Here is a 230,686-nt window from a genome sequence, read left to right as displayed (position 1 = left end):
TCGCCGGGCAACGGGGGGCAGCGTGACAGCCAACAGCATCGACTTCTCCGTGATCGCCCCGCCCGACTATCTGGAGACCTTCGTCGCCCAGGAGCCGGCGCGCGTGCATCACGTGGCCGCCCAACGGGTCCTGTCCGATGCCACTTACCGGGCGTTCTTCCGCCGCGAGGCCGAACACGGCGCGGAGATCATCGTCGACAACGGCGTCTTCGATCTCGGCCACGCCCTGCCAGCCGCCGATCTGGTCTCGGCGGCCCGCGCGGTCGACGCCCGCGAGATCATCCTCCCGGACGTCATGCGCGACGGTACCGCAACGATCAAGGCCAGCGACGAAGCGGCCCGCGAAATCCATGATCTGAGCGACGAGTTCCGCCTGTGTATCGTGCTGCACGCCTCGGACGACGAGGAGTGGCTGCGCTGCTACGACTACTTCGCCTCCAGCGACTACGTCGGCGCGATCGCCCTGCCCGCCTCACGGCGGCCCGCTCCCGAGGAGCAGCTGTGCCGAACCCGGTGGACGGCCACCCGCTATCTGGAAGACCGAGGGCTGGTGAACGACCGGATCGTGTACAGGCTGCTCGGCCTGGGCCGGACCGGGCATCTGGAGCTCATCGAGCAGCGCGAACACGAGTGGATCACCTCCGTCGACGGCGCCGCCCCGGTCATCCTCGGCGCGATGGGCATCGCGATGCTGCCCGGCGGACCGTACGAGAAGCCCAGCACGCCACGCATTGAGAGCCTAGGCCCGATCCCCGAAGACCGGTTCGACCTGATCCGGCGCAACATCGAGGTCGTCCGCGAGGCGGCGGGCAGCAGCGTGCGAATCCCGGAGGCCCGCTCATGAGCCTCCTTCCCGACCCAGTCCTCACCAGCGAGGCCGGCCGAGAGCTACCGGCGGTGCCGATCCCGGTGGACAAGCACACGATGGGCCCAGAGAGTTTGCTGCGCTACTTAACGATCAAGGTCCACCACCTCATTCAGGAGCAGGAGTGGGACGGCATCCGTGTCGTCGGCGGCTACGACCGTCTGGCCGTGATCTCCCGGCACGAGAAGACCGGCAAGCCGTTCAACATCGAGCGCCCCACCGCCGAGGTCCACGGCCGCGAGCTGGTGATCAAGGCGTTCCCCGGCGCCGACTACGTCCACCACTACGCGCTGATCATCGCCACCTACCTGGCCATGACCGGCCGCCCGGCAAGCACCGTCACCTACCAGCTACCCGACCGGGCTCTCGCCCGTGCAGCCGTCGAGCAACTCGACCTGAACCTCGACGGCGACCTCGTGATCGTCGGCTGGGGTCTTCAGTACCTCGCCCCCGTCGGCGGCGTGTGGACTCGCGGACCGGGCTACGCGTGGCAGCGCACCGTGGTGCACGGCCGCCGGGTGGTCTATCTCGGCTTTCTGCACAGCATCTGGGGCGACGTCGCCGGTCGTGTCGTCGCACGCCTGGCCGAGCTCGGTGCCCACGATGTCGTCTACATCGGCAAGGTCGGGGCCCTGGCACCGGAGATCGAGCCCAACACCATGCTCGCCACCGGCCACGAGAGCCTCGTCGGTGGCACTCGCGTGGCGTGGGACGACTTCTTCGGCGGCTTCGCCGCCACCCAGCCGGGCGTGCACACCGGCGTCCACGTCACCTCACCGTCGATCCTGCTCGAAGACCGGGACTGGCTGGCCAAACACGCCGAATATGCCTTCGTCGACCCGGAGATCGGCCCCATGGGAGCGGCCGCGTGCCAGGCGGGGATCGGATTCGGCTACCTCCACGTCATTTCCAACAACCTCGCCCGCCACTACCCCGCCGACCTGTCCAATGAGCGCCACGGCGACGTCATACCGCGACGCGCCGTCCTGGTCGACCAGATCCGCGACATCATCGCGAACCGCCTGGCCGCCCGCCCTATCTGACCACCCAGCGGAGGAACACGACCATGACGGCCGCAGCACCCCCCACCACCCCCGCACGCGGACGGGAGATCACGGTCACCGGCATCGACGGGGCCGGCAAGTCCACCCTCGCCACCCGCCTGCACCAGTCCCTGAACGACGCCGGCCACACCGCCATCCTGATCGGCAAGCACAGCACCGAGGTCCCCATGGACGAGGAGCTGTCCGCCTACGTCGACCGCCTCAACGCGCTCGTCTACCGGCGCGATGCCCGCGTCGCCCAGAGCTGCGGCGACCACTACTGGCTGCTGGCGCTAGCCGCCTGGTACACCCTCCAGGACAAGCTGGTAATCCAGCCCGCGCTCGCCGCCGGCACCCACGTGATCCTCGACAACGCCCACCACAAGATCCTCGCCCGGTACGCCGTCAACCCCGACGTCCCCACCCGCCTCGCCGAACAGGTCTTCGCACACCTCACCGAGCCCGACCTGGTGATCTTCCTGCGCATCGGCGCCCACGAAGCCCTCACCCGCAAGGGCTCGTTCACCTCGCTGGAGACCGGCCACTCTGGCAGCGCGGATGAGGACTTCGTCCGTTACCAGGACACCGTCCTGGCCCAGCTGCGCGAGCAGCAGCAGCGCGGTGGCTGGCTGTCGGTGGATGTCACCGACATGGACCGCGACGCGGTCTTCAAGACCGCCGCTGCCGCGCTGGCCGACCGTCTCCAGCTGACCATCTGACAGTCCCACCACTTTCGAGGAACGCACCATGCCAGTGACCCCGCCCCGCGATGGCGAATACGTGTGCCATGGCGTCACCTGGGCGACCGGAGACCCCCGGCTGCTGCTCGCTCCGCTGCCCGGCGGGCCGCTGGTCTACGCCGAGATCATGAACCAGCACCTCGGCTACCAGGTGAGCGGTACCAGCCGGTGGTGCACCGGCCGGTACCAGTTCGCCGACACCGTCCGTGTCGAAGCCGTCGCCTGCCCCGACCGCGCGCCCGCCGAGCAAAGCGGCCAGTGCACCCGCTGTTTGGGCAGAGACGACTTCCGCTTCGCCCACCAGTTCCACCACGGCGGCCACGCCCCCGAAGCCCTCGTGCAGTACATGGCCCAGCCGCACTGGCTGTACCTGGCGACTTTCGCCGACGGCACCACCAAGGTCGGCACCGCAGCCGAGCCCCGCAAACGATCCCGCCTCGCCGAGCAGGGCGCCCTGTTCGCCACCTACCTTGCCAAGGCCGCCGACGGCCGCACCGTACGGCACCTCGAAGACGCTCTCACCCGCCGCCTCGACGTGCCCCAAACCGTGCGCGGCGCGGCCAAACTCCAGGCCCTGGCCGACCTTCGGGACCTATCCACGGCCCGCGCCGCTCATGACAAGGACGTGGCCCGCGTCTCCGAGTCCCTGGCCGATATGAACATCCCTGCGGTGATGGAAGCGTGGACGCCGCCCAGTGAGGGCGACCGCCTGCGCGCGGCCGATGCCGAGCGGGTGCTTTACCCACACGACCTGCGCGAGGGCGAGCACGGCTTTACGCCGATCTCCTGCGTCGGCTCCCAGGTCCTCGCCGTCCTCGACAGCGACGACGACATTGCGTACCTGTCTGACCTCGGCGCGCTCAAGGGTCGCCGCATCACCCTCGGCACGTTCAGCTCCCCGGGCACGGCCGTCCAATCAGCACTGTTCTGACCCCTGACCGGTTCTCTGGCCCAGTCAGCCGGAGCCCTTCCGTGAAACGAGGCACTCCACGATGGCACCCCAGGACGCCGTTCTCGGCTGGGACGAGGACGCCACCGCCGAGGCGTACGCCGCCTTCACGCGCGAGTACCCCATGTACAGCGCCACCAGCAGAGACCTCGCCCACCGCGCCCGCCTCACCGAAAGCCACCTGGTGGTCGACCTGTGCGGCGGCGCCGGCTCGACCGCCGAGGCGATCCTCGAACTCGCTCCGCTCCAGGCGCGGGTCATCTCCCTGGACAACGCCGCCGCCATGCAGCGTGTCGGCCGCCGCACGCTGACAGACCCGCGCCTGACCTGGGTCACCGCGCCGGCCGAGGAGCTGGCCGACCACGTCCCGGCCGGAGGCGTCGACGCCGTGGTGTGCAACTCCGCGATTTGGAAGGCCGACACCCTCTCAGTGTTCGCCACGGTCCACCGCGCCCTGCGCCCTGGGGGCCGGTTCGTGTTCAACATCGGCGGCGGCTTTGCCGGAGTCCGCCACGATGATGAGAAGACAGCGCGCACCGGGCCCTCCCTGAACAGCCTCATCCAGCAGATCGCCGCCCGCGACTACGGCTACACGCCGCCCCCTGCCGACCAGGCGCCTCCCAAGCTGCCGCTGGAGGCGGTCACCGACCAACTGTCCATGGCCGGGATGACCGTCCTCGACACCGAGGTCGTCGCGCAGCACGGCACGGTGGCCGAGAAGAGGGCGTGGCTGTCGATCCCCGTCTTCGCCCGGCCCGACGGCGACTTCACGCACGCCCAGCGGATGGACATCCTCGCCAAGGCGTACGCCCTCACCACACCCGACGCGCCGACCGTGACGAGCTGGCTCGTGGTGGTCGCCGAGCGGCCCGAGGAGGAACGCTGACCGCCCTACCCGCTTCTACCGGCCACGACAGCGGCACACCGTGCTGCGACCACACCAGCGTCGGGGTGCTCCTCGCCTCACCTGCCGGACTCCTCGTCTTCGAACGCGCGACGCCCCCGGCCGGAATCGCCCCGGTCGCCGGTCACGTCGACCAGCACGGCAGCCCCGAGCAGGCCGCCCGCACGGAGGTCGCCGAAGAAGTCGGCCTGACCGTTACCCACCTGCACCTGTTGCTCAGCCAGTGGCGGCCCAACCGGTGCTGCCGGCCGAGCGACGACACAGTGGGCCACCGCTGGTGGATCTACCAGGCCCAGGCATCAGGACCGATCCGACCCTCCGCCCGAGAGGTACGCGCCCCCCGATGGATACACCCCGACCAGCTCCAGCACCACGCGCGCCGCACTGTGGCGTACGCCGAAGGGCACCTCAGCAAGGAGGAGTTCACAAATCAGCCCGGCCTCGCGCCGGTGTGGGTCCGCTTCCTGCACGAACTGCAGCTCGTGACGCTGGACGACGACACCCTGAACCTGATCGACGCCGTCATCTGACCGCCAGTCGGCGGCGAGGCTCAGCCTGCCCCGACCGGCTGCCCGGCCGCCAGCCGGCGCACGTGCGCGCGGATGCGGTCGCGGTCCTCGGGAAAGGCGCTCTGCCACTCCTTGTCCAGATCGACCCACTTCGGCGGCTGTCCGCTCTCCCCACCGAGCGGCACGTCACGGTCGATGACGGCGGCGTACGACAGGCCCAGTGTCGGGGACCAGTCGGACCGGTAGGACCGCACGGCGACGGCCGCCGGCACGGGCAGCAGCTCACCGCGCAGACCGGTCTCCTCCCTGAGCTCACGGGCCGCCGCGGCCCGCGGCGTCTCACCCGGCTCGACTTTGCCGCCGGGCGGTACCCACCCGCGCACCCGGTGCTTCACGAGCAGGACGTGGCTGAAGGCCGGATCGGTGACCCATACCTCAGCTGCGAGCGGTTCCATCGGCCCTTGCCTAGCCCGTTCCAGCCAGGTCCGGGCCTCGTCGAACTCCAGCGCGGCAAGACGAGCATCGGCTACCGCCGCGTCCAAGGTCATCTGGTCAATCACCTGGCTCACCCTATGCCGACGCGGCCGGTACCCGGAGGAAGTCACAGCGCCGTCCGGATGCGTCACTCGGTCGGTCAAGGGCTGGCTGGGCGGCACGGGCGTCGGCATACGGGCAGTCAGCGGCAGGGGCGCCATCGAGGTGTCCGCTTCGGGAAGGGGTACCAGCCATGAGCAGCGACACCGTTCGGGCCGCCTGGATCGTTCTCGGCGGAATCCATCTGCTCAACCAGACCGCACGCCGCCGCACTGACGACCCGATCGTCCTGGTCCGGGTAGCCCCGCAGGAGGTCTGCGTCCCCAGCACCACCGTGGTTGTCCGGTGGGACGCCCTCGGCGCCTGCCCCGTCAGCGCCCTGACTGCGGGCGGCCGGACCGCAGACGCCCGGATTGAGGGCAGCGCCCTGTTTCCCGATGCCATCGCCGGCCCCGAGCTGCGCGAGATGGTCGGCGAGGAAGCGGCCCCCGCTCTCGTGCCGCTGTGCTACCTGGCCGAACATCCTGGCGGCGGCTACCACGCCTACGCGCAGATCCGGTTCTACGCCGACGACGCCTGTTTCCTGCGCACCACTCGCGAGCCGGTCGGCGAAGGACCAGTGGAGGCGCTGCGCTGGCTGGACCCCGTGCTGGCCGCGCACGCCGCCTCGGCGCTCCGGCTCAACAACCACCTGCGGTACTTCCGCACCCACTTCGCCGGGACGGAGCTGGAGTACAAGTACAACCTGGAGCCCGCGCCCGACATCTGGGCCGTCTCCATGGAGCTGCTGAAGGCCCTGCGCCACGGCGAACTGGCCGACTGCCGCCCGGAATACCGGGAGGAGTTCCAGATCCACTACTTCGACAACCACATGTTCGACGTCACCGGGCCCGACCAGGAGCGCGGCTACGCCTCCTTCATCCCCACGGTCGACGGCACACACGTGCTCAAGCGCAAGTGGTTCACGGAGGACGCCTTCGCCCGCCGCGAGCAGCTCTTCACCGACATCGAGATCTCCCCAGACCGCTTCGGGGAGTACCTGAGCACGGAGATGGGCCTCAAGGTGCGGGCGCTGCCGCCCTTCCGACGCGTCCGCTACGACATCCAGTGCGAATCGATGCGTACCGGACACGTCTTCGGCATCTTCTTCGACCGCTGCTCGCTGCTTGCCGCCCCGGACGTCGTCCTCTCGCAGTGCGAGATGGAGTACCGGCGCTCACGCAGCCTCCTCGACCACGACGAGGAAAAGGTGCTGCGGGAGATGGAGCGCATCGACCGCTGGCTCCTGTCCTATCTGGCTGCGCGCGGCCTGGCGACGGAACGCACCTTCTACTCCAAGCGCAGCTTCCTGCGCGACACCGTCGATGCCCGACCCGAGCTGACCCCGGAGCGCGGCGGGGCACCAGGTTCGTGAACCGGCTGGCTCCGACAATCTGACCAGCAGTGGCGTCCGTAGTCGAGAGCCGAGGATCGCGAAGTAGCCGACGAATGACGACGTCCACCACGGATCGCGGACGGGCTTGTACGTGGCAGTGCTGTCCCTGATCTTCCTCGTCCACGGCCCCGTCCACTTGGAAAGGAGCGCCAGCGTGGAGTGGGCGGCGAGCGCAGCGTAGAACGGGCCGCCCGCCTGAGCCCCTCTCGAGGTACCTCGCTCCACCGTGCACCCGCCGAGGAGGACGAAGCCGAAGTGGTCTCGGGGACCGTGAATCCGCTGGCCCACGGCCATGCAGGGGATCGGTCTCCGGCCGTCAGTGACGTGGGGTGCTCAGGATGGGGTCGTTGCTGACCGATTTCCACGAAGAAGTCCCGACGGCCTTCCCGGACCGCTACTCTCGGACCACCCAAGGGTGGTAGACCACATCGGAGCCATCGCCCGAACGGCATGACGCAATTACCAACTTGCAATTCAAAACCAAATATTTCCACGTCGATCTGAACTCTTTTCCGCTGCGCGGAGAGGAGTTTTGTTGCATTCTAAGGGCGGAAAATGTCGAAAAACAAATCTCTCCCAGTCGTCTTTTGTTATGTCGATGGGTCCAATGTCTTTGTCGCTGGGATGCAATGCGCAGCAGCCCGGCGGGGCCTGGCGCCGTCCGCCCATCAGGCCGGTGCGCGCGGCTTGGTCGATCCGTCGTGGCGATGCAACTTCCGCACGCTCTACGGCCTGCTGTTCCCGCCGACCTGCGGAGAAGGCCAGGCCGTCATGTTCGGTTCGTACGGAGAGCCCGGTGCGGCAGTGTGGGAGCACTCGGCTCGGGACGCCGGCTTCACAGTGGATCTACTGCGCCGCAATACGCACAACCGGGAGAAGCAAGTCGACAGCGCCCTGACCACCAGGATGCTCACCGACATCCGGTACATGCACCCGGAGCGCGGAGACATCGTGACGCTGGTCTCCGGCGACAGCGACTTCGTCCGCCCCGTCCAGGCCCTGCAGGAGGAGGGGCTGTCGGTGCTGGTGCGCAGCTGGGACCATGCAGCGAGTCGGGAGCTCGTCACAGTGGCCGATCAGTACCTTCCCTTGGACCCGCACTTTGACGAGTTGACATACGGCTCGTAGTTCCGGCCAGTTCATAGGTCCCGAGCACGATGCGAAACGCTGGAGGGCGGGGCACTTCGGCATCCCACAGCCTGGACCCTCTGGTGAGCTTCGGGACACCAGGTCCCGATCACTCGCGCCAGGCCGGCCGAGCCAGGTGCGCCTCCATCTCAGCCAGCCTGAGTGCAGCTGAGACGACGAACTGCTGGCAATACTCAAAGTCCTCGTCGCGCGGGGCGTATGGGCCGACGGGGTACGCCTCACGCCGTCCGTTGGCGAGGCGCGAGACCTCCGGGGTGAGGTGCTCGAATCGGTGGTATCGGTGGTAGTCGATGCCGAGCGAGGTGACACGGAGGGCAGACTGCATCTTCGCGACCGTCTCCGTCAGATCCTGAACGTGCCGACCGACCGATTCCGCCAGACGCGGCGGCACTGGCGCGTACTTGCCCTTTTCGTCGAGCGTAAGCGCCTTGGCCACCTTGCCCCCGAGAAACGGGTCCTGGCGCACTTGGCGACCGAACGCAAGCGGAGAACCGCGGAAGTCATCGCCGTTGATGTGTTGCTCGAAGAGCTCCTCGAAGGCGAGTCGCAGAAGGCCCATACCGTTCGCATGGTCGCCCTGGGCCCATACTGCGGATGCTGCCCGCAGCTGCTCACGAACCGGCTCCTGCGGAATGAGCTCGACCATGTCGATGCCGTCGAACGGGTGGCCGAACACCCTGGGGGTGTTTTCCTCGAAGAACTGCTTGGTGTCCACCCGGGCTTGCTCGATCGTGGGGCCTGCTGGCAGCGCGGCGTCGTGCTTGAACGAGTTGCGCTGCACAGTGAGCCGCTTGACGCCGATCTTTCCAGCCAGGTCGACCCCGGCTGGGCCCGCTTTGTCCGGGTGCATGGTCTCGAAGTACCGAGCGACGAACTGACCCTTGTCCGGGATGGTGATGCCGAGGTGTTCGCTCGCGAGGACGAGGAACAGCTCGACTGCGTCGTGAAACGTGAGGATGCAGCTGGCGGCGAGCGGGTCAGGGAGCCGGGACTGCTCCATGCCCTGTTGGGCTAGCAGGCGGATGAAGGCCAGGCGTTGCATGGTTTCTGGGGTGATCGGCTTCGCGTTGATGACCGCTCCTGGTGTGCGAGTGACCTTGTGCGTGTCAGGGCGATTGTCGTCCCACCTCGCGATGCAACGCTTGCAGTTTTCGGGGCACCGCCGGAAGTTACTGCGCCGCGAGCCCAGGGCGGCGAATCAGCCACGCTGCCCACCCTTGACAATTCCGGCGACCAGACGGGCCGTCATGAACGACTACGCGACGCATCGCGCCAGTTCACAGCCGATTCGGACAGCCAGAGGATCGGTAAATGCGCTGCCTGTGCACCACCGGCTGCTGGGAGCCGTGCCTCTCAGCGTTCATCGCCTCCCTCCCGTCGTGGGCCCTGGGGGCGGATTCGTCGACATCGGGGCGAACCTGGGCTACTACTCGTTGCTCGCTTCCTGACTCGGCCTGGACAACCAGGTGGTGGTAGTCGAGCTGGCACCCAGCATGCGCGCCTTCAGCGCATCGCGCTGAACACAACAGCAGCCGCCAGCCCTCCGAGCAGGGCGCCGACGACCGTCTGGGCGGGAGTGTGGTCACGCAGCGCGACGCGGGACCAGCCGATGGCGGCGATGCCGAGTGCCAGCGGCGCCGCGCTTACGCCGTAGGCGAGGAGCAGGATCACGACCACTCCTCCGGCGACAGCGGTGTGGACCGAGACCTTCCACCAGATGGTCACGATCATGGTGATGACGAGGCCGACGAGCATGGCGACGACCAGGGCGAATACCTCGCGGGGCGCCTGGAGAGCGACGAGCAGTGAGATGCCGATCACTACCGACGCCATCGTGGCGAGGAGAGGGACGGCGCGCTGCTCGCGGACGCGTACGTGCTTGTCGGTCCAGTGGCCGCGCTTCACGCCGAGCATGATGACGGCGAACGGGATACCGCCGCAGAACAGGGCCGCCAGCAGTCCCCAGCCGAGCCCTGTGACGCTGCTCGTGCTGTGCCAGCCGATGATCAGCAGTATCGCGATGACGAGGTTGGCCGGCGCGAGGGCGTCGGTGATGAGGCGGGCCGTGCGGGACTCGGTCACTGTGTTATCTCCAGCGTTCGGTCGTGGTCGAGCTTGGCAGCGAAGGTGCGGGTGAGGTCGGAGTCGTAGGCCCTGGCAAGTTGTTTCAACGCTTGGATCTCGCTGGGCAGATCCCGGCCGCCACTGGCGGGCGGGAGGGGCGCGCCGGACGAGGGCTCGCTGGCCTGCCGGGCTTGTTTGGCGCCAATGATCCAGCAGGCTTCCGCGGCGATGTCGGCCTGCGCGCCGATGAGGCCGGAGGCCGCGACGTGGGCGCGGGCCTGGTCGCGCAGGCTGCTGGGGGCGTGGTCGCTGAGGGCCAGAACGGCGTCACGGATCTCGATGGTGCGGCGATACAGACGGTCGTGAACGTGACGCAGGTGGAGAATCTCGGATGCCCTGCGCCGCGGTGGGTCGAGACGGACCTCTGGCACGGCCTCCGTAAGGCTGAGCCAGAGCGGGTACAGCTGCAGTAGGTCGCGGTATTCGCGGATCCAGCGGTGCAGTCGTCCGGCGGCGGGCAGCGTGCTGCCGGTCACGATGAAGATCAATGCGGTGAAGAGCAGGAGACCGCTGATCGCCTTGACCGTGCTGGCCGGAATGACGCTGTGCCCCAGAAATCCCAGGATCACGAAGGCAACGCGGTGTGCGGCGTAGACGATGCCGACGGTGGTGCCCATGCCGGTGAGACGCAGGCCGCGACCGAGGAGGCCGGTGCCGGGCTGCCGGCCCCAGCGCCAGCACAGCCGGGAGGCGCTGAACAGTGCTGCCCCGAGGTAGCCCGTCCATACCACTCCGTAGGCGGCGATGCGCCAGTCGGTGGCGTACTCGGCGAGTAGGTCCACCGCTTCGCGCGGCTGAGGAGTGGCCAAGAACAGCACCGTGATGATGGCGGCGGCGGTGACGGGGGCAAGGAGGTGCAGGCGGGAGGACTTGAGCCCGGGCGCCTTCTCCTCGGCCATGTTGTGCACGAAGGTCAGAACCGAGTGCGCCGCGGCGATGCCACCGACGTGCTTGCCCAGGGAGCTCAGGTTGTTGACCCGGAGACTGGCGTCCAGGGGTGCGGCGACGAAGGACAGCCTGAGCGTCATGGCAACCGCCAGGGCGAGGAAGGCGCTCCACAGGACTCGCTTGCTGGAGTCGCGCCATGCGGCCGGGGTACGCCACGCGGTGACCAGCCACAGCAGGACCGCAGGAAGTGTGTCGATCATTCCGGGGCGCGCTTACGAGTCGCTGAGCGCGTCGCCCAGGCGCTGGAGGACGCTGCTGCGGGCGGCCTTGCCGGTGCGGGGGGCGGCGGCCTTGTTGGCGATCAGCCCTGCGAATCGCTCGGCGTCCCGTTCGTCCTCGGTTCCGTAGCTGGCCCGGGTGAGGAGGCTGACCACGGTGGCGGGGTCGATGTCCGCGAACAAGCCGCCTGCTGACTGGACGCCGTCGATGATCGACGTGTGGCCCAGGAGCATGTGGCCGATCTCGTGCAGGATGATGTGGTCTTGGTGCAGTGGGCTGGTCGCTGCCTCGTGAAAGACATGGTCGGCCTTCTCGGTGGCGATCCAGACACCGCACGGGGCGTCGGTGCCGGAGATGCCGGGGACGCTGTGCAGATGGAGCGCACGGCCGCGCTGCGCTGCGATCCGGGCGCAGAAGACCTGGACGTCGAACGGGTCCGGGATGTCGATTGAGGCGAGCACGTCCCCGAAGCCCGGGCGGTCTTGACGTCTGCCGCCCGGCTGCTCTCTTCGACTACGCAACGACAACTCGACTCCGCAGGTGGCGCTGTACGTGACCGCGGCAGAGGCGGCACCGGAATCGTGTATTCCGGCACGGGAACGATACGTCAACGCTCAGGGGAATATGCCAATAGCATGCTCAAATTCCGCTCAACAGCGCGACGATCAAGGAATGCGCCTGATTCGGCATCACTTGATCAAGGCTAAATAGAGCCGCAATAAACCCTGGCACTGCCATAGGTCATGCACGAAACCCACAGAGTGGCGTGCGTCACAGCTTCGACCGGACAGCGGCCGTACGACTCCCGGTCGCGCTGCGTTTACCGACTGGACGCCTCGTCGTCGGCGAGCCCTTCCAAGGTGCGGGCCCTCTCAATGAACCCCTTGATCGTCTCGAGGGTTTCCGCCGACAGACCGGAGGCCCTGAGGGCGACATCTCGCACGCGGTTGTCCCGCATGGAGGCGAGCAGTGACAGCTCGGCGGCGATCCGCTCGGCGGACTCGTCATTGAAGAAGTAGGAGGGCGCGACACCGAAGAAGCCGGCGAGGGCCTCCAGGTGCTTCATCGTCGGGTTGTCCTTCTTGCCCGTCCGCAGGCTCCAGATGTAACTCGCCGAGATGGTGGGCCCTCCCGACCGCTCGATGCCCGACGCCACCTCTTCATAGCTGTACGCACCGCGGTCCCTCGGGTGGATCGTCACGAAGAGGTGATCGAGCTTCTGCGCGAGGGTGCGCTGCTTCGTGGGCACTCCTTCGCTCATGCGGGCCCATCCTTCACTGACTCGAGGAGCTACTGCTTCGACTGGCGTGAACGATACACCGTCAGGTGCAACCGTTCCATTCTCCCCAGTTGACGTGATCCATCTTCCCTGGTCTATTGTCATCACGCCGGCATCGACTGCTGCGAATGCACAGAGAGTGCTTTCGCAGCCCAGATGGACAGGGAGGGGGACGCCGTGCGGACACCGCCACTGAGGACCCGTGACGCCGCAACGAGGCGAGGGCCAGGCCACGCCGTCCGACGGTCGGCAGGATGCCCTGGGCGCGCCCGCCGCCTCGCCACACGGGCAGGCGCGCAGATCATCGAGACGGTCACCAGGTGTCCTGGCGCGGTGACGACCGAGAAGAACTCGCACTGTTTCCTGCGGACAGCGATCCGACCCGCTTCGCGCCCGGCCGCGCGACTTCTACAGGGTTTAAGAACCAAGTCTGGATCTTGACGCAGGGTCGTGCGTATGTTCGTCGTCCCCCGGGCAGCGCGCCCGGCACGACGAACCCGAGGAGCAACGGCATGCGCGCGCTCCGGGCCTGGTAGGCCCGCATACAGCGACGGCGCCCGAGAGGTGCAACTCCCGGACGCCGAACGCTTCACGGCACAAACCGCCCCGGCAAAGGCGGATATCGCCACCATCACCACGCTGATCCCTTCCAGGGGGCGTCTCAGCGTGGCAACACCAAAGGAGAGTGTTACATGCGCTCTGCCCTGCGCAAAAGGCCCGACGGCCTGGCCTGCGCGGCAGCCGCCCTCTTTCCCGCGTCTACCCGCCTCGGGCGTGAGCCCGCCCCGGCCACCGTGCCGGCGCGCACGTCCCGCCTGTCGGCCGGGAGTGGCCAATGAGCAGCGACGCCCGCGAGTGGGTGTGGGAGCACAGCTCCAGCCGAGGGACTGCTCGCCTGGTCCTGCTGTCGATCGCCGACCGGGTGCCCGACGAGCAGTGCGCCGCCTGGGCCTCTCTCTCCAGCCTGATCGAGCGCACGAACGCGAGCCGGACCGCGGTACGCGACGCCCTCGACAAGCTCATCACCAGTAGCGAGCTGGAGCAGCGCGACGACCTCCAGGGACCACAGCGCACCACGGTCTACCGTCTGCCCCTCGCCGCCGCGTTCCTGGCCAAGGTCAAGGCTGCCGAACAGGAGGGCTCATCGGCGGAAGTCGCGGCGGCGACGGAGGCGGATCCGGTGCCCGAGTTGAAGGTCGAGGAGCTTCGGCAGTACGGAATCTGGCCCAAGGACGGTACGGATTCCGGCCCCTCCCGTCGGAATCCGACCGGTACGGCTTCCGGCCCCTCGCGTCGGAATCCGCCCCCCCGACGGTACGGATTCCGACCCTTGGAGGGAACGGATTCCGACCCCCAGAACCGTAGTGAACCGAAGGTGAACCGTAATGGCAGCAGTAGTACTGCCGTCACCCCGGCCAGCCAGTGGCAGGTCGACCCAGCCACCCACGCCTGGGCCCGCCAGCAAGGTCACCTCACCCGCCTCGGCGAGGACGGCCTGCGCTCCGCCGACGCCAAGTGGCGCACCCACCGGGCCGCCTGGAAACCCCGGTCGGCAGGCGCCTGGGCTGCCGACTGGCGGGCCTGGATCGCCCGCGAACGCACCCCGGGCCGCCCGAACCTCTACGCCCTGCCCGGCAACGGCCCCGCCCCCGCTGGCGGCATGACCCGAGCCGAGGCCCACACCGCCGCCCTCCTCGCCGCCCTCGACGAGCCGACCGGAACGGAGTAGCACCCCCGTGACCCCACACGAAGTCGGCGCCCTGCTGGCCTACCTCGGCCGACTCGACCCCCGCCTCATCCGCACCGACAAGGGCGAGGCCCGCGACCAGATCGCCCAGTGGCACGAGCTGCTCGGTGACGTGCCCCTGGCCACCGCGCACGGGTGGGACGCCCGCGTCGTCGCCCGCGGGCACATCCTCGACTCGCCGTACCCGATCCTGCCGGTGGACGTCGCCCGCAAGTGGCGCGCTTACCGACGCGACCGCCTGTCGCGGCACACCGACCCCACACCGGCCGCAGATCCGGACGACCCGGCCGCCTGGCAGGCCGAGCTGGTCCGCACGCGGCGCGCAGTCTCCACTGGAGCCGTCCCGCCCGCGACGCACCGGCAGATCACCGGCGGCCAGGTCCCTCCCGACCTCGAACCGCATCTCGAGGCGATCGGCCGGTACATACCGGAGGACGTTCGCGCCGAACTTGCCCCCTACCGGCCCGCCCGCGCGGCCCGCGAGGCAGCCATCGCCCAGGGCCAGCCGGACTTCCTCGGTGTCGAGTGCGAGTGGTGCCACGCGCAGGTCGGCGAGCCGTGCCGGCGCCGGCGCATCGGCCTCGACGGCGACGCTCGCGGCAACGCCCCCCGAGCCACCCCGCACCCCGGCCGCGTCGACCTCGCCGCAGCGCAGCACGCCCAGCAGCCCGCGATGGCCTGACCGGCGCACCCCTCGGGTGCACCCCGTCCGGTGCGCCACCGCACACCACCACCCCGCCCCGGCTGCGACGCCCGCCCCGCGCCGCAGCCGACCCCGACGCCCGCGTCCGCCCACCCCGGACCCGACCGGCCGACGCGGCAGCACATCGGAGACAGAAATTGCGCACCATCACCACCCACAACGCGCCGGCCACCGGCCTGCGCGGCATCGGCGACACCAGCTGGCACACGCACGGCGTGTGCCACGGCATGGACCTCGACGACGCCGACACCACCTTCTTTCCCCTGCCCCGGGACCACGAAGCCATAGCCGACGCCAAGGAGCTGTGCGCCGCGTGCCCGGTCAAGCGGGACTGCCTCAACTTCGCCCTCGAAAACGTCCTGAAGGAGGGCATCTGGGGCGGGCTCACCGAGGCCGAACGCCGGCCGTGGCACGACGGGCTGCCCCAACGGCTCGACTACGACCGCGTGATCGCGGTCTTCAACGGTCGCGACGTGCACCTCACCGCCAAGGAGCGGCAGGTCGTCATCGACCACGCCTACGCCCGGGGCTGGCGTGCCGACCGGCTCTCCGTTGCCCTGCAGGTCACCCAGGAGCACGCCCGCGACCTGCTGACCCAGGCCGCCCACAAGGTCTTCCACCGGGACCTGACCCAGGGCGTGCCCCAGCGGCGGAAGAAGAAGCGGAAGCGGTCGAAGCCAGCCACGAGCAAGCCCGCGACCGGCCAGGCCGCCAAGGAGCAGCCTGCGTCCCGCCCCGTGCAGTCGACCTCCGCGCACGCCCCTCTCGGAAAGGCCGCATGACCCACCTCTCCCTGTCCTTCGGCGCCGCCCCGGACCTGTCCGTCCTCCTCGCGGTCGGCATCCCCGTCGCCGTCCTGGCCCTGGTCCTGACCGGCTGGGCGATCCACCGTCGGGGAGCCAGCCCTCAGAAGAAACGTTCTGGTATCCCCGCGGTCAAGGTCGCCGCCCTCGCCGCGCTCGGCTGCACCGCCTACAGCGCGGACACGAGCTGGCGGTTCGCCGCCGACTACCTCGACATGGCCGGCACCGCCGAGCGGGCCGGCATGTTCGCCGCCGCCGAACTGGCGCTGTTCGCGACCGCGCTCATGGCACGCCAGAACCTGTCCGTCCAAGGGGCGCCCGGGCTGCCGGGCACGCTGGTCTGGGTCATCACCGGAGTGCAGGTGATCCCTGCCTACGCCGAGAGCGGCCCCATCGGCGGCACCGTCCGGGCGTTTGTCGGCCCGATCATGGCGGCGATGCTGTGGCACCTAGCCATGGGCATCGAACTGCGCCTGCGTACGCCCGGCGCCGCCTCCCACGGTCTGCTCGCCACCCTGGGGCGGGAGGCGCGGGAGCGGCTGCTGTCCCGCCTCGGCATCGCCGCCCGGGACCGCGACGCCGCACAGATCACCCGCGACCGGGCCACCGCCCGAGCCGTCGCCCTCGCCGCCCGTCTCGCCGAACGCACTCCGGATCAGCGAACGAGCCGACGAGGCCGACGGCTCGCCCGGCGGCTGTCGAAGGCAATCGGCCGGGCCTCGGTCGGCACCGACCCCGCCCAGCGGGCCGAGCTGCTCAACCAGCTCGCCGCCCGCCGGCACGCACTCGCCCTCGCCACCGTGCCCCTGCCCTCCCCCTGGTCCCCGCACTCCAGCGGAGAGGGCCTGGTCCCCGAACCGATCGGCGGGACCGCCCCACTGAAAGCCGTGGTCCCCAGCGACGGTCCCCGCCCCCACGCCGTCCCGGGCGGGGACCGGTCCGCGCAGGAAGAGCGGGGACCGGTCCCCGGGACCGACCCGGCACCCGGCAGCAGCACGGTCCCGAAAACCGGGGACCGTGAAGCGGGGACCGTGAGCACAGAAGCGGGGACCGAAGCGTCTGAGCCGGGGACCGACAGGTCCCTCGACAGCGGCGAGGGGATCGGCGAACAGATACACGAAGTGCCTGCTCAGCACCCCGGACAGGACCGGGGACCGACCGACGCTGAGTCGGGGACCGCCCCCACCGGGGACCGGGGACCGACCGACACCGACACCGACACGGGGACCAACCCCACCGGGGACCGGGGACACAAGGTCCCGCTCCGCCGGAAGCCGACGGTGAAGGCCAAGGGCAAGCGCGGGGGCCGGTCCCGCAACCAACAGACGCAGCGCCCGTCGCGGGAGCTGCAGGCGTCCGTGGACCAGCTAGTGAAGCAGGTCCGGCCACACGTCCCCGCCCTCCTGGAGCGGGACGGCAACGAGACCGTCACCCGAGTCCAGCTCCGGGAAATCCTCCGGCGCGAGGGCCTCACGGGGGGCCGAAACGACCGACTAAGCCTCGTACTTCGCGAATTGCGGAGTGACGCCACCGCCACGACGACAAGGAGCACCGCCCGATGAAGACCTGCCGCCGCTTCGCCACGATCCGCCAGGAGTTCGAGCGGGAAATCGGCTTCCTGAGCGCCCATTCCGAGCGGCATGCCGGCAGGCCGGCGGCGAAGAGCAGCGCGAAGCACGCACTGTCGGCGAAGCAGCAGATGGCCAAGGCCCTCAGCCGGCACGTCGGGCGCTGCCCCGAGTGCGGCTGACGTTAGCAAAGCCGCAGCTCACGGCCCCTTAGCGCAACCGGTGGCCCGGCCCAGTGCCGGGCCACCGCCCAATTCCAGGAGGCACCACCATCGAACCCCGCATCGCACGATCGTCCGCGCCGACCAGCGCGGAGGCCGGCGCCTGGGCGGACGTCCTGGTCCGCCATCGGCTCCTGCACGCCGCGGTTCTCGCTCCGAACGGCCAGTGGCTCGTCCAGCACGAGCCCGTCGGCCCCGTGCGCGTGCTCGCAGGACCGGCCGACGTCGTCGAGATGGTCGCCGCCATCCAGCATCGCCTCCGCACCACGAGGCCCCGCACCCGATGACGAACCCGAACGAGAACGGCAACACCCCGGACCTCGAGTCGAAGCTCAACTCGGTCTCGGGGCGAGCAAGTTATCGGCCGAGACACTCTTCCCCGTCGGGGAAGGCGTCTTCGGCCGGGCCCGCCCCGGGGGTGGCGGGAGCGGACCAGCACCGGGGGGTGCTGGTCCGCGAGGCAGCGACCGAGGGCGGATCGCAGCCGGAGAAGCAGCCGTCGCCGCGCAAGCGCCGCGACGCGAAGAAGACCTCGCGCAAGCGCTCACCGAAGCCGCTCGCGCACAAGCGCGCCTACGTGTGCAGTGTCCGCCTGAACGACGATGAGAAGACCCTGCTCGCCGCCGCTGCGACCGCCGCCCGCACAACCCTGCCTGGTTTCCTGGCCCGCAGCGGCCTCGCCGCCGCCCGCGACCTCGATACGACCGCCGCCGCGATCGCCGGACGCCGTGAACTCGTCGCCGAACTGTTCTCCGCCCGCCGGCACCTCGGTCACGTCGGCAACAACCTCAACCAGATCACCCGCGCGATCAACGCCGGAGCCCACCCGCCCGAGCTCGACGCCGTCATCGCCGCCACCGAACGGGCCATCCAACGGGTCCAGCACGCCACCGACCAACTCCTCGACCAGGACTAGGAACACACGACCGGCATGATCCCCAGGATCCACAAGCGCGGGCAGCGCACCCTCGGCCTCCTCTACTACCTGTACGGGCCGGGCAAGTACGAGGAGCACACCGACCCGCACCTGGTCGCCTCCTGGGACCACAACGCCCCCGACCCCGGCCGCGACGAGTCCGCCACCCTCAAGCAGCTCCAGCAACTCCTCGACCAGCCCCTGGAGAACATCGACGAGGCCGAGCGACCGAAGAAGCACGTCTGGCACCTGTCCGTACGCAACGCCGCCGAGGACCGCATCCTCAGCGACGAGGAGTGGGGCGACATCGCCCGCCGCATGGTCGCCGCCGCCGGCATCGACGACCCCGACCAGGGCGCAGGCTGCCGGTGGGCGGCCGTCCGGCACGCCGACGACCACATCCACATCGTCGCCACCCTCGTCCGCGAGGACGGCTACAAGCCCGACCTCGACCACGACGCCGCCCGCGTTCAGGCCCAAGCCCGCACTCTGGAAGTGAAGTTGGGCCTGCGCCGTCTCAACAAGGGCGATGGCACTGCCGCGCAGAGACCCACCAGCGCCGAACGCCACAAGGCCGAGCGCCAGGGCCGGGAGCGGACCGCGCGAGAGGAGCTGCGCGAGACCGTGCGCCGCGCGGTGGCCGGCGCGACCAGCGAGGAGGAGTTCTTCGACCGGCTGGCCGCCGCGGGCCTGCTGATCCGCAAGCGGGCCGCCCCGTCCGGCGACCTGCTCGGGTACAAGGTCGCCCTGCCCGACGACCGCAACGCCCAGGACGAGCCGGTGTTCTACCCCGGCGCGCGACTCGCGCCGGACCTGTCCCTCCCCCGAATCCGGGAACGCTGGTCCGCCGACAGCCACGCCCCGAACACCGCGCCGAGCGGCGCGGCCTCCGCCCGCCGACGTACTGCCTCGGCCGCGTGGCAGGCGGTGCTGGTCGTCGAGCACGGCGACGACACGGTGGCCGCCGCGTACATCGCGGCGGCCGGGGAGGTCCTGGACGCGCTGGCGAAGACCTCCGCCGCCCACACCCGCCGCGAACTGCGGGAAGCGGCCTGGGCGTTCGAGCGGGCCTCCCGCTCCCACGTCCGGGCCGAGCGCGGGCACGACCGTGCTCTGCGGCAGGCCGCCCGCGACCTCGTCCGCAGCGGTCCCGCGCTCGGACGTGGCGAGGACGGTGCGACCACCGCGATGGCGATCGACATGCTGTTCTTCCTCATCACCGCCGCCGCCCACTGGCACGCGAAGAAGAACCACGCGCAGCAGGCCGCCGCCGCCCGCCAGGCCGCCGAGCATCTGCGTGCCGCCTACCAGGCCGCCGCCGCGCAGCCCCTCGGCGCTCTCTACCAGCGCGGCCGACGCCTCAACCGCCCTCTGCGGCAGCGGCAGACGGCGGTGCTGCGCGAGGCGCTGCCGGAGCTGGCCGAGCAGATCCTGGCCGAGCCTGGCTGGTACGCCCTCGCCGCCACTCTCGCCGACGCCGAGAGCGCCGACCACGACCCAGCCGTCCTGCTCGCCGAAGCGGCTGGGCGACGGGAAATGGAGAGTGCGGAGTCGGTCAGTGACGTGCTCGTGTGGCGGCTGCGCAGGGCTGCGGGCCTTCCCGCCGACACCACCGACGTGGCACCCGAGGGTCACGGCGCAGAGCGGTCCACGCGCCGTGCGCAGCGGCCGGCGCAGGGGCGGAGCGGATCCCGTAGCCGCAGGCAATGACTGTTGGCTTTGTGAATGGAAGCTGGTCGGGGAGCTGGGGCACGATCATCATGTGTGCAGGACGAGACGAGGGAGGACCACGGTTGTTCCACCGGATACGCCGCCGCCGCGCGGAGGAAGAGATCGCCGGGATACTGCGGCAGCACGCGGAGTTTCAGACGCGCATGGCCGCCGACCAGGCGGCGCTGTCGCACCTCGCACAACCGGCCGCGGTACCGGTGCCGCCCGTTGAGCCGGCACCCGCGGTGGCCGACTTCCTGCCGCCGGAGCTGCGGGTGCCCAGCCACGATCAGGTCGAGGGCCGGATGATGCCCTGGCCGTGGCCGGTCGTCCTCGACGGCGAGGTCGTCGCCTGCGCCGAGTGCGAGACGTACCGGGACTGGCTCATCATCTCCACCCGCGGTCAGGTGTGGCTGCGCTGCCGGGCCGGGCACGAGCAGCTCGAACCGCGTCTGGACACCGCCTGGTTCAACCGGCACTCCGGCCCCTCGGATGCGACGCACGCGACGTTCGAGGACTGCCTGCGCCACCTCGGCCACTGACCCCTCCCCTGCGACCCCACCGGGCCCACGGGCCCGTACTGCCCGACCTGCCACCTAAATAGCACCAAGGGGTCTCTCCGTGCGTGTTCGCGTCGCCACCGCCCTCGGCCTCACCGCCGTCACCGTCCTCGCCCTGCCCGCCTGCTCCACCAACTCCAGCGAGGCGAAGCCCGCCATCTCGTCCGCTGCCCGCGCCGGCACCCCGGCGAACGGCGAACGGCAGACCGCGCCGCTATCGTCGGCCGCGCTGGAGCCTCTCCTGCTCGACGAAGACGACCTCGGCAGCGGCTACACCCGCGCGCCCGAGCGCCCCGCGCAGCACGACGACGTCACCGTCCTCGGTTGCCCCGCCCTGGACAAGCTCGGCGGCGACGCGATCACCGGAGGCTCGCTCGACTTCCCCCGCAAGGCGAAGGCGTCCTTCACGTACACGGGCGGCAGCGACTCGGAGGTGTCCGAGGAGCTGTACAGCGACTCCGCCGACAAGCTTTCCGACGACACCGGCCGGATCTTCGCCGCGATGACCGGATGCCCGGAGTACCAGGTCCTCGTCGGCAGCAACGCGATCGACGTCACCACGCAGAAGATGTCCGCGCCCCAGCTCGGTGACGAGCGGTGGAGCATGCTCCTCACCTTCTCCGCCGGCGGGCAGGACAGCGTCGTCAAGCAGACCACGGTCCGCGCCGGGAACGTGCTGGTGAACGTCTCCGGCTCCCCCTCCCTCGTCGACCGTCACCTCGACAAGGCTCTCGCCAAGGCGACAGCATCCCGCTGACGCTCCCCCCACGCCACGGCGCCCCAGGCCACACAACGGCCGGGGCGCCGTGGCGTATCCGGCGCTTGGAGGCGTAGGAGCAGGCCGGTACAGCACACAGCCCGGCCCCCCGAATCGGGGGGCCGGGCTTTCGTATGCGAATGGTGCGCCGGTACTCAGCCGGCCGGGGCGCGCAGGAGTCGGTCCCGCGTGCTCTCGGGCAGGACCCGGCGCAGGACCGGCGCGGTGGAGCTGAGGGAGGCAGCGAAGGCGGCGACGAGGTCGTGCGGCACGCTGGCGCTGAAGGACACGGCCCACAGGCAGGGTGCACCCAGGACAGGCTGTGCCCATGCCTGCCATCCGGCAGGTCCCGTCTCGTCCGCCGCGACGGTCAGGGTGCGGGGGTCGGCGTCCTGGATGAGGGGCGGCACCTCGCCGAGGCTGAGGTGAGAGGTGAAGGTTGGGTCCGTAGCCCCAGCGTCGGGCTGGTCGACATCGAGGAGCCAGCCGTGCGTGGTGACGGCGTCGAGGACCAGCTCGGGCCCGGTGAACGCGGCGGTGGGCTGGTCACGGGCGTCGAGCGCGAGGAGGAAGTCAACGAGGACCTCGCCCGGGACGTCGGGGGTGAAGTAGGCGGACCACTGCGCAAGCGGCGTGGTCCCGTCCTCGCGGGCGGAGACCTGCCACGCAATCGGCAGCTCGCCCAGGTGGAACGGCTCGTCCGGCAGCACCCATTGGGCCCACCGGAGGGTGTCGGGGCTGATGTGAAGGACGGTGCTGCGCAAGACCTGCCGGTCCTCCGGCGCCTCGTCCGGCTCCTGCCGTCCGCGGACAATCGCCAGGCTCGTCCAGCCGAGACCGGCGAGCGTGTCGGCGACGGCGTCGTAGAGACGTCCGTCGTCACCGGCCAGGTGCCGAGGGCCGACCCAGTACGCGGGCTGGGCGCGGTTCGGGGTGGACGGGTCGAACGGGGAGTTGGGGTTCAGGGGCGCCTCCAAGGGCTCGGTGCGGGTCTACTTACCGCCGGCGGTGCGGCGGGGGCGGCGCGGTGGCGGCTGGACGGGGGCCTGCCAGGTCAGGGCGACGGCTACCTCGGGCGGCAGATGCCCGAGCTGGCTGTCCGCGTCCCGTCCCTCGGCCAGGTAGACAACGGGCCGTCCGGCCTCATCGCGGGCTTCGACGACCAGCGCCGCGCGGTGGGCCATGGGGAAGAACGGGTTCATCGCCAGCCGCAAGGGCGCGGTCCGGTCGCAGGTGGACAGACGGTCTATGAGATCACCGACGGTCATCTCCGAGGGCTCCACGGGAAGTCTCCTTGCATGGGGAAGCAGGTTTACAGGACGGCGGAGTATCGCACCGTTCGATGGGTGGGAGAGGGATTGCAGGGCCGAGTCGAGTCTCCCGAAGCCGACTCGAGTTTGCCCCTCACAGGGGCCGGGAGGTCCCCAGCACGCGCGTCACGGCGGCGGCAACGATATCGGCCGGCGTCTCGGTGTCGAACGAGATGCTGTACCCGGGGACCTTCGCGGTGCCGGTGACGGCGATCTTCCATCCCTCGCCGTCGGTCCCGGGGCGGCCGAGCGGGAACCACCCCAAGTAGAAGCGGCCGTCCTTCGAATTGACGTGAACGTCGGCGCGGTCGTCCACGACCATGCGGAAGTCGTCGGCGGAGAATTGATCCATCACGAGCGTGGGCTGGCCCGGGCCAAGCTGCCAGTCACGCAACTTCAGGACCTGGACAATGGTGGAGAATCCGGGGCTCACGGGAGTCACGGTCACGGGCGATCACCTCTCTGACCTGGGAGTTTCGGGGAAGGTCGTTTAGGTTGACATGTCCCTGCGCTCGTTGGCCAGTCATTCTTGGATCTTCCCTGTCTGCCACCGGCGAACTACTGCCCGTCGCCAATTGTGGGGTCTCAGATCCCGTTGCCGAATCTCACGAACCGTGGCCACTCGAAGGCCACTTGGCCCTCCACTCGGGAAGCTGCGATGAGACCCCAAGCAGCCCTGCGTGTATTCACTACGGCCTGTGACCAGCGTTCGGTGTGGAATTTGGCGTGGTGCTCCATGTTGCGCTTGGTTCGCAGACGGCCGGCTGCTGGCCGCCAACCCCGGCCCGGGCGCTGGTGGTCGAGTCGGTCGCCTGCCTGGCGAGCCGCAAGGTACGGGCCGAGTGCCTCACGGCGTGGGCCCAGCTGATGGAGGCGCTGGTGGCCGAGCGCCGCCCCGACCGGCCGGGTACCGCCGATGGCCGGTACCGCCGTGATCGAGGCGGTCGTGCATCTGCCGGCCACCACCATCGAGGAGGGCCGGGACCTGTCCTCGATGAGCGGCATCCTGGCCGACACCGCCTACCGTCTGCTGCCGACCTGAGGGCCCGGCCTCACTTCAGGTGCCGGCCGAAGAACCGGTTCCCGTCGTCCACCTCGAACCACGGGGTACCGGTGTGCCCGCCCATATTGGCGTGCAGCGTCTTCTCCTTGGTGCCGAAGGCGTCGAACAGGTCCAGGGCCCGCTGCCGGGGATTCCCTTCGTCGTCCCACTGCAGCAGGAACAGCAGCGGAATGGTGACCTGCCGGGCCTCCTCGCGCTGGGCGCGGGGCACGTAACCCCCGGCGAAGAAACCGGCGGCCGCGATGCGCGGCTCGGCCACCGCAAGGCGGATGCCGACGGCGGTCCACCCCGAGTACCCGACCGGGCCGCCGATCTCGGGCAGCGAAAGGAGGGCGTCCAAGGTGGTCCGCCATTCCGGGACCGCCTTTTCGACCAGCGGGCCGACGAAGGACTCGAAGATCTCATCGACCGGCTCGCCGACCTGCATCGCCCGGCGGAGGTCGGCGCGAGCCTGCTCGTCGGCGGCGGAACGGGGCCGGTCACCGCACCCGGCGGCGCCGATGGTGGCCACCGCGTAGCCGTACGCCGCGGTGTGCCGGGCCCGGGCCACCAGCCGGGCGTCCCTCTTGGGCAGGCCGTTGTTGTGGGCCATCAGGATCAGCGGGGCCGGTGCGGCGGATTCGGGCGTCCACAGGGTGCCGGGGATCTCGCCGAGGGTGAATTCGCGTTCGAGGACGCCGTCGTCGAGGCGCTGTTCGGAAGTGAATTGCAAGGTCGTGCCTTTCGGGAGTGCGCAGGGACGGCGCTCCCGGACGACCTATCGCCCGACCGTGACCCCGGAGGGGAGCACCCACGTCGATACGTTCACGGGTACCACCTCCTCGTTCTCTCGCACGGCCTCCGGAAAAGTAGCAGTGGTCGCCGTGGTCCGGCCAACGGGTTTTTGCGGAGGCCGTGTAGTTAAGGGCTTCGGGCCTGTGACGTGATCGCGGCGGACGAAATCGGAACACCACGCAGAGCTACTTGGGGTCTCATCGCAGCTTCCCGAGTGGAGGGCACAACCTGACCTGCGGTGGCGCGTGCCTGTGGGCCGTCAGCGTCTTGGTCCTGGTCAGTCTCCAGCGCTGTCGCCGTCGCCACCCGCGCCGAACCCGCCCGCCCGCGGCTGCCGTGCGGCCTTCACCCAGTCAGTACGTCGTACCCGGCCGCCGGACAGGATCGACACGACGGCCCCCAGACCTGACAGAACCCCCCAGGCCGCGGCCATCCGCAAGTCCCGCCGCTCTCGTCGCAGCCGACGGCGCGCCCCACCGAATCCCTGTCCCTCCCGCCATCCGACGCTTTCCCGCCATTCGGCGGTCGTCTGCCGTCCGGCGGTCGCCTGCCGTTGCCTGCACGCGTGAGGTTTCGCCAGGGACACCCCGGCGTCGTACAGCTCGCCGCACTTACGGCACGTGAACACGTTCACCGTGTCGCCCTCCCCACTCAGGCCCGTAATGGTATCGAGCGCCGCCGCAGCCTCCGCGACAGCGGCTCTTCTACCCGCATCAGGGAAACCAGGACCGCGTACGGGCGGTCGGCGCCTGGTCCGGGACCTGCGTAGTACGGCCGCCCGTAACTGATCGGATCGATATCCCGAAGGGCACGAAACCGAGCACGTCGACGGTCCGCTTCGTGTGCAAAAGCAAACGGGTCAAGTCCTCCTCGGTGAGCGGCACCATGCGCCCGTCGCCCAGCTACGCCGGAGGAGGCGTCACCAGACGCGTCGCACCGGGGTCGACATCGGGGGCGCAGGCCAGCGTCGGAAGGTCGTGGTCCTGAAGACCACTCAGCTCGATCGCCGCCCGGCTGAGGAGGTGCGCGGACTGGATCGACTGGCCTTCGGCGACGGAGGCGTAGAACCGCGCGGCGTACACGATGGCGTCGGTGTCACCGATGGAGTCGGACATGCCGATGGCGAACGGCACGGTGTCCACCAGGTTTTTGGTCTGCGCCGCGGAGTGACAGGAGTTGAGCAGGACCAGCAGCGGCTTCTCATCCAGAGCTGCGATGGCCCGGGCGAACGCGCCAGCGGTCACGATGGCGCCCTGGTGGGGTGCGTCCACATCCTGCTCGAACTCGATCAGGTCGCCCGTGCTGTGGCCGGAGAAGTGGACGACGTGCGGCCGGAACCGGGTCAGTGCGTCCAGGAGGATATCCGTCGTCGCGGCCGGGTGAACGTCCAGTTCCACGAGACCGGTGCGTTGCACTCTGCACGGCCCCGCGGATTCGCTCCTGCTCCCGTCCTACGCGAAGACCGCCGTCGGACGTGGCGCCCAGCAGCAGCACCCGCAGCTTCTCCGGCTTGGGGGCCCGTAGTTCCGTCAGCACCGTGCGCACCTGACCCTCTGCCGTCGACAGACGGCTCACGATTTTCCGCTGTTCGGCCGCGGCACGCCGCTCGGCCTGCTGCTGTTCGCGTTGGCGGGCCTTCTCTGCAGCGACACGCTCGGTCTGCTCCGCCTTCGCCAGCTTGGCCGACAGCTCCGCGGCCTCCTTGCTGAGCTTGCCCATCGTGGCGCTCCACGTGCTGGCGTCGTGGCCTGCTTTGTTGGCCTCGTTGTCGTACCGCTGCGCGGTACGCAGCTTGCTCTGCATCGTGCTCGGACTGCTCGCCTTGGCAGCGGCCGCCCGCTCCTTCGTGGCCTTTCCTCGCTTGTCGGCCTCCTTCTTGCGGAAGTCACCGACCTTCCTCTCCGCGTCAGCGCGTGCCTTGTTCTTCCGGTCCAGCTGACTGCGGTAGTAACTCGCGTTCACGGGCGTGCCTCTCTTCCGTTCTGCCAGCCAGGCTACGGCCGCCCACTGACAACGCCCCTGCCGTCGTCGTCTCACGCCCAAGAGGCGGGGAGTACGGCGAGACGCCGGTCGTCACCCGCGTCGAGCCGCCCGAGCACCCGGGCCGCGGAGAGGAACATCGCCCAAGATCGAACAGTTGCCCACCCCGCGCCAGCTGGTTCGGGACGCGCTCGAACATCCACGGGGAGTCAGATGTTCATGCACGCGATGTTCTCCCGCCGCCGCTGGCTACGGCACTGGCGGCCCGCCGACGGGGTCTCCTGGAGCCGTGCCGCCTCGGGCTCCGGTGAGCCCGATGCGGCCAGCCAGCTCATCCACGGCGCGGCGGTCCTTGTCGGACAGGTTCGCGCGCACGCCCAGGGAGATCCCCACGTCGGGGTCGTCGGGCGTCGGGATCATTACAGCGGCGCCCACGAACGGGGTGGTGTCGGGCAGCAGTGTGGCCAGGCGCTGCGCCCAGACCGCTGGCGAACGTATGTAGGCGGCGCCCGTACGGGCCGCGTCGACCAGGAGGATGGTGGGCATGGACTCGGCCTGCCGGATCTTCTGCTCGTCCTCCAGGACGGCCCGCACCTGGTCCTCGGTGTCCATCAGGTGAGGGCCCGGCTCGCTGCCCCAAAAGCCGTTCGTGACGGCGACCCGCGAGCCGTTCGGCAGGTCGTCCGCATGGTGGATCCCGACGCGGAGCAGGAGGCGCTTGCGGGCTGCCCAGGGCTGGTCCACCTCGGTCACTGCGGTGCCCAGGTTCCCGCTGCGCACGCGCTGAACGGTCTCTTCGACCACTTTGGCCCGCACGGCGGCCTTGATGATGAGCGGCTGGGAGTCGGGCATGAGGTGTACGAGGACCGGCGGGTCAATCCCGGCGAGCGCGTCCTCGAGTTCGTCGTGCAGGTCCCGAAGGCCGTCCAGGCGGCGGGCCTTGACCTCGATGCCGAGGTCCATCTCGCGCAGCACCAAGTCTGGCTGGGGTTCCCCGTTGCGTTGGCCGAAGTCGAAGGGGACACCCGCACGCGCGAGCTTGGCGCCAGCGACAAGTTCGGCCCGCACGATCAGGAGGTCGTCGAAGGTGCGGGCCCGGCGGAAGTCGCCCTGCACGCTGCTCAGCCGCTCGGGCTGCGCCTTCTCCAGGGCCTCGATGATGTCCTCGAAGGCCATGACGGTGCCCGAGGCGAAGCTGTCCGGGACGCTGTTCCCGGCGGCCTCGGCAATCAGATCGCACAGGGGGTGGTCCTGCGGAGTCCTGTCCATCCAGGCATGCAGGAAAGGAAATGACGTACTCACGTGATGTCCCTCGGAGTCGTGCCGGACAGATGGTGGCGGCACGGCCAGCGTACGCACGGGCGGGAACAGGCCGCACCATGTATCCAGGGCGCCCGCCGGACAGCCCTTCGCAACGACCGTGCCCATGGCGCTCGTTGGAGATGCGGCCAGCCTTCCGTCAGGCTGCTTCCGGTCGTGCGGACCACGGCGGCCGCGGCCGGGTTGGCGTGACCGGCCTTCTCAGTGGGTGTAGGTCAACGCCACGCCGCGCACGGTGCGCAGGCCGCTGGATTCGCGATGGTCCAGCCCCGTCCACTTCGGCGGCGATCCAGATCCCAACCCCACCGAAGAAGGCGATGGCCCCGCCCCCGGTGACCCGATGGACGACATCCCCGGATGTGGTCAGCGCGACCAGCGGCCCGAGAACGAGCAGGGCCAGGCCGCAAGCCGCAGTCACGACGGATCCGGCGACCGCGACGATCTCCGCCTGGCCCGGTGTCAGCTCGAAGCGGCCCTCTTGGAGGATCAGTGCGGCGGCCATACCGATCAGCACCGTCGCGGCGGCGAGTACGGTCAGCGCCAGCCAGGGGTGACCCGTCACGGCGCTGACGACGGCCCCGGCCAGACAGATGACGCCAACGCCGACTCCGCCAAGGCCGTAGGGCAACGGACTGTCTTCGGCGAGGTGCACGAGTCCCCGAACCAGGCCACGGCCAAGAACCGCGGCGAAGAAGGGATGATCTCGAAGGCGCGGCGAAGAAGCCAGGAGACGGATACCCAATCAAGCGGGTGCGTCTCCGGCGGTCCGTTCCTCGCTCGCCCGGCAGGCGGGGCATACGAGCTGGGCTTTGCGCCTGTATCGGCAGGTCAGCCCCTGGCAGCAGGAGCATGGGCCGACCTGCTCGGGGGAGCAGCCCAGCATGAGCGCGGCGGATACTCGGTCCGTCGTGGGATCGATACGTCTGGGCGTCTCGTCCATGTATCCGAATTTATGCCCAGCGCCCGATTCTGGCGGGCCATGATGGCGGCCGGTCGGCCGACGTGTGCGACGAGGTCGCACATTAGCGCTTGAGTTGACGCGCAGGAGGTCGGATACGTACCAGGCCCCCGGGACTCGGTCCCGGGGGCCTGATATTGGGGGGGGAAGGTCGATCAGTTGGTCTCGGCGTTCTCGTCCTGCTCGGGCTCGGAGTCCGTGCGGCGGCGCACGGCGACGACTGCGCCGATGCCGCTGGCGAGCAGGAGTCCCGCACCGCCGAGGATCCACGGCGTGGCGTCGGCACCCGTGTGGGCGAGGGAGCCGGCTGGGGCCTTCGGCGACGCGGAGTCCGTCCCATCCGCGGACGGGACGAGCGAGGACTCGGTGTCCGGCTTGTCGGTGGCCGTCGGGTTGGGCTTCGACCCGCCGGCGGCGCTCTGGGTCGGCTTGTCCGTGGGGGTGGGCGGGGTGTCGGTCGGCTTGTCCGTGGGCTTCTCGGTCGGGGTGGGCTTCGGCGTGGTGGCGGTCTTGGCGTTGGTGACGGTCACGGTGACGGGGGCGCCGGGCCCGGCGGTGAAGGTCTTCGCGGGCTTGTAGAGATCGTAGCCTTCAGGGGCCTTGACCTGCTTGACCCAGAACTCGGCCTTGCGGCTGGGCACAGGGAGTTCGCCGGTGGCGGTGCCCTTCGGGCCGGTGGTGAGGGTGAGCAGGGTCGTCTCGCCGCTGCCGATGTTCACGGTGGAGCCGGGCAGGAGCTTGCCGGTCTTGTCGTCCTTGGCCTTCAGGAGGACCTGGGCGGGCTTGAACGGGTCGACGATCGTCAGGCTGGCGGTGGCGCCAGGGGTGACGATGACGTCCTGGTCGGCGACGACGTCGTGGAGCGGGCTGCCTGAGGTGGTCTCCTTCAGCCGGTAGATGCCGGGCGCGAGATCGGTGAAGGTCAGCTTCCCCTGGGCGTCGGTGCTGCCGCTGTCGGCCTCCTGGCCGGTGGCGTCGAGGAGGAGGAAGGCAGCGCCTTCGAGGACGTCACCGGCCGGGTCCTTCTTGACGATGGCGACGCTGCCCGTGTCGGGCTCGGGGGTCTCGGTGGCAGCGGCGGAGGGTGTCGGCTCGGTCGTCTGGGCGGTCGCGGTCGGGGCCCAGGTGAGGGTACCGGTCACCGCCGCGGCGACCGCGACGGCAACGGGAAGGCGGCGGGCAGGACTGATACGCAAGAAGGAACTCCTGAACGAAGAAGAGGATGACGATGGGGCTGCCGCGCGGGGCTGCGGAGGTTCAGAGGGAGCGGCTCCCGCCGCGGGCGGTGGGCGGTGACGGGACCTTCCGGGCGGTGCGGCCCGAGGTGCGCGACGGCGCGGGCGTCTTCCAGGCACCGGGGAACCACACGGACGTGTACTGCTCGATGGCGGCACGTAGTCCGCTGGTGTGGGCGCCTTCCCATGGCACCCAGTCGGGCCGGTCGCGGAATTCGTAGATCGTGCCGTACCCCGATTCCCGCGGGCTGCGGCCCCGGGCCGCGTCGCGGTGGTCGAAGGTCTTGTGATCCTCAAACCGTAATGCCACGGCGTCGAGTTCACCGGTGTCCTGGTGCATGGTCGCAAGCCGCAGGCCGTCGTACTCGTCTGCGCGGATGGTCCGGGCGAAGTCGATCCGCAGCCGTAGCGGGCCGCCAGGGGTAGGCATCGCGTAGTAGGTGTTGCCGACCACAGCGGCATCGGCGAGCGGGAGCTTGAGGTGCTCCATAAAGAACTCGCGGGCGTACAGGGCCAAGCGGATGCCTCCGGTCGGACGGTCAGGGCGGGACGGGTGGTCAACGGCGAGACCCGGGCAGGGCCGACCGACTGGTGGTACTCCAGCGCGGGACGCTGGAGGCGGGAAGCGCAGCCGGGCGCCGGGCAGCGGCGCGCTGGATGTCGAGCGGTGTCGGGGCCGACGGACGCGGCGGGATGACCGGGGTGAGCTGAGCCATGCCCTCGACATAGCTGTACGTTTCTTCCCGCCAGCGGGGCAGCGGCGCGGGATCGGAGACGCACTCCGTAACGGCCCTGAGCAGGGCCACGGGGGTGTCGGTGCTGGCGGTGGCGTACCAGGCCGGGCGGTCGATCGAGGTGCCGGCCCACAACTGCCAGCGGGCGTCGCGGGTGGTCAGCTCGCTTTCCAGGTCGAGGCGTCCGGTGGTGAACTCCAGCCCGGCGAGGCCGTCGGCCGACTGGATCGCGAAGACGCCCCAGCGGGGGTGGTCGATCTGCCAGCCGCGGTTGATGAGCGGTACGACGGCGAGGAACGGGTCGCGGTCCGCGCTGCCCGGCTTCGGCGTCGCGAGGTAGGCGTTGGGGCCCTGTTCGTACGCCTCGGCGAGCGCGGTGGTGAACGCGGTGACGAACTCGGTGGGGCAGGAGTCGTTGAAGCAGACGCCCCAGACCGGCGGGCCGAAGGGATCCTTGTAGGCGTTGATGCGCCACAGGCCGTCGTCCTCGCCTTCGGGCAGGTAGCCGAGGCGGACCTTGCGGTCGGGGGCGTGGACGTAGGCGTTGCCGAGGTCGTCGTGCTCCGGTTCCCAGCCGAGGTTGAGTAGTGGCGCAAGGCCGGGGTCGCCGATCGCGGTGGTGGCGGCGAGGTAGCGCGGGGAGACGTAGACGTCCCCGTCGATGGTGCGAAGGTCGTCGTGGGGTGGCACGCGGGTCCTGAGAGGTAGGCGTTGGGGAGCGGCTCAGCCGGTGCTGGGCAGCAGTGCTGCTTCCAGGTCGGCGGGCTGGCCGGTGTAGTGCAGCGTGCGCAGCCCGAGGCGGGCAGCGGCGCGGCAGTTGTCCACCCGGTCATCGACGAACAGCACGCGCTGCGGGTCGACGGCGCCGGTGGCATCCAGGGCCTGCTGGTAGGCGGCCGGGTCCGGCTTGCACACCTCCAGCCGGGCCGAGTACAGGGCCCGGGTCATCAGGCGGCGGCGCCAGTCGAGGGTGTCGAGGACGTCGCTGAGAGGGTGAGGCGCGTTGGACAGCAGCACCATGGGCAGTTCGCGCCGATGGGCGCTGTGCAAGACGGCGAGGACACGGTCGTCGGTGTGCGTCCACATCGCGGTGTCCGCAGCGCGCAGTTCACGCAGCATGCGCGGGCCGGGATGGTAGCCGAGCACGCGGGCCCAGTACGCCAGGTCGCTCAGCTGGCCGGCGTCGTACACCTCGCGGGCTTTCCAGAAAGCGCTCTGGAACGAGGCGACATCGTCGTCGGGCCAGGCGGCGAGGCGGGCGAGGTGACGCCACTGCTCGGCGCCGGGTTGGAGGCCGATGACGCCGTTGTAGTCGAGGATCACAGCGTCGGGGCCGGTGGTCGCGGTGGTGAGGGTCAAGGGGAGGTGTTCTCCAAGGCACGATGGGACAGGGCGGCGACGGCGGCTGCGAGCAGGGCGGGCAGCAGCAGTGCGGTGGACAGGGTGGTTACGGTGGCGAGGGCGCCGATGAGAGCAGGCCCGGCGAGCAGGCCCAGGTAGCCAGTCACGGCGACCGTGGCCACGGCCCTGGGGCCGCCGACTCCGGCAGCGCTGATCAGGCAGGGAACGGTGATGGACAGGCCGAGCCCGAAGACCGCCCAGCCGGCCAGAGCCAACGGCGTGCTGGAGGTGACGACGCCGGTGGCAAGCCCGGCCGCTGCGAGGATCGCGCCGGCCCGTACGACACCGGGGGCGCCGAAGGCTGTGGTGAGCCGGTCGCCGGCCAACCGTCCGACCGTCATGGCCCCGCTGTAAAGAGCGAACGCGGCTGCGCTCACGGCCGTCGAGGCATCCAGACTGTGCAGATGGACGGCGGCCCAGTCAGCTGCCGCTCCCTCCCCCAGCAGGCTCGATGCAGCCAGCGCGCCCAGCAGCCACAGCTGCCCTGACGAGAGTGCCGACCGGGACTCGTTCTGCCCGGGGTTGGCGGGTGCAGGTGGTTGATCGGTGCCGTTCAGGGAGCGGGTTGCCGGTGCGGCAGCGAGCGCGGCCCCGGTGAGGACCAGGCCGGTGGCGAGGAAGAGGGCGCTGTGCGCGGTGTGGGCGGTGACGGCGGCCAGGGCGGCTCCCGCGAGGGCGCCGATGGAGTAGGCGGCGTGCAGGCCGGACATGATGGGTCTGCCGTAGGCGTTCTGGCAGCGCACCGCCGCCGAGTTGGCGGCAACATCCAGCACACCGTGCGCGATACCGAAAGCAAGGGCGGCCGTGAGCAGGGACGGCAGGCTGTCGCATTGCCCCAGGAGGGCGAGGCATACGGCAAGGCCGGCGGCGCCGGAGGTGAGCAGGGCAGGAAGGCGGGCTGGCCGGGCGAGCCGGCCTCCGATCTGCAGTCCTGCGACCATGCCGAGCGCGGCGGCCAGCAGCACCAGGGCCAGGTGTGCGGTGCTCAGGTGGGCGGCCTGCTGAACGGCCGGCATCCGGGCGCCCCAGACCGCCATCACCACGCCGAGGCCGAGGAAGTAGCCGGTCAGCAGCCCCCGGCTACGGCGGGTCATGAGGGGTGGTGCCGTCTTCAAGCGAGGAGATCCCTACCGGTGTCCTGGCTGGCTTGATGGGGCGCCACGTCGAGGGTGAGGGTGCGGAGCGCCTCTTGGCCGCGGTGCCGGGCGTCTTCGGCGGAACTGCCAGTGGTGATCAGGAAGCCGATCCGAGCGAAGAACATGTCTCCCTCGGGCGGGAGCAGCAGCCGGTCGCCGACGCTGCGCTGGAAGGAGATCCGCTCCAGCCACGGCGGCCGGGGACCGTCAAAGCGGAGGGCGGTGAGGGTGCCGGAGGTCTCGGGGTAGATCAGGTGGATCGCGGCGGCTGAGCACTGGGTGGGGGTGAGGTCGGGGGCGTGGTCGCAGGCGATGTCGGCAGCCACACGGGGCAGGTCGATGCCGGTGGCGAGGCGTACCAGATGGCCGATCATGTCGCCGGCGATGCGGCCGTTGACTTCGACAAGTCGCGCCCGGCCGTCGACGAGGCGCATCTCGACGTGGCTGACGCCGTCGGTGATACCGAGCGCGCCGATCGCGGCCCGCGCCGCCGGGGCGACCACGTCGAGGAGCGGGTCGGACGCGTCTACGGAGTGCGAGAGTTCCTCAAAGAAGGGCGGTGCGCTGACGGTCTTGCGGGTGATGGCGACGACGGTGGTGCGGCCCTGATAGGTGACGCATTCGACCGAGACCTCGGGTCCGTCGAGGTACTCCTCGACCAGCACGCTCGTGTTCTCCGCCCCCAGAGCGGCAGCGCGGGCCGTGAAGTCGTACGCGGCGGTGAGCTGGTCGTGGTTGTCGACGCGGATCACACCGATGCTGGCCGCGTGCGCGGCGGGCTTCAGGACGACCGGGTAGCCGATCCGCTCGGCCGCGGCCTGCGCCTCCTGGCAGGTGCGCACGCTCACCGACGCGGCCGACGGAACACCGTGGCGGGCGAACAGGCTCCGCGCGGTGGCCTTGTTGCGGCATGCCTGCATCACCTCGGGGGCGGTGGTGGGCAGGCCCAGCTGGCGTGCCAGGCGGGCGACCGGGACGAGGTACCACTCTGTCCAGGTGAACACGCCGGCCAGCTCGTAGCGGTCGACGAGGGCCCGGCCGGCGGCGGACAGCGCCGCCTGGTCAGTGGGGTCGGGCACGACCACGCAGTCCCGGATGAACGGCACCTCCCACGAGGGTTCCTCGCTGGTGATCAGGACGACGTCGTACGCGGCTGCCACGGACTCAAGGCAGTAGCCGCGATACGCCTCGGCTTCCATGTCGGCCGCGGCCACGACCAGAACGACAGGACGGTCGGACAAGAAGGTGCTCCTCAAGGAATCAGGTGGCGGAAGAGTTCTGCAGACCAGTAGTCACGGGCTGCGCCGACGGCGGACCTCGATGGCGCAGGCCCACTGCGGGTGCTCGGCGAGCAGCCGTCTCGCGTAGAGCGCGGTGTAGTTGTTGTTGAGGCCCTTCACGCCGTGCGGGTGGCGCCACCGCAGAGCCTCGAACAGCGCCTTCATACCGACCCTCTTGGCTCCGGCGGCGAGGCGCTGGACGACGAGCTGCTCCAGGGCCCGGTACACCCAGGGATGGCCGGCATCGAAGGCATGGAACTGCTCGGTGATCGTCGGCCGCACGTCATGGTGCGGAAGGTCGAGGCCGGGCAGACCGTCCTGCGTGATGGTGGACATGAGCGTCGAAGGCTCCTCTCGTACCGGGAGGGTCAGGCCGGGAATGTGGGCAGAGCGGGCAGGGTGCGCAGGCGGGTGAAGACGACCGCGAAGCCGAGGGCCTGCAGGACGGCCGCCGCGGTGATGGCGTGCCCGAGCTGGGCGGGGGGCACGGCCGCGACGAGCAGGCCGGCGGCGGGGAAGGGCAGCAGGAGCACCAGGACCGTCACGGCGAGGGTGCTGCCGAAGACGTCGGGCGGGATCAGGCGGGAGCGCAGGGTTCGAAAGACGACCGTGAGGCTCCCTTCGCCGGCCATCACGACGGCGATCAGCAGGAGATAGCCGCGGTAGGTGTCGGCCTGGGCGACGGCGAACGTCGCTGTGGCCGCGACGGCGGCGGCCACGGCGCCGACCGGCCACAGGCCCCAGCGGTCAATCGCGCTGCGAGATGCGGTGATGGCGAGCAGGGAGGCGACGGCTGCGGCAGACCAGATGAGTCCGGCATCCGCGCTGGAGTGGTCCAGCTCGGTGACGACGACGACCGGGACGGCGGCCTGCAGGAGGGCCATGGCTCCGTTGGAGACGACCAGGCCGCCCACCAGCCAGGCGAGGGCCGGCAGCGAGCGCAGCGTCGCCCAGCCCGCCCGTAGCCCCCGCTTGCCAGTAGCCACGCCGAGCGGCGCGGTGCGCACCCGGGGGCCGAGTGCGGCGGCGAGGAGCGAGAGGCTCGCGAGTGCTCCGAGCATGACGGCCGATCCGCCATGTTCCAGGAGCAGGCCGGAGAGCGCAGGCCCGGCCAGAGTGGCGGTCTGGTCGATCCCCAGCAGGACGGACTGCACCCGGTGGGCCCGGGGGCCTGCCTTCCGGCTCGCCTCACTGCCGGCCGTTTCAGCCGCCACGAAACTGAACTCAGTGAGCACGCCGGTGGACGCGGCGAGCAGCATCACCGTGACCGTCGCGGCTGGCGTTCGAGCATCGAGGCCCATGAGAACGACGGCGGCGGCGAGCACGACCAAGGCCCGCGCGAGACAGGCGGCACGGAAGATGCGAGCCGTGCAGTAGCGGTCGACGACGGTCCCGGCCACGGTGAACGCCCCGATGCGCGGAATCCACTCCAGCGCGAAGGCCAGCCCGGTCAAGGTCGCCGATCCGGTGGTAGCCAGGACGAGCAGGGGGATGCCGTAGGTGGTCATCGCGAACGCGGCGGCATCCGCCCCACGCGGCATATAGACCCTGCGCTTCAGGCCGGCGGTGGAACGGGCCACCGCGCCCGGCGTCACGCGGCGACGCCGTAGGTGCTGCGGATCTGCTGGGACTGGTGCGTGTGAATCCACTCAGCCAACAGCCGGTAGACGCGGCCGAGTTCGGCGGCGGCCTCGCCGTCCGTGGGACGAGGATCCGCCGTCGGCTCGCCCAGCAGGGCGAAGGTGTGGCGGATCCGCCCGGCGAAGTCGCAGATCGGCGCCGGGTGGTTGTGCCGTCGGGCCCAGCGGGCGGTCGCGTCGTAGACGTCGGCGAGGTCCTGTCCGGCTGCGGTGAGTCCGAGGCCGGAGTGGGAGCGGTCGAGGAGTCCGAGGGCGTCTGCCTGCTCGGTGGCCTGCCGGATCTGGTGCGTGGTGAGCTCCGTGAGGGTGCGTGCCAGCGCGCGGGGTGGGATGGCCCCGTGGTCATCGATCTCGCTGACCAGGCGGATCAGGGCGGCGCCGGACAGCGCCGTGCACGCGCGCTTCAGCTGCTGAGGGGAGATGGCGGGGATCATCGGCGGGCTCCTCCCGCCGGCAGGGCGGCCTTCGGACGGACCGGGGTGGCGTGGGAGAACAGGTCGCCGTTGTGCCAGGCAGGGCGGCGGGCGGGCTGGGTCTGCACGGCGGCTGTCGGCGGGGCGGAGGGGGCCAGCCGGGACTGGTGGCTGACCCAGGTGCGGGGGGCGGTGTTCGCGCTCGGGTCCGGTCGGCCCCAGAGCGGGTGCCTCGCGGCGTGGTCCACCGGTCGTCCGGCGGCCCACATGGACAGCGCGCCGAAGACGTGGCCGAGTCCGTCGCCGGACGGCGAGAGGCGGTAGGGCTGTCCCAGGCCCGCGGTCGCCACCAAGCCGTCGTTGATGAGCTGGCGCAGCGGCGGGTAGATGTTGGTCCAGTAGCTGTCGGGGATGACGATGCGGGCCAGGGCCCGGGCGCTCGCCTCCTGGCGCGCCTTGAGCACCCACAGGATCGCCGGGGCCTGCCGCCGGGTGAGGAGAGTGAGGCAGTCCTCGACCTGCTCGATCGCGGACAGCGGCTGCTCCGGCTTCTCCAAGTGCTCCTCGGCCCAAGCCGCGATCACCGGGAGCACCGCCAGAAGCTGTCGGCCGCGCTGGGTGAGGCCGTAGGTGACATGGCGGGCGGAGTACTCGCTGCGCAGGGCGAGGCCGGCGTCGCAGAGCGAGCGGATCTTGGGGTGCAGCTGGCCGCTGTGGAGATACGGCAGCTTGGCCGCGATCTGCGTGTAGCGCTGCGGCGGCTCGTTCAGGGCCAGCAGGATCCGCACGTTCCAGCGCGGGGTGATCATGTGGAGGGCTTCGGTGACCCGGGCGATGTCGGCATCGGCGGCGGGTGGCAGACCGGTGGTGGCCAAAGGGGGAACTCCTGGGTGCGAAAAGGGCCGGGGCCCGTTCGGATCAGCGGCTCGGGGCGGCGCTCACGGTCGGTACGGGCGGAGCGGGAAGGGCAGCAGGCGCACAGGCGGTGGGCGGCTGCGGCGCGGGGGTGCGGCCGAGGCTCTGCAAGACCGCTTGGGTGGTGGCGGCTTGGGTGTCGCGGACGGCGACGGCCTCGGCGAGGCGGCGGGCGCAGTCGAGGATGTGCGACACCTCGTGGGTGCCGATCTGCCGCTCGGGATGGACGAGTTGCTCAAGCCGCTGGCGGTGGACGGTGATGCTCTGCTCGGCGAAGGCGAGCGTGTGGTGGCTGCCGAGGAGGGCGGCGAGCATGCCGGGCGGCTGGTCCTGGGCGTGGGCTTCGAGGTCGGTCAGCGAAGCGCCGTACAACTCCTCGATCCGCGCGGCGATCTGGGCGGACGTGGGGTGGGGCAATCGGTGGGGGCTTTCACGGTCGGCGGGCCTGGGCCGCCCCGGCACGCTGGGGTGCCGGGGCGGCGGTGGCAGGGGGCAGGGTGGTCGTGATCGTCTGCTGGGTCATGCGGACAGGGCGGGCATGCCGTCCGGGCGCAGGCATGGTGCGCAACAGGTCGCCGAGGGCGGCGCGGTAGCCGTCGCGGGCGTGGAGCGCCGCCTCCAGCCACTGCGTGTCCATCCGCAGCTCGTTGGCGGACAGTTCGTCCATGTCGCGCTCGGGCGCCATGGCCTCGTGCACGCGGTCGCGGATCCGGGCGACCTGTTCCTCGGCCAGGGCCAGGAACGAGCGCAGTTCGAGCGCCCGGGTCAGCGCGGCGGAGGCGTCCGGGCTCGCGGCCGTCTCGTGCAGGTCGGCGACCGGGGCGCCGAAGACCTCCCGGAGCCGGCCGTCCTGGGTGCAGGGCTTGTCGCTAGCGCTCACCGCAGGGCTCCTCGGCCTGTTGCGGGCGCCGTCGCGGGTCGGGCCGGCGTGCTGGTGTGCACGGCCGGGCCTCGGCGGGCCCCGCGGCCCAGGCGGGCCAGACGCTCGGCGGCGAGGTCCTTCTTTCCGGGAGCGTTGGGGTCGAGAAGCCAGCGCACGACCATGGCCCGTCCGTCACGCGCGGCCACAGCCGCGTTGACGCGGTGGGCGAGGGCCATCGCCGGGTCGTCGACCTCGCTGGGCTGCGTCTCCAGCGCGGCGAGGAGGTCGTCCTCGGCGCGCTGGAGCGCCGCCTGGGACTCGGTGAGGAGCCCGTGCCACTTGACGATGTCGGTGGCTTCGGGGTTCGCGTCCGGCGCCGCAGCGACCGCGGCGGTCAGTTCGTCCATGCTCATCTCGAAGCGGCGCTCGATCTGTTCGGTGAGCACGCCCACGACATCCTCTATGCCGTCGGACACAGAGAACTCCTTTCCAAAAGGCACGGGAAATGCTGGTCTTCTGCGAAGAAGGGCAGCAAAAGAGGACGGATCAACTCGTCTATTGCCGGGCGGAGTTGAAGGCTTCTCTTAGTCGAGGCACATGCGGACGTCGCGGTACACGTAGGTGCCGGAAACCCAGCCCTTCACACCGGTGGTCTTGTCCGTGATGTAGTGCCAGTTCCCGCTGGTCTTGCGGACGGTGAACTTGTGGCCGCGGTAGAGGATGCCGAGGCTGGTGGACTTCACGGACGCCTTGGAGCGGATGGTCACGGCCTTCGTGTGAACCGTGTACGGGAGCGGCGGGAGGCTGTAGCAGCTGCCGGCTGTTGCCACGGTGGAGACGGTGGCCGCACTGGCGGTGGGGGCGGACAGCCACGGCAGGGCGAGTGCTCCGAGCATCGCGGCGGATATCACTATTCGGGTGGAGCGCATGCGGAAGTAACCTCCGTACGGGGGAATGGGAATACCGAGAAGTGCGGACCGGGCTTTCGCCCCGCCGGCTGTATAAGAGTCCGCAGATTCGCCGGTTTGGCTAACCGGCGATCGTCGGCTATATTCCGGCTCGCTGAGCGGATTTGAGGGTCATCGGCTGCGGCCTGGCGGGCGCTGCGCAGGGGCCGCCGGCACGGTGCCCGAGGGCCGGGTGCGCCGGGGCGTGAGCCGGACGGGCGGCAGCGGAGCGGCCTCTCCGCCCAGGCGGTTGTCGCACCACTGGACGGCTTCGTCGACGGTGGCGAAGCCACCCTCACGCAGGGTGTGCATCCCTGCGTCGGTGTCCACTTCCTCGTGGAGCACACGGAACGGCGCGGGGCTGCGCTCGTCAAGGGCACGCAGGACCACGACGGTGGTCATGTCGTCAGGGTCGTCCCGGGTGTAACTGCACAGGAGGGCGAAGTGGTCCCCGTCGCCCATGAGCCGCTGCTCCAGCGCGCGGGTCGTCTCATCGGCCGACGGCGTGCCCATGCCGGGCAGCAGGCCGATAGCGTCCCGCGGGCAGCCGCGGTGAATGAGCCAGGACTGCGCCATCGCGGACAAGGGCAGCTTGGCATGCTCGAAGCGGAACGTCCGTCCCGCCAAGTCCCGCTGCAAGTACAGGGCGACGAGCTGCGGTTCACCTGGGATACCCCAGGTAGCGGCGCCGTTGTGCAGGACATAGAAGCTCTGCGACCCGTCGGGGGTGTGGTACTCGGCGAGCGCGGTGAGCATGTCCTGCTCGATCCCGATCGCGTGCCAGAACGCCTCCTCAGCCCGCTCGTCGGCGGCCTCGAAGTCATCCAGCCGAAAGTCCAGTTCAGGCGGGGGCATTGGGCCTTTCGGTAGGTGGGCGGGGGCAGCGGCGGAGCCCGGCGGCGCCTGGCCAGGCCCGCGGCCGTGCGCGGGCCGGGCCTGCGGTCGCGCTCGGGCGGCGGCTGCCGGCCAGCGCGGCGCGGCCCGCTTCGGTCAAGGCAACCGGCTGCCCGGCGTGCACGGGATGGCTGGCATCCCGGGAGACCAGCCCGGCCGATTCGAGCCGCTGCAAGCGGGCGTACGGAATCCGGGTGCCGGAGGCGGTGGCCACGGACATGCGCCCCGTCACGAGGTGCTCGTGGAGCTTGGCGCCGCCAGCGATGGCCAGCAGCGCCGCCTGGTCGGCTGCCGAAAGCGCCTCCCGACCGCCCGGCTGTGTACTGCGGGCGGCGGCCTCGATCGGCTCCAGGGCCGCCATCACGCGGGCCGCGGCAGCGTCGCGTTCCTCGGCGGCCTCCTCCAGCTGGTCCACCGTGCGATGGATCCGCGCGAACAGCGCAGAGTCGACGGGGAACTCGCCGCTGCTGAGCCGGTGGAGGAGGGTGCGGTAGAAGGTCACGCCGGTCTCGGCCTTGGCCAGCTCGCGGTGCAGGTCCACCAGGCGTGCGTGCGTCTCGTCGAGGACACCGCGGTCGCGGCGGCCCCAGAGGATGTCGACGTCGTGGCCGGTCACGGCCTCGACGCGGTGGTCGACTGGGGAGACCGCACGCCGCGCTGTTCCCGGGGCTGGATCAGGGGGCATCGGCGAGTGCTCCTTGGGTCAGCGGGCATGGTGCTGCGATGAGGGGCCATGGGCCGGGCGGGGCAGGCCCGGCATCACGGAAGGCAGCGGCCCCGGCTTCGGCACGGGGCCTCGGACCGTGAGCTGCGGGGAACGCGAGCGGGCGGCGTGGGTCCGGGCACTCAGGGGCCGGCGGGCCATCCCCAGGCGCTGTCCGACGGTGTCGTAGACGTCGTTGCCCGCCCGTGGCCGTACGGCCACGACGTGGATCTCGTTGCGGTGCGCGGACATCGGCGGCGCCGGACGCAGGGCGTAGACGACGCGCCATTCCTTGCGTGCGTCCACGACCAACTTGCGGTAGCCGGACAGATCACCGGTCAGCTTGGTGCCGAACTGCTCGGCGTTCACCACGTCCTGGAGCTGGGCGAGTGCCAGGTCGCGGATGTCGCCGGGGGCCTGGAGGAGGTCGGTCAGGGCACGGGGGTCGAAGCTCAGGCCGAAGGCCGGCTGCCCGGCGCTCATGACGCCGGCCGGCCCAGTTCACCGGAGCCGGGCGAATCGGTCTCCGCCGTGTTCGCCTTCTCCGCGCGGGCCGAGGGCGGCGGACCGGGCAGGAGCCGGTGCGCGGGCCGTTCGGGGGAGGTCATGCACGCCGACAGCGGACCGCCGGGCGCCCGGATCGCCGCGACGGCGTGGGTGAGGAAATCCCGGTGCCAGACAAACAGCCCGCTCAGACCGGCTTCGGGGTCCTTGTGCTGCTGGTAGGCCAGCCACAGGGCGTGGAGCCAGGCCACCACGTCGTCGTGCTCCTGCCACTGCAGGCACCAGGGCGCCGCCGTGGTGACCTCGGCTCCGTAGACCGGCAGGAGGAAGTCATCGACCCAGTCACTCAAAGCGTCGAGCTCGTCCTCGTACTCCTCACCCTCCAGCTCCAGAATCGGGTGCGGCTCGGGCGGAGCGGCCGGGGAAGGTCCGCCGAGCCCCGGCAGGCCGAACGCCGCGAACGGCGAAGGGCCGGTGTCCGGGGCGGAGGCGAGGTGGTCGAGCTGCCGGGCCTGCTGGGCGGACTGCTCCATCAGCTTCCGGACACTGGCCTCGATTCCTTCAAGGTGAGGGGCAGGAACCCGTATCGGCTCCAATTCCCCAGTTTCGTGGGGTTCTACGGATTCAGGCATGAAAAAGACGGGCCTCCTTGAAGCCGTGGAAGAAAGGGTGAGGGCCATCGACGATGCGCAGACGGCCGCCTGGGAGCACCCCAGCGACGGCCGCTGGAAGGGCCCCAAATACATTCCGGGGAAAGCGGCTTTGAAGACTCAGGCGGTCAGGACGACGTCATCTTGGGTGAGGGTTTGACGGACGGTCTCCGTGAGCCGGTCAGCCGCGATGGAGGCATAGTGCTTGGTCTTCTCCACGCCGATGAAGTCGCGGCCTTCCAGCAGCGCAGCGACGCCCGTGGAGCCGGAGCCGGCGCAGAAGTCGAGCACCGTGCCGCCCGGCGGGGCGATCTTGACCAGCTCGCGCATCACCTCGACGGGCTTCTGCGTGATGTGCTGGCGCTTGGCGCCCGAGGGCTGCGAAGCCGAGTACAGGCCCGGCAGATAGACGGCGTTACGGGAGCCGTCGATCGACCCGTTGGACGCCCAGACGATGAACTCACAGTTCTGCGTGAAACGGCCCTTCTGGGGCCTGGCCTGCGGCTTGTGCCAGGCCAGCACCCCGCGCCACAGCCAGCCGGCTGCCTGGATCGCGTCCGTCGTGATGGGCAGCTGACGCCAGTCGGTGAACAGCAGCGCCGTCCCGCCGACCTTCGTCAGCCGGTGCGCCTCGGTCATGATCTGCGTGAGCCAGAAACCGTAACTGCGCTGGTCCATGTTCTCCCCGGCGAAGTCGGCCAGGCCGTGGCCGGCGTCGGCGGAGGTGTACTTCTGCTTCGCGCTGCGGGAGGTGCGCTCCTTCGCGGTCCGGCCGCCGGAGTTGTACGGCGGATCGGTGATGACCGTGTCGACGCACTCGTCAGGCAGAGTGGCAAGGACGCTCAGCGCGTCGCCCTGGTGCAGGGAAAAAGGCAAAGAGGTACCCCGATTCGGGTGTGAGAGTGCGGGAGGAAACCCCCGTCGCACGAGAGGGACCCCGCGGGCAGGAATCGGGCATGCAGAAGCCCAAGGCCACAGACCGGGGACGGCGAGGGGAGTCCCAAAACTGTAGAGGCGAATCGCCGGTCAACCAAGAAGCGCACTGACAAGGGGTCGGAATCCGACCCCTCGCGCCGACTTTTTGGTCGACCGGCGATCCGGGCCTACTGTTTTGGAACCGCCCGGCGCACACCGCCGCTGGCCCCATCCCTCTCCCCGCCTCGCGGAGGTTCCCCTGCCCCGGCACACCTAGCTCACGGCCCGGCCCATGGAGCGAACGGCAACTCGCCCACGCTGGCCCGCCCCCATCGCCCACCACCGGCTGCCGCGTCCCCTTCCACCCTGCCCCGCGTACGCGGCACGTCGGACACCGCACCCCGAAGGACCCGTCCATGACGCCTCGTTACCCGCCCCTGCCCCACAACGTCGCCCCGCGAGCGGGCCGCACCGGTTGAAGACGCTCGCCGCCGGTATCGGCGTCGTCTTCCTCACCCCGTTTCTCCTCGGCGGCGCGGCCATGATGATGGCCTCCTCTAGCGAAGCCGCCCAGACCAGCGCGTTTCAATGCCTGCCCGACCTGGACACCGACGCCGTCGCCGATCAGGTCACCAAGATCCTCGACGGTGCCTCCGGCAAGGACGTCCACATCGAGGGCCTCACCCTGCCCGACGAGCAGATCCCCAACGCCCAGACCATCGTCGCCACCGGCATCAGTCTCGACGTGCCCAAGAAGGGCCAGATCATCGCGCTCGCCACAGCGATGCAGGAGTCCCGGCTGCGCAACCTGGGTTCCGGGGACCGCGACTCGCTGGGTCTGTTCCAGCAACGCCCCAGCCAGGGGTGGGGCACAGCTCAGCAGATCCACGACCCTGTCTACGCCTCCGAGCAGTTCTACAAGCACCTGCTGAAGGTCGACGGCTGGGAGCAGATGACCGTCACGCAGGCCGCCCAGGAAGTGCAGAGGTCTGGCTATCCGGACGCGTACGCCCAGTGGGAGCCGCTCGCGACCGCGCTGCAGAAGGCCATCGCCTCAACCTTCCCCACCACCGGCAAGGACGCCGCCGACAAGGACACCGAAACCCCGCCCTCCACGTCCGGCTGCGGCACCATGAGCGACGGTTCGGCCTTCGGGTCAATCCCCGAGGGCGCCATCCCCAAGGGCTACAAGATCCCGAAGGACACCGACCCTCGGGCGCGCAAGGCGATCGTCTGGGCGATGCAGCAGCTCGGCACGATGTACCAGTGGGGCGGCTCCTGCACCAACCCCCGCGGTGAAGACCCCATGGGCCGTTGCGACTGCAGCTCACTGATGCAGCAGGCGTACGCAAAAGCCGGGATCGCACTCACCCGCACCACGTATACGCAGGTCAACGAGGGCAAGGCCGTCTCTCCGAAAGCCCTGCAGCCCGGTGACCTGATCTTCAGCCGCGGCACCGCCGCCCGCCCCGAGCACGTCGGCATGTACCTCGGCGAGGGCCTCGCCATCGAGGCCCCGCGCACGTCCAAGCCCGTCAGGATCACCGCGATCAAGGACTGGACCGTCCTCGCGGCGCGCCGCGTCCTCTGACGCCGGCCCTGTTGCGCCTCTCGCGCTCTTTCCCTCTCTTCACCTCTGCCGGGCCCTCTGGCCCGCGCGCAAGGAGCCCCGTCACACCCATGACCCCACTCGCCGACCGCTTCATCCAGCTCGCCTACGACCCGGGTATCTCCCCCAAGGGCGGTGGCCTGCCTGGTCTGGCCGTCCTGAAGAACGTCGTCAACTCGATCAACTTGTTCGGCATCGTGGCCGTCGTCGGCGCGCTTGCCGTGTCGCTCGGCGTCTGGGCGTGGGGCCACCACACCGGTGGCCACCAGGCCGAGGCGAACGGGAAGAAGGGCGCGGTCGTCGCGGCCGGCGCCGCGCTCGGCCTCGGTGCCGCTAACGGCATCGTCGCGTTCTTCTCCGCCCTCGGCTCCCAGGTCCACTGATGCAGAAACCATTCTTCTCCCTGTCGGGCTACGGCACCGGCTGGTCTGCGAACCGTCGCATCATCCTGGTCGCGATCGCTCTGACCTGCCTGCTCGCCGTCGCCGTCGCGACCGCCTACCTCACCGGCCGCGGCGAACAGCACCGTTCCTCGTCCAGCAGCCCTGCAGCACCCTCGTCGACCAGCCCGGCACCCTCGCATGGCACGCAGAAGCCAGCGGCCGAGACAGGGTCGGTGCCCCGGCCGCCGCGGATCTCGGATCCCGTCGCGTTCGCCAAGGCTGCCGCGGCGATGCTCTGGTCCTACGACACCCGCGACACCAGCAACGAGCAGCAGCTCACCGGCATGCAGGTGTGGATGACGAAGGAGAGCGAGTACAGCGACTGGGCCTCGGTCTCCGCTCAGATGCCCACCCCGGCGCTGTGGGCGCGGATGGCCGACCAGCAGCAGCGCGCCACCGTCACGGTCTCTGAGGCCCACTACCCGGCCGCGTTCAAGCAGGCCCTCGCCGAGGATCCTTCGGCGATCACCGAGGCGTACATCTACGCCGTGACCGTCACCGGCCAGCAGACGATCGCCTGGGCCAAGGGCGGCCACGGGGCGGAGGACCGCTCCATCACCCTCGCCGTGCAGTGCCGTCCCTCCCATGACTGCTCACTCGTCGCTATCGCCCCGCGCGTCGCGCCCTGACCGAAAGGAGTCCCCATGGGGTTCTGTGACCTCCCCCTCGCGGACAAGGTCTGCGCGGTCGGCGAAGCCGTGGATTTCGCCTCCGACCCCGGCAAGGCCATCGGCGACTGGATGGCCAAGAGTGCCGGCGAACTCGCCGCAGCCTCGGCCGACCTCGCCGCCAAGGCGGTCGACGCCACGACCCGCGTCGACCTCAACGCATCGTGGTTCCGCGACAACTACGAGACGATCCTCCCGATCGGCTTGGTCATTCTCGTGGCCACGTTCTGCGCCCAGCTCGTCCGCGCCGCGATCCGACGCGACGGGCAAGCCCTGACGCAGGCGTTCACCGGCACCGCGTCCGGTGTGATCTTCGCCTTCGCCGCCATCGCCATGACCACCGTGGCGATCGAAGTGGTCGACGCGCTCTCGGCCGGCCTGTTCAAAGCCGCGAACATGGACATCGCATCCGCGGTCCGCCGCATCGTCAAGGTCGACCAGATTGCCGGGCTCGCCGGACTCGGCTGGCTCGTCGCGGTCTTCGCCGGACTCGGAGCCGCCATCGGCGCCATCCTGTACTGGTGCGTGATGATGGTGCGCAAGGTCGGCATCCTCGTCATGGTGACCCTGGCCGTCTTCGCCGGAGCCGGCGGCGGCTGGGAAGTCGCACGCCGCTGGCGGAAGGGCTGGATCGAGGCCACCGCCACCCTCGTCGTCTCGAAGCTGTTGATGACGATCATCTTCGTGCTCGGGATCGCCGCGATGGGCAAGACCGAGTCGAAGGACGGCCTGGCCGCGCTCGCCGACGTCCTCGCAGGCATCGTGATCATGATCCTGGTGCTCCTCTGCCCGTACGCGACCTTCAAGTTCGTCCACTGGGCTGCTGAGGGCAGCGACGGAGAGTCCCTGCACCGTGCCGGCGGCGCCGGTGCCCAGCTCGCCAAGCAGCATGCCGAGCGCGCCGGGAAGAAGGCCGCCGCGATGGCGGCCACCGCCGGAACCGGCGGCGCCGCAGCGGGAGCCGGCGCGGCCCCGCAGGGCCCGGACACGATTCCCGGTGGCGGCGGATTCCCTGGCGACATCGCCTCCAGCCCGAGTGGTGGAGGCGGAGGCCAGGAGGGTTCCGAGAACGGCGGCACAGGTGTCTCGCCAGGGGGCGACGCCGTCAAGTCCGGCCTGGAGAAGGCCGTGCAGCCCCCGCCGACCAGCGTCTCTGACGACACCAGCGGCCAGGTCGGCGGCAGCCCGGGACCGGGCGGCTCCGCAGCGGGCTCCGCAGCCGGCCAGGCCGGCGGATGGCAGTCCGCCCAGCCGACCACGACGCCGCCGCCGCAGGGCGCCCCGCCGTCCTCAGGCTCACAGAGCGCCGGGAACAGCGGCGCGGCATCTCCTCCGCCACCCCCGACCGGCCTCTGACCATCTGTCCGATTCCTGGGGGCGGGACGTGCCCATCGCCTCCCGCCCCCAGGGCCCCGCCCGCGCCTCCAGGACCAGCCCCTTGTCTGATCTATCCGTCGCCCCGGTCACGGTGAAATTCCCGCACCGGTCCCGCCGCGGCATCCTCCTCGGCCTCTCTTTCCCGCAACTCGTCCTCGTTTCCTCGGCGTTGGCGCTGCTGCTGGTGACGGTCGTCTCCACCGGTCTGCTCGGCGCCATCGCGCTGACCCCGCTATGGGCGGCGGTCGCCGCGCTCGTCGCGATCCGCCGGCACGGCCGGTCGCTCATCGACTGGGCGCCCATCGTCGCCCGCTACGCGAACCGTCGCCGCACCGGGCAGACCCTCTGGCTCGCCCGGCCCATCGCCCGGCCCCGACAGGACGGCGTCCTCCACCTGCCCGGCACCGCCGCCTCCCTCAAGGTCGTCACCCCCGGCGACTCCGCCAACGGCGCCGCCGCCGTCCACGACCCGCACCAGCAGACCCTCACCGCCGTCGCCCGCGTCACCAGCCGCGCCTTCGCGCTGCTCGACCCCGCGACGCAGAACCACAACGTGACCGGCTGGGGACGGGCCCTGGCGGGCATCGCCCGCACCGGGCACGTCGCCACCGTGCAGGTCCTGGAGCGCACCGTCCCCGACTCCGGCGACACCCTCACCCGCCACTGGACCCAGCACGGCCAGCCCCAGACCCCGGTCGCCGGGCAGATCTACTCCGAACTCGTCGCCTCCGCCGGCCCCGCCGCTGCCCCGCACGAGACCTACCTCGCCATCTCCCTCGACCTCAAGGCGGCCAAGCGCCTCATCGGCCAGGCCGGCGGCGGGCTGCCGGGCGCGTTCACCGTCATGGCGCAAACCACCGCCTCCATCGCCCAAGCCGCCCGCAACGCCGGACTGATGGTCACCGGATGGCTGAACGCCCGGGAGATCGCCGCCGTCATCCGCACCGCCTACGACCCCAAGTCCCTCGCTGCCCTCCAGCAGTGGTCCCCCACCGGCCGCGCCGAGGCCGACCCCCAAGCCGCCGGGCCCGTCGTCCAGGTCGAGGAGTACGACCGGCTCGCCACCGACACCGCCCGCCACGCCACGTACTGGGTGGAGAACTGGCCGCGGACCGAAATGGGGGCCGGCTTTCTGCACGGGCTGATGTTCACCGCCGGGGTGCGCCGGAGCCTGTCCCTTATATACGTGCCGCAGGGGCTCGAGTCCGCGCTGCGAGATGTTCAGCGGAAAAAGGCTGCGATCATCGCGGATGCCAGCGAACGCGCCCGCCGCGGCCAGGTCGACAGCGAGGAAGACTCCGTCGAATACGCCGACGTCAAACAGCGCGAGCGCCAGCTCATCGCCGGGCACGCCGACGTCGCCCTGACCGGCCTGGTCACCGTCACCGCCGAGACCGACGCCCTCCTTGACGCGGCCTGCGCCCAGATGGAGACCGCCGCCGTCACCGCCGGCGTCGACCTGCGCCGCCTCAACTACCAGCAACCCGACGCCTTCATCCTCGCCGCGCTGCCCCTCGCCCGCACCGCCCTGTGAGGAATCCGCTCACAGAGGCGCCCCTGTCCCGCCACGGCGACAGGAAGGAACACACCCCTTTGACCTCTCGTACGCGTCCGGACGACGCGCACCCCTACCTCCGAGCCGCGAGCGCCGGAGTTCGCCATCACACCCGTGCCCTGACCCGGCCAGCCCCCACCTCCCCGGCGCAGGTGGACCGCGTGCACCTCGACGTGCTCCACGCCCACCTCACCGCCCTGCACCAACTCCTCGATCAGCTCGCCGAATCCGCCCGCCCGCCACATCCCGCCGCAGGCCGGCACCTCGCCACCGCGCACACCCGGCTCTGGCAGGCGACCGCCGCCGTGCACGACGCCTTCCACCTCCTGCCCGCCGCCTCCGCAGACGCGACCGAGTGCCACCCAGAACGGCTCCCGGAGGGACCACCGGTCCTCACGATCTGCCAGCGCCACCTGGCCGCCGGACACATCGTCCGCCGCAAGACCACCCCCACCGACCTCAACCGCCCGCACACCACCGCGTGCGTGCGATGAGCACCACCCGCCGAATCGAGGGCCCCCGATGAGCCACCGGCCCGCCCGCCGCGCCCGCCGCGCCGCCGCCAGCCCTCTGTTCACCCCGCATGGCACCGACCGGGCCAGCCGCAGGGCAGCCCGCCGACAGCTCGCCGAAGCCACCGCCAAGGCCCGCGCCGAAGCCACCGCCCACCCGGCAGGCGCAGTCCCCACCGCACACGACTCACCCGCTCCCCTCTATCCGCCGAGCGGGCGCCCGGGGCCTGCCTCCGCCCGCGGGAACCGGCTCCGCCTGCCCTCACATCGCATGACCACCGCCATCGCAGCCGGCGCATACCCATTCCTCGCCGAAGGCGGCCTCGGTGCCGAGGGCATCTACGTCGGCCGTGACGTGCACGCCGAAGCCAGCTTCGTGTTCGACCCCTTCGCGCTGTACGGCAAGATCGAGGGGTTCACCAACCCCAACATCCTGCTTGCCGGCGTGATCGGCCAGGGAAAGTCCGCACTCGCGAAGTCGTTCGCGCTGCGCTCCGTCGCCTTCGGCTACCGCGTCTATGTCCCCTGCGACCCCAAGGGCGAGTGGACTCCCGTCGCCAAGGCGCTGGGCGGCACGTCCGTCGCTCTCGGTCCCGGACTGCCCGGCAAGCTCAACCCCTTGGACGCCGCACCGCGACCGGACAGCGTCTGCGAGGCCGACTGGGTCGGGGAGATCCGCAAGAGGCGCCTCCTGCTGCTCGGTTCGCTGGCCCGGACCGTCCTCGGCCGGGACCTGCTGCCGATGGAGCACACCGCCCTCGACGTCGCTCTCGACGCCGTCGTCACCCGCGCCGCCGACTCCGGCCGTACACCGCTTCTCGGCGACGTCGCCGCCGCCCTCAACAACCCCACCGCGCTCGACGAGGCCGCCGGGATGATGTCCGGACGGCTCGGGGAAGCGGCCCGCGACCTCGCCCATGCCATGCGCCGCCTGGTCCACGGCGACTTGGCCGGCATGTTCGACGCGCCCTCCACCGTGGCGTTCGACCCCCGCTCGCCGATGCTCACCATCGACCTGTCCCGGCTCGGAGGGTCCGGCGACGACACCGCGCTCGTCCTCGCCATGACCTGCGCCTCCGCGTGGATGGAGTCCGCCCTCACCGACCCGAACGGCGGCCGGCGCTGGATCGTCTACGACGAAGCATGGCGCCTGATGCGCCACCCCGGCCTTCTCCAGCGCATGCAGGCCCAGTGGAAGCTGAGCCGCGGCCTGGGCATCGCGAACCTCATGGTCATCCACCGACTGTCCGACCTGCTCACCGCCGGCGACGCTGGATCACAGGGCCGCGCCCTCGCCGAGGGTCTCCTCGCCGACTGCTCCACCCGCATCATCTACCGGCAGGAAACCGACCAGCTCCACGCCGCCGCCGCCCTCCTCGGCCTGACCACCGTCGAGATGGACGCCATCGCGCACCTCAACCGAGGCCGTGGCCTGTGGAAGGTCGCCGGCCGGAGCTTCATCGTCCAGCACCTCCTCCACAGCCACGAGCTGGCCCTCTTCGACACCGACGCCCGCATGCACTGAAACCCGCGTGAGTTCGCCAATGCCCGACATCACCCGCCCCGACTACTTCCTCCAGCTCGCGCGGAGCCTCGACAGGATCTTCGACGACCTTCCGCAAGCCGAGCTCCTGCGGCGAGGCGACGACATCAGCCCGCTCATCCACACGGTGGTCAGCGACCTCAGCTACGTGCTGACCGAAATCAGTGAAGAGCTGGCCACCAGCAACCGCCACGAGTCCGAGGCCCCCTCGGCATACAGCCGCGCAGAACGCTCAGGCACAGCAGCGCTCACCCAGTGCGCGATACCTCTCGGCGCGGCCCTCGCCCACCTCGGCCAGGTAATCGACCGTCTCGGCTTCCTCCACGAGAACACCCGGCAGTCCGCCACGGGCCCGCGCACCCCCGCGCCCGGCGACATGCAGCTTGTCCTCCAGGGACACCTCGACCAAGCTGGCACCACCCTGCGCACCGCCGCCCAGCAACTGCGCAGCAAGGCCACGCAGCTCTCGCGCCCGCACCCCGCCCGCACCGCGACCGTACCGTCCCACACGGTGTCCGACACCGTGTCACCGTCCGCCGCGCCCAAGTCCGGCCGGGCGCGCTGATATCGCCCGCGGCCCCGCGCTCGCGACGAGGCGGTCAGGCCGGGAATCCCGCACGTCACGAATATCGCCACGCCTTCGAGATTCCCGACGAAACGGCGACTTCTCCACTCCACCCAGCGGGCCCTCAACTGCTGTGACTCCCAGTTTGCCGGCCCAGACGAACTCCAAACGGACCAACGGCAGTACAGGCAAAAGACGTTCGATGCACCTTCCATCCCACCAATCCGAGGAAGAGAGCCGTTGCGCCGTCCACCCGACCTCTCCGCCGAGGAGTGGGCCGAATACCGCCGCTGCCAGGAACTCGTCTTTCGCACTTTTCGGCCGGTCAACGGCGCGTGCGTGGGAGACACGGTGAGGTGATCATCCGGGGACGGCGGGGTGGCGCTTGGCGGCGGGCCCGGACATGACGGAAGCATCCGCGGTGTTTCCCACGCTCTTTCGAGGTGCCGCCGATGCTTCCGGGTCTGACCGTACCGTCTTCCCTGCTCGTTCTGTTGCAGGTTGTGCGCCCGTGCTTCACCGCTCCCACGTTCCGGACCTTCTCCGCCCTGGTCACGGGCCTGATCGTGCAGACCGGTCGGCGCACTGTGGTGGGGATACTGCTGGGCGCTGGGTTGACGCGCCTGTGGCCGCACGACCGCGCGCACTACTTCTTCGCCAAGGCCCGCTGGAGCCCGGACCAAATCGGCCTGGTCCTGGCCAGGCTGCTCGTCGACCGGTTCCTGCCCGAGGACGCCGCGCTTGAAGTCGCGGTCGACGACACGCTGTTCAAGCGGCGCGGGAAGAAGGTGTTCGGTGCCGCCTGGCAGCACGACGGCTCCGCGGCCGGGCCGAAGGCGACGGGGTTCGGCAACAACTGGGTGGTACTCGGCCTGCTGGTGCCGATGCCGTTCCTGCCCCGGCCCGTGTGCCTGCCTGTCCTGGCCCGGCTGTGGCGACCAGGCCACGAGGTGAGCAAGGTCGACTTGGCCCGCGAACTGGTCGGCGTTCTCCTCGCCGCCTTTCCCCACCGGCGCCTGCACCTGGTCGGCGACGCCGCTACCACGGCAGAGCGCTGCGCGATCTGCCCACACGCTGCACCTGGACCTGCCGGATGCAGCGCAACGGCGTCTTCTACGCCCCGGCCCCGCCGCCCACCGGCCGCCGCGGGCACCCGGCCTGGAAAGGCGAACGCCTGGGCAGCCCGGGCGAGATCGCCGAAACCGCCGTCTTCACCCGGCACACCGTCGAGCGCTACGGCCGCACCGAGAGCGTACTGATCGCCGTGACCGACGGCCTGTGGTGGGGAGCATTCCACCGCCGCCCCTGCCGCCTCCTGCTCATCAGCGACGACCACAGCGACAAGCCCTACGCCCTCGCCCTGGTGACCACCGATCTGGACGCCGACCCCGCCCAGATCGTCGCCAGATACTCCTGGCGCTGGCAGATCGAGCTGCTGTTCCTCCAACTCAAGCAGATCCTCGGGATCGGCCAGGCCCGCAACCGCGTCCAGCGCGCGGTCGAGCGCACCGTGCCCTTCGGGCTGACCGTCTACACGATCACCGTGATCTGGTACGCCCTGCACGCCGACCATCAGGCCGACATCGCCGAGCGCCGGGCGACCTCCCCCTGGCTGGCCGACAAGACCAACGTCAGCTTCGAGGACATGCACGCCACCCTGCGTCGCGAGCTCCTCGGCCACCGAATTACCCACGTCATCGCAGCTCACAGCCCGAACCCGCAAATCCTTCAGGCCGTACGGGACTTGTTCCGCCTCACCGCATAACCGCGAAAGACGAGTCCACACGCAGGTGGGCTATTGCCAGCCCGTGGCTGCACCGGTCACCGCTGTAGAACCGCCCCCAACTCGGTGGCCACGCCCGAATGTTGATTGGGGGTGTACGAGGAATCTTTTCGGACGTCGCCCCGGCGCCAGGACGGCTCAGCTCGGAGAAGGAGCCACAACCGAGCCGTCTGGCTGGATGTGCAAGGTCGGAGACAGCGCCGCAGGAGAGAAAGTCCCCTCCTTCACGGCCACCTGGGCGGTGGTCTGCACGGCCGCGTGGACGCGCGCGACTGAGCACTCCGGGACCGTGTACCACGTGGTCTTGCCGCCCTCTACCGCCATCGACACGTCGTTGCCCGTTCCGCACTGGGCTGGCTGTTGGGCGCGGATGTACCCGAGACGCAGGCGCAGGGTCTGACGCTCCCCGCTGTTCTGCACCGTGACACCGAACTGAACCGAGTCATCGGTGACGCGTGCGCACGGCACCCACTGCACGGAGCCCACTGCCTGCGCTCGGGTGGCGCAGTGCGTGTCGGGGTCGGCCGCCCTAGGCAGCGCGCCGGAGGCTCCCGACGGTTGGCTGCTCGCCGTCACCCCGCCGACGGGCTGTTCGACGGCTTGCCCGGAGGTGTCCGGGTCGTCGGCGAACCAGTCCTGCGCCCAGGCGCCCACCACCCCGGACAGCGCGGCAGAGACCACCAGCGCCAGGGCCTTGCGGTACGAGGGTCTCAGCCACGGTGACGGCTGCGGCTGCGGCTGCGGCTGCGGCTGCGGCTGCGGCTGCGGAGAGGGTGCGTTCATCGGCGGCCTGTTCGTAGTCGGACGGAGTACGGAGTACGGTCATGGCCCTACGTGGACCAGCGAAGCCCAGAGTTCCGGTGCGTCCGGACGCCGTCTGCGGAGCTTGAGCACGGCCGCGTGCAGAGCAAGCCCCGCTCCAGCGGCTCCGGGGGGCGCGCTGACGCGTTCGGCCGCCGTACGCAAATGGTCGTAGAAGTACTCGGCGGTCTGGAGGGCGATCCTGCTGTTCAGGCTCCAGTGAGTCGCGATCACGTGCTGGAACCCCGCCAGCCGTAGCGCGCCAGCCAGGGTTACCGGTTCGTCGGGGTGGTCGATAGTGGCGCGCTGTGTCTGGCAGGCAGAGAGGTAGGCGAGATCGGCGCGGGGCAGGCGCAGCGCGGCGATGTCGCTGACGCGGATGGAGCCGCTGGTGGCGTGGTCCGAGGTGTAGAGAGTGCCGTTGAGCCCAGCCTGATCCTGCTCACCGTGGCCGGCGAAGTGGAACCAGTCGTGTGTCCGGAGAGCGGAAAGGATCGCGGCACGTGTGGCCTGTGCGTCCCGCAACTCTGTGCTTCCGGCCAGGAGGCCGGTCACCCTTGCCACTTCGGCAGCCGCCTCCGGCAGCGGGGGTAGTCCGGGCGCGCCGGGTGTCTCCGCCACTCCGACCACCAGGGGGTGCGGCGGGCGTCCGTCCCCTGCTGTGTGCCGTGAACGGGCAGCGATCAGGGAGCGGACGGTCGGTGTATACGAGCAGACGGCACGGTCCATGGCCATGTCGGGTGTCTGCCGGGTGTCGTACGGGTCCTCTGGAAGCGTGCCCGCCGCGTGCAGCGGCAGGCGGTTGAGCACACCGGTGGGGCACAGCCACAGATGGGGTGGCTGCGCCTCGGGGGGCGTAGCCTCGTACCCGAGGGATTCCAGCACCGGCTCGAGCAGCGTGCACCACAGCCAGTGCAACAGGTCGGTGAGGTAGGCGCGGAGCTCCTCCTGGGCGCCTTCGACGCGGTCGTCGACGTCCCTGAGGAGTGCGGCGAAGGCGTCCGCGCGCAACTCAGCCTTCCTCGGGTCGAAGGCCGGGAGCGGTACGACTCGTACGCCGCCCCCTGCCAGGACCAGTGCGTCACAGCGCAGGCTGCTGACGTTGTACAGGACCACCGGCCCGCGCTCCCCCGCCGACATCAGGTCGGCGAATCCAGGCGGACGGAGGAACCGTGCCATCCCTGGCAGGCGCCGCGCCAGCTCCACGAGATCGGTCCAGCGGTGTTGCAACTCCCGGCGCCGTGCGGACAGATGATGTGGATGCCCAGGACCCCGGCCCTCGACTGTGGACACCGCGAGTGCCCTGCTCAGTGCCCTGCGGACGTGTTCCAGTTCGTCCGCGAGCCGTCCGTCCCGAGCACGGACCTCGTCCAGGTCCGTGTTCATGTCCAGCGCGTGGGAGAGGAGTACGGCCCGGCCGTGCTCGAGGAGTTCCACGGCACGCTCCGGCTGGCCAGCCATCAGGGCCACGGCAGCAGCGTCGGACACGGTCGCGGACGTGCCGCCGAGTGTCAACAACTGATCTTCCCGCGACAAGCCGGGCCACGCCAGCTGGGGCAGGACCTCGATCGCGGCGCCGAAGCCCTCCAGCGCCTTGTCCCACTCGCCTGCCTCCACGTGCAGCCGCCCCCAGGCCAGGGCCGCCGCCCACCGCTCGTCCGGGGGTGCGTAGCGGTGCGTCGCGGCCCGCCGGTAGAGCGCAAGAGCCTCGGCGCGCGCCGATGTGGCGGGGGTGCCGTACTGCGCTCCGGTCGTCAGCGCGTTGGCGAGGAACATGGCGCGTGTCGCCCACCCGGGATGCTCCTCCTGACCCTCCAGTCCCAGGCGCAAGTGCCGGTGCGCCTCGGCGACTGTTTCGGGGTGGCCTCCGAGGAGTGCCCGGGTGTGCAGGGTCTCGCCGTACTGGGTGTGCTGGGCCGCTTGGGAGGTGTGGCCGGGTGGGGTCAGTTCGAGAGCCTGGTGCGCCGCCTCGCAGGCTGCGGCCAGGTCATCCGTGTCGCCGTGGTCGTAGAAGCGCGCCGTGAGGAGGCTGGCGTGCAGGCCATGCAGCATGGGGCGGTTGGAGGCGGTGGCCGGCGTCTCCGCCAGGGCCCGCAGTGTGATCTCAAGGGCGCGCTCGACGAGTTCCGGGTCCCGTTCGATGTTCCAGAGGGCGAGCAGGGCACGGGCCAGGTTGCGCCGGTAGTTGGGCTGGTGGAGATCGTGCGGGTCGGCCACCTCGACGGCACGCTGCAGGTGGGTGATGGCCTCCGACAGCACCGTCCGGTCTCTGGTGCTCTCGCCGATCTGGCTGAGCTGAGTACCGAAGTTGTGCAGCACGATCGCCAGGACGGACGGGCGGATGTTCGGGGCGTCGAGGGCCTGCCGGTAGATGCGCTCCGCGGCACGGCGGTCCTGGGGCCGGTCGGGGAGTCCCACGACGGTGGCGTGGTTCGACAGACAGGTGGCCCAGTCGGCGCTGTCCGCCATGGCGTGGTCCACCGCTGTCCGGGTGTGCTCCAGGGCGAGACGCAGACTCTGCTGGTCGCCCGTTGTCTCGTAGAGCAGTCTGTGCAGATCACCCAGTGAGGTGTGCAGGCGCGCTCCGTTGTCCGTCGCCAGCACGTGGCCCGGTGCGGCCAGGATCGCCTGGTCCGCGTTCGTCACCGCGTCCGAGAGGAGCTCCCGGTCTCCGGTGATCAGGTACAGCTGCATCAGTGAGATGCTCAGTGAGTTCTTCGTCCGCCAGAGGAATGAGGGAGCGTCGGCGGCCACCGCCAGCGCCGCCTCCTCATGCAGGCGAACGGCCTCCCTCAGGACGGCGGGATCCTCGGCCAGCAGTCCGTGACGGTGCCGTACTTCGGCGACCAAGTGCAGATGCAGGCCGTGGTCCGGGGCACCCGGCGGCAGCGACGCCAACGACTCCGCAGCCAGGCGTTCGGCCTCTTCCAGGTCGGCCGCAAGCGAGACTGCTCTGTCGTAACCCTGGATAAGCACCTGCGCCAAGTGGTATTGCACGTCCGTGCGCAGGTCGGCCGCCGAGGTGCGGGTCAGGGGGAGGGCTTCGTCGAAGGCTTGGCGTGCCGACCGCAAGTCGTCGAGGTCGCCGCGCAGTTCGAAGCGGAGGAAGCGCAGCTTCCCGCGGTACCGGAGCGCGCGGGCTCCTGCCTCGTCGCCCCCTGCAGCGCCTGGGTCGCTCCGCCACGCCTCCACAAGCCGGGAGGCCAGTCCCTCCGCCTGGCCGAAGACCGTCTCGTCCGCGGTGTGCGTGTACTGCTGGAGCAGGCATTCGCACTGCTTTCGGAGGCAACGGTGCCACGCCTCGGTGCCGGACTGCAGCGTCCGCAGGACACGGTCGAACGCGTCGAGTGCGAGGCGGTTGTCGGCCGGATCCGCGGTGAGGCTGTAGCGGGACTTTGCGCAGTCTCCCAGCAGCCGCCAGGCCAGTTCCGGTCGGTGGGTGTGGAGGAAGGGCTGCGTCACCCGCTGATGGCATTCGGCGACGAGCTGCTCCAGGGCGGCCGCGTCACTGTTCCGTTGAGCGAACGCGGCACGTTGGTACACGGCGTTCTCCCAGTGCTCCTCGGCGCGAGGGTCGTCGCGGCGCAGTCCCCTGGCCACCACGTGGGCCAGTTCGGCCGCACGAGCGACATCGGGCATCTGCGCCGGACCGGCATTGCAACGCGCGCTGTAGAGCCGGGCGAGAGCCGCGTGGAGGTTGATCCAGTCCAGGTAGGTCGGCGCCGGCGCCTGCCGCAGGGCCTTCTCCAGCACGTTGATCGCCTCGTCGAGGTCTCCTGGTGCTCCGGACAGGAGCCACCTCCCGTGCAGGTCGATGGCGAGCTCCATACCGAGGACGCACTGTGCGGGATCCGTGGGCCGGATCGCCGCGAAGGCCGCCCGGCGTAGTTCGGTCACCTCGGCGAGGACAGCGGGGTCCTGCTGGTTGCCCTGCCACTGCCGGGCCCGCGCCTCCGCCCGCTCCCGCAGACTCACCGCCTCCACCCGTCCCCCTTCGACGCCGAACACACGCCCGGCCAGTCGCCTCAGGTCCACTCTCCGAGCAGCCCTCCTGTACTGCCGAATACCTCGACCGGCATTCCTGCGCCCAGCCCTACCGCCGTTGCCATACAGGGAAGTTGGCACGATGTCATATTCTTGATCGGCTGTGCAGAATACCAAGGGGGACGCGTGCCGTACGACGACGAGGAGATCCGGCAAGAGGCCGTTGAGCTCTTGTCCGCGATCCACACCTGGAGGCTGACCTCCGAGGGCTGGTCCGAGGTGGAACGTCATCTCGACGCCCTCTCGGCCGCCGCCAAGAAGAACGACCCGATCGAGGTCAAGCGGGCGACGAACCGCCTCGAGGACGCAGTCGCCACCTGGCGGACACCACCACCCCGGTCACTGTCCGATGACCGGCCCGAACCGACGACAGCGCCGCCGCCAGTCCTGGAGCGCAAGGGCGTAGTGGTCCACGAGCTCGGCAGCAGGGACGACTCCGCACCGGACCGGCCCGATGAGCGCTGAACCACGGTTCTCCCGGGAGGCGTTGCAGATCCACTGCTTTCTGGACATCCCTCGTTTCCAGGCAGACGGACACGCCCGCCTGGCCGGGCTCTGGCAGGCATGCCACCGGCTGGGCATGGACCAGCCCCTGTCACCGGCGCCGAATCTGGCACTGCCCCCAGCCATCGAGGGCTCACCCGGCTTCCGGCGGCAGATGGCCAGGAAGCGCCAAGGGCCTGGCGTGTACGAGGCGATGCTCTACACGTACGGGAACACCCTCGGACTCGCGGTCATACTGGCACCCCCCGAGACGGGCGCCTCGCACACAGCCATGCAGACGGCGGCTGTGTGGACTGAGCTCAACGACGCCTGGGACCGCGCCTGCGCCCCGTCGCCATCGGGCACCAGGGACCCGCTCCTAGGCACGGTCCGCATTCACCGCGCTCTCGTCGAACCCGCGGCCGGCACGCCCCGCACCGATGACGAGGTGGGACAACAGTTGGCCCTGCGCCTCTCCGGGACGTCGGCCAGCAACCCGGAGACCCTGTCGGAGCGCGTCACCCTCGGCCCTGGTCTGTCCCTGTGGGAGGCCACCTCCGCACAGGCCGATCCGGTGGGCCGCGACCGCCGCTTCCTCACCACCGCGGCCGCGACGGACGACCAGGAGGAGCTGCTCGACGGCTGGGTATGGACCGACGGCAGCGGGCGGCTGGCTCCCGTGACGCGGTACCTGCTGCATGCCGCAATCGTGCGCCACCAGTACCGCGTACGACGGGACGCCCACCAGCGGTTGGGCCGAGAGCAGCAGGGGCTGCAGCAGGAGGCCAATCGGCTCCTCGACGACTGCCACCGGCTCCTCGGCGCGGGCAGCGGCAGGAACAGCCGACGCGCCCTGGCACGCTGGGAGAAGCTGGCCGAGGCGGCCCAGAAACTGCAGATCACGGACCGGCAGGCCGCCGTCAAGGACAGCCTTCTGCGAACGATGGCACAGACCGTGGCCATCGCCGCGGACACCATGAACGGCTCCATGATTGAACCGGGAAGGCCGGACCCGAGACCACTGGCAGCGGATGTCCAGTGCGCCGAGCGATTGTCCGAAGTACTGCAGGACGACGCGGCCGACGTTGCCACCACCCGTGAGTTGGTCTCCGAGGCCGTGCGCGTCACCACCCAGGAAGCCACGCAGCACCTGCAGAACCACCAGCAGTACGTGTCACTCGTTCAGACCTCGGTCATCGGCGGCCTGTTGATGGCCCTCACGGCTGTGCAAGCACTCGGCTACAAGCTCCCGATCCCGGCGTCGGCCCAAGGGCCGTTGATCGCCCTGCTGACCGCGCTCGCCCTCGCCTTGCCCACCGTCGTCCTCCGGCGCTGGCGGGGCGGAAACGGCGGACGCGGCGGCGCGCTCTTCGAAGTCGCGGGCCTGGCCGGAACGGGCGCGGCGGCCGGCTGGCTGTCGAGCCGCCTCCTCGACACTGGCCACACCGTGCTCTGGACAATACCCGGCGCCCTCCTGTTCGGCATCACCGGTACCTGGCTCGTCCGCCGTACTTTCCTCTGACCACCCGCCCCGTCCCAACCTGCGCCTGGGAAAATGCTGCCGGAAGCGATGGAGACTTCCCTGCCAGCAGTCCGACAAAGGCGAACAGACCGACTGCGGCCAGGAGTAAGTGAGGTCGGTTCGGAGCGCCCTGCCGGTGCTTCCACCGGTGGGTTTCCCCGAACCGCCTCCCGAACCCGGCGTGCCCGTCACCGAAGCTCTCCACAAGTCCCGGCGGGTTCACCAGTGTTCCTCACACTGTGCTCAACCATGGCGAGGGGATCTTCGTTCTCCGGACCAGCCTAGGGCTTGGTTATCTTGAGCAGTAGCGGCGCGTCAGCTCTTGGGGGTGAGAGGGCCACCGACACCCCCAACTCGAACGGCCCCAACTCGAAACGCAGCGCCCCACGGCCGCCCCTGCCGAGCGTCCGCAACATAGCCGACGATCGCCGGTTTGGGTAACCGGCGATCGCCGCGACCATTGAAGCTCACCCCTCACCCCGAGCTTCCCGCGGAGACCATGGAAAACGCACCCTTCTTGGAACCCCGGCGGCCCCCGACGCCCGGACCCGCTACCGGCAGTGACTACCGCTCAGAACCTGGTAGGCGATTCTGCTCGTGATCAGCCAACACGTGCGCTGCTCACCGGATGCGGATTCCGGCGTTTCCGCAGGCGCCGATGCTCACGAAGTCGCGCTCCCTACAGCAGCCGAGAGACGCGGCCGGGGTGGTCTGATGTCCTCCTCGATCACCCAGGCCACCTTTGATCACCTGGCCCGGCGTCTGGACGAGCTGGCCGCCGAGTTCCCCACAGGTCCCGAGGCCGTCGACCTGGTCACGCTCACCGACGACATCGGCACATTGGCCCACCATTTGCAGCAGGCCACCGAACGCGCACAGGAACGCTTCACCGCACCGGCCACAGTCCACCCGCTTGAACGCGCCGCCCTGGTCCGGCTGACCAGGGCCACGGCCGGCATCCCGAAAGCCCTCGACATCCTCGCCGAGGCCCTGACCTACGCCACGACCGGCTTCCAACGCGAGGCCGTGGCGGACCTCGCCCCCTCGCATCTGCGCAACGACCCCGAGGTTCTGCGGATCATGACGGCCGAGAAATACGCCGAGGCCAGTGCCCGGCTTCGCGAAACCGCCGCAGCCCTGCGCCCCACGCCCGGCCCGGCTGCACCTTCCCCGCCGCGGTCGGCCGTGCTACGGACGCACCCGCCTGCCCAGTCGCACGCCGCCCCGCCCCACCCGCTCGCCACACGGGACCACAGTGTCCTCGCGCTCCCGCCGGCCCTGCCCACGCCTCCCGGTGCGGCACCCGCGCGCCGGTGACCTGAGAAGAAAGGCCCCGCACCTGTCTGACCACTTCCGCTTCGGCGCCCACCCCGAACACGGCTTCGTGGCCACCGCCACCGCGAACATCCCCGCGCACCTGGCCCACTGGTTCCTCGTCCGCGAGCAGTTCGAGCCCGTCCCCGACACTCCGGGCCTGTACCGGCTCACCCGACCCGAACAGGACGGTTTCCGCCGCACGCGCCAGGCCGTCCACGACCTGCGCCGCCACGGCTACGAGGTGCAGGCTGATGACGCCCTCGACCCCGCCCTGACCGCACCCCCGCCGCAACCGGCGGCACGCAACGGGCTGATGGATCGCCGCGCCCGCATCGCGCAGGCTGCCGCCCGCTCCCCGCAGCGACTCTCCGTTCTGGAGACCACGCCCGGCCGGCCCATTCCGCAGCCCGCCGCCATGCCCGCGGTCGGCCATACCCCGGCGGCCGGCAACGGGCGGGGCCGGTGAGCATGAGCGACGAGGCGATCCGCATCACCCGCGGCCGGGGTGGCGAAGTCGAGGTCGCAGGCACCTTCGACGCCTTCGCCGCAGACGTGCTGCGCCGGGCGGGCTTCCTGTTCGAACCGTCCCTGCGCGGCCACTGGATCCGCCTCCCGTTCGACCTGGGACGCGACTGGGAAAACGAGCATGCGACCTGGGCCGCCGAGATGCTGACCGCCGCCCGCTACCCGGTGCACCTCGACCCCGACCTCCGCGTCCCCCGTCCCGGCCAGTCCACCCCGAAGCGTCCGTCAGCGATGACCACGCAGGCCCCGCCGGCAGGGCGCCGACCACGCCGCTGACAGCAACCACCAGGAGAAACCGATCCCCGACACCCCCACTCCCGCGATGAGCGAACTCTCCTGGCGAGCACGTGACTTCCGGCTGCGGATGGCTGTCATCGACCGTGAGGTCGAGACCACGCTCGACACCACACGCGACCGCCACGGGCGGACCATCCACCACCACGCCGCAGCAGCCGCTCGCGCCCGCCGCAACCAGGCAGCCATGCAGGCGTACGCCACCTGCCTCGCGCCACATGCTGACGAACTGCTGGATGCCGCCCACCGCGCCCTCGACGAGTTGCCTCCCGCCCGGCACACCACCGGGTGGCGGACCCTGCTCTACAGCCTCGCCACCTCCCACACCGAGATCATGCGTGTCCTCAACCGGCCCGCCGTACCCGGCTCGGCCGCCGAGCGCGAGCAGCACACGACCGTGTGGCCGCGCCTCACCGCGTGGGCGGACCACGGCTACATCGCCACCGACCTCGCCGGCCAGCGCCACCAGCCCGAGGCTCCGCTGACCGGCGAGGAACAGCAGATGTGGACCGAAATGGCCCAGGCAGCGCAGCGGCGGGGCGAGCTGGATCTGATCGAGTCGTGGTACGCCGCCGACGGCCGGCCGATCACCCTCGCCTACCTGGTCGAGGACGACACCTCGACCGTGATCGCCCTGGCCGGCGACCCGGACGCTCCGGGCTGGCAGGTCATCGGGCACTACCGCAACGAGTACGAGGCCGGCCAGTCGCTGCCCCCTGCGGTTCCGCCGGGCGTGCTGCGGCCGGACGTCTCCCGGTTCAACCGCCCGGAGCCCGCACCCGAGGTGTCGCTGCAGGAGCTGCTCCGGGACGTCGTCGAGGCCCGGGCCGCCGGTGACGTCTCCGAGGCCCTGCTCACCGCCACTCAGCACGGCCACGACGCGGGCCCGATGGTCCGCCTTCAGGAACTCCTGGACACCGCAGGCCAGTTCGCACACGCCCTGGAAACCGTGCAGGGGCGGCAGATCGCCGCCCGGCTCGCCGCGCTCGGCCGACAGGTCGACTTCCTCACCCGCGAAGTGCACGAGGCGGCCGAGGACCTCGGCGCCACCGTCGCCGTCCTGCCACCGCACCGCACCCCCAGGCCACGGATCCGACCGCGCCCCGCCCTGGACACCACGCCACCGTCGGCACCGTCCCGCACCTCGGCACCCACGCGCCACCGCTAGAGCACCGCCCAACCCGTACCTCGACCGCGCCAAAGGTTCCGCCCGGCGCGGCCGACGTCGCCGCCGCACCCACAAGGACCGGCGCGGCGACGGCTGCACCTCACCCATCCCAATGCACCCGTTTCTGATCTGATTTGAGGAGATTTGTCTATGACTGTCCGCCTGAAGTGGAACGTCGAGCACGCCTGCGGCCACGAGATCACCCATGACCTGTCCGACCGACCCGCCGACAGACGGGCGGGTTTCGCCCGCTGGCTGGCCGGCCGGGACTGCTCCGACTGCTGGAAGGCCGCCCGTGACGCCGATACCCAGTCGAAGGAGCAGTGGCTCGCCGCCAAGCGCGCCGAGGAGCAGAAGGCCGCCGCCGAGTGGGCCGAGAAGTTCGGCATGCCGCCGCTGGAGGGGCCCGAGAGGGCCCTGGAGTGGGGTGAGCGCTCCCGCCACCAGCTGATGACCGCCGCGCACACCGCCCTCGTTGCCGAAGGCGCCTGGGACGAGGCGGACTGGGCGGAGCTGGAGGACAAGGCCCGCGCGATCACCCGTGCCGGGTGGTGGCTGGACCAGCGGGATTCAGAGGGCCCTGACCTGCTCGAACTCCTCGACGCCGCCAGCGAGGGCGACCGCGGGACGGAGAACCCGTTCCGCTGACAGCGGCCGGACCATAGCCGGTGATCGCCGGTTAGCCAAACCGGCGATCCTCCGGACTATTGATCCTCCCACCGCCGCCCGCCCCGCGTGGAAGGACCCGCATGATCCCGCCGTCCTGGACGCCTCCGAACACTCCGCTACTCGTGCCAACGCCCGACCCGCTCACCCCCGCCCGGGACATCACCCACCGGCACTTCCAGGCCGGCGACCAGGTCGTCGTCCTCAAGGGGGTGGCCGGCGGGGAACTGTGGGGAGATGCCATGCGCGTGGTCGCCGCGTCGTGGCATACCCCGACCGACGAGGACGGATGGCGGCTGCGCGACGCGACCGGCGGCCCGCAGTCGTACCTCACCGCCCACCCCCGCTACCTGGTCCACCTCCAGCGCCGCTGCCCGGACTGCCTGATCTACCTGCGCGCCATGGAGGACTACCTCCTGCCGAAGTACGCCTCCCGCGCGGAGCTGATCGACTGCGGCTGGTACACCACCACGGCCCTCGGCCAGCTCGTGCACGTCAACGACGCCCGGGGCGGCCGGTGAGTCTTCCCGTCCGCCGCCCCGGCCGCGCCCTGGCCCTCGTGCGCGCCCGGAACCGGGCCACCCTGTAGGAGACCCGCGCTTTGCCCCGTGCCGACCGCTTCCTGGACATCCGCCGCGCCCCCCACTCCGGTGAGGTCCTCGCCCGTGGCGGAGACCCCGAGGCCCACAGCGTTCTCCAGCGCTGCGGCTTCGTGCCCGTCGTCCGCGTCCACGAGATCTACCACCGCGCGCCCGTCGGCCTCGACGAAGCCGAGGAGACCCGCCTCGCCATCGACGCCGTGGCCCGGCTGCGGGTGGCCGGCTACCACGTCGACTGCGACGAGCCGTTCGACACGAACCAGCGCACGCTCCACTATCTGCCCCTCGGCGCCCAGGTCGCCCAGCTCGCCGACCGCATCCGTAAGGCCGCCGCGACCGAGGACGCGGCCGAGGTGCTCACCGAGCTGACCGCCACCCACGACGGCATCCTCGCCGGCATCGAAGCGGTCCTCACCGCCACCGCGGACTTCCACGACAGCCTCGGCGACCCGGCCGATCCCCACATCGCCCGGCGTCTGCGCTACCTCGCCGATGAGCGCCTCCGCGTCATCCGCACCGACCTCGCCCACACGCGCGACGCGCTCGCCGACCGGCATGCCCCGTCCCCCGGCCGCAACACCTGCACCGAAGAAGTTCCCGCCACGGAACGCGAAGCCTCCGCCCTGTGCGCCGGCCCACCCCCGCCGCGCACCGTGCCGGCACCGCCGCCGACCGTCGCTGGCCGGCGCCGCTGACCCCGCCCCCTCGCTAAGGAAGACATGCACCACCACGAATCCGACTCCGATCCCGGTCGCCTCGCCTCGTTCGCCGATGTCCTCGCCGGCGAACTGCCCGGCACCTGGAGCAGTACCTACCACCCGCCGGAGCACAAGGACGACCTCGCCGAACTGGCCGACCGTGTCTGGGACATGGATCTCGTCGCCGAGTCCCTCGCCCAGCATCCGCTCCGGCACGCGGCCGTCCTGACCCGCGAGGACGGCGCCCAGTTGGTCGTCCTCGACCGGCACGACGAGCGGGACGGCTTCCTCATCGCCGCCGTCGCCCCTCGTGACATTCCCAGGGAGGCGTTCCGCGGGATGCGCGAGCCGGACGGCATCGCCCTGAGCGACGACCCGTTCCTGAGCTCCGAGTCCGTCGCCGGCGACCTGCTGGCCCGCTACGACGCCGCGCTCGCCCAGGTCCGCCACAACTCCACTGACCTGTCCCACGAGCCCGACAGCACCCGTCCGTCCCAGCTGGAGCGGGTCGTCCTCACCTGGCAGGCCGACGGCAGCCTCGCCGCCGCCCCCACCGCAGACACGGCCGCCGCTGTCCTGCTGGCCAACGGCTTCGTCCACGACGAGCAGACCGGTACCTACCGGCTGAGCGGCGACGATACCGCCGCCCAGGCCCGAGCCGTCCGCCAGGCCGGCGTGCAACTCGCCGCCCAGGGCATCACCACCGCACTCCAGCACCCTGCGGCCCGGCCCGCGCCCACGGCTACCACGCCGACGGCACCGCCGCCCCAGGCCCGCACCTCGAACGCCCGGAGCCGATGAGGCAGGACAGCGCCGAGCCTGCCGAAGCCGGGCGGCCCCGGAACTCCCCGCCACCGCTGAACAGGACCCCCCTGCCCATGGGCAACCGCGCCGACGAACACGGCACCGACGTCGGGATCTACCGCAAGGCCCTGTCGACCACCATCCACGCCGACACCCCGACCGACGCCTCCGAGCAGCTCCTCGACCTGCTCGACCAACTCGGCCTGGAGCGGAAGGAAGTCCGCACCAGTAGCCCCGTCTGCATCTGGCACGAGGCGCCCGCGGACCTCGACGCCGACGAGCAGCAGCGCCTCGCGACCCGCGCGATCCCGGCTCTCCTCATAGCCGGATACCAGGTCAACTGCACCCCCGAGGTGTTCGACGAGGCCGCCTACCAGCAGGCCATGCACGACATACGCGCCCGCCACGCCCGGCACTGGGCCCACAACCCCGCCCCGGCTCCCGCGGCCTCCGCCACCGCTTCGCCCCGGCATACCCCGTAAGCCCGAACGGCGGCCCCGGCACCCGCCGGGGCCGCCCCCGACCGCACCACCGACCGGAGAAACCCGTAGCACCCCGCACGCCCCCGCCGATCTCCCGCCACCTCAAACCACGCCTCGCGACCGCCCTGTTCCGCCGCTACCTGCGCGCCTGCATCCCCACCGGCCCCGACCGGACCGTCCCGCTGGCCGGCACACGCCCCGGGGCCGCCCTCGACGAGGCCCCGCGGATCGGCAACCGCCACCACCACTGACCCCGACCCTGTCCAGGAGGGCCATGCCCCATCCGACCCCTTACCCGGTCCGGCTGGCCGACGAGATCACGCGCCAGCTCGGCCAACTCGCCGATCAGCTCTCCCAGCTCCCCGCCAGTGAGGCCACGCAGGTCATCGCACGCGTCCTGGACCCCGCGGGCGGTGTCCTCGGCGGTTTCACCCACCTCGTCGCTACCGGCAGCGTCTTCGCCAAGAACCAGGCCGAACGCGGTGTCCTACCGGCGGAGGTGTGGCTCGCCCTCGGCCGGGCCGCGAACGAACTCGACTCCCTCGGCTTCGACCTCGACGAGCACGCCGACACCCTCAAGCAGTTCAGCGCCCGCCCGGCCGCCACGGCGGCAAAGCCCCCGGTCGCTGCGCCGCTCGTCGTACGGCGGCGCCGGTGAGGAGAAAGCAGTGGCAGGGCTGGGGGCCGGGCGAGCAGGCAGAGCAGCACTACCTCGTTGAGCCCCGTGCCCTCGCCGGCGGCGGCGACCTCCGGCACGTCTCCGAGTTCCTGCGCGCCTGCGGATGGCGGGACAAGTCCAAGCCCGGCGGCCCGCTCGTCCTCGACAGCCCCGACCGCACCATCCGGATCGGATACAACCCCCATGTCCTGCCGGGCGGTTGGACGATCCACGGCAAGGCCACCCACAGCCAGGGCGAATGGACCGTGACCCTGGGCCGGCAGACGCCGGTGGAGATCGTCGCCGGGCTCACCGACACCCTCACCCGCCCCCTCTCCGCGCACGCCCCCAACGTCTGGGCCCCGCTCCAGGAACAGCGCTGGAACACCACGCGCGATGCCAAGCAATTCGCCGCAGTCAGTCCCGACGGGACGGCGTGGATGCAGTTCTACGAGGACCAGTCCGGCCACGCCATGTGGTGGTCCGGAGCACACGACCAGCAGGGCAACGGCTGGACCGCGACCTTCACCGCCTCCACCCCCATGCACCTCGTCCAAGCCTTCTCCACCGCGCTCGCCAGCCCCGAACCCGTGATGCGTCCGCGGGGACGCGTCCCGCACGGCAGTCAGATCCGCACCACCTCCGTCTCCGTCCTCCCCTCCCAGCTCAGCGCCTGGCAGCAGGCCCGCGTGCAAGCCGCCCGCGCCGCCACCTGGGCCCGCAACTGGACTGCCAACCGGCCCCGCACCACGGCCCGCCCCCACGCCACCACCAACCACGCCCGCACCCGCACCCGCCGCTGACCGGTCCGAACCGTTCCCAAGGAGCCCCGTGCCCGCACTGACCCCGGACGACGTCCACACCGCCACCGAAACCCTGTCCCGGCTCACCGAATACCTGCGCGACACCCCCGACCCCGGCGAGGCGCTCGCCCTGGTCGAGCCGCTGCTCGACGAGTACGCCGGCATCCCCATCCAACTCGGTGACACCCTGCGGGCCCTCGCCCGCACCGTGCTCGACCACCCGGACACCCCGCGCACCCCCGACCTGCACGTGCTGGTCGCGAAGCTGCGCACGGCCGCGTGGGAGCAGACCGACCAGCACACCCTCCACTACGCCCTGGACAACCTGCGCGCCCTACTCACGAGCGCTTCCCCGAACACGCCGGAGTACTGCTGGTGCCGGTGACCGAGCGTCAGCTCGCCGAGTTCGCCGACAAGCACGCCTGGCGGATCCCGTTCGACACCAGTCCCCGCCACCTCGCCGGGCCCGGCGACGCCCGCCACGTCACCCACGGCCTGGTCGCGGTCGGATGGAGCCGCACGTCCGACCCTCTGAGCCCAGAGATCGTCCTGCGCAGCCCCGACCATCGTCACCGCCTGCAGTTCGACCCGCAGTCCGCCACCTCCGCCTGGTGGCGGCTGCAGGCCGAGGTCACCGACACCGAACCCGGCTGGTACGCCGAGTTCGGCGAACTCGTCCCCGCCGAGATCCTGGCAGGCGGTGTCCTCGGCCCTCTGGCTGCTCGACGCACCGGGCAAGGCGCACTCGCCGGACGCCATGTGCCATATCGAACTGCGCCTCCTCGACCACCGCGACACACCGTCCTGGCACATCGAGACCCGCGAGCACGGCCACGGCCATCCCGTGGGCCCCCGGATCTGGCATGCCTGGTTCGACAGCCGTACCCCCTCCCGCCTGGTGACCGCGTTCGTCACCGCGCTCACCGACACCGGCCCGCTCCAGCGCGGCATGTATGACCGCACCGCCCACTACAGCGCCGTGCAGGAGCCGAGCCCGCTCACCCCGCAGCAGGTGGTCGCCGCGCACACCACCCGACTTCGACGCCCTGCGCGCACGGGCACGCGCCGCTCGCCGCCGTCAGCGGCCGGCCACCACCACAGCCCCGGCATCACCACCGACGACCGCGACCGCCCCCGTCCGGCGCTGACCTGAGGAAGCCGCCATTCCCACACCCCCCGACTCCCACCGCGCTCTGCTCAAGCAGCTCCGCCGCTACCTGCGCGAGAGCAAGAAGATCCTCGACGCCTGGGACGCGTACTCCGACGAGAACACCGATCTCGACGGCTGGCCGTACGACGACCACGCCTACGGCCTGCGCGCCAGCCAGCGCGACGCCGACACCGCCAAGGCATTCGAGACCGTCCATGCGGGAGCGCACCATCTCCTCGCCACGGCCGAGACACAGCTCGCCGTGCTCCCTGCCCGCGCAGTGCAGAACCGCTGGGTCTGGCAGCTCGGCACCCTGCGCGACGCTCTCGACCGGCTCGTTGCTCTGCACGACCAGTGGCTGCAGACCCGCGACAGCCTCCCCGCCGACGCCCGGCCCGGCACCCCGGCGTTCGACGACGCGCTCGCCGAGTACCACGCCGAAGCCTGGAGCTACCTCGACGACTGGGCCACCCACGGCCACGCCGTCCACGACATCCACACCGCCGCCCGGCACGCCCCCTCAACCCTGGCCCCGCCGCCGACCGCGACCGCAGCCCCCTCCACCGGCCGAACCAACCCAGTGCGGAGGTGACCGTGCCCAAGACCCCCGAGACCCGCCAGATCGTCGACGGACTCCGGGAGGCCGCCCCGGAGATCGCGGACTGGCACGTCCTCCACTGGGACGTCCAGCGCCTGAACGCCCAGCCGTGCTCCATCCCCGAGCAGCCGTCCGGACGCTGAACCACTCTTCGAAGGATCTCCATGTCTTCAACCACCCTGCCAGCTCCCACCGTCAAGGAGATCGAGCAGGCGACTCACACCCTCGCCCGGCTCGTCGCGTTCCTACGCGCCAACCCACCCGTGGATGACGCCCAAGTCCTACTTGAACCGCTGTTCGACGACGACAACGGTGCTCCCGTGCTCCTGTCGGAGGTCCTGTGGGCGACCGCCCGCCTGGTCTCCGGGCAGGTTGCGGTTCCCTGGACGGACGAGACGAAGCGCATCCTGCGCACCCTGGCGGCGGCGTCGCAGGAGTTCAGGGCCTGGCATGTGCTGGACTGGGACATCCCCTACCTGGACAGCCTGGACTACGACCCGTACGCGGCAGCGCCCCACCGGACGCCCCGGCGGCTCATGCCGTGACCGGCATGGGAACCCCATACATCCCCACCCGCGCACAGGATCCTCGGCGCACCATCTGGTTCGAGACCCGCCCCCGGCACCTCGCCGGACGGGGCGATCCCCGACACATCACCCAAGCACTGCGCGCCGCCGGGTGGAAGAACCACTCCGACCCCGACTATCCCCACGTCGCGCTGGTCAGCCCCGACTACCGGCACACCCTGGTCCTGGAACCCCAACCGGAGCCGTACGCAGCCTGGTGGCGCATCCGCAGCGAATCCGACGAAGGGCGCTGGTACACGGAGTTCGGCGGCAACACCCCCGTCGAGATCCTCGCCTCGCTCACCGACGCCCTGCTCCAGCCCGCGCCCGAGACCACGCCGGACGTCTGGTCGGCCCTCACCTCGGCGGGCTGGACCTACGAGCGCGACGAGCACGGCAACGAGACCGCCACGCATCCGGACGGCATCCTGAGCCTGCGCCGCTGGACCGTCTCACCCAGTGAGCGCTTCTTCTGGACCGCGGAAGCCACCCTCACTGGCGGACTCGGCGGTCGCGACCGGCTGTGGCGCGCCTCCCTCGACGACGCCATGCCCCGGCATCTGATCGCCGCGTTCACCGCCGCCCTGGGCAGCGACGAGCCCGTGCAGCGCGGCATGTACGACGTCCCGCACTCCCACCTCGTCACCCAGCACCAGCGCGGACCGCAGGGCAAACAGCTCGCCGCCGCCCGCGAAGCACGCCTCAAGGCCGTCCGCGCCGCCGCCCGCAAGGCCCGGCGCAGCGCCGCGCTGCCGACGCGCAACGGCCCGGCCCCTGCCACCTCTTCCCCCGCCACAGTCCGGAGCCGCTGACAGAGCCGGGCGGACCACCACCGCCCGGCTCACCACCCCGCCCCCGCACCTCCTGGAACCGCCCTCGTGCCCCAGCCCTCCTCCAGCTCGAACACCGACGGCTACGACATGGCCTTCCGCGTCCTGTTCGGCGCCCTCGCCGTCGCCGTTCCCCTGTCCAACCTCGCCTGGCTCGGCGGCAACCTCACCGCCTGGGCCACCGCCTCCGGCCCCAGCGCCCCCTACCAGCCCGTTCAGGCTCTGCTGCATCCCGACCAGCTGTGGCCCGGCCTGGGCGAAACGTCCCTCCTGATCGGCACGCGCATCGTTCCCGGCGCCGTGCTGATCGCTCTCGGCATCACTGCCGCCGTGCTCTTCATGCGGCACAAGGGCGGCAGCAGCGGGCGCAAGAAGCGCGTCGCCGGGATGGCCAAGCAAGGGGACATCGAGCCCCTGATGTCCAAGGCCATCACCGCCAAGGCCCGCTCCCTGCGCCCGAGCCTGAAGGACGCCAAGCACATCGACGCCAAGGACACCGGCATCCTGCTGGGCAACCTTCAGGGCAGCCGCCACGAGGTCCGCATGGGGTACGAGGACGTCGCCGTTGCGATCATGGCGCCGCGCTCCGGCAAGACCACCAGTCTGGCGATCCCCTCCATCCTGAATGCGCCCGGCCCGGTCCTGCTCACCTCCAACAAGGCCGCGGGCGACGCGTACACGGCCACCATCGACGCGCGCGGCCAGGTCGGGCGGACGTGGTCGATGGACCCGCAGCAGATCGCCCATTCCACACGAGAAATGTGGTGGAACCCACTCGCCGACGCCAAGACCCTCGACGGAGCAGGCCGGCTGGCCGGACACTTCCTCGCCGCCTCCGTCGATGCCTCCCAACAGGGAGACTTCTGGTCCAAGGCCGGCAGCAACATCCTGAGTCAACTGTTTCTCGCCGCAGCTCTGGATGATCGGCCGATCACCGACGTGATGCAGTGGCTCGCGTTCCCCGCCGACCGCACCCCGCTCGACATCCTCCGTGACCACGGGTTCGCCGCCGTCGCCGCACAGTTGAAGGGCACCGTGGAGGGGCCGCCTGAGACGAGGGACGGCATCTACGAGACGGCCCGCCAGTACGCCGCCGCCCTCCTCAACAGCGAGATCGCCGCCTGGGTCACCCCGCAGAAGGACGTCCCCGCGTTCCGGCCGTCCGAGTTCGTCACGTCCACCGACACGCTGTACCTGCTGTCGAAGGACGGCGGTGGCGGCGCCAGTGCGCTGATCGCGGCGTGCGCGGACTCGGTCATGCGGGCCGCGACCGCCCAGGCCGAACGCGCCGGCGGGCGGCTCGATCCGCCGATGCTGGCGATCCTCGACGAGGCCGCCAACGTCTGCAAGATCAGCGACTTGCCGGACCTGTACTCCCACCTCGGCAGCCGCGGGATCATCCCGATCACCATCCTCCAGTCATACCGCCAGGGCCAGAAGGTCTGGGGGGACGCCGGCATGGACGCCATGTGGTCCGCCTCGACCGTGAAGGTCATCGGCTCCGGCATCGACGACCCGGACTTCGCCGACAAGCTCTCCCGGCTGATCGGCGACCACGACGTCGAGACCACCTCCACCTCCCACTCCGAGTCCGGCAAGTCGACGTCCGTGTCGATGCGGCAGGAGCGGATCCTGCCCGCCGACGCGATCCGAGCCCTGCCCAAGGGCACCGCGCTGTGCTTCGCCACCGGCATGCGCGCCGCCATGCTCGACCTGCGCCCCTGGTACCTGGAGCCCGGCGCCGACGAGTTGTCCGCCGCTTCCGCCCGCGCGTCGAAGGCCATCACCGCCCGCGCCATCACCAAGCACGCACCCCAGCTGGGCGACTTCGGCACGGCCGCCTAACTAACTGGGCTGTGCCACACCCTCGGATCGCGCCCACCGTCCCCAACTCTCCGGAGCAGCATGGCTCTGACCGACCACCACGACGTCTTCATCGGCTCGACCGGCGACGGATGGACCTTCGTCGTCCTCAACCGCCCTCTCCGCAACGCCGCCCGCATCCTGACCGGCGCGGGGTTCACCGCCCGCGAGCACCAGGGCCGCACCCTCTACCTCCTGCCGCCCGAGACTGCCGAGGACGCTCACGAGCGCGCTGGTGTCGCGGCCTATGGGCTCATGGCCCACACCCTGGACCTCGTCGACCTCGCCTGGACCACGCGCCAGCACGGCGCAACCCCGTCACGCGAGCCCGACGTGACCGTCCGCTTCACCGATCACGCGGTCACCGCGACCGCGGCCACGGGCCAGGCCGACGCCATCCTCGTCCAGCACGGCTTCATACCAGCGGGGGCGAAGCGGCTGTACGCACTGCCATCCGGACTCGGTGAACGCGACGTACTCAGCGCCGTTGTCCGCGCCGAGGCCCACCTCTACGCCGACGGGATCAGCGTGCGCATCGACCTCGGCATCGCGACCACGCAGGACATCCCGCCGGCACTATTTCGCCCCGGTGCCGCCCCCGCACCGCCGCCCACACAGGTCCAGCGGCGCAGCCGCTGACCACCATCCGCCTCACCCGGAGCACTGCACCATGCGCCAGATCGACCTGCAAGCCGAGATCACCCGCCTGCGGCAACTCGGCAGCGACTTCGAGGACTTGCACAGCGAGATCCGCTCGCTCGCCCTGACACCCGGCACCGACGCCCGGCAGCAGCTCACGGCGAAGATCGTGGACACGAACGAGCTGGTCCAACAGGCCATGTTCCGCCTCGCCACCCTCGACGGCAGCCAGTACACCGCCGTACCCGGCAGCCGTCCGGCTCTGGAACTACTCGCCTCCGTCGTCTCCGCCGCCAGTCTCGCCGCATCCGACTTGGCCTGCGCGCTGGAGGCCAACCCGCTGGAGGGCGCCCCCTTCCCCGGCCCGCCGGGCGCCCCGTTCCCCAGCTCGCCGGCCGATGACGCAGCCGTGCGCACGGCGCGGCACGCGGAGGCGGTCCCCGCCATGGCGGAGCACCTCGCGGACGCCGCCCACCACCTCGACCTGGCCCACACCGGCTGCTACTACCTCGCCGGCGGCATCACCCGGGACCTGAAGCAGCACACCGAACAGGCCCAGGCGACTTCAGCCCCACGGATCACCGGCAGCCAGTACGCCGCGCTGTCTGCGTTGTCGCAAGGCGGGGGCCGTCTCTACATGTCCGGCCGGAAAGGCAACCTCCGTGCCTCGACCACGGGCGGCATTACGCTCAACATCACTACCTTCAACGCCCTGAATGTGCGTGGGCTGGTCCGCGTCGACGCGACAAGGTCGCTGGTTCAGGGCCAGCGCATCAACGTCACCGCCGAAGGCGAGCGCGCCCTCGCCCAGCACAAGCCCACCACGGCCCCTGCCCGAGCAGCGGCCGTGGCTCCCCCTGCGACGCAGCAGGCCGCGGGACGCAGACGGTGACCGGCTTCGTCCCGACGGACCTCCTGGTCTCCCCGCGCCGCCTGGCCGGGCGTATCGCCCGGCACTGAAAAAGCCGACGAAGGCGGCGTTCAGGATGCCGACGAAGCGGGACGGCGACGCCCCGCCAACGGGGTGGCAGGCGAGGCGATCGTCAGCAAGGTGTCGTTGTCGTCGGCACGGTGCCGCCGCCAACGAGCACCACAGTCGTGCAGACATGCATCCGAATCTCTCGGCACACGGCATGCCCCCAACTCACCGCCCACATAAGCATCCTGAACGTCGTCGAGCACCCGGATAGGCCCTCTACGCATCAGCCACCACCAAGACCCGCCGCCTCTCCCTGCCCACCCGGCAGCAGCAGCCGGAAGACCCACCACGCCCACCGCCGAGAGGACACCGTGCCCGAGCCCATCACGCCCGACGACCCGCACACCTCGGCTCGTGACCTCCTGGTCAGCCCCGTCTACCTGGCCGGCCCCGGCAACCCCACCGTGGTCACCCGCCCGCTGCATGCAGCGGGCTGGGCTGAGGCACGCACGCCCGCCGGGCGGATGTTCTCCAGCCCCTGTCTGCGCGCACAGATCGCCGACCTTCCCGACGGCTGGACGATCTCCTACGCCCGCGAGCCGCTCGCCGTCCCCCACTGGACCGCTCATTTCACCCGTGACACCCCTGCCGAGATCGTCTCCGCCTTCACCACCACGCTCGTCTGCGGCCTGCCCGACGACCATCGTGACCATCGGCCCGGTGGTCCCCACCACACCCTTGCTGGCCCTGGCGATGTTCTGATCGCGCGCGGCTGGAGGGACGACCACAGCTCCCTCTTCCACTACCAGCACGCCCCGGACGGCCACGCTTACCTCCGCCTCAACCTCGGCGAGGCTGACTTCCACACCGAACTGGAAGGCGAGGTCTCCGCCGCCTGGACCCTGTATGCCCGCGTCGAGGCCGTCAACGGACCGCGCTGGTACGCCGACTTCACCAGCCGTACCCCCGTGCACCTGATCACCGCCACCGCCGACGCCTTCTCCCGCCCGGACCCCGTACGCCGCAGGCCGCGCGACCTCCCCAAGCGCCACCTGCCCTTCCTGACCGTCCGGTCTGCGGCGGCTCGCACCCATGCTCACGCTGCCCGCGCCACCGCCCGGTCATCGGCCAGCGCTGTACCCGTGGCCCGAACACCGGCGCACATGCGCCTTGCCAACCCCACACGATCACGCCGCTGACCTTCCCGCCCGGCCTCTTCGGCACAGCTCAGGCTCCGCCACCTGGGCCGTTGAATGCCGACACCTGACGGCGGTCCGAAGCGCTCCGTCTCTTCCCCACCACTGGACTCCCCTGTGCCCGAACCCCGCCCCGACCCCGGCCTGCGCCGCACGCAGCGGGCCGGCCGTGACCGTAGCGATGACGATGTCCTCGTCGCCCCTGGCTACCTCGCCGGCAGTGCCTATTGCGGTGACGACGCCTTCGTCCCGCTGACCCATCACTACTGGCACGACATGAGTGACGAGATGGGCAACTTCTACGTCACGACCATGGGCAGCCAGCTCCGCATCGCCTACGTCCCGGAAGCATCCGAACTGATGCCGGACGCCACCGCGTTGTGGCAGATCCGCTGCCGCACGGATCTGCACGCCCCACCGACGTGGACCGCGGCCTTCACCGACGAGACCCCGCCCGAGATCGTTGCCGCCGTGACCGCCGCCCTGGACGCCGACGTCACCGCGGGACGATGGGACGACGAGCCCTACCGCGAGCGCGATGACCATCCGGAGATGGTGTGGGAGGTCCTGCGCGCCGCCCGCTGGCAGATCACCGTGGACGGCTGGCACATCACCGCGACCTCGCCCGACCGGCTGGCCCGCCTGGAATACCGCCCTCCCTCCTCGTTCGGCGGGCACACAGTGGCCCGGGACGAGGCGTGGCGCGCGAGGATCCTTGCCGTCCCGGATGCGCGGCGGGCGCTGTGGGAGGCCGATTTCCACAGCGCCACCCCCGCCCATCTGGTCGCGGCCTTCGCCACGGCTCTGGCCGATCCGGCGCCGGTCTCCCGTGAACGCGCCTGCGTGCCGCGCGAGTGCCACGCCCACCTGCGCCCGCTGAAGCCGAACGCCCCCGCGGCGCCCCGAGCCGCAGCGGTGCCCACGCCGCGGGACCTCGCCCGTGCCCGGGCGGCTCGCGGTCCTGCACTGACGACCGTCAGCGTTCCGCGCTGGTCGACCACGACACGGCCGCCCGCCGTTGCTGCCCCCGCCGTCACGCCGGGTCCGCGCCGCTGAACATGTCCACCGCCGGGATCCAGCGCGACACGGCCGCCGAAGGCCACCGCGCGCTCGCTCGCCACCAGCCCAGCCACAAGCGGCTCCTCGCCGCCTCCTACGGCAACGGCACCACCCGGCCGTGGTACGAGCCGGTAACCGGCAGCGCCATCCCATCCCGCCGCCCAAGCACGCGGCCGAAGGCCACAGCCGTACGGCGCTGACTGCCCGCGCCCCTTCGGGGTCGCCTCCCCGGTATCCGCCCGCCCCCGTACGGCGGCAAGCGCAGTGCGGTGCCGAACGGCCGGTTCCACCAACCCGGCGCGAACGGCTGCCCCCTACTGATCCCCCCTTTGGGAGTCCTACCTGTGCGTAACCCGCCTTCTGCCACCGAGGTGTTGTCGGTCTCCGCCGCGGACGGCACGCGCCTGTCCGTCTACCGCGACACCCCGGTGCGCCCGCGTCCCGGCGGCGCGACGGTCGTGCTGGTGCACGGCGCGTCCGTCACCGCCGACCTGTGGCGCGTCCACGCCCGGCACCTGACCGGCCTGGGCCTGACCGTCGTGCGCTACGACCAGCGCGCGCACGGTCACACCCCGCGCGGCCAGGCACCGCTGACGATCCGGCAGCTCGCCGACGACCTGCACCAGATCCTGACCCACCTCGTCCCCGCCGGGCCGCTCGTGCTCGCTGGCCATTCCCTGGGCGCCCTCGTCCTGCAGGAACTCGCCGCCCTACACCCCCAACACCAGGCCCGCGTTCGGGGCATGGTGCTCCTGTCGCCTACCGTACGCGGGGCGAGCGTGCTGCCCGGCCGCAGCCCGCGTGCCCTGCTTCTGGCCGCCGGACGCAGCCTGTTCGCCCTGACCTGCACCCATGCGCCCCGCGCGGTGGACTTCCTGCGGCACCGGCTGCCCACCACACATCCCTACAGCCTCGCGCCGCACCCCGACCGACCGGCCGACGGGCCACCGCCGTGCCGCTACGGCATCCGCCACACCCACACCCGCGATCTCGCCGACCTGTGGCAGTGCCTGCGCCGCTACCAGCCGCGCGACGCCACCGTGCTCAACCAGTTCGGCGACCGGCTGCTGCTGATGGCCGGCGCGGAGGACCGGCACATCCCCGCCGCCCACACCAAGCAGCTGGCCGCCCAACTCCCTGCCGCCCGCCTGGAGATCCTCCCCCGCACCACGCACGCGCTGCCCATCCGCCACCCCGCGCTCATCAGCGACCGCATCGCCCACCTCGCCGCCGGGCCACGCCCCCACCCTCCTCACCCCCAGGACCGATCATTTCCGAACTCCCCACTTTCCGGGCAATTTCACTAGGTGCCGGTATCCAGTCCAGCGCCATGCTCGCCCTCTCCGCACAAGGCATACTCCCGAAGGTCGACTACGCAATTTTCGCCGACACGGGCTGGGAACCGAGAGCCGTTTATTCCCATCTCGACCGGCTGGAGCGAGAAATAGCCAGACCCGCAGGCATACCCGTTCTCCGCGTATCGTCCGGAAACATACGCAAGGATGCCCTGGACCCCGACCACAGATTTGCGTCAATGCCGCTCTACGTCCTGAACAAGGACGGAAATGCGGGTATGACCAGGCGCCAATGTACCGGGGAATATAAAATTAAGCCGATCAAGAAAAAGGTCCGCGAAATACTCGGCTACCCCTATCCGACACGCATCCCCAAGGGCGTCTTCGTCGAGCAGTGGGTCGGCATCTCCACCGACGAATTCCACCGGGCCAAGGACGCCGACGTCAAGTACATGCGCAACCGGCACCCGCTCATCGACATGGGCTGGTCACGGTCCGACTGCATCCGCTACCTGACGTCGCTCGGCCTGGCCGACACCCCGAAATCGAGCTGCCTCGGGTGCCCTTTCCACGGAAACGCTCAATGGCGCAACATCCGCGACAACTCCCCGGCGGAATGGGAGGACGTGGTGGAGTTCGACGCGGCCATCCGCAAGGGAAACGCGCGCGCCAACGCCACCGGCAACCGTCTGCTCGGCGAGGCGTTTCTCCACCGCTCCCGCGTACCCCTCAGCGAAGCTCCCATCGATCACGTCACCGCCGCCGAATGGGCAGCGATGCAGCAAGAACTCACCGACAGCGGACCGGACCTGGAGGAGCTGGAGCAAGGAGTCGTCGACGGCTGTTCCCCGTGGGCCTGCCGCGGTGAAGTCGCGCCAGTGCAGGACGACTTCGGACTGGCCTCTTGACCATCCTGGACCTGTTTTCGGGGCCGGGGGGATGGAGCCACTCACTTAACGTCCTCGGCGTACGGGACGTGGGCCTGGAATGGGACGAGTGGGCCTGCAAAACCCGTGCGGCGGCAGGGCAGTTGACCATTCGTACCGACGTGGCGCTGTATCCCGTCTGGCCCTTCCTCGGCAAGACCGCCGGGCTCATCGCGAGCCCGCCCTGCCAGGCATGGTCCATGGCCGGCAAGCGCCTCGGCCTGGTGGACCAGCCCCTGGTCCACCAGGCGGTCGCCGACCTCGCCACCGGCCGCGACACCCGCGAGCAACTCCTGGCCGCCTGCCGTGACGAGCGCTCCCTGCTGGCTGCCGAGCCGATGCGCTACCTGCATGCCCTCAACACGGTCGGCGAGCCGGAGTGGGTGGCCATGGAGGAGGTCCCCGACGTCCTGCCGCTGTGGCGCCAGTACGCGGCCATCCTGCGCACCTGGGGCTTCTCGGTATGGGCCGGCATCCTGAACGCTGCCGACTACGGGGTTCCGCAGACCCGCAGACGGGCGATCCTGCTCGCCTCCCGCACCCGCACCGCCGAACCGCCCCCTCCCACCCACGCCAAGACCACCGAACCGGACAGCCTGTTCGGGCCGGGCCGCAAGCGGTGGGTGTCCATGGCCGACGCCCTCGGCTGGGGCGCCACCGACCGCCCCGTCCCCACCGTCTGCGCAGGCGGCGGCTCCGGAGGCGGGCCCGAGCCGTTCCCCTCCGGCTCACGCAAGACCCTCACCGACGCCCGCGACCGCGGCACCTGGACACCACGGCCAGGCTCGGGGATCGTCCTGCAATCCCGCCGTGACGGTGCCGGTCAGGCACAGCCGCACGGGACCCGGAAGAACCGCTCGGCAGTCGCCCCGACACCGGCCTCCACCGCCGAGGAGCACCGCTGGTCCTGGTCGCTGCGCAGCAACAACCAGGCAAACGCCACGATCCGCAGCGTGGATGAGCCCGCCGGCACCTTGTTCTTCGGCCACCGGGCCAACGAATGCACCTGGGTCGCCGAACCCACGCACGACCCGGATGGAGACGCCCCGGCGCCGGATCCCATCCGGATCACCGCCCAGGAAGCCGGCCTCCTGCAGTCCTTCCCCGCCGACTACCCGTGGCAAGGCAACAAGGGCCAGGTCTTCAGCCAGATCGGAAACGCCATCCCGCCCCGGCTCGCCGCGCACCTGCTGGCCCCGCACCTGGGCAAGACCCTCACCCTCGACGACTTCACCCTGGCGGCCTGATGCCCCACCCCACCGACCCGTACGAGGACGACCTCGCCGACACGCATCCGCCGCAGCCCGTGCACTACGCCGAGCAAGCACTGCTCGGCGCCCTCCTTCTCGACCCGCACCGGCTCGCCGAGATCGGCTCCCTGGGCGCGGAGCACTTCAGCAACTACGCCCACGGCGCCCTCTTCGCCGCCATGCGCAGCGTGTCGGCACCGGATCCTGAACAGCACCTCAAGGACCCGGCCTGGCTGAACACGGTCCTGGATGCCGCGCGCCCCGAGGCTCCCGGACTGACCACGTCCTACCTCCACACCCTGATCCAGGTCTGCCCCTGGCCCAAGCACGCGGCGACGTACGCGCGGATGATCCGCGCCGACCACGCCCGCCGGACGCTGGGCGCCCACGCCGAACGGCTGGCCCTGGCCACGACCGATGCCACGCTGCCGAACCCGGCCGCCACCACCCTCGCCCAGGCCGACGCCCTCGCGCGGTTCCTGGAGGACCTCGCCGGACAATTCGCCCCGCACCCCGGCTCTCTGCCCCGCACGCCGCTGCCGCCCGAGCCCCCGCGGGACACCGGTGAGGAAGCCCTGGACGAGGAACAGTTCCTCCTCGCGAGCGCGACGGCGCACCCCGCCGAGCTGACGCAGATGCGCTGGCTGCTGCCCGAGGACTTCGCACTGCCCCTGCACGCCGCCTTCTGGCAGTGCCTGACCACCCTCGCCCACCGCGGCGACCCGGTCGATCCCGTCACGGTGCTGTGGGAGGCCCAGCACCGCGGCCTCCTGAACGCCAACATCGCGCCCGCCGACCTGATGACCCTGGCCTCCACCCCCGTCGGCTCGCCGGAGTACTGGGGCGAGAAGGTCGTCGAGCGCGCTCTGCTCGCCCGCGCCCACGCCGTCGCCACCCGGATCACGGCATACACCGACGACCCGGCCAACACCCCCCACCAGCTGATAACCGGCAGCCGCCGCGCCCTGGCCGACCTCAGCGCCCTGCGCACCCGCTGGAAGCACGCCAACACGCCGGCACCGACGACCAGACCCGCACGTACCAGCGCCTCGGCGCCACCGCGGGCTGGCCCTCCGCGAACAACGGCTCCGCCCGCCTCGCGCATCTCCCGCTGACTGACACCGACCGCCTGTGGCCGAGCCCTGAGGTCCCGTACCCAGGCCGAATTGAGCGACACCCTTTGACGACCCCCGCCATCGACGCACACGTCCGTCTCGACACCCACCCCGCCCACTCCAGTGCCGTGACCGCCATCCTCACCGGCACGCGACACCGCACCGCCCACGCACTTCTGACTGCCCGCGGATTCGAAGCCGCCGACGAGCACACGCTGGTCCTGGCCCGCATCGACCACGAGGAGCCCTACTGGGCAAAGAAGGCCGCCCAGGCGCTGACCGCCGAAGGCATCACCACCGAGATCACGCCCCGGCTCCGCGAAGCCATCGACGAGGAATGGACAGGGGCCAACTACCCCATGCCTTGGTGTACCCGCGAGGAGATCCGGGAGGTCTCCAACGAAGCCCAGAAGATCTATGACGACATCCGCCGCGGCCGCCTCGTCATCCACGCCCACGCCGACGACAGCGGAACCACCGTCGCGGTCGGCACCTACCGCGAAGGCAAGAGCATCTACCTCCACGGCGAGAACCACCTGCGGCAGATCGCCGACACCTTCGACGCACCCGCCCAGGCCCTCGCAGCCTTCGAACGCCTCCATGGCGACACTATGCGCCCCGGCGCCGCACCCATGACCGACACCGAACACCAGACCGCCGAAGCCCGCACCACGCTCGGCGCACCAGCCGCCGCAAAGCCCGAACAGCCCGCCCAGCGAACGGAAACAGTTCCCGCCTACGCCGCCGACCCCGGCGACCACGAAGCCCTCCTCAACCACTTCCTCGAGTCACAGGGAGAGTGGGAGAAGTACCGCACCTGGGACGACAACACCACCATCGCCAGCCACGAATCGCTCACCCTGCGCGCCCTCTTCGACCACGACGCCGAATCCCGCGACACGAAGTGGACCATCGCCGCCTACGAGTCCCCGGTCAGCGGGCGCCTCTGGCACGCCACGGCTACCGCCACCACCCCGGTGCAGATCGTGCGCACTCTTCTCAACGCCCTGGCCTCCGGTGACGCATGGGGCTCTGGACCGGCCACCAGCGTCTTCGAGACCACGATCGCCGAGGCGACCCGTCCGCTCGCGGACGCAGGCTGGAAGGGGACGATCGACGGGCGCTGGATTCGCTGGGAGGCTGCGGGCGGTGAGGCCGCCGGCGTTCTGTTTGATGCCTTCGCCGCCCAGAAGCCGCACAGCCTGCTGCCGACCTGGACTGTGTGGGGCGGCAATGCCGCAGACCGCCCGACCTGGGCCATACAGCTATCACCGAAAACCCCCGCCGAGCTCCTGCACGACATCACGTTCGAACTCGCTCATGGCCAAGGCGTCCGACATGCCCTGCCTGTCCCGACGCGTCCCGCTGCCCAAACGCATCAGCCGATGCTGATCCGCGCTCCAACAGTTCGCTCCACGCCCGGGCGCTGAGCAACCCGTTGGGCTCACCGATCGGGCCCGGACGATACTGGCAGAGTGGATCCATCCCCGGGTAGGCGATTCCGGAAGCAGTGGAATGTCGACAGCTATCACGTGGCAAGATCGAGACGACTGTCTGCCGACGTGCTGCCTGGTGTTCGGTACCTTGGTGACCGCGAGGGTGCAAGCAAAACGCTGGACGCTTGAGCGAATGTGGAGGCTTCGTGAGCCAGGGGCGTGGCCCGATCGACCCGCGGGTCCGGGAGCTGGCTGCTCGATCCGCAAACTTCGGCTTCCTGCTGCCTCACGAGCCCCTTCTGGTGCTGTACGGAGCGAGCGCGGAGGTCAACCTCTTCACTGACCCGAGCGTCACGCTGCTCAAGGGCCGCCAGTTCGGGGACACACTCGCGACTGCTCTGATGCGACGATCTGGCATCACGGTCGCCAAGGACGATCAGGCCAGCAGGGTGCACGCGCTGGCTCGGGCTGGCTTCCTCGACGAGCCGGTACGGCTGACGTTCGATGCTCTGCGACGACCGGTACCCGATGCCGTGGATACGGACTTCGCCCTTGAGCGAGAAGCCCTGCGAACAGTCAGGCATTGCTTCCAACTGGGGGTCTGGTTCCACCGTCTTCTGACCGGCGACCGGGAACAGATTCCTTTCATCCCGCCAGAGGCGCCCGAGTGGGTCCAGTCAGCGGAGCCGACAGATACAGACGCCCGTGCCGAGGTGCAGGCGCTCCGCAGTGAACTGGAGGCTGCCCGCGTCAGCCTGGAGCTCTCCCGGGTGAGTTACTCGGACCGGGAACGCAGCTATGAGGAGGCTCTGGAGAAGGCTCGCGAGAGCGCCTCTTCTGAGTTGGCGCGGGCCAGGGCCACCCTCCCCGAGGTCTCGACGCTGGTTACCTCCCTGGCTACAGAGGCATCACGACTCCAGCGTGGATTCGACGAAGCACCGTCACCGCGAAAGCCAACTGCCAGGCAGAGGGAACTACTGGTCTCTAACGCTCGCCGGGCAGCCCAGGAACCGCTGAGCGAAGCGCGGGTACGCGATCGAATCGACGAGATGCTGAGCGAGGCGGGCTGGGCCGTCCAGGACGGGAAGGGGAACCAGAACCTCTACGCAACACGAGGCGTTGCCGTCCGCGAGGTAACCACTGCGGCTGGCCGGGCAGACTACTTGCTTTATGTCGACACCAAACTCATCGGTGTGATTGAGGCCAAGCACGAGGGCGCTGACCTCGCAACCGCCGAAAGGCAAGCTGATCGCTACGCGGAAGGGCTGACCGCCCGACAAGATCTGCAGGCTTGGCGGACTCCCCTCCCGTATCGCTACGTGAGTGATGGGGGTCTGGTTAGGTTCCGCAACGACCTAGATCCGGATTCTCGGACCCGCGACGTCTACTCGTTCCACCAGCCTGAAACCATCGCCCGGTGGATTCGGGAGGCCGAAGCCGATGCGGCAGCGCCCACCTATCGAGCTCGCATCAGGGAACGCCTGCCGATGCTCGACCCTGCCGAAGTGGCTTCTGGGCGGCTCAGGCCAGCGCAGTTTGAAGCCGTCCATGGATTGGAGGAGTCTCTGCGTCGCGGAGACCAGCGATCCCTAATCCAGATGGCAACCGGTGCTGGCAAGACGTTTGCAGCGGTCACTGCCGCCTACCGTCTCTTGAAGCACGCCAAGGCGCAGCGGATCCTGTTCCTCGTCGATCGCAACAACCTTGGATCCCAAGCCCTCGCAGAGTTCACGAATTACACGGCTCCGGACGATGGGCGGAAGTTCACCGAGCTTTACAACGTCGACCAGCTCACCGGCACCACGGTACTGGACTCATCCAAGGTCGTAATCTCCACCATCCAGCGACTCTCCAGGCTCCTGGCCGGACAGGAGCCCGGCGATCCTGAAGACTACAGCGATTCCTCGGCGTTTGAGGAAGAGGAGCGCGGCACATCGGCGCCTGCAGCTGATGTGACCTACAGCCGCAGGCTACCGCCGGAGTCGTTCGACCTGGTGATCATCGACGAGTGCCATAGGTCCATTTATGGCCGATGGCGGTCAGTTCTTGAATATTTCGATGCACACCTTGTCGGACTCACAGCGACGCCCGTTGCCCAAACATTTGGCTTCTTCCATCAGAACCTGATCAGCGAGTACACCTACGAACAAGCGGTAGCTGATGGGGTGGCGGTCGACTACACAACGTATCGCATCAGGACTGCCATTACCGAACAGGGTTCCGTCATCCCGGTCGAGACCCATGTCCCGATCAAGAACCGCCGGACTCGACGCCGCCGGTACGAGGAGCTGGATGACGACTTCTCATACGGCGCGAACCAAGTTGGCAGCAAGGTCATCAGCACGGGACAGTTGCGGACGGTTCTCACTGCCTTCCGCGACAACCTAACCGTATTCTACCCCGAGCGCGACAACGTTCCCGCCGATATGCGCATGGTTCCGAAGACGCTTATATTCGCCCGCGATGATAACCATGCCGACGAAATCGTCGAGATGGTGCGTGGCGTTTTCGGTCGGGGTAACAGCTTCTGCAAGAAGATCACGGGAAAGGCATCTCAACCAGATCAGCTGCTGTCCGAGTTCCGTAACGCCCCCGAGCTGCGTATTGCTGTAACAGTGGACATGATTGCCACGGGTACCGACGTTCGGGCAATTGAGTGCGTGTTCTTCCTGCGGGATGTCAAGAGCTGGGCCTATTTCGAGCAGATGCGCGGCCGTGGTGCACGAGTGATCGACTCAACCGAACTGCGTGCAGTGACGCCGGACATCCGGGAGAAGACCAGGTTCGTTGTCATTGACGCCATCGGCGTCACAGAGAGTCACAAGCGCGAAACACCGGTGGTTGAGAAGGATGACGCGAAGCGCACATCGCTCCGCAAGCTTCTCGGCAAGACCGCGGGCGGCACTATCGACGAGGACGAAGCCGAAGAGCTCGGACTGAGACTGTCTCGGATGTCTCGCACGCTCACGGCTGAGGATCACGCGGAGATCACGCGCCTGGCCGGCGAGTCGCTGGATGCGATCGTCGGCAGAATCGCAAAGTCTGTCGATGTAGATCATATAGACAAAGTCCGGCAGGCAGACGGCGCCAAGGGTGTGCACTGGATGGTCCAGCAGGCCGTACAGCCTTTGGCTCGCAATAAGGACCTGCGCGACCTCTTGGTGTATATCCGCACCGACCAGCGAATCGTCTACGACGAGGTGAACCCGGATTCGCTCCTGTCCGTCGGGCCGGTGGAGATGGCCCAACGTACCGTGACCAGCTGGCGCGAGTACCTTGCTGAGCATCACGACGAGATCACATCCCTCCAGGTCGCGCTGACCGGCCACGGAGGGCGTGAGGTTCGCCCCCGGGAGGCTTACCAGCGACTCAAGGACCTGGCCTCGCGTATTGCACGGCCGCCTCACCAGTGGACCGTGGAGCGACTGTGGCAGGCATACGAACAGCTAGGGGCAGCCTCGAGCGAGCCGGGCGTCAAGCACGGGCCGCCAGACCTCGTTTCCCTGATCCGCTATGAGCTTGGGCTGGATACCGAGGTGCGACCCTACCGATCAACAGTGGAGAGTCGGTTCGCCAACTGGGTGGCTCGCCAGAAGCAGGCGGGCGTCACCTTCAGTGAAGACGAACTCTGGTGGCTGGAGCGGATCGTCGACACGATGGCCACCAGCGTCAGGTTCGATGTGGCCGACCTAGACCGCGTACCCTTCACCGAGCGTGGTGGAACCGATGGTTTCCTTCGCGTCTTCGGCGACGACCGTGCCGAGGCTGTCCTCAACGAACTAGATCAGGAACTGACCGCATGACCGAACTGCCGCCCGGGTGGGCGCGGTCCACGCTGCAGGACTTCTCGGAAGTACGGCTCGGCCGACAGCGTTCGCCCAAGAACCACAACGGCAGCAATATGCGGCCCTACCTGCGCGCGGCCAACGTGGGATGGCAAGGGCTACTCCTCGACGACGTGAAGTTCATGAATTTCACTGAGGACGAAGTAGAGACCTACAGGCTCCAGCGTGGCGATATAGTCCTGAGCGAGGCATCCGGCAGTGCTGGCGAGGTTGGCAAGCCGGCGCTCTGGAATGAAGAGATCGATGACTGCTGTTTCCAGAACACGCTGATTCGAGTCAGAACCCACGACGCCAATCCGCGCTTCCTCATGCATTACTTGCGATACGAAGCGCTCAGGGGTGCCTTCGCACAAGATTCGCGCGGTGTCGGAATCCACCATCTTGGCGCAGCTCGGCTAGCCAGGTGGCAGATCGACCTTCCTCCGCTGGCCGAGCAGCACCGCATCGTGGACGCGCTCGAAGATCACCTCTCACGCCTGGACTTCGTCGAATCCTCTCTGCGGAACGTCATCACCCGCATGTCAACGCTTCGCGACAAGATCACTGACATCGCAACGACTGGGGGCGTGAGTGCGGCGAGCAGGGTCGTCACCAAGATTCATGAGGTAGGGATCGACGACGGCCCGTTGCCGCTGCTCCCGGTCGGCTGGCGCTGGTCGCGGTTGGGTGACATCGCACATGTCGTCGGTGGCGTGACCAAGGACAGCAAGAAGCAGAACGACCCCGAGTACATCAGCGTCCCCTATCTGCGCGTCGCAAATGTGCAGCGTGGTCGGCTCAACTTGACTGACGTGTCGACGATTCGGGTTGCGCCAAAGAAGGCCGAGCAGCTCCGCCTCAAACATGGGGATGTTCTTCTCAATGAAGGTGGAGACCGCGACAAGCTCGGCAGGGGATGGATCTGGGAAGAACAAATTCCCGGCTGCATTCACCAGAACCATGTCTTTCGGGCTCGAGTTGACCAGGGAATTCTTCACCCGAAACTCCTGGCATGGCACGCGAATGGGTTCGGGAAGCGCTGGTGTGAGCTCAACGGAAAACAGAGCGTAAACCTGGCGTCGATCAGCCTCAGCAAGATCAAGATGCTTCCGGTCGCGATCCCCCCGTCAGACATTCAGCATGACCTCGTCAGCCACATCGAGGCACGGCTGAGCATGGCCGACGCCGCGCTTGAGACGGCGGAGGCCGGTCTGCTCCGAGCAGCAGCCCTACGCAGGGCTGTCTTGCGCCGGGCCTTCTCCGGAAAGCTGGTGGAGCAAGACCCTGCAGACGAGCCCGCGGCGGCGCTGTTGGACCGCATCCGCTCAACTCGGCCGGCGAGGACGCCTCGAAGGCAGACACGCAAGCCCAGCGCAGCAACCAAGCGTGAGAGCCAGGCAGTACAGGAGACTCTGCTGTGACCCCACCAACTACCTCGTCCCGAGTGAGCGTTGACGCCCAAGCTCTGGTCAACAAGCTCTGGAGCTACTGCAACGTGCTGAGGGATGACGGCGTCTCCGTGCTCGATTATGTCGAGCAGCTGACCTACCTGCTGTTCCTCAAGATGGCCCATGAGCAGAAGAACCGCCGGTTCAATCAGGTAGACATCCTTGACGGCCTCGACGCTTGGCAGATCTTGTTGGACGCTGAGGGACAGGAGCTTGAAGAGCGGTACAGCGAAATCCTCAGCGTGCTCGGGCGCAGCGGAGGAACACTCGGTCGAATCTTCCAGAAGGCACAGAACCGAATTCAGGATCCCGCCAAGCTGAAGCGCTTGATCCGAGAGCTGATCGGCAAGGAGAACTGGTCCGGAACGGGCGTCGACATCAAGGGCGATGCGTACGAAGAGCTGCTCGCGAAGAGCTCAGAGGACGTCAAGTCCGGCGCCGGGCAGTACTTCACCCCCCGAGAGCTCATCCGTGCTGTGGTCGACTGTGTGCAGCCAACCCCAGACGACACGATCATGGACCCGGCCTGCGGCACCGGAGGCTTCTTGCTGAATGCGTTCGAGTACATTCAGCATCACCACGAGATGGGCCTCACGCTTGAGCAGCGGGAACGGCTCAGCACGGGCGCAATTTGGGGCAACGAGCTCGTCGATGGCACGGCACGCCTCGCCGCCATGAACCTGCTATTGCACGGCATCGGCCAACCGAATGGCGAGTCGCTGATCGACGTGGGCGATGCTCTGGCAAAGCCGCCCACCCGCCACGCATCACTCGTCCTCGCCAACCCTCCGTTTGGCAAGAAGTCTTCGATCACGATCATCGGCGAGGGTGACGAGTTTGAACGCAAGGATCTCACATACCATCGTCGGGACTTCTGGGTAACCACGACCAACAAGCAGCTCAACTTCGTGCAGCACATCTACACCTTGTTGCAGACCGGTGGCCGAGCAGCGGTGGTAGTCCCGGACAACGTGCTGTTTGAGGGGGGCGTTGGCGAGACCATTCGCAGACGACTCCTGCAGCAATGTGACGTGCACACGCTGCTGAGGCTTCCTACAGGAATCTTCTATGCCGGCGGCGTAAAGGCGAACGTCCTGTTCTTTGAAAAGCTCCCGCCTCGCGCAGACGGAGAACCGCACACGCAGAAGCTCTGGGTCTACGACTTCCGGACCAACCGGCACTTCACTCTCAAACAGAATCGGCTGTCCAGGGAGCACTTGGACGACTTCGTCGCTGCCTACGCTCCGGGCAAGGACCGCAGCGAACGGACCGAAACGGACGCTTTCAAGGCGTACGGCATCAACTACCTCTTGAACCGGGAGCGGGTCGACCTCAATCTCTTTGCGGGTCTCAAGGACAAGTCGATTGAGGACGCCGACGACCTGATCGAAGCTCACGTCCTGGCCGAGGAGATCGCGGAAGAACTGGAAGCAGCCTTGTCAGAGCTGATCAATCTCACCGAGGCATTGCGGCCCGTCTTGACGCCGAAGGATGGGCTGTAGGCCACAGCCTCGTGACCCCATAAACGTAAGAAAGACCTGGCCCACGGGGAGGGGACGTGCAGCTGCTAGAACTTCACTTGCCTAGTTATCGGGGGCTGCAGGACTTTACCCTCGACCTGTCCGAAGGCCACGACACGTACGTTCTGGTTGGGCGAAACGGGCGTGGGAAGTCGCGAGTCCTTCAGGCCCTTGCCGAGATTTTCGGAAGCCTCTGGCGCGGTCAGCGTGCACCATTCGGGTACCGGGTCAAGTACAGACGCGGCGGACGTCTCGTGGAAGTAAATCAACGAGCAGCCAAATCCGTGCCCAGGATGACGGTAACCGAGGTAGATTCAACCAGTTCAGTTGTTCATAGAGCTGCTTGGAGTATCCATCTCCCAGACCACGTCTTCGGCTATCAAGCCGCAAGGGAATCCGGGTGGGGGGAGGAATTTGATCGTCATAGACACGCCGATATGGCGGCGGCGCGAGGTGACAGCACTTCCGGTATGGGTGAATCCCTCGCCCGCGGCATTAGACCGCTTTTCCTTTGTGATGTCACCCATCTTCCGCTGATCTTGCTGGCTCTCCTCTCGAACTGGTCGGAGAAATTCGCGCATCTCGCGGAGAGGGAGGTGCAAATCTCTGGCTTCGTTTCCGCCGATGTCACCATTCAGAGACCGGGCTGGTATAAGCGCACACGGGATATTGATCACCCTTATTGGGGACTGAAAGGTGACGCTCCAGCACTCTTCGACGCGATCGCCACACAAGGAAGATTCGGGGCCATTCCCGATGCGGCAGCCCGCAGCACATACACGGATTTCCGAATCACTATAGCCACACCCGACGACCTCAAGAGCTTTCGTCGGCTGTTCGCTTCGGACGTGGCGATGTTCGCAATGTTCGAAAGACTCCACTCTGCAGGACTACTGACAGCCGATGTGCGCTTGAGCATGGTCGACGGACACCAGATCAGACCGGAGGAACTGAGCGCAGGCGAACAACAGATCCTCACAATCATGGGAATGCTGAGGCTGCAGCGCGGCGAAGAGTCACTCTTTCTCCTTGATGAGCCAGCTTCACACTTTCACCCAGGCTGGAGCCAACGCTGGTACTCGACCGTCCAAGACATGTTGGAGGACGGACAGGATTCACAGTTCATTGCGGCTACCCATGATCCAGCACTGGTGTTGAATATCCCTCGCGAACAGATCCGCATTCTCCATGGATCCACGGCAGCTCTCACGCGTGCCGAGATGCCGACCGTCGACCCGCGGGGGCACGGAGTCGGAGGCTTGTTGACCACCGAACTCTATGGTTTGAATACGCAGTTGGACGACCACACGCAGAGACTCATCGATATCCAGTATGAGCTTTCACGAACCCCGGTATTGAATGAAGAGGATAATCGTCGACTGCGGCGCGTCAACGAGGAACTAGAATCCCTCGGGCTTGACACCATTCGCCGCGATTCCTCGGTGTCACTATTTCTTGCAGAGCTCGACCGGCGACGCAAAGAACTTTTAAAAAGAGCTGGTAGTGCAGATCCTCCTTCGGCCGAGGAGTTCGCACTTATGGTGAGAAGGCTCTTCGACGAAAAGCTCAGCCGGGGTTTGTGACGACGTGCGCCACGTAGACATGAGCCATTTGTCCGTACCGGCCGCTTGGGCTCGGCACGCAGCTGTCCTAAAGAAGCGCGTAGCGGCTTGCGGAGCTGACAAGGTCAAGCTGACGGAATTGTTCAAGAAGTCCCCGTATTGGACAAACCTGCGTCCACAGCTCATCGCATTGGCTGGCCGTAAATGCTGGTACTGCGAAGGTGAGGTCTCCAACAGTCGTCTTGCGATTGATCATTTCAGGCCGAAGGGTGGCGTCGTCGGCGAATCATCGCATCTCGGCTACTACTGGCTGGCGTACGAAGTCAGCAATTTCCGACTCATATGTGAATTTTGCAACTCGTCAACGGACGACTCTCCAACAGGTAGTCGCGTTACGAAGATTCACCATTTTCCCCTGCTGAATCCTGATGCAAGGCTTCGAGCACCAGGTGCCAGCCCGGAAAGCATTGAGAAAGAGCTACCAGTCCTCCTGGACCCCATCAAGCCGAGAGACTGCGACCTTCTGGGCTTTGATTCTTCCGGTACCGCGCGGCGAAATGACCACCGCCCACAATCTGCCCTTGAACGCGCGGCTAACATATGCAGAGTCACTGAATCCATTCGCATCTATGCCCTAGATCGGCCAGGGCTGAACGAGCGGCGCAGCAGGGTGTGGAGGGATACCGTCTTCAAAGCACAAGTGCTTGACTCGGGCATTCATATTGATGGTGCCGTGGATAGGGTCCGGGAACTCATCGCGCCGGAGGCACCCCACAGCAGTGCCGCGCTGTCGGCTCTACGCAGCAGCCGCCATCTTGGCTCTGTGGTAGAGCAGTTTGCCGATGTGCTGAGACTGGAGCCAGGTTTCGATGGCATCGCCCAGCCGGAGGCTCACACCGTCTCCGACCTGATCAACGCTGGCTCGCTGAAGAGCGGAGTCGAAATGGTTGGGGTTACGGACTTTGGCGAGGTCGTGGCGCTACTCTTGCCTGACGGGGGGTTCGAACTGGGTGCACGGTCATATGCCACCCCAACGTCCGCGGCACGGGCAGCTACTGGCCGTGCGGATGTCGATGGGTGGGAATTCTGGCATATCGGCGTCGCAAACATTCGCGTTTCGCTATCTCAGATTCGGCGCGAATTCAATGAAGCTCGGACCGAATCATCGTCCGAGCCATGACAACTGTCCGGGGCGTCGTGAAGCCCGCGTCTGGTCAGCTGCGGCGCGCCTTCTTCCCTGCGTCCGCCGCCGAAGCCATTGTCTGCGCTGTCGGTGGCGCCCTTCCCGCCCGTAGACCGTCCTGCAACGACCGGTACAGCCTCGAAAGGGTCGAGCAGTTGGACCACCCGGCAGCCCACCGCAGCTGCGCTGCCGGGTGGTCCAACTGCTAAGTGCCGCAGGTCGCATCGGCGCCGCCCGCAGTTCCGGCCGGCAGGACCAGGCCGTGATTTTCGAAACCATAAGCGAATAGATCGAACACGCATTCGCGCTGCGGTGGGCGTTGTCAGTGCGGTCCGGTATACCGGTCGGCTATGAGTGTTGCTCAGGAAGCCCCTGCGTCGCCCTCCGGCCGTACGCAGCCGCGATCGGTTGACGGCGACTCCCCAGATGACTACCACCCCGCTGCTGCGGTCCCTGCGTCGCGGGACGTCGGCCCGGGCGGAGAAAGAGACCCACGGACCGCTCAGGACGACTACCTGCTGGTGGAGCTGCTGTGTGCCGCCTTGGCGAAAATCCGCCTTGAGCGGCAGCGGGCCGGCGTTCAAGCCTGCGGCACGGACGGGTCGGGGCCATTGCCGCGTGCCTGGCGTGATGCACGGGGCCGCCTGTGGTGGAAGGCGCAGACACTGGGCTTGGAAGGGCCCGCCAACGACCTGGAACTGTTCAACTGGTGTCGTCGCCCGCTGGGGTCGTGGCCTGTGCCGCTATCGCTCACGGAAGGCGATCTGGAAGCGGTGCTGCTGGAAGGTGATTCCCTGTCCGAGTTCGCCGAGCAGGCGGCAGACCTGGTCCAGCACGCTGACGTTGAGGCGGAACTCGTTCAGAATCAGGTCTTTGCCGCCCTGATGCTGTGTGCCCGGATGAACGGTGGGAACGACGAGGTGGTCCAGCGGGTCTATTGCCGGCTGCGGCGCCTACTGATCGACCATGCGGTGCTCGGCGACCGCGAGGTCCAGGTGCTGGCGCGGGAACTACCGGCAGCGGACTCTGACCATGACTCGTTCCTGGCGAAGTTCGTCCGCGTCGCTTTCGTCCACCACCCGGTCGAGGCGCCGGGGAGAGTCCGCTTGCGACGCTGTGGAGAATGCCGAAATCCGGTTGACGACGGGGCTGTTGGCTGTGGGACTCCCGGCTGCACGGGGGTGCCGGAGCGACACGAGGTGGCGTGTCTGGGCGGGTATTGGACCCAGCACCGGGCCACCCGCCAGTTCTTCCACGATCCCGGATTGTTGGAGGGCCGGCTGCAGGACCACCTGGACGAACTCGCCGACGAACGCCTGTGCGTCGAGGACTGGCCGAGCCTGGACGCGTGGGATATGGCAGTGACGTTCAAGGCCCAGGAACCGGGTGCAGAGGCGGAGTGCTGGGCCATCGACGCCAAGGACTGCTCAAGCCCAGCCCTGCTCGCCCGAGGCTTTCGCTGCGATCCCCGCGTGCCGACACGGCGGCGCATCATCGTCATCCCCATGCACCGCCTCAGGACTCCCGGATACCGCGCGGATCTGGAACGCGAACTGCAGGGCCGCGTTTCCGGCGTCGAAGTCCTCGACGAGAAGACGTTCCTGCACCAGGTCACCGTCCGTGCGCGCCAAGCAGGAGGAACGCGATGAGGGACACCCGCGCCTGGAGCAAGCCACTGGTGAAGGAACTGGCGGACGACAGCGTGCGCCCCCTGCTCGGACCCCTCAGGCCCTGGGAAATCTGCGCGCTGGAGGTGGGCCTGTCGTTCCTGGACGACCATCTGCCCGGCCACGGCGTCGGCGCCCTGTGGCCAGTGCTGTCCGGATACATGCGCCTGGAAGAGGACCTGGGCCAGCAGATCCGGACCCTGCGGGAGCTGATGGGCCCGCTCGCCAAGACCGGGACCATGCGGGAGAAGCTCGATCAGTACGTGAAGCTCCCAGCACAGGTACGGGGCTTCGAACCATGTGACATGCCCGGCCACAAGCCGGAGTTGTCGACCGTGTTCACCCGCCGGTCCACCCCGTACGCCGCGGCCCGTCATGACCTCTACCGTCAGAAGCTGCAGACAATCGCCCCCTACCAGACGGCCTCCTCCTACCGGCCGGCGCCGCTGGGTGCGGTGTGCTTCTTCGAGCGGGCCGACGGCAGCCGGGAACAGATCCGCGTCCCCGAGACGCTCCTCCCGGCACCCACCCCAGCGGTGCTACCCGCAGCGGCCTCCCGAGTGCAGGAGCCCATCCCCCTCACGCGGGCAGACTTCCAGTGGGCTGCGGAGCAGATCGACAAGCTTCTGGAAGCCCACCCGGAGATCGAAAACCGGGACTTCGTCAAACGGTTCGAGCAGATGGAAGCCCTGCTCGCCGACCACGCCAAAGGGCATCTCCGCGATCAGCAGTGGCGGATGACCATTGACCGCTTGTGGCACGTGGTCGGCCTGATGAACAGCGGCAAGTCCACCCTGCTGGATCTGATCGCCTTCATCGTCGCCCGCCGCGGCGGCAAGGTCGGTTTCGTCCTCGCCTCCGGCAGCGACGTGTTCGCCAAGGTCAGCTTCCTGCAAGCCCTGGGCATCGATGCCGTGCCCATCTTCGGACGCACCCGGGAAGGCGTCCACAAGGACCGGTTCTGGCGCTCGCTCCTCCACGACGGCGAGACGACCTTCCCCAAAGGTCTGGACCCGGCCGCGGCGTTCGCCGACGACCAGTGCTACCTGGAGGAGCTGCGGCTGACGAGCAGGACCAACCGGGCTCCGCTGCCCCGCGAGGAGCGACCCTGCACAGGCCGTCTCACCGTGGCTGGCGAGAGCGGGCGTCGGGACTGCCCGCTCCTGTCCCGGTGTCCTTCGCATACGGCGGCACGCAAGGTTGCCGAAGCACAGGTCTGGGTGACGACCGCAGCGGGCCTGGCCTCGACGAGGATGCCTCAGTCCCAGATCGAGGTCCGCGTCGCCGAGGCCGCCCAGCACCACCTGTCCGTCCTGCTCGTGGACGAAGCCGACACCGTGCAGCAGCAGTTCGACGACCGGTTCCTGCTGCACGAGATCCTTTCCCAGCCCGGCAGGGGCTGGAGTCACCGGGTGGGAGACCGCATCGGGCAGCGGCTGGAGCACTCCTGGTTCCTCGATCTGCTCAACCCGGAGGTGACGGCCGGCGACAAGCACTTCCGCCGGCACGATCAGGCACTGACCGAGCTCTACCGGCTCGTCATCGCCCCTGGCGCGGACGCCCTGCGCGCTGTTATCGCCGAGGGACCGTTCACTGGCTACAGCCTCCTGCGGCGCCTGGTCCGCAGCCTGCACGGTCTTGGTGAACGGACCGACTTCACGGACAAGGCGGAACTGGAAGAAGCCGCCGACCTCTATTTCGAGGACCACTTCGCCTCGCTGCTCTCCGCTCCGTTTCAAGCCCCTGCGGCGAACTGGGCCGAGCTGATCGAGGCGATGACGGCAGCCCACGACACTCATGTCTCGGCCCAGGAGGCCGCAGAGGCGTGGATCACCACCCACCAGCCCGCCACCAACGAAGCCCATGTCCGAGGCACATTGGCGGAGTGCGCACAACTGCTGCAGGCCGGGGTGTGGGCAGCGCGGATCACTACCTCCTTCTTCGAAGTCGCCCAACGGCTGCCCGCCATCAGTAGCTCCCCGATCGGCGACGGAGAGGACTTCTGGAGCCGGCAGCCGCCACGTGACCTGATGCCCTTCGTGCCCGAACAGGCTGCCGGGAACCTGATGGCGCTTCAGTGGCAGCCCAATCCCGATGGTGACAGCGGATCGTTCAGCATCCTGTGGCTGCGTGGGGTCGGCCGCTGGCTGCTCTACCACCTCCATGATCTCCTGACAGCCGAGGGCATCGAGGGACCACATGTCGTCCTGGCCTCCGCCACCAGCTGGATGCCCGCCTCGCCCCGCTTCCACCTGGACGTCGCCCCGAACCTCGTACTACGGGAGCCGGCCAAGGCCAGGGCCGCGCTGAAGGAAAGCAAGATGTTCTTCCGCCCGCCCCGCTATCTCGACGGCCGCCCCGTGTTCACCTCGGGCACCGGCGGCGATCCCATTCGCCATGCCCACGCGCTGTGCACGGCCGCCGACTGGATCTGCAACCCCGCCCCCGGAGCCCGCGAGCCCCTGCTCCAGCAGGCCCGTCTGCGGCTGGCCCCCGACCGTCAACAGGTCCTGTTCACCGTGCAGAGCACCCGCGACGCCCAGACCGTCGCCGACTACATCAACCACAAGACCCCGTACACGGCCCTGCACGTCATCCGCGACGACGACCCGCCCACCCGGCACAGCATCCCGAGGCGCCGCCTGCCCACCTTTGCCGCGTCCGGCGCCGACATCCTGGTTGCGGCCGAAGGCGCCGTTCAACGCGGCCACAACATCCTCAACGCCCGCCGCGTCGCAGCCCTCGGCGCAGTGTTCTACCTGGCCCGCATCCACCCACCCGCCGACGATGCCACCTTCCCGCTCTCCCTGCTCAGTCGCGAGGCGATGCGCCGCCTGCGCGACCCTATTGAGCTGGCCGACCCCGCGATCGATCCCGTCGACCTCGCCCGCAAACTCCGCCACGGCGAACGCCGCCGCTGGCAGCAGCGGGTCGGAGAGCCGGTCCTGTTCTCCCGCCTGACCGACCCGGTCGAACACGCGGCGTTCGTCGGCAACTTCCTCGTCCCACTCCACCAAACGATCGGCCGCGGCATCCGTGGCAACGAACCGGTCCTGGTGTACCTCTGCGACGCCGCCTTCGCGCCCCGCACCGCCACGCTCGACGAAACCGCGGCCGACACTCCCCGCACGAGCGTGATCGTCGCCGCCCAGCAACTCCTGCACGGCTGGCTCACCGATCCAGGCCCGACCGCCACCCCGGCGAAGCGACTCGACCACGAGCTCGCCCACGCCTGTTGGGGTCTGGCCTCCCATCTCCTCGACAACATCGACTGGGGTCGCCGCTGATGCCTGCCTACCGCGCCACCCAGGCCACCGTGCTCACCTTTTCCCCCGGGGCCAGCTGGCCTGTCACCGGCTACCGCGCGACCTGCCCACCGGGGATGCTCAGCCTTCTCCAGGACGCCTGGGAAGCCCACCCCGGCCGCCGAAAGCGCAACGGGCCCGACAACCTGCCCACCAAGTCACTGAGGGACCTGCTCACCCTCATCGACCCGGACATCACCGCCGTGCAATGGAACCCGCGCCATCCGGCCTGGCTTCGCGCGCGCACCGAGATCGACCCGGACCTGCTGCTGATCGCGCTGTCGGCATGGGCCTCCGCTCACGTCACGCCCCACGTGCCGGACACCGACTGGTACGGCCGTCTCGAAGGCGCCGGCCAGTTCGAATGGATCCCCGAAGACCTCGACCTCGCTCAGCACGGCCTCCACCCCAACGACACCGCCAACCCTCCGGGGCACGTCTTCGACCTCCTGCCCAGCCTCGTCGCCGAACACCTCACCACCACCGACCTTCAGATCCTGGGCCACCACCCTGACCTGCGCCTTGGCCCCACCCAAGCCGACGGCCGCCGCACCCTGCACCTTGGCCAACCGGAGCGCCTCATCGATGAAGACGGCGCGGCCGGAGCCAGCGTGGACGTCCTCACTCTCCACCTGGAGACCGTGCCGGGCGTCCCCGAAGTCCACCTCCACATCGACCTGGGTATGACCCGCTTCGCGACGAACGCAGTCGACTACATCCCCCGTCGCGGAAACGGCGACCCCACCGCCAGCGTCCTGCTCTCCGCCAAGGAAGGCTTCATCCACCGCCGCGAACGTCCCATGCTCCTGCAGAGCTCCGTCACCATCCGCCGACGCGGACAGGACAGCTCCTGGGCCTGGCAGCCGGGCGTCACCAGCATCCTCGCCCGCCTCACCCACCACGAGCCACCCAGCCTCGACGAGCTGCGCAGCGCCCCCGGCAACGCGGCGGCCCAGCCCTTCGCCGCCCACCTCGTCCACAGCACCGGCATGACCTACCGCCATCCGGACCAGGACGGCGCCCCGCCGGCTCGTGCCACCCACGACCACCCCGTCGGCCACGGCTACCAGCCCCGCGACCACATGGAGGTCCTCACTCAGGTCGCCCGACAGCTGGAGGACAAGGGCCTGGTCCCGCTGACGCCCACGCCCAAGGCGCGGACCCGTGCGAAGACGCGCCTGCCGATGCAGCTGCCCGACTCCCCCACGTACGAGCTCGAAGTCTGGGCCTCCTCCGACCGCACCTGGCAAGGTCTGCAGACCGCTGCCGCCGACAAACTCGGCCTGGCTCCCGCCACCTCAACAGCGGCTTGCGCCAGCTTCACCGGGCCGATCAACCTCACCCTCCACCGCCACGACCCGCAGGACCTGACCGCCGGACTGCCACGCTCCACCGAGTCGGATCCGGCAGCCCGGCGGGCCGCCTACGAAGCCAGCGAGGCCGAACGCACCACACGAATCACCCGTGCATTCCCCCGCCTTACCCACCCGATCGCCTGCATCGTGGAGATGGAAGGCGCGGCCTACTTCTCCCGCACACACCAACGCGACCCCAAGCCGCTCTTCAAGAAAGCCCTCCCGAGCCTGCGCCGCAACGTCCAATGCCTACGCCCCATCCCGCCGGCCAACCCCAATCCCAGCAAAGCAGCCCTCGCCAAGCGCTTTCCCGGCACCGACTTCGCGACCACCGACATCGAGCGCGCCACTTCCGCCCTCCGGGACGCCCTCCGCCAGGCCGGTCACCTGCCCAAGCTCCCCGCCCCACCCGGCATCGAAGGCCCCTTCGAGCTGATCACCGTCTGGCTCGCCCCCGCAGGCGAGCGGATGCTCGTGCCCATGCTGATCCGTCAGCACACCCACGAGGAGCCCACGGCACAACTCATGACGACGACGGGCAGCCTTGCCGAGCGCCCCATGCCGCTGACCGCACTGCCGGAGGCCCTCGTCGCCGGACGCGGACGCGTGCCCCGTACCGCTCGCGCGGCCCTCGCCGACTTCCTCACCAACGCGCTGTCGCTCGACTCCACCGCCGACCGCCTGCTGCTCGTACGCCGCGCCCGGACGAGCGACAAAGACATCTGGCCCTGGCTACAAGACAGCCGCATCACGTTCGACCAGCTCGTGCTGCCGGGCATCGACATCACGGCCCCCAATGCCGACCCAGTCCACCGCAAGCCCGGCGACCAGCCCGGCCTGCGCATCATCCGGCTACGCGAGCGCAGCGATCGCTCTGCGGTGCCCAGAGCCTTCGGCGTGACCCAGGAAATGGTCAGCGCCGGCGACGACACCGACGAACTGATCCCCATCACCCGGCACGGACGATTCTCCGGCCTGGTCGAAGTCGGAGAACGCGCCTTCTGGGGCATCAACCCACGCTCCGACCAGAATCAGACCCCTCTCACGCTCACCAAGTTGGACCCGGCCCAGACCGCCAACCGGACCTGGACCTGCTCCAACCCGAGCTCCCTGGAGATCGTGCCCGCCTTCCTCCAGGACGGCGACAACCCGGCCGACTGGGCCATGTACGTCCACGCTCAACGACGCCTCCACGCCCACACCACCATCGCCACCACTTGGCCGGCCATCGTCCACCTAGCCGAGCTGATGGAGGAATACATCCTGTGAAGTGCCCGGGCGGGCGCGCCGGTGCGCGGCCACACCCCGGCCGTGCACCGGGGGATCACCACAGCGAAACGCCTGCGAACACGGCGGTCTCGCGGTGGTGTGGCGGGCGCCCTCCGGCGCGACCGAGGATCGCATGCCACCCCGACGGCCGAGATCGATCAGCTCCTGCGCATAGCCCCCGGCCAAGCAGGACAAGTACCACCCAACGTGTCCGACCGCTCCTGAAATCCAGCAGGTAGCCGTAGAGGAGCCCTGTAAGTGACGTACTACAGCTACGACACCAAGCGCCGTGCCCTGACTGCTTCTTGGGGGACGGGCGCGGGGAACACCGCCTTCACGGTCTCGGTGGTGGCTGCGTCCGCTGAGCCCGATCAGATGCTCCGACTCACTCAGGCTCTCGGGTATCTCTCGGAGGCCGCCTGGCGCACGTACACGCATCCCGCCTCGGCTAGCCCGAGCCTGGAGGCCAACAGCGAAGGCTGGCGCCGACAACGTGAGCGCGATTCATTCGCCGAAGCGCTCCAGGCGGTGCGGGAACCACACCTTCCCAACGACGGCGGCCTGATCGTCTCCTACAGCCCCATCGTCGAATCCGGGCACCGGATCGGACGCGCACTCCACGCCCTCGGGGACGCTCAGCTCACCACAGTCGTCGCCGACGAAGCGGAGGCCGAACTCGCCGCAGTCGCCCAAGCCGAACTCGGCGACCTCACAGGGCGGGCCCGGCAGGCAGTGCTGCTGACCCGCCAGGACGCCTCCCCTGTTCAAGTCGCCGCCGCGGATGCGCTGCTGCACACCAACCCGTTCGGTCCCCCGGAGCTGTTCACCGACCTCGACCCAACGGCCGCCGCCGTCGCCACCGCGCACTGGCTCCAGGCCGCCGCCCACGTTGCAGGAGAAGCCTCCGGCCTCCATCCCACCAACGTCGTCGTGGAGGCCGACAACATCGAAGCCCTCCCGCACGAGACCCCCACGCTCGTCCTGGAACTCGTAGATGCCGGCGCATCGCCCCGCGAGGCCGTGATTGGTCTCATCCGCGACGCCATGGAGGTCGCCGAGGGGCGCGTGCCTGACTTGGCCCGCCTTCTGGAGCAGATCCAAAAGGTTGAGGACCTCGTACGCCAACACGCCGACGCCGACCAGGCACTGGCGGCCGAACTCCGCCGCTTCCGCATCACGCCGCTCGACCCTCAGCGGCCCGCCCGCGACCTTCTCGAGGACCTGCTGTCCGGCATCCACGCCTGCTGGCTCATCTTCGAGGAGCACGCCGAGCTGCCGGACAGCGAGGAGGAATGGGATGAGGCTGACGACGACGCCTGGCAGGCCGAGCAGCAAGACGCCTTCGTCGACCTTGTGCGTGCGGCGGCCACTGCCGAACACGACCGCCTCCTGTGAGCACGATCGGCGGCCTCACCGCACAAGCCCTCCCGGCACCAGTCTGGTCACAAGGCAGAGCCCGTCGGGCCCCGTGGTGACGCTGACCAGTGCCTACACCGCTCCCGCGCAACCCCTCCGGCCCTGCCCACCATCAGCCTGCTGGTGATCAGAAGCCATCCGTCCGCAAGGGACTGTCCCTGATCGAACCGTGTTTCTTATCGTGATCGCGCTGAAACCGAGGTGCCGCTGGCGAAGGAGGGCGGAATATAGCCGCGGATGCCCGGTTGGCCAAACCGGGCATCCTCCGCATCATTGATGGTCCACCGCCACTACCTGCCCGTACGTCGGAAGGCATCACCACCACAACATCCACAGCCGCGCAGTCCCGCACTCGTCCACGTCACAGAGGCACGAGACGGCTACCCCGCCGCATAGCTCGCGCGGAAGAGGTCCACGGCCCGCTCCACATCCCACTCGGAGCGCAACTGCACCTCCAGGTCGCCCGTGCCATGGTGGCCGAGCCCCGTCACGTCCCGGGTGAAGCCGGGCACGAGGTCGACTTTCCTCGGATCGGCCTTGAGGTAGACGAGGAGCTTGGTCTTCTGCGGCGGGCAGACGCAGGCGAAGTTCCGCAGCCGCTGATACGCGCGGTACTGCTTGCGCTGCACCCAGCTGACGCCGTCACCGAGGTCGATCAACACCTCATCGACCGCCTCCGCCAGCTCCGCCAGCTCCCCACCGTGCCCGCGGACAGGCGGCAGCACGGCCGCGCGCCGGCGAACCCGCTCGGCGGCCGGCGGCCGCCCACTGACAGAAGCCACGGTCTCAAGACCAAGGAGGTCCTTGCCGAAGAATCGGTAGCGAACCAGGTCGATGCTCCGTCGGTGCTCGCGTACGGCGTGCACGTCGTATCGGGTGAAGTCGCCGGCGACGCAGATCAGCCTGGGCGCACTCCACAGCACCTGGGCCGCGGTCGTGGCCCCGAGCCGGTCGCGGACCAGATGCTGGAACTCGGCCCGGTGGTCCATCAGCCACGCCATGTAGTAGAGGCCCTGATGGATCACGCCGGCGTCGGTGCCGCGTTTGTACTCCACGACCACCGGCGCCCCGTTCTCGTCGAGGCCCAGCGAGTCGATCCGGCCGCCGTGGACCGGGCCGGTACTGTACTCGCTCGCCAGGAACCGGACCCCGAGCAGCTTCTCCATGTTGCCCTCAACGATGCTCTGCACATCGGCTTCGGCATCGGCAAGACGCGGCATGACCTCCGTCACGCCGCCATTAGTGTTGTAGAGCTTCAGGTCCGGCACCGCCCCTCCCGTACAGCCAGTGTGGCCGACACTCAACAGGAGGAGCTGTCGAATTTATTTCCGGGCACTCCGCAGCCTGGCCCCGGGGATCCCCGGGACACTACAATTGAGGCAAGCAGGTCAGACTAGGACATTTCCAGATCGCGGGACATGCGCGGGACGACGGGGCTAACGCCTCGTCAGTTAGCCCGCTGACCTGCGGAAACGTCTGGGAACTGTCCGGCCTCCGGAGCCGTGTGCGCAGGTTCGAATCCTGCCGGGGGCACCCTGCATGAGGTGCCCAAAGACCCCGTCACCAGCGGAAACGCTGAGAGCGGGGTCTTCGCGTATGTGCAGCCGTATGCCGCCCGGAGCGGCCGTATGTCGGGGCTTGTGGACTATTCGTGGACAGGATCTTGGGGCGTTTCCCCAGGTCAACCCCGGCAAACGCGAAGGCTCCCGGACGCGTCCGGGAGCCTTGAACGAGGTCTGTCGAGTCAAGCTCGGATCTCGCGGACCAGAGTGCCGTCTCCGTCGTAGAGCTCCAGGGAGTAGGTCAGCCCGAAACGGTGGAGGAGGCCGGCGAGGTCATCGAGCCGCCGCGGGTCGACGACTCCGTTCAGCAGGACGTCCGGCCCGTCGACGGGGTCGAGCTCCACTTCGCACCAACGGGTTCCCACCTCGTAGCCGTTCCAGGAGGACGCCCTCGACCTCCAGCCGGCCTGGACGAAGCGCTCGGCGACGGGTGAGGCGTCTCGGCAACCGTGCAGGATGCCATTCACGTTGTTGTTGCCCACCTCGGCCCACTCAGGATTGAGCGCTTCGCCTTCCTCGGACAAGTCCACCCTTGGAGTATGAGGGTCCGTTGGTCCCGTGATCACTCGTACTCCCGCAGCAACTCCTCGATCTTGCGGTTGACGATCTCCTGCCGTCCGTCGATGCACTTGGCGTAGCGGCTCAGCAGGACCTCCACGCTGTTGCCCGCACGTTCGGCGACTTCCGTCGGGTCCACCCCGGAGTTGAGCCAGGTCGACAGTGCCGAGTGCCGGAGGTCGTACGGGCGAGCCGCGAGCGGAGAGGCGACCGCGGCCGGCGGAAGCGCCAGCGCACGGGCCTCCTGCCAGACGCGGTAGTAGGTCGAGGAGCCGACCACTCCCCCACGTTCGTTGGTGAACAGTCGCCCATCCTCGGCCGTACCGAACGTGTCGAGGTGCTGGCGGAGGATGGCGACGAGCTGGGGCGGGATCGGTACGAGCCGGACCTCTTCCGCCGGTCGGTTCTTCAGGCCCCGGTCGTCATGGGTCTCGCCGGAGTCCGTCCACTGCTTCCCGACGCTGGGTCGCGTCCGATTCAGCAGCACCGTCCCCCAGCCGACCTCGGGCAGCTTCAGGTCCGCATCGTTGAGGCCGACCGCCTCAGCCGGGCGCAAGGCGCCGTAGTACATGCAGGCGAACAGGCCGACGAGTCGACGGCCACGTGCCCGGCCGTACCCACCGACGTACGAGACCGCAGTCAGCAGGGAACGAGCCTGCGCGGGATTGGCGACCACCCGGGGATCGACTTCCCCGGCCACCTTTGGCTTCTTCCAGCGGATGCCCGTGATCGGGTTCTCCTTGAACTCCCCGAGGTCCACTGCATAGTGCAACGCGTTGACGAGTGTCCGACGTTTGCGCCGGACGGTCTCCGCGGCTGCCGCCGTCCCGTCGAGCTTCAGCTTGAGCGAATCCAGGACGGCCCTGCCGATCGCAGCATCACCGAGGTCCGAGAGCGGACGCGATGCCTTGGCCACCCAGTGCAAGGTGTTCGCGATATCGGTCGGCAATTGGCGCTCATCCGGTCCGGGAAGGACGAAAGCCCAGTTGCGAAGCGCCTTCCTGATCAGTTCCTCGGACGGCTGCCCCGGACGCTCGTCGAGGAGGGCCATCGTCACGGCGGTCAGGGCCTCATTGATCCCGTTGCGCGTGTTCGGCGCCGCATGCGGCCACTTCATGGCGAGGTACTTCAAGGCGAAGGCATACCAGGTCATCGAGGCCGCCTTTTCGACCATCGAGTCGGGCAACCCTGTCTCTGTGTCGAACTCTTCACCGGCATGGGCGGCGCGGAGCAACTTGGAACGGTAGTGATCCGCAAGCCCCTTGGTGCGGAACTGTTCGGAGAACACGTTCCCGGCAACGGTCCACCGGACGTCATAGGACGACTTCTTGGTGTTCCTCTTCCGAACACCCCACACCTTTACGTCGAGAGACTTCACGCCGCCGCCTCCAACTGCCGCAGCCAGGCGGTGAAGTCACTCCGCCACACCCGGAGCTCCCCGTTGGGCAGCTTGAACGCAGCGGGGCCCTGCCCCAGCTCTCGCCACCGGTAGAAAGTACGGCGGGACACACCCCCCAGCTCTTCGAGGATCTGCGGGACGGTCATCAATTCGTCACGTCGGTGGTCCACGCCGGTTCTCCTTCCGTCTCGTCGTCTGTCAGGGCTGCGGGTGAAGGGATGCCGTGAGCGATGAGGTGTTCTGCAGCGGTCAGTCCGGTGCCGGCGAAACGCCAGTGCGAGAGGACGAGCACGGTGTCCGGGTCGGGCAGCGGGTGACCGGCCTCGGCCGCGTGTTCGCGAGCCAGGGCTTCGTTGTGGTCGGCGCGTTCCTGGCGGAGGGCGCCGAGAGTGACGGAGTAGGCGCGGGACTTGGTGGAGAAGTGGCCGCGGAAGCCGAGCATGTGGGCCCACTTGCGCAGGCGCAGGTCTTCGAGTTCGGGCAGGGCTCCGAGGTGCCAACAGGTGAGGATCATGCGCCGGGCGTGGTCAGTGACGCCGGAGCCGATCAGGTCCGTGATCGGGTTGCGGATGGGGCGGTCCAGGGTGCCCGCGGTCTCGGCGCCCTTGGTGGCGTACTTGGCGATGTAGGCGGCCACGGCGCGGCTGGACAGTTCCGAGGTGCCCGCGAAGTCGGCCGAGCGGATGGGGCGGATGTCGAGCTGTTCGCCGAAGCGGAAGGCATACGCGTGGCCGTCGAGGACCGGGCCGGGTGTCTCGGCCGTCCGGGCCGCCGAGCGGATCGCGTCGGTGAGCAGTTCGGTGGTGGCCCAGGCCGGCGGGGCGTCCTCGGCGCCGACCGGGCCGTCGAGGCGGATGACGGCGTGGAAGTGGACGGCGCCGCGCCGCTGGTACTCGGCGACCTTGGCGTAGGAGACCTTGAGGCAGTGGCGCAGCGCCGAGCGGCTGATGCCCGCACGGGAGGCGAGGTGCTGGCGCAGGTAGGTGGTGAAGCGGCCCCACAGTGCCCCGGCGTGTGCGTTCCACAGGACGGCCGCGCGGTAGTCGTAGCGGTCCGGGTCCAGGGGCGTGCCGAGGGCAGGGTCGTCGTCCGGGTGGAGGCGTCCGCAGCGGCACCGGCCGCCGCCGGGGCGGTTGTGGACGGGACCGAAGGACGGGGCGGTGAAGGTGACGAAGACACGCGGGTGTTGGGCGACGGCCGGGCCGATGCCCTTTCCGCCGCTCAGCCCGGCGGTGACGAGGTGGAAGGTGTCTTTGCGGTAGATCTCGGCGCAGGAAGCGCACCGGGTGGCACGACGGTTGTTGCAGCGGATGAGGAGCTGTCCGCCTGGGAGGTGACGGTCGGCGATCTCGCGGACGATCTCCCCGGTGGCGGCGTGGACGTCGAGCCGGTGGCCCTCCATCCGGACGGGCCGCTCGCAGCCGCCGAGGTGCTGAATCTGGCGGGCGTAGGCGCTGAGGTCGCCGTGCCGGGCGAGTGCTGCCAGCTGGCGGATGGCTGCGGTCGGAGCCGCAGGGTGCATCTGCGGGTTCCTCCTTGAAGAGAGCAGACGTGCGGTGTGTCCGCCCGGCCTGTCGAGGGGGCTAGACAGCATGGGCAGGCCGGGCGGACGGATCGATGAGGTCAGCGGCGGGTGAGGACGGAGCGGATGACAACGACGCACACGGCCACGGACGTGGCGGTGAGGGCGACGGCGAGGAGCATGGAGACCAGGACGGCGCCGACGACCAGGACCACGGCAGTGCCGCCACCGACGAGGGCGAGCGCGGTGCCAGGCGTGAGCCAGACGGCCGGGCTGGCCGGAACCGGGGTGACGGGGGCCGCCGGCGGAGCCGGAGTGCCCGGCGTGATGGTCGGCGGTTCGACGATGGCAGGCGGGGCGGCCGGGCCGGTGGACTGCGGCATGGTCGGGACCTTCGGTCGGAACATGAGCACTCTCCTTTCGCGGGTCACTTGAGGACGGGGTCGATGACGGGGGCGAGCAGGCTGTCGGCGAGGAGGTAGCCGCCGACGAGCAGGACGGCGATGAGCCACCAGGGCGGGCGGATGAGCTTGACGCCGAGGACGCCGACGACGAGCAGGGCGAGCCAGAGCGGAATGTCCACTTCGGTGGTCTCCTGTCAGGCCGAGCAGCGGTGGGTACGGGCGGCCAGTTCGGCAGCGGCGCGACTGTCGTACTCGGCGGAGAAGTCGCAGCGGGGCGCGGTGCAGGCGGCCAGGTGGCGGTTCCGGCCGCGGTCGACGTACGAGGCGACGTTGACGGGGCCGATGCGACGGACGTTGCGGAAACGCGGGTTCACGGTGTTGCTCCTCTCTCAGAGGTGTGCGGCGATGGATGCGGTCATGGACGGGGGCAGGCCGAGCCGGGCGCGCACGGTGTCCGGGTCGGCGGGGCGGCCGGTGGCCGAGCGGTGCTCATCGGCCAGCGCCCGGACGCGGTCGACGAGGGCGGGCGGCAGGGCGACGGCGGAAGCAGGCGCGGGGGCCGGAGTCGCGACCTGGTCGGCAGCGGGCTCCGGGGCCGGGCCGGGGTCGGTGGAGCGCGCCGGCAGCGCCTCACGTTCGGGCCGGTCGACGGCGGACGGAACGGCGTGCGGCTCCGCAGGGGTGTCCGCTGCCGAGGGGACCGGGGCTGTCGCTGTTTCCGGGGTGTGCGGGGCGTGGGCCAGCAGCGTGCCGCCGAAGAAGGCGATGGCGGGCCAGCCGGCGACCGTCACGCGGAGCCAGGCCGGTACGTCGTCCAGGTCGAGGAGCCCGGCCGTGGCGACGTTGGCGCCGAGGGATGCGGCCAGGGCCACCAGGAACCACAGCCGCGGACCACCGGCCGCTTGTCCAGCCCGCTGCTGCTGACGCATCCGGCGCCAGGCGGCGACCAAGAGCAGGTCGACGCTTACGGGGTAGGCCCACGCCTTCCAGCCGTCCTGTCCGGCCGCCGCGGCGAGGTCGTGCAGGTGGGAGAAGGACAGGGCACCGGCGATGACGGCCTGAACGATCACGGCGTCCACGCGGGCCAGGTGGGCACGCATCGGCTCGGTCTCCTTCGGGGGTGATCAGTCGGTGGACTTGAGCGAGTCGGCGCGCTCGCGGGCGAGGCGGGCCACCTCGGCGGCCCCAGTGCCGCCGGGCGTGTGGTCGGCGATGCGCTCCAGCAGGTCCGCCTTGCGGTCCATGAGCGCGGCGTACTCGGCAGAGGTGCGGTTCTGCCGGAGCGCGGCCAGGTCGGCGATGAGCGCGCTGACCTCGGCGATGGAGGGACGTGACACAGGGCTTCCTTCCGGTTTCGGGGATGGGAGGGGTAGGGACATGGCGCGAGGCGGTCACGCCGGCCGTGGGAGAGGGAGTCCGGTTACTCGGTGGCCGGGCGAGCGGTGGGCACCGCGGCGGGGAGCGAGGGCGGCCCGGCCGGTTCGGCGACGACGGGCCGGAAGGGGTCGAGGCGGGGCAAGTCTGGGACCAGGCCCGCAGTGTCGCGGCAGACGGCCGCCGCGTCGTCGAGGGTGAGGTGGGGCGAGCGAATGCGGGACCAGCCGCCGGAGGAGTCGCCGACGACCGCGACGCCGGGCCGTTCGGCCGGGATGGAGGTCGCGGCCAGCGCCGCTTCCGGTGCGATGTCGCCGAGCGCCATGTTGGCGGACGTCTCGTCGTTGACGCGGTGGCAGACCCGTCCGGTGAGCTGGGCGCGGAGCATGGTGGCGCCCTTGCCGAGTTCGGCGCCGAAGCGCTGCCCGCACACCTCCAGGTAGATGCCGGCCGCGCGGCCGAGCTGGGCGAGGCGGATGAGCTTGGTGACCATGGCGTCCCGTCGCTTCTCGTCGTCCTTGCTCGCGGCGAGGAAGAGTTCGGCGACCTCGTCGACGACGACCACGACCGGCACCGGCCGCGCCTTCTCCGGAAGGCCCCAGACGTCCGAGGTGAGCACGGCGTCCGGACCGGTCCCGCCCGTCATGCCGATCAGGCGGAACCGTGCCTCCATCTCCTCCACCAGGACGTCGAGGAGGTCATTCGCACGGTCCGACGTGTCGGCGAGTGCCGACAACCGGTGCGCGAATGGCGCCAGTTCGACGCCCCACTTGCAGTCGATGCCGACGAGCGCAACGGGTTGCCGGGCCAGCCCGCACAGCAGGTTGCGCAGGTATACGGATTTGCCGGACTGTGTGGCGCCGAGGATCAGTTCGTGCGGCACGGTGCGGAAGTTCCGGACGTGCCAGTGCCCGTCTTCGCGTAGCGCCAGCGGCAGGGACAGCGGTTCGGTGCGCAGCCACCGCCGAGGGGGCCGGACGTCGGCGAGAACGTCCCAGCCGACCAACCGCAGCTCCAGCCGCCCCGGCTTGGTGGGACGGACGTGCACGGCATGTGCGCCCCAGGCGTGCCGCAGCCGATCGGCCGAGGCGGTGAAGTCCTCGGGAGCCTGCCCCGCCGCCATGCGCAGCCGCATCACGAGCCCGGACCCGGTCGGTAGCGGCAGCAACCGGCGAGGCGGCACGGGAGCAGCCTGCCGCCCCACCATCCGGGCGGTGGCCCGGCGCATGGCCGAGGCGGGCACCGTCAGGCCGCAGGCGTCCATGGTGGCCCGGTACGTGGCGAGCACCCGCAGCGTCACGGCCGGATAGCCGACCAGCCACCAGAACAGGACCGGCAGCCGACGGCGCACCGCGACCAGCGCGGCCACTGCCAGCAGTGCCAGCACCAGAACCCACAGGGCATCGGTCATGATGCTCAGCCCTGCGCCGCAGCCGGAGTGCCGACCATGACGGCGTCCGCCCGGTAGGCGATACCGTGCCGGGTACGACCGCCGAACTCGCTCTCCCAGGGCCGGGCCACCAGCCCGGACAGGAAGACCGGCGCCCCCATGACCAGGCCCTCACCGATGCCCTTCTCGGGAACCGTCACCTTGATCATGTCCGAACCGCCCTCGGCGATGAACACCAACTCCAGGACCATGAGCCGGTCGTTGGTCACCGGGTCCACGGCCACCTCACCGGTCTGCCGGTCCCTCACCTTGACCTCGGGCAGCTTCGTGACCAGCAGAGTGGCGGACGAGGTATCCACGGGGATGACGCGCATTCTGTGAACCTCACTTGATCGGGCATCCGTCACGGACGCCGAGCCGTTGAATACCCCCCTAGACAGCACAGGGAGTAATCCGCCCTAACTGTCTAGGGGGGTTGACGGCTACCGTAAACCGACGCCCCATGAACTGTCTAGGGGGGTATACGAGCGTCGTGTCGGCGGAGTGACCGGCTCTCTACGAAAGCGCCCAGTGCAGGGCGGTGGCGTCATCGTGCGCCTTACCCCGCGGCCAGCGCCGACCGTCAGGGTCGCCGTCCTCCGCCTTACGGGTCTGGCGGATCAGTTCGTCCGGGCCGGCGGAGTCGAGGAGAGCCAAGGTCTCGTCCCACGAGGCAAGCCCGAAGCGGTCCACCAACCGTGTCGCGCCGTCGCTCAGCAGCGCCACCGAGGCCAGGGAGTCCAGCGGCACCGTGCCGGTCAGCGCATGCTCGGCCGCGAGCGGATCGGGACCGGCGATCCAGAAGCCACCCGGCCGGTTCCGGAGAGACGTCAGAGCGTCCTGGTACTCGGAGAGTGCGGCGGCATGTTCCGGCGAACCGGTGGGCAGCTCGTCGACCGGCCCGCGAAGCCGCGCCCCGACCTCGTTCAGGCGCCGGTCAGTGATGACGGAAGAGCTCCCATCCCGCTTCGCAAGAAGCAGTGAGGAGTCACCGAGTACGAGGTGTTCGAGCACTCCGTCACGGGCACGGACGGCAACGACCGTGCTGGTCGGACTGGCCCGGTACTCCAGGTCGCAGACGTCCTCGTGAAGCGAGCGGGTGATGCGGATGGAGTCGGCCAGACACTCGGCGAGCGACCAGGCCGGACGCGCGACGAGGGTACGCAGCAGCAGCGCCCCCAGCGTTCCGGAGAACCAGGCGACGCCGTGCACGCACCCGGTTTCCGCGCCCCCCACGCCGGCGCCGTCGAGGAGCACGGCGGCATCGGGGGCGGCAGCGGCGAAGTCCTCGTTCTCACTGTCCGGCGTGGACGGCGAGGTACCAAGGGTGAACCTCACTCCGCCGTCTCCTCGTCGTGACGGTAGAGCGGGCAGACCAGTTCGACGGACCGCGGTTCACTGGTCTCCGAGTCGTACTCGACCCCTACCAGCGTAGAAAACCGGCGATCTCCCACCTGCCCCCACAGGGAGTTGAGTTCGGAAGCGAGCAACTGGACGACGCCGAGCGATCCTTGCGTGTGGATACCGGCGATGGCCAGGAGCGAGCCCTTGCCGTCCGGGCGCGGCAGTCGGCCGAGATAGCCGATGTCGTACGGCCGGGCCGGATCGCTGTCCTGCCCCGACCGGTGCACGGTGCCGGTGAGCCGGTCCACGACCGTCCAGGGGCCGTCCTCCGCCTTCTCCCAGCGCAGTACAGGGTCTTGTGCGTAGGTGTTCCACATGTCCTGGGACATGCGCGGCCCGCAGACGACAACCAGGCCGTCACGGTTCAGGTCGATCTCCCCGCTCACCGGCACATGTTCGGAGGTGACGGTGAGACCGTACGACCGTGCCAGGTCCTCCAAACGCTTGCCGGAACTGACGTCGTCCACGGCGACGACCGTGCGCCCGCGTTCGTCGTCCCGCCGTAGCGGAGTCGCAACCGTGACGGCGCCCGACCCGAGGAACGCACCCTCGGGCGCCGGGCCAGTGTGGCGGATCTGGTGAATGCGCCCGCGGCTGAGGCCGGCCTTCGTCGCGATCTGCGCGTACGACAGTCCTTGTGCATGGAGGTCCTGCACCACACGGCGCCGCAGCCGAGCAAGTTCGGTGACCTCCTGCTGCGCGTCAGCCAATCGCGTCGTGACCTCACGCAAGAGCAGGTACGGATCATCGATCGCCATGATCCGTTGCAGCTCGTCCGACATGTGCTCACCTCCCTGCTTCACCCAAGAGTCTAGGCCCCTAGACGAAACAGGCGGGAGCGGCTGACCCGAGCGGACGCCAATCACATGGAGGCCGGACCGGCTCCGAGGCACCCCACGGGGAGTCACCCCCTCCTACCTGCGCGACGGCCGAGGAGGATCAGGCTGGAGGCGGTCACACCCCCTCCCGCACCAGGTCCGCCCACACCGAAGAACCTTGCGGCAGAGTCTTGGCACCCCAGTCCTTCGCGCAGGCCGCCACCAGCATCAGCCCGCGGCCGCTCTCTTCCAGGCTGGCGGCGTCCCGCATTGCCGGGGCACTGCCGCCGCCCTGGTCGATCACCTCGATACGTACGAAGTCCGAGCCGAAGCCGACAACCACGAGGAACCAACCGCCGGACTCGCCGCTCAGCGAGTGGCGTACGGCGTTCGCCGCCAGCTCCCCGACCACCAGGGCTCCCTCATCGATGCACCCCCACTCCTGGAGTAACGCAGCTACGAAGTGACGAGCTTCGGCGACTTGTTCAGGCAGCCCAGGGAAGGCACGGCACCACTTGGTGAGCACGACAACACTCCTCGTCTAGAGGGCTAGACAGCACGAGGAGCAGAGTATTCCCCCCTGCGACACCGATCCAGGCATACAGAGGAATTATTCCTCTACTGGGTGACGGTGGTCTCCAACCCACGGAACTCCGCCATCACCTGCATCAGCAGGTCTCGCACCTCACCACCGAAGACGGCCGCGCCCTCAAACCGGCTGAACATCTCCTCGTACCGAGCGAGGTCATCTGCCTCGGTGGAGACCCGCTCACTCGGGAACGCCTCCACCACGATGGACCGCCGATCGCAGAGCGTGAAGCCATGACGAGGCAGCACCGGCACCGGCCGACGCCACGGGATGACTCCGAGTCGCACCGTGTCCAGACTCTCGACGGCCAACAGTCGATCAAGCTGGGCAAGCATCAGCGACGGCGTCCCCGGCCACGTCCGCAGCACCGCTTCCGTCAACACGAACACCGACTCGCGCCCCGGTTCGTACAAGAGGCTCTGTCGCTCCACCCGAGCAGCAACAGCCCGGCCTACCGTCTCAGCGTCCGGGTCCGGTGACGTCAGGAAGACGTGCCGGGCGTACTCGGCACTCTGGAGCATGGCCGGCAGGACCACGCACTGAAAGGAGCGCACCAACCGAGCGCCGCGGACCACCTCATCTACGACGAACCCCGCGGAGACGTCCTCTTCGGAGTCGGAACCGGTCTCCACCACAGCCTCAACCGCGGCCAGCAGCTCGCGGACCTCACCGGCGGCCGTCCCATCGAGCCCGAGCGCCCGGGACAACCGGTCCAGCACATCGAGGCTCGGGACCATACGCCCGTTCTCCACCTTGGAAACTGTCGGTTGACCCACGCCAGCTCGCGCCGCGAGAGCAGCACCCGTCAGACCGGCATCCGCACGCAGAGCCCGAAGACGTGCCCCAAGCACCCTCATCCGCTCGCGCCGTTCACTCCCCATACCTGTGGTTCTACACCACTAGCCAACAGCCACCCTTCACAGGAGCAGCATCAACGACCAGCAGCATGAGCGTGATTCAAACTCTCTCTACTGGTTCAAGGCCCGCGCACGGCGCGGGCGCGCGCCGCCTCAGCGGCGCGGCCTGCCTCCTGTCTTCGCCCCGGCTGGCCGCGCCCGGCGGCGCGCTGGCGAGCTGCGGGCATGAAGATGGGAGACACCCTCTGCGGCTGGGGCGGTCGGCTCCACGGCTTTAGGCAGCCACTTTGGGGCGAGCCTCTAAGATCATGGCCCCAACGTCGTGCTTTAGCGGGCAGGTCCACAGACTGCCCGACGCGCCGAAAGCTTACGGGGCCATGATCACTCGCCCCAAAGCAGCTCCAGCCCAAAGCCGCTCCGCCGACCTATCGTTATAGCGCGGAAGCCGGATGCTAAATACGCCAGACACCGCAAGCGATAAGGGCGGATCCGATAGCGGCCAATCCGTAGAGAATCATCAGCAGATTTGGGGCCCAGATTTCGCGAGAGGTGAAGGAGCGGTAGACCTTCGGGTTCATCCCTCGCTCCAGCGCTTCCCATTCGGCGTAGAAGATGGCGGCCGGAAGAAATCTTTCGATGCGGTTGATGACGGCGAACTTACCCGTGTTGAGTTGCCCGAAAGAGGTGATGAGGCTTTTCCACGCATGCGCGAGGATGAAACCTGTTAGCGCGATCAGTAGGATGCCCAGTGCTTTGAGCTCCTCTTTCCCGCCCGCCTTGATGAAGAATCCGAGCCCAGTCAGGATTGCGCCGTTGACGGTGATGAAGAAAGTGTTTACTCCTTGCCTGCGGTTGACCAGGCTTTCGGAGCTTTGCACCATGATTTTATAGAGCTCGAACAGTCGCTCACTCTCTTCCGGGGTGTCGGGCGCACCATAGGGAAGGAGGGCGTTGCCCACGGGGTCCGCCGACGCGGATGCGCTGGCAACCTTCCTGATGGCTCGCACAAAAACAGCGTCCTGGCGTTGGACTGCAGGACTGAGCTGCCCGTATGGCTGAATGGAAGCGTGTGTCGGGTCTAGTCGAATCTGCCAGGCAGACCAGGCGTCATGCACGTCCGAAGCTGTGACGTCAGCGCCCTTCGTTAAAGCTAGGACTGCGTAGAGGTTGAACAAATCGTCAACGTTGCCGGACGGCAGCGCAGATGTGGGAATCTCGGCCCTAATGGCTCCGGCTACTTGCTCTAGGTAATTCACCCGTCACACCCAAGTGGACAGCCATGTAGCAATCTGAGAGAAGTTCCAGCGAATGACAGCTGATGACGGAATGCCATCCGGAACTCGATGCGTCTTGTCGGAGTTGATCTGGATCCCGAAGAGGTAATGATTCTGATTGATCGTCTCCCTGATCTCCCAATCCACCGCTTCTGATTGGTAAGTCGTGGGGCCAATCAGGACGATTGTTCCCTTAGTCTGGGCAATGCGAAGCTTGCACTGCGTCTTCCATGAGGAGTCGAAGGGGTTTTGGACTGAGTAGTCGACGAATTCGACTTCATTTCCCGGGTTTCGAGCGTGTTCTTTCAGAAAGTCCCGAGCCCAGCGATCTTCCATCTGGAAGCTGATAAATGCCCTGGGGCGTGCCATCCTCAACCTCTTTCTCGTAGCGAGAGCAGTCTAGCGCTCGGTCGTTCAACGAACCCCGGGGTTTGACGAATCACCAATCCCAGAGGTAGTCAGCCCGTCGCTCGCGGGCGCTGCTTTGGGTGCTGTGACGACTGGGTGGGACTCATCCGGCAGTCAGCGATGGCTCGGCCAGTAGAGGTGCTCCGCCGAGCTGGACCGCTGCGACAGGTGAGGGATCGCCGAGCCTTCTGGGCCGTCCCTGGGCCGTCGGAGGCTGACCAACGCTGACAGACGGCACCCGTAGGTGACCGCCCCCACCCCGCTCCGGCCTGGGCACCCGCAGTTGATCTGCCACACGGGAAGGTTATGCCTGCACCCGGAGAACTGAGCTGAAATGCCCTGATCTCGTGCGCAGGAAGCCACACCGGTGAGTGTCTAACTGCGTGACAACGCCAGCGAACATCAGCGGACGCGCGCGAACGCCAGCGCCAGCGGTCCAACAGAGGCACTGCGGCCCGAGGTCGAGTGTCCGCCCAAGTTACGTCGGGACGAAGAGGTCCGTGCCCCAAAGTGATCGGGCGTGCGAGGGCTGCGGGGGACTACAGTGGCGGCCAGGGCTTCAGTGGGACACCGCAGCCCCGCCGGCGGGATGGGCTCAGGCGGAGACCTCGGCCGCCAGGACACCGCCAGCGTTCACGAGAAGAGGGATCTGATGTCTGCGGGTGTCGACCCTGTCGTCAGTGCGCGTATGTCCCGAATCCGGGGGCGCGACACCGCGCCCGAGGTAAAAGTGCGCCGGGAGTTGCATCGACGCGGTCTCCGGTACCGAGTGAACTTCAAGCCCGTGCCCACATTGAAGCGGACGGTCGACATTGCCTTTACAAGGCAGCGAGTCGCCGTCCTGATCGACGGGTGCTTCTGGCATGGCTGTCCGGAGCACTTTCGGCCGGCAAAGGGGGAACGGAGGGAGTTTTGGGCGGCCAAGGTCGCTGAGAATCAACGCCGTGATCAGGACTCCACCAGGGCATTCACGTCGGCGGGATGGATCGTCCTTCGTTTTTGGGAGCACGCTGACCCGGTCGAGGTAGCCGACCAGATCGAGGACGAAGTGATCAGACGGTCCGTGAGTCGGAGGTCGCCTTCCGAGAGACCATGTAGGTGACCTGCTCGCATCGTGCTCTCAAGATGGTGGCTAGTGAAAGCGCGAGGCGCCAATCGTCGTCGGGCAACGGTGCGGTGTTGGGCTTGGTGACGGCGATGGTGATCAATTGCGACTCCGACTCCGCCCGACGTAGGCAGGCGTGCCAGACCATGCCCTGCAGGCCGCTCATTGGGCCCCAGGTGATGAAGGCCGACTCACCATCGGGTCCATCGGCGACGCAACGCATCGGTTTCACTTCCAGTGTCTGCGCGCGAAGGGCCCATCCCGAACCCATGGCGAGCCGAACGACCGACTGCGGACCGGGGTACTCGCGTGTCGTCATCTGAGCCATCGGCCCGACACCTTCGAGCGCCCGACGGTACTGCTTCGCTGGTCCGTCCTTGATCCACGGGCGTATCTTCTCCGTGGGCATGAATCTAGCGAGTCGCCCGCCGATCTTGGGATCCTTGACGAACCGGTCGTACATCTCAGTCGCTGCGGGCGAAGAGACCTCCTCCCACCGCATGGCGTCGAAGTGGCGGGCCAACTCCGCAAAGATTTCCAAGCGGATCGGTTCCGGAAGGGCCGCCATCAGCCCCCCTCGATGGGCGGGAACTCCAAACGGACGCTGTCGTCAGCTCCCCCGAGGTCACCCACGTCGGCCATCCATTGATCCAGAAGTCCCTTCACCCTCAGGTCCTCGAACTCGAACTGGTTCCGTCCGACTGATACCTGCTCGATCTCGCCCTCGGACACCTGCTCTCGCATGTCGTATACCTCGGCCAACCGTCGGATGTCGCTGACGAAGTCCAATACCTCCACGTGGGTCTTTCCCTTGCGAAGACGGAGTCCGCGGCCAAGCTGCTGCACGAAGATACGTCGACTGTGGGTCACTCGGGCGAAGCAGAGAATGTTGACGTCGGGCACGTCGACGCCCTCGTTGAGGATGTCCACGGCGACGAGGATGGGCACTTCTCCTGTACGGAAGTTGAGCAATCGTGCCCGTCGCTCCCGTGTTTTTAGCCTGGCGTGCAGCGTCTCGGCACGCTCCCAGCCGGGCCGTCGGGCGAGCAGGTCGCGCATCCGCTCGGCATGCTCGATCGTCTGACAGAAGACGATGGCCCGCGGATTCGTGGTCTGGTCCCAGACCTTCTCGAGGTGTCCCCGAACCGACTCGTCCCGCTCGGGGATGAAGAGGCGCTTGTTCAGGTCCTTGATGGAGTAGCCGTGCTCGGAGGCGTGGCGGACGAAGTCCCAGTCAATGTTGTCGGCGAACACGCGGTACTTCACGTCCGCGAGGTAGCCCAGTCTCATGCCCTCCGAGATGGACACCCGCTCGACTGGTTCGCCGAAGGTCCGCTCAATGTCGTACCGGTCGCCTCGCCAGGGCGTGGCCGTCACACCCATCCGTTTGGCCTTGGGCAGCAGCGCCATCATGGTGGCGTAGTTCCCGGTCTCCCCCACGTGGTGTGCCTCGTCCACGATCACCAGCTCGGGGGCGTAGCCCGACTGGATGTAGTCCCGTGCTGTGTTCGATACGCCGAAGGTGACGCCTGGCAGGGAATCGGGTTTCGAATCGCCGTGCAGCAGACGGGTCGGTACATCCTTGGGAATGTCCCGCCACATCGCCCGTTCGAGTTGCTCCACAAGATCGATCATGTGCGCGGTGACCAGCACCTTGGCTCCCGGATTGGCGAGAAGGAATCGTCGCAGCAACCTGCCAGCGACGACCGTCTTGCCGAGGCCCGTAGCGAGGTAGATAAGCGCCTCGCCGGCGTCATCTAGGGCGGCCCAGGCCGCTTCCACCGCACGGTCCTGATAAGGGTGGAGGTCGAACGGCGTGACTCGCTCCGGAGCGCGATCGTAGATCGTCGCCAGCCGTCGGCCGTCCCAGAGGGTCACATTGACTCCGACGTCCCTCAGCGCGTCCGCCCGCTCCTTGGCCTTCTGGGTGAACAGTTGATTGGTGACCACTACCGCTCGGTGGATCGCGTAATGCCGCATCGCCGCATGGGTTTCGTCCACGGCCTCGCGATCCACATTGCCCGACTTCTTCCATTTTGACTGGAAGATCCAATCCTCACCGTTGAGTCGGCCAAGGAGGTCGGCACCTTTGTCCCCGGGACCATCGATGTTGACCACATCCGTGAACGAGATCAGGCCGAGCAACCGCTCCAGCTGACGCGTGAAGCCCTTCGGGCCTTCCTCGACAAGGAAAGCCGGCTCTAGGAACGATCTGTTCATACCTGGACGATCTCCGCGTCCAGTAGGTCCGCAGTAAGGAGCAAGCGGGACAGTTCCAAGGTGTTCTGCAGGGGTGGGCCCACAACCATCCGCTTGAGGTCGGTGAGGAAGGCGCTAACACGGGCCACTTGGTCCGCCTGCGTCTCCTCACCGAGCGCAGCGTAAGTAGTGCGGAATAACCCGCCGTCCAGTACCAGTTCTGGACCGCTCGTAACGAGGTCGAGGACGCCCTCGACTCCCAGGTAGCGCGCGAACTCGCCGTTCTCCACCGCTGCCTTCCAGTCGACGTCCGGTGCCACCGCGATGGCGTACGACTCGGCGGCCCGCTTCGACTGACCGGACAGGGCAGACCAAAACGTGGCCGCGTCCTTCGAGGTGAGGTCGGCGAGCCGATCTCGCAAGCCCTCCAGCAGCATCTCCGCGCGACTACGCACCGCGCTGGAGTCCACTCGGCGGTCCGGGAACTGCTCGAGAATCGATGTCACCAACCCGTCGATGGAGCCTGATATGGAGTACACGTTCTTCAACTGCGGTGCTGCGCAGACGAGCGCGACGTTCAGCGGGGACCACCCGTACCGCGCGATCAGCGTGGTATCGGAGTCCACGTAGATCTCTACCTCGCCAGCTACGATCCGAACCACGGTCGGCTGCCGCTGGCCGTCCTTGAGTAGTTCGACTCCGGAGGTGACGTAGACGCGAAAGATCGCCTGAGCGGTACCAAGGCGAACTTCGCGGTCGGTGTCGGGAAGCAGCGTCGCATGCTCTCTGTACCTCGCGAAGCGTTGCTCTTCGGTCTCCGGGCGTGTCTCTGCGGCCGGCTCCGGCTGCTTCTGATCTTGGGACGGTGAGTGGCCGTCGGCCGCCCCCGTCCCCAGATGTCCAAGCCCTTCCCCCTTGAGCCAGTCATCCTCGTCGGACGGCGGTGCTGGCTCCGGCGGTGGTCCGTGCTTGACCCGATCATGATCGGCTGCGGCCTCGTACCATTTCTCGTCGGTCTGAAACTCCGGATCCCCGCTGCGGAACTTCTGTGCCCATCTCTTCGCCTCATTGTGGATGGCGGTGCTGCCGTTGCCGGGCATGAGGTACCGAAGACCCGGCTTGTTTTCCCGGAAGGCGTTGAAGAACCGGCTCATCGGAGAGTCGTTCTCACGATTGAACAGGCGCTTCGCGAGTTGTGGACGCAAAGGAAGGTCGCCTCGCACCTTCTCGACCATGTACCGCCACTCCGGCGACGACGTGTCGAAGTTGGTCTTGCGGACGTTGACCGGCGCGTGGTCGAGATGGATCTCACCGACGATGCGACCCATACCGAGTTCGATCGGATACTCCAGCTCAATGTCTCCGTCTGGCCCCTCCCAGTCGAACAGAGACCTGTCCCTGGTTGTAATCGCACGCCCGCTCCGGAGGAACGTCAGACCGAAGTCGGACTTATCGGCGAACCTCTGCACGCCCAACCATCCCACGATCCGGCGCTCTCGCTCCTGGATGTCAGTGCTCTCACAATCGACGCACTCGTCGTACCTTGAGGTGTACCAGCGCCCACAGTTCATACAGGCGAAGGCGTTGGTGAGTGGCACGTGGATTACTTCGGCAGCAGGCGCTTCCGCAGCCTTGTACATAACCGACCGGGTCGGGTCCCAGATGCACGGCACGAGAGGGGTCACCTGGCGACCGTTGACGTACAGGCGCTGGTTCAAACCGCCCATCATCTGCGCGCCCGAATGAGGGCCGTTGGGATCACGCAGCATGTAGGTGTAGATCCGCCCTAGGTTCTTGCTGACCTCCCGGATCGAGCTCGCCGACTTCAACTTGGCGACCAAGTCTTCTCGGAGGTTCGTCACCGAGACGAGGGTGCCGTGCTCGTCGGGAGCCTTTCGCTCGTAGCGAAGGGGCACCTCGTACGACGACAGCCGCTGCATCTCCCTAAGGTCGATAGTGGCGGTGATCCATCGGTCGTCGCCACGCCGTCCCGTACGGACCACCGTTATCGTGCCAAGGCGGGCCGTGGCGATGTTGAAGCCCATGCCGAATAGACCGAGGCTGCCGAACCGTTGCTTACCCGACCTGCCGGCGCTCAGGGCATACTGCAACTCCTCCTGAGACATTCCCCGGCCGTTGTCGCTCACGACGACCTTGGCAGCCCGGTTCACCTTGCCCGCCGTGGGCAGGGTGACGTCTATTCGAGGTTCCAGCGTTTCATCGACACGGGTGGCCTCGACGAGTTCGTCGAGACAGTTGTCGATCAACTCGCACAGGCACTGGTGAAGTTGGAGGTCGACCTCCGCGATCATCTCCAAGATCCGTGGGGGAGGCGTCAGGTTGAGGGTGTCGGGTCGCGTCTCCGTCTCCGTCATGCTTCGGATCCCTCCGCGCGCAGGGCGGCGTGGACGCTGTCGGCCACGACCCGCGCCAACTCGACTGGGACTGCGTTGCCGAGCTGGCGCATCGCCTTGCCCCAAGGGCCATGCAGCTCGTAGTCGTCCGGGAAGGTCTGCAAGCGGGCACTTTCCCTGACCGTGAAGTAGCGAATGGAACCGTCCGTCTCACGCAGCATGTTCTCGCCGCCGGGGACCCCGTGACGCCCTGCTTTCAACGTCTTCGCAGGCCAGTCCACCGGACTACCGGTGTGACCAGGGTAGGAACGAGCTCCCGGTTGAAGGACGTGGTTGAGGACGCCCGCAGTACCTGTCAGCGTTGGCTCGGGAAGACCGGCCAGCGCGTCGCGTATGGTGCGCCAACGCGCTTGGACCTCGTCCGGCCGCAGTTCCGCAGGTATGGGGACCTTCGGCCGTTCCGGGCGTTTCGCCTTGGGCACTTCATGTTCCTGCCAGTACTCACCAGTTGTCCACTGAGCATGCAGAAGCGCCCGTCTCGAGTGTGTGACATGCGGGAATTCCCAGGTCACGTCCAGGTCGTTTCGGAAACCGACCAGGAAGACGCGTTGGCGCTGCTGCGGCACGCCGTAGTCCGCTGCGTTAGCGAAGGCCGGGATGACCCGATAGGCCAACTCTTGGTTGCTGACGTCCTCGCCTGCCGCCCGGAGCCGCCGCAGGTGATCTCCCCACAGTTCGTCGGGCTTCGCGGCGAGGAGGGGCAGCGAAAGCCTGGCCTGGATGTACTGGAAATAGTCGGCGAACCTCGGGCGCGCCAGACCCCTCACGTTCTCGATGATGAACGCGCGGGGCCTCAGATGGGCGATCGCCTCCGCCGTGGCCGGGAACATGTCACGCTCGTCGTCGTCCGCCTTGCCGCGGCCGCCAATGGAGAACGGCTGGCACGGCGGGCCGGCGGCGACGAGATCCACCTCGTCGGTGATGCGGGACCAGTTGAAGTCCCGCACGTCGCCCTCCTCGACATGCCAGTTCGCGACGAGCTCGTTCCCTCGGGCCTGGTTCTGTCGCACCGTGTCACAGGCCCACTTGTCCAACTCCAGCGTTACCAGCGGGTCAAAGCCAGCCTCCTGACAACCCAGCGCGAGCCCACCAGCGCCAGCGAACAACTCCACGCTCGCGAGCCGGGCGGGAGTGTTCCTCATCAATAAGAGGGAGGGGTGGCGAACGGTAACGCTCGCAGGAACGACCGCAGTCTTAGACATGCACTTCTTTCCGACGATAGCCCTAGTCTGAACATCATGATGCCGCACGGTCCGACGGCCTCGCCAGGACTTGTGGGTCTCCTGATCGCCTGCCGGGGCTGTGACCGCTTGGCGCCACAGTTCAGGCGACGTCGCCGAGGTAGCCGGCGACCAGAACAGTTGCCAACCAGAGTCGGCGGCTCAGCAACTAGGCGCGGTCGGCCCCGGGCAGCGCCTTGCGAGCCCGAGTACAGCCCAATCTCTGGACCATCCGTGGACCGGTTCTCGTGCGCTCCGCACGGCAAACCTCCTGACCAGGTCTTCCGCTGCCAACCGAAGGGCCCTCCGGAACTGTCGCAGCAGTGCAGCGCAGTAGATCGAACCCGTCGACCGGCGAAAACCATAGGAACAGCGACGGTTACGGATTCCGCCCGGCAGTGACCGAGGATGGCTGCGCTGCGGCCCCTAGCATGCGCTACGGGGCCGCAGGGTCGTCACCTGGGCCGTCGGACGTCCGTCAGAACGTCGTCCAGCAGTCCTCTCACGTCGCTTCCGCCCAGGACCAGCTGTCGATCCAGTAGCCGGTTTCCGGTTTCGCAGGAGGTCTCACTCACCAGGGAGCACCCGTGACAGGCCGAGAGATTCAGCTGTGAGGTTCCCTGGCGGTCGCTTTCGATGCAGACCGGGTCGTTGGAGCAGAAGTCCGCGTCGTCCAAGGCTGCCACCAGGAGTGGGATCAGCATCTTTGGATCCCCGAGCCTGACGAGACCGCCAAGAGTCCCCTGGGCGTCCCCTGCCGCGGTGTAGATGAGGATCCCGGCGGTCTTGTCCGTGCGGTCGGAGTTCGCGTAGATCCTTTCCTGCAGCGAGGCAGACGCGTAGCCGCTGGCGAACGCCAGTCGCCGGATGAGCAGGTGCGCCAGCGTGTGCAGGGCGATGTACCTGGGTTCCGGCACGTCGAGGCGGCAGGCCCAGGGAGAGTCCGCCCTTCTCTTTTTGAGGATGCCGGCGCGTGCCTGAACCTCCGGCTGTGCCTCCCATGCGGCGAGCTTCTCCTCGTCGAACCGCAGGAAGATTCCTTCCCCGAACAGTTCGATCGCAGGGTAGGTGGGCCGATACGACTTGTCAGCCCCCAGATCGGCGTCGATCAGCATCGCTTCCGCGTCGTGGCGTCGGAACCCCCGCAGGGCACGGACCTCCCGTACCCGGCGTACCTGTCCGATACCGCTGATCTTGCCGAGGAGGCTCTGCGGTCCTGCGAGCCCTTCGAGGCTTCTCCCGTCGACGACGAAGTCGCTTCCCGTGCGGTCGCGTCCTTCCTCGAGTTTCTTCAGGAACGCCGACCACTCACCGTCCTTCAGGTCGAGCAGCAGCTCACCCGCAGGGCTTTCCTCCCCCGCCGCGACTCCGAGGACGGTTTCCGCCGTCACTCCGAGATCGTCGGCGATCAACTGCGCCAACACTTCCGACTGAGGTCCCCCGTTGTCGGTCACGACTTTCCCGAAGAGCATGTGACCACGGATCTTGTCGGCCGTCTCCGCGGACTGTGGGCGCTCCTCCGGTATGTCGAGAGCCGAGATTCTGTCGGCGATGTAGTTGCCCGTGGCACCGCGCTGCACGGCGACCAACTCGTACGAGCAGGGCTTCTTGACGGAGCTCTCCGGCTCCCAGGGCTGCAGTCCCGCGCAACGGATCCCGTCGCGGTGCAGGGCCCCCTTCGTCACGAGTTCAGCGAGACTGCGCTCATTCCCGCACCCGTGGCACTTCACCACCAGGGCCGCGAGGCCTTCGCCACGAGTGGCCAGCTTGCGGAACCTGAGTGCCTTGTAGTCACGGCAAAAGCGGACCGCTTCGTTCAGGCTCGCCGCGCGCCCACGATGTGTCCACTGGAACCAGTTGATGTCCTGTATGTGGCTGCCTTTTTCGCAGACGGCGACATATCGCATCGGTACGAGCGCGCCGCCGCAGTCGCAGGTGTTGCTCCACTTGCCTTTTTTCCTACCGGTCAGCTTCGAGAGCTTGTCGCAGCGCTCGCAGAACCGCCAAGCGGGAAAGCGCCAGTACGGCAGCGCAGGGGTTTCCTTTGCGGCCCGGCTCGCATGTGCCGGTGGTTGTCTCAGGACACCGGCACCGAGGCGGGCCGTCAGACGCTCACAGCTGATCTCATGGGCGAACTTCTTGTCCCACCAGGACGTGTCCGGCGCCATGAGCGACTCGCCTCGCACGTCGACGATCGCTCCCACACCGAACGGTGAGATCGTTTCGGAGAGGCGCAGGTCATGCCTGATCTTCTCCATGGTGCACCTCCTCCTGCGGTTCCTGGACCTCGACCGCCACGTTGGGCTCGACGGACCTCATCGAGTCTCCGACGAGCCACCCCTCGCCGGGTTGGCCGAACTTCTTCAACAAAGCTGCCTGGTCTCTCTTCGTCCGCTGGTAGTACAGAGGCTCGCCGGACTCCCTTGCCTGGCCTGCCCGTCGGTCCCAGTCCCTCAGGAGGCTCCATACGGCGGAGCGTGTTTCCGGCGCTTCGAGGCCGTCGGCGCGCGTCACGTAGCCAAGGAACCGTTCCACGAGTCGATCGACCGCTTCGCGGATCCTGTCGTCCCCGAGGTCGAACCGACCCGCCGCTTCGTTCGGGGCGAGAGCAGTGAACGACTGCCGCAGCAGTGCCACGAGCGCGCCAGCGAGCGACCGCTCGCGCGAGGCCAACGACCACGGCGTGACGCTCGTGGGCTCCACGCTCCGGTACAGAGCCTCGTGGTAACCACGGAAGGTCTCGAAGTGCGACCGATCACGGGCCCTTCCCGACCGGAACAGCGTGACGACGACGCCCTTCGTGTCTCCACGTCCGACACGGCTCGTGGCCTGGATGTACTCGGCCGTGGTCTTCGGCTGCCCCACCATGAGCATCAGCGCGAGCCGCGGGATGTCGATGCCCACGGAGAGCATGTTCGACGAGAGGACCACGTCGACAGCCTCCGGCGACTCGTCGGCCCTGACCCTGAGCGCGCGGAGATCGTTCGGCAGCTCCTCGGCTCCGCGACGGCTCGTCAGTTCCAGGACCTTCCCCGCTCTGACGGGCCGCAGCGGGAAGCCGAGCCTCTCGGCTCGGGGCTCCAGACGACCGTTGACATCGTCGACGACCAGCGTCCCGGTACGTCCGAGCTCACGAAGACTGTTGTGGTACATGACCAGCGTCCAGTACGCGTCCCGTGACGCTGCGGACGGGGCGCGGGCGGCCAGCGCCTCCGGCATCTCCACCATGGGGGTGACGGCTGCGATGACGGCCGACGGCTGCGAGACCGACTGCGGCATCAGGCCGACGTAGAGACGTCCTTCCCCGCTTTCCACCGGGCGGGAGAAGAAGGTCCGGTCGTCGTCGAGTCCCGATGGCGGATACAGGGCGACCTCACGCCCGTACAGCCCCTCCACCTGCTCCTCAGACGCGCGGATGGTGGCCGTCGAGGCCACGATCTTGGGGCTGGAGCCCGACCGGCTGAGCAGCAGCTGGATCACCGCGTCGAAGACGGCGACGGTGGTTCCGAGCGGCCCCGAGAGCAGGTGCAGCTCGTCCTGGATGATCATGGACGGTTGCCTGAAGGTGGTCCCGAGACCGAGCAGCCTGCCCGCTTCCGGCCTGAACTGCAGACGCGCGAACTTGTCGACGGTGGCCAGCAGGATCGTGGGCGGTTCCATGTACAGCACCTCGTCGACGACCGCGAGCGGGAGCTCGCCGGCGAAGTCGCACGACGCGTCGACACAGTGGAGCACGACGTCCACGCCGTCCAGGCGCATGCCGTAGTCCTCTGGCTTGTCGCTCCTGAGCCTCGGCACCAAGGGCGTCAGACACCAAGGGCAACTCTCGACCTGAAACTCGTTCGCCTCTTCCGGGCGCGCGGCCTTCTGAAGCCGCTTGAGTGCTTCACGTGCCTCTACTCGCGTGCCGGGGGTGACTTCGTTGCCCACCCACAGACCGATCGAGAACGGCGCCATGCCCTTCGCCCGGTCGTCCGTGGCCCGCAGCCGCTCCATCGCGCAGATCAGTGCCGCGGCCCGTTGGAACTGTTGAGAGGTCAGGAGCCGCAGGGTGTAGCGGGTGATGACGGCGGTTCCCCCGCCGGCCGTTCCGTGAGCGAGCCGTCGGCGGAACACCTCGATCGCGGCGAGACCCAGGTATGCCTCGGTCTTGCCGCCACCGGTCGGGAACCAGATGAGGTCGACGAGGTCCCGGTCCTTGTGCCCCTCATCGACGGTGGAGGCCAGCGACACGAGCAGGAAACCGAGCTGGAAGGGGCGCCACCGCGGCTCCGACACCTGCTCCTCCGGCCTCCCACCGTTGATGGACGCCTGCCGCATCTGAAGACGCATAGCGGCCATGCCGAGTGAGAAGGCCGTTCGAAGGTCCTGTCGTCCCGGCGCCCGGAGGAGGTCTATGCCTTCCCTCATCCTGTCGACGGCGTCCTGCGAACGCTCGGCGATGCGGACGGCCACGGCCCTGTCGTCGCTGAAAGCCTCCGCCCGTTCCATCTGCCGGGAGGCCCAGCCGGCGAACGCCTCGAGGAAGGCGTCCAACGATCGAAGGATCGCTTCGGGATCCTTGTCGATCTGCTGGAGGTGCCCCAGCTCCAAGGCCTCGGCCTCGGCCGTCCCTTCGTCGAACCCCGTGGTCTCGACGGCGGGCACCACGAAGGCCGGCACGGGCTCGAGGAAGACCTTGGCACAACGGCCTTCCGCGAACTCCCAGTCCGCGGCCATTCCGTGCCCGACCGCGTAGACCTTCCGGTTCCGATAGCGCAGGCGCAGCTCGGCAGCTTCCGGGTCAGTGTCGATCGAGCGCGTCGTGTCGTACTCCAGGATCTCCGCCCCGGCGGAGGGAGCGGCGGCCAGGTGGACCTGGAACAGCGTCCGAGGGATGTCGTGTCGGTCGTCACCCGTTGATTCGGTCAGGACCCGTACGTGGACGGTGACCAACGAATCGCCCTGGAAGTCGCGCCAACGCGACCCGATCTCGACCGAGACACCACCCACGGAAAGGCGCTCGGGCCCCTTGTCCCGCCGGAGGTCGAGGCCGTCGACGGAGAACGGGGCACGCCGCCACCTGGGCGGCCCGTCTACCTCGACAGCGGCGTACGTACCGCACGAGAAGTCGACGTCGACGGAGTCGCCGTCGGTGACGAAGGAGAGCGCGACGGACGAGGGCTTCCAGTCCTCGGCCAGGGGGACACCGGCCCCGCTCTCCTCGACATCACCATCGGGGACATCCGCCGACACCTCTTCGTCCGTGTGGCCGTCGCCGTGAGAGCCTCGTGCCTCGGCTTCGACCGGGAACAGCATGCCGACGGCGTACTGCCGATGAGGCAGGTTCGCCGTGACCTCCTCATCTCCGGCCTCGGGCCCCACGTAGGAGGCTCGGAGATGGTGAAGGGCCTCCTTCTGGGCCGCTGTGAGGTTCACTTCCCAACCTGCTTTCGAAGAAGATCCTGGAGCCGCTTCTTGTCATCCTTGGACGCGACCACGTGGAGCGTGACCCGCGCCCGCGTGACAGCCACGTAGAAAGCGGCGAGTCCCCGGTCGTTGTATTCCTGTGGCAGGTCACAGACGATGACGTGCTCTGCCTCCAGCCCCTTGGCATAGCGGGGGTTGGTCACGAGGAATCCGGCCTCGCTCCTGCGCGGCTCGGCGTCCTCGGACACACTGATGATCCAGATGTCCTGTCGGCGGGCCCCGTTCGCGACGAGGTCGCGAGCCACGGTCTCGGCCGCGGAAACACCGGCCGTCCCGTCGGACCACCGCCATTCCACTCGGTCGCCATGGACGATGCCCGGGTCCCCGACGTCGGCGCCGAGGTACTCCTGCACGACGTGGACGATCGCACGGGTGTTGCGCACGTTCCGGTCCAGGTCGTACTGGAGCGCCTCCTGCTGAACCAACTCGCAGACCTCCGGGTCGAACTCGCCGTCGACGCGTGCCTGGTTGTTGGGGTCGAGGAACATCCTCCACCGACCGCCTTCTCGACCCCCGCGGATCACGGCGTCCAAGGCATCCATGCCCCCGGCGTTCATGAGGTCCTGTGCCTCGTCGACGAAGACGACGTCGTACTGCTTGTCACCGGACAGGTCCGCGAACGGAAGGAGATCGATGTCTCTGCCCTCGATCCGCGGACCGAAGAAGTCGATCAGGGCGGGCGAATGAAAGGTGATGAGCACCGACTTCCCCTCGCCCGCCTCCTGCTTCGCGCCCTCCGCCAGCACCAGGGATTTCCCGGTGCCCGCGCCACCGAAGACGAGCATCCTCGGGTTCCGGGAGAGCGCGGCCAAGACCCTGGCCTGCCCCTCGGTCGCTCGATTCTGCTCCTCCAGCACGGCGCCCCGCTGCGCATCGATGACGGGCATCCTGGTGAACTCACCGAAGAGGCGCGCCCGGAGCGTCTCGGACCGGGCGACTCTGATTCCGTAGGGAGCGGTCCTCGCTTCACCGGCGACCTTTTCGAAGGCTTCGGTCAGTGCGGCAATGCTCATCTGCTCCTTGGCCCACCAGTGGCTTCCCTTCCATTCGACGGCTGCCGGAGGCGCGTCTATGTCTGGGGTGAGGGCAACGGCCTCGGTCGCGAACCAACCGACGCCTTCCTCCTGAAGGATGTCGCGCAGCGCGTACATCGCCGACTGTGCCTGGTCCATCGGCGACTCGCGCAACTTCTTCCAGTCACCGTGGCGGTCGATGGAGTACCAGACGCCGTCGTACTTCCTGACGCCCCCGCCCTTGACCTCGACGATGACGACGACGCCGTTCCAGAGCACGACGAAGTCCGCTTCGCCCTGCTGCTTGACCGCGTGGCTCCGCAGCTTCACGGAGTGGAAGGCGACGGCGTCGGGGGGGCCGTCGATCGCTCGCAGCAGCAGGGCCACCCGCCGTTCGGCGTTGCTGGTAGTGGTCGTCTCGATGTCGGCGAGGTCCGGTATGAGGATCATGATCCCTGCTTTCGCCAGAGGTCTTCGTAAGCGCGGTATCCGAGGAAGTCATTGACTGCACCGAAGTTGTCGGCGACGTCCACGATGAGGCACTCCGGCTTGCCGCCGTTCGCGGGGCCGCGCAGCCCGCGGCCGGCCATCTGGATGTAGGCGCTGGGACTGAACGTCGGCCGCGCGATGTAGAGGGCCCGGACACCCGGTGCATCGAAGCCCTGGATCAACAGGTCGCAGTTGGCCAGGACCCGGATCTCTCCCTTCTTGAACTTCTCGATCACGTCACGGCGTGCCTGCCGTCCGGTCTGACCGCTAACCGCCTCAGCCGCGACTTGCCGGTAACGAAGCGTCGCGGCAAGGACCTGGGCGGACAGGACGTTCGGCGTGAATACGAGGATCGGCCACTCCGGGTCCCGGCTCAGGATGTCCTCAACGAGGATCCTCATGCGGGCCTGGTCCCGACCGATGCGGTCGAGAACCTTGGGCTCCAGCTTGCGCCACGACTGCACCTGCTCGAGTTCATCCGGCTTCAGCGCGACGTCCACGCCCGGCAACACCTCATGTCGGACCCGGGCGAGGACTCCCCTCTTCGACAGCTCCTCGTAGGCGTTACCGTCGAAGGCGCTCATGATGTGGTGACCGAAGCGGGCCGCCAGCTCCTCCGTCGGCTTGGTGACGACGTCGCTTCTCCCCTTGAAGGGTGTCGCCGAGACACCCACCAGAGGCCGTTCCCAGCTACGACCGTCGACTCCGAGCCACCTGAGGATCTTCGTGTACATCTTCGACCCGCCGGCCCGGTGCGCCTCGTCGATGAACACCGCGGAGGCCCTGCTCAGCCACTCGTACTCAGGAGTGTCGGCCACCCGGTCGAGCTTGGCGTCGGTGGCCACGACCACACTGAACTCGGTGTCGGGTTCGTGGACGACGTTGTTGTTCCAGAGCCGGCCGATCGTCAACGGACGCTCGTCCCCGAGCCAACGCCAGACGGTGCCGAACGTCTGCACCGCCTGCTCGCAGAGCTCCTCCGACTGCGCGATCCAGAGCACGGTTCCGCTCATGTCGCCATCGACGAACAGCCGCAGCACGGTTTCGGTGGCCACCCGGGTCTTCCCGGCTCCCGTGGGGAGCTCCACCATGCCCTTGAGCGCGCGACCGTCCCGTCCCCGGGACGTCAGGACCTCCTGCAGTTCCTCCCTGATCCTCTCCTGGAAGTCGTGCAGGGGCTTGAGCTTCACGGCACCGGGCACGACGAACTCATCGTCCTGGTGTCGGGTGCGACGCCCGGCGTACTTGGCGCCGAACCCCATCTTCCGAAGCCAGGCGACGGTCGACGCTCCCCCGACCCATGTCGTGGGAACGTCCGTGTACCCCTCGGCGCTGAACTCTTCCGCGAGAAGCTTGATCGAGTCGCTGCCGTAGACGGTCAGGAAGAGCTCGGCGACGGACGTGGAGCCGTCCACCAGGCCTTGGCCCTCAAGTGCCTGCCAAAGTCCCTTCGGAAGGTTCTCCTTCAGCGTGTCGTCACCGATGTAGATCGCCAGCCGCTCCACGTCACTGGACGCGGCCCGGGCGTCCTGCCTTTGCATCTCCAGATGTTGGTCGACGCGGGCCTGGAGAATGTCGCTCAACTCGGTGTTCGACAGGCGCAGGTCGAATGCCTCGTTGACGATCTGCAGGACACGACGTTCGTCGAGTTCTGCCTGGACCACCAGGGTCATTCCCTGGCGGTGCCACTCGAGCGACTGGTCCTCGACACCGTCCTCTGTGGTCACACGCTTCGTGATCTGGACGGCCTTCGCCACGGTCGCGTTCGTGACCTTGTCCTCGACGAACGTCGAACGCAGTCCGGTGTACAGGTCGATGACGCGTTCCTCGACCTGCCGGCCGTCGATCAAGAGCGAGAAGGAAAAACTGTCCTCGAACCGTCGGCATCCGACCACGTCGACGAACTCGTCCGCTTCGTCCTCATCCACCTTGAGGTACGGCTTCTGCCTCAGGCTGAGGAACTCACGCTCCTCCTCGGTCGTCGCCAAATACACCGCATCGGGCCGCCTCCTCTCGATGACGCGTCCCACCCGGGCGGGGATGAACATCGGGTGCCCCTCCGGGAATGCGAACCGACTCGCGGTGAGGACGAACCCCGTCAGCGCCACGTTGCTGATCGGCGAAGTGACCTCCGTCTCGAGCGCTTCGCGCAGGACCTCCACAGGCACCTCGCCCAGGTCCTTCGGCAGCTTCAGAGCGTCCTCGACGTGGCGCGGTCCTCGGAAGAGAGGCAGCAGGGCCTCATACTCGACGAGGGACGCGGAGACGACGCGACCTGGAGCCCGGTGGCCGCGATTCGACTTCAGCAGGCCGGCCCGACCCGCCGCCCAGCGAACAGGGGACAGGACCCGGTGGCTGAGCCCCGTGTCGATGTCGGTACAGAGCCAGTGCCCCACCTGGTCGAGTCTGAGCAGTCCTTCCGTCCACCGCTCGCGCAGGGGTTCGGGCACGCCCGCCTCCTGCAACATCAGAAGCACCGAGAACGGACCAGGACCCTCCCCCCTGTCGAACTCGACCTGCTCGACGGGGCGCTCTCCGGGCCCGAGTCTCCGGTTCACCTCGTCCAGCACGTACTGGCAGTAGTCCTCGAAGTAGACCTCGTCCTCGAGCGAGTACGAGGCCACTGGCTCGGTGACGACTCCTGCCGCGTGTGCGAGCTGGGGCACGCATCTCGTCCGGTCCAGGACTCGACCCGGAGTGCTGTCACCGAGACCGTCGATGTCCAGCACCAACCCGGGCACGGCCCAACCACCGTCACGTGTCGGAACTCTGAGAGCACCCGTCTTGTTCTCCGCAACGGCCTTCTGCGCCTGTGCCATGGGCACATCAGAGGCGGCGTCCCAGAACTTCGGGAGCTCGTCGTCCTGGGACTCCCGTGACAGCCTGGCCATCCTGGCCTCGAATTTTGCGAGAGGATCGAGGTTACGGAACCCGCAGTCCACGAGTTTCTTCTCGACGCCGGGAAGGACCAGGAAGTCCGGATCGACGAAGCACGATCCTTCGATGTCGACGTCCTCCGCACCGTGGAGGAAGACCCGGTCACGGTCCTTGATGGACAGCATGCCAGCGGTCGTCGGTATGACCTTTGCGGGGCCGAAGCGGTTGGGATTTCTCAGCACAAAATCGAGTGCCTTCGCCGCAGAAGCCATATCGGGCCCTTCGGCCCACTCGCGCAGCCAGGTGAGAAGACCTCGCTTGGGCACATCCTCCAACGCCTTCTGCTCGTCCCTGGGACGCGAGTCGGCGAAGGCGGGGGACACGCTGCATACGTAGAGGGCCCTCAGACGGGTCCCACGCTGATTGGTGGAATAACAGCGCCAGTGCGGCACGTCCTCGTCGGTGTGGGGAGACCTGATCCACTCCTCGTGGTCACGCTCGGATGCGTCGCCGACACGCAAGTCGAGAGGACGAAGCTCCAGAGGCGTGCGCAGCGCGCCGGTGGCGTCGGGCACCAGGGCCTTCTCGCTACCGAGCTGTGGAACATGGACGCAGAGGATCTCGTCGCCGAACGAGTGGGTCTCACGGCCACGCGCCGGCATGTAGTCCAGGTGTGCTGCCGGATCGTCGACGGACGAGACCTTCGGCAGCATGTCGACGAACATCTCCGAGAGAGTCACGAGGATCTCCCGGTTGTACGTGTTCGTGAGCAAGGTGGTGCGGTCGTCGTTGACACTCCAGGGCGCGTTGAAGAGGGCGGACGCCGACGTCCTGTCCTGGAGCGGGAAGTACGACCAGAACTCCCCCGTTTTTTTCAGTTGAGCGAAGCGCGCCGGCATCGCGACCGTGACCTTCATCCGGTCACGCGACACGGCTTCCCCGACCTCGGTCCGAGCCTCGGGGCTGGGTGCGTGCATGCGGTTGTCGACATACCACTCGTCGTGGTCGCCGTCGGGACGCTCGATGCGGAACCTGCCGTCGCCCAGGTCGCGCGACACATGGCTCGTGACGAAGTCCGCGTCGGCTCCGACGACCCGGAGCCGGATCTCCCGGACCGAGTTGACGAAGAGGAGGAACTCGGAGCGGAATTCCTCGATCTCCTTCTTGAGGCTCTCCAGTCTCGTCGCATTCGGCAGTCTGACGATCGTCACCGCCCACTCCGCCAATTCGGCCAGGATCGGGTCCTTGGCGAATTCGACCTCCGCGTCGATCCGGGTGAGGGTCCTCAGGACCGGAATCCTCTTGGGTACGGGCGCGATCGCCGCTATCGCCGCCTTCGCCTTCGAAGAGTTGAACTCGAAAGCGACCGAACGGCTGAACACCTGCGGGGTGTCGGTGACCGCGAGCACCGACTTGAAACCAAGCCCGAACCGACCGATCTCGTCGCCCCGCTTACCACTGAGGTGCGCATGGGCGAGCGCGGTGAGGCCGCTTCGGGAGAACGGACGACCGGCGTTCGCGCAATACAGCGTCTGGCGGTCGAGGTCGAGGACGATCTCGACCCGCCCTGCTCCCTCCTCGTGCTCGGCAGCCCCCGACATCGCGTCAGCCGCGTTCTGCACCAGTTCCAGGAGCGTCCGGTTCGAGTAGCCGCCGACCCGGATGGACTCCTCCTGGTTGGCGTGCTCCGTGATCAGGTTCGAATTCGCGCGATACGAGTTGATCGCCCGCTCGAAGAGCTCGTCAACCTCGCGGACCAAACCCGCGTCGGGTACCCAATTGACATTCTTCTTCATCACGGCTGCACCGCCCCCGCTCCCAATACCACAACTCATCAGAGCCAGATCCGTACCTATGCGGTTCCTGGATGCCGATCACCGAGGTCCCGACAGGGTGCGCCATCGCGCACCGTCGAACCGCCACGGAAGGTAAACCCAGCCACCGACAGCCCCCCAAGTTCAATGACTGACGGCTGGTGTATGAGCGCCGAACGTCCGACTTGCTGCAGGGGGTGGATTCGATGCCCTTGCTGCAGGATGTTCCGGCCACAACCGGTACCGGCGCCACCGATCCATCTCACGGCCCGACACCGTGCGACCGACTTCGGCGGTACTCGTCGTCGAAGGCAGATCACCGCTGCCCCGCCCCGGCACGCAGATACGCATGGCTCCTCTCGCATCAGTGCAGGATTAACGACCTACTCAGGCGATCCGCCTGAACACACACCACAGCGATCTTCACAGGTCCCCCACATTCGGGAAGTTCAAGCGTTCAACAAATCTCCGCCGCGGGGAACCCCCTGTTACCGATTCGCAACCCCGGGATCACCTACGACATACGGCCAGATCCGACACGCCGTCAATGTGTTGGCCTGGCAGGCAATACGCATACTCACCCGGGGGACGGATCGACTGCACGCAACCGAACACCCAGGAAGTAATCAGGCATCCCTGACTTACTGCTCATGAACCGGCCTTCACGACTCTCCCTGCTCGCACTTCGTCAAGACTTCAGCAACTCTTGGACAAGTGGGAGCTCTTCCGCCGAATCGTGCTACGCCGACCGGGGCACAACAGGAGTGGAGTGCGCCTACCGTGCGCCCCTGTACCACCACACCGCGCCCCCGGCCCGAGCCCGCCCTGCCTCGGGCGTCCTTTCCTCGACTTCATGGTCACGACTTCATGCAGCTTGCGTATGCCGAGCCAGGACGGCCGAGGTGACGACCCCTGTCGTCCGATGAGCGCAACGAGCACCCACGCGGGGCTGTGGACCATACGTGGACACGGAACCGTCCACCCTCCGTCCGTACACCTGTGACCTGCGGAGTTTCCGTATCAGGAAGGGCCCTCCGGAGCCGTGTGCGCAGGTTCGAATCCTGCCGGGGGCACTTCAGACGAAGTGCCTAAAGACCCCGCCATCAGCGAGAACGCTGAGGACGGGGTCTTCGCGTATGCGCAGACGCATGCCGCCGCAAGCGGGCCTATGTCAGAGTCTGTGGACGAGCTGTGGACGGCATCTCGGTACATCGCCGCAGGTCAGTCCCAGTAAGAGCAAGGCCCCCGAACCCATCCGGGGCCTCGCAGGTGGCTTGAGTCGCTGAAGCGTGGAGAGCACCGTGTCCTCGCCAGCCAGCCGGCCACGCCAGCATCACCGCTACGAGGGCGAAGCGACTCCTACCCCCTCGACAGCGTGCGCAAAGGCTCACCGCTCTCGGGGGTGAGATCGACGAGGTGGACCTCTGCGCCCCCTTCGTCCCGGGTGACCAGGCGTACCCGATCCGGCCCCACCCACGAAGCCTCGTCCAGCACGTTGGAGGAGGCCCCGTTGAAGTAGCCGACGTGCCAACGGCGCTTGGTCAGCCCGGACCCCTCGTCGACGTAGACCCACCAGATCGAGTCGATCATCGCCGCCCCTTCCTCCACCACAAGATGCCGGTCGGAGCGATCGGGCGCCGCTTCGTCCATCGTCTCCTCGCGCCCCGTGCTGGCGAAAAGCGAGATCGGTACCGCGAGGAGCCCGATGAGGACCGCCGCCACGAAAACCAGGCTCCGGAAGAGGAGGTTTCGTACGCCGACGATCACAGCGGCGGTCAGAGCAGCCACGACCAACAAGCCGATCAGCACCGGGTGGTAGAGCACTTGTGCCACAACGAGCAGTCCACCTGATCGGCTGGACCACCAGCCGACCGCCCCGGCGACCATGAAAACGCCCGCGGCCACCACAAGCCCCAGCACCCGCCGTCGGACCGTCATCTCCACCACATCCCGCCCCTCATCTGCCCAAATGCTCGCCACAGGGTAGAGGCCCTCCGGGAGGAATGATCAAGCCTCACGTATCACGCCGTGGACGTTGACCACACTCCACAGCAGACGACGGATCAAGCATGGATCTCGCGGACCAGGTCGTCGTCTTCGCCGTAGAGCTCCAGTGAGTACCTCAGCCCGAAACGGTCGAGCAGGCCGGCACCGGTCCACTGGGGCGCTCACCACGCTCAACTCGCCGCCGAGGCAGGTGTCAAACGTTGGGTCCTCACCCACAAGCACGTCGACCTGAAAGAAGAATTCGCCCGGCGAAAGTCCGAGGCGAACGGCGTCCCACCCGCGTTCCAGCACCTGCACGCCCGCGCAGTGGACGCCGAAGCCGCCGCCCGCACGCTGCGGGAGGACAACGACCGGCTTCGCGAGCGCGTCGCCGTCTATGCCCAGGTCATCCACGAACTCCGAACCGAGCTGGACCGGCGCACCGACAACGACACCCAGCGCAGTCCCGTCCGGAGCCTCCCCACCAGCATCACCTGACGCGCTCCGTGTCGGCGTACGAGCTGAAGTTCACGTGTACGCCGACATCATGAGGAGTGGCTTGTTGGCCGGTGGTGGCAGCGGGTGTCTTACTGGGCCTTGTAGCCGCCGTCGACGTTGAGGATGGTTCCGGTGACGAAGGACGCCTGCGGGGAGGCGAGCCAGGTGATGGCGTCGGCGACCTCGGTGGGGCGGCCCATGCGGTTGACCGGCTGGAGGGCGGCGATGGTGGCCTCGTCCCAGGTGCCGGCCTCGATGGCGGTGCTGAGGATGTCGGTCTTGATCGCGGCGGGGGCGACGCCGTTGATGCGGATGCTGTCCGTGGCGTACTCCAGCGCAGCGGACTTGGTCAGGCCGACCACGGCGTGCTTGGTGGCGGAGTAGTTGGCCGCGTAGCGCATGCCACCCAGGCCGGCGATCGAGGCCAGGTTGATGATGGCGCCGCCGGGGTTGTGCTGAGCCAGCATCTGCTGGATCTGGTACTTCATGCCCCAGAAGACGCCGAGCACGTTCGTGGTGAGCATCTGTTGGAAGCGGCTGGTGGGCTCGTCCGCCAGACGGCCGGTGTCGAGGGAGACGCCGGCGTTGTTGACGGCGACATCGAGCCGGCCGAAGCGCTCGACGGTGGCCGCGACCAGGGCGGCGACTCCCTCTTCGGTGTTGACGTCGGCGGCGATGAAGGCGGCCTGGCCGCCGTTGTCGCGGATCTCGCGGGCGACGGCTTCTCCCGCCTCCTTGCGGCGGCCGGAGACGACGACGGCGTGGCCGGCGCGGGCCAGGGCCAGGCTGGTCTCCTTGCCGATGCCGGTGGTGGCTCCGGTGACCAGGGCGACGCTGGAAACGCTCATGACGGTGGACCTCTTTCACGTGCTGGATGGTGCGTACTGCCGACGACCCCGAAGTAGCAGACCGTCGGTCTCTTGTTCCTCCAAGGTAAGAGACCGGCGGTCTTATGTCAAAAGACCGGCAGTCTGTAAGATGGGCGCATGGCGACTTTCCAGAGGGCGCGCAGCGAGGAACAGCGCGAGATCCGGCAGCAGGCGATCCTCGACACCGCGACGGCGATGCTCGAGGAGATGCCGGTCAGCGCGGTCAGCCTGAACGAGCTGAGCAGGCGCGTGGGCCTGGCCAAGTCCAACGTGCTGCGGTACTTCGAATCGCGCGAGGCCATCCTTCTGGAACTCCTGGACCACCACCGGCGGCAGTGGACGGATGAGCTCCCCGCGCAGCTGGACGCCGTGATCACCCCGGACGCCCCGGTGCGCGAGCGCACTCAGGCATTCGCCGCCGTCCTGACCCGTTCCCTCGCGCAGCACCGCGTGCTGTGCGACCTGCTCAGTGCCCAGGCCGGCGTTCTGGAACACAACGTCTCCGCCGAGGTGGCCGCCCGCTACAAGCGTTCCGCCCTCGGCAACGTCGCCGCTCTGGCCGCCCTGGCCCGCCGTCATCTGCCCGAACTGGGCGACCGGGCCGACGGTTTGTGCGCGCAGGCCGTCATGGTGACTGGCGCGGTGTGGACGCACGCCCGGCCCTCCGCGTCCATGCTCGCCGCCTACGAGGCGGACCCCTCGCTCGCAGCCCTGCGTATGGACTTCACCGCCACTCTGGAAGAGATGCTGGCCACCCTGATCGCCGGCACCCTGGCCCGGGCGGAGGGATGAGCATGCGTGTGGCCGTCTTCGGAGCGTCCGGCATGGTGGGGCACGGCGTGCTCGACGCCTGCCTCAACGACCCGCGAGTGGGCGACATCCTGGTCGTCGGGCGCACACCGCTGAACCTGCGCCATCCGAAGGTCCGCGAGGTCGTGCACACGGTCTTCACCGATTTCACGGCGATCCAGGGCGAGTTCGAGGGGCTGGATGGCTGCTTCTTCTGCCTCGGCGTCTCCGCGGCGGGCCGCAGCGAGGCGGAGTACACCCGCATCACGTACGACTACACGCTGGCCGCCGCACGGGCGGTGAGTGCGTACAACCCCTCCCTGACCTTCACCTACGTGTCAGGAGAGGGGACCGACAGCACGGAGGCCGGCCGCTCGATGTGGGCCAGGGTCAAGGGCCGTACCGAGAACGCACTGCTGGCGATGCCCTTTCACGCCTACCTGTTCAGGCCCGGATACATTCGCCCCCAGCGCGGCGCCGTCTCCCGAACCGCGGCCTACCGCCGGCTCTACCGGCTCACCTCGTGGCTCTACCCCCTCCTGCACCGGCTGGCACCCGGGCACACGACGACGACCGAGCACCTGGGACGCGCCATGATCGCCGTCGTGGGACTCGACGGGCACGGCCCCCACGTCCTCCACAGCCCCGACATCAACCGCCTTGGCACCCCTGCCTCCACGGGCGCAGCCCCTGAGCGCTGACGTCCGGCCATCAACACCCCGGCATGCTTCTCCTCGCAGCGGCGGCTGCGGCCTGACTCCCGTGGGGCATCGGACGGTCGTGGTCACCGTCTTGCCCCGGCATGGACCTTCACCTGCACATCGGCCGAGGCCTCCTGCACCGGATGCCAGCCGAACCCGCCCGGCGTCCGGGATCCAGCGGGCGGGGCCGCGGTGGGAGGGTGCTGGCGTAGTCCACCGCCACCGCCACCGCCAGCGTCTTCGCCCCCGGCTTCGCCTCCAGCCGGAAACCGGTCACTCCGCCGGCATGCCACACGGCGTTGGCGAACAACTCGGAGACCACCAGCAGCACCGCCTCCGGCTCGCTCCCGCTCGTCAGCGAGCTGTTGTCGGCGGTGACCGACAGCGGCTGGCCCACGCGCTCCACGGGCTCCGCCGGCCGCGGCCCGGTTGCTTCTGATGCCGGGCTCGGCGATATCGCTGCCGCCTTTCGCGCCCACAGCCTCTCGGCGGCCTGGCCGCCGTCTCCCACGAGCTCTCCCGAGCCGCCGACGCTGCGGATCGGGCGCACGGCTTGGAGTCCGGAAGCGATCCGGTGACGCTCTACGGCGCGCACAGTCCCGCCAGGCAGCGGCCGCTTCATCGATCACCGTCACCTCAGGCGCCAGCACGGATCAGAAGCACGCACTGACATTGGAAGCAACAGCTCGCAATAGGCGAGAGAAGACGCGGTCGACACCGTCGGGCGATCGGCCTCCCCGACCTACCGCTGCCCGAACCCGCGCCTGGGGGGTGGGCCTGGGTGGAGGCCTACCGGCACTGGGCGTCCTGAGCCACGTACCCCACGCCTCACCATCTCTCCGCTACTGCCAGGCGCGGACCAGATCTTCAGGCCCCCAGTGGGCCGCAAGCGGCAGACTGCCGACGACACTGCTGCGGGACACCGCGACCAGCGGGGTGTCCCGCCCGGCTCCGGGCACCGCGAGTACGTCCCGAGCCAGGGCGTCGTATTCGCGCCGGCCGAACGGCTGGGACTCCAGCCACTTGATGGAGCCGACGAAGTGCACTGCGCCCGCCACGGGTTCACGGTCGGTGCCGACCAGGTCGATCTCGGGGTTGTTCTGCCGGTTCCACCAGCCGCCGACCGCCTCTGTCTCCGGCCATCGCTCGTCGGGCAACAGCCGCAGCAGCGACTCGCGAATGAGCGGCTCGACCGCGCGCCCCCGCCAGGTGGTCCAGGACCGCTCGATGCGCTCCAGGGCAAGATCGCCCCGGCCGCGCTCGATGAGCGGGATGCCCCGCTGCAGGAAGGCCAGCCAGAAACGGAGATACGGATCGGCGATGCGGTAGCGCTTGTTCTTGGTGTCGGCCTTTGCGGACAGCGGCAGGTCGGCCGCGAGAACCCGCTTGGCCTGCAGGGTGTTCAGCAGCGGGGACAGCGTGCCCGATGGCAGGGCACCTGTTCCCCCGGCCTGTGCAGCGATGGTGGAGAAGGTCCGCTCGCCGCTGCCCACTGCCTCCAGCACCGCCCGCGAGTGCGACGCCCCGGGGAACTCCCCCAGCAGCGACAGCTCGCCCGCCACCAGGAGCGGAGACAGCGGATTCGCCACGGCCTCGCGCAGGAAGTCCGCCCGGCCCATCCCGGGCCGCCACGACTGGACGATTTCCGGAAAGCCTCCCGTGATCAGCAGCGCGTCCACCGCGTCCGCCGCATCCAGCCCGGTCATGGCCTGCACATCGCCCAGGTGCAGCGGCCGTACGGTCATCTTCGCCGCCCGCCCGAAGAACGGGCGGCCATACGACTGCAGCGCCTCCATCACCGACATGTCGCTGCCGACCAGGATGAGCAGGACCGGCTTGGCGGACAGGTGACGGTCCCAGACGGTCTGCAGAGCCCCCTCGAACTCCGCGTCCTGCTCAACCAGCCACGGCACCTCGTCGATCACCGCGATGCTCGGGACGTCGTCCGGAACCGCGACGGCCAGTGAACGCAGCGCCTGATTCCAATCCGCGGCCTGCAGCCCGGCCACCAGCTCCGCCCCCGGTAGGGCGGACTGGGCGATCGCCCCAGTGAAGTCCGCCCGCTCGGCCACGGCATTGCGGCCCCGGGTCGCCTGGAAGACCACGTACGGAACCCGGGACCGGTCACAGAACTCCTGGACCAGGCGAGACTTCCCCACCCGGCGCCGCCCGGTCATGATCACGGCGCGCCCACGGGTGGCACCCGCGCCCTCGATCACCAGGCCCAGCTGTCGAGCCAGCAGAGCCAGGTCAGCCACCCTCCCTTTGAATTCCACAGGCCCTCACAGCAGACACAGTATCCATATTACGTAGATTGCATCTTACTTAGATGGTAGCTCGCTTCCCGTGCCGGCGTGACACCGTTGAACCCGTCGGAAGCACGGACAGGCGCGCCCACACGATTCCGGGCCTCGGGCAGATGCGCCGGCGTCGGTCCAACCAGAGAATCCAGCAGGTCACAGGCGGTCCGGCACGGCCATCCCTCGCTTGCGGCTCCTGCCGGGACCCGAACCTGCGGTCCATCACCGCCGACCTACCGATTCAGCCGAACAGCCGTCTCGATCACCAGCTGCCCGCTCCCCCAGCTGGTCCACCCGCTGCCCATGCTCCGAGCGCCCCGCCGGGGGCACCCTGCATGAGGCGCTCAAAGACCCCGTCACCAGCGGAAACACTGAGAACGGGGTCTTCGCGCATGTGCAGGCGTACGCAGCACCGAGCGGCCCGAGGACGGGGTCTGTGGCTCTTCGTGGACAGGGTTTTGGAACATCTGCCCTCGGCCAGCCCCGGCATTTCCGAGGTGCCCCTCAGTCGGCGTGGGGCCGCTCCTCAGGAGGCGGAGGCGGTTCCGGGGTGCTCTGTCGTTGCGCCTGGCGCGCGTTCTCTTCTCGCAGGGTCGTCCACCACGGCCACACAGACCCGGCAGAGGTTGTGCCAGGCAGGCGAGACCGTGCTCGATACGGCACCGTTCCGGCGGACACAGCCCGCAGACCGTCACCGCCCATCGGACAGCTCGATTCACCGATGCCTCGCCGGGACCGTATGGGCAAAGCGACTTGCCGCCCCACATGCTTTTCAGACGTCCCGTAGGCCGAAAACGATCTACCGGTTGAAGAGACCGCACGGCATGCTCACGCCAGGGTCAAGCCATGATCCTCGTCCGGCTCCTGCCGGGGCCGGCCGGACGACGTCCCAGGAGTGTCCGTGAAGAACCTGTCCCGCAGATCCCACCTCGTGGCCGCCGCCGGTGCGCTGCTGCTTGGACTCGCCGTCGCCCCGGCCGCACACGCCGACTCCGCCTACGGATGTATCTATCCGCAAGTGTGCATCTACGACGACACCAGCGTCACCTCGCCGATCGTCGGACGCTTCCAGCAAGTGACGTCGTACTGGCAGTACCTGAGCAACCCCCAGTCGTACTACGCCGTGGTCAACACCCGCAACGACGACGTGGCCTACGTCCTGGACAGCTACGGGACCCACTGCATCGAGCCCAATGGCAGCATGAGCTCCAGCGGCCGCATCACCGCCATCCGCATCGACTCCCGCTCCTCCTGCTAGACCGGCCGTGGACAGCTGCTCCTCCGTGGAGAGGAGCAGCTGCTTGGGCATCGCGGTCGGCTGATGTGCGGCCGGACCCACAGGAAATGGCCGGTACGGTAGTCGCGCAGCAGGTCCTCGATACGCCGATTGGCGCTGTTGCCGGGGAGCTCGGCCACCTCGGACCGAGCTTCCTGCCACACGCGTGAGTACGTCCAGGACGGAACGACCGATCCCTTCTCGCTCAGAACCGTCGCCCGTTGTCAGCCGTGCCTCGTGTGTCCAGGTGCTCGCGGAGCACGGCAACGAGGTGCGGTGGGCGCCTGGATCGGCGACAGGCCGACCCACCCATACAGCCGTAACACGGCCGCGCGGGCGGGCACGGGCAGCCCACAGGTCTCACAGGTCGTGTTCGTCCATCAGTCGCATCAGGTTCCGCTTGCGCCTCTGGGTGGCGCGCAGGTTGGCGGCGTAGGCCGTGAACGCGTCCGGGGTGCCCAGGCGGTGGTGGCAGTCGCGGATGCTCAGCAGCAGGCTGACGAGCTGTTCGTAAGTGGCGTTTCCGGTTTGGCGAGTGAGCGGGTCGGCCAGGCGGAGGTAGACGGGGAGAGCCTCGGCGGGGCGGGCGGCACGGTACTCGTCGGCGAGGGTGAGCCACTGGCTGTCGTGGGCACCGGTTTCGACGGCTGCCTGCCAGGCCGCGTCGATGTCCTTGTCGTCGAGCAGGACGTCGACCAGGGCGGAGCCGCCGTGGGTGCCCTTCCGTCCCGCGTCGACACGCAGCAGGGACAGCGCGTTCTCACGCTCGGCCGGCCAGCATCCGTTCGCCTGGGCCGCGGCGCGGAGTTGTCGGTAGGTGAGCAGGGTGCGGCGCGCGGCGAAGTGGTCCCGTCGCAGGGCGACGGCGTCGGCGAGGCGACCGGTCCGTGCGTAGCGGTCGGCGAGGTGGTCGACCAGAGCGGTGTCGACGGTGGCGAGGTCTTCGACGTCCCGGATGCCGCGCTCGGCCCATTCCAGTGCTTCGGCGGGGCGGTCGGCGGTGTTCAGTTCCTGGGCGATGACCAGGTGGGTGTGGCCGTTCGGCGCAAGGTCCTCGGCGTGCAGGGCGATCACCATGTCGATGTCCCCTCCCGCCTTGGCGAGGCGCTGCACCAGGTGTTTCTCGGCCCAGCCGGTGCGGTGGAACTTCCACGCCTCGACCGCGCGCCGGCGCAGGGCGGTCATCCCCCGGTCGGTCGCCGAGCAGGTCGTGGTAGTCGAGCGGGTCGATGCCGGTCAGGTCGGCCGCGTCATCGAGCGCGTGTGCGACCAGCCAGTGCGCGAGCTCCTCGGGGTCGGGGCGGGCCTCGTGACAAGCGTCGTAATGGACCCCGGCGAGGTCGGCACCGATCTGCCCGAGCCATCCGTCGGAGTCGTCGACGCTCTCCACGACCCCGGCCAGCAGCCCGATCGCCTCTCGCGCCAGGACCGTCGCGGCTGCCGCCCTGCCCGAACCGGTCAGCGACCGGATCGCGGACACCGCCTGCCCGGCCTGGTCCGCGTAGGCGCGGGCGTCGGCGTACTCGACGTAGCCGTACCGGGTGAACGGGCCGATATCAAGCAATTCACGGACACGTGACCGAAACCAGGCCAAGTCGCCCCTGGCGCTCGCCGCCCGCAGCTCCAGGCGGCGCCGCACATTCCGGTCCTTGGCGGCCTCGTCCCGCACGAGGGTGAGCAGTTCGCCCCGCGACAGACCGGAGAGCCAGTCCTCAAGGCCCCGCGCCCGGTCCCGGGCCGCCCTCCGCTGCCGGGGGAGGTCGGCCTTCTGAGCCAGAACGGTCAGACCGAGCGCGACCAGGTGCTTGCAGAAGTTGCCTTCCTGGCCGTACGGGCAGTCGCAGGCGCCCGCCGGCCCCCCGCGCCCGCCCAGGGTCAGCTCGACCTCGTAGCGCTCCGTGCCATGGACCGACGCTCTGATCCAGTCGTCACCGACCTCGATCCCGGACACCGCGTCGACGTAGTCGACCCCACGCTCGAAGGACCGCGCCCCGGCCAGCGCCCTCAGGTTCGCCTCGGTATGACCGTCCACGAATCACCGCACTCCGTCTCGGTCTCCGCTCAACTGCTCGCACCCTTACGGCCGTCGACCGACCCGGACCGCCATACAGCCCTACGAAGAAATTTCCTTCCACACGCCGAGACGCCGCCTCACCTGCTGTCATCGGGTGCTCGCGATCGCCTTGCCGGTGAGGCTGCTTGCGATGTCGTGATCGCCAATCGGCGTGTGGATGCGGAGAAGAGGGGGCGGCCACCGACCCAGGGGTGAACGGAGACAGTGCGCTGCCGACGCCCGCCTTGGTCGCCTCTCTCGTCGAAGGCACCTGGCGTCCAGGCCTCAGCGGGCCTGCGTCCTCCCTCGACCGACCCGCCCAAGTACCGGGGCACAGCAGGGCCCTACAGATTTGGCCCCCGCGCGGCCCGCCCTCCGGATGAGGCGGGCCAGCGCCTCGGGAGGCGCCGTCGCGGGGTAAACGGAACCTACGCCTCCGGCGGGAAAAACGGAAGACCCCTGTTGCCCGTGGGGCGTGCAGGGGAGTCCTGGGCTGCTCCCGAGGTGGGGGTAGGCGGTCACTTCGGCAGGTCAGCGCACGCTGGGCGGCAGTCGCCAGAGGTCGGGGCGCCTTCGTGACGTCACGGAGGGCGAGTTCGTGACAAAAGGGGCTTTTCCGGCGGTTGCTCTCCTCGTGGGCCGATGGCTCGTCAGGGTCCCGTGCTGTGTCAGGGTCCCGTGCGGTCACCCGTGCGGTACGCCCATCAGGTCCTACTCCGCCGTCAGGCGCCCCGCTCGATCTGCGCGACGATGGACTCGTCCGCGATCTCCGTGTCGGCGGCCAGTAGGAACGCCTTGCTCAGGATCAGCGACAGGCGGTCGTCCTCGAGCGGGAGGAAGACCTTGCCCCGTCCCGAGCGGCCTGCCGGGACGACGCACAGGTAGCTGTCGTCCGGTCCCGTCAGGATGCTCGCCGAGCCCAGGTGGATCTTGTACGCGCGCAGGTCGCCGCGCACGGTCAGGAAGCGGCCGTCGAGCTTGCACCGGTCGGCGATCTGGAGGCGCGGCAGGATGCGGTCCAGCGCCTCGCGGCGTGCCTCGGCGTTCTCGGTCAGCTCGGCGAACCCGGCACGGTTCCCGTACCCGCGCTCGGGGCCGCCGTCGGTCCGGTCGAGGTCGGCGGCGATCGAGGTGACGCCGACGAAGAGGTCCACGTCGCGCATCGCCTCGCTGAACACCAGCGGGGGCACGTCGGTGAGCGGTGCCTCGCGCCAGGCGCCCGCCACCCGGCGGTCGAAGCGCCCCTGGTCGGTCGAGGCCAGTTCGTCGTCGCCCGCCCAGTCGATCCACGTATGGAAGAAGCGGACCCGCCACTCCCCCGCCGCCCGGTGCGGTCGGCCTCGTTGCCGTCCCAGGGGCCGAGCCGGTCGCTCGTCCATCCCGGGCCCTGAACAGGGCGAACATCCTGCGGTGGTGGACTGGCGCGCGACCGCGGAACGGCAGCCGCGGTACGGGGGACTGACAGTGGACTCCGGCAGGAGCGGGCCCCGGGCGGAGGTTGGTTACGACGGCCCCGCCGCGGTGCGGGCAGGGGGCCACTGCCGGCCAGTGGCCCCCTCTCCGTCCGCCGGGCCGTCCGTCACCTGCTGATGAGTGGTCTGAACGCGTTGCGCACATCGGACTTGGACTCGGTGACGTACTGGTCCTTCGGTGGGGAGTCGTAGGTGCCGTACGTGTAGTAGGTGAGGAGCGCCGGGCAGCTGGAGCCGCTGATCTGGATCGTGCGCTTGGCGACGAGCCTGCCGGTGCGCAGTTCGTAGACGCGTACCGGGATGGCGATCTTGTGGAAGGTCACGTAGGTGATGCCGCCGGAGTCACGGGCCTCATAGGGGCACGTCTCGACGGAGCTGCCGTGGGCCGACTCGCCCACGCAGACGATCGCCACCGCTCGGGCCGCGTCACCGGCCTTCCAGCTGCCGGGGAGCTGGTTCGTGTACTCGGTGTTGCCGAAGTACAGCGCGCGGTTGGTGCCCTTGCCCATCGGCTTGGCGGCGCTGTACTTGGCCGGCTGGGAGCAGTACTCGGGCTGTGCGTCCTCCGTTCCCGACAGCAGGCCGCGGACGTTGTCCAGTTCGATGGCCTGCGTGGCCCTGATGACGCCCGTGCGGGCCCGGCCGCGCAGGTCGTCGTCGGGGTGGTCGGCGAGGAGTTGCCGGTAACGTGCCCTGGCCGTCTCCCAGTCGCTGTCCTTCATGAGGCTGTCACCGCAGGCGACGAGGGCGCCGGGCGCCACCCGGGTCGCGGTGTCGGCGGAGCGGTCGAGCTGGTCGCCGGTCGGCTCGCGGTCGCGGAGCCAGTCGGTGATCCGGACGGTGCCGCAGGGGCTGTCGGTGGGCAGGCCGTCGAGGAATCCGTCCAGGACGGCACGGACGGTCCGCTCGTTGCCGGGCTCGCGCAGCGCCGAGCCGAGGATGCCGAAGCCCTCCTCCAGCGCGTCGTTGTCGCCGCGCAGCCCGCTGTCCAGCAGGGCCCCGGCCGTCTCCAGCCGCCGGCAGTCCTCGACCACCTCGTCCCCGCGGGCACTCAGCGGGGCGTCGGCCACACGGTGCCCGGCCCACACCTCGTCCTGCGCGCCGAACACCCCGGCGCAGTCGCCCCGGTCGCGGGCCTCGGTGACATCGCGCCCGATGCCCGCGGCGTCGTACCGCAGCAGCCCCACCGCCAGCAGCACCGGCAGCGTGACGGCGAGCGCGACCAGGCGCTGCCCGCGCGAGGCGACCCTGGGCATGCCGCGGCTCGCCAGGAACCACCCGTGGGCGACGACCGCCACCCACCACACCAGCGCGGCGATCTCGTACCCCCGCGAGGCCGTGGAGACGAGCGCGGACACGAGGACGACCGTGCCCAGCACGGCCGTCACGGCGAGCTTGCGCCGTCCGATCAGGAGGTAACCGACGCCGAGCAACGAGGCGTTGCCGAGGGCGACGGCCAAGGGGTCGTACCGCCGGGGGCGGTGGCGGGGCGGCGGGCCGGGGTACGGGTCGGGGTCCGGTAAGCCGGGTGTGAGGTACGTCGGTTGGTCCATCGTGCGCTCCCCCTCGTATGAACCTCTGTGCACCGAGTGTGGGGCGGCATCGGCCCCGCGTCAGCCCTCGGGGAGAAACTCCCGTCGGGCCATCGGACAGCGGGCCCGACCGGCGACGTTGGGGGTGCGCGCGGCGTGACCAGCGTCTTCGCGCCCCCGATGCGCCGCTTGTCACCACCCCCGCGGGCGCATTACTGTCACCAGGCCTTGGTGAACGGGAAATCCGGTGTGATGCCGGTGCGGCCCTCGCCACTGTGATCGGGAAGTCCGGCTCCGGCCCTCACGGGCAGCCACTGGGTCCTCGGACCCGGGAAGGCGGAGCACGGGCGGTGTCACCCGTCAGCCAGGAGACCGGCCGAGGCGCGTTGTACACCATCCACGAGGTGCTGGAGAGGGTCTGCTGAGCCATGCACATAGCCGAGGGTTTTCTGCCTCCGGCGCACGCGATCGCCTGGGGTGCCGCGTCCGCGCCGTTCGTCGTCCACGGAGTCCGTTCCCTCACCCGTGAGGTCAGGGAACATCCCGAGAGCACCCTGCTCCTCGGCGCCTCGGGCGCCTTCACCTTCGTCCTGTCGGCGCTAAAGCTGCCGTCCGTGACCGGGAGTTGCTCGCATCCCACCGGCACGGGCCTGGGTGCCATCCTGTTCCGGCCGCCGGTCATGGCGGTGCTGGGCACCATCACCCTGCTGTTCCAGGCGCTGCTGCTGGCCCACGGCGGGCTGACCACGCTGGGCGCCAACGTCTTCTCGATGGCGATCGCCGGGCCCTGGGCGGGCTACGGGATCTACCGGCTGCTGCGGCGCTACGACGTGCCGCTGATGGTCGCCGTGTTCTTCGGCGCGTTCGTCGCCGACCTGTCCACCTACTGCGTCACCAGCGTCCAGCTGGCGCTCGCCTTCCCCGACCCGAGCAGCGGGTTCCTGGGCGCGCTCGGCAAGTTCGGCGCCATCTTCGCGGTCACGCAGATCCCGCTCGCGGTGAGCGAGGGTCTGCTGACGGTGCTGGTGATGCGGCTGCTGGTGCAGTCCAGCAAGGGCGAACTGACCCGGCTGGGCGTGCTGCTCGGCAAGAAGACCGGCAGCGGCACCGGGGAGACCGGCACCGAGGGCTCCGGTATCGAGGGGTCCGGCACCGAGGAGACCGGCACCGAGGCGGTGGCCCGGTGAAGCGCGGGACGAAGATCAACCTCCTGCTGCTGCTCGCCGTCGTCGCCCTGGCGGTGCTGCCGCTCGCGCTCGGGCTCGGTGACCACAAGGAGGAGCCGTTCACCGGCTCCGACGGTGAGGCGGAGACGGCGATCACCGAGCTGGACCCGGACTACGAACCGTGGTTCTCGCCCTTGTACGAGCCGCCGTCCGGGGAGATCGAGTCCGGCCTGTTCGCCCTCCAGGCGGCGGTCGGCGCGGGCGCGCTCGCGTACTACTTCGGGCTGCGCCGCGGACGCCGCCAGGGTGAGGCGCGGGCCGAGCAGCGGCTGAGCGCCGCGGGGGTGCCCGGGCACGACGGAGCCGAAGGGGCCTGAGCCTCATGCTGCCGATCGACGCGGCGGCGCACAGCAGTCGCTGGCGCCGCCGCCATCCCTTGGACAAGGCCGTGCTCGGACTGGGGCTGACGGTGCTGGCTATCTCGCTGCCGCCCTGGCCGGGGGCCGTGCTGGTGCTGCTGACGGCGCTGGCCGCGCTGCTCGGCCCGGCGGGCGTGCCCGGGCGGCGGCTGTGGCGGGCCTACCGGGTGCCGCTGGGCTTCTGCGTCACCGGCGCGCTTCCGCTGCTGGTGCGGGTCGGCGGCCCGGACGGGTTCGTCGGGCTCGCCGACGGTGGCGCGGTGCGCGCCGGGGAGCTGCTGCTGCGCACCTCGGCGGCCTCCCTCGGGGTGCTGCTGTTCGCGTTCACCACGCCGATGTCCGACCTGCTGCCCCGGCTGGTCCGCGCCGGGGTGCCCGCGCCGGTCGTGGACGTGGCCCTGGTGACGTACCGCATGAGCTTCCTGCTCCTCGACTCCGTTCGCCGCGTCCACGACGCCCAGGCGGCCCGCCTCGGCCACACCACGCGGGCCGCCCAGTGGCGGTCGCTGGCCGGGCTCGGCGCCATCGCCTTCGTGCGGTCCTTCGACCGGGCGGCGCGCCTGCAGGCCGGGCTCGCCGGGCGCGGGTACGACGGCACGCTGCGCGTCCTGGTGCCCGAGGCCCGCGTCTCCGTCCCGTTCACGGCCCTGAGCGTCGCGCTGTTCGCGGCGCTGGCCGCCCTCACCTTCGTCCTCGAAAGGCCGCTGTCATGAGCGAGTCCTCCGTTCTGGTCGCCCTGCGGGGGGTGTCCTTCGCCTACGAGGACGGCCCGGCCGTGCTCAACGGACTCGACTTCGAGGTGCGCGAGGGGCGTGCGCTGGCGCTGCTCGGCCGCAACGGCAGCGGCAAGACCACGCTGATGCGGCTGCTCAGCGGGGGGCTCCGGCCGCACGCCGGGGTGGTGACGGTGGACGGTACGCCGGTGTCGTACGACCGCAAGGGGCTGACCCGGTTGCGGACCTCCGTGCAGCTGGTGGTGCAGGATCCGGACGACCAGCTGTTCGCCGCCTCGGTGGCGCAGGACGTGTCGTTCGGGCCGCTGAACCTCGGGCTGCCGGACGCGGAGGTGCGCGCTCGGGTCGAGGAGGCGCTGACCGCGCTGGACGTCGCCCGGCTGGCCGACCGGCCCACGCACCTGCTGTCGTACGGGCAGCGCAAGCGGACCGCGATCGCGGGTGCCGTCGCCATGCGGCCGCGGGTGCTGATCCTCGACGAGCCGACGGCCGGGCTGGATCCCGACGGCCAGGAACGGCTGCTCGCCACCCTCGACGGGCTGCGCGCCGGGGGTACGACCGTGGTGATGGCCACCCACGACGTCGACCTCGCCCTGCGCTGGGCCGACGACGCGGCCCTGCTCACCCCGTCCGGCGTCCGCACCGGCCCCGCTGCCGAGAACCTGGCCCGCGCGGAACTGTTGCGGGCGGCGGGCCTGCGCCTGCCCTGGGGCGTCGCGGCGGCGGCGCTCCTGCGCGGACAGGGACTCCTGGACGGCAGCACCACCGGCCCCCGCACGGCGGAGGAACTCGCGGCACTGACGACGGGGCGGACGGGGGGACGCGACTGAGGGCGCGGGCGGGGCGGGCGGGGCACGTGGCTGAGGTCGGCACTTGGACGGCGTGCGAAGGTGCGCGGCCGGGTGCTGGGGTCGGCACTCGCGATGGGGCGGGCGAAGGCACGCAGCTGACCCGATGGGGCAGACGAAGGCGCGCGGCTAAGAGCCGGTGGCCCTGTCAGGGGCGCGGGACGGCAGCCGACACCCCGGTCAAAGGACCGCGGGACCGGGAGCCGAGACCCGGGCAGGGCCCGCGCGACTGACAGCCGACGAACCTGAACGAGCCCACGCGACTGAGCATCGACGGGGCAGGCCGAGCCCCCGCACCTCGGCAACGACGGGACAACACGGGCCCACGCACCTCAGCAACGACGAGACAACACGAGCCCACGCACCTCAGCAACGACGAGACAACACGGGCCCACGCACCTCAGTACCCGGCAGCCCCGCGGGCCCCCCCCCCGCTCCTGCTGCCCCCGCGCAGAACCCGGAGTCGGATCGGACCGCCCCGCTCACGCCGATCGCTTGCGCGGCGTGGCCTTCTTCGTCGTCGTCTTCTTCGCGGTGCTCTTGGCCGTGCTCTTCGCCGTGCTCTTCGAGGAGGCGGCCTTCTTCGTCCCCTGCTCCGGCGTCCCCTGCGCCGACCTGGACGCCGTCTTCCTCGCGGACGCGGTCGTCTTCTTCGCGGCCGCCTTCTTCGCCGTCGACTTCTTGCCGGCCGGTTCCTTCGGCGTGGCCCGGCCGGCCTTGCGCTCGGGAAGCGGGCGGACCTCGGCCTCCTCCGCGGGGGCCTCGCCGCGGGACTCCCGCGCCGCCCGGACACTGCTCTCCAGGGCCGCCATCAGATCGAGCACCTTGCCGCCCGCCGCGGGTTCGGGAGCCTCGGGGAGCGCCTCGCCGGCCGCCTTCGCGGCGATGACCTCCTCGACGGCCTCGCGGTACTCGTCGTGCAGGTCCTCCAGGTCGACCTCGCCGAGGGTGTCCATCAGGGCGTCCGCGAGGTCGAGTTCCTTGTCGCGGACGGTGACGTTGGCGTCGGGCGCGACGCCTTCGGGCGCGCGGACCTCGTCCGGCCACAGCAGCCCGTGCATGGCGATCGCGTCGCCGACCACCCGCAGCATGCCCAGCCGCTCCCGGCCGCGCAGCGCGAACTTGGCGATGGCGACCTTGTTGCTGCGCTTGAGGGCCTCGCGCAGCAGCGTGTACGGCTTGGCGGCGGGGGCGCCGCCGGCCGCGAGGTAGTACGCGGCGTCCATCTGGAGCGGGTCGATCCGGTCACCCGGCACGAACGCCACGATCTCGATCGTCTTGGCGGTCGGGATGGGCAGCTGGGCCAGATCCTCGTCGCTGATCGGGATGATCGTCCCGTCCGCGTCCTCGTACCCCTTGCCGATCTCCGCCCCGCTGACCTCGCGCTCCTCCAGTTCGCAGAACTTGCGGTAGCGGATCCTGCCGCCGTCCTCGGTGTGGATCTGGCGGAACGAGATGGAGTGGCTCTCGGTGGCGTTCACCAGCTTGATCGGGATGCTCACCAGGCCGAACGAGATGGCGCCGTTCCATATGGATCGCACATTCAGCACCTTTCGAGGCGGCATCAGCAGGGTTCATACGATTCTTCTGCATTTCGTGTGATTCTCATCGTATGACGCCGATCACAGAGGTGGAGGGGCGACGGGTCGCGCTCAGCAATCTGGAGAAGGTGCTGCATCCCGCGACCGGCTTCACCAAGGGCGAGTTGTTGCACTACTACGCGACGACCGCCGACGTTCTCCTGCCCCACCTGCGGGATCGGCCGGTGTCCTTCCTGCGCTACCCGGACGGCCCCGACGGTCAGGTGTTCTTCACCAAGAACGTGCCGCCGGGTACGCCCGAGTGGGTCACCACCGCCGAGGTGCCGCGGTCGGAGGGGCCGGCCCGGATGGTGCTGGTGCAGGACCTGCCGAGCCTGATGTGGGCGGCGAACCTGGTGGCCGAGTTCCACACCCACCAGTGGGTGATCTCGCACCCGGAGGTCGCGGACCGGATGGTCTTCGACCTCGACCCGGGGGCGCCGGCGAACGTCGTGCACTGCTGCGAGGTCGCGCTGTGGCTGCGGGAGCGGCTGGCCGCGGACGGGATCGACGCCTATCCGAAGACTTCCGGCTCGAAAGGGCTGCACCTGCTCGCGGCGGTCCGGCCCACGCCCTCCGACCAGGTCACGGAGTACGCGAAAGGGCTCGCCGTCGAGGCGGAGCGGACCATGCCGCGACTGGTGGTGCACCGGATGACGCGGAGTCTGCGGCCGGGGAAGGTGTTCGTCGACTGGAGCCAGAACGCCGCGCGCAAGACGACGGCCACCCCCTACACCCTGCGGGCCCGGTCCACGCCGACCGTCTCGGCGCCGGTCACCTGGGAGGAGGTCGAGGCGTGCCGGGACGCCGGCCAGCTCACCTTCCTCGCGACGGACATCGCCCCGCGCGTGCAGGACTACGGCGACGTGCTGGCGCCGCTGCTCGACGCGGGGCGGGCCAGTCCCCTGCCGTGAGCCGAGGCGTCGTAGGGCGAGGCGTCGTACGGCGAAGCGTCTTACGGCGGAGCCGAGGCGTCGTACGGCGAAGCGTCGTACGGCGAGGGCCCGGCGCAGGTCACGTCCTCGGCCGGGGTCACACCCGCGTCCACGTGTTCCGGTCCCGCGCCATCGCGTGCAGGGCCTCCACGTCCGCCGGCTTGAGGACGCCGCCCAGACGGGCCAGGCCGTCGAGCTCCGTGTCCTGCAGGACCCGCACCTCGCGGACCGGGCCGGGGACCGAGACGCGGGACGGGCCGACCAGGGCGAGGACGGGGCGGACCTCGGCGGTCAGGGCGTACGAGGCGCGGGCGGCGTCCGCCCTGACCCGGCGCAGCAGCGGACGCCCCTCCCGCCGCCCGAGCGTGACCATGGGGTCGGCGATCACGACCCGCTGCTTGCGGGCGTACAGGGAGTGCACGGCGAAGAGGCCGCCGGGGCCGATCAGCAGGTGGTGAACGCGGTCGCCGCCGGGCAGCGGGAGGGAGTGCAGGGCGTGCCAGCCCGCGCCGTCCATCCGGTCCAGCGCCTCCCCCACCGTCTGCTCGGCCTCCAGCGCCCGGCGCCGGGGGTCGGCGCGCAGCCGGGGCACGGGTCCGCCGGGGTCCCGGTCCAGGGCGACCAGGAGGGCCTCGCCGGGCCGGTTGGGGGCCAGGTCGTCGTCGGGGTGCAGGGTGAGGCGGGCGAGTTCCGCGGGGGTCGGGACCGGGGGCGGGCCGACCGTGACGGGCCCGGTGAGGAAGGGGCGCAGGGCCTGCAGGACGTCGTCTCTGCGGTCCTCGCTCAGCAGGTTGACCCGGGCCGCCTCACGGTCGTACCAGGCGATGTTCCTGCCGTCCGTGAGGCAGACGTACAGTCGTTCACGGCCGTGCCGCCAGGCCGGTACGACGCGCAGTCCGCTCATGCACATCACCCCATGACCATGGGAACAGGCGGGGTGCTCCAGGGGCAAGAACCCGGCTACCTTTGGAAGGAGTTGGGACGGGCCCGCCCGCGGGGCGGTTGGGGAGGCGCCGTTGCGTACCCGCAGGAAGCAACCCGACGTACCGGCTCCGGACATGCCGTGGAACGAGATCGTGCCCGGTCTGTGGATGGGCGGGCACGAGTTCACGGGCCATGCCGGGCACGTGGAGTTCGCCGTGGTCCGGGACGAGTTCGACCTGGTCCAGACGCTCCTGCGGCTGCCCGGCCACGGACCCGACCCCGGCGTCGACCACCAGGTCTGGCCGATTCCGGACGGCCCGCTCGACGGCACCCAGCTGGCCGGGGTGATCCGGTTGGCCGAGGCGGCCTGCGACGCGCTGGACCGGGGCCACCGGGTGCTGGTGCGCTGCTACCACGGCTACAACCGCTCGGGCCTGGTGATCGCGCACGCCCTGATCCGCCGGGGCCGCTCCGCCGAGTCGGCGATCCGGCTGATTCGTGCCCGCCGCGCGCCGTGGGCGCTGCACAACGAGCTGTTCGTGGAGTACCTGCGCACAGGGCTGCCGACGGTGCGGTTCCTGGAGGAACTCGCGGAGTAGGCCGTCCCCGGCCGGGACCTCACGGACACGTCTGCCGGGACCTCACGGACACGTCTGCCGGGACCTCACATGCACAAACGGGACCTCAGGTACATGAGCGGACTTTCCCGCCAATAGGGTGTACGCACGAACAAGCCGCACGCACGCATAAGGTGTACGGGCCGACCGTCCCGAACCACAGGATGCCCCGTGCCCCGCCGCCTCCTCCCGCTCGTCACCCGCGCCCGGGTCCGCGCTTTCACCGCCCTCGCGCTGCTCTCGGTGACCGCGACGGCCTGCGGCGACGCGGGCGATCTGCGCGGCGCCGGGCCGACGCCGACCGCGGCGGGTCCGGCCCGGCTGTGGCCCGAGCTGCCGCCGGCCTCCAGCCCGGCCTTCGACATCGGCGAGGTGGACATCCAGGTCGTGAAGGGCGTCGGCGTGCCCGGCGACGACATCCGTGAGGTGGACCCGGTGGCGGTGGTGCGGGCCGAGATCGCCCGCAGCCCGGGCGACTACGAGGGGCCCAAGGCGCGCTACCGGGGGACGAACAGCCGGATGGAGGAGTGCGGCCGTGCCGGGGACGGGGCCGGGTGCCCGGTCCTGGAGCCGTACTACCGGGACCTGACCGGCGACGGACGGCCCGAGATGACGCTGGGCTTCCGGCTGCTGCCCGGCGAGATGACCGCCGTGCGCGTCTACACCGTGGAGAGGCACCGGCTGGTGCAGGTCATGGCCTACGACGACGCCGTGAGCAGCATCGAGATCGCCGGGCAGTCGGTGATCCTGCGGGCGCCGTCCGAGGTCCCGGGCTATCAGTACCGCCTCCAGTGGAGCTGGGACACCGACCAGCGCGCGATGCTGCTCACCCACGACGAGATGTTGCGCACCGGCGAGCGGCCGGACCCGGAGTACCCGCCCCGCACCCCCTCTCGCACCCCCTCCGCGAGTCCTCGATGAGGCTCGCGCTGCCGCGCTGGGCCGGCACCCTCGCGGTGAAGGCCGCCGCCTTCATCACCGTGATGTGCTGCGCCCTGGCCGCGCTGCTCGGCGTCCTGGTCCATGTCTCGGTGACCAACCAGACCGTCGGCCAGGCCCGCGACCTCGCGCTGGCCCGGCTGGCGGAGGCGACGGCGGCCTACGAGGCCGGGGATCCGCTGACGCCGGGCGCGGGCCTGGACCCCGAGGGGCTGCCACCCTCGCTGCGCTCGCTGGCGGCGGCCGGGGACCGCGGCACGATGGTCGCCGAGCACGACGGCCGGCCGACGATGTGGGCGGCGGGTCCTGCCGACGGCGGCCGGGCCCTCGCGGTGGCCGTCGACTACTCGCAGCAGGCCCGCACGATCCAGGGCCTCGACCGGTCGATCGGCTGGTCGTCGGCGCTGGCGATCGGGGCGACCGTGCTGGTCGGGGCGTTCGCGGTGACCCGGGTGACCCGGCGGCTGCACACCACGGCGCGGGTCGCCCGGCGGATCAGCGCGGGCGCCCTGGACGCCCGGGTGAACGACCCGCGCGCCCGGGACCGGACGCGACCGCAGGACGAGGTGGCCGCGGTCGCCGCCGCGCTGGACTCGATGGCCGCGTCGTTGCAGGGCAAGCTGATCGCCGAGCAGCGGTTCACCGCGGACGTGGCGCACGAGCTGCGCACGCCGCTGACCGGCCTGCACGCGGCGGCCGAACTGCTGCCGCCGGGGCGCCCGACCGAACTGGTCCGCGACCGGGTGGCCGCGCTGCGCACGCTCACCGAGGACCTGCTGGAGATCTCCCGGCTGGACACCGGGCGCGAGCGGCTGGACCTGGACAGCGAGGAGCTGGGCGCGCTGGCCGCACGGGTCGTCCGGGCGTCCGGTACGGACACGGTGGTGCGCGTCGTCCGGGACGCGCGGGTGGAGACCGACCGGCGGCGGCTGGAGCGGGTGCTCGGCAACCTCGTCGCCAACGCGCACACGCACGGCCGGCCGCCCGTCGTCGTGACGGTGGACGGGCCAGTGGTGACCGTGCGGGACCACGGGGCGGGCTATCCGGAGTACCTGGTGGAGCACGGCCCGCAGCGGTTCCGCACCGAGGGCGGGGCGAAGGGGCACGGCCTCGGCCTGACCATCGCGCTGGGCCAGGCGGAGGTGCTGGGCGCCCGGCTGGAGTTCCGCAACGCGCCGGGGGGCGGGGCGGTGGCGCGCCTGACCCTGCCTCAGGCCCCGCGGGACGGGCGCAGGCCGGACGGGGAGTGACCCGCGGGCGCACGGCCGACGGGGAGTGACCCTCCCCGATGGCGCACTGTGACGGGCGCCCCGCGAAGGCCGCTCCTAATGTGGCGATTAGTCAGCTTCGCCCCGCCCCCTCACGGGAGGTTCTCCCCATGTCCCTGCGATCTCCCCGCACCCGTCTCGCCGTGACGGCAGCCGCGGGTGCCCTGGCCGCCGCGGTGGCGATCTCCCCGGCCTGCGCCGGCGGTCTCTGGGACGCTGCCGGTCCCGGCTCCGGTACCGGCGCCGTCCCCGCGCCCGGCGGCGAGGCCGGCACCGTTCCCGCCCCTGTGCCGGCGCCCGTCCCCGGCGTCGGCGTCGCCCCCGGCTTCGGCGTCGCCCCCGGCTTCGGCTTCGCGCCGGGCTTCTTCGGCCCGGGCTTCGGCTTCGGTCCCGGCTTCGGTCCCGGCTTCGGCTTCGGCCCCGGCTTCGGCCATCACAACGGCTTCGGCGGCAACGGCCGCGTCGACGTGTACGCGGGCAACGGCGTCGACGTCTTCGCCGGCGGCAACGGATTCGGCAACAACGGCTTCGGCGGGAACGGCAACGGATTCGGCAACAACGGCTTCGGCGGGAACGGCAACGGCTTCGGCTTCGGCGGGAACGGCAACGGTTACGGCGGGAACGGCCGTGTCGACGTCTTCGCGGGCAACGGCGGCGTCGACGTCTTCGCCGGCGGCAACGGCCACGGCGGGAACGGTTTCGGCGGGAACGGCAACGGCAACGGCAACAACGGCTTCGGCGGAAACGGGAACGGCAACAACGGCTTCGGCGGAAACGGGAACGGCAACGGCAACAACGGCCGGAACGACTTCGGCGGCAACGGCAACGGCAACAACGGCCGCCACGACTTCGACGACGATGACGACGACGACTTCGACGACGACTTCGACGACGACGGGGACGACATCGGCGGTGACGGCGACGAGGACTGGTTCTTCGACGACGACTTCGACGACGACTTCGTCGGGGAGGGCCAGGGCGCCCGCTACGAAGGCGTCGTCACCGCCGGCAGCCTGGCGCTGCGCTCGTCCCCCACCCAGCGCAGCCGCGCCATCGCCCGGGTCGAGCGGGGCGAGGTCCTGCCGATCCACTGCAAGACGCCGGGCCAGCGGGTGCAGGGCAACCCCCTCTGGTACCTCGTCGGGGGCCGCACCTGGGCCTGGGGCGCGGCCCGCTACATCAACAACATCGGGCCCGCGCCACGCTGGTGCTGATGCCGACGGCACGCAAGCCGCATCATTTGGGTAGGTACCGGACATGACGAATGCCGGAACCGGAACCGCCGTGGCAGTGGACGCACCCGCTCCCGCGGTCCGTCTCCCCCGGCGCCGTGGCATCGAGCTCGCCCTCATCGTCGTAGCCGTACTCCTCCCGGTGTACGGCTACTGCGCTGTCGGCCTCGCCAGGACCGGCGCCGTCCCGCCCGGCGCGGTGGGCTACGGAGCCGGACTCGGCGTCCTCGCCCTGCTCGCGCACCTCGCGGTCCGCCTGCGCGCCCCGTACGCCGACCCGCTGCTACTGCCCATCGGCGTGCTGTTGAACGGCATCGGCCTGGTGCTGATCTACCGGCTGGACCTGGAAACCCCCGGCGACCGGGCGGCCCCCGCCCAGCTGGTCTGGTCGGCGCTGGGAATCACCCTCTTCGCCTACGTCGTCGCCGCCCTGCGTGACCACCGCGTGCTCCAGCGGTACGCGTACGTGTGCGTCGCCGCCGCGCTGCTCCTGCTCACCCTGCCGATCTTCTTCCCGGCCGTGAACGGGGCCCGGATCTGGATCCGGATCGCCGGTTTCTCCATCCAGCCGGGCGAGTTCGCGAAGGTGCTGCTGGCGGTGTTCTTCGCCGCGTACCTGGCCGCGAACCGCAACGCGCTCGCCTACGCCGGCCGCCGCCTGTGGAAGCTCCAGCTCCCCACCGGCCGCGTGCTCGGCCCGATCGTCGCCATCTGGCTGGTGAGCGTCGGCGTGCTGGTCCTGGAACGCGACCTCGGCACCTCGCTGCTGTTCTTCGCCCTGTTCGTCGTCATGCTGTACGTCGCCACCGGCCGCAGCGGCTGGATCGCCGTCGGCCTGCTGCTGGCGACGCTCGGCGCGGTCGCCGTCGGCCGGACGGAGCCGCACGTGGCGGCCCGGATCCAGGACTGGCTGCACCCGTTCGCGTCCATCGAGGCCGGTCAGGGTCCCAACCAGCTGGCCCAGTCGCTGTTCGCGTTCGCGGCGGGCGGCGTCCTCGGCACCGGCCTTGGCCTCGGCCACTCCACCCTCATCGGCTTCGCCACCAAGTCGGACTTCATCCTGGCGACCGCGGGCGAGGAACTCGGCCTGGCCGGCCTCTCCGCGATCTTCCTCCTGTACGGCCTGCTGGTCGAGCGCGGCTACCGGGCGGGCCTCGCCCTGCGCGAGCCGTTCGGCCGGCTGCTCGCGGTGGGCCTCGCCTCGATCGTGGCGCTCCAGGTGTTCGTCATCGCGGGCGGGGTGACCGGCCTGATCCCGCTCACCGGCATGGCGATGCCGTTCCTGGCGCAGGGCGGCTCCTCGGTCGTCACCAACTGGGCGATCGTGGCGTTGCTGATCCGGGTGAGCCACTCGGCCCGCAAGCAGTACGACGGGCAGGTCGCCCCGTGACCCGCCACATCCGCTACGCCGCCGCCTTCTGCGCCCTGCTGCTGGCCGCCCTCCTCGTCAACGCGGCCCGCATCCAGGTCGTCCAGGCCGGCGCGTACGACGGCAACCCGGCCAACCGGCGCCAGGACTTCGCCCGTTACGGCCAGCCGCGCGGCGACATCCTGGTCGGCGGCCGGCCGGTCACCGGCTCCAAGGACACCGGTGAGCACCTGCGGTACGAGCGCACGTACGCGCAGGGCCCGCTGTACGCCCCCGTCACCGGCTTCTCCTCGCAGGTGTACGGAACCACGTTCCTGGAGCACGCCGCGGACGGCACCCTGTCCGGCACCGACCCGATGCTCTCGCCGTTCCCCCTGTGGAACGACCTCACCCGCGCCCGCAGCCCCGGCGGTGACGTCGTCACGACCCTTGACCCGGCGGCGCAGCAGGCGGCGTTCCGGGCCCTGGGCAACCGCAGGGGCGCGGTCGCGGCGATCGAGCCGGCGACGGGGCGCATCCTGGCGCTGGTCTCCACCCCGTCCTACGACCCGGGGGCGCTGTCGGGGAACGGGCCGGCGGTGACCCGCTCCTGGCTGGGGCTGAACGGGGACCCGAACAAGCCGATGCTGAACCGGGCGGTACGGCAGACGTATCCGCCGGGTTCGACATTCAAGGTGGTCACCGCGGCGGCCGCGCTGGACGCCGGGGTGATCACCAGCGTCGACGCGCCGACCCGCTCGCCCGACCCGTACACCCTGCCCGGTACCACGACGGCCCTGCGCAACGGCAGCGGCGGCTGTGCGAACGCCTCGCTGCGCAAGGCCTTCGAGAGGTCCTGCAACACGGTCTTCGCCAAGCTGGGCGTCGACGTCGGTGTGACGGACATGGCCTCGACGGCCCACGCGTTCGGCTTCAACGACACCGACCTGCGCATCCCGTACTCGGTGGCGCAGAGCACCTTCGACACCTCCGTCGACCGGGCGCAGCTGGCCCTGTCCTCGATCGGTCAGTACAACACCCGGGCCACGCCGTTGCAGATGGCGATGGTCTCGGCCGCGGTGGCCAACGGCGGTCAGGTGCGCGAGCCGTACCTGGTGGAGCGGACGACCACCGCCCGCGGCGCGACGGTGTCCACGGCCGGCGCCACCCCGGCCCGTCAGGCCATGTACCCGTCGACCGCGATGCGGCTGCGGGAGCTGATGCGCGACGTGGTGGAGCACGGCACCGGCGTCAACGCCGCGATCCCCGGCGCAACCGTCGGCGGCAAGACCGGCACCGCCCAGCACGGCGTCGACAACTCCGGTACGCCGTACGCCTGGTTCGTCTCCTGGGCGCAGGGCGATCAGGACCCGGAGCCGAAGGTGGCGGTCGCGGTGGTGGTGGAGGACGCGGCCGCGCACCGCCGTGACATCACCGGGGGCGGCATGGCGGCGCCGATCGCGCGGGCGGTGATGCGGGCCGTGCTCGGGTCGTGAGACGGGGTGCACCGCGGCGAACGGGCGCCGACCTACGGTCCGGTCCTGACGGAAACGACGCCCGCGCACCAACTCGCCCAGGTCAACGTCGCCCGTCTCAATACCCCCTTGGACTCCCCGTGGCTGAAGGACTTCGTCGACGGCCTCGACCCCGTGAACGCCGACGCCGACGCCGCCGACGGTTTCGTCCGGCGGCTCCGGAGCGACTCCGGCAACGCCACCGACGCACTGTGGTCGTTCCGCCTCACGTTCGGCTGGAAGAGGAGGCCCGGGACAGGCGGCGTTCCGTCAGGACGCCCCAAGGGTGGCTCTCGGGCGTGCGCGGTTGCCCGTCTTCGGCGACGACTGGCTGATCGTCAACCTGTCGGTGTGGCGGGACACCGACGCCCTGACCGCGTTCATGTACCGGGGGCGGCACCGGGAGATGATGGCCCGCCGCAGGATGGGTGTCCCCCCACGCCTTCAAGGCAGTGGGGGAGGTTCGAGCGGCTCCGGGAAGCGGTCACCGTCCTGTGGTGGGTGCCGGCTTGGCACCGCCCGACGGTCGCCGAGGCCGAGGCCTGCCTGCTTCACCTGCGCGCGGGCCGACACCGTACGCCTTCACGCTGCGCACGTCCTTCCCGCCGGGCGGTGCGGCGCCGGTGACGGGCGAGGTCCCCGAAGGGCCGGGCCGCACTCTCTAGGAGTCCTCGCCGGCTCCCGCCTCGATCGCCTGCGTCACCTCGGCCACCCGCTCCCGCTCCTCGGCCGCGAACCGTTCCGCGTCGAGCTTCTCGGCGATCTCCTCGTCCTGGGCCATCAGCAGGTCGAGGTTGGAGTCGCCCATCTCGAAGACGCCCATGTCGACATAGGCCTGCTGAAGGCGCTTGCCCCACAGGCCGATGTCCTTCACGCACGGCACGATCCGGCTGAACAGCAGCTTGCGGAACAGGGCGAGGAACTCGGAGCGTTCGCTGTACTCCTCCGCTTCGGCCCGCGGGATGCCGAAGTTCTCCAGCACCTCCACACCGCGCAGCCGGTCCCGCATCAAGTAGCAGCCCTCGATGACGAACTCCTCGCGTTCGCGCAGTTCGGCGTCGGTGAGCTGCTGGTAGTAGTCCCGCAGCGCCATCCGCCCGAAGGCGACGTGGCGGGCCTCGTCCTGCATGACGTACGCCAGGATCTGCTTCGGCAGCGGCTTGTCGGTGGTGTCCCGGATCATGCCGAAGGCGGCGAGGGCGAGGCCTTCGATGAGTACCTGCATCCCGAGGTAGGGCATGTCCCAGCGGCTGTCGCGCAGGGTGTCGCCGAGCAGCGACTGGAGGTTGTCGTTGATCGGGTAGAGCATCCCGATCTTCTCCTGCAGGAAGCGGGCGTAGATCTCCGCGTGCCGGGCCTCGTCCATGGTCTGGGTCGCGGAGTAGAACTTGGCGTCCAGGTCGGGGACGGACTCGACGATGCGCGCCGCGCAGATCATCGCGCCCTGCTCGCCGTGCAGGAACTGGCTGAACTGCCAGGAGGCGTAGTGCCGGCGCAGGTCGCCCTTGTCCCGTTCGGAGAGCTTGGCCCAGTGTCTGGTGCCGTGGAGGGAGAGCACCTCGTCAGGCGTGCCGAGGGGGTCGTAGGGGTCGACCTCCAGGTCCCAGTCGATCCGCTTCTGACCGTCCCACTGCTTGTCCTTGCCCTTCTGGTACAGGGCCAGCAGGCGGTCGCGTCCGTCGTCGTACTCCCAGCTGAAACGGGCCGCCCCGGTCGCGGGCACCGACCAGAGGGGCTCTGCGGGGTCCATGGCGTACTGGTCGAAGGTCGACATGTCCGCAGGCTCACACGGAGTAGACGCGCGGTCAACAAGTAACGCGCAAGGGATTGACGGGCTTGCTGACAAGCAGTCTCATAAGGGCATGACGACCCTCACCGAAGCCGAAGCAGAAGCCCTGGAAGGCCTGCGCGACGCGCTCGGCCGGCTCAAGGACCGCGAGCAGGTGGCAGAGCGGCTGCTCGACTCCTCCGCCAAGCACTCCTTCGACCCGGACAAGGAACTCGACTGGGACGCACCCTTCGAGGAGGGCAAGTGGTTCTGGCCGCCGGAGCTGGTGTCGCTGTACGGCACACCGATGTGGCAGCGGATGAGCGAGGAACAGCGCATCCTGCTCTCCCAGCACGAGTCGGCGGCGCTGGCGTCGCTGGGCATCTGGTTCGAGATCATCCTGATGCAGCTGCTGGTCCGGCACATCTACGACAAGGCGGCGACGAGCGCGCACGTGCGCTACGCACTGACCGAGATCGAGGACGAGTGCCGGCACTCGAAGATGTTCGCCCGGCTCATCTCCCGCGGCGGTACGCCCTGGTACCCGGTCAGCCGCGTGCACCAGAACCTCGGCCGCCTCTTCAAGACGATCTCCACCACCCCCGGTTCCTTCACCGCGACCCTGCTCGGCGAGGAGGTCCTCGACTGGATGCAGCGCCTGACCTTCCCCGACGAGCGGGTGCAGCCGCTGATCCGGGGCGTCACGCGCATCCACGTGGTGGAGGAGGCCCGCCACGTCCGGTACGCCCGCGAGGAGCTGCGGCGCCAGATGGTCACCGCGCCCAAGTGGTCGCAGGAGTTCACGCGGATCACCTCCGGGGAGTTCGCCCGGGTCTTCTCGGTCGCCTTCGTCAACCCCGAGGTCTACACCAACGTGGGCCTGGACAAGCGGGAGGCGATGGCGCAGGTGAAGGCCAGCGCCCACCGCCGCGAGATCATGCAGACCGGCGCGAAGCGCCTGACGGACTTCCTGGACGACATCGGGGTGCTGCGAGGAGTGGGACGGCGGCTGTGGAAGTCCTCCGGGTTGCTGGCGTAGGCGTGGGGCGCCGCACCGGTGCGGGTCCGTTGTGGCTGGTCGCGCGGTTCCCCGCGCGAGCGGGGCCGGCGTCCCTGCCCGGCGCCGCAACGCCCGAGGGGCGCGGGCAACCGCGCGACCGGCCCAGTACGACCCTCGTCCCGCCGACTACGCTGCCCCGTATGACCCCCGCCGCGCCCACCCCCGCTTACCGCCGCCTCAGCGTGGAGGAACGCCGCAGCCAGCTGCTGGACGCCGCACTCGGCCTCTTCGCCCACCGCGCCCCCGAGGACGTCTCCCTCGACGACGTGGCGGAGGCGGCCGGGGTCTCCCGCCCGCTGGTGTACCGCTACTTCCCCGGCGGCAAGCAGCAGTTGTACGAGGCTGCCCTGCGCTCCGCCGCCGAGGAGCTGGAGCTCTGCTTCGACGAGCCGCGCGAGGGCCCCCTGCTCCCCCGCCTGTCCCGCGCCCTGGACCGCTACCTCGCCTTCGTCGACCAGCACGACACCGGCTTCAGCGCCCTGCTCCAGGGCGGCAGCGTGGTCGAGACCTCCCGCACGACCGCCATCGTGGACGGCGTGCGCCGGGCCGCGGCCGTGCACATCCTGCGCCACCTCGGGGTCACCGACCCGGGCCCCCGGCTGCGGATGACCGTGCGGATGTGGATCACCGCGGTCGAGGCGGCCTCCCTCATCTGGCTCGACGAGGACAAGCAGCCGCCGCTGGACGAACTGAGGGACTGGCTGGTGGACCAGTTCGTGGCCGTCCTGTCCGTCACCGCCGCCCGCGACCCGCAGACCGCGTCCGTCGTGGCGGCCCTGGCCTGAGGCCCGCCGTTCGGCCGATGGCCGAGACTGGTGCCGTGAAGAGCGAAGACACCCCGTTCGAGGGCGGCCCCATGGACGGCCGCGTCCTGCCCGTGCTCCTCGGACTCACCGGCCACCCGCCGAAGACGTACCGCATCCCGGTCCCCGACCCGCACGGCGGCCCGCCGACGGTCCTGGTCTACCGCCGGGAGTCCCGTGGCCAGGGCCGGCTCACCCGGCGCTGGAAGTACGTCCACGATCCCGCGGGCGACCAGGGGGGCCGCCGGCCCGGGTGGCCGTGGCGCAAGCCAGACGCCACGCCGGGAGGCAAGCCGGACGACGCGGACGGGTGACGTCGTTACGCCAACCCGCCGACGGTCGGCGCGCGGGCCGCGCGGGCAGGTCACATGCTCACGGTGCGGAGCGGACCCGCTGCCCCGCACCGGAGGTGATGACGTGTCAGGAAGGCTACTGCGCCTGGTGTGTACGGCGACCGTGGCGGCCCACGCCGTTCTCGCAGCCGTGCCCGCGGCGGCCGCACCGAAGCCGGTCGAGCCCGGACGGCGGTCGGTCGCCGACCTGCTGACGGATCTTCAGCGGCTGTACCGGGGGGCCGAGAAGGCCACCGAGGCCTACAACGCCACCGAGGAACACCTGAGGAAGCAGCGCGCCGAGGCACGACGGCTGGACGCCGCGCTGCTCCGCGCCCGGCTCGCCCTGCACGACAGCCGGGGTGCGGCCGGCCGGCTGGCCCGCCAGCAGTACCAGGGCCGCAGCGACCTCTCCCCGTACCTGCGGCTGCTGCTCGCCCGCGATCCGCAGCACGCGCTCGACCAGGGCCATGTGATCGGGCAGCTGGCACGGGAGCGGGCCACGACGGTGCGGGAGCTGGCCGGCAGCGAGAAGAAGGCCGACGAGCTGGCCCGCAAGGCGCGGGCCGCGCTGGACCGGCAACTCGCCCTGACCGAACGGCGGAAGAAGGAGCGGGACGCGGTGCGCCGGCGGCTCGACGACGTGGAGAAGCTGCTCGCCTCGCTCAGCGCCCGGCAGATCGCCGCGCTCGCCGACGCCGAGGACAAGGGGACGGCCACGGCGCAGCAGAAGCTGGTGGCCTCCGGCGCGCTCGGCGCCGACGCCGCGCCGTCCCCGCGGGGCGACCGGGCCGTGCGCTACGCCATGCGGCAGCTGGGGAAGCCGTACGAGTGGGGCGCGGAGGGCCCGAAGAGGTACGACTGCTCCGGGCTCACCTCCAAGGCCTGGGCGCACGCCGGGACCCCCATCCCCCGCACCAGCCAGGAGCAGTGGGCCCGGCTCCCCCGCGTTCCGCTGAAGGAACTGCGCCCCGGCGACCTGGTGATCTACTTCCCCGAGGCCACGCACGTGGCGATGTACCTGGGCGACGGCAAGGTCGTCCACGCCCCCCGCACCGGCGAGAAGATCAAGGTCGCCCCTCTCGCGAACAACCCGATCCTGGGAGCCGTTCGCCCCGACCGACGCCCCGCAGGGGCGCGCGACTAGGAGGCCACGGAAGCAAGGTACGCCTCCGTCTTCTCCGGCTCGGACAAGCCAGCTGACGGCCCCGCAAGACTTCTACCAGCCGTTTCTACCGAGCTGGCCAGTCTGTACGGGGCCGTGGGCTGTCTATGGGCCGTCAGACCGGAGGTTGGGCCTTGGCGTAGATCGTTGCGATCGCCGAGCGGGTCCTCCACTCGCTCAAAGCTCCCGGCCGAAGTCGCTACACCGGCCTCGTGGTCCAATGGGCGCCGAGGGGGCGGAATGAGCGAGCAGAGGCTGTCCGAAGCAGGCGCGTGGACGTACTTGGTCGAGACGCTCACGATGCTCGCTGTGGACGCGAGGGACCAGACAGCATGGCTCGACAAGTACCGACTCGAAACCGACGACTTGGCGTTGGACTACGAGAACGCGCGAGCCTCCATCGTGCTCCTCGCCGAGACCGGCCGTATCGACGTTGCGATGGAGTCGCGCCTCGCACGCATTGACGCGATCCTCGACGCGATGAGCGGGGCGGAGCAGGCTTTGAGGTGGACGTACGAGGCGCTGACCGCCGACGCAGGGTGGCTCAAGGTGCGCCGGCTGGCACGCGAGGCACTCACCGAACTAGCCGGTACTTGGCAGCAGCCGTTGCCCACCCTGGGGATCCACGGTGGCTCTCAGTAGCTGCCCGGGGCCGTCTCCGGGCCGTCCGAGGCGAACCGGCGTTGACAGATGATGCCAACTAGTCCCGGCATCCACGCAGGTCACAGGCACGGCTACGGTGAGCCGCCGCACGTGGGTGACTCGGCTCACCACTTCCAGAAGACCTCATCCGTGCCGCCGGACAGAGGGACTTGTCATTCGGAAGGTGGTCCTGCTCCTGGTGCTACGCAAGCACGTACGTGGGCGGAGGGGTCTTCGAGATCGCCCGTCCGCCGTACATGCCCATCGAGATGCGGTGGGAGCGAGCAGTCGCCGACGATCCACCTCCCTCCACCTGCCATGCCTACGGCTCGTACGGCAGGACACTGTGCGGTATCGGGCGAGACCACATGTCGCCGTCGGATCACCTGTGGCTGCCACAAAGAGAGTCAGCGTGTGACGCCTGCCGGGAGGCGGCAGCTCTCGTCGACGCGCGCCGGCCGACCGCCATGCGAGGCGTTGACGCACGGGTCAGCGTGCGGAGACCGTCGACTTGATGGGGGGGCGACGCTGGTGCTGCACAGCAGCGGAAGTACAGCAACCGCCACGCCCACTGCCGACCGTCACCGGCCTTCAGCCGCCAACCGACGTGCCCGGCCGACCTCAGCGACTGTCGCGCCCATGGTTCGCATCGAAAGGCTGAGCCCCAGCGAGACGCCAACGGCCCCGGCAGCAGTACCGGGGCCGTCTCTGGGCCGTCCGAGGGCGACCAGCAGCGACCAACGACGACAGGTGACGACGGTCGGATTGCTGGTCAGAAGCCGGTCAGGCTTCCGCGACCGAGGCCAGGTACGCCGCCGTCTTCTCGGGCTCGTAGAAGAAGTTCTCGAAGTCCGCCGGGTCGTTGAAGCCGTTGGCGAAGCGGTCGGCGACCGGCTGGAGCTGACCGGCGGCGCCGATCAGGTCGAGGATGTGCTCGGGCGGCGGGGCCAGCATCGCGTTGGTCCACTTGGTGACGTGCTGGGCGGTGTCCCAGTAGCGGTCGAACGTCTGCTGCATCCAGGCCTCGTCGAAGGGCTTGTCGCCGTGCTCGAGGATGGAGGCGAGGTAGGAGGCGGCGCACTTGGACGCCGAGTTGGAGCCCTGGCCGGTGATCGGGTCGTTGGCGACGACCACGTCGGCGACCCCGAGCACCAGGCCGCCGCCCGGCAGCCGGCCGATGGGGTTGCGCACGGTCGGGGCGTACCGGCCGGAGAGCGTGCCGTTCGCGTCGGTCAGTTCGACCTTGGTGGCCCGCGCGTACTCCCACGGGAGGAACTTCTCCATGAGTTCCAGGGTCAGGGAGAGGTGCTCCGCGGGGTCCTTGACGCCGTTGAAGACGTCCAGCGGGCCGCCGGGTATGCCCTCCCAGAACAGGATGTCGGCGCGGCCCGACGTGGTGAACGTCGGCATCACGAACAGCTCGCCGACGCCGGGCACCAGGTTGCAGCGGACCGCGTCGAACTCCGGGTGCTCCGGGCGCGGGCCGAGACCGTGCACGTAGGCGACGGCGAGGGCGCGCTGCGGCTCGCTGTACGGGCTGCGCTCCGGGTCGCGGGCGAACATCTGCACCAGCTCGCCCTTGCCCGCCGAGACCAGCACCAGGTCGTGCGTGCGGGAGAAGTAGTCGAGGTCGCCGACCGCCGCGCCGTGGATGACCAGCTGCCCGCCGCGCTGCGCGAACGTCTCCATCCAGCCCGCCATCTTCACCCGCTGGTCCACCGACTGGGCGTACCCGTCCAGCTTGCCCACCCAGTCGATCGCCCGCTGCGAGGGGCCCGGGTCGAACGAGCCGGGGGCCGCCACCGAGACGCCGAGCCCTTCGATCTTCGGGGCCTGGGACTCCCAGAAGTTCAGCTTCAGGTCGCGCTCGTGCTGAAGGGCCGTGTGGAACATGCACTGCGTCGACATGACCCGGCCGGAGCGGATCTCGTCCGCCGTCCGGTTCGACATCAGGGTGACCTCGTACCCGTGCGACTGCAGTCCGAGGGCGAGCTGGAGTCCGGACTGACCGGCTCCGACGACGAGTATCTTCCGCATGCGGGTGGTGACTCCTAGGTCGGGTCTACTCGGGTGTTTCGTCGAGCGCGTGGCCGACGAGAGCCAGGAGGGTCTCGATCGCGGAGATCCGGCGGCGCGCATCCATGATCATTACGGGTATGTGGCGGGGGATCGTCAACGCCTCCCGCACATCCTCCGGCTCGAACCTCTCGCTGCCGTCGAAGTGGTTCACCGCCACCACGTACGGCAGTCCGCAGCTCTCGAAGTAGTCCAGCGCCGGGAAGCAGTCCTTCAGACGGCGGGTGTCGGCCAGCACGACGGCGCCGATCGCGCCGCGCACCAGGTCGTCCCACATGAACCAGAACCGCTGCTGGCCCGGCGTGCCGAACAGGTAGAGCACCAGGTCGTCGTCGAGCGTGATGCGGCCGAAGTCCATGGCCACCGTGGTGGTCAGCTTGTCCGGCGTACCGGTGAGGTCGTCGGTCTCCTCGCTCGCCTCGGTCATGAGCGCCTCGGTCTGCAGCGGCGTGATCTCCGAGACGGAGGTGACCAGCGTGGTCTTGCCGACGCCGAAGCCGCCCGCCACCACGATCTTGGTGGCTATGGGGGCGCGGGTGCGGTCCGTCTGCCAGGACTTGAGGTTCTCGTCGGGCTCGACGATCGGGGAGACGCCAGGAGCGACGTCAGAGACGACGGAGTCCACTCAGCACCCTTTCCAGCAGAGCGCGGTCCGGCCGGCCCGTGCCGTGACCGGTTCCCGTTCCGTACACACGGATCTTTCCCTGGTCCGCGAGATCGCTGAGCAGCACGCGGACCACGCCGAGCGGCATCTTCAGCAGCGCGGCGATCTCGGCCACCGTGCGCATCCGGCGGCACAGTTCGACGATGGCCCGCATCTCCGGCATGACCGTGGACCGCAGGGAGCCGTTCGTCAGTTCCTTGCGCTCCTCGGGCGCGTCCAGCGCGGCCGTGCTCGCCACGAACGTCTCCACCAGCAGCACGTGCCCGAAGCGGGTACGACCGCCGGTGAGCGAGTAGGGGCGGACGCGGGCGGGCTTGCGGTCGCCGCCGCGCACCGGGAGCTTCTTCGGCGTACCGGCAGTGGCGCTCATCGGGTACTCCCCGTCGGTTCGGACTCCAGGGATTTACGCAGCTCGCTGCGGAGTTCGGGCGTCAGGACATGGCCGGCGCGGCCCACGAACAGCGCCATGTGGTACGCCACGACGCTCATGTCGCAGTCCGCGGAGCCGTGCACCCCGAGCAGCGAGCCGTCGCTGATCGACATCACGAACAGGCTGCCCTCGTCCATGGCGACCATGGTGTGCTTCACCGGGCCGAACTCCAGCAGCTTGGCGGCGCCGATGGTGAGACTGCCGATGCCGGAGACGACGGTGGCCAGATCGGAGGAGGAGCCGCGCGGTCCGGTCGCTCGGCCCTCCCGCGTGGACCGGGCGGCCTCGTTGCGCCCAGGGTCGGAGGAGAGCAGCAGCAGTCCGTCGGAGGAGACCACCGCGACGGAGAGGATGCCGGGCACCTCCTCGACGAGGTTCGTCAGCAGCCAGTGGAGATTGCGGGCCTCACTGCTCAGTCCAAACGTACTGGGCGCGGTCAACTGCTTGCCTCCTCGACGGTGCCCCCCGTGGATTCTTCGGCGTGTGCGTGTGCGCGGGCAGTCGTCCCGGCGGCGTCGCGCGGTGTGGCCCCGGACGTCGCCGGGTCACCGGCCACAGCTTCCGTGGTGGCCGTGTGGCGCGCCGGGGCGGACGGCGTCTCCGTCTGGCCGGTGCGCTCGGCGATCTCCGTCTCGACGTCCCGCCGGCCGGCCTCCGCGCCCTGGCGGAATCCGCCCAGGCGGCGGCGCAGCGCCTCGGCGTCGACGGACCCGGTGCGCGGCCGGGGCGCCGACGCGGGCGCGTTGATCTTCGGCGTGCGCTTGGGCAGCCCCTTGTCGGTGACGAGTTCGGGCTCGTCCCCCTCGTCGGGGGTGCGCTCGTGCGTGTCGGGGCCGATGGCGTAGGGGTCGGCGGGGGCCGGGACGGCGGGCCGCGACGGGGCCGCGGCAGGCTCCGGGGCGTGGTCGGCGCCCAGGTCACCCTCAGCCCTACCCTCCGGGGTGCTGTCGGCGCCCGGGTCCCGCTCCGCCGCGCGCTCCGGGGCGTGGTCGGCGCCCAGGTCACCCTCAGCCCTACCCTCCGGGGTGCTGTCGGCGCCCGGGTCCCGCTCCGCCGCGCGCTCCGGGGCGTGGTCGGCGCCCAGGTCACCCTCAGCCCTACCCTCCAAGGCGCTGTTGGCACTCAGATCCCGCTCCGCCGCGCGCTCCGGGGCGTGGTCGGCGCCCAGGTCACCCTCAGCCCTACCCTCCGGGGTGCTGTCGGCGCCCGGGTCCCGCTCCGCCGCGAGCTCCGGGGCGTGGTCGGCGCCCAGGTCACCCTCAGCCCTACCCTCCAAGGCGCTGTTGGCACTCAGATCCCGCTCCGCCGCGCGCTCCGGGGCGTGGTCGGCGCCCAGGTCACCCTCAGCCCTACCCTCCGGGGTGTTGTCGGCGCCCGGGTCCCGCTCCGCCGCGAGCTCCGGGGCGTGGTCGGCGCCCGGGTCCCGCTCCGTTTCCCGGAGCTTGCCCAGCTCGCCCGGCTGCTCCGGGAGCATCAGCTCCATCGTCGTCTCGGCCGGGGACTCCGGGGCCTCCCGTGCGGCCGTCGGCTCCTGCGCCTGTACCGCGCGCTCCGCCAGCGCCACCAGCGGGTCGCCGTTCTTCGAGCGGCCGTGCAGGACGTTGGAGTTGGCCTCCGCGTCGGCGCCGGGCAAGGAGAAGCCCTGCGCGCTCTCGGAGAGGGACGCGGGCGTGGGCGACGGGACGGCGGCGGGCGTGGCCTCGGCGAGCAGGGACTGGGGCAGGACCACGACCGCCGCGATGCCGCCCTGCTTCTGCTCGCGCAACTGCACGCGCACCCCGTGCCGGTGGGCGAGCCGGGCGACGACGTACAGGCCGAGCCCGAGCCCGTCCTCGCCCTCCTGGTCGTACGGCGACTCGGGGTCGAAGTCGGCGAGCCGGGTGTTGAGCCGGGTCATCCGCTCTTCGGTCATGCCGATGCCCTCGTCCTGGACGGAGAGCATCACCTCGCCGTTCTCCAGCAGCCAGCCGGAGATCTCGACGGGCAGGTCGGGCGGGGAGAAGGAGGTGGCGTTCTCCAGGAGTTCGGCCAGCAGGTGGGACAGGTCGTCCGCGGCGAACCCGGCGATGTGCGCGTGCGGGGGCAGCGCGGTGATCCGCACCCGCTCGTACCGCTCGATCTCGCTGACCGCGGCCCGCACGACGTCCACCATCGGGACCGGGCCCGCGTGCTGCTGGACGTGTTCGGTGCCGGCCAGCACGAGCAGGTTCTCGCTGTGCCGGCGCATGACGGTGGCGAAGTGGTCGAGCTTGAACAGCGTGGCGAGCCGCTCGGGGTCCTGCTCCCGCTCCTCCAGGCCCTCGATGACGCCCAGTTGGCGTTCGACCAGGCCGAGGGTGCGCAGCGCGAGGTTGACGAAGGTGCCGCCGATGCTGTCGCGCAGCCGCTCCAGCTGGGCGGCGGAGTCGGCGAGTTCGGCGCGCAGCTCCTCGCGTGCGTCGGCCATCCTCTGCCGCTGGCCGACCAGGTGCTTGCGGTCGGACTCCAGCGTGGCGAGCCGCTCGTGCAGGGCGACGGCGTGCGCGTGCAGGGCGTTGACGGAGCGGACGACCTGGGCGAACTCGTCGTTGCGGCCGGTGAACTTCACCGGTTCCTCGGTGGCCGGGGCCTCGGCGCCGGCCAGCCGGGCGGATCCGAGGCGCAGCACGGCGAGCGGGCGGGTGAGGCTGCGGGCCATGCCGGTGGCGACGCCGACGGCGAGCAGCATCAGGGCGCCGAGGATCGCGATGCGGATCTCGAGGGCGGTGACGTCGTCGTCGCGCAGTTGCTCCAGCGCGGTGGTGCGGCGCTCGTAGAGGGAGGCCTCGACGCCGCGCATCAGCTCGACGCGGGCGGTGAGGGCGGCGTTCAGCTTGTCGGCGCTGGTGCCGAGTTCCTCGTCGGAGAGGGTGGGCTGGTCGGTGAGGGCGGCGAGGTACTCGTCGGCGGAGTTGACCTCGGGACCGGTGACCGTGGAGTCGTACGTGCCGCGGGCGGCCTTGGTGGCGGTGTCGTGGAAGTCGGCGAGCGCGGACTCCGAGCGCAACCGGGCCTGCTGGGCGGCGGCGGTGAGGGCGGCTCGCTGCTTGCTGTCGGCCTCGGAGGAGACCCTGGTCTCGGTGGGCAGGCCGGTGACGGGGTCGTAGACCGTCTGGGTGGTGCTGGGCACGCTCAGGGCGGCGAGGAGCAGGCCTCGGGTGGCGGCCGCCTGCTGAACGGCGGTGTCGAGTTCGGCGAGGGCGTAGGCGCCGGAGCCCGCGCGGGGCGGGAGCTGTTCGGCCAGGTCCTCGGCGAGGTGGTGAAGTTCGGCGATGGCGTCGGAGTACGCCTCGTGCGCTTCGAGAGCGGTGCTCTTTCCGGTGAGCGCCGCTCTTCGCACGGCCGCGACGGCGTCCAGGTCCGAGCGGAGCCCGGCCGGGGTGTCGGTGTCGGCGCGCAGCTCCTCGACCTGCCGGTCCACCCGCGCGCTGCGCTGCTCCGAGGGCGCCTTGGACTCGGGCCGCCCGGCAGCGACGTAGGACACGACCTCGTCGCGCTCGTCGGCGAGGGAGTGGGCGAGGGCGAGGGCGTCCTGCGTCCGCCCGCTCAGCGTCACCAGTTCCTGGCTGTCCCCGAGCTGCCCGGAGGCGGCGATCACGGAGGGCGTGCCCGCGCCGGCGATGGCGGCGGCCACGACCGCCACGGCCACGATGAGCCGGTTGCGCACGTGGGTCGGGCGGCCCTTGCCGACAGGGGTGCGCTCCGCGCCCCCCTCGGAGGCCGTCTGCTTGCCTGTGCGCCGAGGCCGCGTCTTCTGCACCGGTGCTCGCATTCCTGACTCGTGTACCCATGGGCCCGGGTGACGTCCCGTCAACTGGTGTGTGCACCACCCGGTACGTACGGTCCCCGACCCTCCCAGTGCCGGTGGTCAGTCATCGCACATCACCCGACCCGCCACCCGAAGGAGTGAACATCGGAGGGGAGTTGGCGGGCAAGTTCCTCCGGTGCTTGCGGGGGCCCGTCGCGGTGGGCCGGTTGGACGTCGGCGGCGTGCTTTGGCAGTATTCGCCGCCACGTCTTGCCGGAGTCCAGCATTCCACCCCAAATCCGGCGGCTGACCTGCGGCAGTACGGTGATTCGGCGGGAGTTGCCACCCTTTCGCGGACGCTGTGAAGGGCTCGTGCAGACTGGCTGGATGCGTACGGAACTCGCCTCCCGGCCGGGAGACCCGGCCCGCCCCAACGAGGACTTCGCCAGTGTCGGGCTACCCGCCTGCGGACAGGGCGGTTCCCTCGTGGTGCTGGACGGAGTGACCCCGCCGAGGGACGGCACCGGCTGTCGGCATTCCGTTCACTGGTACACCGCCCGCCTGGGCGGGGCCCTGACCGAACTGACCGTTTCACTCCCGGATGTTCCCCTGCCCGAGGCCCTGGCCCGCGCCATAGCGCGCACCGCCGAGGCACACGGGGGAACCTGTGACCTTTCTCACCCACGAACCCCGCAGGCGACCGTGGCCCTCGCCCGCTGGTCGCAGGAGACCGTCGAGTACCTGGTCCTGTCCGACTCGGTCCTGCTGGTGGAGTCGCCCGACGGCCTGGTCACCCCCTGTCTCGACGACCGCCTGGCCCGGCTCCCCCGGGCGACCCTGGCCACCGACGCCCTGGTCGACGCGACGGTCCGCAACAAGGAGGGCGGCTTCTTCACGGCCGCGGCGGATCCCTCGGTGGCCGGGCGGGCGGTGACCGGAGCGCTGCCGCGCGGCGAGGTGCGGGCCCTGGCCGCGCTGACGGACGGCGCGACCCGGTGGACGGAGACGTTCCGCGAGGGCGACTGGACGGACCTGTTCACCCTCGTCCGCAAGCAGGGCGTCGAGGCCCTGGTCGACCGCGTACGGGCCCTGGAGACCGCCGACCGTGACGAGCGGACGTACCTCGGCCGGAACAAGACCCACGACGACGCGACGGCGGTCTACGTGGAGCTGTGAGCAGGCTCCGCTACTTCTCCATCCCGGAGTTCAGCCGGTGCAGCAGCCGGGCCAGCTCCGCCACCTCGTCGCGGTCCCAGTGGGCGAGCTTGCTGACGTACCGGGCGCGACGGGCCTCCCGGACCCGCTGCACCCGGGTGCGCCCCTCGTCGGTCAGGTGCACCAGCCAGGCGCGGCCGTCCGCCGGATCCGGTTCCCGGGCCACCAGCCCCAGGTCCTCCAGGGCGCGCAGCTGACGCGACATCGTGGCCTTGCCGACACCGATGTAGGCGGCGAGGTCGGTGGCCCGCTGCCGGCCGCACTCGTCCAGACGGACGAGCAGCCCGTACGCCGCCGACTCCAGGTCCGGGTGGACCGCGCGGGCCATCTCGCCCTGGTTCGCACGGGCCCGCCGCAGGAACACCGTCAACTCGCGTTCCAGCGCCAGGAACTCCTGTTCCGCACCGGGTCGCGACGCGTCCGCTTCGCCTCGCTGACTGCCGTCGTTTCCGCCCTCGTGCACGTGAGCACCCTGATCCGTCGTCCCGGTGGTGAAGTCGTCGCCGGCGCCCGTCGTCGCCCCGGCTCTTTCAGTATTTCGCAGGCGTAGACCAACGGCAGCCTCCGGACCCCCCCTCCTCACCGGCCGGTCCACGTGCGTAGCACCGCGACAGGACGGCTGACGTACGGCGAAGGCCCGGGCCTCCCTCACGGGACCCGGGCCCTGCCCTTCCGATCGCGTCCGTCACGCCGCGACCGGAACCTCCGGCGCCACGCCGCTCGTGGCGGGCGACAGCGCCAGCTCCAGGACCTGGCGGACATCGGTGACGGTGTGGACGTCGAGCTTGTCCAGCACCTCGTCCGGAACGTCGTCCAGGTCGGGCTCGTTGCGCTTGGGGATGATCACGGTGGTGACGCCCGCCCGGTGCGCGGCGAGCAGCTTCTGCTTCACCCCGCCGATGGGCAGCACCCGGCCGGTGAGCGAGACCTCACCGGTCATCGCCACGTCGGTGCGGACCTGGCGCCCGGAGAGCAGCGAGGCCAGCGCGGTGGTCATGGTGATGCCCGCGCTCGGGCCGTCCTTCGGCACCGCGCCCGCCGGGAAGTGGATGTGCACGCCCCGGTCCTTCAGGTCGGCGACCGGCAGCTCCAGCTCGGCCCCGTGGCTGCGCAGGAACGACAGCGCGATCTGCGCGCTCTCCTTCATCACGTCGCCCAGCTGGCCCGTCAGCGTCAGGCCCGCCGCGCCCGTCTCGGGGTCGGCCAGCGAGGCCTCGACGTACAGCACGTCGCCGCCGGCGCCCGTGACCGCGAGTCCGGTGGCCACGCCCGGCACCGAGGTGCGCCGCTCCGCCGGGTCCTGGGCGGACTCGGGAACGTGGTGCGGCCGACCGATCAGGTCGCGCAGGTGCTCGTCCGTGACGGTGAACGGCAGCTCCTGCTCACCCAGTTCGTGCTGGGCGGCCACCTTGCGCAGCAGCCGTGCGACGGACCGCTCCAGGTTGCGCACGCCCGCCTCGCGCGTGTACTCGCCGGCCAGCTTGCGCAGCGCGCTCTCGTCGAGGGTCACCTCGTCCTTGTCCAGGCCGGCGCGCTCCAGCTGACGCGGCACCAGGTGGTCACGGGCGATGACGACCTTCTCGTCCTCGGTGTAGCCGTCGAGGCGGACCAGCTCCATGCGGTCGAGCAGGGCCTCCGGGATGGCCTCCAGCACGTTGGCGGTGGCGAGGAAGACGACGTCGGACAGGTCGAGTTCCACTTCCAGGTAGTGGTCGCGGAAGGTGTGGTTCTGCGCCGGGTCCAGCACCTCCAGCAGGGCCGCGGCGGGGTCGCCGCGGAAGTCCGACCCCACCTTGTCGATCTCGTCCAGCAGCACGACCGGGTTCATCGACCCGGCCTCCTTGATGGCGCGGACGATCCGGCCGGGCAGCGCGCCGACGTACGTACGGCGGTGGCCGCGGATCTCGGCCTCGTCGCGCACGCCGCCCAGGGCGACGCGGACGAACTTGCGGCCCATGGCGTGCGCCACGGACTCGCCGAGGCTGGTCTTGCCGACGCCCGGCGGGCCCACCAGGGCCAGTACGGCACCGCCGCGCCGCCCGCCGACGACCCCGAGTCCGCGCTCGGCACGCCGCTTGCGCACCGCCAGGTACTCGGTGATGCGCTCCTTCACGTCCTCCAGACCGGCGTGCTCGGCGTCCAGCACGGCCTTCGCGCCCTGGATGTCGTACGCGTCCTCGGTCCGCTCGTTCCACGGCAGTTCGAGCACGGTGTCGAGCCAGGTGCGGATCCACGATCCCTCGGGCGACTGGTCGGAGGCCCGCTCCAGCTTCTCGACCTCCTTCAGCGCCGCCTCACGCACCTTCTCGGGCAGGTCGGCGGCCTCGACGCGGGACCGGTAGTCGTCCGACTCCTCGCCCTCCTTCTCGCCGTTCAGCTCGCGCAGCTCCTTGCGCACGGCCTCCAGCTGCCGCCGCAGCAGGAACTCCCGCTGCTGCTTGTCGACGCCCTCCTGGACGTCCTTGGCGATGGTCTCGGCGACGTCCTGCTCGGCGAGGTGGTCGCGCAGCTGCTGGGTGGCGAGCTTCAGACGGGCGACCGGGTCGGCGGTCTCCAGCAGCTCGATCTTCTGGTCGAGGGTCAGGAAGGGCGAGTAGCCCGAATTGTCGGCGAGGGCGGAGACGTCGTCGATGGCCTGCACCCGGTCGACGACCTGCCAGGCACCGCGCTTCTTCAGCCAGGCGGTGGCCAGCGCCTTGTACTCCTTGACCAGCTCGGCGACGTGCCCGGGCGCCGGGTCCGGCACGCTCTCGTCGATGCTGGTGCCCTCGACCCACAGCGCCGCACCCGGCCCGGTGGTCCCGGCGCCGATCCGCACCCGGCTCCGGCCCCGGATCAGGGCGCCCGGGTCGCCGTCGGCGAGCCGCCCGACCTGCTCGACCGTGCCCAGCACACCCGTGCTCGCGTAGGTGCCGTCGACCCGGGGCACCAGCAGCACCTTGGGCTTTCCGGGCTCCGATCGGGCGGCGGCCTGCGCGGCCTCCACCGCGGCCCGGACATCTGCGTCGCTCAGGTCCAGCGGAACCACCATCCCCGGCAGCACGACCTCGCCGTCGAGCGGCAGCACGGGCAGGGTGAGCGGTGTGGACGTCGAAGCCATGATCTCCCCTTCGGCAGTCAAGTTGAGCTATGCCGACTCAATGCTTGGGCACGCCGGGATGTTCCCCGGCCCGCGTTCGCTCTCAGCGATCACCTCTGCCGCCGCATGTCCAGCAGCGCACAGCGTTATGCGGGCAATAACGCACAGTTGAGTGCACCTATTACCGGGGGAGCCGTGGACGGAGTGGTGAGGGACTGGGTGGACGGCTGGGTCCTGTCGTGCGGGGCGGCTCCGCCCGTGGCCGAACCCTGGGGGTGGACGGTGGACGTGGGGCTGGCCGAACACGTCACCCGGCAGGTCCTGGGCGGGGTGGACGACGCCGTGGAGGAGGACACCGTCCGGAAGGTGGCGGGCTCGGTGACGGGAGCGGGGGTCCGGCTGAAGGTCTTCGCCGACCCGGCCCGCGTCGGGGGCCTGCTCGGCCCCGGCTGGTGGGTCGATCCCGAACCCGGCTGCCTGATGACCCGGCCGCTCGGTCCGGCCGACGACGAGCCGGACCTGCCCGCCGGCTACCGGCTGCGCACCTGGGCGCGCGGCGGCGTGACGCGCGTGCTGATCGCCGCGCCGGACGGCTCCTGGGCGGCGCGCGGCCAGGTCGCGCCGACCGGCGCCACGGCGGTCGTCAACCGGATCGAGACGTCCCCGGACCACCGCCGCAAGGGGCTCGGCAGCCGTGTCGTGCGGCACCTTCAGCGCGCGGCGGCGGAGCAGGGCGCGGAGACCGGCATCCCGGCGGGGACGCCGACGGGGCGTGCGCTGTACGAGTCGCTGGGGTGGACGGTGCGGGCCCCGCTCACCAGCGCGAAGTTCACGGGCCTGCCCGGACCCGGCACGCGGGGCGCCTGAAGTTCACGGGCCTGCCCGGACCCGGCACGCCGGGCGCCTGAGGTCGGGCGTCCGCGCCGGCGCCTTCGAGCCGTACTCGGCCGGGGACTTCCCGCGCGGCTTCCGGGTCGGCCCGCGCAGGCGACCGGACTTGGGGCCAATCCCTGCCCCTCTCCGGCACCGCCCGCACAGCCGCCACCTCCCGGTGACACGGCACCGCCCGCACAGCCGGCACCTCCCGGTGCATAAGGCACCGCCCGCGCGGATTCCGGGTCGACCCGCGCAGGCGACCGCACTTCGCGGCCACTCCCTGCCCTTCCGCACCGCCCGCACGGCCGCCACCTCCCGATGGACACGGCACCGCCCGCACAGCCGGCACCTCCCGGTGCATAAGGCACCGCCCGCGCGTCTTCCGGGTCGACCCGCGCAGGCGACCGCACTTCGCGGCCACTCCCTGCCCTTCCGCACCGCCCGCACGGCCGCCACCTCCCGATGGACACGGCACCGCCCGCACAGCCGGCACCTCCCGGTGCATAAGGCACCGCCCGCGCGTCTTCCGGGTCGACCCGCGCAGGCGACCGGACTTCGCGGCCACGCCCTGTCCCTCGCCGCCGCCCGCACGACCAGCACCACCCGGCGGACACGGCGCCCGCCGCGACGGTCCTACCCAACCCCGAACAGTTCGCCAGGACATGGGCGTGCCCGGCATCGGCGACGCCCTTCGGCAGTGCGTGATCCCCGTCGTCACCGCGGCGCTGCTCGCAGCCGACGGCGGCAGCGACAGCCGAGGCCGGCCCGCCGTCCTCCCCGAGATCGCGGCCCCCGTGAGGCCGCCCGGTTCACCGGACGTCAACACCGTGTGCGTAATTCAGTCAACGTTCCGTCGCGGAAGTGCCAGGATGGACTGATGCCCACCGAATACGACATCCCCGAAGTCCTGGACCGTCGTGAGGGCCCGCACGGCGAGGTCGTGCTGCGGCGGCACGGGGCGTTGCTGCAGATCATCGCCAACGGCTGTTTCCTGATGGACACATCGGACGGGCGTTCGGAACGCCTGCTGGTCGACGCGGCTCTCGACGCCCTCGACGGCCGTCCCGACCCCCGGGTGCTGATCGGCGGCCTCGGCGTCGGATTCTCGCTCGCACATGCCTCGGGCAACCCGCGTTGGGGCCGGATCACGGTGGTCGAGCGGGAGCGCGCGGTCATTGACTGGCACCGCGCGGGGCCGCTTTCCGCGGTGTCCGGCAATGCGCTGGCCGACCCGCGTACACGGATCGTCGAAGCGGATCTGCTCGATTACGTCAATGAGACTTCCGACACGTTCGACGCGCTGTGCCTGGACATCGACAACGGGCCCGACTGGACCGTCACCGAGGCCAACGCGGGGCTGTACTCGAAGGCCGGACTCGCAGGCTGCGCAAGGGTGTTGAGGCCCGGAGGGGTGCTCGCCGTATGGTCGGCGAAACCCTCCCCGGAATTTGAAGGAACCTTGTGGAATGCCGGTTTCCGGCATGTGCGTACCGAAGAGATGCCCGTTGCCCGGGGCGTTCCCGACGTCGTGCACCTCGGCGTCCGACCTGAATAGCCGAGCTGCGGTGACTCCCCGTACCCTGCTTGCCTGACGCCGATCATTCAAGCGTCAATCGCAGTCATGGGATCACCCCACGGATTCCGGAAAGCACACTTCAGGGGCGGGCGATGGAGCAGACACACACCTCCCACAACGGCACGGCGCAGGCCACCCCGGGCGCGCAGCGCCGGGTTCTGGTGGTCGAGGACGACCCGACGATCGTCGACGCCATCGCGGCCCGTCTGCGCGCCGAGGGATTTCTCGTGCAGACGGCCACCGACGGTCCGGCCGCCGTCGACACCGCCGAGGCCTGGCAGCCCGACCTGCTGATCCTCGACATCATGCTGCCGGGCTTCGACGGCCTGGAGGTCTGCCGCCGTGTGCAGGCCCAGCGCCCCGTGCCGGTACTGATGCTCACCGCGCGCGACGACGAGACGGACATGCTGGTCGGTCTCGGCGTCGGCGCCGACGACTACATGACGAAGCCTTTCTCCATGCGTGAGCTGGCCGCGCGCGTGCACGTGCTGCTGCGCCGGGTGGAGCGGGCGGCGCTGGCCGCCGCGACGCCGCGCAGCGGCATCCTGCGGCTCGGCGAGCTGGAGATCGACCACGCGCAGCGCCGGGTGCGGGTGCGCAGTGAGGACGTCCATCTCACCCCCACCGAGTTCGACCTGCTGGTGTGTCTGGCGAACACCCCGCGCGCGGTGCTCTCCCGTGAGCAGCTGCTGGCCGAGGTGTGGGACTGGGCGGACGCCTCCGGCACCCGGACCGTCGACAGCCACATCAAGGCGCTGCGCCGGAAGATCGGCGCCGAGCGGATCCGCACGGTGCACGGCGTGGGCTACGCGCTGGAGACGCCGACGCCATGAGCGAGGGGCGGCCGGCCGCACGGAGGAGCCCCGGGGAGCCCTGGGGCGGCGTACGCCCGTTCTCGATCAAGACGAAGCTCGGCGCACTGGTCGTCATCTCGGTGCTGATCACCACTGGTCTGATGATGATCGCCATGCGCACCGAGACCGAGCTGCGCTTCATCACGGTGTTCTCCATGATCGCCACCCTGCTGATCACGCAGTTCGTGGCGCATTCGCTCACCGCGCCGCTGGACGAGATGAACGCGGTGGCGCGCTCCATCTCGCACGGCGACTACACACGCCGGGTGCGGGAGAACCGCTGGGACGAGCTGGGCGACCTGGCCGTCACCATCAACCGCATGGCCGACGACCTGGAGGCCCAGGACAGCCAGCGCAAGGAACTGGTCGCCAACGTCTCGCACGAGCTGCGCACCCCGATCGCGGGCCTGCGCGCGGTGCTGGAGAACATCGTGGACGGCGTCACCGAGGCCGACCCGGAGACCATGCGCACGGCGCTGAGGCAGACCGAGCGGCTCGGGCGGCTGGTCGAGACGCTGCTGGACCTGTCCCGCCTGGACAACGGCGTCGTACCGCTGAAGCAGCGGCGGTTCGAGGTGTGGCCGTATCTGTCCGGGGTGCTCAAGGAGGCCAACATGGTCGCCTCCGCACGCGCGGGCATCGCCTCCGGCTCCGGCAGCCACACCCGTACGGACGTCCATCTGCACCTCGACGTCTCCCCGCCGGAGCTGACCGCCCACGCCGATCCGGAGCGGATCCACCAGGTCGTCGCCAACCTGATCGACAACGCGGTCAAGCACAGCCCGCCGCACGGCCGCGTGACGGTGAAGGCGCGGCGCGGGGCGCTGCCGGAGTCGCTGGAGCTGGAGGTGCTGGACGAGGGTCCGGGCATTCCGCGCTCGGAGTGGCACCGGGTCTTCGAGCGGTTCAACCGGGGTGCGGTCAGCCGCCCCCACGGCCCCGGCAGCGACGGGGGCACCGGTCTCGGGCTGGCGATCGCCCGCTGGGCGGTGGATCTGCACGGCGGCAGGATCGGGGTGGCCGAATCCGAGCGGGGGTGCCGGATTCTCATCACTCTTCCGGGCCTGCCATCTGTGCCAAGTTGACGTAAAGTTCGAAGCGGAGCCACAAGATCCACGGGCATCCGCGCAGCCGGACACGTGTGATCAGGCAGAGGCCCGCGTCGCGTACGCGCCGGGCCCGGGTCGTCGCATCCCTTTCGCAGCGGAACCACGCTTGTTTCCCGCCATTTCAACCCCCGAAACACACCCATCGATGTGACTTACGCGACGATGAACGGGCCCGGCCTGACCTTCCCGGTCATGGAGGCGTAGCCTTGATTCCCGCTGTCCATCACCTTGTGAAGCGGAAGAGGGCGGTTGCCGCCGTGTCGCCACAGTCCCCCAGTAACGCATCGAGCATCTCGACCGACGCAGACCAAGCGGGCAAGAATCCCGCCGCCGCGTTCGGACCGAACGAGTGGCTCGTCGACGAGATCTATCAGCAGTACCTCCAGGACCCGAATTCGGTCGACCGCGCCTGGTGGGACTTCTTCGCCGACTACAAGCCCGGGGCGGCTGCCACCCCGGCGCCGGCGGGTACCGCGGCCGCGGGGGCCGCGGAGACCTCCCCCACGCTCGAATCCACTCGCGCGGGGGGACCCCCATCCACGGCTCCGACGCCCGTCCAGGCCGCTGCGGCGCCCGCCCAGGCGGCCCCGGCCGCCCCCGCGGCCCCGAAGCCCGCCGCGGCAGCTCCCGCGCAGCCGAAGGCTCCGGCCCCGGCTCCCGCGCCGGCCGCCGCCAAGCCGCAGCCGAAGGTTAAGGCCGCCGAGCCGGCCGCGGTGGCCCCGGAGGGCCCCGAGCTGATCACGCTGCGCGGCCCGGCCGCCGCCGTCGCGAAGAACATGAACGCCTCGTTGGAGCTGCCGACCGCCACCTCGGTCCGCGCGGTCCCGGTGAAGCTGCTCTTCGACAACCGCATCGTCATCAACAACCACCTCAAGCGCGCCCGGGGCGGGAAGATCTCCTTCACGCACCTGATCGGCTACGCGATGGTGCAGGCCATCAAGGCCATGCCGTCGATGAACTGGTCGTTCGGCGAGAAGGACGGCAAGCCGACCCTCGTCAAGCCGCCGCACGTCAACCTCGGTCTCGCCATCGACCTGGTCAAGCCCAACGGCGACCGCCAGCTGGTCGTCGCGGCGATCAAGAAGGCCGAGACGCTGAACTTCTTCGAGTTCTGGCAGGCCTACGAGGACATCGTCCGCCGCGCCCGCGACGGCAAGCTGACGATGGACGACTTCACCGGCGTCACCGTCTCCCTCACCAACCCCGGCGGCCTCGGCACCGTCCACTCGGTCCCGCGCCTGATGCCCGGCCAGTCGGTGATCATGGGCGTCGGCGCCATGGACTACCCGGCGGAGTTCCAGGGCACCTCCCAGGACACCCTGAACAAGCTCGGCATCTCGAAGGTCATGACGCTCACGTCGACCTACGACCACCGGGTGATCCAGGGCGCCGCGTCCGGCGAGTTCCTGCGCCAGGTCGCGAACCTGCTCCTCGGTGAGAACGGCTTCTACGACGACATCTTCGAGGCGCTGCGCATCCCCTACGAGCCAGTCCGCTGGCTCAAGGACATCGACGCCAGCCACGACGACGACGTCACGAAGGCCGCCCGGGTCTTCGAGCTGATCCACTCCTACCGGGTCCGCGGCCACGTCATGGCCGACACCGACCCGCTGGAGTACCGCCAGCGCAAGCACCCCGACCTCGACATCACCGAGCACGGCCTCACCCTGTGGGACCTGGAGCGCGAGTTCGCGGTCGGCGGCTTCTCCGGCAAGTCCCTGATGAAGCTGCGCGACATCCTCGGCGTGCTGCGTGACTCGTACTGCCGCACCACCGGCATCGAGTTCATGCACATCCAGGACCCCAAGCAGCGCAAGTGGATCCAGGACCGCATCGAGCGCCCGCACGCCAAGCCGGAGCGCGAGGAGCAGCTGCGGATCCTGCGCCGGCTGAACGCGGCGGAGGCCTTCGAGACCTTCCTGCAGACGAAGTACGTCGGCCAGAAGCGCTTCTCCCTGGAGGGCGGCGAGTCCGTCATCCCGCTGCTCGACGCGGTGCTGGACTCGGCCGCCGAGTCCCGCCTCGACGAGGTCGTCATCGGCATGGCCCACCGCGGCCGGCTGAACGTCCTGGCGAACATCGTCGGCAAGTCGTACGCGCAGATCTTCCGCGAGTTCGAGGGCAACCTCGACCCGAAGTCGATGCACGGCTCCGGCGACGTGAAGTACCACCTGGGCGCCGAGGGCACCTTCACCGGCCTGGACGGCGAGCAGATCAAGGTCTCGCTCACCGCCAACCCCTCCCACCTGGAGGCGGTCGACCCGGTCCTGGAGGGCGTAGCCCGCGCCAAGCAGGACATCATCAACAAGGGCGGCACGGACTTCACCGTCCTGCCGATCGCCCTGCACGGCGACGCGGCCTTCGCGGGCCAGGGTGTCGTGGCCGAGACGCTGAACATGTCGCAGCTGCGCGGCTACCGCACCGGCGGCACCGTCCACGTCGTCATCAACAACCAGGTCGGCTTCACCGCGGCCCCCGAGTCCTCGCGTTCCTCCATGTACGCGACGGACGTGGCCCGCATGATCGAGGCCCCGATCTTCCATGTGAACGGCGACGACCCCGAGGCCGTCGTCCGCGTCGCGCGGCTCGCCTTCGAGTTCCGCCAGGCGTTCAACAAGGACGTGGTGATCGACCTCATCTGCTACCGCCGCCGCGGTCACAACGAGTCGGACAACCCGGCCTTCACCCAGCCGCTGATGTACGACCTGATCGACAAGAAGCGCTCGGTGCGCAAGCTCTACACCGAGTCCCTCATCGGTCGCGGCGACATCACCCTGGAAGAGGCCGAGCAGGCGCTGCAGGACTACCAGGGCCAGCTGGAGAAGGTCTTCACCGAGGTCCGCGAGGCCACCTCGCAGCCGGCGACGGTGGCGACGCCGGACACGCAGGCCGAGTTCCCGGTCGCCGTGAACACCGCCGTCTCCACGGAGATCGTCAAGCGGATCGCCGAGTCCCAGGTCAACATCCCCGACCACATCACCGTCCACCCGCGTCTGCTGCCGCAGCTGCAGCGCCGGGCGTCGATGGTCGAGGACGGCACGATCGACTGGGGCATGGGCGAGACCCTCGCCTTCGGCTCGCTGCTCCTGGAGGGCGTCCCGGTCCGGCTCGCGGGCCAGGACTCCCAGCGCGGCACCTTCGGCCAGCGGCACGCGGTCATCATCGACCGCAGCACCGGCGAGGAGTACACGCCGCTGCAGTACCTGTCGGAGGACCAGGCACGCCTGAACGTCTACAACTCCCTGCTGTCCGAGTACGCGGCGATGGGCTTCGAGTACGGCTACTCGCTGGCCCGCCCGGACGCGCTCGTGCTGTGGGAGGCTCAGTTCGGTGACTTCGTCAACGGTGCGCAGACGGTCGTGGACGAGTTCATCTCGTCGGCGGAGCAGAAGTGGGGCCAGACGTCCGGCGTCACCCTGCTCCTCCCCCACGGCTACGAGGGCCAGGGCCCGGACCACTCGTCCGCGCGCCCGGAGCGCTTCCTCCAGCTGTGCGCCCAGAACAACATGACGGTCGCCATGCCGACGTCGCCGTCGAACTACTTCCACCTCCTGCGGTGGCAGGTGCACAACCCGCACCACAAGCCGCTGGTCGTCTTCACGCCGAAGTCGATGCTGCGCCTGAAGGCCGCCGCGTCGAAGGCGGACGAGTTCACCACGGGCGGCTTCCGCCCGGTCATCGGCGACGCGTCGGTGGACCCGGCGGCGGTGCGGAAGGTCGTCTTCTGCGCGGGCAAGGTCTACTACGACCTGGAGGCCGAGCGGGTCAAGCGCGGCGTGACGGACACCGCGATCATCCGTATCGAGCGGCTGTACCCGCTGCCGGGTGCCGAGCTCCAGGCGGAGATCAAGAAGTACCCGAACGCCGAGAAGTACCTGTGGGCCCAGGAGGAGCCGGCGAACCAGGGTGCCTGGCCGTTCATCGCGCTCAACCTGATCGACCACCTCGACCTGGCGGTCGGCGCGGACGTGCCGCACGGCGAGCGCCTGCGCCGCATCTCGCGGCCGCACGGCTCGTCCCCCGCGGTGGGTTCCGCGAAGCGCCACCAGGCCGAGCAGGAGCAGCTGGTGCGCGAGGTGTTCGAGGCGTGAGCCTGTGACCTGCGGCTGACAGGGCCCGGTTCCGGAATTCTCCGGGGCCGGGCCCTTCGCCGTGCCGGGGTCAGATCGGCTGCGGCTCGAAGTCCCAGTAAGGGCGGTGGCGTTCGAGGATGTACCGGGTGTGCGGGTGGTCCGGGCCCAGGAGCGCGGTGAGCCGGGCGGCGACGTCGTGACGCAGCGTCTCGGCCTCCGCGTGCTCGCCCAGTTCGGCCAGGTCACGGGCGAGGCCCGCCCGGAGGCTGATCGTGAGGATGTGCTCCTCGCCCAGCACCCGCGCTGAGCGCTCGGCGGCGTCCCGGCCGAGCGCCGCCGCGGCGTCCGTGTCACCGGTGGCGGCGAGGGCGGCGACCCCGTTCTTCGCGCAGCCGATGGCCCACGGGTGGTCGCGTCCGACGGCCTGTTCCATCTCCCGGACGGTGGTGAGGGACAGCTCCAGAGCGGCGCGCCGGTCCCCCGAGTCCCGCATGACCGTGGCCACGTTGTCCCGCGCCCCCACGGAGTAGGGGTGCTGCGGACCGAGTTGGGACGTGTACTGCGCGGCGGTGAGCTCGGCCAGCTCCCTGGCCTCGGCCGTGTGATCCATCTGCCGCAGCAGCATCGCGTAGTCGCAGGAGACCATCAGCGTCTCGGGGTGCAGGGCGCCGCGCCGGCGCAGCAGTTTCTCCCGCACCCCGCGCATCATGGCGTGCGCGAACTGGAGGTCGCCGTCGCGGCGGGCGCACAGCGCGAGGTTGTGCTCGGCCTGGAGGGTCTGGCTGTGGTTGCGGTCGAGAACCTGGCCGTGGACGCGGGAGTTGTGGCCCTGGATCGTCATGGCCTCCCGGTACCGGCCCAGCAGTCGCAGCATCCAGGCGCTGCGCAGGGCCGAGTTGAGGGTGGCGACGTCCTTGCCGCCGAGCAGCTGGACCCGCGCCTCGAAGACCCTGCGGTGCAGGGCGAGCGCCTCGGCGTAGTGGCCCTGGAGGCCGATGGCGACGGCGAGGTTGCTGCGGACGCTGAGGGTGCGCGGGACGTTCTCGCCGCCGAGTTCCTGCGCGGCGCTCGCGGCGGCCTCCTCGAACAGGGTGCGGGCCTCCGTGTAGCGGCCGAGCGCCATCAGCGTGCCGCCGAGGCCGTCCTTGGCGCGGATCAGCTCGATGGGCCGGACCTCTCGGGCGTCGCGCAGCCGCCGCAGGTTCTCCCGGCCCACCTCCTCCGCCTCGGTGTACCGGCCGAGTCTGCGCAGCATGTTGCCGAGCTGGTGCACGGCGACGAGCACCCGCCGGTCGGTGTCGCCGAACCGGGGCCGCCAGCTGTCCACCGCGAGCCTGCTCAGCGTCCAGCCGTCCTGGTACTCGCCGCGCATCCGCAGGTACTCGACGCAGTTCAGCACGAGGTCCCGGACCTCGTCGTCAGGTGACTCCAGCGCGCCCGAGGGTTCCAGGTGCGGGATGATCGTCGAGTAGCGGGCCCAGGTGCCGGCGGAGGCGGAGTCGCGCGGGTCGGCGGAGACGAGGACCCGGCGGGCGGCGGCGGAGTAGCGCGCAGCGTCGCCGGGCGACTGGACGGACCGGACGAACCGGTGGAAGAGGCGGTGCATGCGCACGGTGCCGACGGTCTGCGTGTCCAGGCGAGGGCCCTGCTCGTACTCGATGCGCATGGAAGTGATCTCGGAGAGCCTGCGCAGCGCGGTGTTCCAGCTGCTGGGCTCGGCGACCAGCTCGGCCAGTTCGAGCGGCAGGTCGGCGGGCCGGGCCGTCTGCAGCAGGCGTACCGGGACCACGTCGTGGGCGAAGCACACCAGCAGGTTGAGCAGCTGCCAGGCGGGTTCGTGGCGCTCGCGCAGCATGTTGACCAGCTTCGCCCAGGCGACCTCGTACTTCGGGTGGTGGCCGGAGGCCATGACGCCGAAACGATCCGGCTTGCCGTCGCGGATGTCGCGTATGTAGTCGTTGACGGGCACGCCCGGGTTGAGCTCGAGCCAGGCGGCCGTCTGGTCGAGCAGCAGCGGCATGTCCTCCACGACCTGGGCGAGCCGTCCGGCCTCGTCGTCGGTGAGCCGGGCCGCGCGACGGCGGGCGAACGCGACGCTCTCCCGGCGTTCGAAGGCGGGCACCTCGACGACCTCGGCGTGGGCCGACCACTCGCCACGATGGGTGGTGACCAGGACGTGGCCGCGTCCGTCGGGGACGAGTCCGCCGAGCCGCTCTGGATCGTCGGCCCCGTCCAGCACGAGCAGCCAGGGGCGGGGGGTGCCGTCCAGCTCCCGCTGGACGGCCTTGATGGTGGCGGACAGGTCGCCGGTGCCCGGCACGCCCATGGCGGGGGCGAGCTCGGCGAACTGCTGCCGTGCGGTGACGCGTTGGGCGGCGCTGATCCACCAGACGATGTCGTACTCGCCCGCGAACCGATGGACGTACTCCATCGCGAGCTGCGTCTTGCCGTTGCCGCTGGGCCCGCGCAGCGCGACGGCGGCACCGTCCCGCCCGGCCGCGCCGAACACCCCGCGGACCTGCTCCAGCAGCTCGGAGCGGCCGACGAAGCGGCGGTTGCGGCGCGGTACCCCGCCCCACACCGCCGGCGGGTCGTCCGGGAAGCGCGGGCCGCGGCGCAGGTCCAGGGCGTCGGGGGCCGGGATCCCGGCGAGGCCCAGGACGCGTTCGCGGGCCGCCTCGGGTCTCAGGCCGCGCAGTTCGACGGGGGCGAGGGCGATGACGGCGTCGGGCATCGGCTGGGCGGTGACGCTCACGGCGGCGACCCGGTCCCCGTGCTCCGCCAGCAGCTGCTTGAGCACGCCGGCCCAGGCGTCGAACCGGTCGCGGTCCAGTTGCTCGTGCCAGTCGTCGATGACGAGCAGGATCCGCCCCGGGGCGCTCAGCAGCTCGCCCAGCGCCTCGGAGGTCGCCGGTCGCCGCAGCGGGTTCCAGCGCACCAGCGTCGTGGCCCGCCCGGCGGACCGCATCTGGTGGTCGATCCACTTGGCCCAGGACTCGCTCTGCCCGGCGAAGACCACCGTGACGTGTCCGCGCTCCGCCGTCATCCCGCATTCCCCTCGTACGAGCCTGTCACGTCTGTGTGCCGATGTGTCAATTGTGCGTCAGATCGCTTCTGCAGCGGTCGGGTTGGTTCGGTATGGGGCTCATGTCGACCCGCGCGCCGTCCGCTCCAGCCGGCCGGCGACGTGTCGCACGAGCCGTTCCAGGTCGGCGCAGTAGACGCTGGGATGCCGGAAGCCGGTGCCGGGCGCGTACCGGTGCACGTAGTTGCCGCCCCCGCACACCCTGCCGACCGGGCAGCTGCGGCACTCGGGGGCCAGTGCCCGCTCGCCGAGCTGCCGGGCGGCGATCCCCGGATGGCGCAGGGCCTGGTCGAACGAGTGCCGGAAGACGTCCAGCCCGGTCTCCGCCGCGCCCGGGTACGCCGACCTGAGCGAGTCGACCTGCTCGATGGCGCCGTCCGTCTCCACGACGACGGCGGCCAGCGGGGACAGCCCCACGGCCTCGGCCGCGCTGGGCGCGCCGAGCAGCAGGGCGGCGATCTCCTGGAACAGCCGCACCCGGGTGCCCGGACGTCCGCCGTCCCACCAGTCGTCGAAGACGGCGGCGAGCCAGTCGCCGTAGGGGGTGGGGCGGGGACGGTGCCGGCCGGGGCGGCCGGGCGGTGGTCCCGGCGGCGGGTGCGCCCAGTTGGCGTGCGGGAGCAGGAAGTCCACGCCGGGCGGGGCGAGGCCGAGGAGCGATCGGTAGACATCGTGCGGGTCTGCGTCCAGGTCGATCGTGCAGAGGATCCCGGCGTAGGCCTCCGGTCGCGCGGCGAGTCTGCGGGCGGCCGCGTGGGCGGCGGGCCAGGCGGGGCGGCCGGCGTGGTCGACGCGGCGGGCGTTGTGGGCGGCGCGCCCGCCGTCGAGGCTGAGGCCGACCCGGACGCCCTCCCGGGCCAGGGCGTCCAGGGCGGCGTCGGTCAGCCGGGTGCCGTTGGTCTGCACGGTGGCGGTGACCCGGCAGCCGGGCGGGACCGCAGCGCGGACGGCCCGGACGTAGGCGAGGACGGGGTCCGGGCCGGCCAGGAGGGGTTCGCCGCCGTGCAGCTCCACCCGGATGCGGTCGAGGCCGTGGGCCCGTACGTGTTCGGCGATCCGGGCCGCGGTGCGCCGCATGGTCGGTTCGGGCGTGCGCGGCGGACGGTCGCGCCAGCCGTCGTCCCTGCCCCGGTAGAGGTAGCAGTACGCGCAGTCGAGGTTGCAGCGGCTGTGCAGCTTCAGCACGAACTGCCGCAGCGGCGTGGGGCGGTGCGCCGTCGTGTCCAGTGCGGCGTGCGGCCACTGCGGATGCGTGGTCATGGCGCGTCTTCGTAGTGGGCGACGACCGTGGTCTCCTCGTCCCGGTTGCGCAGTTCGGCGAGGATCGCCGCGAGTACCGGGTGGTCGGTCCGGTCGGGTCTGCGGATCACGGGGAGGGGTATGTGGGTGTCGTCTGCCGGGGCGGTCACTCGGAGGCCGTTTCGGGGTCGGCGGTACGGGTGGTGCTGCCGAGTCGCTCACGCAGGCGGGCGCGTTCCCGCCGGGCCTCGGCCGGCACGTCGTCCAGGCCCGCTTCCCGGGCGTGCTCGACGGCGTGCCCGAGGGCCTCGATCGCCCGGTGCAGATAGGTGAGGGTGTCCGTGCGGTCGTGGAGGGCTTCCAGCACGGGGGCCCGGAGCATCCAGAAGTTCGCGAGGTGCCCGGGCTCCTCGGTGCTGCGGATGGCCTCGCCCATCGTCCACTCGGCCTCGTACAGGTCGGACAGCACCTCCTGGGTCTCGTAGCGCCTGAGGTGGGCCAGCCCCAGGCGGGCCCAGCGCGCGGGGATGTCGGGATGGCCCTGCGGGGTGTCCTGCAGGGCGGTGCGCAGAACGGAGACCGCCAGGGTCACGTCCTCGGCGGATGCCCGGGCCCGCGACCGGCTCATCAGCGCCCTGCCGTACTCGGACAGCACGTCGGCCCGGCCCGGCTCGTCCTCCCCCAGCAGCCGTTCGGCCTGCGCCCACGCCGTCACGGCGCGGTCCAGCTGGTCCAGGTCACCGGTCCGGTCGTACGCCGCCTGATAGACGCGTGCCGCCCGCACGTAGCACTCGCAGCGCAGCGCGGGCTCCTCGCCCGCGGCCCGCAGCGCCTGGTCCACCGCGTACAGCGTCTGGCGCTCGCGGCCCTCGTCGTCCGCCGGCCAGGCGATCCCGGTGGCCGACGCCACCGCCAGCCAGGCCCGGCAGCGCTCCTCGTCCGACAGCACGCGTCTGCCGCGGACCGCGCTGCGGAAGTCGTCCATGGCCCGCAACGCCAGTTCGGCCGCCCGGGCCGGCAGTGTCCGGGCCGTCGGCACCCGCCCGGCTCCGGCGTACTGTCGCGCCTGGTCCAGCAGCAGCTGCCCCCGCACGATCTGCGCGCGCTCCCGTCCGGGGAACGTCACCCGCACGTCGGCCGCGCCGACGGCCCGCTGGAGGTGCGTGAGGTACCACTGCTCGGCGTCGCCGGCCCGGTAGGGGCCGTCCGCCCCGGGGTGGTCCACGCCCGCCTCGGCGATGGCCCGGCGTACGTACGGCAGGGTCGCCGCGGAGGCCCGCGGGCCGTTCAGCCCGGCGGGGCACGAGCCCGCGCCCCGCATCGCCAGGGACAGGTCACGGTCGGCCACGTACAGCAGCACGGCGCGGGCGAACTCCTCCGCCCGGTGCCGGGCGTGCGCCGCGCCGCGCGCCCAGTCCCGCAGGCCGCCCGGGACGCCCTCGAACTCCACGCCCCGGCCGCTCACCTCCCCGGCGAGCGCCCAGCAGACCAGGCCGCGCGTGAGGCTTCCGGACGCGCCGAGCCGGTCCGGGTCCCTGATCACCTGCCAGGCGTCCCGCAGATCGTCCCCGACCCGCCGCACCCGCCAGCGCACCAGCAGCGCGTTGGCCAGTTCCTCGGCGGCGGACAGCCGCTCCGGGCCCGGTGCCGCCATCTCCAGCGCCTGTTGCAGGTACCGCACGGCGGAGTCGAGTTCCCGGGTGAGGCCCTCGCCCTCGAAGCGCCCTATGGCCTCCCTGCCCTTGCCGAGGAGCTCCCCCGCGGTCAGTTCCGGCCGCTTCGGGGCCGCCGGGATCCGCGCCCCGAGGTCGCGCAGCACGTCCGCCGACACCTCCGCGAACGCGCGCAGCCCGGCCGGTTCGTCCTCGACCGGTCCGACGGGCGGCCCCGGCACCTGCGGATCCACCGCACCCCGCAGGAACGCCCCGGCCAGCGCCGGGAAGTTGCGCGCGCTGCGCCCGAACTTGCGGTCCACGTACGCGGAGCAGTGCTTGAACAGCAGCTGTGCCTCCTCCAGGGTGAGCCGCGACCGTAACTCGCTCGCCACCCCCGGCAGGAAGTCGTAGCGCACGGCCCGCGGGTCGTCCGCGTCCTCGCGGCGCCTGAGCAGGCCGCCGAGCAGCACCTCGGACAGCGCCTCGGGGCCGGTGCCGGCGAGCATGGCGTGCTGGACGAGCTGCATGACCGGCAGGTACAGCGGCACCGCGGACAGGTAGACGGCGAGGCGGCGGGCCTCCGGGGAGGCGGCCCGCCGGAAGACCCGGACGCGCTCGGCGCCGCTCAGGTCCTCCGCGGCCCGCACCGGCGCGCCGGACGCGGCGTGGTCGGCGTGGACCCAGCCGGCCGCCGCGGCCAGCGACTGCCCCGTGGTGCCGGACACCAGCCGCGCCCAGCCCTCCACCGAGCCGCGGCGCAGCGCCAGCACGGGCACGGGCAGCGCGCCCCGCTCGACGCGTCCCCGGTCCGGCTGGAACTCCAGGGTTCCGGCGGGCCCCTCGCGGCGGCGCAGCATGCCGCGCCGGGCGGGCAGATGGGTGCGCAGCCACATCCGTTGCGGCAGCGGCTGGACCACGGCGACGGGCGCGGTCGACGCCCAGCGGTGCAGCAGCCGCTGCATCCGGCCGCTGCGCCACATGGGGCCGGCGCAGTCGCTGAGGACGAGGGTCAGACGCCGCCCGGTCGGGTCGCTGAGCTGCTCGGGAGCGTGCAGCGGGCGGACGTGCTCGGGGGTCGCCGCGTAGCCGGGCAGTCCGCCGGGGGCCTCGTGCAGGTACTGCACGCGTACTTCCCGGAAGGCGCCGGCGCGTTCGCAGACCTGGCGCAGCTCGTCGAGCACCTGCTGCCAGACCACGGTGGAGGTGGAGACGTCCATCAGGAGCAGCAGGCGTGCCTCGCGGCGCCGCTCGGTGCGCAGCAGGGGCACCACGATGCCGGACTCGGCGGCCCGCTCGGCGGTGGCCCGCTCGTCGAGGGTGCGCGGCACGGGACGTACCGGTGCGCGGTAGCGCTGCAGCGGGCGCATTCCGCGCTGCAGGGCGAGGGGCTCGGGCAGGACCGGCGCGGCGGGGACGCTCACGGGCGCCATCCGCGTGCCGGTCTCGTCGCCTCCGGGACCGGGGGCGAACAGCCGGGCGCTGTCGGGCCGGCGGTCCGGGCCGTCCGCCGTGACCGGGCCGTCCTCGGGCGGTCGCGGGGGCGGCGGACCGGCGCCGTCGGCCGGCGCGGACGTCGTGCCACGCGGGCCGGGGCCCGCGGGTTCCGCCGGCCGGTCCCGGGAGGGCAGGTGGCGGGCCAGCCACAGGGCGTCCGCGAGCTCCTCGACGTCGGGCACGATGCCCGCGTCGCGCAGCCGCGCGACCAGTGCCGCGAGCGCGTCGCTCGTGGCACCGGCCGGGACGCCGGGGGCCCGCGTGGACATCGGCTACCTGGGCCCGCGGTCCAGGGGCTGCATCAGCAGCTCCGAGATCTCCTCGCGCCGTGCCGCGTCGCGGGCGGCGTGCTGGGCCAGGAAGATGGCGTTGAGGAGCTGGTCGGTGGGGCGCAGCGCGCCGTCCGCCTCGGCCTCCGTGAAGTGGTCGACGATGTCGTGGTTGGCCTCGTAGGCGTCCTGCCCGAAATGCGCCTGGACGAGCGCGGCGAGGCGTTCGTCGCGCGGCGCCTTCAGGTCCAGCGGGATGCAGCGGCGCAGCAGCGGGGCGGGGAACTCGCGCTCACGGTTGCTGGTCATCACGACGAAGGGGAACGCGCGGCAGCGCACCTGCCCCTCCGTCACCTCGACCTTGCGTCCGTCGTCGGTGAGCACCCGCACCACCGGCGTCCGGTCGGCGATCCGCTCCAGCTCGGGGATCGGGAACCTGCCCTCCTCCAGCACGTTGAGCAGGTCGTTCGGCAGGTCGATGTCGCTCTTGTCCAGCTCGTCGATGAGCAGCACCCGGGGCCGGTCGGCGGCGAGCAGGGCGGTGCCGAGCGGGCCGAGCTTGATGTACCGGCCGATGTCCTCGGACTCCGGTCCGGCGGCCGGGGCGCGGTCTTCGGCGGCCCGCCTGAGCTGGGCGTCCTGCAGCCGGCCGATGGCGTCGTACGTGTAGAGGCCGTCCCGCAGTTCGCTGCGGCTGACGATGGGCCACTCCAGCACCCGGCCCAGTCCGAGCTCGTACGCGACGGAGTGCGCGAGCGTCGACTTGCCGACGCCCGGTTCGCCGGTGACGAGCAGCGGACGCCTCAGGTACAGCGCCGCGTTGACGAGTTCGAGGGTGTCGGGGTCCTGGATCGGCAGCGGAGCGGTGCCGGTGCCGAGTCGGCGGCGGGTGGCGGAGTCGAGGGCCGGGACCTCGTACGGCACGACCGGAGCGTCGAAGGCGCGCCACGGCGGCGGCTCCGGCAGCCGGTCGATCCTGGCCGGATCCGGTCGCCCGCTGCCCTGGTAGACGAACCACTCGCTCATGCTGCGCTCCTCGTCGACGGTCGGTGGTGGTCCACGTCCTGGCCGACGGGGGCGTTGCGCGCCACAACGGGCCCCTGAGAATGTACCCAGGCCCGGTCAGCGGCACCGGCCTTTTCGGCCAGCCACGACGGGAGCCGTCCGGCCGCGGGGGGCGCCGCGCACTGCGGGTGCTCACAGCGGGGCGTCCAGGGTCTCGGTCTCCTCCGCGGGGAGCGGACGGCGCGGGTCGTCGTAGAGCAGCGCCAGCGGTTCGGCCCAGCCGTGGCCGGCGCGCCGCTCGCTGATGTCCTGGCGCAGATGCCGCAGCCGGTCGGGGAGTTCGGCCAGCGAGCCGAGGGTGCCGAGCAGCTCCTGCGCCTTGGCGTAGAGGGCGTCGCAGTCCTCGGCGCACAGGCGGGTGACGTGTCCCTCGACGTGCCACAGGGCGACGCCGTGGCCGTTCTCCAGGGCGAGCTTCATCGCGCTCCGCCCCGGGCCGCGGCCGGCCGGGCGGCACATCACGGGGATGCGGTCGAAGCCCGCGTCCCGGTAGCCGCGGCCGGTGGCCACGACACCGCGCTGCGGGGTGCGCCAGCCGACGAAGCGCTGCTGGGCGGTCATGGCCTGCCAGCGGTCGGCCCACAGTTTGTCCGGATCTCCCCGGCGCGCGAGGGAGCGCAGCACCACCCGGCGGCGCGCGCCGAGGTGTCCCGCGTCGTCGAGCTGGGCGATGTCGTCGAACCGCCAGCGGTGCACCGCGGTGTCGAAGTGCTCCGCGGGCAAGGCGACCTCGAGCGGCACCGGACGGTTCTCCCGGTCCTTGGCACGCAGCAGGTCGCCCAGGGGCCTGCGCAGCGCCTGGACCAGTTCCCCGGGCAGCCGGCCGTGCACGGAGTCGTCGGTCGCGTACAGCTCGGGCTCGCCCGTGCCGTCGCCGGCGTCGAGCCAGATCTGCCAGAAGAAGCGGGTGGGCTGCGAGCCGATCACCGGGTCGAGGAGGACGGCGACCGTGGGACCCTCGCCGGGGCCGGGATACGGGATCACGACGCGGTCGGGCCGCTGCGCCGGGACGGGACGCAACTCGTCCGGGAGCCGTACCTCGCGGACGAAGGCGTGCATCTCGCGACGCAGGTCCCTGCGCAGCCGCCGTTCGATCCAGGCGCCCAGCTCGGGGCACGGCCGGCCGCGGGAGCGCACGTAGGCCTCGACGAACCTGAGGTAGCGCAGGAAGGTGAGCGAGTCGAGCGGATGCGCGCCCTCGTACAGCAGTCCATAGCCGTCGCGCCAGGTGCGCAGTTCGGGCGTCGGGCCCGGCCACTTGGTGCCGCTGCGGGCGCGCGTCGCGAGGATCTCGACGGTGGGCGCGTCGGGCGGCGCGGGCAGCGCGGCCAGCAGGTCCAGCGCCTTCCGCCGGTCGGCAGGCGTCCAGCCGGCGCCGCCGTCGGCGCCGGGCCCGGTCTGCTGGTCGATCCAGTTGTCGCCGCTCTCGGAGACGGGCTCGGTGCCGTGCCAGCGGTCGTGGGCGGCGATGACGGTGCGGTAGGTCTCGCCGAACCGGCGCAGCGCCGCGATGGCGACCGCCTTCCCGCCGTCCTGCTGTTTGCGCCGCGACTTGACCAGTCCCACCACGGCCCCGGTGACCGGGTCGAGCAGCGGGCCGCCCGAGACCCCGGACGGGAAGTCGACGTCGGGCTTGATGATCAGCCCGTGCCCGTCCTCCTGCCCGTTGACGTCGGCGTCCACGGCCCGGGCGTGGGTGTGCGGCGGCTCGGGGTAGTAGCCGTACACCTTGACGGGGCCGGAGTGCCGTACGGCCCGGTCGCTGAGCCACACGCATTCGTGCGCGTGCTCGTCGGCCTCGCCCAGCAGGCGGACCAGGGCCATGTCCTCGTCCAGTGGCACGACGGGCCGGCCGGGGTCGGTGAGCAGCCACTGCGCCAGCCGCGCCTCGGCGTCGACACCCTCGCCGCGCACCCGGAACGTCAGTTCGTGGTCCGCGCGCAGATGGGGGCGGAGCACATGGGCCGCCGTCAGCACCCAGCCCGGGGCGACGAAGAAGCCGCTGCCCCACAGGGGCTTGTCGTCCGCGTCGGCGGGGAGCAGGTGCACGGTGGCGGCCTTGGCCAGGGCGTGCAGGCGCTCGTTGCGCTCGGTCATGCGCCGGTGGATCCCACCTGGGGGTCGGCCTGCCGGTCGAGCTGCCAGGTGAGGGTCACCTGGAGGGAGGCCTTCGCCTCTCCCCGGGCGAGGACGGCGACGGCCAGCCCTTCCTTGGCGGTCAGCTCCACGCCGAAGGTGATGGCGGCCTCGGTGGGTCCGGCGGCACGGGCGGCGTCGAGCACCGTGCCGCCCACACCCGCGATCAGTTCCTGCAGCTGTTCGACCTTGGCCCGCGCCCCCTCCGTGAAGCCGACGTCCTCCTGGTCGCCGTAGGCGTCGGCACTGCCGATCCGGGCGGTGACCACCACGCCGTTGGGCAGTTCGATGTCCTGGATGTGACTCATGCCGCTTCCCCCGTCGAGCTCGCGTTCCGTCCGACCGGCCCCAGCCGGCACACGGGTGCACCGTGACGAGGCTAGCCTTCCGCACGGCTCCCGGGGGAGGCCGCTAACCGGCCAAGTGACGCATATTCTTGAGGCATGTACTTCACCGACCGAGGCATCGAAGAGCTGGAGAAGCGGCGCGGCGAGGAGGAGATCACCTTCGAGTGGCTCGCCGAGCAACTGCGCACCTTCGTCGATCTGAACCCGGACTTCGAGGTGCCGGTGGAGCGGCTGGCGACGTGGCTGGCGCGACTGGACGACGAGGACGAGGAGTAGCCGGGGAGCGTCCCCGGAGCCGGGCCGGCGCGAGGTCCGCGCGGGTGCTCCGGGTGCGCGGTGGCGGGCGCCTTCGGGCGCCCTTTCGTGTGTCGTGGTCACGTGCCGGGGCCCGTCAGTCACGCGGATGCGTCAGGTCGTACGCGAGGACGAGGAGTAGCCGGGGAGCGTCCCCGGAGCCGGGCCGGCGCGAGGTCCGCGCCGGTGCTCCGGGTGCGCGGTGGCGGGCGCCTTCGGGCGCCCTTTCGTGTGTCGTGGTCACGTGCCGGGGCCCGTCAGTCACGCGGATGCGTCAGGTCGTACGCCAGGCCCAGCGCGCCGTGGGCCAGCAGGAGCAGGCCCGCCGTGGTCCAGCCGGGGCGGTGGCGGCGTACGCCCCAGGCCGTGACCGGGAGACCGGCGGCGACCTGGGCCAGGGCGACGGTGCGGGCCCCGGGGTCGCCCGGCCGGGGGAGGTACGGGATCAAGCGGCTGCCGCCCGAAACGACGCCGGGGGCCGTCTCCCGCCGGCGGGGCCAGTCGATCGTGCGGGCGTCCGGCCGGGCGCGGGCCGCGTCGAGGAGGCGGCCGGTGGGGGCGCCGGGGGTGAGACCGGGAGGCGGCGCGACACCCGCGCGCGTGAGGAGGGCGAGGAGGCCGCGCAGGCGGGCGGTGGCGTCGACGGCGGGGTCCGGGCTCGTGAGGCGGTCCAGGGCGGGCAGGTCCGCGACCGGGTCGAGGCCGAGGCGGGCGGTGAGGGTGCGCATGGCCTCGTCCTCGCCCGCGGGGGTGCCGTTCGCGAGCCAGTCGTAGCCGACGGGGCGGCGGAACCCGCAGGCCAGGGCGCAGCCGGCGCGGTCCGGGTCCCACCACAGGGCGAGGACGGGCCAGGGGGCGCCGACGGCGAGTGCGGTGGCCCAGCCGGTGAGCACGCGGTCGACGGGTTCGCCGCCGCGCAGCCAGGGGCTGCCCTCGGGGACGAGGACGCTCCAGTCGCCGCCGGCGCGGGTCAGGAGCATGCGCTCACGGAGCAGGGGGGCGACGGGGGCGACGGAGTCGGGGGCCGCCCGGCACAGGAGCAGGGCGCCGGTGGCCTGGAGGGCTTCCGTCGACATGCTCACACCGTAGGGGTATCTGTTCGGGTTTGCCCCGGTTCAAGGGGTGCGCTGCGGCGGTGAGTCACCGGAAAGAGTGTCTTGACTTCCGAGGGCCACGATATATCGTGAATTACGGAAGACGCGATATGGCGCGTCGGGGTCCGTCCGTCCGGTCCGCCGTGCGGCCCGGGGGTCGAGGAGGTCAGCACCATGTCCGAGTGGTCCGTCGCCGAGCCGAGCAAGCTCACCTTCGACGAGCCCGTGAGCGAGCTCCAGGTACGCATCGTCAACGGAACGGTGAACGTGGTGGGGACCGACGAAGGTTCCGCCCGCCTGGAGGTCGGCCAGATCGAGGGACCGCCCCTGATCGTCACCCAGCAGGGCGGCACGCTCACGGTGGCGTACGAGGACCTGCCCTGGAAGGGCTTCCTCAAGTGGCTCGACCGCAAGGGCTGGCGCCGCAGCGCCGAGGTGTCACTGGCGGTTCCGGCGGGGACGCGCGTGGAGGTCGGGGTCGTCAGCGCCGCCGCCGTGGTCTCGGGCATCGAAGGGCGCGCCGAAGTCAAGGGCGTCTCCGGGGACACCACGCTCGTCGGGCTGACGGGTCCGGTCCGGGCGGACACCGTCTCCGGGAACGTGGAGGCCCAGGCGCTCAGCGGCGACCTGCGCTTCAACTCCGTGTCCGGCGACCTGACCGTGGTCGAGGGCGCGGGCTCCTCCGTCAGGGCCGACTCGGTCAGCGGCTCGATGATCGTCGACCTCGATCCGACCGGCAGCCCCACCGACGTCAGTCTGACCAGTGTCTCCGGCGAGATCGCCATCCGGCTGCCGCACCCGGCGGACGCGGAGGTGGAGGCCAACACCGCGAGCGGGGCCGTGTCCAACGCCTTCGAGGACCTCCGGGTCACCGGCCAGTGGGGCGCCAAGCGGATCACCGGCCGCCTCGGCGCGGGCAACGGCCGACTGAAGGCCACGACCGTCTCCGGCTCGATCGCCTTGTTGCGCCGCCCGCCCGCGGAGGACGACGGGCCGTGGGCCGACCCGGCGGCCGAGCCGCGCGACGCCTCGGGGGACAATCCGGATTCCGGTCCGGGCGAGGGTGCGACGCCGACCAGCGCCCCGGCCGATGGCACGACCGACAAGAAGGTGCTCTGACATGCCCCCCGTCTTCGCTCACGGCCGCCTCCGCCTCTACCTACTCAAGCTGCTCGACGAGGCCCCGCGGCACGGCTACGAGGTGATCCGCCTCCTGGAGGAACGCTTCCAGGGGCTGTACGCGCCGTCGGCGGGCACGGTCTACCCGCGCCTGGCCAAGCTGGAGGCCGAGGGCCTGGTCACCCACACCACCGAGGGCGGCCGCAAGGTGTACGCCATCACGGACGCCGGACGCGCCGAACTGGCCGAGCGCAGCGGCGAACTGGCCGACCTGGAACTGGAGATCCGCGAGTCGGTGGCGGAACTGGCCGCCGAGATCCGTGCCGACGTGCGCGGCGCCGCGGGCGATCTGCGGCGCGAGATGCGGGCGGCGATGAGCGAGGCCCACAAGGGCGGCGCGGTCAACGGCGACGCCGGAAACCACGGCGATTACGGCGAGTACGACAAGGAGGCCTGGCGCGCCGCGAAGGAGGAGATGCGGCGGGTCAAGCAGGAGTGGAAGGAGCAGGCCCGGCGCGCCAAGGACGAGAGCCGCCGGGCTCGCGAGGAGGCCCAGCGGGCGCGGCACCAGGCCAAGGAGGCGCAGGAGCGGGCCCGGGCGCAGGCGCAGGAGGAGGTGCAGCGCATCGCCCAGCGGGTCCAGGAGAAGGTGCAGGACCACTTCGCGCGGGGTGACTGGCCGACGGGGCTGCGGGACGGGCTGACGGAACTGACCCGGGAGTTCGGTCAGTTCGGGATGAACTTCGGAAAGGACTTCGGCAAGGACTTCGGCTTCGGCCGGGACGCAGCGGCCGAATCGACGTCGCCGCCGGCGTACTCGGCCGCCTCGGAGGACTTCCCGGCCGACTACGAGCCGTCCTGGTCCCACGACGACTCCTCCACCGGCGACCCGGCGCGCGACCTGGACCGCCTCCTCGACCGCTTCCGTGACGACATCCGCGACGCGGCCCGTGACCACGGGGTGACACCGGACCAACTCCGCGACGCCCGCCGCCACTTGTCCACGGCGGCGGCACACATCGGGGCGCTGCTGCGAGCACCGAAGGGGTAGGGACGCCGGGGAGAGCGGGGAAGGGGTGGGCACGCCGGGGAGGGCACCCAAAGGGCGGGCGCGCCGGGGAGGGCTCGACCGGGGGGCACTCGGTCGGCGCGGGCTCGACGGGGACGGGCTCGACCAGACGCAACCGGCCGGAGCGCAACCGGCCGACGCGAGTTCGACGGGGACGGGCTTGGCCAACGTCGGCTCGACGGGGGGGCAGGCTCGGTCGGCGTCGGCTCGACCGGGGGCACTCGGTCGGGGGCACTCGGTCGGCGCGGGCTCGACCAGACGCAACCGGCCGGAGCGCAACTGGCCGACGTGAGTTCGACCGGGACGGGCTCGACCGGCGCGGCTCGACGCGGGCGGACTCGACTGGCGCGGCTCTAAGCGGGCGGCTCGACCGGCACGGACCCGGCAGACGCCGGCTCGGCCGGCGCCGGCTCGGCCGGTGGTCGGTCAGCTCGCCTTGGCCTCTCCCCCGGTGCCCAGGACGCGCGTCACCGACTCGAACGTGACGCCGTGGTCGGCGAGGACCTCCGCGGGCACACCCGGGCGGGCGGTCAGGGCGAGGAGGATGTGCTCGTCGCCGATGTGCCGTTCGCGGCGGGCGACGGCGATGCGCAGCGACTTCTCCAGCACCTCCTTGGCGCCCCGGCCGAAGGAGCGGCGCCCGCCCCACCACCCCCGGTCCTTCCGGTCACCGGACATCGCGCCCACGCCATGCGCCTCCTCCACTCGGGAGACGATCTCCAGGACGTCGATCCCCAGCCCGGCCAGCGCGTCGGCCTCGGCCTGCGACAGCCCCGCGCGCCGCCGGGCCTCCTCCAGCGCCCGTGTCACCGACTCCCGGCGTTCCGCCAGCCCGAGCGCAGTCAGCGCGAACGAACCCCGACTCGCCTCACGGTCGAGCAGCGCGAGCAGCAGGTGCTCCGCGTCCACACTCTGCGCCCCCACCCCCTCGCAGTGCTCGACGGCACCCTTCACCACGGCCCGGGCGTCCCTCGTGAAACGTTCGAACATCATCGCCTCCCGTACTTCTTGTGCACGGCCTGCCTGCTGACGCCGAGTTCCGCGGCGATCTCCTGCCACGACCAGCCCTGCTGGCGCGCGCTGCGCACCTGCACGGCCTCCAGCTGCTCCAGCAGCCGCCGCAACGCGGCGACAGCCCGCAGCCCGACCCGTGGATCGCGGTCACCGGCCCGCTCGGCGAGTTCGGTAGCTTCGGTCATGACGTCAACTTACATTGACACTCCTGTTGCCGTCAACCCTGGTTGACGTAACCGCCGAGCTCGGTGACATACGAAAGCGGCCGGTCCGAAGCCGGACCGGCCGCCGTGCAGACCGACAGAGACCGTCAGCCGTTGGCGAGCACGATCTTCCCGAACTGCTCGCCGGACGCCAGCCGTTCGAAGCCCTCCCGGGCCCGGTCCATGGGCAGCACCTCGTCGATGACGGGGCGTACGCCGGCGGCGGCGCAGAAGGACAGCAGGTCCTCCAGTTCCTCCTTGGTCCCCATCGTGGAACCGACGACCTTCAGCTCCAGGAAGAAGATCCGGGTCAGTTCGGCGTGGGAGGGCCGGTCCCCGCTCGTGGCGCCGGAGATGACGAGCGTGCCCCCGGGGCGCAGGGACTTCACCGAGTGCGACCAGGTGGCGGCGCCGACCGTCTCGATCACGGCGTCGACGCGCTGCGGCAGCCGCGCCCCCGACTCCAGCGCCTCCACGGCCCCGAGCTCCACGGCGCGCTTGCGCTTGGCCTCGTCCCGGCTGGTCGCGAACACCCGCAGTCCGGCGGCCTTGCCGAGCACGATCGCGGCCGTGGCGACGCCGCCGCCGGCGCCCTGCACCAGCACCGAGTCGCCGGGGCGCACGCCGGCGTTGGTGAACAGCATGCGGTAGGCCGTCAGCCAGGCGGTCGGCAGGCAGGCGGCCTCCTCGAAGGAGAGCTCCTTCGGCTTGGGGAGGATGTTCCAGGTGGGTACGGCGACCTGGTCGGCGAACGTCCCCTGGTAGCGCTCGGTGAGGATGGAACGGGGTTCCTTCGGGCCGACCCCGTGCCCCGTCTGGCCGATGACGGAGTGCAGGACGACCTCGTTGCCGTCCTCGTCGACGCCGGCGGCGTCACAGCCGAGGATCATCGGCAGCTTGTCCTCCGCGAGGCCGACGCCGCGCAGGGACCAGAGGTCGTGGTGGTTGAGGGAGGCGGCCTTGACGTCGACGACACTCCAGCCGGGCTTGGCCTCGGGGGCGGGACGCTCCCCCAACTCCAGGCCGCTCAGCGGCTGGTCGCGGTCGATTCGGGCGGCGTAGACAGCGAACATGCAGCCGACGATAGGTTCCATGAGGGGCCAACGGAACGCCGGAAGCCTGTGAGACACACCCTCTTGCCATGGAACACACCCGACTGCAACCCCCAGGGGCGGGGCACGGCGCGACCGGCCCACGACGACCCGCACCGGACCACACCCTCATGGCCCTCACCGCCCTCATCGCCCCATGCCCCGCCGGTGCCCTCATCGCCCCATGCCCTGCCGGACCCATGGACCACAGCTCCCACAGCGCCCACAGCGCCCACAGCTCCCACAGCGCTCACAGCGCTCACAGCGCTCACACAAGAATGGCCCCGTCCGAACGGACGGGGCCATCACAGGCGAACGTCAGCGGCGAGCAACGCCCTCCGCGCGCGCCGCCGCGGCGACAGCCGCGGTCACCGCCGGTGCCACCCGCTCGTCGAACGGCGACGGAATGACGTAGTCCGCGGCGAGGTCGTCACCGACCACGCCCGCCAGCGCCTCGGCCGCCGCGATCTTCATACCCTCGGTGATCCGCGACGCCCGCACCTGAAGCGCCCCGGCGAAGATCCCCGGAAACGCCAGCACGTTGTTGATCTGGTTCGGGAAGTCCGACCGGCCCGTCGCGACGACCGCCGCGTACTTGTGCGCCACATCGGGGTGCACCTCGGGGTTCGGGTTGGCCATGGCGAACACGAACGCGCCCTCGGCCATGGAGGCGACGGCCTCCTCCGACACCGTGCCGCCGGAGACGCCGATGAAGACGTCCGCGCCCTCCAGGGCCGCCTCCAGCGACCCGGACAGCCCGGCCTTGTTGGTGAACCCGGCGAGGTCCCGCTTGACCGGCGTCAGGTCCTCCCGATCGGCGGAGACGACGCCCTTGCGGTCGGCGACCGCGACGTCCCCGATCCCGGCCTCGACCAGCATCTTCGCGATGGCGACGCCGGCCGCGCCCGCGCCCGAGATGACCGCCCGCAGGTCGGCGAGCGTCTTGCCGGTCAGCCGCGCGGCGTTCCGCAGGGCCGCCAGCGTGACGACCGCCGTGCCGTGCTGGTCGTCGTGGAAGACCGGGATGTCCAGCCGCTCCTGGAGCTTGCGCTCGATCTCGAAGCACCGCGGCGCCGAGATGTCCTCCAGGTTCACCCCGCCGAAGGAGGGAGCGAGGCGGACCACGGTCTCCACGATCTCGTCCACGTCCGTGCAGGCGAGCGCGATCGGCACCGCGTCCACTCCGCCGAACTGCTTGAACAGGATCGCCTTGCCTTCCATGACCGGAAGGGAGGCCTCGGGGCCGATGTCCCCGAGTCCCAGCACCGCCGTACCGTCGGTCACGACGGCGACCACGGACGACTTCCAGGTGTAGTCGTGGACGAGTTCCGGCTGCTCGGCGATCGCGGTGCACACCTTCGCGACGCCCGGCGTATACGCCAGGGACAGGTCGTCCTTGTCACGCACCGGCACGGTGGCCCGCACGGCCATCTTGCCGCCGCGGTGCAGCGCGAACGCCGGATCGAAGGAATCGAGGGGCTCCGCCCCTCCCTCCTGCTCCGTACTGCTGTCGCTGCGAGGATTGACGATCTCCGCTGCCACTTTGTCTGACCCCTTAAGTGTTCATGGTTTGAGGGTGGGTCCACTCCTGGTGAGGAGCGGGCGGGCACCGCGTACGGCCCAGTGAGTGATGCGTACGGGCACATACGCGACGGGCGCGCCGCACACGCGCCCTGAGCCCCGGATGAGGGGTGTAAAGAACCTTCTTACCGGACGGAGGGTGTCGCCGACGAGTCGATAGCGCGAAGGTCACATGCCAGTGACATGACTCATGCCTGAATATGGGGACAAGAGCCCGGCAAACCCTTGACAAGGGCGCATTGGGCGCCAAACACCGGCATCCGTACCGTCACATCCTGAGACAAGCTGAAGATCTTGCGGCCGGAAGCGAACATTCCCGTAGAAGGTCCGGTCGTGATGTACCGGAGTGGTGTGGTTCGGGGGTCACCCGTTATCCGATTTTGACATGACCGGTTACCTGAACGGACCAGTCCGAATGGCAAGATGCGGTAATCACACGAGGTCGCGACACCCGAAGCTGTGTGTTCTCGTCGACCCAACGGCAACTGCCGACCCCATCGGCACTTCACCCATCCGCCGGAGGAACCCACAATGACCGCAAGCTCCACCCGTCGTACGACCGCCGCGCGTTCCCGGCTAGCCGCGGTCGGTGCGATCGCGGTCGCAGGCGCCCTGCTTCTCACCGGTTGCGGTGACCAGACGGAGAACGGCGGCTCGGACAGCACGGACACCGCCACCAAGAGCGCGGCACCGCTGGCCGACAAGCTGCCCCAGCAGATCCGCGACAAGGGCGTCATCAAGGTCGGTTCCGACATCGCGTACGCGCCGGTCGAGTTCAAGGACAGCTCCGGCAAGACGGTCGGCATCGACCCCGACCTCGCCGCCGCCATGGGCAAGCAGCTCGGTGTGACGTTCGAGTTCGAGAACGGCACCTTCGACACCCTGCTCACCGGTCTGCGCTCCAAGCGGTACGACATCGCCATGTCCGCGATGACCGACACCAAGGACCGCCAGGAGGGCATCGACTCCGACACCGGCAAGAAGGTCGGTGAGGGCGTCGACTTCGTGGACTACTTCACCGCCGGTGTCTCGATCTACACCAAGAAGGGCGACGACCAGGGCATCAAGACCTGGTCCGACCTGTGCGGCAAGAAGATCGTCCTGCAGCGCGGCACGGTCTCCGAGGACCTCGCCAAGGCCGAGGCCAAGAAGTGCCCGAAGAACAAGAAGCTCACGATCGAGGCCTTCGACAACGACCAGCAGGCCCAGACCCGCCTGCGCGCGGGCGGCGCCGACGCCGGCTCCTCCGACTTCCCGGTCGCGGCGTACGCCGTGAAGACCTCCGGCGGGGGCAACGACTTCCAGCTGGTCGGCGAGCAGGTCGAGGCCGCTCCGTACGGCATCGCGGTGGCCAAGGGCAACGCTCAGCTGCGGGACGCCCTCCAGGCCGCCCTGGATGCGGTCATCGCCAACGGCGAGTACGACAAGATCATAGAGAAGTGGGGCGTCGAGGACGGCGCCGTCGAGAAGGCCACCATCAACGGTGGCAAGTGACCGCTCGGTCATCGACCAGCGGCGCTGAAAGGCAACACCCGTGACTGTTGACACCGACAAGACGACGGGTTCGGCGGACACGCCCGCGGCCGGACCGGAGGCCATCAAGGCCATCCCGGTCCGGCACTACGGGCGGTATGTCTCCGCCGTCGTCGCGATCGCCCTGCTGGGCGGCGTCATCTACGCGTTCTCCCAGGGCAGGATCAACTGGGGAGCGATCCCGGACTACCTGTTCAACGACCGCGTCCTCGGCGGTGTGGGCAACACGCTCCTGCTGACCGTGCTGTCCATGCTGATCGGCATCGTCGGCGGCATCGTGCTGGCCGTGATGCGCCTGTCGCGCAACCCGGTGACCTCGTCGATCGCCTGGTTCTACATCTGGTTCTTCCGCGGCACCCCGGTCCTGGTCCAGCTGATCGTCTGGTTCAACCTGGGCCTGGTCTTCGAGTACATCAACCTCGGGCCGGTCTACCGGGACGAGTGGTCGGACTTCATGACCCCGTTCCTGACCGCGCTGCTCGGCCTCGGCCTGAACGAGGCGGCCTACATGGCGGAGATCTGCCGTGCCGGCCTGCTCGCGGTCGACGAGGGCCAGACCGAGGCGGCGCACGCGCTGGGCATGAGCCACGCCAAGACGCTGCGCCGGATCGTCATCCCGCAGGCGATGCGCGTGATCGTGCCGCCCACGGGCAACGAGGTCATCAACATGCTGAAGACGACCTCGCTGGTCTCGGTCGTCCAGTACTCCGAGTTGCTGCGCGTCGCCCAGGACATCGGCCAGACCTCCGGCGCCCCGGCCGAGATGCTCTTCCTGGCCGCCGCCTGGTACCTGCTGCTGACCTCGGTCTTCAGCGTCGGCCAGTACTACCTCGAGCGCTACTACGCCCGCGGTTCCAGCCGCTCGCTGCCGCCGACGCCGTGGCAGAAGATCAAGGCCAACATGGTGTCCTTCGGCCGCCCGAAGGGAGGCGTGGCATGACCGAGAAGATCGAGAAGACCGACGAGACCGGCAAGACGGACGAGGTCGAGAAGACCGAGAACGTCGAGAAGTCCGGGAACGACGAGAAGCCCGGCGGCGCGGAGAAGTCCGGCAAGGCCGACGCGACCGCCGAGGCCTCCGCCGTGCCCATGGTCAAGGCGGAGGGCGTCCACAAGTCCTTCGGTCACGTCGAGGTCCTCAAGGGCATCGACCTGGAGGTGAAGACCGGCGAGGTCTTCTGCCTGATCGGCCCCTCCGGCTCCGGCAAGTCGACCTTCCTGCGGTGCATCAACCACCTGGAGAAGATCAACGCCGGGCGGCTGTACGTCGACGGCGAGCTGGTCGGCTACCGCCAGAAGGGCGACAAGCTGTACGAGCTGAAGGACAGCGAGGTCGCGCTGAAGCGGCGGGACATCGGCATGGTCTTCCAGCGCTTCAACCTGTTCCCGCACATGACGGCCCTGGAGAACATCACCGAGGCCCCGGTCCAGGTGAAGGGCGCCGGCCGCGGCCAGGCCAAGGAGCGGGCGATGCAGCTCCTGGACCGCGTCGGCCTGGCCGACAAGGCCGGGAACTACCCCTCGCAGCTCTCCGGCGGCCAGCAGCAGCGCGTCGCGATCGCCCGGGCCCTCGCCATGGACCCGAAGCTGATGCTGTTCGACGAGCCGACCTCGGCGCTGGACCCGGAGCTGGTCGGTGACGTCCTCGACGTCATGCGCGACCTCGCCGAGTCCGGCATGACCATGATCGTCGTCACCCACGAGATGGGCTTCGCCCGCGAGGTCGGCGACAGCCTGGTCTTCATGGACGGCGGCGTGGTGGTCGAGTCCGGCAACCCGCGGGACGTCCTGACCAACCCGCAGCACGAGCGGACGCAGGCGTTCCTGTCCAAGGTGCTGTAGGTCTGTTCAAGGTGCTGTAGGCCGGCGGGCCGGAGAAGGGGCGGTACGGGAAACCCGTACCGCCCCTTCTCGCTGTCCGCCGGCCGTCCGCGAGCCCGCCCTCCCCGTCCTACTTCAGTGCCAGCACCAGCGTGTCCGACGGCGAGCACCACACCGGGCGTGCCTCGGCGAACCCCTGCTCACGCAGTACGCGCGCGTGCCACTGGGCCGACGGCGTCTCGCCGTCCGCGTGGTCGCCGTAGATCTCGAAGCGGCGCGCCGTGGGCTCGGCGAGGACGGGGTCCTTGGCGGCGAGCTGCCACCAGTCGGCCCAGTCGAGCGCGCCGTCCTGCTGCGCCCGGCTCATGCGCGCGTGCCGCAGGGTGCGCTCGGCGGCGTTGATGCGGGGCGTGGTGTCGTCGATCATGTGATCGGCGTTCAGGAAGACGCCGCCGTGCCGGACGAGCCCGGCGACCCGGCCGTACAGCGCGCGAAGGGGCTCGGCGTGGAACCAGTGCAGGGCGGTCGCGGTCAGCACCGCGTCGTACGTCGGGTGCGGCAGCCGCGCCGGCCAGTCGGGGTCCTTCAGGTCGGCCTCGACGAAGCTGACGCGGTCGTCGCCGTCGAAGGTGCCGCGGGCGATGGTGAGCAGGGCGGGGTCGAGGTCGATGCCGGTGCTGGTGGCGTCGGGGAAGCGGGCGAGCAGGCGGGCGGTGATGGTGCCGGTGCCGCAGGCGAGGTCCAGCACCCGCGGTGCGGTGCCGGCGAAGGCCTCGACCATGTCGAGCATGACCCGGAACCGCTCCTCGCGGTCCGGCATGTACCACTCCTGCTGCCGGTCCCAGCTCTCCTGCCAGGCGTTCCAGTCGGTGCCGATGCCCGTGGTCATGGATGCCCCTTCTCGACTCACCTGCGTAATACCCTGGAAGCACGACCAGCCGTTACGTGACCGCGGACACGACCATAGAGCCCCTCCGTAAGGACTACAAGTGGAACTGGCCTATTACTCGGACTACGCCGTACGCCTCGTGAACAGCGAGGAGCCGGCCCGGGGCAAGGACTCGCTGACCTCGGTCGAGGCCGTCCGGGAGCTCTTCGTCGGCAACCAGTCGGCGGCGCGCCGGGCCACCGACGCGGACGTGACGCGGTTCCGCTCGGTCCGGGCCCGGCTGCGCGCGGTCTTCGAGGCGGCCGACGGCGGCGAGGAGACCCTGGCCGTGGACCTGCTGAACTCACTGCTGCTGGAGTTCCCGGTCAGCCCGCAGATCTCCGGCCACGACTTCCGCGACGACGACGGCCGCCCCCTGTGGCACATGCACCTCGCGGACCACCCGTCGAACGCGACCGCGGGTTACGCGGCGATCGCGGCGATGGGCCTCGCCTTCCACCTCACCGAGTACGGCGTGGACCGCCTGGGCCTGTGCGAGGCGGCCCCGTGCCGCAACGCCTACCTGGACACGTCCACCAACCGCTCCCGGCGCTACTGCTCCGACCGCTGCGCCACCCGCGCCAACGTGGCCGCCTACCGGGCGCGCAAACGCCTGGAGGCCGACCGGTCGGAGAACACGGGCCTGGCCGCCGACAGCGCCCAGCGCAGCACGGTGAGCGGCGAGCGCCGGCCGGGCTTGAGCGGCCGGTAGCGGAACGCCACCCGGCCCAGGACCAGCTCGTCGGGGACGACCCCGTAGTCGGTGCTGTCCCCGCCGGCGTACGCGTTGTCGCCGAGCACCCACCAGCCGCCGTCGCGGCGCTCCGCCACCCGCTTGACGACGAGCAGGTCCTGCTGGAAGGGGTGGCGCAGGACGATGACGTCGCCGGGCCTGACGCGGGCGCCGTAGCGCAGCAGGAGCCGGTCCCCGTGGTACAGCGTCGGCACCATGGACGGCCCGGTGACCTCGGCCAGCCCGAAGGGCGGGGCGCCCCTTTCCCGCTCGGTCTCCTGCGACAGCTCCGGCATCCCCGGCACCTCCCCGGTTCGATCCTCCACCAGTCTCAGTCTCACCCCGGACTTTTGTCCTAAGCCCATGGGGGCACTCGCGAAATCACGTCGGTCAGGGAGTAATGTCCCCCCTGAGAAGACGATCACGAGGAAGGAATGCTTCATGCTTTCCCGCCTGTTTGCCCCCAAGGTCAAGGTCAGCGCGCACTGCGACCTGCCCTGCGGCGTGTACGACCCGGCCCAGGCCCGCATCGAGGCGGAGTCGGTGAAGGCCATCCAGGAGAAGATGGCCGGAAACGACGACCCGCACTTCCAGGCTCGTGCCACCACCATCAAGGAGCAGCGCGCCGAGCTGGCCAAGCACCACGTCTCGGTGCTCTGGAGCGACTACTTCAAGCCCCCGCACTTCGAGAAGTACCCGGAGCTGCACCAGCTGGTCAACGACACCTTGAAGGCCTTGTCGGCCGCCAAGGCGTCCACCGACCCGGCCACCGGCCAGAAGGCTCTGGACTACATCGCCCAGATCGACAAGATCTTCTGGGAGACGAAGAAGGCCTGATCCCGGGTCTCACCTTGTGACCTGCAACTCCTTACCTGCAGCGTCTCCCTGCCCGCACCCGGTCCGCAGGCCGCCGAACCCGGCGTCCATGGCGGTCCGGGTGCGGTCTTGTCTGCCGGCGGTTTCCGGTCCGCGGCCTACGATCGCCGCCATGACGATCCACTGGACGTACGCCTTCGTCGACCGGCCCGCCGAACGCCTCCCGGCCGCCGAGGCCTTCTGGACCGCCGTCACGGGCACCCGGCTGTCCGCACGGCGGGGAGAGTTCGTCACCCTGCTGCCGGCCACGGGAACGGACCCGTGCGTGAAGGTCCAGGGTGTCGGCTCCGGCCCCGGTGGCGCGCATCTCGACCTCGTCGTGGACGACGTGGACGAATTCGCCGCGTCCGCCGTGCGGGCGGGGGCCGGGACGGTCGCCCAGCACCAGGGGTGGGCCGTGCTGCGATCGCCCGCGGGCCAGTTGTTCTGTGCCGTGCCGTGGCACGGGGAGTCGGTGCGGCCGGCCGTCGTGCGGGGCAGTCGGCTCGATCAGGTGTGCGTCGACGTCCCGCCGTCGTCGTACGAGGCCGAGGTCGCGTTCTGGACGCGGCTGCTGGACGGCTGGACGTCCCGGCCGGGTGCCCTCCCCGAGTTCCATGTGCTCGGGCCGCCGGCCGGGCTGCCGGTGCGGGTGCTGCTCCAGCGCCTCGGCACCGACCGGCCCCTCACCGCCCACCTCGACATGGCCTGCGCGGACGTCGCGGCGACCCGCGCCGCGCACGAACGGCTCGGAGCCACGTTCGTCGCCGCCGGCGCCCACTGGACGGTGATGTGCGACCCGGCGGGCGGCACGTACTGCCTGACCGGACGGGACCCTGATACGGGCGGGCCGCCCAGTCACCCGTGACCAGGCAGGCGCTGACGGCTTTCGAGGGCCCACGCCAACGCGTCGGCGGCTCTTCCCGGCGCACGGGTGACGCTGCTCCCATCGCCGGCCGGTTCACAGCACAGGAGCGCTGCGCCTTTCGGCGCCGCGCAGGACCCGGCCGTCGTACCGGCGCGCCGGGGACCCGCGGCGTCGGGGCGGTGCACCGGTACCGCTCAGCCGATGCCGTCGGCGCCCCCAGGACGCGCTCAGGGCTTCTTCGCCACTGTCTCGGTCTCGGTCTCGGTCTGCTTGGTGGTGTCGGGCGTCGCCGGCCGCTCCTGCTCGGAGACGGCGCCTTCCATGGCGTACGCGTCGCACTTGGGGTTCCGGCACGGTCCGGCCACCCACACCGGGACCCACGCGCCCAGCGTCTTGTGGCGCCGGACGACCGTATCGACGGGCTGTCCGCAGTCGGGACAGACATGGTGCGTGCTGTCCATGCCCCCAGCGTAGGGCCGACGGCGGCTCAGCGCTTCCTGCCGTACGTCGTCACGACGGCGCCGTTGCCGAAGGTGCGCACCGACTCCAGCGCGAACGCGCCGACCGCGTAACCGGAGCCGAACATCGGCATGCCGCTGCCCAGCACGACCGGGTACGTCTTGACGACCAGTTCGTCGATCTCGTCGATCAGCTCGCCCGCGAGCCGGGACCCGCCGCACAGGTAGATGCCGAGCGCGCCGTCCTCCGCCTTCAGCGCGCGCACCCGGCCGACGAGGCCCTCGGCGATGATCTCGACCTCGGGGTCGGGCGACCGGGTCAGGCTGCGCGAGGCGACGTACTGCCGCATGTGGGCGTACGGGCTGGTGACGCCCTCCTTCAGCGCCACGTCGTAGCTGGCGCGCCCTGGATGATCGTGTCGAACCGCTTGTTCGGCAGGTCGTCGACGCCGAGCGGGCGGCGGCCGTGGGTGGGCAGGGTCTCCGGATACTCCGCGGTGAGGAACTCGAGGAACTCCGCGTCCGCGTAGGGGAGCATCACCGACGCGTCGCCGTCCGGGTCCCCGATGAAGCCGTCGATGGACGTGGCGACGAAGTAGGTGAGCTTTCGCAAGCCGCTCTCGTTTCGTAGGCTGTGGCTGCAACAACTCCAGTTGTAGTACTTCACTTGTAGTGGTCGCAAGGGAAAAGGGCGGGGACCGGGAAAGTGGGAGAGAGGACTCCGTATGGCCAGCAACCCTGAACGCAGGGCCGCGCTCGTCGACGCCGGGGTCGAGGTGCTCGCCCGCGAGGGAGCGCGAGGGCTCACCTTCCGCGCGGTGGACGCGGCGGCGGGGGTGCCGGTCGGCACCGCCTCCAACTACTTCGGCGGACGCGACGACCTGCTCCGCCAGATCGACGCCCGCCTGCACCGCCGCCTGGCACCCGACCCCGAGGTGCTCGGCCGGCTGATGCGGGCGCCGAAGGACCGCGCCCTGGTCACGGCCCTGATGCAGGACCTGATGACGCGCATGGTCCGCGACCGCCCGGGCTTTCTGGCCCTGCTCGAACTGCGCCTCGAGGCCACCCGCCGCCCCGGACTGCGGGCGTCGTACACCGAGTCGGTGCGCGGGCAACTGGAGTACGGCATGGGGTTCCACCGCGAGGCGGGGCTGCCCGGCGGAGACGAGACGGTGGTCGTGCTCTACCTCGCGATGCTGGGACTGATCGTCGAGCACCTGACACTGCCGGGCGTACTGGACGGGGTGCTGCCGGAGGTGCAGGTGCCGGAAGGGCTGGTGGAGCGCGTGGTGGCAGTGGTGGTGCCGGAGGCGTGACGGTGCGTGTCCGCATCCTCGTGACTCCTCGTCCCACCGGCCTCCCGCTCAGACGCGTGCGGCGTCCCACCGGCCTCCCGTTCAGACGCGTGCGGCGTCCCACCGGCCTCCCGTTCAGACGCGTGCGGCGTCCCACCGGCCTCCCGCTCAGACGCGTGCGGCGTCCCACCGGCCTCCCGTTCAGGCACGCGCGGCCCAGCCGGCGGCACTGACGAAGGCGGGCCCCGCACACCGTGGGGATGTGCGGGACCCGCCCCAACCGGGCCGGCGCGGCGTGCGGGTCAGGAACCGCACGCCGCCGCCCCGGGGCCCTTCTCGGTGCGCGCCGACGCTCAGGCGCTGCGCCGCGTCACGAACTCGGCGAGGGCGAGCAGTCCGCCCGCCGCCTCCGGGTCGGGAATCGCGCGGGACAGCTCCTGCATCGCCCGCGCCATCCGCTCGGACGCCTGGAGCTGCGCCCAGTCCCGTCCGCCCGCCCGCTCCACGGCCAGCACCGTGGGCTCCAGGTCACCGCCGTCGTACGGCACTTCGTACAGCGCGGCGAGCTCGGCGGCCGCCGGTGTCCCGGAGGCCAGCGCCGCCACCACCGGCAGGGACTTCTTGCGGGCCGCCAGATCCGCCCCGGCCGGCTTGCCGGTGCGGCTGGGGTCGCCCCATATGCCGATGACGTCGTCGATGAGCTGGAAGGCGAGCCCGGCCTCCCGGCCGAACGCGTCCAGCGCCTCGACATCGGCCGCGGCCGCCCCGGCGTACAGCCCGCCGAGCGCGCACGCGCACCCCAGCAGCGCCCCGGTCTTGGCCTCCGCCATGGCGAGCACCTCGTCGAGGGTGACCTCCGAGGGGCCGCGCCGCTCCATCGCCGTGTCGACCTGCTGGCCCTCGCACAGCTCGACGACACAGGCCGTCAGCCGGGCGGCGGCGGTCGCGGACGCCGGGTGCGGGTCCTGCGCGAGCAGTCGCAGGGCGAGCGCCTGGAGGGCGTCCCCGGCGAGGATCGCGTCGTTGCCGCCGAACACCGTCCACGCGGTGGGCCGGTGCCGACGGGTGGTGTCCCGGTCCATCACGTCGTCGTGCAGCAACGTGAAGTTGTGCACCAGCTCCACCGCCGCGGCCGCCGGCACGGCACGCGCCCGCGCCCGGGGGCCGCCGAGCGCGGCGGCCGCGGTCAGGACGAGCGCCGGCCGGATCGCCTTGCCCGCGTTGCCGGCCGCCGGGGTGCCGTCGGCGTGCTCCCAGCCGAAGTGGTAGCGCGCGACCCGGCGCATCGCGCCGGGCAGCGAGTCGACCGCCGAACGCAGCGCGGGGTCCACCAGCGCCCGCGCGCGCTCCAGGATCACCTCCGCCTCGGGGCCGTCGAGCGGCCCCGGCGCGCCGTCCGTCTGGGCCGGGAGGGAACCGCGCCTTTCGGGAGCCCCGGCCGGACGCCGCTCGGCCTCCGCCAGGGACCGGGTCGCCGGGGGCTCGGCCGCCGGGGGACGGCTGGTCGGGGCGTGGGTGGTGGGCCGGGGTCCGGGCTGGGTCGTCGACTCGGTCACGGACTCGGTCATGGGATCGAGGTCCCCCCTCGGAGAGTCAGCGGACAGCGGCGCTCGTGCTCCGGCCGGACGCATACCCCGAGGTGTACCCGCCCCGACGGGCGGGGACACGACACACCGGCCGGGAAGGTCACCGCCAACGCCCGATCTCGACGTTCTCCAGCACGCCGAGCGCGTCCGGCACCAGGACCGCCGCCGAGTAGTAGGCCGTCACGAGGTACTTGATGACGGCCTGCTCGTTGATGCCCATGAACCGCACCGACAGGCTGGGCTCGAGCTCGTCCGGGATGCCGGACTGACGCAGACCGATCACGCCCTGGTCCGCCTCACCGAGACGCATCGCGATGATCGAGGTGGTCCGGGCCTCGGTGACCGGGATCTTGTTGCACGGGTAGATCGGGACACCGCGCCAGGTCGGGATGCGGTTGCCGCCGACGTCGATCGTCTCGGGCACCAGGCCCCGCTTGTTGAGCTCACGGCCGAACGCGGCGATCGCGCGCGGGTGGGCGAGGAGCATCTTGGTCCCGCGCCTGCGGCTCAGCAGCTCGTCCATGTCGTCCGGACTGGGCACACCGTCGTGCGGCTGGATGCGCTGGTCGTACTCGCAGTTGTTCAGCAGCCCGAACTCACGGTTGTTGACCAGCTCGTGTTCCTGGCGCTCCTTCAGCGCCTCGACCGTCAGCCGGAGTTGCTGCTCGGTCTGGTTCATCGGCTGGTTGTACAGGTCGGCCACGCGCGAGTGGATGCGCAGCACGGTCTGGGCGATGCTGAGTTCGTACTCGCGGGGCCGCGCCTCGTAGTCCACGAAGGTGTGCGGGATGTCCGGCTCGCCCTCGTGACCCGCCGCGAGGTCGATCTCCTTCTCGCCGTACTTGTTGGTGCGCTGCTGCGGAAGGGACCGTCGCCGCTCCAGGTGTTCGCGCAGCGAGTCCGCACGCTCGGCGAGCTGCTCGACGTCCTGGCGGGACAGGACGAGCACCGTGCAGGGGGTGATCGCGCGGGCCGTGTACTCCCAGATGGCGTCCGGGTCGAGGAGCGCCTGCTCGCCCAGGTACGCGCCGTCGGCGAGCACACCGAGGCTCTCGTCGTCGCCGTACGGGCCGGGGCCGACCTTCTCGACCCTGCCGTGCGCCAGCAGGTACACCTCGTCGGTCTGGTTGCCGAAGTCGGCGATCACGTCGCCCGCGGCGAACTCGCGCTGCTCGCACCGCCGGGCGAGCTCGGTCAGCACCTCCTCGTCCTCGTAGGACCGCAACGCCGGCAACTCGCCCAGCTCGGCGGGGATGACCTCGACACGGTCGCCGGTCTTCACGAAGGTGATGCGTCCGTCACCCACGGCGTAACTGAGCCGCCGGTTCACGCGGTACGTGCCGCCCTGCACGTCCACCCACGGCAGCATGCGCAGCAGCCAGCGCGAGCTGATCTCCTGCATCTGGGGTGCGGACTTGGTCGTGGTGGCCAGGTTCCGCGCGGCCGCGGTGCCGAGACTCTGCTGCGGCCTGGCCTGCTCCGTGCGGACCTCTTCGCCTACCGACATAAGGAATTGCCCTCCCGGTCATGCCCTGGCGGCTGTTTCGCCGGGCACCGATCTCCGCGGAGAAGCCTTCCAGCACGGAGCGTGATCGTGCTATTACCCGAAAGAGCGGGAATGGATCAACTCTCGCTGGGCAGACATGGGTTCCTCCTCGCACCCCCATGACCACACGCTGTGGCTGAATCGGCTCGCTCGCTGTACGAACGATGGGTTCCGTTTCCTCCCGCTTCGGTACAAGCAGCGTGTACAAGGCGGCCGCGTCGGGCGGTCGTCGCGCCGCGAAGGAGGCACTCATGGCCTCACCCCTGTCCGCGAACCGTTTCCTCGACTGCCTGCGGGACGAGGGCCTCACCGTCGTCGAGGTGGGCAACTGGAGAGAGCACAACCGCAATCACGTGGGCCCGTGGGGCCCCGTGCACGGCGTCATGATCCACCACACCGTCACCCGGGGCAGCGCCCGCACCGTGGCACTCTGCCGCGACGGCTACGAGGGCCTGCCCGGCCCGCTGTGCCACGGTGTCATCACCAAGGACGGCCGGGTCCACCTCGTCGGGTACGGCCGCGCCAACCACGCGGGCCTCGGCGACGACGACGTCCTGCGCGCGGTGATCGCGGAGAAGGCGCTGCCGCCGGACAACGAGAAGAACACCGACGGCAACCGCCACTTCTACGGCTTCGAGTGCGAGAACCTCGGCGACGGCGAGGACCCCTGGCCCGAGGCACAGCTGGAGGCCATCGAGCGGGCGGCCGCCGCGATCTGCCGCCGGCACGGCTGGACGCAGCGCTCGGTCATCGGCCACCTGGAGTGGCAGCCGGGGAAGGTGGACCCGCGCGGGTTCACGATGACCGCGATGCGGGCCCGGATCGCCGAGCGGCTGAAGTAGCCCACGGGTGACAATGGCGGGGTGACCAGCCCCGACGCCCTCGCGACCCTGCACCCGCGGCTCCCCTCCCCGGTGCGGGACGTGCACGACGACCGCTTCGCGCGGCGGGGCGTACGGCTCCTCCTCAAGCGCGACGACCTGATCCACCCCGACCTCGTCGGCAACAAGTGGCGCAAACTGTCGCCCAACCTCGCCGCGGCCGACGGCCGCCCGATCGTCACCTTCGGCGGCGCGTACTCCAACCATCTGCGCGCCACCGCGGCCGCGGGCCGCCTCCTCGGCCTCGCCACCGTCGGCGTGGTCCGCGGCCAGGAACTCGCCGACCGCCCCCTCAACCCCTCCCTCGCCCGGTGCGCGGCCGACGGCATGCGACTGCACTTCGTCGACAGGTCGACGTACCGACGCAAGACCGACCCGAACACCCTCGCCGCCCTGCTGCGCGCCGCCGGCGCCGAGGACGCGTACGTCGTCCCCGAGGGTGGCAGCAACTCCCCTGCCGTTCGGGGCTGCCAAGCGCTCGGCGAGGAGCTGCGCGGTCAGGCGGACGTCGTCGCGATCGCCTGCGGCACGGGGGGCACCCTCGCCGGACTGGCGGCGGGCCTCGCTCCCGGTCAGCGCGCGCTCGGCATACCGGTCCTCAAGGGCGGCTTCCTGACCTCCGGCATACGGTCGCTGCAAGCGGCGGCCTTCGGGGGACCGCGCGGCGACTGGCACCTCGACGACCGCTTCCACTTCGGCGGCTACGCGCGCACCCCACCGGAACTCGAGGCCTTCGCGGCGGACTTCGAGGACCGGCACGGGCTGCCCGTCGAGCGTCTGTATGTCGCCAAAATGCTGTACGGACTTGTCTCCCTGGCCGAGGAAGGCGCCTTCGCGCGCGGGAGCACGGTGGCGGCCGTCGTCACCGGCCGCCCCTTTCCCTGACCGGGCCCTCCCTCCGACTTCCCGACCGGGCCTTTCTCCGGCTCCCTCGTGCGGACGGACCTACGTCGCCTCCCGGTACGCCGCCGCCTCCTCGAGGTCGAGCCGACGCAACAGCGTCCGCAGCATCTCGTCGTCGATGTAGCGACCGTCGCGCAGCCTCACGAACATCTCGCGCTCGGCACTGATCATCTCGCTGGCCAGGCGGCGGTAGGTCTCGTCGGCGCTCTCGCCGGTGATGGGGTTGGGCTGGCCGAGGCGTTCCCAGACGGCGTTGCGGCGGCGCTCCAGGACGGCGCGCAGCCGCTCGGCGAGCGGTTCGGGCAGGGCGTTGCGCTCGTCGGCGAGAAGCTCGTCGAGACGGCGCTCGGCGGCACGCGAGGCCTGCGCCTGGGCGTTGGCCTCGGCGAGCGTCTCCGCCTGGACGTCCCGGCCGGGCAGTCTGAGGAGCCGGATCAGCGGGGGCAGGCTCAGGCCCTGCACGACGAGCGTGCCGATGACCGTCGTGAAGGTCAGGAAGAGGATCAGGTTGCGGCCGGGGAAGGGCTCGCCCGCCACGGTCTGCGGGATCGAGAAGGCGATGGCGAGCGAGACCACGCCCCGCATCCCGGCCCAGGAGATGACGAACGCGCCCTTCCAGGTGGGGGCCGCCTCCCGTTCCCGGATCCGCTCCGACATCATCCGCGGCAGGAAGATGGACGGGTACACCCACACGAACCGGGTCACGATGACCACCAGGAAGAGGGCGCACGCGTACCAGGCGGCCTCCGGCCCCTCATACTCCCCCAGTCCTTCGAGGACCACCGGCAGCTGGAGTCCGATCAGCGCGAACACCGACGATTCCAGGACGAACGCGACCATCTTCCAGACCGCGCCCTCCTGGAGGCGGGTCTGGAAGTCGACCTCCCACGCGCGGTGTCCGAGGTAGAGGGCGACCACGACGACCGCGAGGACGCCGGAGGCGTGCACCTGCTCGGCGACGGCGTACGCGACGAACGGGATCAGCAGGGAGAGGGTGTTCTGGAGGAGGGGCTCCTTCAGGTGGGTGCGCAGCCAGTGGATCGGCACCATGAGGACCAGTCCGACGACGACGCCGCCGACCGCCGCGAGCAGGAATTCGCCGATGCCGCCGGCCCAGGTCGCGCCCTCGCCGACGGCGGCCGCGAGGGCGACGCGGTAGGCGGTGATCGCGGTGGCGTCGTTCACCAGGGACTCGCCCTGCAGGATCGTGGTGATCCGGGACGGCAGTCCGACCCGGCGGGCGATCGCCGTGGCCGCGACCGCGTCCGGCGGCGCCACCACCGCGCCCAGCACCAGCGCCGCGGTCAGCGGCAGGCCCGGGACGAGCACATAGGCGGCCCAGCCCACGACGAAGGTCGCGAAGAGCACGTAGCCGACCGACAGCAGCGCGACGGGCCGCAGTTGCGCGCGCAGGTCCAGGTAGGAGCTCTCGGTGGCCGCGGTGTGCAGCAGCGGCGGGAGGATCAGCGGCAGCACGACGTGCGGGTCGAGGTGGTAGTCCGGGACTCCCGGGACGTACGAGACCACCAGTCCGGCCGCGACCAGTAGCAGCGGTGCCGGTACGGGGGTGCGCCGACCGGCCGCGGCGATCGCCGCACTGCCCGCCACCAGCATCAGCAGTGGCATTACGTCCATGGTTCTCGCCGCCCTCTTTCCCGCGCGGTCTTCCGCGCGACCGTCGTAACCTGGCAATCATGAAACAGTGCACGCACGCCGACGGCCTCCCCCACCCGGAACCCGGTGCCCTCAGCGACACCTGTCCCGTGTGCCTCGCCGAGGGAGTGCATCCCGTGCAGTTGCGGATGTGCCTCACCTGCGGTCATGTCGGCTGCTGCGACTCCTCGCCGGGGCGGCACGCGACGGACCATTTCAAGGAGTCCGGCCATCCGGTGATGCGGACGTTCGAACCGGGGGAAAATTGGCGATGGTGCTTTGTCGACCACGTCCTGGTGTGACCAGCCCGTGACCTCCCGGCCCGACGGTTCGAGCGTCTGACGTGTGGGTACGTCAACCCGGCGCGCGCTCTTCCCAATTGGGGGCGCCCACCCTCTAGCCACTGTGCGTGTTCATGTGTTTACTATGAGTGACAGCAAGGGGTTGGGGTCCCGGGGACAGGTAGGTTCCGAGCGCGGTAGCGTCACCGCTGAACATACTTCGCGTTACCCCGAGGGGCGACCCTCGGCCCCGTAGAGCTTGTACCACCTTGGAGGTGAGGGTGTCCCAGATCGCAGGCGAGCCCGCGACCCAGGACTTCGTGGAAGTCCGGCTGCCGGCTGCGGGTGCCTACCTGTCGGTGCTGCGGACGGCCACGGCCGGCCTCGCGGCCCGTTTGGACTTCACCCTCGACGAGATCGAGGACCTGCGCATCGCGGTGGACGAGGCCTGCGCGATCCTGCTCCAGCAGGCCGTGCCCGGTTCGGTGCTCAGCTGTGTCTTCCGGCTCGTCGACGACTCGCTGGAGGTCACCGTCTCGGCGCCCACGACGGACGGTCACGCCCCGTCGCGGGACACCTTCGCCTGGACCGTGCTGTCCGCCCTCGCGGGCAAGGTCTCCTCCGCCGTGGACGACGACAAGACCGTTTCGATCAGCCTCTACAAACAGCGCGGCGCGGGACCCGGGCCGGCGTGAGGAACGGGGACGGGCCGGTGCGGGACGAAGAGCGCGGCACACGGGAGCTGCCGACGGGGATGCCCTCGGGCGCCCCTGGCTCGGCCGGATCCGAGAGCTCGGGGAACGGTCCGATCGGCGCCCGTCGCACGGCGGGCGGCATCGACGGCATTCCCGAGCAGGCCCGGCCGCACCCGGAGGACGACTCCGACTCGACGGAGGACGGCTTCCTGGACGGCGGGCAGCGGGATCAGGAGGGCGCCGTGCGGAGTGCTCCCCTGGAACCGCGGATCGAGGTGTCCCCTGCCCATGGGGGTCCCCCCGCTCGAGCGTCGTCGAGAGCGGGGGACGAGACGAGGGCTCGGGGAAGGGCGACGGGCGGGACGATGAGCGAGCACGAGCGATACGCGGAGCAGGACGTGCAGGACGTGCCCGACGCGCAGCACGACGCACATGGCGCGCCCGCCACGGTCGGCACGGCGGCCGCACGCAACGCACAGCCCGCGCAGGACCCGCAGGACCGCAGCGGTGCGCGCGCCCTGTTCGTGGAGCTGCGCACGCTGAAGGAGGGCAGCCCGGAGTACGCCGAGCTGCGCAACCAGCTCGTCCGGATGCACCTGCCCCTCGTCGAGCACCTCGCGCGCCGCTTCCGCAACCGCGGCGAGCCGCTGGACGACCTCACCCAGGTCGCCACCATCGGCCTGATCAAGTCGGTCGACCGCTTCGACCCCGACCGAGGCGTCGAGTTCTCCACGTACGCGACGCCGACGGTCGTCGGCGAGATCAAGCGGCACTTCCGCGACAAGGGCTGGGCGGTGCGGGTGCCGCGCCGGCTGCAGGAGCTGCGTCTGTCGCTGACCACGGCGACCGCGGAACTGTCGCAGCTGCACGGCCGCTCCCCCACGGTCCACGAGCTCGCCGAGAAGCTGGCGATCTCCGAGGAGGAGGTCCTGGAGGGCCTGGAGTCCGCCAACGCGTACTCGACGCTGTCCCTGGACGTCCCCGACACCGACGACGAGTCCCCGGCTGTCGCCGACACCCTCGGCGCGGAGGACGAGGCGCTGGAGGGCGTCGAGTACCGGGAGTCGCTCAAGCCGCTCCTGGAGGACCTGCCGCCCCGTGAGAAGCGGATCCTGCTGCTGCGCTTCTTCGGCAACATGACCCAGTCGCAGATCGCGCAGGAGGTCGGCATCTCCCAGATGCACGTGTCCCGCCTCCTGGCCCGCACCCTGGCGCAGCTGCGGGAGAAGCTGCTGGTGGAGGAGTAACCGGAGCGACGCAAGGGAAACGTCGCTTCCGGGGTGGACGGCGCGAGCTCGGCGGCGTGAAGAGACCACGCCCACGGCGGACGGCTCGAGCCCGGCGCGCGTGGAGGCGGCCGACCGCTCGAGCCACGCCAAGTGGGAGGGTGCCGGCCGGGTGGGCAGCGTGGCCCCGGCGCCGGACGAGGCGCCGCCCGTCCGGAACGCCCGAGCCCGGGCGGACGGGGCGCCGCCCGCCCGGAGTGACGAGGCCCCGCGTCGGCAGAGGTTCCGCCCGCCCGGAGCGCGCAGCGTCGGCCCACGGGAAGGCGGCGCGACCGGGAAGGCGGCGTGACCGGGGAGACGACGCGCGGGACGGCGTCGGACCGCCCGCGACTGCTACTTGTCCGTGTTGCCGGGTCCCCGGATGCCGAGGGCCCTGGTGGTCTCGGGGTTGAGCAGCAGGATCAGGGACCCGACCGCGACGACGGCCAGCGCGATGCCGCCCGGGATGGCCATGCTGTCGGCCTGAAGCAGGTTGTAGGCCACGGGCAGCGCGATGATCTGCGTGATGAGGGCCGGGCCACGGCTCCAGCTGCGCCGGCCGAGCAGTCCGCGCGCGGCGAGCAGCGGCAGCAGCGCGAGCACGATCAGCGTGACACCGCCCGTCACGGCCTGCTGCCGGTCGTCCGGGTGCCCGGTCAGTCCGAGAACGAGGATCCAGACACCGCCGACCACGAGCGCGAGCCCCTCCAGCGCGGTCAGCGCCGCCGCCACGGTCAGCCGGACGGGACGGGGGCCGGCCTCTGCGGCGGCCTCGGAAGCGGGGGTGGGGTTCTGCTGTGAGCTCACTCCTGCAGGGTAGCCCTCGCACCGCCGACGCCTCGGAAGACCCCGGGGCACCACTGCGCGGCCGCCCACTCACCCGTGTCGGGACTCACGCCGCGATCTTCGCCGGATCCCCACTCCGGCCTGTGCCCGGTACCGCCCAGTAGGTACTCTGCGAGGCATGCGTGCACTTCTCGTGGTCAATCCGGCGGCAACCACCACAAGCGCACGTACGCGCGATGTCCTGATTCACGCGCTCGCCAGTGAGATGAAGCTGGAGGCGGTCACCACCGAGTACCGCGGGCACGCGCGCGACCTCGGCCGGCAGGCCGCCGAGAGCGACGACATCGACCTCGTGGTCGCCCTCGGCGGTGACGGTACGGTCAACGAGGTCGTCAACGGCCTCCTGCACAACGGCCCCGCGCCCGGCCACGTCCCGGGTCTCGCCGTGGTCCCCGGCGGTTCCACCAACGTCTTCGCCCGCGCCCTCGGCCTGCCCAACGACGCCGTCGAGGCCACCGGCGCCCTGCTGGACGCGCTGCGCGAGGGCAGCGAGCGGACCGTCGGACTGGGACTGACCTCCGGCACACCGGGCACGGAGGACGAGGCCGTGCCGTCCCGCTGGTTCACCTTCAACGCGGGGCTCGGCTTCGACGCCGGTGTCGTCGGCCGCGTCGAGCAGCAGCGCGAGCGCGGCAGGAAGTCGACGCACGCGCTCTACGTCCGTCAGGTGCTGCGCCAGTTGCTGGGCGAGCCGAGCCGCCGGACGGGGTCGATCAGCCTGGAGCGGGCGGGCGAGGACCCGGTGACGGATCTGCTCCTGTGCATAGCGTCGAACACCGCCCCCTGGACGTTCCTCGGCAATCGTCCGATGTACGCCTCGCCGCAGGCCTCGTTCGACACCGGACTGGATGTGTTCGGCCTGACCCGGATGTCGACGGCCGCGGTTGCCCGGTATGGCACCCAGTTGCTCACTTCGTCCCCCGAGCGCGGACCCCATGGCAAGCACGCCGTGTCCCTGCACGATTTGAGCGAGTTCACCTTGCATTCGAAGGTGCCGCTGCCCCTTCAGATGGACGGTGACCACCTCGGGCTGCGCACCAGCGTGACGTTCACAGGCGTACGCCGTGCACTGCGTGTGATTGTGTGAGCAGAAGGGGCCAAAGTCCTTTCACTCGAACGTTTAGGCCAGGATCCACCCCATGGAAGTACGGCTGTGACCTAGTCGACACCGAGGAATCAAAAAAAACTTTCCGGAAGGGGTTGTATCCGTCGCCGAGGTTTGCGAGTCTCTACGTGGCGATCGGGACGGCCCGCAACACCGGCCTCCACAGATCACCGGAACCCCTCTTCACAACCAAGGACCACGCCGGGGAAGACTCGGCGGTAGGCCCTTCACTTGTTGAGGGATTCGTGAAAGCGTTCACATTCACAATCTTCACGTAATACCAAGGAGAGGTAGCAGCCATGGACTGGCGTCACAACGCCGTTTGCCGCGAGGAAGACCCCGAGCTCTTCTTCCCCATCGGCAACACCGGTCCTGCGCTGCTGCAGATCGAGGAAGCCAAGGCCGTCTGCCGTCGCTGCCCGGTTATCGAGCAGTGTCTGCAGTGGGCGCTCGAGTCCGGCCAGGACTCCGGCGTCTGGGGTGGTCTCAGCGAGGACGAGCGCCGCGCCATGAAGCGCCGCGCCGCCCGCAACCGGGCCCGTCAGGCCTCCGCCTGACACACCCACCCCGCTGACAGCCTGAGCTTGGCGGCGCGTACAGCGAGTACGCATCTCCCGCCCCCGAGCCGCAGCGCGCAGTACCCCCAATGCGCTTACAGCGAGCACTGGCCCCGGACCGTCAGGTCCGGGGCTTTTTGCTGTACCGAGGCCCTTGCGACCGAGGAACGCCCGTCACTTCCGGTGGACGGCCGGTCACTTCTGCGCGCGTACCGGGATGTCCAAGATGACCTGCGTGCCGCGCTCCGGCGCCGGGACCATGTCGAACGTACCGCCCAACTCGCCCTCCACCAGCGTCCGTACGATCTGCAGGCCGAGGTTGCCGGAGGTGCGCGGGTCGAAACCCTCGGGCAGGCCGACCCCGTCGTCCTGCACCGTCACCAGCAGGCGCGCCTCCTTCGTCGTACCGCCCCGCACGGCCGACACCTCGACCGTGCCGGTGTCGCCCTCGCGGAAGCCGTGCTCCAGCGCGTTCTGCAACACCTCGGTGAGCACCATCGACAGCGGGGTGGCGACCTCGGCGTCCAGGATGCCGAAGCGGCCGCTGCGCCGGCCGGTGACCTTGCCCGGGGAGATCTCGGCGACCATCGCCAGCACCCGGTCGGCGATCTCGTCGAACTCCACGCGCTCGTCCAGGTTCTGGGAGAGCGTCTCGTGCACGATCGCGATGGAGCCGACCCGGCGCACCGCCTCGTCCAGGGCCGCGCGGCCCCGCTCGGACTCGATGCGGCGGGCCTGCAGGCGCAGCAGGGCGGCCACCGTCTGGAGGTTGTTCTTCACCCGGTGGTGGATTTCCCGGATGGTCGCGTCCTTGGTGATCAACTCCCTCTCGCGGCGGCGCAGTTCGGTGACGTCCCGGAGCAGCACGAGCGAACCGATGCGGGTGCCCTTGGGCTTGAGCGGAATGGCCCGGAACTGGATGACCCCGTCGTTGGCCTCGATCTCGAACTCGCGCGGCGCCCATCCGCTGGCCACCTTGGCCAGCGCTTCGTCCACCGGCCCCCGGGTGGGTGCGAGTTCGGCGGTCGTACGGCCCAGGTGGTGGCCGACCAGGTCGGCGGCGAGGCCCATACGGTGGTAGGCGGACAGCGCGTTCGGGGAGGCGTACTGGACGATGCCGTCCGCGTCGAGCCGGATCAGGCCGTCGCCCACGCGGGGCGAGGCATCCATGTCGAGCTGCTGGTTCGCGAAGGGGAAGGCGCCGGCCGCGATCATCTGTGCCAGGTCCGAGGCGCTCTGGAGGTACGTGAGCTCCAGACGGCTCGGGGTGCGCACGGTGAGGAGGTTGGTGTTGCGGGCGATGACACCGAGGACGCGTCCTTCCCGTCGCACCGGGATCGACTCGACCCGGACCGGGACCTCCTCGCGCCACTCCGGGTCGCCCTCGCGCACGATCCTGCCCTCGTCGAGCGCGGCGTCCAGCATCGGGCGGCGGCCGCGCGGGACGAGGTGGCCGACCATGTCGTCCTGGTAGGAGGTGGGACCGGTGTTGGGCCGCATCTGCGCGACGGAGACATAACGGGTGCCGTCGCGGGTGGGAACCCACAGGACCAGGTCGGCGAAGGACAGGTCGGAGAGCAGCTGCCACTCCGAGACCAGCAGATGGAGCCACTCGAGATCGGAGTCGTCGAGGGCGGTGTGCTGGCGGACCAGTTCGTTCATGGAGGGCACGTCTGCGAGCGTACCCGGGGGTCTGTGCAGGTCCTAAAAGTGACGGTACGGCCCGGAGACACCCGCGGGCCGCGGCGCCTGGGAGGGACCCTCAACCCTCCCGGCACCGCAGCCCGGAGCAGCATCGGCCGTGGGGTGTGCGGTCCCGGTCGGCCGAAGGATGAGGAGCCGGGGCAGTCAGGGCAGAGAGCACCGGTTCCTCGGTCCGCCTTCCTGTGCGGGGAAGACGGAGGCTCTTGGTGTTTGCGTCCCTCACGCATTCTGGACTAGACCACTTTGCCGTGTCCATGCGTCGGGGGCGGTTTGTTGTTGAAGGCTGTGTGGAGTTGGCGCTTCGCAGCCTAACCCGCCCGGCTCATGTACGGGGCCAGATGGGCCATGGCAATTTCCGCGAGAGCCTCCAGTTCCTCGCGGCTCGCGCCGTCGCACGCCTGTGGGGACACGCCCCGCATCACCGCGCCGGTGCGGCGGGCGACGGGCCCGATGTCGACGCCGGGGACGGAACGACCCACGACTATGTTCGCTTTCGTACTGATTTGACTGTCGTGATGCCGTACCCGCCCGCGACCCCTGTTCAGTGCGTCTCCGTCACCTTCGCCAGGGCGCGGGGGGCGTCCGGGTCCTGGCCGCGGGCGATCGCGACCTCGTGGGCGAGCAACTGCAGGGGGACGATCTCCAGGATGGGCTGGACCTCCTCGGCGACCTCCTCGGTGGGCAGGACGAAACCGGCGGAGGCGACCTCGACCTGGCTCCTGGGGCCGATGACGACCAGGTCGGCGCCCCGGCCGCGCAACCGGTCGAGGACGGGCTGGAGCGCCTGCCCGCCCTTGCCGTCGGGGACCACCGCGATGACCGGGGAGACGTTGTCGACCATGGCGAGCGGGCCGTGCAGAAGGTCGGCGCCGGAGTAGGAGAGGGCGGGGATGTAGCTGGTCTCCATCAGCTTCAGGGCCGCCTCCTTGGCCGTGGGGTAGCCGTAGCCGCGCGAGGTGATCACCATGCGCTCGGCGAAGCGGTAGCGGGCGGCCAGGGTGCGGATCTCGCCGTGCCGGGCGAGCAGGTGCTCGGCGAGGTCGGGCAGCACCTTCGCCGGAGCGCCGTCGCCGCCGCGCAGTCCCTCGACGAAGAGGTAGAGCGCGAGGAGTGAGGCGGTGTACGTCTTCGTCGCGGGGAGCGCCTTCTCCGGACCGGCCAGGATGTCGATGTGGTACTCGGAGACGCCGGCCAGCGCGGAGTCGGGATGGTTGGTCACCGCGAGGGTGATCGCGCCGGCCTCGCGGGCGGCCCGGGTGGAGGCGACCAGGTCGGGGGAACCGCCGGACTGGCTGACGGTGACGACGAGGACGTCGGTGAGGTCGGGGCGGGCGCCGTAGGCCGTGGTGGTGGACATCGAGGTGAGGCCGCAGGGCAGGCCGAGGCGGATTTCCAGGAGGTACTTGGCGTAGAGGGCGGCGTTGTCGGAGGTGCCGCGGGCGGTCAGCAGGACGAAGCGGGGTGCGCGGGCGGCGATGTCCTGGGCCACCTGGCGGATGGCGGGAACCCCTTTCTCCAGGATCCGGCGCAGTACCGCGGGCTGCTGGCCCATCTCACGCGCCATGATCCGGCCGGGGACCTCGCTGTGGGGGGCGTGGGGGTCGTGAGGGTACGGGGTCGTGGCGGTCATGTGACTTCCTCTGCGTCTGCGTCGGCCCAGTGTCACTGTGGCCGCATCGCGGTGGTGCGGTGCGGCGCCGTCGTGTTTTCCCGCCGGAGCGCTGCCCGCGCACGCCGGAGCGATGTCGGCTCCCGCCGGTGCGATGCCGTGGGTTCGCCGGAGCGCTGCCGTGCGTTCACCGAAGCGCTGACGTGCTCTTCTTCGAAGCGCCGCCGTGGCTTCCGACAGCACCATTCCACTCCCTCACCCCGGTTCGCGCCTCCCCTAAAGACGTCCTGGAGGGCTTGTCTTCGCCTGGGTCAGGACACACCCTCTCTGTTAGATTGGTCTAAACCACATGGCCCCTTCCGGGTGCCCTTCGAGTCCCCTCTCCAGATCGGCAGGCCCAGCGTGGAAGTTGTCATCGTTCCCGACGCCGAGGCGGGCGGCGAGTTGATCGCCGAGGCCATGGCGGAGCTGCTCGGGCGCAAGCCCGACGCCCTGCTCGGCGTGGCCACCGGCTCGACGCCGCTGCCCGTCTACCAGGCGCTGGCGGCCAGGGTGCGGTCCGGCACGGTGGACACCTCACGGGCGCGGATAGCGCAGCTCGACGAGTACGTGGGCCTGCCCGCCGAGCATCCGGAGTCGTACCGGTCGGTGCTGCGGCGTGAGGTGCTGGAACCGCTCGCGATCGAGATGGACGCGTTCATGGGGCCCGACGGGACGGCCGAGGACGTCCCCGCCGCGTGCACGGCGTACGACCGGGCGCTGGCCGAGGCCGGCGGGGTGGACCTGCAGTTGCTGGGGATCGGGACGGACGGGCACATCGGCTTCAACGAGCCGTGCTCCTCACTCGCCTCGCGCACCCGGATCAAGACGCTGACTGAGCAGACGCGGATCGACAACGCGCGGTTCTTCGACGGCGACATCGACCAGGTGCCGCATCACGTCATCACCCAGGGCATCGGGACGATCCTCGAGGCCCGGCACCTGGTGCTGCTGGCGACGGGTGAGGGGAAGGCGGACGCGGTCGCGGCGACGGTGGAGGGACCGGTCGCGGCGGTGTGCCCGGCCTCGGCGCTGCAGTTGCACCCGCACGCCACCGTGGTGGTCGACGAGGCCGCCGCGTCCAAGCTGAAGCTGGCGGACTACTTCCGGCACACCTATGCGAACAAGCCGGAGTGGCAGGGTATGTAGCCGACGGGTGTCGTGATCGCGGACCGGCGTGGTGATCGTCGAGGCCGGGTGATCGACGCGGTGAGCCTCGGACCGGCGTGGCGATCGGCGGGCTGATGAGCGTGCCGGTCGTGCGGTCGGCGGCGTGGGTGCGGCCCGGTGTGACGCCGTGCGGTTTCGTGGGAGGGCGCGCCGGCTGTCGTGACCGGGCCTCGCCTCATGTCTGCCTGCCGGGAGCCGCCCGGCGTGAGCGGGACGACCCGCGGCCCGGGCTCCGCTCTCACACGAACGCCAGCGTCGTGACCGGGCCTCGCCTCATGTCTGCCTGCCGGGAGCCGCCCGGCGTGAGCGGGACGACCCGCGGCCCGGGCTCCGCTCTCACACGAACGCCAGCGTCGTGACCGGGCCTCGCCTCATGTCTGCCTGCCGGGAGCCGCCCGGCGTGAGCGGGACGACCCGCGACCCGGGCTCCGCTCTCACACGAACACCAGCACCAGCGCGCCCCCGAGCACACCGAGGCCCAGGGCGACACAGAACGGGATCCAGCCGCCGTTGCGCCAGGGGAAGAAGGTGTCCAGCGAGATGCTGCCGGGGCCCACGGCGGCGATGGCGACCGCGGCGACGGCGAGGAGCATGGGGTAGGCGAACGACGGCGGACCGGCCGGCCACAGGCTGTACTGGGGCGCCACCACCATGGCGTGGAACATCACCCCGATCGCGGCCGCCGCCGCCAGCGGAGTGAGCAGCCCCGCGGCCAGGCCCAGGCCGCCGAGGAGCTCGGAGGCTCCCGCCAGGCCGGCGAAGAAGACACCCGGCTCGTATCCCTGCTCGGCGAAGCCCTTGCCGGTGGCGTCGAGCCCCGCCCCGCCGAACAGACCGAACAGTTTCTGCGAGCCGCTGCCCGCCAGGATCAGGCCCGCCGCCAGCCGCAGGAGGAGGATTCCCACATCGGCCGCGCCCACCACGGGCGGCGACGGTCCCCGGTCGAGCGCTGCGGATTCGCGTGATCGTGGGGTGAGGGGTGTCATCACGGCATCACCTCCGGGCACGGCCCTCGGTGCGGACTCACCCTTTCGATCCTCCTCTCCCCGGACGAGGACGTCCAAAGGAGCGGCGGCGGACGGCGTCCCGCCCGACCGGACCACGGACCCTCACGCCCCGGCGACGACCTCCGCCGCCGCCCTTCCGCACACCCGGGCCGCGCCGTACGTCGCGATGTGCAGCGCGCCCCGGGGGGCCGCCTGCGGGACGCCCATCTCGACGACGATCGTGTCCGGGCGCGCACGGAGCAGCGTGTCGAGGGCCGCCGCCATCCACGGGTGCCGGTGT

212 protein-coding genes, 5 pseudogenes and 1 riboswitch (2 of these 218 running past the window's edge) are annotated in these 230,686 nt (G+C 70.0%); of the genes and pseudogenes, 115 read left to right on the top strand and 102 right to left on the bottom strand.

Going from position 1 to position 230,686, the window contains the following annotated elements; genetic code table 11:
- The 7 genes from folE to IPT68_RS25190 all read left to right on the top strand — a co-directional run.
- Positions 1-26: the end of a GTP cyclohydrolase I gene (gene folE / locus IPT68_RS25220; RefSeq protein ID WP_228039886.1), read on the top strand. It extends 622 nt beyond the left edge of the window; 26 of the gene's 648 nt are visible here — the last part of the coding sequence; its start codon lies beyond the left edge, outside the window; the stop codon is at positions 24-26.
- Positions 23-844: a hypothetical protein gene (locus IPT68_RS25215; RefSeq protein ID WP_189696641.1), complete on the top strand. Its 822-nt coding sequence runs from the start codon at positions 23-25 to the stop codon at positions 842-844. Before folE ends, IPT68_RS25215 begins: the two co-directional genes overlap by 4 nt.
- A complete protein-coding gene (locus IPT68_RS25210) occupies positions 841-1,908 on the top strand; it encodes a nucleoside phosphorylase-I family protein (RefSeq protein WP_228039885.1) in 1,068 nt (355 codons plus the stop codon). The genes IPT68_RS25215 and IPT68_RS25210 overlap by 4 nt, the downstream gene beginning before the upstream one ends.
- Positions 1,909-1,931: 23 nt before the next feature.
- Positions 1,932-2,627 carry a dTMP kinase gene (locus IPT68_RS25205; RefSeq protein WP_189696640.1) on the top strand — a complete coding sequence of 232 codons (696 nt, stop codon included), beginning with the start codon at positions 1,932-1,934 and terminating at the stop codon, positions 2,625-2,627.
- A 28-nt stretch (positions 2,628-2,655) separates the two neighbouring features.
- Positions 2,656-3,579 (top strand): DUF2797 domain-containing protein, encoded by a 924-nt coding sequence (locus tag IPT68_RS25200; RefSeq protein ID WP_189696639.1) that lies wholly within the window; start codon positions 2,656-2,658, stop codon positions 3,577-3,579.
- A 61-nt stretch (positions 3,580-3,640) separates the two neighbouring features.
- Positions 3,641-4,483 (top strand): class I SAM-dependent methyltransferase, encoded by an 843-nt coding sequence (locus tag IPT68_RS25195; RefSeq protein ID WP_189696638.1) that lies wholly within the window; start codon positions 3,641-3,643, stop codon positions 4,481-4,483.
- A gap of 65 nt (positions 4,484-4,548) precedes the next feature.
- Complete coding sequence (locus IPT68_RS25190) at positions 4,549-5,031, top strand: NUDIX domain-containing protein (protein ID WP_228039883.1); 483 nt, start codon at positions 4,549-4,551, stop codon at positions 5,029-5,031.
- 20 nt (positions 5,032-5,051) lie between these two features.
- Here the strand turns inward: IPT68_RS25190 and IPT68_RS25185 are convergent, their stop codons facing one another.
- Positions 5,052-5,552, bottom strand: a complete 501-nt coding sequence (locus IPT68_RS25185) for an NUDIX hydrolase (protein WP_228040606.1) — start codon at positions 5,550-5,552, stop codon at positions 5,052-5,054.
- 185 nt (positions 5,553-5,737) lie between these two features.
- Between IPT68_RS25185 and IPT68_RS25180 the strand changes: the two genes are divergently transcribed.
- Both IPT68_RS25180 and IPT68_RS25175 read left to right on the top strand, forming a co-directional pair.
- Entirely contained in the window at positions 5,738-6,958 is a 1,221-nt protein-coding gene (locus tag IPT68_RS25180) for a hypothetical protein (RefSeq protein ID WP_189696637.1), read from the top strand.
- A gap of 576 nt (positions 6,959-7,534) precedes the next feature.
- Positions 7,535-8,107, top strand: coding sequence for an NYN domain-containing protein (locus tag IPT68_RS25175; protein ID WP_189696636.1), 573 nt, complete (start codon positions 7,535-7,537; stop codon positions 8,105-8,107).
- Positions 8,108-8,216: 109 nt separating this feature from the next.
- Here the strand turns inward: IPT68_RS25175 and IPT68_RS25170 are convergent, their stop codons facing one another.
- From IPT68_RS25170 to IPT68_RS25150, 5 genes are all read right to left on the bottom strand, one after another.
- Positions 8,217-9,170, bottom strand: a complete 954-nt coding sequence (locus IPT68_RS25170; protein WP_189696635.1) for a hypothetical protein — start codon at positions 9,168-9,170, stop codon at positions 8,217-8,219.
- Between the two features lie 461 nt (positions 9,171-9,631).
- Positions 9,632-10,210 carry a phosphatase PAP2 family protein gene (locus tag IPT68_RS25165; RefSeq protein WP_189696634.1) on the bottom strand — a complete coding sequence of 193 codons (579 nt, stop codon included), beginning with the start codon at positions 10,208-10,210 and terminating at the stop codon, positions 9,632-9,634.
- Positions 10,207-11,400: an MAB_1171c family putative transporter gene (locus tag IPT68_RS25160; protein WP_189696633.1), complete on the bottom strand. Its 1,194-nt coding sequence runs from the start codon at positions 11,398-11,400 to the stop codon at positions 10,207-10,209. Before IPT68_RS25160 ends, IPT68_RS25165 begins: the two co-directional genes overlap by 4 nt.
- Positions 11,401-11,412: 12 nt before the next feature.
- On the bottom strand, positions 11,413-11,880 hold the full coding sequence (locus tag IPT68_RS25155; protein WP_189696632.1) for a hypothetical protein: 468 nt from the start codon (positions 11,878-11,880) through the stop codon (positions 11,413-11,415).
- 359 nt (positions 11,881-12,239) lie between these two features.
- Positions 12,240-12,680 (bottom strand): helix-turn-helix domain-containing protein, encoded by a 441-nt coding sequence (locus IPT68_RS25150; RefSeq protein ID WP_189696631.1) that lies wholly within the window; start codon positions 12,678-12,680, stop codon positions 12,240-12,242.
- A gap of 853 nt (positions 12,681-13,533) precedes the next feature.
- Between IPT68_RS25150 and IPT68_RS25145 the strand changes: the two genes are divergently transcribed.
- The 9 genes from IPT68_RS25145 to IPT68_RS25105 all read left to right on the top strand — a co-directional run bounded on the left by IPT68_RS25145 (position 13,534) and on the right by IPT68_RS25105 (position 21,683).
- Complete coding sequence (locus tag IPT68_RS25145; RefSeq protein ID WP_189696630.1) at positions 13,534-14,427, top strand: helix-turn-helix domain-containing protein; 894 nt, start codon at positions 13,534-13,536, stop codon at positions 14,425-14,427.
- A 7-nt stretch (positions 14,428-14,434) separates the two neighbouring features.
- Positions 14,435-15,127, top strand: coding sequence for a zinc finger domain-containing protein (locus tag IPT68_RS25140; protein WP_189696629.1), 693 nt, complete (start codon positions 14,435-14,437; stop codon positions 15,125-15,127).
- Positions 15,128-15,285: 158 nt separating this feature from the next.
- The gene (locus IPT68_RS25135) at positions 15,286-15,930 is read left to right on the top strand and encodes a WhiB family transcriptional regulator (RefSeq protein WP_189696628.1); all 645 of its coding nucleotides are present in this window, start codon (positions 15,286-15,288) and stop codon (positions 15,928-15,930) included.
- A complete protein-coding gene (locus tag IPT68_RS25130; protein WP_189696627.1) occupies positions 15,927-17,513 on the top strand; it encodes a hypothetical protein in 1,587 nt (528 codons plus the stop codon). Before IPT68_RS25135 ends, IPT68_RS25130 begins: the two co-directional genes overlap by 4 nt.
- The gene (locus IPT68_RS25125; RefSeq protein ID WP_189696626.1) at positions 17,510-17,701 is read left to right on the top strand and encodes a hypothetical protein; all 192 of its coding nucleotides are present in this window, start codon (positions 17,510-17,512) and stop codon (positions 17,699-17,701) included. The genes IPT68_RS25130 and IPT68_RS25125 overlap by 4 nt, the downstream gene beginning before the upstream one ends.
- 457 nt (positions 17,702-18,158) lie before the next feature.
- On the top strand, positions 18,159-18,656 hold the full coding sequence (mobC, locus tag IPT68_RS25120; RefSeq protein WP_228039881.1) for a plasmid mobilization relaxosome protein MobC: 498 nt from the start codon (positions 18,159-18,161) through the stop codon (positions 18,654-18,656).
- A gap of 15 nt (positions 18,657-18,671) precedes the next feature.
- The gene (locus IPT68_RS25115) at positions 18,672-20,366 is read left to right on the top strand and encodes a relaxase/mobilization nuclease domain-containing protein (protein WP_189696624.1); all 1,695 of its coding nucleotides are present in this window, start codon (positions 18,672-18,674) and stop codon (positions 20,364-20,366) included.
- 83 nt (positions 20,367-20,449) lie between these two features.
- Positions 20,450-20,908, top strand: a complete 459-nt coding sequence (locus IPT68_RS25110) for a hypothetical protein (protein ID WP_228039879.1) — start codon at positions 20,450-20,452, stop codon at positions 20,906-20,908.
- A gap of 79 nt (positions 20,909-20,987) precedes the next feature.
- Positions 20,988-21,683, top strand: coding sequence for a hypothetical protein (locus IPT68_RS25105; RefSeq protein WP_189696623.1), 696 nt, complete (start codon positions 20,988-20,990; stop codon positions 21,681-21,683).
- A 155-nt stretch (positions 21,684-21,838) separates the two neighbouring features.
- Here the strand turns inward: IPT68_RS25105 and IPT68_RS25100 are convergent, their stop codons facing one another.
- From IPT68_RS25100 to IPT68_RS25090, 3 genes are all read right to left on the bottom strand, one after another.
- On the bottom strand, positions 21,839-22,660 hold the full coding sequence (locus IPT68_RS25100; protein ID WP_189696622.1) for a DUF317 domain-containing protein: 822 nt from the start codon (positions 22,658-22,660) through the stop codon (positions 21,839-21,841).
- Between the two features lie 15 nt (positions 22,661-22,675).
- On the bottom strand, positions 22,676-22,966 hold the full coding sequence (locus tag IPT68_RS25095; RefSeq protein WP_189696621.1) for a hypothetical protein: 291 nt from the start codon (positions 22,964-22,966) through the stop codon (positions 22,676-22,678).
- Between the two features lie 121 nt (positions 22,967-23,087).
- Positions 23,088-23,441 carry a DUF317 domain-containing protein gene (locus tag IPT68_RS25090; RefSeq protein ID WP_189696620.1) on the bottom strand — a complete coding sequence of 118 codons (354 nt, stop codon included), beginning with the start codon at positions 23,439-23,441 and terminating at the stop codon, positions 23,088-23,090.
- 468 nt (positions 23,442-23,909) lie between these two features.
- On the opposite strand from IPT68_RS25090, the gene IPT68_RS34650 reads away from it, so the two are divergent.
- On the top strand, positions 23,910-24,035 hold the full coding sequence (locus IPT68_RS34650; protein WP_265583810.1) for a hypothetical protein: 126 nt from the start codon (positions 23,910-23,912) through the stop codon (positions 24,033-24,035).
- Positions 24,036-24,045: 10 nt separating this feature from the next.
- On the opposite strand, the gene IPT68_RS25085 is transcribed toward IPT68_RS34650, so the two are convergent.
- The 23 genes from IPT68_RS25085 to IPT68_RS24980 form a co-directional block, all read right to left on the bottom strand.
- Complete coding sequence (locus tag IPT68_RS25085; RefSeq protein WP_189696619.1) at positions 24,046-24,768, bottom strand: dienelactone hydrolase family protein; 723 nt, start codon at positions 24,766-24,768, stop codon at positions 24,046-24,048.
- A 964-nt stretch (positions 24,769-25,732) separates the two neighbouring features.
- The gene (locus IPT68_RS34260) at positions 25,733-26,227 is read right to left on the bottom strand and encodes a CHAT domain-containing protein (RefSeq protein WP_228039877.1); all 495 of its coding nucleotides are present in this window, start codon (positions 26,225-26,227) and stop codon (positions 25,733-25,735) included.
- An 832-nt stretch (positions 26,228-27,059) separates the two neighbouring features.
- On the bottom strand, positions 27,060-28,079 hold the full coding sequence (locus IPT68_RS25075) for a hypothetical protein (protein WP_189696618.1): 1,020 nt from the start codon (positions 28,077-28,079) through the stop codon (positions 27,060-27,062).
- Positions 28,080-28,269: 190 nt separating this feature from the next.
- On the bottom strand, positions 28,270-28,782 hold the full coding sequence (locus IPT68_RS25070) for a hypothetical protein (protein ID WP_189696617.1): 513 nt from the start codon (positions 28,780-28,782) through the stop codon (positions 28,270-28,272).
- Positions 28,783-29,243: 461 nt separating this feature from the next.
- On the bottom strand, positions 29,244-30,284 hold the full coding sequence (locus tag IPT68_RS25065; protein WP_228039876.1) for a SpaA isopeptide-forming pilin-related protein: 1,041 nt from the start codon (positions 30,282-30,284) through the stop codon (positions 29,244-29,246).
- A gap of 61 nt (positions 30,285-30,345) precedes the next feature.
- On the bottom strand, positions 30,346-30,840 hold the full coding sequence (locus IPT68_RS34255; protein ID WP_228039873.1) for a hypothetical protein: 495 nt from the start codon (positions 30,838-30,840) through the stop codon (positions 30,346-30,348).
- A 40-nt stretch (positions 30,841-30,880) separates the two neighbouring features.
- Positions 30,881-31,747 (bottom strand): DUF317 domain-containing protein, encoded by an 867-nt coding sequence (locus tag IPT68_RS25060; RefSeq protein ID WP_189696616.1) that lies wholly within the window; start codon positions 31,745-31,747, stop codon positions 30,881-30,883.
- A gap of 33 nt (positions 31,748-31,780) precedes the next feature.
- The gene (locus tag IPT68_RS25055; RefSeq protein ID WP_189696615.1) at positions 31,781-32,416 is read right to left on the bottom strand and encodes an HAD family hydrolase; all 636 of its coding nucleotides are present in this window, start codon (positions 32,414-32,416) and stop codon (positions 31,781-31,783) included.
- The gene (locus IPT68_RS25050) at positions 32,413-33,552 is read right to left on the bottom strand and encodes an MFS transporter (RefSeq protein WP_189696614.1); all 1,140 of its coding nucleotides are present in this window, start codon (positions 33,550-33,552) and stop codon (positions 32,413-32,415) included. Before IPT68_RS25050 ends, IPT68_RS25055 begins: the two co-directional genes overlap by 4 nt.
- Before the next feature lie 17 nt (positions 33,553-33,569).
- A complete protein-coding gene (locus IPT68_RS25045) occupies positions 33,570-34,793 on the bottom strand; it encodes an ATP-grasp domain-containing protein (RefSeq protein WP_189696699.1) in 1,224 nt (407 codons plus the stop codon).
- Positions 34,794-34,886: 93 nt separating this feature from the next.
- Positions 34,887-35,210, bottom strand: a complete 324-nt coding sequence (locus IPT68_RS25040; protein ID WP_228039871.1) for a hypothetical protein — start codon at positions 35,208-35,210, stop codon at positions 34,887-34,889.
- Positions 35,211-35,242: 32 nt separating this feature from the next.
- Positions 35,243-36,415 carry an MFS transporter gene (locus IPT68_RS25035; protein ID WP_228040604.1) on the bottom strand — a complete coding sequence of 391 codons (1,173 nt, stop codon included), beginning with the start codon at positions 36,413-36,415 and terminating at the stop codon, positions 35,243-35,245.
- Positions 36,416-36,465: 50 nt separating this feature from the next.
- Positions 36,466-36,948, bottom strand: coding sequence for a hypothetical protein (locus IPT68_RS25030; RefSeq protein ID WP_189696613.1), 483 nt, complete (start codon positions 36,946-36,948; stop codon positions 36,466-36,468).
- On the bottom strand, positions 36,945-37,802 hold the full coding sequence (locus tag IPT68_RS25025) for a winged helix-turn-helix transcriptional regulator (protein ID WP_189696612.1): 858 nt from the start codon (positions 37,800-37,802) through the stop codon (positions 36,945-36,947). The genes IPT68_RS25030 and IPT68_RS25025 overlap by 4 nt, the downstream gene beginning before the upstream one ends.
- 43 nt (positions 37,803-37,845) lie before the next feature.
- Entirely contained in the window at positions 37,846-38,259 is a 414-nt protein-coding gene (locus IPT68_RS25020; protein ID WP_189696611.1) for a hypothetical protein, read from the bottom strand.
- Positions 38,260-38,272: 13 nt separating this feature from the next.
- The gene (locus IPT68_RS25015; protein WP_189696610.1) at positions 38,273-38,722 is read right to left on the bottom strand and encodes a hypothetical protein; all 450 of its coding nucleotides are present in this window, start codon (positions 38,720-38,722) and stop codon (positions 38,273-38,275) included.
- Complete coding sequence (locus IPT68_RS25010) at positions 38,719-39,180, bottom strand: hypothetical protein (protein WP_189696609.1); 462 nt, start codon at positions 39,178-39,180, stop codon at positions 38,719-38,721. Before IPT68_RS25010 ends, IPT68_RS25015 begins: the two co-directional genes overlap by 4 nt.
- 108 nt (positions 39,181-39,288) lie before the next feature.
- A complete protein-coding gene (locus tag IPT68_RS25005; RefSeq protein WP_228039869.1) occupies positions 39,289-39,633 on the bottom strand; it encodes an SH3 domain-containing protein in 345 nt (114 codons plus the stop codon).
- Positions 39,634-39,783: 150 nt separating this feature from the next.
- On the bottom strand, positions 39,784-40,506 hold the full coding sequence (locus IPT68_RS25000; protein ID WP_189696608.1) for a hypothetical protein: 723 nt from the start codon (positions 40,504-40,506) through the stop codon (positions 39,784-39,786).
- Positions 40,493-41,230, bottom strand: coding sequence for a hypothetical protein (locus IPT68_RS24995; RefSeq protein WP_228039867.1), 738 nt, complete (start codon positions 41,228-41,230; stop codon positions 40,493-40,495). The genes IPT68_RS25000 and IPT68_RS24995 overlap by 14 nt, the downstream gene beginning before the upstream one ends.
- Positions 41,231-41,248: 18 nt before the next feature.
- A complete protein-coding gene (locus tag IPT68_RS24990) occupies positions 41,249-41,731 on the bottom strand; it encodes a hypothetical protein (protein WP_189696607.1) in 483 nt (160 codons plus the stop codon).
- The gene (locus IPT68_RS24985) at positions 41,728-42,285 is read right to left on the bottom strand and encodes a DUF4913 domain-containing protein (RefSeq protein WP_189696606.1); all 558 of its coding nucleotides are present in this window, start codon (positions 42,283-42,285) and stop codon (positions 41,728-41,730) included. Before IPT68_RS24985 ends, IPT68_RS24990 begins: the two co-directional genes overlap by 4 nt.
- Positions 42,286-42,522: 237 nt before the next feature.
- The gene (locus tag IPT68_RS24980) at positions 42,523-43,278 is read right to left on the bottom strand and encodes a DNA-methyltransferase (RefSeq protein ID WP_189696605.1); all 756 of its coding nucleotides are present in this window, start codon (positions 43,276-43,278) and stop codon (positions 42,523-42,525) included.
- Positions 43,279-43,792: 514 nt separating this feature from the next.
- Between IPT68_RS24980 and IPT68_RS24975 the strand changes: the two genes are divergently transcribed.
- The 10 genes from IPT68_RS24975 (at position 43,793) to IPT68_RS24930 (ending at position 53,354) form a co-directional block, all read left to right on the top strand.
- Entirely contained in the window at positions 43,793-44,908 is a 1,116-nt protein-coding gene (locus tag IPT68_RS24975) for a C40 family peptidase (RefSeq protein WP_189696604.1), read from the top strand.
- 89 nt (positions 44,909-44,997) lie between these two features.
- Entirely contained in the window at positions 44,998-45,309 is a 312-nt protein-coding gene (locus tag IPT68_RS24970) for a DUF6112 family protein (RefSeq protein ID WP_189696603.1), read from the top strand.
- Positions 45,309-45,998, top strand: coding sequence for a hypothetical protein (locus IPT68_RS24965; protein WP_189696602.1), 690 nt, complete (start codon positions 45,309-45,311; stop codon positions 45,996-45,998). The genes IPT68_RS24970 and IPT68_RS24965 overlap by 1 nt, the downstream gene beginning before the upstream one ends.
- Before the next feature lie 15 nt (positions 45,999-46,013).
- Positions 46,014-47,393 carry an SCO6881 family protein gene (locus IPT68_RS24960; RefSeq protein ID WP_189696601.1) on the top strand — a complete coding sequence of 460 codons (1,380 nt, stop codon included), beginning with the start codon at positions 46,014-46,016 and terminating at the stop codon, positions 47,391-47,393.
- 82 nt (positions 47,394-47,475) lie between these two features.
- Positions 47,476-48,948: an SCO6880 family protein gene (locus tag IPT68_RS24955; protein ID WP_189696600.1), complete on the top strand. Its 1,473-nt coding sequence runs from the start codon at positions 47,476-47,478 to the stop codon at positions 48,946-48,948.
- 59 nt (positions 48,949-49,007) lie between these two features.
- Positions 49,008-49,463 (top strand): DUF6238 family protein, encoded by a 456-nt coding sequence (locus IPT68_RS24950; RefSeq protein ID WP_189696599.1) that lies wholly within the window; start codon positions 49,008-49,010, stop codon positions 49,461-49,463.
- 28 nt (positions 49,464-49,491) lie between these two features.
- A complete protein-coding gene (locus IPT68_RS24945) occupies positions 49,492-51,006 on the top strand; it encodes a TraC family protein (protein ID WP_189696598.1) in 1,515 nt (504 codons plus the stop codon).
- A 19-nt stretch (positions 51,007-51,025) separates the two neighbouring features.
- Complete coding sequence (locus IPT68_RS24940) at positions 51,026-51,589, top strand: hypothetical protein (protein WP_194074006.1); 564 nt, start codon at positions 51,026-51,028, stop codon at positions 51,587-51,589.
- Between the two features lie 452 nt (positions 51,590-52,041).
- Entirely contained in the window at positions 52,042-52,848 is an 807-nt protein-coding gene (locus IPT68_RS24935) for a transposase (RefSeq protein WP_189696596.1), read from the top strand.
- A 5-nt stretch (positions 52,849-52,853) separates the two neighbouring features.
- Positions 52,854-53,354, top strand: coding sequence for a transposase (locus IPT68_RS24930; RefSeq protein ID WP_189696595.1), 501 nt, complete (start codon positions 52,854-52,856; stop codon positions 53,352-53,354).
- Between the two features lie 156 nt (positions 53,355-53,510).
- Here IPT68_RS24930 and IPT68_RS34250 read toward each other — a convergent pair whose 3' ends face one another.
- Together IPT68_RS34250 and IPT68_RS24920 are read right to left on the bottom strand one after the other, a co-directional pair.
- Positions 53,511-54,155 (bottom strand): hypothetical protein, encoded by a 645-nt coding sequence (locus IPT68_RS34250; protein WP_228039865.1) that lies wholly within the window; start codon positions 54,153-54,155, stop codon positions 53,511-53,513.
- A gap of 39 nt (positions 54,156-54,194) precedes the next feature.
- Complete coding sequence (locus IPT68_RS24920) at positions 54,195-58,208, bottom strand: CHAT domain-containing protein (protein WP_189696594.1); 4,014 nt, start codon at positions 58,206-58,208, stop codon at positions 54,195-54,197.
- A 135-nt stretch (positions 58,209-58,343) separates the two neighbouring features.
- On the opposite strand from IPT68_RS24920, the gene IPT68_RS24915 reads away from it, so the two are divergent.
- The 40 genes and pseudogenes from IPT68_RS24915 (at position 58,344) to IPT68_RS24725 (ending at position 101,606) form a co-directional block, all read left to right on the top strand.
- On the top strand, positions 58,344-58,682 hold the full coding sequence (locus IPT68_RS24915; protein WP_189696593.1) for a CATRA system-associated protein: 339 nt from the start codon (positions 58,344-58,346) through the stop codon (positions 58,680-58,682).
- The gene (locus IPT68_RS24910; protein ID WP_189696592.1) at positions 58,672-60,222 is read left to right on the top strand and encodes a CATRA conflict system CASPASE/TPR repeat-associated protein; all 1,551 of its coding nucleotides are present in this window, start codon (positions 58,672-58,674) and stop codon (positions 60,220-60,222) included. The genes IPT68_RS24915 and IPT68_RS24910 overlap by 11 nt, the downstream gene beginning before the upstream one ends.
- Before the next feature lie 714 nt (positions 60,223-60,936).
- Positions 60,937-61,539 (top strand): hypothetical protein, encoded by a 603-nt coding sequence (locus tag IPT68_RS24905; protein ID WP_189696591.1) that lies wholly within the window; start codon positions 60,937-60,939, stop codon positions 61,537-61,539.
- A gap of 67 nt (positions 61,540-61,606) precedes the next feature.
- The gene (locus IPT68_RS24900; RefSeq protein WP_189696590.1) at positions 61,607-62,005 is read left to right on the top strand and encodes a hypothetical protein; all 399 of its coding nucleotides are present in this window, start codon (positions 61,607-61,609) and stop codon (positions 62,003-62,005) included.
- A 2-nt stretch (positions 62,006-62,007) separates the two neighbouring features.
- Complete coding sequence (locus IPT68_RS24895) at positions 62,008-62,340, top strand: hypothetical protein (RefSeq protein ID WP_189696589.1); 333 nt, start codon at positions 62,008-62,010, stop codon at positions 62,338-62,340.
- Between the two features lie 46 nt (positions 62,341-62,386).
- Complete coding sequence (locus IPT68_RS24890; RefSeq protein WP_189696588.1) at positions 62,387-63,526, top strand: hypothetical protein; 1,140 nt, start codon at positions 62,387-62,389, stop codon at positions 63,524-63,526.
- Positions 63,527-63,676: 150 nt separating this feature from the next.
- Entirely contained in the window at positions 63,677-64,174 is a 498-nt protein-coding gene (locus IPT68_RS24885; RefSeq protein ID WP_189696587.1) for a hypothetical protein, read from the top strand.
- A gap of 101 nt (positions 64,175-64,275) precedes the next feature.
- Positions 64,276-64,713 carry a hypothetical protein gene (locus IPT68_RS24880; protein WP_189696586.1) on the top strand — a complete coding sequence of 146 codons (438 nt, stop codon included), beginning with the start codon at positions 64,276-64,278 and terminating at the stop codon, positions 64,711-64,713.
- An 80-nt stretch (positions 64,714-64,793) separates the two neighbouring features.
- Positions 64,794-65,486, top strand: a complete 693-nt coding sequence (locus IPT68_RS24875; protein WP_189696585.1) for a hypothetical protein — start codon at positions 64,794-64,796, stop codon at positions 65,484-65,486.
- Positions 65,487-65,510: 24 nt separating this feature from the next.
- Positions 65,511-66,290, top strand: a complete 780-nt coding sequence (locus tag IPT68_RS24870) for a hypothetical protein (protein WP_189696584.1) — start codon at positions 65,511-65,513, stop codon at positions 66,288-66,290.
- Positions 66,291-66,367: 77 nt separating this feature from the next.
- Positions 66,368-66,775 carry a hypothetical protein gene (locus IPT68_RS24865; protein WP_228039863.1) on the top strand — a complete coding sequence of 136 codons (408 nt, stop codon included), beginning with the start codon at positions 66,368-66,370 and terminating at the stop codon, positions 66,773-66,775.
- Positions 66,776-67,049: 274 nt separating this feature from the next.
- The gene (locus IPT68_RS24860) at positions 67,050-67,433 is read left to right on the top strand and encodes a hypothetical protein (RefSeq protein WP_189696581.1); all 384 of its coding nucleotides are present in this window, start codon (positions 67,050-67,052) and stop codon (positions 67,431-67,433) included.
- Positions 67,430-68,236: a DUF317 domain-containing protein gene (locus IPT68_RS24855; RefSeq protein ID WP_189696580.1), complete on the top strand. Its 807-nt coding sequence runs from the start codon at positions 67,430-67,432 to the stop codon at positions 68,234-68,236. Before IPT68_RS24860 ends, IPT68_RS24855 begins: the two co-directional genes overlap by 4 nt.
- Positions 68,237-68,264: 28 nt before the next feature.
- Complete coding sequence (locus IPT68_RS24850) at positions 68,265-68,621, top strand: hypothetical protein (RefSeq protein ID WP_189696579.1); 357 nt, start codon at positions 68,265-68,267, stop codon at positions 68,619-68,621.
- Positions 68,516-68,875: pseudogene (locus IPT68_RS34850) on the top strand (hypothetical protein); the annotation flags it as partial. The gene IPT68_RS24850 and the pseudogene IPT68_RS34850, both read left to right, overlap by 106 nt.
- A 61-nt stretch (positions 68,876-68,936) precedes the next feature.
- Complete coding sequence (locus IPT68_RS34845) at positions 68,937-69,389, top strand: DUF317 domain-containing protein (protein WP_308438738.1); 453 nt, start codon at positions 68,937-68,939, stop codon at positions 69,387-69,389.
- A 259-nt stretch (positions 69,390-69,648) separates the two neighbouring features.
- On the top strand, positions 69,649-69,978 hold the full coding sequence (locus IPT68_RS34245; protein WP_228039861.1) for a hypothetical protein: 330 nt from the start codon (positions 69,649-69,651) through the stop codon (positions 69,976-69,978).
- A gap of 2 nt (positions 69,979-69,980) precedes the next feature.
- The gene (locus tag IPT68_RS24835; RefSeq protein WP_189696578.1) at positions 69,981-70,127 is read left to right on the top strand and encodes a hypothetical protein; all 147 of its coding nucleotides are present in this window, start codon (positions 69,981-69,983) and stop codon (positions 70,125-70,127) included.
- A 21-nt stretch (positions 70,128-70,148) separates the two neighbouring features.
- Complete coding sequence (locus tag IPT68_RS24830) at positions 70,149-70,529, top strand: hypothetical protein (protein WP_189696577.1); 381 nt, start codon at positions 70,149-70,151, stop codon at positions 70,527-70,529.
- A gap of 5 nt (positions 70,530-70,534) precedes the next feature.
- A complete protein-coding gene (locus IPT68_RS24825) occupies positions 70,535-71,362 on the top strand; it encodes a DUF317 domain-containing protein (RefSeq protein ID WP_189696576.1) in 828 nt (275 codons plus the stop codon).
- A 66-nt stretch (positions 71,363-71,428) separates the two neighbouring features.
- Entirely contained in the window at positions 71,429-73,225 is a 1,797-nt protein-coding gene (locus tag IPT68_RS24820) for a type IV secretory system conjugative DNA transfer family protein (RefSeq protein WP_189696575.1), read from the top strand.
- A 60-nt stretch (positions 73,226-73,285) separates the two neighbouring features.
- Positions 73,286-73,882, top strand: coding sequence for a hypothetical protein (locus tag IPT68_RS24815; RefSeq protein ID WP_189696574.1), 597 nt, complete (start codon positions 73,286-73,288; stop codon positions 73,880-73,882).
- Positions 73,883-73,913: 31 nt separating this feature from the next.
- Entirely contained in the window at positions 73,914-74,774 is an 861-nt protein-coding gene (locus IPT68_RS24810) for a hypothetical protein (RefSeq protein WP_228039859.1), read from the top strand.
- A 398-nt stretch (positions 74,775-75,172) separates the two neighbouring features.
- Complete coding sequence (locus IPT68_RS24805) at positions 75,173-76,000, top strand: DUF317 domain-containing protein (protein WP_189696573.1); 828 nt, start codon at positions 75,173-75,175, stop codon at positions 75,998-76,000.
- 114 nt (positions 76,001-76,114) lie between these two features.
- On the top strand, positions 76,115-77,053 hold the full coding sequence (locus IPT68_RS24800; RefSeq protein ID WP_189696572.1) for a DUF317 domain-containing protein: 939 nt from the start codon (positions 76,115-76,117) through the stop codon (positions 77,051-77,053).
- A 2-nt stretch (positions 77,054-77,055) separates the two neighbouring features.
- The gene (locus IPT68_RS24795; RefSeq protein WP_189696571.1) at positions 77,056-77,256 is read left to right on the top strand and encodes a hypothetical protein; all 201 of its coding nucleotides are present in this window, start codon (positions 77,056-77,058) and stop codon (positions 77,254-77,256) included.
- Positions 77,257-77,400: 144 nt separating this feature from the next.
- On the top strand, positions 77,401-78,363 hold the full coding sequence (locus IPT68_RS24790; RefSeq protein ID WP_189696570.1) for an alpha/beta fold hydrolase: 963 nt from the start codon (positions 77,401-77,403) through the stop codon (positions 78,361-78,363).
- 23 nt (positions 78,364-78,386) lie between these two features.
- On the top strand, positions 78,387-79,259 hold the full coding sequence (locus tag IPT68_RS24785) for an adenine nucleotide alpha hydrolase family protein (RefSeq protein WP_189696569.1): 873 nt from the start codon (positions 78,387-78,389) through the stop codon (positions 79,257-79,259).
- Positions 79,256-80,524, top strand: a complete 1,269-nt coding sequence (locus IPT68_RS24780) for a DNA cytosine methyltransferase (RefSeq protein WP_189696568.1) — start codon at positions 79,256-79,258, stop codon at positions 80,522-80,524. The genes IPT68_RS24785 and IPT68_RS24780 overlap by 4 nt, the downstream gene beginning before the upstream one ends.
- Positions 80,524-81,642, top strand: a complete 1,119-nt coding sequence (locus IPT68_RS24775; protein ID WP_189696567.1) for a DnaB-like helicase N-terminal domain-containing protein — start codon at positions 80,524-80,526, stop codon at positions 81,640-81,642. The genes IPT68_RS24780 and IPT68_RS24775 overlap by 1 nt, the downstream gene beginning before the upstream one ends.
- A 128-nt stretch (positions 81,643-81,770) precedes the next feature.
- On the top strand, positions 81,771-83,072 hold the full coding sequence (locus IPT68_RS24770) for a DUF317 domain-containing protein (protein WP_228039857.1): 1,302 nt from the start codon (positions 81,771-81,773) through the stop codon (positions 83,070-83,072).
- A gap of 212 nt (positions 83,073-83,284) precedes the next feature.
- Positions 83,285-86,881, top strand: coding sequence for a DEAD/DEAH box helicase family protein (locus IPT68_RS24765; RefSeq protein WP_228039855.1), 3,597 nt, complete (start codon positions 83,285-83,287; stop codon positions 86,879-86,881).
- Positions 86,878-88,323, top strand: coding sequence for a restriction endonuclease subunit S (locus IPT68_RS24760; protein WP_189696565.1), 1,446 nt, complete (start codon positions 86,878-86,880; stop codon positions 88,321-88,323). Before IPT68_RS24765 ends, IPT68_RS24760 begins: the two co-directional genes overlap by 4 nt.
- Before the next feature lie 23 nt (positions 88,324-88,346).
- Positions 88,347-89,852, top strand: a complete 1,506-nt coding sequence (locus IPT68_RS24755; protein ID WP_189696564.1) for a class I SAM-dependent DNA methyltransferase — start codon at positions 88,347-88,349, stop codon at positions 89,850-89,852.
- A gap of 488 nt (positions 89,853-90,340) precedes the next feature.
- Positions 90,341-91,453 carry an AAA family ATPase gene (locus IPT68_RS24750; RefSeq protein WP_189696563.1) on the top strand — a complete coding sequence of 371 codons (1,113 nt, stop codon included), beginning with the start codon at positions 90,341-90,343 and terminating at the stop codon, positions 91,451-91,453.
- Positions 91,454-91,571: 118 nt separating this feature from the next.
- A complete protein-coding gene (locus IPT68_RS24745) occupies positions 91,572-92,612 on the top strand; it encodes a restriction system modified-DNA reader domain-containing protein (protein ID WP_189696562.1) in 1,041 nt (346 codons plus the stop codon).
- Positions 92,613-93,136: 524 nt separating this feature from the next.
- Positions 93,137-94,264: a restriction endonuclease-related protein gene (locus IPT68_RS24740; RefSeq protein WP_189696561.1), complete on the top strand. Its 1,128-nt coding sequence runs from the start codon at positions 93,137-93,139 to the stop codon at positions 94,262-94,264.
- Positions 94,261-97,569 (top strand): pPIWI_RE_Z domain-containing protein, encoded by a 3,309-nt coding sequence (locus IPT68_RS24735; RefSeq protein ID WP_189696560.1) that lies wholly within the window; start codon positions 94,261-94,263, stop codon positions 97,567-97,569. Before IPT68_RS24740 ends, IPT68_RS24735 begins: the two co-directional genes overlap by 4 nt.
- A complete protein-coding gene (locus tag IPT68_RS24730; protein WP_189696559.1) occupies positions 97,569-100,211 on the top strand; it encodes a pPIWI_RE module domain-containing protein in 2,643 nt (880 codons plus the stop codon). The genes IPT68_RS24735 and IPT68_RS24730 overlap by 1 nt, the downstream gene beginning before the upstream one ends.
- Before the next feature lie 258 nt (positions 100,212-100,469).
- The gene (locus tag IPT68_RS24725; RefSeq protein WP_189696558.1) at positions 100,470-101,606 is read left to right on the top strand and encodes a hypothetical protein; all 1,137 of its coding nucleotides are present in this window, start codon (positions 100,470-100,472) and stop codon (positions 101,604-101,606) included.
- Positions 101,607-102,007: 401 nt separating this feature from the next.
- On the opposite strand, the gene IPT68_RS24720 is transcribed toward IPT68_RS24725, so the two are convergent.
- From IPT68_RS24720 to IPT68_RS24635, 19 genes and pseudogenes are all read right to left on the bottom strand, one after another.
- Positions 102,008-102,895, bottom strand: coding sequence for a DUF5655 domain-containing protein (locus IPT68_RS24720; protein WP_189696557.1), 888 nt, complete (start codon positions 102,893-102,895; stop codon positions 102,008-102,010).
- Between the two features lie 476 nt (positions 102,896-103,371).
- A complete protein-coding gene (locus IPT68_RS24715; protein ID WP_189696556.1) occupies positions 103,372-103,719 on the bottom strand; it encodes a hypothetical protein in 348 nt (115 codons plus the stop codon).
- 32 nt (positions 103,720-103,751) lie between these two features.
- A complete protein-coding gene (locus IPT68_RS24710) occupies positions 103,752-105,125 on the bottom strand; it encodes a tyrosine-type recombinase/integrase (RefSeq protein ID WP_189696555.1) in 1,374 nt (457 codons plus the stop codon).
- On the bottom strand, positions 105,122-105,292 hold the full coding sequence (locus IPT68_RS24705) for a helix-turn-helix transcriptional regulator (protein ID WP_189696691.1): 171 nt from the start codon (positions 105,290-105,292) through the stop codon (positions 105,122-105,124). The genes IPT68_RS24710 and IPT68_RS24705 overlap by 4 nt, the downstream gene beginning before the upstream one ends.
- Positions 105,292-106,668 (bottom strand): replication initiator, encoded by a 1,377-nt coding sequence (locus IPT68_RS24700; RefSeq protein ID WP_189696554.1) that lies wholly within the window; start codon positions 106,666-106,668, stop codon positions 105,292-105,294. The genes IPT68_RS24705 and IPT68_RS24700 overlap by 1 nt, the downstream gene beginning before the upstream one ends.
- A gap of 101 nt (positions 106,669-106,769) precedes the next feature.
- Entirely contained in the window at positions 106,770-107,075 is a 306-nt protein-coding gene (locus tag IPT68_RS24695) for a SpdD-like protein (RefSeq protein WP_189696553.1), read from the bottom strand.
- Between the two features lie 20 nt (positions 107,076-107,095).
- On the bottom strand, positions 107,096-107,251 hold the full coding sequence (locus IPT68_RS24690; protein ID WP_189696552.1) for a hypothetical protein: 156 nt from the start codon (positions 107,249-107,251) through the stop codon (positions 107,096-107,098).
- 15 nt (positions 107,252-107,266) lie between these two features.
- Positions 107,267-107,446, bottom strand: a complete 180-nt coding sequence (locus IPT68_RS24685) for a mobile element transfer protein (protein WP_073932476.1) — start codon at positions 107,444-107,446, stop codon at positions 107,267-107,269.
- A gap of 15 nt (positions 107,447-107,461) precedes the next feature.
- Positions 107,462-108,172, bottom strand: a complete 711-nt coding sequence (locus IPT68_RS24680) for a DUF2637 domain-containing protein (RefSeq protein WP_189696551.1) — start codon at positions 108,170-108,172, stop codon at positions 107,462-107,464.
- A gap of 24 nt (positions 108,173-108,196) precedes the next feature.
- Positions 108,197-108,409 (bottom strand): hypothetical protein, encoded by a 213-nt coding sequence (locus IPT68_RS24675; RefSeq protein WP_189696550.1) that lies wholly within the window; start codon positions 108,407-108,409, stop codon positions 108,197-108,199.
- An 83-nt stretch (positions 108,410-108,492) separates the two neighbouring features.
- Positions 108,493-109,857 (bottom strand): FtsK/SpoIIIE domain-containing protein, encoded by a 1,365-nt coding sequence (locus IPT68_RS24670; RefSeq protein WP_189696549.1) that lies wholly within the window; start codon positions 109,855-109,857, stop codon positions 108,493-108,495.
- A gap of 5 nt (positions 109,858-109,862) precedes the next feature.
- Complete coding sequence (locus tag IPT68_RS24665; RefSeq protein ID WP_189696548.1) at positions 109,863-110,210, bottom strand: SCO3933 family regulatory protein; 348 nt, start codon at positions 110,208-110,210, stop codon at positions 109,863-109,865.
- Between the two features lie 181 nt (positions 110,211-110,391).
- Positions 110,392-111,213 carry a protein phosphatase 2C domain-containing protein gene (locus IPT68_RS24660; RefSeq protein ID WP_189696547.1) on the bottom strand — a complete coding sequence of 274 codons (822 nt, stop codon included), beginning with the start codon at positions 111,211-111,213 and terminating at the stop codon, positions 110,392-110,394.
- Positions 111,210-112,061 (bottom strand): sigma-70 family RNA polymerase sigma factor, encoded by an 852-nt coding sequence (locus IPT68_RS24655; protein WP_189696546.1) that lies wholly within the window; start codon positions 112,059-112,061, stop codon positions 111,210-111,212. The genes IPT68_RS24660 and IPT68_RS24655 overlap by 4 nt, the downstream gene beginning before the upstream one ends.
- 172 nt (positions 112,062-112,233) lie before the next feature.
- A complete protein-coding gene (locus tag IPT68_RS24650; protein ID WP_189696545.1) occupies positions 112,234-112,623 on the bottom strand; it encodes an ATP-binding protein in 390 nt (129 codons plus the stop codon).
- 92 nt (positions 112,624-112,715) lie between these two features.
- The gene (locus IPT68_RS24645) at positions 112,716-113,567 is read right to left on the bottom strand and encodes a helix-turn-helix domain-containing protein (protein WP_189696544.1); all 852 of its coding nucleotides are present in this window, start codon (positions 113,565-113,567) and stop codon (positions 112,716-112,718) included.
- A 428-nt stretch (positions 113,568-113,995) separates the two neighbouring features.
- Positions 113,996-114,550, bottom strand: a complete 555-nt coding sequence (locus tag IPT68_RS24640) for a RipA family octameric membrane protein (protein WP_189696543.1) — start codon at positions 114,548-114,550, stop codon at positions 113,996-113,998.
- Between the two features lie 36 nt (positions 114,551-114,586).
- Positions 114,587-114,799, bottom strand: a pseudogene (locus tag IPT68_RS35225) (DUF7701 domain-containing protein); the annotation flags it as partial.
- Between the two features lie 3 nt (positions 114,800-114,802).
- A complete protein-coding gene (locus IPT68_RS24635) occupies positions 114,803-115,186 on the bottom strand; it encodes a TIR domain-containing protein (RefSeq protein ID WP_189696542.1) in 384 nt (127 codons plus the stop codon).
- A gap of 628 nt (positions 115,187-115,814) precedes the next feature.
- Between IPT68_RS24635 and IPT68_RS24630 the strand changes: the two genes are divergently transcribed.
- The gene (locus IPT68_RS24630; RefSeq protein ID WP_308438741.1) at positions 115,815-116,327 is read left to right on the top strand and encodes a very short patch repair endonuclease; all 513 of its coding nucleotides are present in this window, start codon (positions 115,815-115,817) and stop codon (positions 116,325-116,327) included.
- On the opposite strand, the gene IPT68_RS24625 is transcribed toward IPT68_RS24630, so the two are convergent.
- The 9 genes from IPT68_RS24625 to IPT68_RS24585 form a co-directional block, all read right to left on the bottom strand.
- On the bottom strand, positions 116,278-116,898 hold the full coding sequence (locus tag IPT68_RS24625; protein WP_189696541.1) for a hypothetical protein: 621 nt from the start codon (positions 116,896-116,898) through the stop codon (positions 116,278-116,280). The two genes, IPT68_RS24630 and IPT68_RS24625, sit on opposite strands and share 50 nt — an antisense overlap.
- Positions 116,898-118,550 (bottom strand): helicase-related protein, encoded by a 1,653-nt coding sequence (locus IPT68_RS24620; protein ID WP_189696540.1) that lies wholly within the window; start codon positions 118,548-118,550, stop codon positions 116,898-116,900. Before IPT68_RS24620 ends, IPT68_RS24625 begins: the two co-directional genes overlap by 1 nt.
- Complete coding sequence (locus tag IPT68_RS24615; RefSeq protein WP_189696539.1) at positions 118,547-120,904, bottom strand: ATP-binding protein; 2,358 nt, start codon at positions 120,902-120,904, stop codon at positions 118,547-118,549. Before IPT68_RS24615 ends, IPT68_RS24620 begins: the two co-directional genes overlap by 4 nt.
- The gene (locus IPT68_RS24610; RefSeq protein WP_189696689.1) at positions 120,901-122,055 is read right to left on the bottom strand and encodes a DNA cytosine methyltransferase; all 1,155 of its coding nucleotides are present in this window, start codon (positions 122,053-122,055) and stop codon (positions 120,901-120,903) included. The genes IPT68_RS24615 and IPT68_RS24610 overlap by 4 nt, the downstream gene beginning before the upstream one ends.
- A gap of 563 nt (positions 122,056-122,618) precedes the next feature.
- The gene (drmB, locus tag IPT68_RS24605; RefSeq protein WP_189696538.1) at positions 122,619-124,421 is read right to left on the bottom strand and encodes a DUF1998 domain-containing protein; all 1,803 of its coding nucleotides are present in this window, start codon (positions 124,419-124,421) and stop codon (positions 122,619-122,621) included.
- Entirely contained in the window at positions 124,402-127,581 is a 3,180-nt protein-coding gene (locus IPT68_RS24600; RefSeq protein WP_189696537.1) for a helicase-related protein, read from the bottom strand. Before IPT68_RS24600 ends, drmB begins: the two co-directional genes overlap by 20 nt.
- Positions 127,578-129,095 carry a nuclease-related domain-containing DEAD/DEAH box helicase gene (locus tag IPT68_RS24595; protein ID WP_189696536.1) on the bottom strand — a complete coding sequence of 506 codons (1,518 nt, stop codon included), beginning with the start codon at positions 129,093-129,095 and terminating at the stop codon, positions 127,578-127,580. Before IPT68_RS24595 ends, IPT68_RS24600 begins: the two co-directional genes overlap by 4 nt.
- Positions 129,092-133,807, bottom strand: coding sequence for a sacsin N-terminal ATP-binding-like domain-containing protein (locus IPT68_RS24590; protein ID WP_189696535.1), 4,716 nt, complete (start codon positions 133,805-133,807; stop codon positions 129,092-129,094). The genes IPT68_RS24595 and IPT68_RS24590 overlap by 4 nt, the downstream gene beginning before the upstream one ends.
- Positions 133,808-135,184: 1,377 nt before the next feature.
- Positions 135,185-135,772 carry a hypothetical protein gene (locus IPT68_RS24585; protein ID WP_189696534.1) on the bottom strand — a complete coding sequence of 196 codons (588 nt, stop codon included), beginning with the start codon at positions 135,770-135,772 and terminating at the stop codon, positions 135,185-135,187.
- A gap of 366 nt (positions 135,773-136,138) precedes the next feature.
- Between IPT68_RS24585 and IPT68_RS34240 the strand changes: the two genes are divergently transcribed.
- Positions 136,139-136,309 (top strand): hypothetical protein, encoded by a 171-nt coding sequence (locus tag IPT68_RS34240; RefSeq protein ID WP_228039851.1) that lies wholly within the window; start codon positions 136,139-136,141, stop codon positions 136,307-136,309.
- Positions 136,310-136,398: 89 nt separating this feature from the next.
- Here IPT68_RS34240 and IPT68_RS24575 read toward each other — a convergent pair whose 3' ends face one another.
- The gene (locus tag IPT68_RS24575; RefSeq protein ID WP_189696533.1) at positions 136,399-137,157 is read right to left on the bottom strand and encodes an SDR family NAD(P)-dependent oxidoreductase; all 759 of its coding nucleotides are present in this window, start codon (positions 137,155-137,157) and stop codon (positions 136,399-136,401) included.
- Positions 137,158-137,295: 138 nt separating this feature from the next.
- Between IPT68_RS24575 and IPT68_RS24570 the strand changes: the two genes are divergently transcribed.
- On the top strand, positions 137,296-137,970 hold the full coding sequence (locus tag IPT68_RS24570; RefSeq protein WP_189696532.1) for a TetR/AcrR family transcriptional regulator: 675 nt from the start codon (positions 137,296-137,298) through the stop codon (positions 137,968-137,970).
- Positions 137,967-138,668, top strand: coding sequence for a Rossmann-fold NAD(P)-binding domain-containing protein (locus IPT68_RS24565; RefSeq protein WP_228039849.1), 702 nt, complete (start codon positions 137,967-137,969; stop codon positions 138,666-138,668). The genes IPT68_RS24570 and IPT68_RS24565 overlap by 4 nt, the downstream gene beginning before the upstream one ends.
- Before the next feature lie 109 nt (positions 138,669-138,777).
- Here the strand turns inward: IPT68_RS24565 and IPT68_RS24560 are convergent, their stop codons facing one another.
- Together IPT68_RS24560 and IPT68_RS24555 are read right to left on the bottom strand one after the other, a co-directional pair.
- Positions 138,778-139,065 (bottom strand): ATP-binding protein, encoded by a 288-nt coding sequence (locus tag IPT68_RS24560; protein WP_189696531.1) that lies wholly within the window; start codon positions 139,063-139,065, stop codon positions 138,778-138,780.
- Between the two features lie 445 nt (positions 139,066-139,510).
- Positions 139,511-140,944, bottom strand: coding sequence for an ATP-binding protein (locus IPT68_RS24555; RefSeq protein WP_189696530.1), 1,434 nt, complete (start codon positions 140,942-140,944; stop codon positions 139,511-139,513).
- 925 nt (positions 140,945-141,869) lie between these two features.
- Between IPT68_RS24555 and IPT68_RS24550 the strand changes: the two genes are divergently transcribed.
- Positions 141,870-142,226, top strand: a complete 357-nt coding sequence (locus IPT68_RS24550) for a hypothetical protein (RefSeq protein ID WP_189696529.1) — start codon at positions 141,870-141,872, stop codon at positions 142,224-142,226.
- A 378-nt stretch (positions 142,227-142,604) separates the two neighbouring features.
- Here the strand turns inward: IPT68_RS24550 and IPT68_RS24545 are convergent.
- The 3 genes and pseudogenes from IPT68_RS24545 to IPT68_RS24535 all read right to left on the bottom strand — a co-directional run bounded on the left by IPT68_RS24545 (position 142,605) and on the right by IPT68_RS24535 (position 147,322).
- A pseudogene (locus IPT68_RS24545) lies at positions 142,605-144,276 on the bottom strand (SWIM zinc finger family protein).
- A gap of 743 nt (positions 144,277-145,019) precedes the next feature.
- Complete coding sequence (locus tag IPT68_RS24540; protein ID WP_189696528.1) at positions 145,020-145,676, bottom strand: DUF7737 domain-containing protein; 657 nt, start codon at positions 145,674-145,676, stop codon at positions 145,020-145,022.
- Between the two features lie 200 nt (positions 145,677-145,876).
- A complete protein-coding gene (locus IPT68_RS24535; RefSeq protein ID WP_189696527.1) occupies positions 145,877-147,322 on the bottom strand; it encodes a tetratricopeptide repeat protein in 1,446 nt (481 codons plus the stop codon).
- Between the two features lie 191 nt (positions 147,323-147,513).
- Positions 147,514-147,696, top strand: a riboswitch (cobalamin riboswitch).
- Positions 147,697-147,729: 33 nt separating this feature from the next.
- On the opposite strand from IPT68_RS24535, the gene IPT68_RS24530 reads away from it, so the two are divergent.
- The 4 genes from IPT68_RS24530 to IPT68_RS24515 are packed head-to-tail and all read left to right on the top strand — an operon-like array spanning position 147,730 to position 150,450.
- Positions 147,730-148,488 (top strand): energy-coupling factor ABC transporter permease, encoded by a 759-nt coding sequence (locus IPT68_RS24530; RefSeq protein WP_228039847.1) that lies wholly within the window; start codon positions 147,730-147,732, stop codon positions 148,486-148,488.
- The gene (locus IPT68_RS24525) at positions 148,485-148,844 is read left to right on the top strand and encodes an energy-coupling factor ABC transporter substrate-binding protein (RefSeq protein ID WP_189696526.1); all 360 of its coding nucleotides are present in this window, start codon (positions 148,485-148,487) and stop codon (positions 148,842-148,844) included. Before IPT68_RS24530 ends, IPT68_RS24525 begins: the two co-directional genes overlap by 4 nt.
- Before the next feature lie 5 nt (positions 148,845-148,849).
- Positions 148,850-149,599: a cobalt ECF transporter T component CbiQ gene (cbiQ, locus tag IPT68_RS24520; protein ID WP_189696525.1), complete on the top strand. Its 750-nt coding sequence runs from the start codon at positions 148,850-148,852 to the stop codon at positions 149,597-149,599.
- Complete coding sequence (locus IPT68_RS24515; protein WP_189696524.1) at positions 149,596-150,450, top strand: energy-coupling factor ABC transporter ATP-binding protein; 855 nt, start codon at positions 149,596-149,598, stop codon at positions 150,448-150,450. The genes cbiQ and IPT68_RS24515 overlap by 4 nt, the downstream gene beginning before the upstream one ends.
- Positions 150,451-150,950: 500 nt before the next feature.
- On the opposite strand, the gene ku is transcribed toward IPT68_RS24515, so the two are convergent.
- Positions 150,951-152,009 carry a non-homologous end joining protein Ku gene (gene ku / locus IPT68_RS24510; protein WP_444545029.1) on the bottom strand — a complete coding sequence of 353 codons (1,059 nt, stop codon included), beginning with the start codon at positions 152,007-152,009 and terminating at the stop codon, positions 150,951-150,953.
- Positions 152,010-152,080: 71 nt separating this feature from the next.
- Here ku and ligD point away from each other — a divergent pair, with 71 nt between their 5' ends.
- Entirely contained in the window at positions 152,081-152,962 is an 882-nt protein-coding gene (gene ligD / locus IPT68_RS24505; RefSeq protein WP_189696523.1) for a non-homologous end-joining DNA ligase, read from the top strand.
- Positions 152,963-153,080: 118 nt separating this feature from the next.
- Here ligD and IPT68_RS24500 read toward each other — a convergent pair whose 3' ends face one another.
- The gene (locus IPT68_RS24500) at positions 153,081-153,887 is read right to left on the bottom strand and encodes a nuclease-related domain-containing protein (RefSeq protein WP_189696522.1); all 807 of its coding nucleotides are present in this window, start codon (positions 153,885-153,887) and stop codon (positions 153,081-153,083) included.
- A 112-nt stretch (positions 153,888-153,999) separates the two neighbouring features.
- Here IPT68_RS24500 and IPT68_RS24495 point away from each other — a divergent pair, with 112 nt between their 5' ends.
- The 7 genes and pseudogenes from IPT68_RS24495 (at position 154,000) to IPT68_RS24465 (ending at position 161,490) form a co-directional block, all read left to right on the top strand.
- A complete protein-coding gene (locus IPT68_RS24495) occupies positions 154,000-154,506 on the top strand; it encodes a protein-tyrosine phosphatase family protein (protein ID WP_189696521.1) in 507 nt (168 codons plus the stop codon).
- A gap of 189 nt (positions 154,507-154,695) precedes the next feature.
- Positions 154,696-155,445, top strand: a complete 750-nt coding sequence (locus tag IPT68_RS24490; RefSeq protein ID WP_189696520.1) for a hypothetical protein — start codon at positions 154,696-154,698, stop codon at positions 155,443-155,445.
- Positions 155,442-156,713 carry a sensor histidine kinase gene (locus IPT68_RS24485; RefSeq protein WP_189696519.1) on the top strand — a complete coding sequence of 424 codons (1,272 nt, stop codon included), beginning with the start codon at positions 155,442-155,444 and terminating at the stop codon, positions 156,711-156,713. Before IPT68_RS24490 ends, IPT68_RS24485 begins: the two co-directional genes overlap by 4 nt.
- A gap of 128 nt (positions 156,714-156,841) precedes the next feature.
- Complete coding sequence (locus IPT68_RS24480; RefSeq protein WP_189696518.1) at positions 156,842-157,945, top strand: SH3 domain-containing protein; 1,104 nt, start codon at positions 156,842-156,844, stop codon at positions 157,943-157,945.
- Between the two features lie 43 nt (positions 157,946-157,988).
- Positions 157,989-159,353 (top strand): FtsW/RodA/SpoVE family cell cycle protein, encoded by a 1,365-nt coding sequence (locus tag IPT68_RS24475; protein ID WP_189696517.1) that lies wholly within the window; start codon positions 157,989-157,991, stop codon positions 159,351-159,353.
- A complete protein-coding gene (locus IPT68_RS24470) occupies positions 159,350-160,807 on the top strand; it encodes a peptidoglycan D,D-transpeptidase FtsI family protein (RefSeq protein WP_189696516.1) in 1,458 nt (485 codons plus the stop codon). The genes IPT68_RS24475 and IPT68_RS24470 overlap by 4 nt, the downstream gene beginning before the upstream one ends.
- A 45-nt stretch (positions 160,808-160,852) precedes the next feature.
- A pseudogene (locus IPT68_RS24465) lies at positions 160,853-161,490 on the top strand (DUF3291 domain-containing protein).
- Here the strand turns inward: IPT68_RS24465 and IPT68_RS24460 are convergent.
- Positions 161,487-162,599: a ferritin-like domain-containing protein gene (locus IPT68_RS24460; RefSeq protein WP_189696515.1), complete on the bottom strand. Its 1,113-nt coding sequence runs from the start codon at positions 162,597-162,599 to the stop codon at positions 161,487-161,489. The pseudogene IPT68_RS24465 and the gene IPT68_RS24460 sit on opposite strands and share 4 nt — an antisense overlap.
- Positions 162,600-162,687: 88 nt before the next feature.
- Here IPT68_RS24460 and IPT68_RS24455 point away from each other — a divergent pair, with 88 nt between their 5' ends.
- The 5 genes from IPT68_RS24455 (at position 162,688) to IPT68_RS24435 (ending at position 166,595) form a co-directional block, all read left to right on the top strand.
- Positions 162,688-163,632 (top strand): AurF N-oxygenase family protein, encoded by a 945-nt coding sequence (locus IPT68_RS24455; protein ID WP_189696514.1) that lies wholly within the window; start codon positions 162,688-162,690, stop codon positions 163,630-163,632.
- 161 nt (positions 163,633-163,793) lie between these two features.
- Complete coding sequence (locus IPT68_RS24450) at positions 163,794-164,438, top strand: TetR/AcrR family transcriptional regulator (protein WP_189696513.1); 645 nt, start codon at positions 163,794-163,796, stop codon at positions 164,436-164,438.
- 35 nt (positions 164,439-164,473) lie between these two features.
- A complete protein-coding gene (locus IPT68_RS24445) occupies positions 164,474-164,770 on the top strand; it encodes a hypothetical protein (protein WP_189696512.1) in 297 nt (98 codons plus the stop codon).
- Between the two features lie 103 nt (positions 164,771-164,873).
- Positions 164,874-165,935, top strand: a complete 1,062-nt coding sequence (locus tag IPT68_RS24440) for a C40 family peptidase (protein WP_189696511.1) — start codon at positions 164,874-164,876, stop codon at positions 165,933-165,935.
- A 258-nt stretch (positions 165,936-166,193) separates the two neighbouring features.
- Complete coding sequence (locus IPT68_RS24435) at positions 166,194-166,595, top strand: hypothetical protein (protein ID WP_189696510.1); 402 nt, start codon at positions 166,194-166,196, stop codon at positions 166,593-166,595.
- A 783-nt stretch (positions 166,596-167,378) separates the two neighbouring features.
- Here IPT68_RS24435 and IPT68_RS24430 read toward each other — a convergent pair.
- The 5 genes from IPT68_RS24430 to IPT68_RS24410 are packed head-to-tail and all read right to left on the bottom strand — an operon-like array spanning position 167,379 to position 173,543.
- Positions 167,379-168,632 (bottom strand): styrene monooxygenase/indole monooxygenase family protein, encoded by a 1,254-nt coding sequence (locus tag IPT68_RS24430; protein WP_189696509.1) that lies wholly within the window; start codon positions 168,630-168,632, stop codon positions 167,379-167,381.
- Between the two features lie 25 nt (positions 168,633-168,657).
- Positions 168,658-169,296, bottom strand: coding sequence for a GTP-binding protein (locus IPT68_RS24425; RefSeq protein ID WP_189696508.1), 639 nt, complete (start codon positions 169,294-169,296; stop codon positions 168,658-168,660).
- Positions 169,277-169,705 carry a DUF742 domain-containing protein gene (locus tag IPT68_RS24420; protein ID WP_189696507.1) on the bottom strand — a complete coding sequence of 143 codons (429 nt, stop codon included), beginning with the start codon at positions 169,703-169,705 and terminating at the stop codon, positions 169,277-169,279. Before IPT68_RS24420 ends, IPT68_RS24425 begins: the two co-directional genes overlap by 20 nt.
- Positions 169,702-170,205 carry a roadblock/LC7 domain-containing protein gene (locus IPT68_RS24415; protein ID WP_189696506.1) on the bottom strand — a complete coding sequence of 168 codons (504 nt, stop codon included), beginning with the start codon at positions 170,203-170,205 and terminating at the stop codon, positions 169,702-169,704. The genes IPT68_RS24420 and IPT68_RS24415 overlap by 4 nt, the downstream gene beginning before the upstream one ends.
- A complete protein-coding gene (locus tag IPT68_RS24410; protein ID WP_194074005.1) occupies positions 170,202-173,543 on the bottom strand; it encodes a sensor histidine kinase in 3,342 nt (1,113 codons plus the stop codon). The genes IPT68_RS24415 and IPT68_RS24410 overlap by 4 nt, the downstream gene beginning before the upstream one ends.
- A gap of 375 nt (positions 173,544-173,918) precedes the next feature.
- Between IPT68_RS24410 and IPT68_RS24405 the strand changes: the two genes are divergently transcribed.
- Positions 173,919-174,707, top strand: coding sequence for a protein phosphatase 2C domain-containing protein (locus IPT68_RS24405; RefSeq protein ID WP_189696504.1), 789 nt, complete (start codon positions 173,919-173,921; stop codon positions 174,705-174,707).
- Positions 174,708-174,717: 10 nt separating this feature from the next.
- Here IPT68_RS24405 and IPT68_RS24400 read toward each other — a convergent pair whose 3' ends face one another.
- Entirely contained in the window at positions 174,718-175,209 is a 492-nt protein-coding gene (locus tag IPT68_RS24400) for a MarR family winged helix-turn-helix transcriptional regulator (protein ID WP_189696503.1), read from the bottom strand.
- A 222-nt stretch (positions 175,210-175,431) separates the two neighbouring features.
- Positions 175,432-177,846, bottom strand: a complete 2,415-nt coding sequence (lon, locus tag IPT68_RS24395; protein ID WP_189696502.1) for an endopeptidase La — start codon at positions 177,844-177,846, stop codon at positions 175,432-175,434.
- A 174-nt stretch (positions 177,847-178,020) separates the two neighbouring features.
- Here lon and IPT68_RS24390 point away from each other — a divergent pair, with 174 nt between their 5' ends.
- From IPT68_RS24390 to IPT68_RS24370, 5 genes are all read left to right on the top strand, one after another.
- Complete coding sequence (locus IPT68_RS24390) at positions 178,021-178,692, top strand: GNAT family N-acetyltransferase (RefSeq protein WP_189696501.1); 672 nt, start codon at positions 178,021-178,023, stop codon at positions 178,690-178,692.
- A gap of 886 nt (positions 178,693-179,578) precedes the next feature.
- The gene (locus IPT68_RS24385) at positions 179,579-180,256 is read left to right on the top strand and encodes a spermine/spermidine synthase domain-containing protein (RefSeq protein WP_189696500.1); all 678 of its coding nucleotides are present in this window, start codon (positions 179,579-179,581) and stop codon (positions 180,254-180,256) included.
- Positions 180,257-180,369: 113 nt separating this feature from the next.
- Positions 180,370-181,110, top strand: a complete 741-nt coding sequence (locus tag IPT68_RS24380) for a response regulator transcription factor (protein WP_189696499.1) — start codon at positions 180,370-180,372, stop codon at positions 181,108-181,110.
- Entirely contained in the window at positions 181,107-182,216 is a 1,110-nt protein-coding gene (locus IPT68_RS24375) for a sensor histidine kinase (RefSeq protein WP_189696498.1), read from the top strand. Before IPT68_RS24380 ends, IPT68_RS24375 begins: the two co-directional genes overlap by 4 nt.
- A gap of 281 nt (positions 182,217-182,497) precedes the next feature.
- A complete protein-coding gene (locus IPT68_RS24370) occupies positions 182,498-186,331 on the top strand; it encodes a multifunctional oxoglutarate decarboxylase/oxoglutarate dehydrogenase thiamine pyrophosphate-binding subunit/dihydrolipoyllysine-residue succinyltransferase subunit (RefSeq protein WP_189696497.1) in 3,834 nt (1,277 codons plus the stop codon).
- 70 nt (positions 186,332-186,401) lie between these two features.
- Here IPT68_RS24370 and fxsT read toward each other — a convergent pair whose 3' ends face one another.
- The 6 genes from fxsT to IPT68_RS24340 form a co-directional block, all read right to left on the bottom strand.
- Positions 186,402-189,359 carry an FxSxx-COOH system tetratricopeptide repeat protein gene (fxsT, locus tag IPT68_RS24365; protein WP_189696496.1) on the bottom strand — a complete coding sequence of 986 codons (2,958 nt, stop codon included), beginning with the start codon at positions 189,357-189,359 and terminating at the stop codon, positions 186,402-186,404.
- Between the two features lie 99 nt (positions 189,360-189,458).
- Complete coding sequence (locus IPT68_RS24360; RefSeq protein ID WP_189696495.1) at positions 189,459-190,658, bottom strand: FxsB family cyclophane-forming radical SAM/SPASM peptide maturase; 1,200 nt, start codon at positions 190,656-190,658, stop codon at positions 189,459-189,461.
- Between the two features lie 145 nt (positions 190,659-190,803).
- Positions 190,804-194,055, bottom strand: a complete 3,252-nt coding sequence (locus IPT68_RS24355) for an SAV_2336 N-terminal domain-related protein (RefSeq protein ID WP_189696494.1) — start codon at positions 194,053-194,055, stop codon at positions 190,804-190,806.
- Between the two features lie 3 nt (positions 194,056-194,058).
- The gene (locus IPT68_RS24350; protein WP_189696493.1) at positions 194,059-195,081 is read right to left on the bottom strand and encodes an AAA family ATPase; all 1,023 of its coding nucleotides are present in this window, start codon (positions 195,079-195,081) and stop codon (positions 194,059-194,061) included.
- A gap of 171 nt (positions 195,082-195,252) precedes the next feature.
- Positions 195,253-197,217: a VMAP-C domain-containing protein gene (locus IPT68_RS24345; RefSeq protein ID WP_189696492.1), complete on the bottom strand. Its 1,965-nt coding sequence runs from the start codon at positions 197,215-197,217 to the stop codon at positions 195,253-195,255.
- Positions 197,214-197,564 (bottom strand): CU044_2847 family protein, encoded by a 351-nt coding sequence (locus tag IPT68_RS24340; protein ID WP_189696491.1) that lies wholly within the window; start codon positions 197,562-197,564, stop codon positions 197,214-197,216. Before IPT68_RS24340 ends, IPT68_RS24345 begins: the two co-directional genes overlap by 4 nt.
- Positions 197,565-197,699: 135 nt before the next feature.
- On the opposite strand from IPT68_RS24340, the gene IPT68_RS24335 reads away from it, so the two are divergent.
- On the top strand, positions 197,700-197,879 hold the full coding sequence (locus IPT68_RS24335; protein WP_152776632.1) for a DUF6104 family protein: 180 nt from the start codon (positions 197,700-197,702) through the stop codon (positions 197,877-197,879).
- A 275-nt stretch (positions 197,880-198,154) separates the two neighbouring features.
- Here the strand turns inward: IPT68_RS24335 and IPT68_RS24330 are convergent, their stop codons facing one another.
- Positions 198,155-198,973 (bottom strand): hypothetical protein, encoded by an 819-nt coding sequence (locus IPT68_RS24330; RefSeq protein ID WP_189696490.1) that lies wholly within the window; start codon positions 198,971-198,973, stop codon positions 198,155-198,157.
- Between the two features lie 192 nt (positions 198,974-199,165).
- Between IPT68_RS24330 and IPT68_RS24325 the strand changes: the two genes are divergently transcribed.
- A complete protein-coding gene (locus tag IPT68_RS24325; RefSeq protein WP_189696489.1) occupies positions 199,166-200,110 on the top strand; it encodes a DUF4097 family beta strand repeat-containing protein in 945 nt (314 codons plus the stop codon).
- A 1-nt stretch (position 200,111) separates the two neighbouring features.
- Positions 200,112-201,161, top strand: coding sequence for a PadR family transcriptional regulator (locus tag IPT68_RS24320; protein WP_189696488.1), 1,050 nt, complete (start codon positions 200,112-200,114; stop codon positions 201,159-201,161).
- A gap of 444 nt (positions 201,162-201,605) precedes the next feature.
- Here IPT68_RS24320 and IPT68_RS24315 read toward each other — a convergent pair whose 3' ends face one another.
- The 4 genes from IPT68_RS24315 to IPT68_RS24300 all read right to left on the bottom strand — a co-directional run bounded on the left by IPT68_RS24315 (position 201,606) and on the right by IPT68_RS24300 (position 205,029).
- On the bottom strand, positions 201,606-202,169 hold the full coding sequence (locus IPT68_RS24315; protein ID WP_189696686.1) for a Clp protease N-terminal domain-containing protein: 564 nt from the start codon (positions 202,167-202,169) through the stop codon (positions 201,606-201,608).
- Complete coding sequence (locus tag IPT68_RS24310; RefSeq protein WP_189696487.1) at positions 202,169-202,378, bottom strand: helix-turn-helix domain-containing protein; 210 nt, start codon at positions 202,376-202,378, stop codon at positions 202,169-202,171. Before IPT68_RS24310 ends, IPT68_RS24315 begins: the two co-directional genes overlap by 1 nt.
- Before the next feature lie 125 nt (positions 202,379-202,503).
- Complete coding sequence (locus IPT68_RS24305) at positions 202,504-203,469, bottom strand: zinc-binding dehydrogenase (protein WP_189696486.1); 966 nt, start codon at positions 203,467-203,469, stop codon at positions 202,504-202,506.
- A 336-nt stretch (positions 203,470-203,805) separates the two neighbouring features.
- Entirely contained in the window at positions 203,806-205,029 is a 1,224-nt protein-coding gene (locus IPT68_RS24300; RefSeq protein ID WP_189696485.1) for an NAD(P)-dependent malic enzyme, read from the bottom strand.
- A gap of 570 nt (positions 205,030-205,599) precedes the next feature.
- Between IPT68_RS24300 and IPT68_RS24295 the strand changes: the two genes are divergently transcribed.
- From IPT68_RS24295 to IPT68_RS24285, 3 genes are all read left to right on the top strand, one after another.
- Positions 205,600-206,562: an ABC transporter substrate-binding protein gene (locus IPT68_RS24295; RefSeq protein ID WP_189696484.1), complete on the top strand. Its 963-nt coding sequence runs from the start codon at positions 205,600-205,602 to the stop codon at positions 206,560-206,562.
- 40 nt (positions 206,563-206,602) lie between these two features.
- Positions 206,603-207,541 (top strand): amino acid ABC transporter permease, encoded by a 939-nt coding sequence (locus tag IPT68_RS24290; protein WP_189696483.1) that lies wholly within the window; start codon positions 206,603-206,605, stop codon positions 207,539-207,541.
- Positions 207,542-207,690: 149 nt separating this feature from the next.
- Positions 207,691-208,443 (top strand): amino acid ABC transporter ATP-binding protein, encoded by a 753-nt coding sequence (locus IPT68_RS24285; protein WP_189696685.1) that lies wholly within the window; start codon positions 207,691-207,693, stop codon positions 208,441-208,443.
- 109 nt (positions 208,444-208,552) lie between these two features.
- Here the strand turns inward: IPT68_RS24285 and IPT68_RS24280 are convergent, their stop codons facing one another.
- Positions 208,553-209,311 carry a class I SAM-dependent methyltransferase gene (locus IPT68_RS24280; RefSeq protein ID WP_189696482.1) on the bottom strand — a complete coding sequence of 253 codons (759 nt, stop codon included), beginning with the start codon at positions 209,309-209,311 and terminating at the stop codon, positions 208,553-208,555.
- A gap of 100 nt (positions 209,312-209,411) precedes the next feature.
- On the opposite strand from IPT68_RS24280, the gene IPT68_RS24275 reads away from it, so the two are divergent.
- On the top strand, positions 209,412-210,062 hold the full coding sequence (locus IPT68_RS24275) for a CGNR zinc finger domain-containing protein (RefSeq protein WP_189696481.1): 651 nt from the start codon (positions 209,412-209,414) through the stop codon (positions 210,060-210,062).
- Here the strand turns inward: IPT68_RS24275 and sodX are convergent.
- On the bottom strand, positions 209,945-210,379 hold the full coding sequence (gene sodX, locus IPT68_RS24270; protein ID WP_189696684.1) for a nickel-type superoxide dismutase maturation protease: 435 nt from the start codon (positions 210,377-210,379) through the stop codon (positions 209,945-209,947). The two genes, IPT68_RS24275 and sodX, sit on opposite strands and share 118 nt — an antisense overlap.
- 145 nt (positions 210,380-210,524) lie before the next feature.
- Here sodX and sodN point away from each other — a divergent pair, with 145 nt between their 5' ends.
- Positions 210,525-210,920, top strand: coding sequence for a superoxide dismutase, Ni (gene sodN, locus IPT68_RS24265; RefSeq protein WP_141312035.1), 396 nt, complete (start codon positions 210,525-210,527; stop codon positions 210,918-210,920).
- A 151-nt stretch (positions 210,921-211,071) separates the two neighbouring features.
- The gene (locus IPT68_RS24260) at positions 211,072-211,806 is read left to right on the top strand and encodes a VOC family protein (RefSeq protein ID WP_189696480.1); all 735 of its coding nucleotides are present in this window, start codon (positions 211,072-211,074) and stop codon (positions 211,804-211,806) included.
- 227 nt (positions 211,807-212,033) lie between these two features.
- Here IPT68_RS24260 and IPT68_RS24255 read toward each other — a convergent pair whose 3' ends face one another.
- Together IPT68_RS24255 and IPT68_RS24250 are read right to left on the bottom strand one after the other, a co-directional pair.
- Entirely contained in the window at positions 212,034-212,267 is a 234-nt protein-coding gene (locus IPT68_RS24255; protein ID WP_189696479.1) for a hypothetical protein, read from the bottom strand.
- A 26-nt stretch (positions 212,268-212,293) separates the two neighbouring features.
- Positions 212,294-212,877: pseudogene (locus IPT68_RS24250) on the bottom strand (dihydrofolate reductase family protein).
- 112 nt (positions 212,878-212,989) lie between these two features.
- Here IPT68_RS24250 and IPT68_RS24245 point away from each other — a divergent pair.
- Complete coding sequence (locus tag IPT68_RS24245; protein ID WP_189696478.1) at positions 212,990-213,580, top strand: TetR/AcrR family transcriptional regulator; 591 nt, start codon at positions 212,990-212,992, stop codon at positions 213,578-213,580.
- Positions 213,581-213,912: 332 nt separating this feature from the next.
- Here IPT68_RS24245 and IPT68_RS24240 read toward each other — a convergent pair whose 3' ends face one another.
- Positions 213,913-215,127: a family 2 encapsulin nanocompartment cargo protein polyprenyl transferase gene (locus IPT68_RS24240; RefSeq protein ID WP_189696477.1), complete on the bottom strand. Its 1,215-nt coding sequence runs from the start codon at positions 215,125-215,127 to the stop codon at positions 213,913-213,915.
- Between the two features lie 118 nt (positions 215,128-215,245).
- The gene (locus IPT68_RS24235; RefSeq protein WP_189696476.1) at positions 215,246-216,652 is read right to left on the bottom strand and encodes a family 2B encapsulin nanocompartment shell protein; all 1,407 of its coding nucleotides are present in this window, start codon (positions 216,650-216,652) and stop codon (positions 215,246-215,248) included.
- A 290-nt stretch (positions 216,653-216,942) separates the two neighbouring features.
- On the opposite strand from IPT68_RS24235, the gene IPT68_RS24230 reads away from it, so the two are divergent.
- Positions 216,943-217,533, top strand: coding sequence for a peptidoglycan recognition protein family protein (locus tag IPT68_RS24230; RefSeq protein WP_189696475.1), 591 nt, complete (start codon positions 216,943-216,945; stop codon positions 217,531-217,533).
- Positions 217,534-217,554: 21 nt separating this feature from the next.
- Positions 217,555-218,457, top strand: a complete 903-nt coding sequence (locus IPT68_RS24225) for a 1-aminocyclopropane-1-carboxylate deaminase/D-cysteine desulfhydrase (RefSeq protein ID WP_189696474.1) — start codon at positions 217,555-217,557, stop codon at positions 218,455-218,457.
- A gap of 60 nt (positions 218,458-218,517) precedes the next feature.
- Here the strand turns inward: IPT68_RS24225 and IPT68_RS24220 are convergent, their stop codons facing one another.
- Positions 218,518-220,110 carry a Na+/H+ antiporter gene (locus IPT68_RS24220; RefSeq protein WP_189696473.1) on the bottom strand — a complete coding sequence of 531 codons (1,593 nt, stop codon included), beginning with the start codon at positions 220,108-220,110 and terminating at the stop codon, positions 218,518-218,520.
- A gap of 59 nt (positions 220,111-220,169) precedes the next feature.
- Here IPT68_RS24220 and IPT68_RS24215 point away from each other — a divergent pair, with 59 nt between their 5' ends.
- From IPT68_RS24215 to IPT68_RS24205, 3 genes are all read left to right on the top strand, one after another.
- Complete coding sequence (locus IPT68_RS24215) at positions 220,170-220,430, top strand: UBP-type zinc finger domain-containing protein (protein WP_189696472.1); 261 nt, start codon at positions 220,170-220,172, stop codon at positions 220,428-220,430.
- 260 nt (positions 220,431-220,690) lie between these two features.
- On the top strand, positions 220,691-221,104 hold the full coding sequence (locus IPT68_RS24210) for an ATP-binding protein (protein ID WP_015657891.1): 414 nt from the start codon (positions 220,691-220,693) through the stop codon (positions 221,102-221,104).
- A 17-nt stretch (positions 221,105-221,121) separates the two neighbouring features.
- The gene (locus IPT68_RS24205) at positions 221,122-222,351 is read left to right on the top strand and encodes an RNA polymerase sigma factor SigF (protein ID WP_189696683.1); all 1,230 of its coding nucleotides are present in this window, start codon (positions 221,122-221,124) and stop codon (positions 222,349-222,351) included.
- 372 nt (positions 222,352-222,723) lie between these two features.
- On the opposite strand, the gene IPT68_RS24200 is transcribed toward IPT68_RS24205, so the two are convergent.
- Positions 222,724-223,176 (bottom strand): hypothetical protein, encoded by a 453-nt coding sequence (locus IPT68_RS24200; protein WP_189696471.1) that lies wholly within the window; start codon positions 223,174-223,176, stop codon positions 222,724-222,726.
- Positions 223,177-223,333: 157 nt separating this feature from the next.
- Between IPT68_RS24200 and IPT68_RS24195 the strand changes: the two genes are divergently transcribed.
- Together IPT68_RS24195 and IPT68_RS24190 are read left to right on the top strand one after the other, a co-directional pair.
- Positions 223,334-224,302 carry a diacylglycerol/lipid kinase family protein gene (locus tag IPT68_RS24195; protein ID WP_189696470.1) on the top strand — a complete coding sequence of 323 codons (969 nt, stop codon included), beginning with the start codon at positions 223,334-223,336 and terminating at the stop codon, positions 224,300-224,302.
- A 317-nt stretch (positions 224,303-224,619) separates the two neighbouring features.
- Positions 224,620-224,877, top strand: coding sequence for a WhiB family transcriptional regulator (locus tag IPT68_RS24190; protein WP_003992873.1), 258 nt, complete (start codon positions 224,620-224,622; stop codon positions 224,875-224,877).
- A 195-nt stretch (positions 224,878-225,072) separates the two neighbouring features.
- Here IPT68_RS24190 and IPT68_RS24185 read toward each other — a convergent pair whose 3' ends face one another.
- From IPT68_RS24185 to IPT68_RS24175, 3 genes are all read right to left on the bottom strand, one after another.
- Positions 225,073-226,539 (bottom strand): sensor histidine kinase, encoded by a 1,467-nt coding sequence (locus IPT68_RS24185; RefSeq protein ID WP_189696682.1) that lies wholly within the window; start codon positions 226,537-226,539, stop codon positions 225,073-225,075.
- 350 nt (positions 226,540-226,889) lie between these two features.
- Positions 226,890-227,060 carry a hypothetical protein gene (locus IPT68_RS24180; protein ID WP_189696469.1) on the bottom strand — a complete coding sequence of 57 codons (171 nt, stop codon included), beginning with the start codon at positions 227,058-227,060 and terminating at the stop codon, positions 226,890-226,892.
- Positions 227,061-227,122: 62 nt separating this feature from the next.
- Positions 227,123-228,211: an SIS domain-containing protein gene (locus IPT68_RS24175; RefSeq protein ID WP_189696468.1), complete on the bottom strand. Its 1,089-nt coding sequence runs from the start codon at positions 228,209-228,211 to the stop codon at positions 227,123-227,125.
- A gap of 381 nt (positions 228,212-228,592) precedes the next feature.
- On the opposite strand from IPT68_RS24175, the gene nagB reads away from it, so the two are divergent.
- Positions 228,593-229,378, top strand: a complete 786-nt coding sequence (nagB, locus tag IPT68_RS24170; RefSeq protein ID WP_189696467.1) for a glucosamine-6-phosphate deaminase — start codon at positions 228,593-228,595, stop codon at positions 229,376-229,378.
- A gap of 455 nt (positions 229,379-229,833) precedes the next feature.
- Here nagB and IPT68_RS24165 read toward each other — a convergent pair whose 3' ends face one another.
- Positions 229,834-230,385 carry a DoxX family membrane protein gene (locus tag IPT68_RS24165; RefSeq protein ID WP_189696466.1) on the bottom strand — a complete coding sequence of 184 codons (552 nt, stop codon included), beginning with the start codon at positions 230,383-230,385 and terminating at the stop codon, positions 229,834-229,836.
- Positions 230,386-230,508: 123 nt separating this feature from the next.
- Positions 230,509-230,686 carry the 3' end of a glycoside hydrolase family 3 protein gene (locus IPT68_RS24160; RefSeq protein WP_189696465.1) on the bottom strand. 1,355 nt of this gene lie beyond the right edge of the window, so the window shows 178 of its 1,533 coding nt (coding positions 1,356-1,533); its start codon lies off the right edge, out of view; its stop codon occupies positions 230,509-230,511.

Source organism: Streptomyces chromofuscus (genome assembly GCF_015160875.1).
Classification (GTDB): Bacteria; Actinomycetota; Actinomycetes; order Streptomycetales; family Streptomycetaceae; genus Streptomyces; species Streptomyces chromofuscus.
Note: the sequence above shows the minus strand (reverse complement) of the source record. Positions and strands in the feature narration are given on the sequence as shown.

What these genes read in the sequence shown, in the direction of transcription:
- IPT68_RS25210 (WP_228039885.1), top strand. Translation starts at nt 841, where the DNA reads ATGAGCCTCCTTCCCGACCCAGTCCTCACCAGCGAGGCCGGCCGAGAG.
- IPT68_RS25205 (WP_189696640.1), top strand. Translation starts at nt 1,932, where the DNA reads ATGACGGCCGCAGCACCCCCCACCACCCCCGCACGCGGACGGGAGATC.
- IPT68_RS25200 (WP_189696639.1), top strand. Translation starts at nt 2,656, where the DNA reads ATGCCAGTGACCCCGCCCCGCGATGGCGAATACGTGTGCCATGGCGTC.
- IPT68_RS25195 (WP_189696638.1), top strand. Translation starts at nt 3,641, where the DNA reads ATGGCACCCCAGGACGCCGTTCTCGGCTGGGACGAGGACGCCACCGCC.
- IPT68_RS25180 (WP_189696637.1), top strand. Translation starts at nt 5,738, where the DNA reads ATGAGCAGCGACACCGTTCGGGCCGCCTGGATCGTTCTCGGCGGAATC.
- IPT68_RS25175 (WP_189696636.1), top strand. Translation starts at nt 7,535, where the DNA reads ATGTCGAAAAACAAATCTCTCCCAGTCGTCTTTTGTTATGTCGATGGG.
- IPT68_RS25170 (WP_189696635.1), bottom strand. Translation starts at nt 9,170, where the DNA reads ATGCAACGCCTGGCCTTCATCCGCCTGCTAGCCCAACAGGGCATGGAG.
- IPT68_RS25160 (WP_189696633.1), bottom strand. Translation starts at nt 11,400, where the DNA reads ATGATCGACACACTTCCTGCGGTCCTGCTGTGGCTGGTCACCGCGTGG.
- IPT68_RS25150 (WP_189696631.1), bottom strand. Translation starts at nt 12,680, where the DNA reads ATGAGCGAAGGAGTGCCCACGAAGCAGCGCACCCTCGCGCAGAAGCTC.
- IPT68_RS25145 (WP_189696630.1), top strand. Translation starts at nt 13,534, where the DNA reads ATGAGCAGCGACGCCCGCGAGTGGGTGTGGGAGCACAGCTCCAGCCGA.
- IPT68_RS25130 (WP_189696627.1), top strand. Translation starts at nt 15,927, where the DNA reads ATGACCCACCTCTCCCTGTCCTTCGGCGCCGCCCCGGACCTGTCCGTC.
- IPT68_RS25125 (WP_189696626.1), top strand. Translation starts at nt 17,510, where the DNA reads ATGAAGACCTGCCGCCGCTTCGCCACGATCCGCCAGGAGTTCGAGCGG.
- IPT68_RS25115 (WP_189696624.1), top strand. Translation starts at nt 18,672, where the DNA reads ATGATCCCCAGGATCCACAAGCGCGGGCAGCGCACCCTCGGCCTCCTC.
- IPT68_RS34650 (WP_265583810.1), top strand. Translation starts at nt 23,910, where the DNA reads ATGGCCGGTACCGCCGTGATCGAGGCGGTCGTGCATCTGCCGGCCACC.
- IPT68_RS25075 (WP_189696618.1), bottom strand. Translation starts at nt 28,079, where the DNA reads ATGGACAGGACTCCGCAGGACCACCCCCTGTGCGATCTGATTGCCGAG.
- IPT68_RS25050 (WP_189696614.1), bottom strand. Translation starts at nt 33,552, where the DNA reads ATGACCCGCCGTAGCCGGGGGCTGCTGACCGGCTACTTCCTCGGCCTC.
- IPT68_RS25045 (WP_189696699.1), bottom strand. Translation starts at nt 34,793, where the DNA reads ATGGAAGCCGAGGCGTATCGCGGCTACTGCCTTGAGTCCGTGGCAGCC.
- IPT68_RS25040 (WP_228039871.1), bottom strand. Translation starts at nt 35,210, where the DNA reads ATGTCCACCATCACGCAGGACGGTCTGCCCGGCCTCGACCTTCCGCAC.
- IPT68_RS25035 (WP_228040604.1), bottom strand. Translation starts at nt 36,415, where the DNA reads ATGCCGCGTGGGGCGGATGCCGCCGCGTTCGCGATGACCACCTACGGC.
- IPT68_RS25030 (WP_189696613.1), bottom strand. Translation starts at nt 36,948, where the DNA reads ATGATCCCCGCCATCTCCCCTCAGCAGCTGAAGCGCGCGTGCACGGCG.
- IPT68_RS25005 (WP_228039869.1), bottom strand. Translation starts at nt 39,633, where the DNA reads ATGCGCTCCACCCGAATAGTGATATCCGCCGCGATGCTCGGAGCACTC.
- IPT68_RS25000 (WP_189696608.1), bottom strand. Translation starts at nt 40,506, where the DNA reads ATGCCCCCGCCTGAACTGGACTTTCGGCTGGATGACTTCGAGGCCGCC.
- IPT68_RS24995 (WP_228039867.1), bottom strand. Translation starts at nt 41,230, where the DNA reads ATGCCCCCTGATCCAGCCCCGGGAACAGCGCGGCGTGCGGTCTCCCCA.
- IPT68_RS24990 (WP_189696607.1), bottom strand. Translation starts at nt 41,731, where the DNA reads ATGAGCGCCGGGCAGCCGGCCTTCGGCCTGAGCTTCGACCCCCGTGCC.
- IPT68_RS24985 (WP_189696606.1), bottom strand. Translation starts at nt 42,285, where the DNA reads ATGGAGCAGTCCGCCCAGCAGGCCCGGCAGCTCGACCACCTCGCCTCC.
- IPT68_RS24970 (WP_189696603.1), top strand. Translation starts at nt 44,998, where the DNA reads ATGACCCCACTCGCCGACCGCTTCATCCAGCTCGCCTACGACCCGGGT.
- IPT68_RS24965 (WP_189696602.1), top strand. Translation starts at nt 45,309, where the DNA reads ATGCAGAAACCATTCTTCTCCCTGTCGGGCTACGGCACCGGCTGGTCT.
- IPT68_RS24960 (WP_189696601.1), top strand. Translation starts at nt 46,014, where the DNA reads ATGGGGTTCTGTGACCTCCCCCTCGCGGACAAGGTCTGCGCGGTCGGC.
- IPT68_RS24945 (WP_189696598.1), top strand. Translation starts at nt 49,492, where the DNA reads ATGAGCCACCGGCCCGCCCGCCGCGCCCGCCGCGCCGCCGCCAGCCCT.
- IPT68_RS24940 (WP_194074006.1), top strand. Translation starts at nt 51,026, where the DNA reads ATGCCCGACATCACCCGCCCCGACTACTTCCTCCAGCTCGCGCGGAGC.
- IPT68_RS24935 (WP_189696596.1), top strand. Translation starts at nt 52,042, where the DNA reads ATGCTTCCGGGTCTGACCGTACCGTCTTCCCTGCTCGTTCTGTTGCAG.
- IPT68_RS34250 (WP_228039865.1), bottom strand. Translation starts at nt 54,155, where the DNA reads ATGAACGCACCCTCTCCGCAGCCGCAGCCGCAGCCGCAGCCGCAGCCG.
- IPT68_RS24910 (WP_189696592.1), top strand. Translation starts at nt 58,672, where the DNA reads ATGAGCGCTGAACCACGGTTCTCCCGGGAGGCGTTGCAGATCCACTGC.
- IPT68_RS24905 (WP_189696591.1), top strand. Translation starts at nt 60,937, where the DNA reads ATGTCCTCCTCGATCACCCAGGCCACCTTTGATCACCTGGCCCGGCGT.
- IPT68_RS24895 (WP_189696589.1), top strand. Translation starts at nt 62,008, where the DNA reads ATGAGCGACGAGGCGATCCGCATCACCCGCGGCCGGGGTGGCGAAGTC.
- IPT68_RS24890 (WP_189696588.1), top strand. Translation starts at nt 62,387, where the DNA reads ATGAGCGAACTCTCCTGGCGAGCACGTGACTTCCGGCTGCGGATGGCT.
- IPT68_RS24885 (WP_189696587.1), top strand. Translation starts at nt 63,677, where the DNA reads ATGACTGTCCGCCTGAAGTGGAACGTCGAGCACGCCTGCGGCCACGAG.
- IPT68_RS24880 (WP_189696586.1), top strand. Translation starts at nt 64,276, where the DNA reads ATGATCCCGCCGTCCTGGACGCCTCCGAACACTCCGCTACTCGTGCCA.
- IPT68_RS24870 (WP_189696584.1), top strand. Translation starts at nt 65,511, where the DNA reads ATGCACCACCACGAATCCGACTCCGATCCCGGTCGCCTCGCCTCGTTC.
- IPT68_RS24865 (WP_228039863.1), top strand. Translation starts at nt 66,368, where the DNA reads ATGGGCAACCGCGCCGACGAACACGGCACCGACGTCGGGATCTACCGC.
- IPT68_RS24860 (WP_189696581.1), top strand. Translation starts at nt 67,050, where the DNA reads ATGCCCCATCCGACCCCTTACCCGGTCCGGCTGGCCGACGAGATCACG.
- IPT68_RS24830 (WP_189696577.1), top strand. Translation starts at nt 70,149, where the DNA reads ATGTCTTCAACCACCCTGCCAGCTCCCACCGTCAAGGAGATCGAGCAG.
- IPT68_RS24825 (WP_189696576.1), top strand. Translation starts at nt 70,535, where the DNA reads ATGGGAACCCCATACATCCCCACCCGCGCACAGGATCCTCGGCGCACC.
- IPT68_RS24815 (WP_189696574.1), top strand. Translation starts at nt 73,286, where the DNA reads ATGGCTCTGACCGACCACCACGACGTCTTCATCGGCTCGACCGGCGAC.
- IPT68_RS24810 (WP_228039859.1), top strand. Translation starts at nt 73,914, where the DNA reads ATGCGCCAGATCGACCTGCAAGCCGAGATCACCCGCCTGCGGCAACTC.
- IPT68_RS24795 (WP_189696571.1), top strand. Translation starts at nt 77,056, where the DNA reads ATGTCCACCGCCGGGATCCAGCGCGACACGGCCGCCGAAGGCCACCGC.
- IPT68_RS24785 (WP_189696569.1), top strand. Translation starts at nt 78,387, where the DNA reads ATGCTCGCCCTCTCCGCACAAGGCATACTCCCGAAGGTCGACTACGCA.
- IPT68_RS24775 (WP_189696567.1), top strand. Translation starts at nt 80,524, where the DNA reads ATGCCCCACCCCACCGACCCGTACGAGGACGACCTCGCCGACACGCAT.
- IPT68_RS24760 (WP_189696565.1), top strand. Translation starts at nt 86,878, where the DNA reads ATGACCGAACTGCCGCCCGGGTGGGCGCGGTCCACGCTGCAGGACTTC.
- IPT68_RS24750 (WP_189696563.1), top strand. Translation starts at nt 90,341, where the DNA reads ATGGGTGAATCCCTCGCCCGCGGCATTAGACCGCTTTTCCTTTGTGAT.
- IPT68_RS24735 (WP_189696560.1), top strand. Translation starts at nt 94,261, where the DNA reads ATGAGGGACACCCGCGCCTGGAGCAAGCCACTGGTGAAGGAACTGGCG.
- IPT68_RS24730 (WP_189696559.1), top strand. Translation starts at nt 97,569, where the DNA reads ATGCCTGCCTACCGCGCCACCCAGGCCACCGTGCTCACCTTTTCCCCC.
- IPT68_RS24705 (WP_189696691.1), bottom strand. Translation starts at nt 105,292, where the DNA reads ATGACCGTCCCGCAGATCCTCGAAGAGCTGGGGGGTGTGTCCCGCCGT.
- IPT68_RS24700 (WP_189696554.1), bottom strand. Translation starts at nt 106,668, where the DNA reads ATGCACCCTGCGGCTCCGACCGCAGCCATCCGCCAGCTGGCAGCACTC.
- IPT68_RS24695 (WP_189696553.1), bottom strand. Translation starts at nt 107,075, where the DNA reads ATGTTCCGACCGAAGGTCCCGACCATGCCGCAGTCCACCGGCCCGGCC.
- IPT68_RS24680 (WP_189696551.1), bottom strand. Translation starts at nt 108,172, where the DNA reads ATGCGTGCCCACCTGGCCCGCGTGGACGCCGTGATCGTTCAGGCCGTC.
- IPT68_RS24670 (WP_189696549.1), bottom strand. Translation starts at nt 109,857, where the DNA reads ATGACCGATGCCCTGTGGGTTCTGGTGCTGGCACTGCTGGCAGTGGCC.
- IPT68_RS24665 (WP_189696548.1), bottom strand. Translation starts at nt 110,210, where the DNA reads ATGCGCGTCATCCCCGTGGATACCTCGTCCGCCACTCTGCTGGTCACG.
- IPT68_RS24655 (WP_189696546.1), bottom strand. Translation starts at nt 112,061, where the DNA reads ATGTCGGACGAGCTGCAACGGATCATGGCGATCGATGATCCGTACCTG.
- IPT68_RS24645 (WP_189696544.1), bottom strand. Translation starts at nt 113,567, where the DNA reads ATGGGGAGTGAACGGCGCGAGCGGATGAGGGTGCTTGGGGCACGTCTT.
- IPT68_RS24635 (WP_189696542.1), bottom strand. Translation starts at nt 115,186, where the DNA reads ATGGCACGCCCCAGGGCATTTATCAGCTTCCAGATGGAAGATCGCTGG.
- IPT68_RS24630 (WP_308438741.1), top strand. Translation starts at nt 115,815, where the DNA reads ATGGGCTCAGGCGGAGACCTCGGCCGCCAGGACACCGCCAGCGTTCAC.
- IPT68_RS24625 (WP_189696541.1), bottom strand. Translation starts at nt 116,898, where the DNA reads ATGGCGGCCCTTCCGGAACCGATCCGCTTGGAAATCTTTGCGGAGTTG.
- IPT68_RS24620 (WP_189696540.1), bottom strand. Translation starts at nt 118,550, where the DNA reads ATGAACAGATCGTTCCTAGAGCCGGCTTTCCTTGTCGAGGAAGGCCCG.
- IPT68_RS24615 (WP_189696539.1), bottom strand. Translation starts at nt 120,904, where the DNA reads ATGACGGAGACGGAGACGCGACCCGACACCCTCAACCTGACGCCTCCC.
- drmB (WP_189696538.1), bottom strand. Translation starts at nt 124,421, where the DNA reads ATGGAGAAGATCAGGCATGACCTGCGCCTCTCCGAAACGATCTCACCG.
- IPT68_RS24595 (WP_189696536.1), bottom strand. Translation starts at nt 129,095, where the DNA reads ATGATCCTCATACCGGACCTCGCCGACATCGAGACGACCACTACCAGC.
- IPT68_RS24590 (WP_189696535.1), bottom strand. Translation starts at nt 133,807, where the DNA reads ATGAAGAAGAATGTCAATTGGGTACCCGACGCGGGTTTGGTCCGCGAG.
- IPT68_RS24575 (WP_189696533.1), bottom strand. Translation starts at nt 137,157, where the DNA reads ATGAGCGTTTCCAGCGTCGCCCTGGTCACCGGAGCCACCACCGGCATC.
- IPT68_RS24570 (WP_189696532.1), top strand. Translation starts at nt 137,296, where the DNA reads ATGGCGACTTTCCAGAGGGCGCGCAGCGAGGAACAGCGCGAGATCCGG.
- IPT68_RS24565 (WP_228039849.1), top strand. Translation starts at nt 137,967, where the DNA reads ATGAGCATGCGTGTGGCCGTCTTCGGAGCGTCCGGCATGGTGGGGCAC.
- IPT68_RS24540 (WP_189696528.1), bottom strand. Translation starts at nt 145,676, where the DNA reads ATGGACGAGCGACCGGCTCGGCCCCTGGGACGGCAACGAGGCCGACCG.
- IPT68_RS24535 (WP_189696527.1), bottom strand. Translation starts at nt 147,322, where the DNA reads ATGGACCAACCGACGTACCTCACACCCGGCTTACCGGACCCCGACCCG.
- IPT68_RS24530 (WP_228039847.1), top strand. Translation starts at nt 147,730, where the DNA reads ATGCACATAGCCGAGGGTTTTCTGCCTCCGGCGCACGCGATCGCCTGG.
- cbiQ (WP_189696525.1), top strand. Translation starts at nt 148,850, where the DNA reads ATGCTGCCGATCGACGCGGCGGCGCACAGCAGTCGCTGGCGCCGCCGC.
- IPT68_RS24515 (WP_189696524.1), top strand. Translation starts at nt 149,596, where the DNA reads ATGAGCGAGTCCTCCGTTCTGGTCGCCCTGCGGGGGGTGTCCTTCGCC.
- ligD (WP_189696523.1), top strand. Translation starts at nt 152,081, where the DNA reads ATGACGCCGATCACAGAGGTGGAGGGGCGACGGGTCGCGCTCAGCAAT.
- IPT68_RS24500 (WP_189696522.1), bottom strand. Translation starts at nt 153,887, where the DNA reads ATGAGCGGACTGCGCGTCGTACCGGCCTGGCGGCACGGCCGTGAACGA.
- IPT68_RS24485 (WP_189696519.1), top strand. Translation starts at nt 155,442, where the DNA reads ATGAGGCTCGCGCTGCCGCGCTGGGCCGGCACCCTCGCGGTGAAGGCC.
- IPT68_RS24480 (WP_189696518.1), top strand. Translation starts at nt 156,842, where the DNA reads ATGTCCCTGCGATCTCCCCGCACCCGTCTCGCCGTGACGGCAGCCGCG.
- IPT68_RS24475 (WP_189696517.1), top strand. Translation starts at nt 157,989, where the DNA reads ATGACGAATGCCGGAACCGGAACCGCCGTGGCAGTGGACGCACCCGCT.
- IPT68_RS24460 (WP_189696515.1), bottom strand. Translation starts at nt 162,599, where the DNA reads ATGTCGACCTTCGACCAGTACGCCATGGACCCCGCAGAGCCCCTCTGG.
- IPT68_RS24455 (WP_189696514.1), top strand. Translation starts at nt 162,688, where the DNA reads ATGACGACCCTCACCGAAGCCGAAGCAGAAGCCCTGGAAGGCCTGCGC.
- IPT68_RS24450 (WP_189696513.1), top strand. Translation starts at nt 163,794, where the DNA reads ATGACCCCCGCCGCGCCCACCCCCGCTTACCGCCGCCTCAGCGTGGAG.
- IPT68_RS24435 (WP_189696510.1), top strand. Translation starts at nt 166,194, where the DNA reads ATGAGCGAGCAGAGGCTGTCCGAAGCAGGCGCGTGGACGTACTTGGTC.
- IPT68_RS24430 (WP_189696509.1), bottom strand. Translation starts at nt 168,632, where the DNA reads ATGCGGAAGATACTCGTCGTCGGAGCCGGTCAGTCCGGACTCCAGCTC.
- IPT68_RS24420 (WP_189696507.1), bottom strand. Translation starts at nt 169,705, where the DNA reads ATGAGCGCCACTGCCGGTACGCCGAAGAAGCTCCCGGTGCGCGGCGGC.
- IPT68_RS24405 (WP_189696504.1), top strand. Translation starts at nt 173,919, where the DNA reads ATGCGTACGGAACTCGCCTCCCGGCCGGGAGACCCGGCCCGCCCCAAC.
- lon (WP_189696502.1), bottom strand. Translation starts at nt 177,846, where the DNA reads ATGGCTTCGACGTCCACACCGCTCACCCTGCCCGTGCTGCCGCTCGAC.
- IPT68_RS24385 (WP_189696500.1), top strand. Translation starts at nt 179,579, where the DNA reads ATGCCCACCGAATACGACATCCCCGAAGTCCTGGACCGTCGTGAGGGC.
- IPT68_RS24380 (WP_189696499.1), top strand. Translation starts at nt 180,370, where the DNA reads ATGGAGCAGACACACACCTCCCACAACGGCACGGCGCAGGCCACCCCG.
- IPT68_RS24375 (WP_189696498.1), top strand. Translation starts at nt 181,107, where the DNA reads ATGAGCGAGGGGCGGCCGGCCGCACGGAGGAGCCCCGGGGAGCCCTGG.
- fxsT (WP_189696496.1), bottom strand. Translation starts at nt 189,359, where the DNA reads ATGACGGCGGAGCGCGGACACGTCACGGTGGTCTTCGCCGGGCAGAGC.
- IPT68_RS24360 (WP_189696495.1), bottom strand. Translation starts at nt 190,658, where the DNA reads ATGACCACGCATCCGCAGTGGCCGCACGCCGCACTGGACACGACGGCG.
- IPT68_RS24355 (WP_189696494.1), bottom strand. Translation starts at nt 194,055, where the DNA reads ATGTCCACGCGGGCCCCCGGCGTCCCGGCCGGTGCCACGAGCGACGCG.
- IPT68_RS24350 (WP_189696493.1), bottom strand. Translation starts at nt 195,081, where the DNA reads ATGAGCGAGTGGTTCGTCTACCAGGGCAGCGGGCGACCGGATCCGGCC.
- IPT68_RS24345 (WP_189696492.1), bottom strand. Translation starts at nt 197,217, where the DNA reads ATGACCGAGCGCAACGAGCGCCTGCACGCCCTGGCCAAGGCCGCCACC.
- IPT68_RS24340 (WP_189696491.1), bottom strand. Translation starts at nt 197,564, where the DNA reads ATGAGTCACATCCAGGACATCGAACTGCCCAACGGCGTGGTGGTCACC.
- IPT68_RS24335 (WP_152776632.1), top strand. Translation starts at nt 197,700, where the DNA reads ATGTACTTCACCGACCGAGGCATCGAAGAGCTGGAGAAGCGGCGCGGC.
- IPT68_RS24330 (WP_189696490.1), bottom strand. Translation starts at nt 198,973, where the DNA reads ATGTCGACGGAAGCCCTCCAGGCCACCGGCGCCCTGCTCCTGTGCCGG.
- IPT68_RS24325 (WP_189696489.1), top strand. Translation starts at nt 199,166, where the DNA reads ATGTCCGAGTGGTCCGTCGCCGAGCCGAGCAAGCTCACCTTCGACGAG.
- IPT68_RS24320 (WP_189696488.1), top strand. Translation starts at nt 200,112, where the DNA reads ATGCCCCCCGTCTTCGCTCACGGCCGCCTCCGCCTCTACCTACTCAAG.
- IPT68_RS24315 (WP_189696686.1), bottom strand. Translation starts at nt 202,169, where the DNA reads ATGTTCGAACGTTTCACGAGGGACGCCCGGGCCGTGGTGAAGGGTGCC.
- IPT68_RS24310 (WP_189696487.1), bottom strand. Translation starts at nt 202,378, where the DNA reads ATGACCGAAGCTACCGAACTCGCCGAGCGGGCCGGTGACCGCGATCCA.
- IPT68_RS24305 (WP_189696486.1), bottom strand. Translation starts at nt 203,469, where the DNA reads ATGTTCGCTGTCTACGCCGCCCGAATCGACCGCGACCAGCCGCTGAGC.
- IPT68_RS24295 (WP_189696484.1), top strand. Translation starts at nt 205,600, where the DNA reads ATGACCGCAAGCTCCACCCGTCGTACGACCGCCGCGCGTTCCCGGCTA.
- IPT68_RS24285 (WP_189696685.1), top strand. Translation starts at nt 207,691, where the DNA reads ATGGTCAAGGCGGAGGGCGTCCACAAGTCCTTCGGTCACGTCGAGGTC.
- IPT68_RS24280 (WP_189696482.1), bottom strand. Translation starts at nt 209,311, where the DNA reads ATGACCACGGGCATCGGCACCGACTGGAACGCCTGGCAGGAGAGCTGG.
- sodX (WP_189696684.1), bottom strand. Translation starts at nt 210,379, where the DNA reads ATGCCGGAGCTGTCGCAGGAGACCGAGCGGGAAAGGGGCGCCCCGCCC.
- sodN (WP_141312035.1), top strand. Translation starts at nt 210,525, where the DNA reads ATGCTTTCCCGCCTGTTTGCCCCCAAGGTCAAGGTCAGCGCGCACTGC.
- IPT68_RS24260 (WP_189696480.1), top strand. Translation starts at nt 211,072, where the DNA reads ATGACGATCCACTGGACGTACGCCTTCGTCGACCGGCCCGCCGAACGC.
- IPT68_RS24255 (WP_189696479.1), bottom strand. Translation starts at nt 212,267, where the DNA reads ATGGACAGCACGCACCATGTCTGTCCCGACTGCGGACAGCCCGTCGAT.
- IPT68_RS24245 (WP_189696478.1), top strand. Translation starts at nt 212,990, where the DNA reads ATGGCCAGCAACCCTGAACGCAGGGCCGCGCTCGTCGACGCCGGGGTC.
- IPT68_RS24240 (WP_189696477.1), bottom strand. Translation starts at nt 215,127, where the DNA reads ATGACCGAGTCCGTGACCGAGTCGACGACCCAGCCCGGACCCCGGCCC.
- IPT68_RS24235 (WP_189696476.1), bottom strand. Translation starts at nt 216,652, where the DNA reads ATGTCGGTAGGCGAAGAGGTCCGCACGGAGCAGGCCAGGCCGCAGCAG.
- IPT68_RS24230 (WP_189696475.1), top strand. Translation starts at nt 216,943, where the DNA reads ATGGCCTCACCCCTGTCCGCGAACCGTTTCCTCGACTGCCTGCGGGAC.
- IPT68_RS24220 (WP_189696473.1), bottom strand. Translation starts at nt 220,110, where the DNA reads ATGGACGTAATGCCACTGCTGATGCTGGTGGCGGGCAGTGCGGCGATC.
- IPT68_RS24215 (WP_189696472.1), top strand. Translation starts at nt 220,170, where the DNA reads ATGAAACAGTGCACGCACGCCGACGGCCTCCCCCACCCGGAACCCGGT.
- IPT68_RS24195 (WP_189696470.1), top strand. Translation starts at nt 223,334, where the DNA reads ATGCGTGCACTTCTCGTGGTCAATCCGGCGGCAACCACCACAAGCGCA.
- IPT68_RS24190 (WP_003992873.1), top strand. Translation starts at nt 224,620, where the DNA reads ATGGACTGGCGTCACAACGCCGTTTGCCGCGAGGAAGACCCCGAGCTC.
- IPT68_RS24185 (WP_189696682.1), bottom strand. Translation starts at nt 226,539, where the DNA reads ATGAACGAACTGGTCCGCCAGCACACCGCCCTCGACGACTCCGATCTC.
- IPT68_RS24175 (WP_189696468.1), bottom strand. Translation starts at nt 228,211, where the DNA reads ATGACCGCCACGACCCCGTACCCTCACGACCCCCACGCCCCCCACAGC.
- IPT68_RS24165 (WP_189696466.1), bottom strand. Translation starts at nt 230,385, where the DNA reads ATGACACCCCTCACCCCACGATCACGCGAATCCGCAGCGCTCGACCGG.